The following is a 230686-nucleotide window of genomic DNA, read 5'->3' as shown; positions in this document are numbered from 1 at the left end:
ATTGAAACATTCGACAGCCATTATTTTGATCAATTACAGCGCCTGAAGAAAACGCATGAACAACCGGTTTTTATTGTTGGTATGCCGCGCTCAGGCACCACTTTAACCGAACAAATTCTCAATGCCCACCCGGATATCATTGGGGTTGGTGAACAATCATTGATAGCCAAGAGTTTCCATGAATTGGTGGATATGACCACACAAAAGGTAACATCTCCGTTTCAAGTGTTATCGCACATCAGTATTGAAAACAGGCAAGAAATAGCTGCCTGGCACATGCAACAATTACAACTATTGGTAGAAAAAACCGAGCAAATATCACCGCGACGAATTGTCGATAAAATGCCTGATAATTATAACCACCTGGGTTGGATCCAGACGTTGTTTCCGCAAGCCCATATCATTCATGTCAAGCGAGATGTGCGAGACGTGGCAGTCTCTTGTTGGATGACTCAGTTTGCAAAAATCAAATGGTCGAGCCAACTGGCGCATCTGGCGCACCGCGTGATTCAGTATGACAGGTTGATGAAACACTGGTATGAAACCATACCTGATAGAATAATTACAGTTGAATACGAACAATTAGTGAACAATCAAAAGCAGCAGACAGCTGCCATGTTAGCCGCCATAGGTATGCCCTGGCATGATGCTTGTATGCAATTTCACCGACAGAAAAACATCATCAAAACCGCCAGTGTCAACCAAGTCAGAAAACCCATTTATAAAAAATCAATCAACCGCTGGCAACGTTATGAAAGCACGTTCAGCGAGCTCCATCAGGAGTGGCTGGCTGCGGGTGTTGCGTTTAAATAAAAACAAAATCGTAATTGCTGAGATTTATTAATGTTGATAGAATGTTCAATAACTATATTTTATACGGGTAAAGGGGTATTACATGTCAAAAAAAATAACTGGCTTTGAGCGTTTGAAAAAAATCGCAGCAGCCGGCGCTGTCGGTTCTATGGGGTTACTTGGAATGGGCTCAGGTCGTGCTGCACCGACCAGTACGGGTGTTACCATTTCAGTGCAAAGTGCTGTCTCTGTTGGCACCACTGTTGAGGTATCAGATATCAATGACACCACCGTCAGTGCTTCTTCGGTGCTGAATGGTACAGCCACGGTTTCTCACAATGGCACTTCATATGCTTTTGGTATCGATGATGCCACGCTGAACAGTCTTGATTACAGTTACAGCGGGCCAAATTTCACCGGTGCTTCACAAACCGGCATCGAAACAGACGATGACTTATCAGACTCCTATGATGGTTATGGTGGCATTTTTCTAGACGGCGCGCCTTACAATGACACCGATGGTACCGTTGATTTAACGGGTACCACATTGACTACTGATCCTGATACCATGCCCAATGGTTTAGAGGTTTATTCACAATACCATGTTTTCACTGACAAGCGGGTGACGCGAATTATCCATGCGATCAGCAATCCGACTGGTGCACCGATTACCACCCGGGCGGCGATTGGTGGTAATTTAGGCTCAGACAGCAACACCAATGTGCCTAACACTTCAGATGGAGATACCAATGTTGAACTGGGTGACACTTGGGTCATTACTCAGGACAATGATGTCTTTGGTGGTACCGCCACCAGAGATCCAATATTAACCCATGTGGTTGGGGCGCCGGGTGGCATAGCAGCGATTCCGCTGCAGATTCCTGGAGCAGTGGGCGCATTCAACCCCAACACCAGAAAACACCAGGCCAAAGATGACACTGACACGGTATTGGGTGGTCTCAATGCCAATGACAACATATCTTTTGGTTATGATGTAACTGTTGATCCAGGCCAAACTCAATACATCACATGGTTTGTTCAGAAAAGCCCCAACATAACAGAAACCAATAACTCCTTATCTGACTACAGTAGCTCAGCTGCTGCCTCAGCAGCAGGCCTTTTTATCAATCGCCCTGCAGGTATGGCTGGGTTTGGTGCGAATTGGAGTGGTTCGGTTGCCGGCCCGGCGATTTCGGTACCTATCTTATCGCCATTCGGTTTGCTGACCTTAACTGGTTTGGTTGGCTTTGGTGCTTACAGAAGTTCACGCAAAAAAGCCAAAAAATAAGCCAAGAAGATAAAAGTGAAGTTAACAAACCATTCACAGTCATGTGAATGGTTTTTTTGTGCCTTAAAGCTATGATCTGGCGAGGTCTTTGGGCAGCAGTGACTCGATGCTTTCCATCAACTCAATCTGGTCAATCAAATCATTCACATAATCCAACTGATCTGTTTCAATCACCAGTAATTTGCTTTTGTCGTACTCGGCTATCCAGTTTTGATACAAGCCTTCTAACCGTTTCAAGTAGCTCAACGGCATGTCTTGTTCCATTTTTCTGCCGCGCAGCTTGATTCTTTTGCGCGTGGTTCTGATCGAACATTTCAGATAAATCATCAAGTCCGGTGGTTTGATGGCGCTGCGTATGCTGCTGTAAAAATTTTGGTAAGTTTGCCAGTCGCGTTTGTTGATTTTTCGAGTCTGGTGCAACGCCGTAGCAAAAATCTCCACATCCTCAAATAGGGTGCGGTCTTGAATCACCACTCCTGGAGTTTGTTCTAGTTGTTGATGGATTTTAAATTTTGAGGCCAAAAAATACAGTTGTGAATGAAAAGCCCAACGCTTCATGTCTTGATAAAAGTCAGCCAAGTAAGGGTTGTTGTCGTTGGGCTCATAAAACGGCGTGATTTGATAAGTGGCGGTAAGGAACTCAACCAAAGAGGTCTTACCTGCGCCAATGTTGCCGGCTATTCCGATGATTTTTTGTTCGCCAGTCATTGCGCTATCAAGGGTTGATGGGCCCATTTTTCAAAGCGGACCTGTTGTTTTCTGCTGGGCTTTTCAACCGGTCTTATTTTGAATTCTGGGTTGGGCTCAGTGACTGCCTGGATATTGGTAGTAGTTAGTCTACCGGCACTGAAATAATGAATTTCATGTGGTTCATTGAGGTTCAGCTGTTTGATTCTTTTTTCAATGTCACCGGTGTTCACCTTAATGCCATCAATGGCCAGAATTTGGTCTCCGGCATTCAATCCAGCCAGCCAGGCAGGGCTTGATGAATCAACCGTTTTGATCATGACTTGATTGTTTGTGGTATCCCATTGAGCGCCAATCCAGGCATCCAGTTCTTTGTCCTCATCTATGTATTTCTCCAGGCCGAAGTGATTTAAAACTGCATCGAAATCTATCGGTTCTGTGCCTGTGATGTGTTGTTGCCAGAAAGTGTCAAAGTCCTCGCCAGTGATGTCTTTTAATAGTTTCAAAACGTCACTTTTTCGGTATCCTTTATCGATATTGTGGTGGTTTTGATACAGTCTCAATTGTAATTCGTCCATGCCATATTTATCGTCTGTGAGTCGTCTGATTTCATAATCTATCAGCCACGCTGCCATGCTGCCCTCTAAATAAATACTGACCGATGCATTATGCCGTTGTTGCACGTCATCCTGCATCCAAGTATCAAAACTGGTCTGCGCCAATGATTCGACCAGACGACCAGGCTTATTCAAGTGGCTGTGAACATCAGTGGCTAATTTTTCTAAGTATTCCTTTTGTTGGTAAATACCCGCTCTCATTAACAACAAATCATCATAATAACTGGTGATGCCTTCAGCCATCCAAAACAAATCAGAATAGTTTTCATTGGAATAATCATAAGGCGCTATGCCAGCTGGGCGATAGGCTTTTACATTCCAAGTATGAACAAATTCGTGGGCGGTGGTGGCCAAAACTTTGAGGTAGTTTTTTCGTGGCCAAAAATTAAACCGTTGTTGTTGGATGATGGTTGAGTTCACATGTTCAGTGGCACCGCCAATGCCATCGCCAACATGGTACATATAAACGTAGCGGTTAAACGGAAAGCTGCCCCAAATCTTTTTTGCCTCATGGTGCAACAGACTGACTTGATCCTTCAGGTCTTTGATGTCATGATTGCCTTGACCCCAGATAACAATCTCATAAGTTTTATCTTCAACATCAAAACTTAAAAACTCGTGTATGCCTGATTCAATTGGAGAATCGACCAATTGATCGTAGTTCTCAGCGATGAACCTATGTGGTGCTGTTTTTTGCATGCCCGAACGAGATACCCAGGCTGGTGGTACTTCAAGGCTCACAGTCAAAGGGGCATCGCGTTTTTGTGGCGCAAACATGAACACACCGCTGGCATCCAAATAGGCGTGGGTTTCATCGATGTGAGCAACACGGTAGCGCAAAGTATTGGCATAAACTTGATAACTGACTTTTACCGTCCCTGGGTTATTCAACATGATCTTCCAGCTGTTCTTGTTGGTTTTTTGCCACTTAAGCTCTTGACCAGTTCGATCCACGGCTTCGAATTGACTGATGTGTTTACTTAAATTCAATATTTGGTAACGGCCAGATCGCCACACCGGCAGTTTCAAGTCAATGACTTTGGTGCTGATGTCAGAATAAGTGATGTCAACCTGCGCCAAGTGGTGTTTGGCGTCGGTTACTGTCAGTTTGTATTCAATCGGCTGAATCGTTTCAGCTTGTAGCAAAGAGGAGATTAAAAGCGCTGTGAGTAAGGTGATTCGATACATATGATTGTGTGAGATTAAAAGCAATTGATTCTACTCAATTGAGAGCGGTTTACCAATTCAATTTTTGCCGCAAAATGAAACTCTTTCATGACTATTAAAGTAAGCATCAATTGGCTTTGAACTCAATGCGTGGATCAAAAAAATCATCTGCTTCAAAAGCAGTGATCAAAGCGGTGTTCAGTGACAGCTTGATGATGCCACCGGCGTTGTCCGTAGTCATGAATGTGAGTTGTTCTTTGCCACCTGAAGTGGTCACATCTATAGGTAAAATCTTGGGGTAGTTGATGACTTTGCCAGATTCATCCAGACAATGTAAGTTCAGCCGCCTTTTTTGCACGATGGCCGCTTCTAACAGGTCTTGGCCGCTACAACTTAATGGTTTATTCATGTTTAAAAGTTTATCATAATGATTGATTTATAATTGTCACTGCCCAATAAAAATTATTAAAGACATGCTGTTAACACAATGACCTTGTACACATACATCTATACCGTCGGTGCAGCGCAAGGTCTGGTTCTGGCCATCGCGTTAATTATCAAGACGGCTAATATAAGGAGTAATCGCTTGTTGGCCGTTTGGATGTTGTGTTTGGTTTTTGATCTGACCATTAAGGTTATTTATTTGAATGATCCGCACAGCCCTTTGTTACCGGCCTATGTGTTGGCCAGCTTTTTTCCATTTCTTTATGGCAGTTTCTACTTCTTATATGTCAGAACCATTACCACGGCTAAAATGCTCTCTTGGCGAGATGGGGTTCATTTCTTTGGCTTCATTTTTATGCTCGTGGCTAACTTTGGTTGGATTGTCAACCCGGCTCAAAATCGCCCACGCACTTTTGGTTACTATGAGTTGTCTTTGTACCTATACAGTGTCAGTTATGTGATTACAGGGGTTTTGTTGCTGCGAAAATACCGCAAAAACTTAGACCAACAACAGTCCAATACCGATGGGGTGAATTTGCTTTGGTTGGATGTGATGGCTTATTTTCAGGTATTAATTTGGCTGATCGCCGTGACCCAGTGGTTGATTCCAATCAAAGCATACAATCACTGGGTCATATATGTGGCTGTTGCCGCCTGGATGACCGTCATGGGTTATTTGGCGCTGTTACAACAAAACATCAAGCCGGTTAAAAAAATCAAGAAAAGTGGGGCTGTTGATGATCATCGTTTTGCTGCAGTGGATGCTAAACTCAACAATTTGATGCGGGTTCAACAAATATATTTGGACCCCGAATTGAACATGTCGCAATTGGCGAAAAAATCTGGCTACCCAGAGTATTTGGTTTCCTTGGTCATCAATCAAAAATACCAGCAGAGCTTCAGAGAATACATCAATGCTTTGCGGATTGAGGCGGCAAAGACGATGCTCAAAGACGCAACCAATCAACACAGTGTGATTGACATTGCTTATGACTGTGGCTTCACTTCCAAATCAACTTTTAACAGTGCATTCAAACGATTAACCGAGCAAACTCCGACTCAGTTCAGACAACAAGCTCTGGATTGAGTTTAGTTTCTTGTCGTTGCTGATAGTACAAAATGGCCTCGCAAATAGTTAAGTTGATGATCCAGCACAACCAAGCAGTGGGCACATAAACGGTTAAGAATGGCAGCTGTAAAACGCCCAAGCCGATGCCTAAAAATAAACGCAGCGTGATGGCTGCTGCAGTCAGTGCGATACTGCGATAAACCCATCTTTGATGTGACCAGATGTTGCCTTTGATGGCATGAAACAACGCCAAGATGGTGGTGGTCAACCAACTGACTGCCAAAGCAAAGAATCCCAGTTGGGCAATCCAGCCACCGCTGGCCTTGAATGACATCAATAAACCAGCGATACCGCTGATTAAAACAGCTGATACGTAGATGTATCCGGTGATTCGATGTAACTGTCGGGAATTGTTTCTTAGCTTTTGGCTCAATTGAAATGGTGTTAAAAACAATGCAATGCCACCAGCAATAAAATGGCTGGGTGCAATCCAAACAGATTCAGCGAGTTTGGCTTGGAATGGATTGACAGGGCTGGCCAGTTGTAAATAATAGTCAAAAGCATAATAGGCAACTGCAAAACTCATCATTGAGTAAGTACTGAAATTCAATATTTTTAAGAATTTTTTCATGATTTGATTGAAGTTTGGAATGGACTCATTCTCTGTGATGTTGAGATGAAACTCGTCCCATTCGGCTGATTAGTACCAATAAAAAGCCAAATATTACAGCTGATTCTGACTCAAAGCTTGCAGCTGATGTTGCAGGTCAGCAATGTGTTGTTGCCAGTATTGGTGGGTGTCAAACCAACCAAACGCAGGTGGAAATGCCGGGTCGTCCCAGCGTCGTGCCAGCCAAGCCGTGTGATGAATCATGCGCAGGGTCCTCAGTGACTCTATCATTTTGAGTTCTGTGTATGGAAAAGGTCTAAATGCTTCGTAAGCCGGAATGATTTTTTGTAACTGAGCTTGCTGTTCATCCTGATCGCCCGACAACAACATCCAAATGTCTTGGATGGCTGGCGCCAAGCGAGAGTCATCAAAATCAACCAAGTTTGGAATGTCTTCACGCAACAAAATATTACCCACATGTAAATCACCATGAACACTGATGTTATTGGCGCCAGCCAGTCGTTCTTCAATCATTGGCATGATTGTTTGGCATACATTCAAATAGGTGGTCTTGAATTCAAATGGAATGAATGACTCGGCCACATAATTGATTGAATCATGGCCAAAGTTTTGACTGTCTAGAATGGGCCGATGGATGAATTTGTGGGTTGCTCCGATGTTGTGTAAACGTGCCAAAGTGCGTCCCATGATGGCAAGGTTGTCTTGGTGGTCCAATTCTGGGGCATAGCCTCCAGTTCTTTTAAACAATGCAAACTCAAAGCCTTCATAGCCAAATAAGCTTTGGCCTTCATCGTTTCTTATCGGAGTGACCACAGGTAATTCATGCGCTTTTAAAACAAAACAAAAATCATGCTCTTCTTGAATTTGTGCAGTGTTCCAGCGTTCAGGCCGATAAAACTTCACAATCAATGGTAAATCATCTGCCATGCCTATTTGATAAACACGGTTCTCATAGCTATTCAGTGCTGTGACACTGCCATCCACCGCAAATTGTTGGGATTCGATGGCTGCCAAAATGAGTTCAGGGGTCAATTGGTCAAAAGGGTGTGGGTTTATGCTCATGTGCTCATGGTAACAAAATTTTGATGCTGTTATGGTGTTATTCCGCAGAATGATCTATTGACGTTTTTTTGCTAAAAGTTACGTATAATATTTATATCAATTTAAAGGAATAGCGATGGAAATCAGTTGGTTTACAGTCACTTATTATGTTTATTGGACATTTTTGATTTATGTGACTTTTCAAATCATTCATCAATATACAGTCAGCTCCAGAGCCACTGCTTGGTTGTTTACGGTTTATTTGTTTCCAGTCATTGGTGTTGCTTTGTACTTTATCTTTGGGGTAAAGCGCCGCAAAAGAAAAATGTATGAACAAAAACTTTCCGATGATATGAAGGCTTTGGAGGATTATCAAGCAGCAGTCAGCGAACAATCCACTGAAGTCATGGCTCAAATGCAGCCCAAGCTAAAACAATTCGAAGGGCTTTCTAAATTGATCTTCGAGGAAGGATGCAGTCGCCTGACAGCCAGTAATGAAGTTCAGGTGTTAGAAAATGGCGAAGTGAAATTTCCTGCCTTAAAAAAAGATTTGGCGGCAGCAAAAAAAACCATACACATTCAATACTACACATTTAAGTTTGATCATGTGGGTTATGAAATAGTCAAGATTCTGATGGCTAAAGCGAAAAAAGGCGTTGTGGTTAGGTTTATCTATGATGATTACGGCTCACTTGGAATTGAAAAACAAGTGATTCAAAAAATGCGTGCTGCCGGTATCGAAGTCAATGCCTTTTCGGAAATACGCTTGTTTGCTTTTGCTGACCGTGTTAATTACCGCAATCACCGCAAGATAGCAGTGATTGATGGAAAGGTGGCTTACGTTGGTGGAATCAATGTGGCCGATGATTACACCAATGATAATTCATTGGGAGAAATCAAACGTTACTGGCGTGATACCCATTTGAGGATAGAGGGACATGTAGTGCCATACATAGAAAATATTTTTCTTAACGATTGGAATTTTTGTGCAGAACAAAAAGTTGACATCAAAGAGCAGCTCTCTGATGACTTTGAACAATTGGATAAATCCAATCGCCGCTTGGTGCAGGTGGTTTTCAGTGGCCCTGATTCACCTCATCCAAGCATCTTGTTTTCAATGTTACATGCCATACATGCAGCTGAAAATGAAATATTAATCACCACACCTTATTTTATTCCTAACCCAGCATTGGTAAAGGCGCTGAAAATAGCCGTGATGAGAGGCGTTAAAGTCAGTTTGTTGGTGCCTGAAGAATCAGATGCAAAAATTGTCGACATGGCAGCACAGTCTTTCTATTATGAGTTGATATTAGCTGGCGTTGAAATTTTTAAATACACCAAAGGGTTTGTGCATGCCAAAACCATGGTTGTTGATGGGTTTTTGAGTGTCATTGGTACAGCTAATTTTGATGAGAGAAGTTTTGAACTTAATTTTGAAGTGAATGTGTTTGTTTATGATGAGCGCATTGCTGACCAGATGCGAAAAACCTTTAACAACGATTTGAATGATGCCAAAGAAATCACCGAGTCAACTTGGGAAAGCCGGTCTCGTGTTAAGATTTTCATTGAAAAAGTAGCCCGCTTGATATCACCTATTTTATGAGGCTATTTTTTGATGGATATTAAAAAACAACAAGAAAAAATAGATCAAGAGGTTACTCGCCCCAGTCTGGGTGATCGCATTTTTGCGGCTTTTGGCCCATTAACGGCTGGCATCCTCATTGATGCTTTAGACGTGCTGACTTTTGGTCCTATTGGTATGTATGTAGGGCCTTTGTTTGGGGCTTTACTGGGTTGGTGGTTGGCATGTAAATTGAACTTCGGGGTTATGGGCCAGTGTGTGCTATTGGCAGTAACAGCCATTTATTGTGCGCTGCCTGGATCGGAATTGATGCCCTTGGCCACAGCTGTTATGGCATTGGCTCGATTTTTTAAACCCAGTTAAAGTGAGCCGTATCAACGGCCTTTTTTATAGATTGAAACCACATCGGTATGTGTTTGCCCATTGTGTTGATGTGTGATTAATTCCTGATTGATTTTAAGCATTTTATTGGCCAGTAAAACTTCTTCAACTTGTGGAATTTGGTGATAATAAGAGTAGACCTGACCTGTCGATCTTTCAGATTTCTGTACTTCATCATTTTGACCAATGCCTGTGGTGTAACTTAAATAAAGAATGCCTGCTTTGTTCAGTTTTTTGGGTATTTTCAATATTAATTTTTGCGCATCTGACCATTGTAAATAGGGCAATAAAAAACCACACACAATGGCATCAAAGCCATGGTTTTCAGTCAAAACTTCATGCGCAGATGACACTTTAAATGTGGCATTTGGGTTAAGTTCTTTTGCTAGTTTGATCATGGCTGGGGCAAGGTCAACCCCCAACAAGTCCAAATCAGAACGATGTGAAAGCAGGTAATGAGAAACGTGCCCAGGGCCACAAGCCAAGTCCAATATTGATTTATGTTCAGCAGTTAAGGTGGCTAAAAAGTTTTCATAGCTCTTGCGGTACAGTTTGGTATCTTTGAAGTGGGCCAGATACGCATCAGCAGATTGGTTGAATGTGTTTATGGTTGCTGCATACTTTTGATGTAACTCACTCATCTATACTTTCAATAGGTTGTTTCACCACCAGTTTAACACAGGTGGTATGGCTTCATGAGCAGGAGCGCGTTGATAAATTCAGCAAAAAAAACCCGGCCTGGGCCGGGTTCATCGCTTTACAAAAATATTTTAGAGGTTATTCTGAAATTTCTGAAAGCAGTGCTGGGTTGGTAACCAACTCACGGATGCCGTGCGCTTTTTTCTCGTCAAACTGGTTGCTCTCACACCATTGGCTCAGACTGTTGATGTCTAATTTGGCACATTGTGGTCTGACACTCCAAGTGGCCTGTAATGGAGAACATGTTTGTTCAGTGAAACTTGGGCCAGTGGTTGATCCGGCAAATACCACAGGAGTACCTGTGTTATTAGGAATGTTTTTAGCCTGATGGTAATCATTACTTGCTTGCACACCAGCATAACGCAACTCATCAAAACTCATTGCATTGGTGTCATTCACAAGAGTGAATACTTGGGTTTCAACACGCAATGTCGGGTTGGCACATTTGTCTGATAAACAAGATCCCAATCCTGGTCCTGGTGTTACATCGCATGAACTGTGAACCCAGTGCATCTCGATGGTGTCGCCTGGTTTAACGCCTTCACACATGTTTTTTTCAGGCATTTTCAATTCAGCTTTGGTGAGGTTCTTGCTCATGGCACATTGGTAACCGTTGGCTTTTCCGTCATCAGTTTTTGCCAGAATAGAAAAATCCTTGGCTTTGTGCTCGGCATTAACGTGAAAGTGTATGTTACACAAATTCATGTTTTGGTAATCATATGCCAAAGCAAATATGCGGTCATTGGTGCCGTGTGTTGAATCTATGTCTCTGGGTGTTTGTGGACCAAAACCTTCACATACTTCAGCAGCCAGTGCAAAAGAAGAAACTGACATCAAGGCCACCGATGCCATCCAATTAAAACGCGCTTTTTTCATGTTAACTCCACATAGTTTAATAAGTACTAATATGGTACTTATTCTGGGTGTAAATGATGTGAAAAGAGGGCATGTTAATATAAATTTCACACCTAACTGAACATCGATAACCTAGATTGTATCGCTCTTAATCACAGGTATTAAAAGTATGAGTATTTATCAAGCCATTGAAGATGACCATGACAAACAAAGAGATTTATTGCAACAGTTGGTGGCAACCAGCGGCGATACCAGCAAACGTGCTGATATATTCAAAGAGTTGAAACACGAATTGGAAGTTCATGCAGACATGGAAGAGCGACACTTTTATGTGCCACTGATAAAAGAAGATAAAACCCAGGACGATGCCAGACATGGCATTGCTGAACATCACGAAATTGATGAGTTGGTGAAAAAAGTTGAACAAGCAGACCCAAGTTCAGCTGCTTGGTTACAGCACGCCAAAAACCTAAAACACAAAGTTGAACATCACTTGATAGAGGAAGAAAAAGATTATTTCCCAGTGGCCAGAGATGTTTTGACCGATGACAGGGCCGAATCATTGCGTGTATCATATGAAGCTGGAATGGATGAAGCGCGTAATTGAACAAACATAAATACCACAAAACACCGGTGAAAACATAAATGAACGAAATTACACAGTTCTTGATTGACATAGTTGATTGGTCAATCATCTTTAAAAACTTAGGGCTTATAGTCTGTGCTCTGGTGTTTACTTTGCCGATTGCCTATAACCGCGAAACTAAATCACAAAGTGCTGGGCTCAGAACTTATCCACTGGTCGCGGTTGCTACCTGTTCATACACCTTGTTGGCGCTTGACGTCCTAGGTGGTTCCGATTCGATGGGCAAATACATGGCCGGAATTGTTACTGGTATCGGCTTCATTGGCGGAGGTGCAATCCTCAAAGCCAGAGAAGATGAAAAAGTTTTGGGTTTGGCTAACGCTGCCACCATCTGGAACACCGGAGCCATCGGCATGGCTGTGGCTTGGCAAAGATTCGAAATTGCCCTCATTATTGCGGTGATTAATCTGGCCATTTTGCGTGTGGGATTTGAAGCAAAGAAAGCTGTTTGCGATGAAGACGAAGAATTAGAAAACTAACTATTTATGAATTATTATAAGGAGGATTAACATGAAAACTAAAAAAATTATTGGCATTATATTATTGGTATTAGGCGGCGTACTGGCTTTTTTTGGCTTGAATGCAACTGAAGCTCCTATGGAAGAATTATCAGAGGCAGTTACAGGTCGATACACTGACCAAACCATGTATTACTTGGTAGGTGGGGCTGTATCAGCAGTCGTGGGTTTGGTACTGCTATTGAAAAAATAGTTGGTAATATTTGACATAAAAAAGGCCCCAAATTGGGGCCTTTTTTTATTAATTGATGTTGTCGACTATTTAAGAATGTCTAACATCAACTGATTCATTTTTTGCACATAATCAGCGGGGTTTTTCAATTGTCCCCCCTCAGCCAACAAGGCTTGTTCATACAGCAATTCTGACCATTGTTTGAAATGGTTTTCATCATCAATGTGTTCGATGTGCTGCACCAAGGGGTGGTCCAAATTAATCTCCAAGGCGGGTAATTGGCCAGGCATGGCCTGTCCGGCTTGCTCCATCAACTTTTGCATGTGTATGGCCATGGCATGTTCGTCCATCACCAAACAACTGGCTGAATCAACCAATCGTGATGAGGCTGTCACTTCACTGACGTGTTTGCTGAGGTGTTTTTGTACTTTTTCTAAAAAAGACTTATCGGCTTCGGAAGGTTCTTTGTCTTTTTTATCTTCTTGTCCTAAATCTAATTTGCCTTTGGCCACAGACTGGAATTTTTTATCGGCATATTCTTGAACATGGCCCATCATCCATTCATCAATGCGGCTGTGCATCAACAACACTTCAACGCCTTCTTTCTTAAACAACTCAAGATGTGGCGAGTTTTTAACTGCTTCATATGACTCACCGGTGATGTAATAAATCTTATCTTGTTTATCTTGCATGCGTTCAATGTAGTCATCAAGTGACACATTTTCAGTGGCATCCTCGTTGTTGGTTGAGGCAAAGCGCAACAGCTTTAGAACTGCCTCACGGTTGGCAAAATCTTCAACCACACCTTCTTTTAAGGTGTCGCCAAACTCTTGCCAGAAGTTAGCGTAAACATCTGCATCTAGGGATTTTTTCTTCAGCATGCCCAAGACCCGTTTAACCAAGCCTGATTTTATTTTTTGTAACAAGGGGTTGTCTTGAAGAATTTCTCTAGAAACATTCAAAGGTAAATCATTGGAGTCGACCACACCTTTCACGAACCGCAGGTAGTTTGGCATCAGTTCTTTGGCTGCATCCATAATAAATACCCGCTTAATAAACAATTTCAGTCCATCACGTTCGTCCGGATTGCTGAACATATTAAAAGGTGATTTACTCGGAACATAAAGCAGGTTGCTGTAACTTTGTGTGCCCTCAATATGATTATGTGACCAAAACGCAGCATCATTAAAATCATTGGAAATTTGTTTGTAAAAAGCCTGATAGTCTTCGTCTTTCACATCACCGGGTGATTTTTTCCACAAAGCGGTGGCATCATTGACCACTTCATATTCGGGTGTTTTGGCTGGGATTTCGTTGCCTTCATCGTCTTTTTCTGGGTGCGTAACTTCGAGCATTTTTATAGGGAAAGCCACATGTTCTGAGTATTTTTTAATCAAACTTCGTAATCTAAAATTATCAGCAAACTCGACTTCTTCTTCACGCAGGTGCAATATAATCTCTGTGCCCTGAGTTTCCTTAGTGATGTTTTCCAAGGTGTAAGCGTTTTTACCGTCTGATTTCCATGAAACAGCATGATCAGTTGCTTCACCAGCCTTTAAGGTTCTGATCTCTACTTCATCTGCAACGATAAAAGAGGCGTAGAATCCGACCCCGAATTGGCCAATCAAGTTGGCATCGTCGCGATCCTTTTTGGCAATGGACTCTAAATATTTTTTGGTGCCTGAATTGGCAATGGTGCCGATGTTATTAATGACCTCATCTCTGGTCATGCCGATGCCATTGTCTGTGATGGTGACGGTTTTGGCCTGATCTTCAAAATCGACTTTGATGTGCAAATCATCGGACATCAGTGCAGGGTTTTTTATGGCTTCAAAGCGCAGTTTGTCACAAGCATCAGAAGCGTTTGATATCAGCTCGCGTAAAAATATTTCTTTGTTGGAATACAGCGAATGTATGACCAAGTCCAATACTTGGTTCACTTCCGCTTGAAACTCAAATTTTTCAGCAGTTTGTGTCATATTTTTATAATAAAGAATTTTAAGATGCCTGCAAAATAGGGTTGACTGTGAATATTTCAAGTTCAACAGGGTCTTTGTCAGTTAAAATATCGCTCTAATTCAAAGGTAGTTAATTATGAGCATCAACTGGTTTCCCGGACACATGCACAAAGCCCAAAAAGAAATACGTCAACTGGTTCCCGAAGTGGACTTGGTCATTGAAGTGCTGGATGCCCGCCTGCCTTATTCTTCGCAGAATCCCTTGTTGCAAAAATTGCGTGGTCAAAAGCCTTGTATCAAGTTATTGAATAAGTCAGATTTGGCCGACCCTGATTTAAATCAAAAATGGATCGAAGCATTACAGCAAGATAAGACCATCAAAGCCTACGCTGTTAACACCTCAGACACTGGGCTGGTTAGACAAATTCCTCAATGGTGTTTGCAATGGTTTCCTGAGCGAGAGACCAATAAAAAACCAATTCAGGTGATGATTATGGGTGTGCCCAATGTCGGTAAATCCACTCTGATTAACATCATGGCCGATCGCACCATAGCCAAAACCGGTAATGAAGCGGCCGTGACTAAAATGCAACAGCGCATCAAATTACCGGGCAATGTGATTTTACATGACACGCCAGGGGTTCTATGGCCTAGGTTTGATAACCAAAACAGCGCTTTTCGTTTGGCCGTTACAGGTGGTATCAAAGACAACATTGTTGCAGCTGAGGACAAGGCTTTTTTCTTGGCAGAATACGTGATGCACGCTTACCATAAGTTGATTGAACAGCGCTATGATATTCAGCAGATACCACAAGACCCTTATGATTTGTTGGTGAAAATAGGACAAAAAAGGGGGGCATTGAAGGCAGGTGGCCGGGTGGACCTGACCCGAATATCCAGTTTGTTCATCAATGAATTCAGAGAAGGGCGGGTTGGTAGGATTACCCTGGAAACCCCTGAAATGATGGAACAGGAACTAATTGATGTAGATAGAAAATTGGCAGCAAAAGCAGCCAAGAAAGCAGCCAGAAAAGAACAACACAAAGGACGTCAATGATTTACCAGCCGCCGATGGAACCATATTTGAATGTGATTTACCAAGACGATGATGTACTGGTTTTAAATAAACCCTCTGGGTTGTTATCGGTGCCCGGTCGAAAAGAGTCGCACAAAGATTCCTTACAAACCCGCGCACAACAGCTGCACCCAACAGCCACCACAGTTCATCGGCTGGATATGGAGACATCGGGTTTGATTATCATGGCGATGAACAAACCAGCTCATGTAAATTTGGGTCAACAATTTGAGCAGCGCAAGGTTCATAAAAGTTATGTGGCGCGGGTTTATGGGCACCCCAAGGATGATGCGGGCAGTGTCGACAAACCATTGATTTGTGATTGGCCCAATCGGCCCAAGCAAATGGTTGATTACGATCATGGAAAACAAGCGCTGACACATTGGCAGGTATTAAAAAAAGAAGGCTTGACCACGCTGATAGAATTAAAACCCATCACCGGCCGTTCCCATCAGTTAAGGGTCCATATGAAAGCCATCGAACTACCTATCGTAGGTGATCAATTGTATGCTGAGGGTGCTGCATTGAGCCATGCAGACAGGTTGCAGTTACACAGCCAGCTAGTGGAGTTCAGTCACCCAACCACAGACAAAAAGCTTCGTTTTGAGGTTAAAGCAGATTTCATTTGAAGCTGAATTGATTGTTTGGCTGTTGGCTTTATTCAGCCATTCGCTTTGTTGCGCTTTTCGGCGCGTTTACGCAGGCGTTTTTTTTGTTGCGGTGTTAGGTTTTCAAACCGCTTTCTCAGTTTTTGCCGTTGTTCTGGTGACAGTTTTTTGAAGCGTTGGTGTAAGCGCCATAACCTGGCTTTTTGCCGTGGATTGAGGTTTTTAAAGCGTTGGTAACGTTGACGGATGTTTTTGCGTTCAGCGGGACTCATGGCTTTCCAGCGGTTCAATCGCATCAAGGCTATTTTTTTCTGTTTGTTATCCAGTTGATGCCAATGGTCTGCGCCAGCAATTAATTGTTGTTTTTGTGCTTGCGGAAGTTCAGGCCATTCGGACTTAAACTGGTTCAGTGTGTGTTGTTGTTCTTGACTCAGCGCCTCCCACTTCTGGGCGTATAAAGTAAAGGAAAACATTAAGTTAATTATTATCAGGCTTACTTTCATCAGATTTTTTTTCCGGTTTATCATGGTATTGTTCAGTGGTTTGATTTTCTAATTCTTTTGACAGGGCATTATTTCCTGAGAAAGCTTCAGGTTCTATCCATTGTCCATCCATTTGTTCATTCCATTCAGCTAAAAACAGCAAGAGTTCAGCGTCAGGTTGAATATCAACAGTTTGGCCTTCGTCTGCATTTTGGATTTCGATCTGCTGTGATTTTTTATCCTCATCCACACCAAGCGTGACGCTCATCAACAGCATCCAAGCCAGTGTGTTCATATCTCATTTTCCATCAAGTTGTTCTCATCCAACCAAGTCAAAAACTCCAAGTCGGCATAAAAGTCAGCGTCTTCGGTGGCAGTCAGCATGTCCAGATCAGCAAATAATACAGCCTCATTATTTTGTTCTGTGCCTGACAGGTCACGATTAAACCATGCGAAAACCAAGACCAGCGCTGCGGCCGCTGAGCTGAATTGCCAAATAAACGGTTGCAGCCATGACTTGGTTTTTTGCTGTTGTGCTGTTTGCCTGATTTGGTGTAATTGAGCCACCGTTGATGGATCAACTGAATCGGTCAATTGATTCATGCTTTCTCTGATCTTTGAGTTAATTTGATCTTCTGTTTTCATCTTCATTTCCAATGGTTTGTCTGATTTTTTGCGTGGCGCGGTGCATGTGGGTTTTTACACTGCCATGACTGATGTTCATTATTTTGGCGGTTTCCGCCACTGTCATTTCCTGCCACATTCGGTACATCAAAACTTGTTGTTGTTTGGGTGGTAGCTGTTTGATGATTGCAATCATCTCATTACCTTGGCTATTCAATTCAAACACTGCTGCTGGCGATGGATTGGGGTTGTTATCGTCAGCCGGTTCTGGGTAATCATCGCCAGCAAAAAAATGCCGCAGCCAACCTTTAACTTTGCGGTGGTGGTCATTGATTTTATTTTGTAACACCCGATAGAACAGCGGCCGCCAGTCAGAGCAGGGTTTGTTCTTGTAGTATTTGACAAAACTGAACATGGTCTCTTGTATCACATCCAAAGCATCAGACTCTTGTTTTACACTGACCAAGGCAATGGCAAAAGCTTGTTTTTGTTGTTCACGCAAAAAATCATCCAGCTGTTGATTCAACTCATGAGCCTCCGCTGCAACGTTTTTATTGTGGGGTTCACTGCTTTGTTCATGGCATAAGTATATATCAAACATGCAAATGGGCTCATTCAAATCAATTCAATTAATAGTAACAACGGGATGCGCATAAAAAGGTTGACAGCTTGTTGTAATTATTTATTTATCCTGAGTTGTCAACCACCACCATGGTCTGTTCGTTGTTGGTAATGACAGCACGGTGCTGTTATGCAGAACAATCAATAAATAATATTAGGAGATAAACATGACAATTTTTAAAAACAAAACACTGTTGTTGTTAACCATACTACTCTCATCGGGTTCGGCTTTGGCAGGATTTGATGTGACCCGCATGACTACTGTGGTCGATGACAACAATGGTTCTTACACGATCACCACCACAGGCCGTCTCAGTGAAGACCAGTACAGCGGCAGTTCGGTCACTGATTTCAATCAATTCAAACCAGGTGGTGAGAATGAGGCCACAATAAATGGCATCATCAATAAACAAAATAATCGCATGGCAGGCCAATTATCAGTATTGGCTGACGGTGATTTCACCATCAATTCACTCAAGGGTGATTGGGATGTCATGTTCACGGCTTTATCTGTCTCGGCATCTGAAGCAGGTGTGAGTTTAGCTGGCACTGTTACAGTTAATAAGGAAAGTTATGATGTCAGTGACATGCCAGAAGAAATTGCGATGTTGTTGCGCCGGGTGTTTTGGTTGACAAGGAGATAAGGGGCCCTTATGGATTTAGGGGTTAGGGCGCTCAGGCGCCCTTTTTTGTGCCATGTTTAAATCGATTGGTTAACAGTGATTAAGTAGGTTAAATTTTCATTTAAATTCAATAAATTTAAGATTAATTGGGTTCAAATGTTAAGTGTTAACATTTCATTCAGTGCTGTTGATATTGTTTTGTGGTGCTCAAATAGCTATTATTACCAACAACAAAAGCCCATATCCATATATAAAGCGCGCTTACAGCCATGTTTGTGCAATGTTTTTTTTGTTAAGAAAATGTAAAAAAAACTGAATTGTGACTTTTTTTTAACAAATGAAAGTGTTAGTATGTGCCGGATAAGGAATCTATATAGATGCAATTTTTTGAGTTAACTCATGGATAACAATTTGGAGAACATATAAATGAAAATGAAACGTAATCCTATTACTAGTGCTGTACAAAAAGCACTGTTTACAGGTTTTATCGCTTCTTCAGCTTTCGGAACAGTTGCCTTAGCACAAGACAGCGATGACGACAGCGTAGAAGAGCAAGGTAAAATTACTGTTACGGGTTCGCGTATTAAACGTTCAGACGTTGAAGGCGCATTACCAGTAACTGTAATCACAAGAGAACAAATCGAGTTAAGCGGTGAGTCAAACGCAGCTGACTTCTTACGTAACCTGACTTTTAACAACGCAGGTTCTTTCCGTCCACAATCTGGTAGTTCAGCACAAGCAGAAGCTTCTTTGAACTTACGTGGTATCGGTTCTAACCGTACTTTGGTACTTTTAGACGGTCGTCGTATGGCTTATGCCCCAGGTACAGGTAGTAACCAAGATTTGAACACCATTCCTATGGGTGCTATTGAAAGAATTGAAGTTCTTTCTGATGGTGCTTCGGCTGTGTACGGTTCTGACGCGATTGGTGGTGTTGTTAACATCATTACTCGTAAAGATTACCAAGGCGTTGAAATCATGTTAGGTGGTCAAGAAGTTTCTATTCCATCTAATGGTGGTGAGCGTGAAGAGGGTTCTATCTTATTCGGCGCTGCAAGTGACCGTTCTAGCATCACCATGGGCTTGTCTTGGAACGACCGTGAAATCATCTTTGCACGCGATCTTCCATGGTCAGCTGGCACAGGTGCTTCTCTGTTTGGTAACAACTTCTCAACGGTTGGCCCTAACGGCGAAGTAACTTTCGGTTTCATTCCAACAGGTAATGACACTTTCTGTGGATTTGCTGATAGTACGCCTTTCTTCCAAACAGCTGACGGCGGTTTATGTCGTTATGATTTCACCCAGGTCAGTGCTGACGAAGCTTCTATTGAGAACCGTTCGTTTTTTGCCAGAGCTGAGCATGAAATCAATGACAACTGGAGCTTATTTGCTAATGCTACTGTTGCTGAGACCACTTCTTTCGGTCGTTATGCACCTGTACCGGATGCGCGTTTCTTTGATGATCCTAGCAACCCAGTTTTCTTTGCGTTGACGCCTAACAGCCCTAACAACCCTACTAATCCAGCCAGCCCATTGTACGATCCAAGTTTAGGTTTAGATCCACAACCTATGGATTGGTGGCACCGTTTTGATGCGGTAGGTCCTCGTGACAGCACCGTTGGTACCGATTTGACTGACGTTTTAGTTGGTGTTAATGGTAGTATTGGTAACGCTGAAGTTGAATTTGGTATTCGTAACACCAACAACGTACGTACTGACGTAGGTAGAAACTACTTATTACGTTCTGTAGCTCAACAATTGATTGAGAGCGGTGAATACTCATTGGCTGATCCTTTCGCCAATCCTGATGCGTTGCAACGCATGAGAATCACCATTTTCCGTGAGTCTAAGTACGATCAAAACGAGTACTACGGTAATGTAGCATTCGACGTATTTGACATGGCTAATGGTCCTGTTTCTATGGTTGTTGGTGCTGAGTACCGTGAAGAGAAATATTTAGATTTATATGATCCACAATCTGAATCGGGTGCTGTTGGTGGTTCTGCTGGTAACTCTGCTGGTGGTAATCGTGACCTGACTGCATTCTTCTTCGAAGCATTGGTTCCAGTTCTTGATAACTTAGAGTTAAACTTAGCTGGTCGTTATGATGATTATTCTGACTTTGGTTCAGAGTTCTCACCAAAAGTTTCATTAAGATGGCAGCCGTTGGATAACCTGACTGTTCGTGCTTCTTACGGACAAGGTTTCCGTGCACCAACTCTACCAGTCTTGACTCAGCAACCTTCTTTCTCTGCTGACTCAGTTCGTGATCCAGTGACTTGTGAATTAGCTGTTGGTGATCCAAATGAGCAATGTCAAATCAACGCACGTGTAATTGCTAACCAAGAGTTACAAGCTGAAACTTCTGACCAGTTTGCTATCGGTCTTGCTTATGAGCCAACTGATTGGTTTAACATGACAGTTGATTATTTCGACATCGAAATTGATAACCGTATCCGTGGATTTTCTTCACAAAACTTGATTGATTTCCCTGAATTTGCTCCTCCTGGATTAGGTTGTGAGCGTGATGCAGTAGGTCGAATCACTCAATGTATCCGTGGTTCAGGTAACCAAGGTGTTTACAAAATCGACGGTATCGATTACAACTTCAGATTCAACTATGAATTGTTTGGTGGTAACGTAACTAACAATTTACAGGTTTCTACTATTAACAATCAGCAAGTATCATTGGCTGATGGTGGAATCAGTGATGACTTTTCTGGTGATGATGGTTTCCCAAGCATCCGTGCTGTATTAAACAACGTTTATGCATATGGTGATTGGAGTGTTGGTTACAACATCAACTTCATCGACGGACAAGAAACTGTTGGATCATGGGTCACTCATGACGTTCAATTGAACTACTTTGCTCCTTGGGACGGTCGTTTCACATTAGGCGTAAGAAACGCTGGTGAGAAATTCCCACCAATTGATCAAGGTAACCAAGGTTCACGTGATTATGACTTCAACTTGTATGATGGTTATGGTCGTGTAACTTACTTCAGATACACTCAATCTTTCTAAACAAAGTTTGATAAACTGAGAAAAGGCGTACTTAGGTACGCCTTTTTTAATGGGTTAATTAAAATATGTCAAAACAACATTGGTCAGATTATTGGAGCACTGGAGCGCTGACTTCATTGCCTGCAGATTTCAAAATAAATTATGATGGTGAGCTTGCCGAATATTGGTTTTCAGTGATTGAAGGCTTAGCACCGAACAGCCGGATTCTAGACGTATGCACTGGTAATGGTGCTGTAGCTATCATGTTGGCTGAAATGCTAAAAAGAATCGGTAAAGAGGTATCCATAACAGCTGTCGATGCATCTGAGATTAATCAGCAAATGATGGTTCAATCTTTTCCAGATAAAAAGCAAGTAGTGGATTCAATTGACTTTATATCTAACTGCTATATTGAAGACCTTAAACAATGTGTTGAGCAAAAGTTTGATCTCATTGTCAGTCAATACGGCATTGAATATTGCGATGAAGAAATGGTTGCTAAACAAATTACGGATGCCCTCAACTCTGGTGGCAGACTGGTTTTTGTCAGTCATTCACCACACACAGCCATGCTTGAATTCATGGAGGCGGAAGAAATTATTTATCAATACATTGAAAACGAGGGTGTTTTAGAATATTTGCAAAAATTCATTGATAATAAAATGACGGTCAATGGTTTCAAAAACAAATTAGTTAATACCTTACAATCATTCAGTCAACATACCCTTAAGAGTCATCCACTTTTGAATAGCTGGGGAGAAAATTTATTTCAGCTCTATCAAATGGATAACCAGCAGTTAAAGCTAAAAAAACCACAAATAAAATCCTACCTTAACCTGAACATCAATGCCCGTGCGCGAGCCAATGACATGCTCAATGTTTGTTACAAGCTAAAAAACAACCCAGATTGGTACAAAACATTTACTACTTCAGGATTGCAATTAATAAATGATGGTGAAATTCACTATAAGAGCAAGCACAACGTGGGTCACTATTATGAATTCATTAAACGTGATTAAATAAAATCAAGCCAATAGGTTTGCGATCAATCTGGCGTTTATGACTTGTTGTTTTGCTGTGGTCATTCGGTTTGATTTAACAATGGCTTTAAGGCTTTTCAATGCTTCCTCAAAATCATCATTCACCACCAAAAAATCAGCCTTGTGGTAGTGTTTTAATTCGGCTATGGCTTTTTCCATCCTGGTATCAATCACTTGCTTCGAATCTTGTCCTCGGTTTTCTAAGCGGTTGCGCAAAGCATCGATACTCGGAGGTAATATAAATATACTGATGGCTTGGTGAAACCGTTCTTTGATTTGTTCCGCACCTTGCCAATCTATTTCAAGTACCACATCGTGACCTTCATCTAACATTTTTTGCACCGCATCTTGTGATGTGCCATAAAGGTTACCAAATACTTCTGCAGATTCCATAAATACACCAGCCATGTCCATTTGTTTGAACTTATCCTCACTGATGAAATGGTAGTTGTAGCCATCAATCTCTTTTGGTCTGGCTGCACGGGTGGTGTGTGATATGGATAACTTAAGGTGGTTGGTATCCCTGACCAGTGCATTAACCAAAGAGGTTTTTCCAGTGCCTGATGGCGCTGAAACAATAAATAGGGTGCCAGTGATATTGTTATTAGACATAAATGTTTCCGCTTTATTCTATGTTCTGAATTTGTTCTCTGATTTGTTCAATGATGACTTTTAAATCAATGCTGGCATTGGATGTGCTGATGCTGGCTGATTTGGAGCCAATGGTATTAGATTCTCGATTCAATTCTTGTACCAAAAAATCAAGTCGACGACCCACAGGTTCGTTCAACTCGAGTACACGATTAAACTCAATCACATGCGCATCCAGTCTATCCAACTCTTCTGTAATATCAATTTTTTGTAATTGAATTGCCAGTTCTTGTTCAAAGCGTTCAGGATTAACTTCAACATCAAGATCGGCCAATTTTGTTCTGAGTTTATTAGCCAGAAATTCATTGATTGCTGGTACTTCAGTCCTTATGTCTTGGGTTAAAGTTGCCATTGAATTGGCCTTTTCACTGAGTACATCATACATGGCTTGGCCCTCACGAAGACGAGATTCTTTGAGCCTCTCAATGCTGGTATTGATTAATTCAATAGCGGTTTGGTTCAATACCGATAAGTCTGTTGGTTGTTGAATCATAACTTCTGGCCATGTCATCAACTCGGCTGTCCCCATGGTTTGGCTTAATCCATGTTCGTTACTGATTTGATTGGCTTGATCCACCAACTGACTTAACAGGGCTTTGTTGACGTTGAGTTGAGTGAGACTGACAGATTCATTAGGAAAAAACCTGATGAAAACACTGACTTTGCCACGAGATAAATGTTGATTGAACAGTTTGCGAAATTGATTTTCCAGTGGTCGCAGAAATTCAGGTGCTTTGATGGTTAAATCAAGAAAACGTTGATTGACGGTTTTGATTTCACAGCTGAGTTTTCCCAAGTCGCTTACTACTTCATGAGCAGCAAAGGCAGTCATTGAATGCATGGTTTCTTTTAAAAAAGATAAAGGCTGTTATTATAGCTAAATTACTAATCCAAAGTGATTTTAAAGTAAAGCATGTTCTATTAAAGCCATTAAAAGTAAATATACTGGTGTGTTATTATGATTGCTTATCTGCAAAAACAATAAAAAAGAGGAAACCATGAAAAAAATACTGTGCATACTGTTGTTGACCCTATGTCATTTTCAAGCACTGGCCAAAGACAAACTTTCAGCTGAACATTTCAGCGGTGTTCAGCTGCGAAGCTTGGGGCCTGCATTGATGTCTGGACGAATTTCTGATATCGACATCCATCCTACGGATGAAAATATTTGGTACGTTGCTGTGGGTTCAGGAGGTGTTTGGAAAACGGAAAATGCCGGCACCACGTGGCAGCCTATTTTTGATGAGCAAAGCGTTTATTCCATAGGCAGTGTCACGATTGACCCCAATAACCCCAATCGCATTTGGGTAGGTACCGGTGAGGATACTGGTGGCAGACACACCAGTTATGGTGATGGTATCTACCTCAGTGAAGATGGTGGCAAAACATGGAAGAACAAAGGTTTAGAAAAATCAGAAAGAATTTCAACCGTTATTGTGCACCCCAATGATTCGAATATTGTTTGGGTGGCTGCACAAGGCCCCTTGTGGTCCAAAGGTGGTCAACGGGGTTTATTCAAATCAACAGATGGTGGTGATACATGGAACAAATATCTGGGTGATGATGAATGGACGGGAGTGGCGGATATTGTGATTGACCCACGTAATCCTGATCGCTTGTATGCAGCAACATGGCAAAGACACCGCACCGTGGCCGCTTACATGGGCGGCGGTCCAAATACCGGGTTACATAAATCAGAAGACGGTGGTGTGACATGGCAACAACTGTCTCATGGATTACCCAAACAAAACATGGGTAAAATTGGTTTGGCCATATCACCACAAAAACCAGATGAAGTTTATGCTGCGATTGAATTAGAAAGACGCACGGGTGGCATTTATAAATCATTTGATCAAGGTGCTTTCTGGACCAAACAATCAGACGCTGTCGCCGGTGGCACTGGACCGCATTATTATCAGGAGCTCTATGCCTCGCCGCATCACTATGATCGCTTGTATTTAATGAATAATTACATGATTGTTTCTGATGATGGTGGTAAAAATTATCGTTTCATGAACGAAAAGAATAAGCACGTTGACAACCACGCCATTGCTTTCAGTAAAACCAACCCAGATTATGTACTGGTCGGAACAGATGGTGGATTGTATGAAACTTTTGATTTAACCGAAACGTGGAAATTTGTCGCTAACTTACCCGTTACTCAATATTATAAGGTTGCTGTTGATGACGCTGAACCCTTCTATCACATATATGGTGGTACCCAAGATAACAACACCCAAGGCGGGCCATCCAGAACTGACAACGTGCACGGCATTCGTAACTCTGATTGGTATGTGGTTTTGTTTGGTGATGGTCACCAGCCTGCCACTGAACCGGGAAATCCAGACATCGTCTATGCCGAGTGGCAACAAGGTAATTTGGTCAGGGTTGATAAAACCACGGGTGAATTGGTTTATATCCAACCGCAGCCAGGCGCCGATGAAGGACCAGAAAGGTTTAATTGGGATGCGCCTATACTGGTCAGCCCACACGAGCCAAAACGCCTGTATTTTGCCTCACAGCGGGTTTGGCGCTCTGATGACAGGGGTGACTCTTGGCAAGCGATTTCAGGCGACTTAACAAAAAATCAACAACGAATTGAATTACCTATCATGGGTGGCACCCAAGGTTGGGAGATGCCATGGGACGTTTTGGCAATGAGTAACTACAACAGCATCACTTCGATCACTGAGTCGCCACAACAGGCAGGATTGATCTATGTGGGCACTGACGATGGCTTGATTCAAGTCACAGAAAATGGTGGTACAGATTGGCGCAGTGTGGCGGTTGGAAGTTTGCCAGGTGTTCCCAAAACGGCTTTTGTTAATGATATCAAGGCAGATTTACATGATTCGGATACTGTTTATGTGGCTTTGGATAACCACAAATACGGTGACTTCAAGCCTTATCTGTTGAAGAGCTCAAACCGCGGCAAGAGCTGGAAGAAGATGAATTCAGGGATTCCTGATAATCACTTGGTTTGGCGTTTGGTGCAAGATCACGTTGATCCTGACTTGATGTTTTTGGGCACTGAGTTTGGCCTTTATTTCAGCCAGAATGGTGGTGATGGATGGCATAAACTTGCTGGCAGCATGCCCACGATATCAGTGCGTGATTTGGCTATTCAAAAACGTGAAAATGATTTGGTTGCTGCCACTTTTGGTCGTGGTTTCTACGTTTTAGATGACTACAGTTTTTTACGCGGTGTGAATGCCGAAACATTAACCTCCAATGAAATTTTCCCCATCAAAGATGCCTTGTGGTACATACCGAGAATGGTTTTAGGCTTCAATGAAAAGGCCTCGCAAGGCGATGCGTTCTACACCGCCAAAAACCCCCCTTATGGCGCAGTGATTAACTATCATTTAAAAGAAGCCCTAAAAACCAAAGCTGCCATGCGCAAAGAGTCTGAAAAGAAAATGCTTGAAGCCGGTGAGTCGTTGCAATTTCCTGGTTGGGATGAGGTAGATGCAGAGCGGACGGAAGCCAAACCTAAAGTATGGTTAAGCATCACTGACAACAATGGCCAAGTCATCAGACGAGTGGCAGGCACCAATAAAAAAGGCTTTAATCAGGTGGCATGGGATTTGCGTTATCCGGCATTTGGTGTGCTACAACAACAAGGTGATTTTTTCTCAGATGAGCCACGCGGCATGATGGTGGCTCCGGGAACCTATCAAGTGTCACTGAGCCAAGAAGTGGACGGACAAATTAAACAGTTGCATGAGCCGGTCCCATTCAAGGTCAAACCCATGCATGAAAGCGGCGCATTAGCCGGTGCTGATTATGCTGAGGTGGCAGCTTTTTGGCAACAATTGGCAGATGTGCAGCATGATGTATCAGTGACCAACAAAAAATTATCCGAAGGTCTTAAACGGGCAGATAGACTGGATGATGCTTTGCGACGCAGTATGGCAGAACACGGTGAATTAGACAGAGAACTCAAAGCCATTAAGGATGAATTGAACAGACTGGATCGTGAGATGAATGGCAATCGTTCTAAACAGCAGATAGGCGAGAAGACCCAAGTAACCATAGGTGCTCGGTTGGGGGCAGCCTCGATAGGGACCTCTTTTTCTACCTATGGTCCAACACCGAATTTAAAGAAATCTCTAGAAATAGCAGCAGCAAAACATGCTGAGCTGAAACCGCAAGTTGAAAAGGTGGTTGCTGAGACCATGCCTGCTTTTGAGACAAAACTTGATGAAATTGGTGCGCCTTTCATTCATTGATTGCTGAAAAAGGCTGAATCTAATGGTTTGATTCAGCCTTTGATCAAGTCAGTCCACGACTGATTATTAGTTCTGAATGTCTCGATGTCGGCTGCTTTGACTTGATCAGAGAGTTGGTTTTCCAATCTGGTTTTAGCCCATTGGTACAAACGCAAGTCTGCTTGATTAGATGATTCAAGCACATGCGCCTGTTGCTCAGTCAATTGCTTGGCCGCAATGAATTTGTTGGAAACGTTGTGGGTTTTGTAATAAATGTCCTTCAAATTGAGTTGTTGTTTCAACAACAACATTGATTCATCAAACAAACAACTGGTCAAAACCAAATTAAAGCATTTTTTTAGGTTTTCTTTGGCAGCATCAAAGAGTTCATCGTCCGGTGTTTGTTGTTGAGTATGTAACCGTCCTGAAAATCTTTTGCACATGCCATTGCTCATTTCTGGTGATGGACAGTTATTAATGAAATCTATGAGTGAATCAGTTACAGCATACCGATGCATGGGGTGGTCAGTTTTCCCTTTGACGTAATTGTAGTATGAGATGACCCTGGAGGCTGGGTCACGCAGCATGGTCAAATGATAGATGGGTTGCTGATCAAGAAGTTGATACAAAATCCCATGCAATGGGTGGTGACCACAAATTAATTTTGGTGATTTTTTCTTTATACTCAGTAAATCAGGACACTTGTTCAAGTCAGGTGCATTGATGTGTAGGCTGTCAGACATGAGGTAATTTTTATTCAAGATGGCTTCTAAGCTGGTACCAGCCGCTTTAGGCACATGTGAGAATATTGTGGTTAGTTTGGTTTTATCAGAACTTGATGAAACCAAAGCATTTTGCAGCAAAGAAATGTTGGTTTTGAGGTTGTCTGTGTCTGAATTATGGAACCAATTATGTTGCATCGATAGTTGAGTGAATGATGTCGTGATTGGCAGAAAGTGTACCATAAGCAGTGGTTTTTACCTGAAAATCGATCGATTTCAGTCAAAAGGTGACAATTTCTGTCAAAACAACACAACCACCATTCAATTGTAAATTAAATGCCTGTTAAAGTTTACAATTCAGGAGGATTCAAACAATAGTTTAAAAAAAAGAGATTTGGTACTTGTCCAAAAGGCATGAATCTAATATTCTATGTCCATGGGTGAAAACAACGAGTAACCATATTTTAAATATTTTGAGAGGTAAATTGAAATGAAAAGAAATCAACAAGGTTTTACATTAATCGAATTAATGATTGTTATCGCGATTATCGCGATTTTAATGTCTTACGCTATTCCTGCATACCGTGACTACACTGTACGTGCTAAAGTTGGTGAAGGTGTACAATTGGCATCTGCTGCTAAACAAGCTGTATCAGAGACTTTCCAGAGTGAAGGTACATTGCCAATTACTAACACTGCTGCTGGCCTTGCTGCCAGTGGATCAATCAAAGGTACTAACGTATCACAAGTTTCAGTTGGTGCAGGTGGTGTAATTTCAATCACATACTCTGACGAGCCAGCAATTCAAGGTGGAATCGTAACCTTGACACCTGATACAACTACTAACGTTGGTAGTATCATTTGGGTTTGCTCTTCTGCCATCAGTGATAAATACTTACCATCACAGTGCAGATAATATGTGAAACAATCTGTTAATTCAGAATGATAAAAAAGTGCGATAATTATCGCACTTTTTTTTTACCTAAAATAAAAGGATATGTTAATTAAATTTTTGAAACTATTTGGACTCCTCGCATTGTTGTTACTGGCTTGGTTTAGTTATAAGAACGGTTTGTCAGGTGGGTTTATTTTTGATGATGTCAGCAATCTTTCTGATTTAAGTATTATTGATAATGACGTATCACTAAAAAATATACAGACTTATTTTGGTGAATCAACTTCTGGTCCATTAAAACGGCCCATATCTATATTTTCGTTCTTGATAGATGCACAAGACTGGCCGGCAGAGGCATATTCCTTCAAGCGAACCAATGTCATTATTCACTTATTGAATGGTGGGTTGTTGTTTTTGCTGTTATCGTTGATATTCAGCAACAAAGCCGGAGTCAATAAAAAAACAGCCTATTTTCTTACGGTGTTTGGCTGTGCTTTTTGGCTGTTACATCCTTTTTTGGTATCAACCACTTTGTATGTGGTGCAACGCATGGCCATGTTGCCATTGACTTTTATGTTAATGGGGTTCTCCTTGTATGTGAAAGGCCGATGCAGCTATCAAGGCAGTGTGGGTAAGCAGGGCAAAATCACATTATTTTTGGCTGTCTACTTGATGACTTTATTGGCCATGCTGAGTAAAGAAAACGGCATCATCTATTTGTGGTTGATCGCTTTATTTGAATGTTTTATTATTCAAGGATACTTGTCTTTTCGGGCTTTAAGTAAATCCTTGAGATTGTGGCTATTGATATTACCAGGAATAGGTTTGGCCTTGCTTATATTAATTCAATTGCCATCATTTATAGCTGATTATGACTTAAGAATATTCAATATGTGGGAAAGGTTACTCACCCAAACCCGCGCCACTACAATGTACCTTTACCATTGGTTCATTCCCAGTTATTTTACCGAAGGGGTTTTTACAGATGGTTTTGGGCATTCAAAAAGCTTACTAGACCCTATATCAACATTGTTTAGTAGCCTGTTTGTGCTGGGCTTATTAGGTTTGGCTTGGTTCAAGCGCAGGCGCTGGGTGTGGTTCAGTTTTTCTGTGTTTTTTTTCTTCACATCGCAGGTGCTTGAATCAACCATAGTGCCATTAGAATTGTACTTTGAGCATCGGATTTATGTCGGATCAATTTTCTTGAGTATCCCTTTGCTGATTTTATTAAGCAATCTGGTTCAGCAATCTAAAATATTTTTGTTGATTCCGCTATTAATTTCACTGATGTTGGCGGGCATGACATTTATGCGGTCTGACATTTGGAGTAATAATTTACAGCTGTTTGATTTAACTATGAATAAATATCCTGAATCAGTCAGGGCAAGGATGTCAACAGCAATGGTTTACGAACAATCTGGCTTAATAGATGACGCCCTACAGGTAGTAAATGACGGTATTGAATTACATGATAATTTAGAGCTTAAATTTAATCAGTTTTCAGTTTTCTGTGTCCGACAACAATTAACGATAGAACAAATGGAAAGCTTGTATGTGGAGATAGGCCAGCAGTATTTCACCAAACATGATCACCGCCCATTTATCAATTTAGTTCGTGTCATGTTTGAATACGAATGTTTAGGGGAACAAACCAATGATGCTGTATTTGCCCTGGCAGAGGCAGTTGAAAACAATCCAAATACCAAAGTCAGAGCTAAATTGGCTTCAACCAATTACATCAAAGGACAAGTATACTTCCGTCAAAATGAATTTGAGTTATCTAAACAATTGTATTTGGCCTCATTTTCGGTTTCAAGAAATGAATATGAGGCCATGCATACAGCCATCATACAATTCATTAATGCCGGCGAGTATAAACATGCGGAAGATATTCTGAATTTTGAAAAGCAGCTGTATGCTGAAAACCAAAAATATGAAGTTGATTGGCTGGCCATTGGTGATACCATAGAGGGGTTTACAGAGTTGATTGAAAGACGTAAAAATGAATAGAAAATTATCTATTATCTTACCTGCAAAAAATGAAGCAACCAGCCTGATCAGTTTGTTGCCTGAATTAAAAAATATTCAACCTGATGCAGAAATTATCGTGGTTAATGATGGCTCAGATGATGAAACAGTGGTTGTTTGTGAACAACAGCAGGTTAAGGTTGTCAGTCATCCTTACAGTCGTGGTAATGGTGCTGCCATCAAATCTGGTGCCAGAGCTGCAACCGGTGAAGTGATGATTTTTATGGATGCCGATGGTCAACACCGTCCAGAGGACATTGAAAAACTGTTGAGTCGCTATGATCAAGGGTACGACATGGTTGTTGGCTCGAGGGGCAGAGAGTCTCAGGCCTCAAAGACCAGATTGGTAGGTAATGGTTTATATAATAGGGTTGCTAGTTACATGACAGGGCAAAAAATTGTTGATTTAACTTCTGGTTTTCGAGTCGTTAACGCTGAAAAATTTAAACAGTTTTTATACTTATTACCCAATGGGTTTTCATATCCCACAACCATTACCATGGCATTTTTTCGAGCCGGTTTTGGTGTTGGGTATGAACCGATTATTGCACCTGAAAGGATAGGTAACAGCCACATCAACGTGTTGAAGGATGGCATGCGATTTTTCTTGATTATTTTTAAAATTGGTACGCTATACTCGCCAATGAAATTGTTTTTTCCAGCCAGCATGCTATTTTTTATTACGGGTATGATTTATTATATTTATACCTATTTTACTGACGGGCGTTTCACCAACATGGGTGTTTTATTGCTCTCAACTTCAATTTTGATATTTTTACTGGGTCTGATTTCTGAGCAAATCACAGCTTTGTTTTATCAAACCAAGCCGGGTGAGTCTGCTGATTGAATTTGACTCAGTCTTATTCATCCTATTCAGCTTATTCAAGCCAGTACTATGAAGTCAATTTGAAAATTATTTTTATTGGTTAAGACTGTGCTGTACAGTCTTTGTTTTGATTCAGTAGTACCTGTCTGATTATGTCAGCCGTTGGCCTGTGTTAAACTAATTTTTTGTTCATTCTTTATCTGTCTCATGAAAGTTACCTACAATTGGTTTTTATCACTCTTTGCCATATTATTATTGAGTTTCATGGCTTGGTTTATCTACTTGCCAGGACTTTCTGGGTCTTTTATCTTTGATGATTTTCATAGCCTTGCTATGTTAAAAACTTTTAACGATGGTATGAGCTGGGATGCATTGATTCAGTACTTACTTCAATCTGATACGGGTCAATTGAAAAGGCCTGTTTCAATGCTGTCATTTTTGCTTGATGCCCAACAATGGCCTGCCGATCCCTATTCATTCAAGCGAACCAATTTAATCATTCATGTACTGAATGGGTGTTTGTTATTTGCCTTGATAAGACTTTTGTTTGCTACAAAACCTGATTGGTCCAGGTACCAAATAGCCATTGCATTTTTTGCTGCGGGTACTTGGTTGGTGCATCCGTTTCTCGTTTCAACCACCTTGTATGTGGTTCAACGCATGGCCATGTTACCTTTGACCTTTATGTTGCTGGGTCTTTTAATTCTAACTTGGTCTCGAATAAGGCAAGACGCAAGTGGCTTTAAACAACAGTTTTTATCTGTGTTTATAGCTGTCCCAGTAATGACATTTCTGGCTGTTCTCAGTAAGGAGAATGGGGCACTTTTCTTGTTGTTGGTTCTATTATATGACAGATTTATTTTGCAAAGCTTCATGGGCTTACCGGCTTTACTGCCAAAAATATCTTTTTGGTTGATCAAGTTACCGGCCGCTGTATTTGTTATTGCTATTCTGATTAAAGTACCTGATTTAATGGGCCGCTATGAAGTCAGAGATTTCACTGTGATAGAACGCATAATGACTCAAATGAGGGTGCTTTCTGATTACTTGTATCAATTATTTTTCCCGCGTTATCTCACTTATGGTGTATTTACCGATGCATTCCCAGTATCTAAAGGTTTGTTGCAACCCATCACAACTTTGGTAGCTACTGCCTTTATTATAGGTATTTTGGTTATTGCTTACTTACTGCGGCATCGTTTTGTGTGGTTCAGTTTTGCGGTCTTTTTTTACTTTACAGCTCAACTGTTAGAATCAACTATTATCCCATTGGAAATATATTTTGAACACAGAAATTATCTGGCTTCAATATTCTTGACAATCCCAGTTATCATGCCAATTATTAAACTTGTTGAGAAGTCGAAAATATTTTGGTTGGTGCCTATTTCGATGTTGTTGTTTTTGTCATTCACTACATACATTAAGTCAAACATGTGGGGGAACAACATGCAGTTACATCAAATTGCTTTACAGCGATTTCCAGCATCAATCAGAGCTGGCACATTCACAGCAGATTTGTATCAGCGCCAAGGGTACACAATACAAGCACTTGATGTGATGCAAGAAGCGGCAGAAAGACATGATAAGCTCAGGGTTAAATTCAATCATCACATCATGATGTGTGATTTACAAAGATTAAGTGACATTCACTTCGACGCGTTACTTAAATCGATGACCGAAGTTGAGTTTGAGCTCGAGGATGTGGTGTCTTTTAATGGCTATTATCAACGCTTACTGGAACGTAAGTGCGAATCATTGCAAGGCAATAGCAGCAATGACTACCCACTACAAATTTGGACTGCACTATCAAAAAACTCATTTATTAATAAAGATTATGCACAACCAATAACAGAATATTTTTTTGCCACCAGGCTTGTTTTTCAAGATGAATTTGATCAGGCGCTGGAATTATACACGATGATTTATGATAACACGGGGGAAATGGGTGCCAGCATCAATTCTGCTGTGATGTTGTTTAATGCTGGCGCATATAACCAAGCTTTGAAGCTGGTGCGGCATTTGCAAAATAATCATTCAAAACAAACTTGGATGGATTTCAATTATGATGAAATTCAAAATGTTCTTAGTGGTCTAGAGCAAAGCATTCGAAAGGCCAAAGGTGATTACCAGTAGCCTTGTATACATTTTAAAAAGAAATTTTAAAAATATAACCAAGACATTTTGACTTGCTTAAATCATTTGGTGTTCTCTGACTGGCGAAACAACAGATGACTGATTCGTGCAGCAAAAAAGTATGCAATAGCTTCATAAGACAACGAAATCAGTCTGATGCCAGCAATCAAAATTAAAGCCTCAGATTCTTCCAGTGTGGGTTTACTCACAGCTATAAAAACCGCTTCCCTCACACCAATACCCCCCGGGGCCCCTGGCAACAAGTAGCCTGCCAACCAGGCCAGGGCATAACAAGTGGTCATTGACAAAAAGGCTTGAGGGCTAAACCCCCAGGCGATAATCATAATAATGATAATAATGCCCATACCTATAAAGTAGGCGATGAACCAAACCAGCTGGGCATAAAAAAAACGCCATTTCATCCAACGAATAACTGATATGAGAACCAAAGCATCAAATACCAATAACAACACAATTGGTATATCAAGTTTATTTAACCAAAGCAAGTTGTTAGATGATTGAAACAAACTAAGATGTGCCATCAGCAAGGCAGCAAAAATCAGCCCTGCAGATTCCATCACGGTGGCTTTCATAACTTGCTTGTGGGATTGACCCAAATCTACAGTGGCTTTATGCCGATAAGCAAAATGGAAAAAATTACCAGGTAAATATTTTAGTGCTTGGCTTTTGAGGTATATCACCGTCAATACTTTGGGTTGTTTGTAGTCAAACTGAGCAACCCAAGCCAGCACCAAAGCAGCTATTACTAAGGCATACAGCATTAGAGATAGAATAAATGCTGTAATAATTTTGAGCGGGCTGTCGATATGGATTGTCTTGATCTCTGAAAAATTTTCAATCGCAACCATGATCAGGTAATAAGCTGCTAAAGCAGTTATTAAAAGTTTAATGACTGGCTGAAGTCGAGACAGCCATGTTGCTTTGTTTGCAGTCATTTAGACTTGGCGAGAATCATTGACCAAGGCAATGGTTGGTTTACTTTTAAAACTTCGAGGTGTTGCGCAACAAACGCTTCGAATTTTCTAGTGCTCCAATGGTTGCAATGATCTGGTGTATTACCCCAGTCTTTCATGTATTTACCGCGCATAAAATTAAGTATGCGCCACAGTGGCTCTCTGGGCACACTGAACAAGTAGTAATCCGCATTCAATGAAGCCATTATTTTTAAGGCCAGCTCGGGGTGTTCTAGGTGCTCTAAGACTTCACAACAAACAACCAAATCAGCTTTTTCTTCAGCACCTGCATCATAAATGCTCTTTAAGTATAAATTTGTTGATGGTTTTTTTCTGTTTGCAATGGCGATATTCAAGTCATTTTGATTAATATCAAACCCTTTGATAGAAGCAGTTGGGAATAATTCTTCTAAGTGTTGATTGACATGACCTTGTCCGCATCCGCATTCTGTTAAAGAGGTGATTGGACCTTCAATGGCCTGAGTTAAATTTGTAATACTGTCCATAAAGCCTTGTAACATCCTTTGAGCAATTGGGTTCTTTGAGTCATATTTTTCATGATGTTTTTGATTGTTTTTAGGCATGGCTTTGATTTCAGGTTTTTAGTTGTAATTATTATATCTGTCCGGACTGTTCAGTCAGTTAATAATTAAAAATTCATTCGGTAGGCTTTAACTTTTGTTTCATCATTTGTTTTAATTCGTTTATCAAATCAACATCAGCCGAGTCAATAATGTTATGCATTTCACCGGGGTCATTGATGAGTTCATATAGTCGGTAGTTCTTGAATGTGCCATTTTGATTGGTGGCCAATAACTTAAAAGTCGTGTTATTGTCATGCTTTATCAGTCCTATTTCTTGACGGCCTCGAAAAGTTTGATGCAGGGTGTAACGAGGTAAAACTGATTTAGACATTAATGAAACGCCTTTCCATGTATCAATTGATGGAAAGTCTAAGCAATCCAAAACTGTGGGAGGGATATCTATTTGCGTAGCATAATCGGTCTCGAGTAAAGTACAACTTCCAGAAGTGTCATACATAATAAAAGGAACCCTGATGTCCTCCTGGTATAGTTGATAAGTATGGTAAAAGTATCCTCTTTCACCAAGGCCCTCACCATGATCACCAGTAATGATTACAATTGCGTTCTCCATGTAGCCTTTGTCAGATAATACTGAAAAAAGTCGTTCTAAATACTTGTCAAATTGGTATACACCATTGTCATAACCATTGACCAATGCTTGTATTTTATCAGGTGAGACAGTTTGTTTATCAAAAGAGGCAAATGCCGAAAGGTCTTTGGAACTTGGGGAATAGATCTTGTTTTCATCAGATATCTTTCCTAACTGGTGGGTTGACATAAAGTGAAAGTAGAAAAAGGCTGGTGCATCAGTTTTTTCAGGGACTTTATCCATATTGAGAATCACACTTTCATCGGTGTACATGGAAAGTTTTGGCCAATGGCTGGCACCATCTAAATAAATATCGTGATTGGTGCCATATAGCTGATTAAGACTATTAATCTCATGGTTGGCACTTAATATATAATATTTTTTGTAACCGCCATCTTTGAGCACATCGGAAAGGTCATACAATCCCAGTCCGATATCCAAAAACTCTCTTGATGACAATGATGAATAAATGCCACAGGCTGACTCTGAACAGGTGGCCGTAAAGTTTTCAATTTGTTGGTATGCAGGCTTTAACGCTAAATCAGAGATAAACGGCGTATTCTGTCTTGGGTATCCGTAGACAGGCAAATGATCGGCCCTCAAGGCATCTGCAATAATAAATATCACATCAGTTTCACTATTTACTTGCTGAAGCGCTGGTAATTTGAGTTCTCTTTCTATGTAGTCAGCAAATCTTTGTTTAGTTGATCTTTCACTGTTGAACCGTTGATTGACATTAGAGATTGAGGAAATCAGAGGTTCACCACCCCATTTCCCTTTTAAATGGTTGCTGTTATTTACTTGCAAAAGGTAAACCAATGCCAATGCGGTTAAAAAGCCTTGTGTCACAGAGAAATTAAATGTGAATTTATGATTTAAAAAAATTTGATTCATGAAACGCCAGACAAACCAAAATATTGCACTAAAAATAATCGAAAGTGATAAATAAATCCAAATTGGAGACATGTCTTTTAGACGGCTGAATGAATCAATATGTTTTATCAAATCCATGAAAAAGCCTGACAATACACTGTTGCCCCAACTGACATTTGAAACCCAGTTGATACCATACAGAGCGATCAAAACAAACCAATAAATAGACAACACAAAAGCCAAAGGGAAGCGGATTTGATCTTTCTTTTTGTGTGTTTTGAAAAATAGAAATAGCAGTGAAAGCAGAATGCTATTCGCCACTATTAAAACTGCCAAATGAATGATTATGACTTCATTTGGCTTGCCAAAAAAGTTTGTGAAGGTGATGATATATGTTGCTGATATAGCGAAATGTATTAGGAGGTAGATGTTCAATTCAATGCGCTCGCTTTAAAGCATCATGCTTGTTAATTAGATTTTAAATTATAACAGAAATTAATTACCCTTCATTTATAACTATTTGAGGAAAATCATGCCTGACCTGGCATATTTACTGTTGTAACCCGAGTTTTTCCATTCTTAATTTTAGTTAAGATTCTGTTGTTTCTTTTTAAGTTCAATTAACAACAGTTTGTTAATCAGATATATGCAGGCAATGTGCGATACTCTTTTTGTAGAGGCATTTATCATTCGTTATCTTTTATTTAACCAGGCGAAAATGCCATTCCAGTCAGAAAGCTCAAACTGACTCACTGTCTTTGGCATTCACAGATCAATTTAGCTGAGTTAAAGTAAATATTCATATATTGTAAAGATTCATTCTTTACAATAATTTTTATTTCATCTTGGCTTGGAAAAATTAGGAATTAACACTTTTTAACATTATTCTCTCATTTAGTTGCCCAAAAATGTCAGTTTGAATCAACACGACAGTCAAAAAGCTCCATTTGCTTGATTTTATCTTGTTATTTATTTAAAAGCCTAGATCTTTATTTACAGTCTATATTTCTGGCATCAAAATAATTTAAAGAATTAATAATTTTATTGAGAAAGTTTATGGCCAGTCATCATAAAACAACAGCAGGTTTCACTCTAATTGAGTTGATGATAGTAATCGCGATTATTGCGATTTTGATGTCTTATGCCCTACCAGCTTACAGGGATTATACTGTACGAACTAAAGTTGGAGAGGGTATCAGTCTTTCCAGCAGTTTGAAGTCTGCCATTTCAGAGATATGGGTAAGTACAGGCGTACTTACCGGTGTGAACAGTAGCACCAATGGTATTCCCGCAGCAGCCGGATATGGCGGCACCAATGTCAGCCAAATCGAAGTCAGTGATGGGGTAATCGAAGTGTCTTATAATAATGATCCAGCTTTGGCAGGGCAAACTTTGACATTATCACCAATTCTTCCTGGAAATGCCGGAAATGCCGGTACTAGCTTGATTTGGCAGTGCGATTCATCACTGGAAAATAAGTATTTACCCACACAATGCAGGACACCCTAGGTTGTATTTTTTAGATTTTTGTTTTTAACAAACAAGACAAATCCTGTGATATAAGCCTTTATATGGCCTGAAAAGTGATTGATTCACTGAATCTATATAATTTATTACTTCAACAATGTATGGTAGCCATAGAGTGTTTTCTGTGTATCAACATACACATTGTATTTATTTCTCTTCATTAGCGTAAAATACAAATTTGCATTAATAATGAATGCATGTATTATTTATCAACCACTGTTTGATTGTATCTGTGTGCTCGTTAACATAAATATAATCCTACCTACTGAACGAACTTGTTTGTGTTGTGATTAATGAAAAATAAATTGGTAGTGTATATATTGATTCATTTGCTGATCAGCGGGGTCTACTATTTGCTTTTAATCGACCAGTTTTTCATCCCACCAGAATCAATATTTCTACATTTACTGACGATTACTTTTTTTCATACACTGGCATTTACACCAACTTTGTTGTTTACAGCAAACACAAAAGTAATTTTTTTTACCAATCTCTTTTTGACGATTTATTGGTTCAGTCTACTTAGTTTATTTCTATTGAATTGGGTATCATTTTCAAATTGGGGCGGATCAATCATGTCAGATTTTATGATTCATTTACCCAAACAAATCTGGTCAATGTCAAAGGTACACGAGATTTCATTATTGCTTGTGGTTTTTTTTGTTTTACTGTCGTTTCAATTGATTTATTTGCTATTCAGCAAGCTCAGTCTGGCACAGCGCATTGATGTTTTGTTACTTCCCAAATATAAGTTCAAGACTTTGGTTTACTTTAGTATATTTGGCATGCTTTTTGTTTGGACTGTTGCATTTTCTTACCAAAGAACCAATCCAAAAAACTGGATCAATGAGCCATTTTTTAGTGCATTTTCAGAAAACACCAGTGAATTCGTCAGTGTTAAGAATAATGCTGAAGTATTAAAGGATGGTCTGCAACGAGCAGAAATTTTGAAAGACATTAATAAACAAATACCATCAAAAAATATTATTTTAATAATTGTTGACGCATTACGCAGTGATCGATTAAGTGTTAATGGATATGAACGAAAAACCACACCAAACTTAGAAGTACTAGCCAGTAAAAAGGATTTTCAAAGAGTGGCAAACTTCACTTCTAGTTGCTCTGACTCGGTTTGTGGCATTTATTCAATACTGAGTTCTCGAAGGTACAACGAATTCGCTTATGGATTACTTGATTTGACTGAAATGTTGAAACTTATAGGCTATCAAACAAAATTTATTTTAAGTTCAAACCATCGATTTAAATCTCTCAAAAAACTGTATGGGAATTCTATAGATGATTATTATGATGGCACTTATTTTCCAAATTCAATTACCTTAAATAATGATGACGGTGTGATAAACAAACTAAAAGAATTGGAAGATTTTAGTGGACAAGCTAATTTCATCTACATTCATTTGATGTCAACTCACTTGTTGGGTACAGTTAAAAATGAATTTCAGGTTTTCAGCCCTCACTCAAAACATACACCGGCTTTGATGAGCGATTTAAATAAAAAAGCAATGGCGCTTTATGTTGAGAAAATTTCTAATGGTTACGATAATGGCGTGATTCAAGCGGATTACTATATTGGTAAATCCCTTAACATACTCAGGAAGAAAGGGTATTTAGATGATAGTGTTGTTGTCATAACAAGTGATCATGGTGAAAGTATGGGGGAACACGGTCATTTTACCCATACTTTCACTCTTTATAATGAGGAAATCAGCATTCCATTTTTCTTTCTGAGTAATGATTGTCAATTGTTGAACAGCAGCTACGGTACTCAAATTGATGTTGCACCAACCATTTTAGACTGTTTGGAACAGCCTATTCCATCAACTTGGAAAGGGCGTTCATTATTAAAGCCATATCAACCAAATAGATTGACTTTTCATCAAACGGTCAGGAACAACAAAGTCATTATGGTTATCGAAGAATCAAGTGAACATATGTACAAGCTAATGGCTGATTTACATCATGAAAAGTTAAATAATTTTCGTCTGTATGATGCTTATTCCGATCCTTTTGAGTCAAAAAACCTAATTGATGATGTTGATTCAACCAAAGTTAATTATTTGAAAAACAAGTTGCTGGAGCACTTTGATTTAGTTGATTGAATGATTTTGTTAATCACCACAAAATTATGTGTTTGAAAATCAATTTTTAAAACAATCAGAGACAAACAGGCTTGATTTGTTCTGAAAAACTCATTGGCAGCATGCAAAAGTGAAATGATTGTCATGTTTGGTGTTTTAGATCAAGCTAATAACTTTCAGCACATACCCAGCCAGTCTAAATATATTACAATGAATTGATTAATTGAATAAACTTAGATTTATGGAAAATAGGTACTCTACAAAAAGATTCAAAAGCAAATGGTTGCTTTACGTTATTCTGATATTTTTGGTTATCCAAATCTTAATGGCCATGTATTACGACCAAGAGCCGGATTTTTTTGACGTGAAAAGCAATGCAGAAATCAGGGCCAGCTTGCACCAGCATGCAATGGTGACAGGTTATGTAACCGGTGCGACATTTATGGAGGTCACAGACGTGCTGCTGGGTAAGCCGGGAGGCTACATGTCCAACGATGTGATGCCGCCCTTTGTGTTGATGGATAACATGCCAAACTGGGAATTTGGTGTTTTGGTCCAAGTCCGGGATTTTGCGCGAGTCATGCGAAACGACATCAGCCGATCACAAAGCCAGTCTGAGGAGGATGAGGAGTTGGCTGCGGCTGACCCCAAATTCCACAACGATAACGACAAATGGATTTGGCCCCAAACCGAAGGTCGCTACCGCGAGGGACAAGCCCACTTCCATGATTACCTTTCACGTTTGGCAGACGGCACCGATCCTGAGGCACAGTTTTATGCCCGCACCGATAATTTAGTGACTTGGTTAAATTTAGTTGAAAAACGTTTAGGTTCCTTATCACAAAAACTCAGTGCCAGTGTGGGCCAAGACCGCATCAATACCGATACCGGTGGCGATGAAGTGGCCACCACCTCAACCTTCAAACCCAGTGAGTTGAGGGTGCAAACTTCTTGGTTCAAAATTGATGATAATTTTTATGAGGCCAGAGGCGCCACTTGGGCATTGATACATTTCATGAAAGCCATCGAGGTTGATTTTAAACCCGTATTAGAGAAAAAGAATGCCTTGGTTTCACTGAAACAAATAATCAGAGAGTTAGAAGCGGCGCAAGACACCATATGGACACCGATGGTATTGAACGGATCTGGTTTTGGCTTTTTTGCTAACCACTCTTTGGTCATGGCCTCATATATATCTCGAGCCAATGCCGGTGTCATTGATTTGCGACAGTTATTAGAAGACGGTTAATTCAGGCGAGCACTCCGTATTTGTTTGCCTTCAATATTGATCAGCAGCTGTAACGGCCTATTCGGCGGATTGGTGTCATCGAAAGTGAAGTGGATCAACTGATATGAGTCTGATTGTGGCAGTGATTTGAATAGCTCATTGCTGCCCAAAGCAGATTGGCTTGTTTCAACGGGTTGTTGAGAACCACCTTTGGGGTCGAGGTACTCGAGCTGAGAGATATGGTTTTTGGCCTGCAAAACCCATCCTGAAATTTTTTCAGCGTTTTTTTCATGATAGATAATTGGCGGCATTTGACATTCGCCTTGACCCGTTATGAAAAAATGGAAAGTTTTTATGCCAGCAAATAAATCCAGCGAATCTACCAGTTTCATGCCGCCTAATTGGGCACAAGTTTGCTGATAAAAAGGAATCTGTTGTTGTAGTTTAAGCGCAGAGTGTTCAACCACCAACAAACTTGAGTTATCTGTTGGTTGGTGCATCAGTTCCATAATTTTGAGTTGTAGATCGCGGCCATGTTTGCTGTTCAATGGATGTGGCAATACAGTAATAATATTTTGTTGATCAGAGTAATAGCGTAACTGTGCCAGCGTCATGAAATTATCAGCAATCACTTGACTGGCTTGGTGCTGGTTTAAAACCTCATCGGTGTAAGTAGATACCTGTTGCCAGCCAATGGCGTTTTGCGTAACTTGGGCATTCAGTTGGGATTTTGGGTCTTGTAAGTTTTGCCAATAAATAAGGGTGGTAAGTAAACCCAAATGAGCGGCTGTTCCAGTGATGACTCCCCAGCGGAATATTTTTTGGTTATGTTGGCCTAATTGAGTGGAGGCAACTATCAATAACAGCACGTATGAAATGAGCGTCCAGTGTAAATTCAAACGGAGGCTGTCTGAGTAAAAACCCAAAATGGCATAGACCAACCAGTGTACTGATGCAATCAGAGCCAAAACACGGACTGGCCTATCAAGCTTGCCAAATTTGCTACTGAGTAGAGCCGCGGTTCTCAAGCACAACCAAAACACCAATGGTGTGGTGATGATGATTTGCAGCACAAAGAATTTAAAATGACTGGCTTGAAATGCCCAAGGGTGTCGATCTTTCAGCTGAAATGCCAACAATGGAAAGTCTTGAGAGAGGTTAAATATAAGGATGGGGAAAAAACCCAATAACATGACGGGAAAAGTCAGTTTCAACAGTGCAAAGATACTTTCTTTATCAGTTCTGTAAACCCAAAATATCACCAAACAACTGATCATTACTATCAACCAAAACCTGAGGTGGGTATTGATGCCAACGGCCAAGACCAAACCCAGCAGTAAAAAATAAATAGGCTTTTGGTTTTGGCAAGCCCTGTGCCAAATCAGCAGTGACAGCAGGGAAAAAAACACCATCCAAATATCGGCCACAGCCAGGGTGCCGCTGATGCCCAGTAATGGCAAAGCCAGTAATAACATGCCCGTAGACCATGGTTTTTGATGGTTTGTGGAAATTTGTTTGGCCAGGATCATGCCCAGCCAGGGCACGCTGAAAAGGGCCAACAGGCCAGGTAACCTCAACCAAAACGGATGATGAGGCAGTAGCCATTCGTTCAGCGCCAATGTCCAGGGCAAGAAGCCGGGAACCTCGCTGTAGGACCAAGCCAGGTGTTGTCCCTCTAACCAATAAAATGCCTCATCAACAAACAATTCGCTGCTGGCAGCCAAGACCACTTGAAACAGGCTGAGGATGGTGAAGCAGCTCAGAAAAACATGTTTTTCTGAAGCCTGTTTTAGCATCTGGGAACTTTCAGTTTTTTACCTGCATTGATCAGGTATCTGGGTCCTTTGATGTTATTCAATTGAGCGATTTCTTTTCTGGTTGAGCACCTGAACTTGCGACTGATGGTGCTTAATGAATCACCTTTTCTGATTTTGTACCAGGTGAAAGCAGGCCGATCTGGGAAGTCCGCGTCGTGGATGGTTTTAGCCAGTTTCATCAAATCAGAGTTGTTACATTTGTTGTCGTATACAGATTTTAATTCAGCCGGAATAACCACCACGGCGTTCTGTTTGATGACCCTTTTGGCTTTCACCGATGCGTTCAAGTTTCTCAAGATTCGATACCAGCCCATTTCGTTGTTAAACTGGCCAAAACATACCGCTAATTCACTCAAAGAGGTGTCAGAATTGACACGAACTAATGCAGTTGATCCATCGCTTTTATTCAATACCACATTAAATGCTTCAGGGTTTTCATAAATTAACATGGCAGATAAAACAGTACCAATGTAGTGTTGGGTTTCAGAGGGCAGATCATAAAAAAACTGGCTGTCCCAAATGGATTGGTTGTTGTGTTTTTTATTCAATCGTCTGAATCTGTTTTCACCAGCGTTATAAGCGGCCAATATTTTGGCATAGTCATTACCGTATTTGCCTTGCTGTTCTTGGATGTATTTCGCTGCCCCTACGGCGGCCGTCTCAGGATGATAGCGTGCATCATAATCACCGATGGTACCAATCACACCAAAACGTTTGGCGGTGGCAGGCATGAATTGAAACAAGCCGCTGGCACCAGCAGAGGACATGGAGTGTACCCGGCCTCCACTTTCTTGGGTAATGATAGCTAATAACAGGGATTCAGGGATTTTTTTGTCTGCAAATGGTGGCCAAATTTTGTTTTTTAAGAACTGATAGTTTTGCCATGTTTCAATTAACTTGGGTCTTTTCCATGTCAGCCATTCATTCAATGCCGCTTGAACTTTGGTGTTATTTAAAAGTGGGATGTTCAAATCAATATTCGGTTGATCGGTGATGATCTCCAGATTTTCATTGTTTGGTTGCTTTACAGCTAATGGGTCTGTATTGTTACTTTCGTTGGCCTCAGGCGGTAAATCATCAGTCAGTTCTTGTTCAATTTTTGATTGTCTGGCTAAATCTGAGAAATATTGGTTAAGATGCTGTAAACATCCCTCATCTTTCTGACATCGCTCGATACCCAAAATCAAATCCTCAGTAGCCAATGGCGTCGGAGTTGATACGGGCTCTGGTTTTACTGTTTGTTTTTGACAAGCAGAGAACGTCATCAGCAGAAAAAAGATAAAAATCAGTCGCATAAAGTTGTTTGCAGCATTAGGGCGTATTGTGTATTATCAGTATTTTAATCACTTCGGCAAGTATTCAGGCATGAATTTGTTAAGTTCAATCAAATCTCTATTAAAGCTGAATCCCACGGAAAAACAGCTCAGTGACACGGAACAGCGGGAGTTGAACCAAGCCATTGTGGAATTGATGATTGAAATGGTTAAGGCAGATTTTGTTGAGCTGTACGCAGAAAAAACTGTACTTGCGCATTATTTGTCACAAAAATTGGGATTAAGTAAGCAAGACATCAATGACTACATTGAAGCTGCTGAAATGCGCACTGACTTCTCAATATCACTTGAAACTCAAACCAATGTCATCAATAATTACTTGGGCACAGAACAGAAGCAAGAATTGCTGCGGCATTTATGGTCTTTGGCCATCGCTGACAACGAAGTGCATCTACTAGAGAAAAACTTATTTTACAAGGCAGGTCAATTGATGGGTGTCAAAAAAGCCCAATTGGATTCGATTTGTTTGTCTGATTTGTGACGCCACAGAAAACTAGCATTTAGGGGACTTTATGGATTTAACTCATTTTTTGAAAACCATGCGTGAAAACAATGGTTCTGATATGTACTTAACCACGGGTGCACCAATCAATGTCAAGACCGAAGGTGTTTTGCAGTCAATGAGCAGCACCGGCTTACCGCCGGGTATTGTGGAAAAAATTGCTTACTCATTGATGGATGAAAGACAAATCAAAGAGTTTGAAGAAACCATGGAATGTAATCTCGCAGTTTCCATCAAAGGAGTGGGTCGTTATCGAGTGAATGTGTTCCGACAAAGGGGGGAGGTTTCAATGGTCATTCGGACCATCAAAGGGACCATTCCTAACCTAGATGAGCTAAACATGCCCGCTCATTTGTATGACTTAATCATGGAAAAGAGGGGTTTGATTTTGGTGGTTGGTGCCACCGGTTCAGGCAAGTCAACCACCATGGCCTCGATGATTGATTACCGCAACTCAAACACCACAGGCCATATATTGACGGTCGAAGACCCGATTGAGTATGTGCACAAACACAAAAAATCAGTGGTCAACCAAAGGGAGATTGGTATTGATACCTTGGGTTATGGTCCAGCATTGAAAAATGCCCTCAGGGAAGCACCAGATTTGATTTTAATTGGTGAGGTTAATGATGCCGAAACCATGGAGGCAGCGGTGTCATTCGCTGAAACCGGTCACTTGTGTATGGCTACCCTGCACGCTAACAATTCGGACCAAGCGATGGAACGGGTACTGAACTTCTTCCCCAGCGACATGCACAACAACGTGTTGATGAACTTGGCTTTGAATTTACGTGCGGTGATATCACAGCGTTTGGTGATTGATGTTGATGGCAAACGTCGACCGGCTTGTGAAGTGTTGATGAATACACCGCAGATTCGAGAAATGATTCGTCGTGGCGAAATCAATGAATTGAAAATGGCCATGGAAAAATCTTTGGAGGATGGCATGCAGACATTCGACCAAGCCTTATACAACATGTATAAAGATGGCATCATTACCTTGGAAGAAGCGCTGGCTAATGCCGATTCTGCACAAGGATTGGAGGTTAAAATTAACTTGGCAGGTGACGAAGAGTCTGTATCGGATGATTATTTCTAACTGACATCATAGTATTTTAGTCAAATATAAGAGATCTACTGATGCATAAAAATATTATTTTTACTGCCTTGCTGATTTTATTGGGCCTTCTGGCCATATTTGCTGTCTCTGCGAAATTGCCAGAAAATCAAAAGCAAAAACAATTCAGGTTTTTTATCAATGCTGATCCGCAAATGGGTGAGGCTGAAACAAAAATTAAAGCACTGAAAAAACTCAATCAGTTGCTCTACAATTTTGTCGATGAAGTGAACCAAGAACATGCCAAAGAAGAAGTTGATTTTGTGGTATACAACGGTGATTTGGTCTATAAAGTCAAGCCACAAGCTTTCAATAATTTCTCACGCTTGGTCAGAAAACAAAAACCTCCTGTCGTGCTGGTGCATGGTAACCATGATGGCACAACCTATGACGATAATTTCATCAGAATACAACAAGAGTTGTCTGGGTATCAAGAGCTCAACTATTCTTTTGCCTACGGTGATTGGCAGTTTATTGTTATAGCTGCTCAAGAAAAGTATGAGAGTCCTGCCGCAAGAAAAAAGCAATTGGAATGGTTGAAATCTGAACTGGCAAAATACAAAACTAAAAATGTCATGTTATTCATGCATTACCACATCATGCCAGTCGGACTCAGTCAGATGGAATACTATTCGTACTGGCCAGATTCTTTTAAACACCAAATTCTCAATGCGATAACGGAACATGGTAATGTGAAATATGTTTTTTCTGGACATGTTCACAGCGGTGTCAAAGCTTCGGTGAAAAGTTCTGTAGCCTACAAAGGCACTCAATTTATCGTCAGCCCCACCCCTGTTATGGCCAGACCGTTTGGTGAGGAATATGCCAATTATGAAAAAGACCCAAGCATACCATTTTTCAGGCGAGGCTTTTATCTTGAAGTCAAAGTATCAGGATCAGAAGTTGAATTGATTGGACACAAAATTGGACATGATTTCGAAGTCAAATACCCCAAAAGTTTTCAATCATTTGATGCCCAAGCAGATTTGCGATTTTTCCGAAAAGAAGGTTTGATAAAACCAGCTGAAATGTCCAGTTTGGCATTGCAAGAGGGCAATCCCACTTGGATGAAAAGTTATCGCTACAACAAAGACCCAGAAAGCAGTTACATCAATGTTTTTAAAGAGGGAAAAAATCATCTGACATTAAACTCACCATGGGGTGCGTGGACATTTGATGAGTACCACGAGTCATATGCATCGGTTCCTTTCGAAACAAAAAAAGACCAAGCCTTGGAATACGTAATAAAAACACCAGAATTTGATAAAAGAGGCGGCGGTGGGTTTATCAGGGCATTCGTTTACGCTCAGAATGGCAAAGCCAGCAAGCAGATAATCCTCTACTGGGGTGCGCAATTTGAAAGAATGAAATTCACTTATCAATCTCTTTTTTATCATGCCGAAGGAAGTCGAATCAATCCAAACTACATCGATAAAAAGATTCAGTCAGGTCAGCTGTTTTTGCAAGAAATCAAGTTTGACCCGACGATTGAAGAACACCATTTGAAATTGAATTTAAGTGCCATTATCAGAAAGTTAAATGAATCTAAAAGCAAAACAAAGTCGAAGTCTACCGCAAAATTCAGTCACATGATTATTGGGCATGGTGTTTGGTCAAGAGTGACTAAAAAAGGTGCGGCGATATCGAGTGAATTGACTGTTAATGAAGTAACAACAAAAGGCATTGACCGCAGCGAGATAACTGTTATGTTGAATGATTCAGACCTCAGTGGTAACAAGAACAACCTAAGTAATCCCTTTTATAAATACCAATAACTGGCAACGAAACAAGCTCAGATCCGTGCTTGATAGAATCATCAAAAGCAGATAAGTTAAGGGTTTTCGTATTTGATTTTCAGCAATTGTTGCGCATTGACTTGGCTTATTTTCTGAACCTTTCCATCAGGCCAAATGACTTCTATGTCAGCGATTTTTGCTTGCCCTAAGCCGAAGTATTGGCGGTAATGTCCTTGGCTGTGAAATGAGTCCTCGGTTCCCATGACTTGGCGTGTTTGAGAATGATTGGGGGTCGTTACCTTGATTTTTGCCCCTATGCCATCGCGATTGAATGGCGGGCCAATTAAATCAACATACAACCATAAGTTTATGTTGGGTAAGTTGCTAAAAAGTTTGAGGTGATCCCACTTTTTCATTTCTTTGAAACTATAATTTAACAGCTGGGTCTTTTTTTTGTTGGCTTTGGTTGGGTAGGATTGAGCTGCCAAGACATCCCAGTTACCATTGTTTTCGTTGTCAAACCAAATCAAGTTGTTGAAATGGTATTTCCTGTCTATAAAAAGGTCTTTGTGTGCTTCAGACAGTTTGAATTTTGAGTTGCCCTGATTCAGAAAAATGCCTTGTTGGAAGCTGATAATATCTAACAGGCCATCAAAGTTGACATCATTGATACTGACATGCCCTTTGATTGACTCTGGCAGTGCCAATTGACTGAGTTTAACGGGTGAGATTTTGAAACTTTGTGCTACATCATATATAAATAAGTGATCAGCTGTGGTCACTAAAATGCTCAACAGGCCATCATTGTTTAAGTCTGCCACTTTGATTGAAACAGTGACAGAATTAAGCTTGTTGCCAAGAATGGCACCTTTGTATTTTAATTTAAATTTGCCCGATGAATTTTTTAAATCTCTGGCGTATACATGTAATCGATTTCTATTTATGGTGATGAAATCAAGCAGGCCATCTTGGTTATAGTCAAACCATTTGAATTCATCAGACTGTCTGAAATTGAGCTCAAATTTCTCAGCAGATTCAATGAACTGACCGCTGCCAACATCTTGTTGGATGTGCAATTTATTTGGACTGTTTAGACAGCCTTGATATAAATCCAAATCACCGTCGTTTTCAAAATCAAGCCACATTGATTTATAAGTTCTGCATTTAATGCCACTGATCTTAATCACGTCATTGGCGTCGGTGTATTTTTGGCTGGACCTATCAAAACTGTACACCTGTTCCGATATGATTTGCGCGGGATGAAATTCTTTTATTCTGGCTCGCAGCCCACCGGTGGCCATGAACACGTCTGTGAGGTTGTCTTGATTGACTTTTGCCCATGCTGAGGAATGGTTGTCTTGGGTGTTAAAGGTGAATGAACTGTTTTGAGGATTGGTTCCAGCATGCCCTACATAGATTTGATCGCTGGGTAGTGAGACTTTGTACTGAAAAACCAAATCAGGGAATAAAGGTTTCAAAACAATGATGCCTTGAGGTTTCAAGTTGAATTTGATTTTCAGGAATTCAGCAGAGTCCTTTTTGAATGGCTGCACCTCAACCTCACCGTTCATGGTGTGAACAACCTTAACTGAATCAGTCACAACCCTTGGGGTGGCAACCACAATTTCTCCAGCAGTCTCTTTGCTGCACTTGTTGCAATATAACAATAAATGGTTTCTATCAGGTGAAAATATATTTAAGCCTTGTTGCAGACTGGTGGGCGACCGTCCAACAGGTTCATACAGGGGCAGATCTCTGGTTTGTGATAAGCCTATAGCCTTTTTTAGGCTAAAACCTGAGGAATCATATAGTAAATAACTTTCAGCAAAATTATGATTGATGGTGTAAATATCATATTTGTCATCATCGTTAATCAGTGCCAGGCCTGCATCAAACATGTCAACTTGAGATAACAGCTCAAGGTCTTTTGCATGGGTAGTCAGAGTGAGACTCATACAAAAGACAAACAAGAAAACTTTCATGCTTCAATCACAGTTTAAGCAGCAAATTACCATGATGAATGTTTCTTAAGTCCGCTGGTTCTAGTAACCTCATAGAACCGATTTTTGTAACATGATGAATTTCTTTGGAGATGGTATCTATCAATTTGATGGCCTCATCAAGAGGGAAACCTCGTGCTGCCATAAATCGTGGTGACCACTCCAGAATAACCGTTGAGCCAGGGTTTTCTTGCATGATTGTTTTTGCACCATCTAGCACGAAAGGATCTGAGCCTTCTGTGTCTATTTTCATTAAATCAAATTTTCGATCTTCGCCTTTCAGGAAATCATCTAATTTAACGGCTTCTACATGAGCGGTGTTTTGTTCCAGGTTTTGATTGCTGCTGTTAACAATTCGGCCACCGCCATGGCCAGCAGAGTCCCAAGTAAATTCAAATGATTTGTTCTCATTGAAGACAGCCAGATTGTGCGTGACTGATCTTTTTCTGAAGGCGTTGGCAAATACAGATGAAGTCATCATTTGATATATATTTGGATTGGCTTCAAAGCCAATGACTTGCCCTGTGTGACCTGCTAACTTACAGCCCAGCAAGGTAAAATAGCCTAAATTGGTGCCTACATCAATCATCTTGCCGCCTGATGAAAGGTTTTCTTCTATCGCCCAGGCCACAGCAGGCTCATAACAGCCATGGCTGATGATTCTCATGTGTTGAATGTTTCTGGTGTCAATCAGTAACCTGCATCCGTAATAGGTCATTGCCAGCGCTTTGTTGTCTCCCAGATAAGCGTAGTCTACTTGATTTCGCTGATAGTCTTCGATTGATCTCATGCTTTTATTACTACAAAATTTTAGCATCATAACATATACTACTCCCCTTTAAAATAAAGTAAAAATGTGAACCTGAATAAACAATATACTTTAAAAAATAAATTAAATTCTTGGTATAAGCTTTCTATTGCTGAACGCAATGAGCTTAACAATAAAGTCATTGATGAAAAGATGCTGAAGTGGCGCAGAATGGTGAGGCGAGCCACAAAAAAGCCTTTGCCAGGTTTGGCTGGTTTCCATGTTGTTTTTTTTCATATTCCAAAAACTGGTGGCACCACATTAGATTACATCACGGCAAAAAACTATCGCATTGATTATGTTTACCAAGTCAATGGCCCTGCTTTTGATCGCCATGTGGCGGGTATGTTTAAAGATGGGAAAATGTTCAGAACCATCATGGGACATTACGAGTTGAATGACTACTATCACCAGTTATTTGATCGCAAATTTGCCGCTCAATTCACTATGCTGCGGGAACCTGTCTCTCGCGTCATATCATATTATGATTACTTGCGTTCCAGTGAAAATCACCCGAAATACCCTTTAGCTAAGGACATGAGTTTGGAGGATTTTATTGAACACCCGCAAATTGATGAGATGCCTAACGCCCAAACCCATCGAATTATGGGTTTGTTGAAACGCAATGAATGGAAAAAAGACAAAAGGTCTTCAGCTCAATTGTTGGAGGATGTGAAACACCAACTTGAGCACAGATTCAGTTTGTTTGGTTTGACCGAAATGTATGACGAATTCTTGGTCATGGCACAACGCACATTGGGTTGGCGAGATATTTTTTATCGCAGAATGAACGCTTCAAAAGTAAAATCTGATAAAACCAAGATTGCGGCATCAACCATCAGTCGAATCAAAGAGATCAATGCGATCGATATGGAACTGTATGCTTTTGCAAAAGAACTTTTTGTTAAAAGGATGGGCGAAATTGGTATCACCGATGAAATGGTGTCTCAATACAGAGCCAGTAACAAAGCTTATACTGAGTTATTGAACTGGCACACCAAAGGCTAAAGGCAAACCCAAATTGTCAAATAATAACTCTTTAAGCAAACAATTGAAGCACTATTTAACGGTGTTCAGGTGGATGATTAGGGCCTATTATTCTGAAGAAAAAAAGGCTTTTTGGTTGATTCAAATCATGATGGGGTTGTCAGTGGCCTTGGGTCTGGTTTGGATACTGGGTTTAATTGCTGGATTGAATAATTTGAATGATTCTGAATACTTAAATCAGTTCAATTCAGACACGCTGATTACTTTTTTCTCCCAACCCTTCTTACTTTGGTTAAGTCAAATCAGTTTAGCTGGTATGTTTGGTGTGTTCATGATGTATGAGTCTTACCAAGTTGGTATGCGATCAATCATCAGGTTCCAAGTGAATGTGCTGCAAAAAGTGTTAGCAGCAATTAACCAAAAAGATGAAGTTGATTGGTTGGCAGCAGTTGCCGATGAACCGCGGAAAAAAACCCATCGCATCATCAAAACCAGTATACAACTGACTGGTTTGGTTGTCAGGCGTTTGGTCAGGATGATGGTGCCCTTGATCACCTTTTTGGTGGCATTTATGGCGCTGATGAAACTCGATGCTGTGTTGTTGTTGTATTTGATTCCCTTGGCATTTTTGTATCTGGTCTTGTTGTATTTCATCAATCGTAATGCGGCAAGAAACCAAGTTAAGCTGATTGCTGTTGCTGAGAAAACAAACAAAAAAATGACCGTTGTGATTGACGATATGTTGTTTCAAAATAATCGATTTAGTGGTGAAACAATTAAAGCGGTTGAGGCCACTGATTACAGCTATTTTTCACTGTTAAAGTACCGACGTCGTTTGGCTGAAATTCATGTGGTTTGGGTCAACAACTTGTTTTTGATTTTAGGCAGTGCGCTCATCATTATTGCTTACAGTTCGTTTGGACAAAGCGGAGCAATTGATTGGTTTCATCTCATATTGTTCTTGGTTGCATTGCGGTATGCTGGTAATGGTTTGCAACAAATGTCATCTGCCACAGTTGCATTCAGTCGATTTCTGCCAGAAACAGAACTGGTGTTTCAGATACTGAATCCTCAACCCAATGACAAGCAAGTATGCAAATTTGGTGATGGTTTAATTTTTTATTTTAATGGCAGTATTGAAGCCTCACCAATGATTCCTCAGTTGTTGAAATTGAATCATGGTGTTGAAAAATGTCACCAAATCGATGGCCAAATTGCACAACTGATTGCCAGCCAGAGTCATGATAGGTTGTGGTTTTATTCCAACAGACCATTGCAGTTTAAGCAGTCCGTAGTTCAGTTTAAAGCGCAAATATCTCAAGTTTTGTTGTATGAAAATGGCGAAATAAAATGCTACGATGAAGTGGATGTTTTTCTCGATGAATTTATGCCAAAACAATATCAGAAGCTGAAATCAGCCCCAGATATTGATGAGGATGATTTATTTTAATGTGTGGTAGTGAAATGGACAAAAATCTTAAAATATTAGTGGATGGCTTTAATTTGGGGCTGAAAAAAGGTTCAGGTATTAAAACTTATGGCATGACGCTGTTGGATGCTTATGAGTTATTGGGACATGACGTTGGGGTGCTTCTGGACAACCAATATGTCTCAGGTAAAGATGCATTGATTGATGAGGTGACCTTATTCGACCAAGAGGAAGTGAGGCCTCAATCTATGTTTAACTACCAATGGTTACGCAACCTCAAAGCCATCAGCTATTTGTTCAGAAAGCGCAAAGGCAACTTAGTGGTGCCCAAAATCACGGAGCCTGATCCGGAGAACTACCTGTCTCATGTCGGTGGCGTTAAATACAATTACATTGAAAACATTGGTGATGTTTTTCACATTGCAAACAGGTTATTTGCGGCCACCAAAAAAATAACCAACATCAAGCCGAAGAACAACATCGATGTATTTCATCTGACTACACCATGGCCATTGAAAGTGCACGGCGCGAAAACAGTAGTAACCATCCATGACTTGATACCATTGAAAGTACCGTTCACTACGCTCGACCTCAAAGAGCATTTTTATCAATTATTTAAGTGGGCAGCAGAGTCATCTGATTTGATTTTATCAGTTTCAGAACACACCAAAAAAGACATCATGGAGATCTATGGCGTGCCTGAGGAAAAAATAAAAGTCACTTATCAGTCTTTCAAAGGTGCAGACATTGAGGTCAACCAGAATGATGCAGCAGTTTATTTAGAGTCGAAAAAATTAACGGCACAGAAATACATCTTGTTTGTTGGTAACATTGAACCCAAAAAGAATATCAAGCAACTAATCAGAGCATTTGCCTACATCAAAAAAGGCTATAAATTAGCCATTGTCGGTCACAAAGCCTGGATGTCAGACTCACAACTGGTGGGTTTGAAAAGTTACCTGAAGAAAAAAGAGTACGTGATGTTGGATTATGTCACTGAAGAAGAGCTAGCGATGCTTTATTCCAATGCCTTCTGCATGGTATTCCCATCGCTGTATGAAGGTTTTGGTTTGCCCGTTTTAGAGGCCATGCAGAACAATTGTCCAGTCATTTGCTCCAATGTGTCCTCCCTGCCTGAGGTGGGTGGTGATGCTGCTTTGTATGTCGACCCTTATAAATTCACCGACATCAGGGAACAACTGGATAAATTAATTGAGAACCCTGATTTGCGCTTGGAGATGATTAAAAAAGGCCAACAGCGGGTAGAGTTTTTCAGCCCTGAAAATTATGCCAAACGGCTGCAAGAAGCATATGAAGGCTTGGTTTAGTCACTGGTTTTCACAGCTCAAGCGACACAAAGGCACTCCTGTTACTTATTTTACTCATGTGCCAAAAACGGCAGGCACCAGTTTCATTGTTTTATTAGACCGTTTTTTTCACCACCAGAGCATCTTTCCTTATCAGCTGTGGCGAGAAGTCAAAGCCATAACACCAACTTATAATCACAGGTTTGACTTGTATCGAGGGCATTTTGGTGGTGGTGGCGTTAAAGTATTAACTGATAGGCCAATCGAATACTTGACCATTTTAAGAGATCCTGTTGAGTTGGCGCGTTCGACTTATCAGTATGTTTTGCGGGAAAAAAACACCAAAGTTCATCAGTGGGTGGTCAACAATGAGATGACCTTTGCTGAGTTTCTTGATCATCCGCAAACCAAACCATTGGTCGAAAATAGAATGATCCGAAACATATCATTTGATTTTACAGAGGATCCAGCAGCCCAAGAGGTTTTTTTAGCCACTGAAACCATTGATTACCTGGCATCTGTGATGCAGCAATCTGAATCAGATTTAACAGATGATGCACGTTTGTTGCGGGCACAAGAATTCATCAAAAATTGTCTTTGGTTTGGTATCCAGGAGAAATTTGATCAGTCAATGCAATTGCTGTGTTTTGTCAAAAAATGGCCTCCTGTAGGCCCTTCACAAAAGCTCAATACAGTGGCTGAGAAAACCCCATTAACAGATGCCGAAAAAAACTGCCTAAAGCAAGTGAACCAACATGACACAAAGCTTTATGAATTTGCTGAAGTGCGATTCAATGATCAATACGAACAGATGTGCAAACAACTTGAATCCCTGCGCACTGCAACCGAACAAAGCACTGATGAATTGTTAGATTTAGCGTATCAGCGGCATTTCGATGGCGAATTACAAACCTCAATTGAATATGATTTTGCAGGTATCTTACTGGGCAGCCAATGGCATCGACGTGAACTGATGCAGCCAGAGGCAGCATTTTTTCGTTGGACCGGCCCTGGCCGCAGTGCAAGCATTGATTTTTGGTTGGTTAGCCAAAATTACAACGTCACGATCCGTATCATCAATGCCATCAGTGTTGATGCACTGGAACAGTTAACAATTAAATTGAACGGTTTATCTGTCCAATGGCAAACTCAAGACACAGGAGTGGTGAGGGTCTTGGCATTTCGATGTGATGCTGACTTAATTAAAAATAATGGTCTGGTTCGGCTTGAGTTTGAACTACCAACAGTAGCAAGCCATGCAGAAGCTTTCGGTTCTGATGACATGCGCTTGGTTGGGTTGGCAGTTGATTGGATTAAGTTTGCTCATGACTGAGTATAAAAATCCCATTTTTATTACCGGCAGGTTCCGATCTGGGACTTCTTTTCTGTGGCAATTATTCGATCAGTTGGATGGGTTTTGTGCTTGGTATGAACCCTTACACCCGCAACTAACTGCCGCAGTTAAACATGTTCGACCAAAGACAAGTCATGTAGGCATTGAGGATTATTGGTCTACTTATCGCCAGCACCCTAATTATGAAAAATACCACAGCAGTCGGTTTGCCACAGAACAACTTTATTTGGAGTCAGGGCAAAGATACAGGGAGTTGAAGAATTACATCAACCATTTAATTGAGTTGTCATCACCTCAAGTTCCGGTGTTGCAGTTTAATCGTATGGATTTCAGGTTGGCTTGGTTAAAAGCTGAATTTCCCGATGCCACCATCATCCACATTGACCGAAACTCCTTGCATGCATACTTATCACAGCGCAAGCACATTGCAGCAGATCATCGGCATGATGCAGATTACTGGGATGCCTATGAGTTGGTTCAATGGTGTTATGCATTACAGGGTGAGTTGCCCTTTTTGCTGAAAGCGCCTTTTGATGGTCATGCATTTTGTCGATTTTATGCCTTGGATCAACTGTCGCGATTAATGGCCAAGGCCCACGCTGACATCAACATCAATCTTGATTCCGATGTATTTTACAGTGATGACTTTGTGGCAAAAATTGCTGGTGTTGTCGCTCTGCGAAGTTCGCAAAAAGATGCCATGAAGAAAATGGTGCATATTCCACAATTACCTGATTTCGAGGATGAAAACTTCAAAGATTTGGTTGTTATGATGACTGAAGTGGATTTGATTTTATCCGCTGCAGGACTGCTGTCTGGTTTTGGTCTCAAAACGATGAAGTCAATTCGGTTTCAGAACCGTGAATTTTGGCGGTGCCTTGAACCAGCAAACGAAGTGCCGGCAAAGTTACAACAGATGGCACAACAGATACAACAGGAGGTGGCGCGAATTACTGCAGAAAATCAGGAAATGTCAAAGCAGTTAAATCCAGATCAACCAACAAGCCAGCCAAAAAATCTGTCGGATAACCCTGATTCAAGCTGCTCTTTTTCATTTGATCAGTTGGCACAAAATGAACAGCAAACCATCAATGATTTATTGCTTTGTATCAATGAACTGAATACAAATATGACTGAAATATTAACGTTTAACCACCAATTGAGAGAACAGGTTGCGCAAATTACAACCAAAGAATCTGATCAGGAACCACAATGAACAAAGACAAAAGAACAGAAATTTTCAGTCGTTGGCGAGCGATCAACCCCAAACCAACCACTGAGTTAGAATACTCGACACCATTTGAGCTGCTGGTGGCAGTGGCCCTATCGGCCCAATCAACTGATGTCGGCGTGAACAAAGCAACTTGTAAACTATTTCCAGTCGCCAATACCCCTGAGGCCATTTTAGCCCTTGGCGAAGACGGGCTGAAAGAGTACATAAAGACCATCGGTTTATTTAATTCCAAAGCTAAGCACATCATCCAAACATGTCAAATTTTAATCGAAAAATTTGACTCAGTTGTACCTGACAATCGGGCTGATCTGGAGTCCTTGCCAGGGGTGGGACGAAAAACCGCCAATGTCATTTTGAACACCGCTTTTGGCCAACCCGCAATGGCGGTTGATACCCATATTTACCGAGTTTCTAATCGCACCAAAATCGCCCCAGGTAAAAACGTGTTAGAGGTTGAAAAGCGCTTGATGCGCTTGATTCCTGATGAATTTTTGCTTGATGCCCACCATTGGTTGATTTTGCATGGTCGTTATGTGTGCAAAGCACGTAAACCATTGTGTGGCGAATGTGTGATTGTTGATTTATGCGAGTTCAATAAAAAGGTTTTGCCAGTTGATGCTAAGTCAAAGTGATTTCAGGCTTTTTAGCAAACCAGATGTTAAATGCCAGCGCTGCTTGTCCATACAGCATGCCCAGACCATCATAAACGACACATGCCCCAGTTTCTTGTGCAGCAAATAAAAAAGGTTGAGCAGCGGCTCCATAGCTCAAGTCATATGCCATGCTGTTTTGATCAAACCAGCTTGGATCCAAATCTGGGCATAAACCTTGATGGCCCATGGATGTGGCGTGGATAATCAAGTCAAAAGGCGCGTCAGTTGCAACTTCAAAATTTGAACAACGGTCGAATTGTGCTGCCAGTTTTTCGGCTTTTTGTTGATTGCGGTTGATTATTTGAATCTCATCAACTCCCTGTTCTAACAGGCTTGGAATGATGCCTTGAGTCGCTCCACCAGCCCCAATGATAAGAACCCTGGCACCTTGGAGCAGCATGCCTTTGGTTTTCAAGTCCATGATGAGGCCATCACCATCGGTGTTATCACCCCATAATTGACCCTCACGCCAAAATACGGTGTTAACTGCTTGTGCCAAGTGGGCTTTCTCAGTGTAATGGTCGAGCAATGGCATGATGTTGGTTTTGTGCGGGACTGTGATGTTACAACCTTGAGCCTGCGATATCCATAATGCAAAAGCTTCAGGTAACTCAGCTGCTGTGACATCCATCAATTCATAGTCCAATTCAATCCCAAATTGGGCAGCAAAACCTTGGTGGATTTTGGGTGACTGGCTGTGTTTAACCGGATGACCAAACAGGCCCAGACGGTGGGTCCTTATTGACTCAGCCATGCAGTCACACGATCGGCATAGTAAGTCAAGATGGCATCGGTGCCAGCCCGTTTAAAGCACAACAAGGCTTCCATGATGGCTTTTTGTTCATCCAGGTAGCCGTTGTCTATGGCACTCTGAATCATGGCATACTCACCTGAAACTTGATAGGCACAGATGGGCACATTGAAATGATCTTTGGCCGTTTTGATGATATCTAAATAAGGCATACCTGGTTTAATCATCACCATATCAGCCCCTTCATCAATATCCATGGCAATTTCATCAATGGCCTCCAGCGCATTGGCTGGATTCATTTGGTAAGTGTCTTTAGCGCTTTTGCCTAAATTAGCAGCGGAACCAACGGCATCACGAAAAGGGCCATAGAATACCGAGGCGTATTTTGCCGCATAGGAAAGAATCAAGGTGTTGTGGTGCTTTTTATCTTCCAGTGCTGCGCGTATGGCGCTGACTCGGCCATCCATCATGTCTGAGGGGGCCACCACATCCGCACCTGCTTTGGCGTGTGATAAGGCTTGCATCACCAAGGCTTTGATGGTCACATCATTGAGAATGTCACCTTTTTCATTGATGATGCCGTCTTGACCGTGTGACGTATAAGGGTCCAATGCCACATCTGTGATTACTGCTAATTCAGGCAAGGTTGATTTGATGGTTTTAATTGCTTTTTGAACCAAGCCTTCTTGGTTCCAAGCTTCAGCGGCATCATCGGTTTTATATTGCTCATTTATGACTGGGAATAAAGCGATGGCATTCAGACCTTTTTGATGCAGCGGAACCAAGCGTTCCAATAACACATCAACGCTGACTCGCTCAACGCCGGGCATTGATTCGATGGTTTCAGTGCGGTTAAAGCCATCAAGGATAAACACTGGCCAAATCAAGTCATTGACATCAATGGTATGTTCTTGTGCCAGGTTGCGAATGCTTTGCGAAACACGCAAGCGCCGCTTTCGAGTAAATGGGTATTGCATTTAAGAATTCATAACAATAAGTAGAATAGGTGATAGTTTAGAGAAAATAAGCTAAAATTTCATCCCATTACTCACATTCTATGTATAAACAAAATTATGGCCGTAGTTATCAAAACACCGGAACAAATCGAAAAAATGCGCGCAGCAGGACAAAATGCGGCTGAGGTGCTGGATTTGATTGGTGATCACGTCAAACCCGGCGTGTCTACCTTAGAGTTGGATGAAATTTGTCATCACCACATTGTGGAAGTGCAAAAGTGTATTCCTGCGCCACTTAATTACCGAGGATTTCCTAAATCGATTTGTACTTCAGTCAATCAAGTGATTTGTCATGGTATCCCAGATGAAAAGAAGATTCTTAAAGACGGTGACATCATAAACATCGATGTCACTGTCATTAAAGACGGCTGGCACGGCGATACCTCGCGCATGTACTATGTCGGTGAGCCAAAACAGCGTGCTAAGAAGCTGGTGGATGTGACTTATCAAGCGATGAAAACCGGTATCCAAATGGTCAAACCCGGCGTTCGCTTGGGTGATATAGGCGCAGCCATACAAGCATTGGCCTACAAAAACCGCTTTTCGGTGGTTTATGAGTACTGTGGTCATGGTATTGGTCAAACATTTCATGAGGACCCACAGGTTTTACATTATGGTCGAGCAGGCACTGGATTGGTGTTAGAAGAGGGCATGACCTTCACCATTGAACCGATGATTAACATCGGTAAACGGCACAGTAAATTATTAGGCGATGGCTGGACCGTGGTGACCAAAGACCGCAGTTTGTCGGCACAATTTGAACACACCATCGCTGTGACAAAAGATGGTTTCGACGTGTTGACCGAATCACCCAATTTCCCGCTGTAATCAATGGCTTTATTGGCGCCACCAGACCATGCCGATGACTATTTAGATTTAACTGATCTGGCAGCGGTTAAAACCCAAAGCATTGCGGCCTCAAAAAAACTACTGCAAGCGGCAGATGCCAAAATAAACACGGCCTTCTACGAGTGGCAAAACATCTCTCGGCTGGTTAAGACTAGGGCTTGGGTAGTTGAACAATTCATTTTGGCTTTGTGGCTCAAACACCAATTGGATGAACACCATTTGGCACTGGTTGCGGTAGGTGGTTTTGGCCGAGGTGACCTACAGCCTCATTCAGATGTTGATTTACTGGTGCTATACCACCAAACCATGCCGGAGGATAAACTCAGCGAGTTCATTCAAGACCTGTGGGATTTGGGATTGGATATTGGGCATGCGGTAAGAACGGTTGATGAATCGGTACAATTGGCTGAGCAAGACCTTTCAGTGGTAACCAACCTGATGGAAGGGCGTTTTTTACAAGGCGAGCATCAGGTCTACAATGCCATGTTTGACCGCATCAATGATCGCTACATGTGGTCAGGAAAGGACTTTTTTCAAGCCAAATTCCAAGAGCAGAAAAATCGCCATAAGAAATGGGGCGACACAGCTTACAATCTGGAGCCCAACATCAAAGAAGGACAGGGTGGTTTGCGTGATATCCAAATGGTGACTTGGGTGGCACAAAGGCATTTTCATGTGTCTTCCATGCATGGTTTGGTTGACGTTGGATTTTTATTGCCTGAGGAATACATCCAATTACAAAAAGGCCGCAGAAAATTATGGAAAATTCGCTATGCCTTACACTTATTGGCTGGCAGAAAGGAGGATCGCTTGTTGTTTGGTCATCAAAAAGCACTGGCCAAAACATTTGGTTTTGAAGACGATGAAAAATCTTTGGCGGTGGAAAAGTTCATGCAATCATACTACCGCAATGCGATGCGACTGGAACAGTTGAATATGAGTTTGTTGCAGTTGTTTGAAGAGAACATCCTGCAAACCCAAACTGAACAACTGATGACAGAGATAAGCAGTGAATTCTGCATCATCAACCAGTATTTAGATGTCACAGACAATGAAATATTTGTTAAACGCCCGGGTGCTATTTTTGATGTCTTTCATCATTACCAACAAAACCCCCAAGTACACGGAATTCGTGCCAACACCTTGCGTTTAATCAGTCAACATACGTACCTTATTGACGATGAATTCAAGCGAGATGAGTCCAACAAAATTCGTTTTCTCAATATTTTCAAACACCGTAACTTGGTTTTCAGACAATTGGAGTTAATGAACGCACTGGGTGTGTTGGCGGCTTATTTACCTGTTTTTGAGCGGATAGTAGGACGCATGCAATTTGATTTATTTCATATGTACACCGTCGACCAACACACATTATTTGTGTTGCGAAACATCCGACAAATATTTTTATCTGATAAAAAACACCCTTTTGCCCATAATGTCGCAACAAGGATTAAGCGGCCCTATGTTTTGAATTTGGCTGGTTTCTTTCATGACATTGGTAAAGGGCGGGGTGGTGACCATGCCATAGAAGGTGCTAATGAAGCTGAATTGTTCAGTCAATCATTTGCTTTGCCAGAGGATGATGCAGCATTATTGGTTTGGTTGGTTAAGTACCACTTAATCATGTCTGTGGTGGCCCAAAAACAAGACATCAGTGATGCTCAAGTGATAGAGCAGTTTGCTGATTTGGTCGGAACACAAAGCTGTTTGGATCACCTTTATATTCTGACAGTGGCTGATATATCAGGCACTGATCCAAAATTGTGGAACTCCTATAAAGACGGTTTACTGCAAGAGTTGTACCAAAGGACGAGTCAATTCCTGCAACAAAAAGACCATGAGCTCACCGAACAAACCAAAGACGATGCCATCCAATTATTGGATCAAGCACATCACCAAGTTGTGGTAAATTTGTGGCGCGACTTCCCCAATCGTTTCTTTGACTTCTCAACACCTGAACAAATTGCCAAAGTCAGCCAAGCCATATCTGAGAGTGAATCATCTCACGCCGTTTGTGTCACCGATACTTACCCAGACGGTTTTGAAATCATGCTTTATGGTTTGGATAAACTGGGCCTTTTCAATCAAGTGGTGGAAGTGTTTGCTGAGTTTCAAATAAATGTGGTCAGCGCGCGCATTTACAGTGGTGCTGAACGGTATGTGTTGGATTACTTTCATTGCCTGGCTGACATGGATGCTGTGGATCTTGAACAATTGGTACGGGCGCTGAAACAAGTCCTCGGGCAAGAAAACTCACAACCCAAAAACAGAGCCTTGGTGGTTTCTCGCAAAGAAAAGATCTTCGAAGAGGAGCCACAAATCAGGTTAGCATCTGGGCGGACTGAGGCAGAGACTAGGCTTGATATAAAGTGCAATGATTACGCAGGCTTATTGGTTAATATCACACAATTATTTGTCCAGCTGGGCATCGTTGTACACGCTGCTAAAATTGGCACTTTTGGGCATTATGCCGATGATGTTTTTTGGTTGTCTTACCAAGATAAGGCTTTGAATAACGACCTCAAAGCGCAATTAGAATCGGGCCTGAGGTCAATGTTAGAAGCGGTTGATTGATTCAGAATACTTTGTACAGCAGACCAACAAACAAAGACAATCTTTGGTCATCATCAACAATTGGGCTGTTGCTGATTTCATCACCATAGAATTCGCTCTGAACGTTGCCTACAAATGACCATTTTTCATTAATCTCTCGCAATGCCAAAAAACTTAACTGGATGTTATTTACTGAGCCTGTCTGATAAGCGTCAAATCGTTCGGTTGCATCTGCTGTATTCACACCGTAAAAGTAATTGACCACCTCGGCACTGTGATACTGATAGCTGAGCGATGGCATCAACAACCAATTATTTTTAAAGATCGGTGCAGCATAGCTGAGGCTGGATGAATGACCATCGTGTTTGTTGTTGATTTCATTGTCATGTTTGACAGTGAATAGACCGAACTTGGTTTTGTATTGAGCTGAGACGAAAGCACTGATTGGAAAACTTAAATTTGGTAGGTCTTGCAATAACCTGCTGTCACCGCGATCAATGTCGCCAGCCAAATTGAAACCCATGCCAAAATTAACTTCCCAAGCTTTGTTATCTATCAGATTAAAGCCGATGTCTCCGGCTTGAAAGTAAAAACGCTTGTACTGATAATCTATGGCTGGAAAAAAACGGGTTTGACTATCACCGCCAACATAGACAGATTCACTCCCTACCCCAGCGATACCAATTTGTAACTCATGTTCATCGGCAGCTGAATCAGGTACAGGCTGCGCGTAAGTTGAAAAGCTTATTGAGCAAATAAGACAAATTTTGAAAACGAAATTTTTCATATAATAAAAATTTTAATTGGGTTAACTGCATGACTTGAGGTGCGGATTCACACCACAACATCCAAGCATCTGAGGGATGATGTTAACCACCAATCAGTGAAAATCCTGTGGATGTAATTGCTGCTGTTGCTGGTTTTTCGATTTGGTGGGATCTTGAATCAATCAAATCCATCAGCAAAAAGTATATCGTTTTGCCATTTAATCAGTGCTTTACAGATTTGAGTTTCATTGTCTTGTGTCAGTTCAAATGTGATTCTATCGGTGCCGAAGCTGGTATGGTCGACTGAAAAAACAGCCATGCCATTTGAATCGGTGAAATCACTGTTGCTGACCCCTGTATTGGGCCCCTGAGAAATACTCATGCTGATTTCTTTGTCATTCAAAGGGCTACCATCTAGGTTGTGGGCGTGAACGGTTAGGGCGACAGTTTGTGGTGTTGCTGTGACATAGGCCTGGGTCATGAAGCGGGTGTGACAATACCTTCCGACACTGATTACTTGGTTGGTGTTGATGTTATTGGTGATTTGTTTGGCAGTTCCATCTGGCCAGGTGATGTTGAGTTGATTGACCGTGGTGTCCTCTCCCAAACCAAAATGCTGGGTTATCGGGTTGTTGGAAACATAGTTGTTACCGCCAGAAACTTCTCTGGTTTGTGTCAAGGAAGCGGTTTCAAGGCTGATCTTTGCGTGGTAGGCGTGGGTATTTGAAGTATTGTCAAAAAGTTTAACCCCAAGGTAGTGGTTGCCATTGTTGTTGATGTTTTCATAAAGGCGGTATGCGGCATCATTGGGCATCATGAGAATATCTAAATCTCCATCAAGGTCGTAATCAACACAGCTGACACCGCGGCCTTGTCCCGTGTGATTCAAACCATTGCTAGCAGCCGCTTCAATGAAAGCACCATTGCCAGTTGATAAATACAATTGTGCCGGATCTTCCAGGAACTCCAAGGCAAAGTTTTCGTTGGGAAAACCGTTTTCGTGATAAAGGTCAAGGTGTCCGTCATTATTGAAATCTGCAAAGCAAGCGCCCCATCCCCAATACCCAAAGCGTAAACCAGCTTCATCAGTGGCATCTTCAAAGCCATCAATTGTGCTGCCTGTTCCGGTGTTGCGGTATAGGCGGTTGCCAGAGATGCCCCAATTGGCCTCAGCATCGCCATTGGGATCCCAAATGCTGGTGACAAACCAGTCTAAATCGCCATCATTGTCATAATCTGCCAAGGCAGCGCCCATGCCATTCTCATCGGTGATAAAGGGCGGTTGTGAGATGATATAGCGGGGGTCGCCATTTGTTAAGCCAGTGCTGTAAAAAATTCTGCTAGTACCAAAGTCCGAGGTTAAAAGCACATCCAGCCAGCCATCATTGTTGATGTCAGTTAGATTTGGGGTGAAGGTCCAGCGATCAAAATTGGCATTTTGGCTCAAGCCAAGATAGTCGATAGTGACGTCGCTGAATTGGCCGTTGCCATCATTTTCCCATATCAATTGTTTGCTGGTGGTTTCATCGGCATGCCAATGGGTCATGAATAAGTCCAAATCACCGTCTTTATCTAAATCACCCAATGTTCCGCTGAAACTGGGCATACCGGAATTGAAACCAGAAGTCATTGACTCCATGAAGCTGCCATTACCCAGATTAATGAATAGCCTCACTCGGTTTTCAATGCTGTCACCAGTATTAGGCGTTAGCTGCCCTGCTTTGTTGATTGAGAATACCAATAGATCTAAATCGTAGTCACCGTCAACATCAGCAAAAACAGGTCCTGAACTCAGGACATCAAACAGGTCAACATTGGTAATGGCTGCCACATCAACAAATCTGCCATCGCCTTGGTTTCGAAACAGGGCATTGTGTTGATCACTGCCCCCAACGAGATAGAAGTCGGGATAGCCATCGAAATCGTAATCTTCGACAGCACCGCCAGCGGCAATTTCGGTTGGTTCGCCACGGCGGTCTGCGTTGTTGGTGTGGTTGAAGCTGAGGTTGGATTGGACGGTCACTTCACGAAACAGTTGGCTCTGTGCCACGCCGCTGCAGACCAAGAAATAAGTGATGATTGTGAGTTTTGATTTCAATTGTAGTTTATTTTTTTTCTTCTTAATCCTTTTATAGCAAATTTTTGCTTATGTTTTGAGTTAAAAATAATGTTTTTATGTCTTAGGCCATAAAAAGTGACGCAGTTCCTGTTCTGTTGGCTTATTTGATGATTATTTCCTTGGCTGGTGCCCTTAAATTGTAGTTGGAAGCCATCACCGCACCATAAGCGCCAGCATTGGCTATCAATAAAACGTCCTTAACTTGTGTTTTTGGCATTTTTCTATCAATCCCAAGTACATCACCCGTCTCACACATCGGGCCAACAATGTTGGCGGTGTATTCGTGTGCATCATTGATTTTGGATAAATTGACGATGTTGTGCCAGGCGCCATAAAGAGCCGGTCTTATCAAAGAATTCATGCCAGTCTCAATACCAATATAGCCTTGCTTACCTTTCCACTTGGTCTGCGTCACTTTAGCCATAAGTACACCACAATGTGCCACCAAGAATCGACCTGGCTCCATCCATATTTTGATGTTTGGGTGATCGGCTTTGAAGGCCAACAGTGCGGTATTGAGCTGTAACAAATCCAAACCCAAATCACCTGGGTTTTCTCTGATGCCCAGGCCACCGCCCACGTTGATGATTTCAACCTCTGGAAAGTGTGGCAAACAACTACCAAGATAGTCAGCAATTCTGGCCCAATTGCTGTGGTCCAATATGCCACTGCCAGAGTGAGCGTGTAAGCCAATGACTGAGATTTGATTTTTTTCACAGAACTCAGCAACCCGCTCAACGTCATCAGCAGGGATGCCAAACTTTGAATGTACCCCGGCAGTTCGTACATAACGATGATGGCCGCTGCCATGACCCGGATCCAAGCGTAAAATCACTGCTTTGTGCTTAAAAATCTCAGGATAGTCGAACAGCAGCGAGGGGTTATCAATGGTGACGTGAATGCCCTTTTCTATTTCATCACGGTACTCATCAATGGGTGCAAAATTGGGTGTGAATAGAATGTGCTGAGGACTGATTTCGGGACACACTGATTGTACCCTCTGAATTTCCATGGGAGAGACCGTTTCTAGGCAAACTCCATTTTGGTACATGAAACGTAAAACATCCGGATGTGAGTTGGCTTTACTGGCATAGTAAAATCGATCCACGGCAGACAGTTTTTTGATTTGTTCGATTTGTCCTTTGATGGTGGGCAAATGATAGGCATAGCAGGGTGAGTGTTCTTGAGCGATAGATAACAACTCACTGGCTTGGTTTTGCCACCAAGCGGTGGTGACTGTTGGCTTGGCTTGTTTTTCTTGTACCAGCTCAGTCCAAGTGGGGCCAAAATCATCAATTTCTTTGTCTTCAATGATCAACACTTCATGTAAAGCACGCACCAATTTATCGGCTTGGTCCTCATCAACCACAAATGTTTGGTTTAAGTCATTGGATGATTGGGTTGTGATGTGTACGCGTTGATCGGCATAGCTGGACAACACGGGCGCAATTTTATCAGCCAAAGCACGGATGCGATAACCAACCAAAGTCACTGCTGAACAGTTTTTAATCACGGTCACCTCACACAGGGTACTCAATGCGTCTTTGAGCGCCTTCAGTTTGGATGTTGTCAGTACGTTATCCATGTTATCCAACGATATGGTGACGTTGGTCTGAGCCGTTGAAACCAAATCTATAGACAATCCGAGTTCTTTGTAAATGGCAAAGATATCACCCATAAATCCAGCTTGATGCCACATATTGATCGATTCCATAGAGACCAATGTGACTTGATGGCGGGCATTGATGGCTGAGACTCTGGGTTTGGTGGGGCTGTATTCATGCGCCAATACAGTACCGACCTTTTCTGGATCATTGGTGTTTTTAATCAATAACGGAATGTTGTGTTGCTCAACTGGTAAAATACAGCGCGGATGTAATACCTTACCGCCACTGGCAGCGATTTCTCTTGCTTCTTGATAGCCCAGTTTAAGCAGCAGTCGGGCGCTCGGAATGCTGTGTGGGTTGGCACTGAATATGCCATGCACATCAGTCCAAATTTCAAGTTGCTTGGCATGCAATAACACCGCCATGTAAGCCGCACTGGTGTCTGAACCGCCGCGGCCTAATAAAACGGTTTTGTGGTTGCAGTTACTGACATAAAAACCTGGCATGACATAAAAATTTTCAGTCAGTTTTTCACTCAGAATGTCGTTTCTTGCGACCCGGCATTTGGCCGACAGAATTTGAGATTCAGTGCTTCTTTGATCATCAGTAGAGCTGATCAAGCATGATTTTGGATCAAGGCTTGCTGTTTCTATTTGGGTATTTAAATAAGCCACCCCCAGTACATGTGTGCACTGTTCACCCAGCGCCAGGAGTTCTGCTTGTTGCCACAAGTCTAGGGTTGGTTTTTCCACCAATGATTTAAGTTTCTTTAATTGTTCAGAAACCAGTTGTAATTCGACTTTAAGTTCTTTGCAAAGGGTGTTTAGTTTGTCTTTAAAGGGTGTATAGATGTCATCATTGTTGGTGATTTTTTTGGTCAGTAAATCAGTCAAACCCTGCGCCGCCGAGTGCACCAAAACCACTTTGTATCCAGCGGCCAATCGCTGTTTGACTGTTGCCAAAATGACTTTCCATTTGGCCAAATTAGAGACAGACGAGCCGCCGAACTTCAATACCACCCACGTGTTCAAAATATCACCATTATTTGATGTTAAAAAAGGCAAACTTTAGGTAAAAAAAATCAATCATGCAAGTAATATCGTTTATTATGCCCAATAGTTCTAAACAAATGACTCGTTTTTTATTATGACTGAACATACAAAACTCAAATGGCAACAAGTAAGGTGGCAATGTGATGCCAGTGATCTTGGCTTTAAAAACACCAAAGAAGTGGCGCCTGTTGAGGTCATCATCGGTCAAGATGATGCCCTAGAGGCGCTGAAATTTGCCATCGAGTGTCACGCTTACGGTCAGAACGCTTTTATCAGGGGGCTCAGTGGCACCGGTCGAATGAGCATGGTTTCTAAAATCTTGCAAGAGGTCAACCCACAGGTTGTCAACAAGCTTGAACACTGCTACGTTACCAATTTTAAACAACCGGATCGGCCCAATTTAATCAGTCTTCCGGTTGGTGATGGTCGTAAGTTTGAACGCATGATGCAAAGCTTGGCCAAGTTCATTGCAGAGGACATCCAAAAGTCACTTGAGTCAGATGAGCTGCAAACAAAAAAAACACGGTTAGAAGAACAACTTAACAGCCAAGTTGAGCAGTTAACTCAACCGTTTGAAAAAGAGTTGAGCCAACATTCCTTGGCCATGATCAATATCAACACCCAACAAGGCCAGCAAACTTTGATTGCGCCAGTTGTTGAAGGTGAAGTATTAGATCCCAATGCATGGCAACAGAAAATAGCAGCCAAAGCCATTGATGACAAACTGCAAAAAGAACTGATGCAAGCACAACAAATCTACAGTAAAAAATTAGAAGAATTGGGGCGTTCGGTCAATGAAATACGTGAAGCGGCCAATATTGAAGTGACCAATCTGTTGGAGAACCACGTTTCAGATCTCATTGATAACGAAATTGCAAAGTTTGAATCTGCATTCAGTCATGCCAAAGTGGCTGAATATTTGGCGGCAGTCAAGGCCGATTTAATTGAACAATTCTTTTATAAAAATGCCCAAAACATCAATCCTGCTGAACGCTATTCAGTCAATTTGTTGTTGGCATTGGACGACAGCAGCAATTGTCCAGTGGTAATCGAGCGCGTCCCTTCGATGCAAAACTTATTGGGCTCAATTGAAAGTAAGTGGGGCGAAAAGGGACCGGAGATGGCTGATCATCAAAGCATCGTTGGCGGTTCTTTATTGCGCGCTGACGGTGGTTATTTAGTGGTTGATGCGCGTGAACTTTTGGCCGAACCTGGTGCTTGGAAAACCCTAATCAGAACCATTAAGAATGAGCTGTTAGAAATAGTGCCTGCTGAGATGAGCTGGCCATTTGGTAAGGCATCTTTGAAACCTGAACCCATTCCTGTGAATATCAGGGTGATATTAATTGGTGACTCAAGTCTCTACTACATGTTGGACAACAACGACCCTGATTTCCCAGAATTATTCAAGGTTTTAGTGGACTTTGATTCAGTGATTGATCGTGATCAAGAAGGTTTTAATAATTACGCTGGTATCATCGCTAAAATCATCGAAGAGGATGGCTTGATGCCATTCAATGCGGCTGCGGTCGCTAGATTAATAGAGCATGGTGCTCGAGTTTGCTCGCAAGACGAAAAGCTCACTGCTAAATTCTCGCGGGTGGCTGACTTGGCTCGTGAGGCGCATTTTCTAGCCAGTAAAGAGAACAAGCGGGTGGTCACAGGTACACATGTGTCTGATGCCATCAAAAGAACCAAAAAACGGGCAGGGCTCTCTTCCAGAAAATTTCAAGAACGGCTTCAAGATGGCACCATCAATTTAGATACTGAGGGCTACACTGTTGGACAAATCAATGGTTTAGCAGTGATTCATGCTGGGCCAATTGTTTATGGCTTTCCTTCACGCTTAACAACCACCATTGGACCAGGCCGAGCTGGGGTTATTGACATTGAGGGCATGGCCGGTAAATCAGGATCAATTCACACCAAAGGCTTTCACATTTTAGGTGGTTTATTGCGCTACATGTTACCGGTGGAACACCCCCTGACTTTCTCAGCGTCTATCGCTTTTGAACAAAGTTATGGTGGTATTGATGGTGATTCAGCATCGGGCGCTGAGTTTTGTTGTTTGATATCTGCTTTGACTCAGATTCCAATCAATCAAGGCTTTGCCATGACCGGTGCGATTGACCAACATGGTCGGGTTCAAGCCATTGGCGGGGTGAATGAAAAAATTGAAGGTTTTTTTGATACCTGTCATCACCGTGGTTTGACAGGTAAACAAGGGGTGATCATTCCACAGTCAAATGCAGGTGAGCTGATGTTGCGGCATGATGTGCAACAAGCCTGTAAAGACGGCTTATTCTCAATTCATGCAGTGGCCCATATTGGTGAGGCTATGGAAGTACTGATGGAGCAACCTGCTGGTGTGCTGGTTGGCGGTGAATATGCAGCGGGTACTATCATGGAAAAAGCCATGCAAATGGCCAAAATATATTGGCAAAATACCCAAGCAAAAGGTTAGAATTGTGACCCGATTCACATAGTTTGTGTTGTTTTTTAAGAATTCGTTATATCTTTATGATATTGCTTGTTCTTTTTAAATCTGTTTGTTATTATAATTTAAAGTGAAACTAATTCATTTTTGAGCGGTCTTATAGTTTCAGTAGCATTTTGGGGTAAGAAGGTGTCACACAGGTCATTTAAAACGGTTGTTGGGTTTTTAGCATTTAGCTTTTGCTCCGTCGTGATTGCTGATGATTTAAAGACCTTTAAACCATTTGATTTATCCACCAGTAAATCCCTGACCAGCAGCAACCCTCGATTCAGCGAACCTGATGATTTCTTTCAAAACTCCCTCAATTCGAACACAACTAACGGTTATGACTTTTTGCAGCAACACGACAAAGGTTATCATTTAACGACCAATGATTCAGGTGTCTTTGGGCAGGAATTAGTGGTTGGAATGAAATTTGCTGATTGGTTGTCTTTGCGTTTGAATGTTATAGAGTCAGATGATAACCAATTATTAAACGGTTTCAACCGCAGCAGCTACCTCAATAACCAATCTGATTCAGATTTAGCAGGTTATCAACTGGGTGTTTCCTCTGTGCTCAACATCAGTCAAAACTGGCGCTTGGGTTTTGATGTGGGAATGGGTCGAGTTGGTGGCGATTTAGTGGGTTTGTACCAAGATCAGCTCCAAACTACTCGACTTGGAGTGGGAGTCAGAAATAAACGTTTTGGCGCCACTTTCCAGTCGGACTTCATGAGTAATACCATGAATGATAGGCTGGAACAATCGACCATGGATTTACAGGTTGATTGGCATTTTACTAAGGATGGCACCATCTCATTTGGTGCACGCCGCAGTGTCAATGAAAACAATGCAGCGACCAGTGTGGATAATTTGACCGGTACTGTGCCGTACATCAAATTCAAACACAACTTATAATTCCCCTTACTAAATCACAGTCACTTTCTTGGTCAAGATCAATCATGTCTAAACTGAGTTTCATTTTATTGTTGTTACTGCTTTTAGCAGCTTGTCAACCTCGGTCAATCAAACCCAGTAAAGTTGCTAGCTGGGTGCCACTTGATGTAACAGTGGATTATCAAATCATCGGCAAAATGTCTTTTTCTGATGGCCAGGATGGCGGTTCTGGTCGACTCAATTGGCAACAACAACAAGGTTTTGTGTCAGCCCAATTGAAAGCACCCTTGGGTGTTAAGAGTTGGCAGATTGCTGAATCACCTGCTGGTGCAAAACTCATCAGTGCAGAGGGTTTAGAGTCATATGCTGAGTCTGCCACTTCACTGATCAGTCATCAACTGGGTTGGGCAGTGCCTTGGGTGGCATTGAAGTCTTGGGTCATTGGCCAAGCTTTTGATGATACAAATCAACTCAAGCAGAATGATTCTGGTGATTTTGTTTTACAAGAACAGGGTTGGGAAATCACTTACAGTCGATTCCAAACATTTGAAGCAGGTATATTGCCCATGAGAATGACCGCACGCAAAAACAATTTCACCATCAAGATTGCTGTTAAATCATGGAACTGGTAACACATACTTTCCTCAGCCCCGCCAAAATAAACCTCATGCTGAGGATTTTGGGTCAACGTCAAGATGGTTATCACGAACTTCAAACATGCTTCCAGATTCTCAATTGGGGAGATGAAATTCAGTTCAAACCTTTCACAAGTGCCGAACCAAATGCAATAAAAATCACTGGATTTGAACGACTGAAACCAGAAGATAATTTAATACATAAGGCAGCTCAACTGCTTAAGCCCCTGGCAAATAACACAACCAGTTGGCAGCTTGCGGTCACTAAGAATATACCAATGGGTGCTGGCTTGGGTGGTGGCAGCTCAAATGCAGCAGTGGTGTTGAAGTTTCTCAACGATGCTTGGCAATGCGGTATGCATGAAAAAGCACTTGCTGAACTGGGTGTGAGGCTGGGTGCGGATGTGCCTGTATTCTTATCTAACAGCAGTGCAGTAGCCACTGGTATTGGTGATGTATTGGTGCCCACTGCATTTAATACCCCACACATATTGTTGTTGTTTCCTGAGACTTCAATCAGCACCAGCGAAATGTTTAAGCACAAAGCATTGAATCGATCACAAGCTACATTAAAAGCCAGTTATTTACAGCGCCCCAGTTTTTGGATCAATGATTTTTTCCCTTTGGTGTTAAAGACCAATCATGAGGTCAACAATGTATACCAAAAGCTCAGTCCAAGCATGCCAATCAGGCTTTCAGGCAGCGGTTCAACCTTGTTTGTGTTGTTCGATGACATATCAGCAGCTGAGGACGCATATCGACTGGCCAAATGCGTTTGTAAGGCGGTGTTAACAAAACCATTGGCAAAAGAAGCTTAATTCTTGTTAATTTTTTTGTTTTTAGCCTTTGCAATAAAAAAATATCTGGTTATAATATGCCGCCTTTGGCGTAGATTGTTATGCGCCAAAAGCGAAGCACTTGTATAGAGTACTTCAAGTATTGGGATGTCGCCAAGCGGTTAAGGCACCAGGTTTTGATCCTGGCATGCGAAGGTTCGAATCCTTCCATCCCAGCCATATACTGTAATGCCCGCTCATGTCAGCGGGCATTGTTTTTATCAGAGGCAGTAAAAATGTTTGATCGGGGTATCAGGTTGTTTTCAGGCAATGCCAATCCGGCATTGGCTCAGAAAATTGCTGATAATTTAGGCGTTCCTTTGGGACGTGCTAAGGTCGGCCGGTTCAGTGATGGCGAGGTTTCTGTGGAAATCAGAGACAACGTCCGTGGACAGGACATATTTTTAATCCAGCCTACTTGTCGCCCAACGGCTGATAATTTCATGGAGTTGGTGGTCATGGTCGATGCTTTGAAACGTGCATCAGCTAAAACCGTTACTGCAGTGATCCCATATTTTGGTTATGCCAGACAAGATCGAAGACCACGCTCTTCTCGTGTGCCAATTACAGCTAAAGTTGCTGCTAAGATGATTGCAGCGGTTGGTGTGGATCGGGTACTTACTGTCGATTTGCATGCTGATCAGATTCAGGGCTTTTTTGATATACCAGTGGATAATGTGTATGCATCACCATTGACTTTGGCTGACATGTGGCAACGTTTTGACAGTGAGGAGGTAACGATTGTATCACCAGACATTGGTGGTGTGGTTAGAGCCAGAGCCATTGCCAAGCGATTGGGCTGTGAGTTAGCCATCATTGATAAGAGAAGACCTAAGCCAAATATGGCAAAGGTGATGAATATCATCGGTGATGTCAAAGATAAGATTTGTATTCTTGTTGATGACATGATTGATACTGCAGGTACTTTGTGCGCGGCTTCCACAGCGCTGAAAGAGTGGGATGCGAAAGCGGTACATGCCTATTGTGTGCACCCAGTATTATCTGGTGATGCCATTAAGAACATTGAGAATTCAGGTCTTACTGAGTTGGTGGTTACAGATACCATTCCGCTCAGACAAGAAGCACTTGATTGTAAAAAAATTCGTCAATTGTCCGTGGCAGAAATGCTGGGCGAGACAATCAGACGCATCGCTAATCGAGAATCGGTTAGCTCTATGTACATCGATTGACAAAGTCGATTATTTTATGTCCTGGTCGCAAGGACATTAACGAAAATTTAGGATAAATATTATGGCAGTTTTTAAAGTAGAAGCCGAATTGCGTGATGATGTAGGGAAAGGTGCGAGCCGCCGCTTACGCCACGCCGGTTTAATACCCGTTGTTTTATACGGCGGTGACAGAGACCCAAGAAACTTAACCTTGGAACACAATAAAGTGCTCCATATGGTTGAAGATGAAGCTTTCTTTTCTAGCATCATTGAATTTTCAGCAGATGGTGGTAAAAAGCAAAAAGTGGTCTTGAAAGATGTGCAAAGACACCCCTCAAAACCAGTCATCATGCACATGGATTTCTTGCGTGTGAATGACAAACAAGAAATCACCATGCAAGTGCCTCTGCACTTCTTAGGTGGTGAAGAATCTCCTGCGGGCAAATCAAGCAAGGTGATGATTGATTATCAAATGAATGAAGTTGAAATCATTTGTTTACCTGGTGCATTGCCTGAGTATATTGAAGTTGACGTGGCTGAATTCAGCGCCGGTGACAACTTACACTTAAGTGATATTAAATTACCTGAAGGTGTAGCGCTTGTCGCATTCACCCATGGTGATGATTCTCATGATGCCGTTGTGGTGTCAACTTCAGCCATTGGTCAGGTTGAAGAAGCAGTATCTGAAGATGAAGCGCCAGCTGCTGATGAAGTTGAAGCAACTGAGCAGTCTAAAGATTCTGAATAAGATTAATTTAGGCTCAATCAAGGGTGGTGATTCTCACCACCCTTGTATCCTCTGAATAATCCCATGCAAGTCATTTTTGGCTTAGGTAACCCTGGTGAAAAATACCAATCCACTCGGCACAATGCCGGTTTCTGGTTTGTTGATGCTCTGGCTGCCACACATAATGCAACCTTTAAGACAGAAAAAAAGTTCAAAGCTGAAGTAGCCACCATCAACCACATGGGTCAAAAGTTATGGCTGGTTAAGCCACAAACTTTTATGAATTGTTCGGGTCAAAGTGTCATTCCTTTTATTAAATTCTATCGCATACCAATAGACCAGGTCCTGGTTGCTTATGACGAACTGGATATTCCTGCAGGTACCGCCAAATTAAAACGTGGTGGAGGTCACGGCGGACACAATGGATTGCGTGACATCATTCCTGGTATGGGTTCTGAATTTAAGCGTTTGCGCATTGGTATTGGTCACCCAGGAGATAAATCAAAAGTTACACCATGGGTGTTGGGTCGACCCAGTTTGAACGATGCCATTGAGATTGAGCGTTGCATTGACAAATGCGTCAAAGAAGTGGATAACCTGCTCAAAGGTGATTGGGATCGTGCTATGAAAAACATTCACACCGTCTGATTTAAGTAATCTCCAACTAATCCTGAAAACACATCTTGGTCCACTAGAAAAGCATCATGGCCTTGAATTGAATCCGTGATGCTCAGCTGCGCAGAACAATCTATATCTATCAATTTTTGATAAAGCCCTTGTTGTAAATCAACTGGAAACAATAAATCCGTGTGCGCCCCTATAACTAATGCTGATTGCAAGTTGACGCCGTGAAGTGGATTTTGACTTTGTTTGGTGGCATAAGCATCGCCATTGAACCAATCCATGGCGCGCGATAAGTAAAGGTAGCTGATGGGATCAAATTTATGGATGAATTGATTGGCATGATGCTCCAGGTAACTTTCCACTGGAAACTCGATGCCAAAATCATGCTCAGGAACTTGCTTCAAAGAACGCGGAAATCGTTCCCGCCATTCAGCTGCAGAACGGTAACTTAGCATGCCAATTTTACGGGCAAATTTCATTCCTTCCTCAGGCCAGTTGGCGGCAGAATAATAGCCTTTGTTGAAGTTTTCGTCTTTTAATATGGCTTCGCGTTGCAGCGATCTAATGGCAGTACTGAAAGGGGGTGAGGCCATGCCTGAGGCGATATGTATGAGGTGTCTGGAATAATTTTTGTGATTCAGTAATAAAGCCAACGCAGTCATACCACCCATCGACGGCCCGACAGTGGCATGTAATTGATCAATGCCTAATGACTCACAAAGCATTTTACTGGAATTGGCAATGTCTTCTAGAGTGAGGTCTGGAAAGTCAAAACGATAAGGTTGACCAGTGGCTGGATTCGGAGAGCAGGGACCGGTTGAGCCTTTACAACTGCCCAAAGAACTGGCACAAATAACGAACCATTGGTTGGTGTCGATGGCTTTATCAGGGCCAATCATGTATTCCCACCATCCAGCGGTGTCATGCGCTGAATGACTGGCAGCATGTGAGTCAGCTGAAAGTCCTGTCAGAATCAGAACCGCATTGTTTTTATCGGGACTCAGTTTTCCCCAAGTTTCATAGGCCAATATGCCGCCTTCAATTAGTCCACCACGGTGAAATCTGAAGTTATCAGGTATTTGAAATAATTTGAGGTAATTGGCCATTTTTTTCCCAAAAGAAAACGGCCATAAATAATTTGGCCGTTGTTTGGGAGTTATTGTACCAAAATTGAGACCACAGGTTAAGTAGTCTCTATTCTAAGGGGTTTTAGGTGGTGTTTCTGAAGCGGCGAACGTAAATGGCCACAGCAGTCATGATGATGCCAAATACGGCACCGTAGTACAAATCTGGGTTAGAGAAACCGTTCATCATTGATACGATGACTTCAGAACCAGTTTGTTCTGTGGCATCAAAATCAACCGATTCAGCACTGAATTCAAGACCTGAAGTAAATGGTGAGAAGCCTCTTGCTAAGTAGATGCCTATCGTTTTGAATACCCCGGCTTGCAACATATTGAAATTAACCAGTGCATTATACCAATACCAAATAAAACCAAACATGACCGGGACGAATACCGCTATCAAGAATGGTCTGCGTTTTGAGAATGATGAGGCAAACAGGAACCAGCCATAAACAGGTAATAGCCACAGCGCTTGCATCAGGCAACCTACTGTAAAGGCCCCCCAATTGTTGATGTAATTAACATTGGCCCACAACACAGTAAAAGGATTGATACCAAATAAAAGCAGAATCAAGCTTAAAACCACAAAAAACAGCAAGTGACTGACAATGACTCCAGCAACAAAGATCAGTGGCGTCACAATGGTTGCGGTCACTAATTTGGATAAAACAGTTTGTGTGTCTGATATGGGCAATGACTTCCAAAATAATATGCTGCCATCTTTGCGGTCATCATACAGACTACCCAACATATAGAAAAATAAGATAAAAAAGAGCACAAAGTGATACAAAGAGGCGCTGCCTAACATGAAGACGTCTATTCCGAATTGTATTTTCGCTGGGTCAACGCTGTCCAGAGATTTGGCACCGAAATCTGCCAATTCACCACCGCTCATTTTCATCGCAAAACGATCAGTGGTTAAATAGAATAGGATTAAAATCACCGACATCACAATACCAATTATCAATGGTGTTTTTAAAAATGCACCACGATGTTCCCAATATTCTCTTATTAATAAAGCTTTAAAAGTTTTCATGCCTCTTCCTCCTGCATCAATGCCACGAACAAATCTGAAACCGATGGTCGCTGAACGTCACCTAAAGTTTCGATCACGTCTCTTGAGCTCGATTTGAATAACATGATGTGCTTACCAAATACTTTGCGAATGGTCAGTGGTTTGTGGTTCAGGGCTTCTTGATAGTTTTCTTGACTGACCATGACCTCAAAATAAGATTCATTGAGCTCTTCCATGTTGGCATCCAAGACGATTTCACCCTCTCTGATAAAGACCACGTCGGTTAATATGTGTTCAATTTCTTCAACCTGATGGGTGGTGATGATGATGGTTCTCTCATTATCAAAATAATCATTGAGTAAGTTGTCATAAAATTGTTTCCTGAATAAGATATCCAAGCCCAGTGTCGGTTCATCAAGGACCAACAATTTGGCATCAATTGACATCACAATTGCTAAGTGTAATTGTGCGGTCATACCTTTCGACAATTCTTTGACTTTGTGATCCATGTTGACCTTGGTTTTTTTCAAAAAGGCTTTTGCCTGTTCGATTGAAAAATTAGGATGGGTGTCTTCTGTGAAACTCAACAATTGAGAGACTTTGATCCATTTGGGTAAAACGGCCACATCAGCGATAAAACAAATTTCTTTCATCAGTTCATCGCGTTTCTTAAAAGGGTCTATACCTAGAACACGCAAATCACCATCGCATGAGTCCAATCCCAAAACAGATTTCAGTAAAGTGGTTTTGCCGGCGCCATTGGGGCCGATTAAACCAACAATTTTGCCTTTATCGATACTGATGTTGACGTCTTTCAGTGCCTGGAAGTTGCCGAACTTCTTGTTGACGTTTTGTGCCGTTAATATTTGACTCATTGATTGCTCCCGATTTCTTTTAACGAGTTAATTAATTGGTTGGTGTCCACATTTAAATGTTTAATTTTGGTGAGTATTTTAGGCCAATCTTCATTGATAAATTGCTCATTTTCATTGAATTGTAGTTTCTTTACCGCACCTTCTTGCACGAACATTCCCAAACCACGTTTCTTTTCAACCAGTTCTTCCTCAACCAAGATTTGGTAGGATTTTGAAACGGTGATTGGGTTGACTTTGTAGTCCATGGCCACTTGTCTGACAGAAGGCAAGGAATCACCCTCTTGTAAATCGCCGGAAAGGATCATGTCCCTGATTTGGTCTTTCAGTTGTAGGTAAATTGGTTCCTTGTCATTCCACTGGAAACTCATATCAGCCTGCCACTTTAGGTAACAAAATAACCATGGCTTGCTTCAGTGGTTGAGCAGACTTGGTTTTTTCTTTGATTACTTGTTTAATTGGCTGCTGTTCAGTGAGCGTAGCCTGGTTAGGGGTGATGATATAGCTCAATGCCACAGATGACAGCAATGACAGAAAAAGTATCGCCACAACCAATATGTTTTGTTTTGTTTGACTCATATTACACCTACAATTTTCCTCAGGTGTATTACTATACTACAACACTACCAAAATAGTCAAGTATGCCATAAGTCACCTTGATACAGACTGTTCACAGTTATTGCCGTTTGCCAAGGCTTTGAATCAGTAACATTAGCTATGAAAAACAGGCAAAAACTTACCACTTATTGACCTGTCAAACAGACTGTCAGTGATGGTTTGATTGAGAATATAAACTGTTTATGATTCAGCGGTACTCGCCAGAGGTGCCAGGTACCTTATAAAGACTGCCTTTTTTAATCACTCGTTCGTCGCGGAAATTTTCAGCGTACAGGTAACAATCCAGCACATATGGTAATTCAGATGGTTGATTGCTGAGGGCGAAGTTGGCTGGTTTTTCCCAGTTGATATCGATGGTTTCTTTGGCGTAGTTAGTTAAATCAGGTAAAGCCACTTGCTCAAATTGAATGGCGCTGAGGTCTTTGATGGCCAATTGACAATTGAGTTGATTGTTTTCGCGGGTGGTTTTGTTACGGTGGCTGATTCGAAGCTTAAGGTTTTGTAGGCTGATATCGAAGGCGACTATTTCAACCAACGGCCTGAGGTCTTGTAACTCGGATCTGGGTACACGTGAGCCACAAGCAGCCAGAAATAATACTAAGGTGAGAAAAACGGCAGCGATGAATGGGTTATTTTTTTTCATGATTTTTTTGTAATTTCGGGTCAAGCGCATCTTGAATGGCATCAGAGAATAAATTAAATCCAATCACCAGTATAAACAATAATAAGGAAGCTGCCAGAAAATTATTGAAGTAACCGGCTTGGATGTCATTGGTGGCCTCTGCAATCATCAAACCCCAACTGATGCCCTCCTTGATGCCTAAGCCCAAGAAACTAAGAATCACTTCTGTTTTTATGGCAGAAATGAATACAATGGTGGCTTGGATGATGATTAAATGATTGGTGTTGGGTATGATGTGCCGAAATAACAGGTGTACAGGGTTGAATCCGATGGCAGTGGCCGCTTCAACAAATGCCAGTTGTTTGAGTTTAATCACTTCTGCCCGAATCAGTCTGGCTGTGGTGGTCCAAAAAACCGCAATCATGGCTAGGTGCATGGCCCAGGCATGGCCTTGCATGGCAAATGCAACAGCGGCCACCAGCAAATAAAATGGGATGGCATCAATCACCCCCATCAGCCACAACAGTACACCATCAATCCAAGTGTCGTTAAAAAAACCTGCGAGGGCACCAATTAACAGCCCCAGAAAAATTGCAAACACTGTAACTACAACGCCCACCTCAAAAGCCACTTGGGTGGCATAAATACCACGTTCAGCGATGTCTTGACCAATGGCGTTGGTGCCAAACCAATGCTGTAGGGAAGGGCCTTGATTGAAGTCATCTGAGATGGCGCTCCATTCAGTGCCCCAAAGACCAAACCAGACACCAATAACAACCAATAAGTATAAAACCACAATAAGTAAGCCTAAAATTCCCCAACGGTCTTTCATGAAGTGCTGTCTAGACTGTTGCCACAGGCTCAGATTAAGTCTGGAATGCGCCGGCTCGTTAATCACTTTTGTGTGGCTCCCATGCGAGGATCAAATAAACGATAGAGAATTTCAGCACCAATCAAGACCAAGACAAATAAAACAGCGGTCAGTCCAACAATGGCTTTCAAAACTGGTTGATCGCCGGCAATGATGGCCTCGTAAGTAATGAGGCCAACCCCAGGTATGCCAAAGTAGCTTTCCAGCAACAATGAACCACTGATAATGACCATTGGAATTGAGAAAAGGGTTCGGGTTATGATGGGTACCATGGTGTTCTTAAGCAGCAGTTGGTAATAAATCTTTTGATCACTGTGGCCGAAGGCGCGGGCAGTATTGATGTGGTCTTTATTGACTTCATCAGCCAATACGGCGCGATAAAAACGGGTGTTATACCCCAGTGAAATAAGCACCAAGGCGATGGTCGGCACGGTGACATAATTAAGGTATGCCAGCCAGCTGAACTGTTCGTTCTTGTCATGTACTTGCCAGCCGCGCACTGGAAACAAATCCAGACCATAACTGGATGAAAAGATCAATTGACAGCCAATAATAATAACCAAAAATGAAACACTCATTCCAATGACTGAAAAAGTCATGATGGTTTTGTCTGGCCACTTGCCACGATTTTGAACGGCCTTCATGGCCAACAGGATGGCTAATATATTGCCTATTATGAAACCGGGAAGAAGCAACTGAATTGAGACGGGGATGGCACCTTGCAGCAATTCTGTAACCGGCTGATCTTTCACCATGGAAAGGCCAAAGTCCAGCGTTATCAATTGCTGTACATACATCAAATACCTATGCCAGAAGGGTTGATCGTAGCCCAGTGAGTGTCTGACTTCAGCAATGGCAGTGGCGGTAGGATTCTTGCCTAATAATTCATAGGTCAGGTCCGGCCCAAAATAGACCATCAATGTAAAGGATATTAGGGTGACGCCAAACAACAATGGGATGCCACCAATCAATTTTCGGCAAGCAAACCACCAGCTATTCATTACTGCACGTCAACGAAGCGCAAATGAAAACCACCCACAATTTCACGATCTGGAAAAGTGATGATGTTCTTGTGCCACAAATGTATTTTCTTTCTTGATAAGCCTGAGATAACCACACAATCATCAATCACCATTTGATTCATTTGTCGGTAAAGTGCCGTTCGCTGTGCTGAAGGTAGCATGGTACTGGACTGCTCAAATAAGGCATCGAATGCGGGGTTCTGGTAGTTGAAATTATTAGAGCCAGGGGTTTGGTTTGGCCCATAGAACAACTGTAAAGTATTCTCTGCATCAGGGTAATCCAAAGTCCAACCGAGGAAGAAAAAAGGGGCTTCACGATTCTTGATGGCTTGATTGAAATTACCAAAACTGGGGTATGGGTGGTATTTTATTTTTTGATTGGGGTAGCCTACCTGGTTCAAAAATCCACGCATCTGTTCAAAAAACTGTTTTTGTAAGACGCTGCCTGTTACATGATATTCAAACTCGGGCAAATTTTGCGTTTGCCAGCCGTTATCAGCCAGCATTTTCTTGGCTGCCATTAAATCCTTTTCTATGCTTGCGGTAGACAAATCGGCATCATACTCAGGAACAGCCGGAGGGATGATGCCCGGAAAAATGGTGCCCAGACCAAAGTAGAACGCCCGGTTCTTTTGTTGCCAATCATGAGCGCTTCTGATGGCACAACGCAAAGCTTTGTTCTTGTTGTTTTGTGCGGCATCAGGGTGGTAACCAAAAACTGGGTCAGCCATATTAAAGCCATGATAGACAAATCCGGCCTCCATGCCATAGCTGTGGTGGTATTCACTGGTGATTTTTGGATGCAACTCAATCGGGTCTTTACGCAGCAAAACGGTGTTTTGTTTGTCTTTAGGAACGGTGGTGTAATGGATTTCACTGCCTTTGGTAAAGGATTGCCAACGGGAAGATGATTCATTGATAAAATGTACTTCGAGGCGATCTAAAAAAGGCGGTGAACGATCAGCCAGGGCCTCTAAACCATATCCCTCATGACGAGCTGCCGAATAACCTTCAGCAGTCAAATCCAATGGTTCTTGCCGAAAATCGGGATTGCGCAGTAAATAAGCGGCTTCAGAGTTAAACTGATCCAAGATAAATGGGCCTGAGCCAATTGGTTTTGAGCCAAACTCAGCACCCAAAGATTCTACCACCTCACGGGGTGTGATGGCAGCAAAGCCCATAGCTAGGGAGTAGATGAGCTGCGGATAAGGTTGCAATAAGCTGATTTGAATGGTGTGATCATCCAAGCTTTTCAAGCCTTCAACGTCTTTATCATAATCGGCCCCAGCTTGTTTCCAGTCATCCAGTCCGATTATTTTGTTTTGCCAGAGCCAAGCCCCTGATGCCCTGTTCTTAGGGTCAAATGATCGCTTGATTGAATAAATAAAATCTGCGGCCACAATCTCGCGCCCTACACCATCTTTGAAAGCGGGGTGAGGATGAAATTTAACCCCTTTTTTGATGCTTATGGTGTAGGTCAAGCCATCATCACTGATTTGCGGCATTGTGGTGGCTAAGTTGGGTTTCAATTGAAAAGGACGAGCCAAATACTGATAGCTGTAGAGGGTATCAAAAATGTTAACCACCAACAGGTTGCTGTAGACTGATGAGGCCTTTATGGGATCAAGACTGGTTGGCTTACCATCGATGGAATGGCGGTAGACTTTTTCTGTATCAGCGGTATTTTTCTCAGGCGTGTTTTGCTGCTCCTGACAGCCGCTTAATAGCAAAACCAAGAGTGATAAATACAGCAGATATTTAGTGTCAGCCATCATGTCTTGTCTAATTTTGTAGGCCTATGATTATAACTGGATAAGTACTTATGGTAAACTTCAGAGATGAATGATCAGTCAGAACAGTTTAAATCTTTTAAGGCTTTCTATCCGTATTATTTAGCAGAACACAACAACGTTACTTGTCGAAGGTTGCATTTCATTGGTTCTACGCTGGTGCTTCTGATTCTGTTTGTGGCATTGTTACAAAAGCAGTACATGTTATTGCTGCTGTTACCTGTTGTCGGTTATGGTTTTGCTTGGATTGGGCACTTTTTCTTTGAAAAAAACAAGCCAGCCACCTTCAAATACCCCTTGTATAGTTTCTTGGGTGATTGGGTGATGTTTTGGCAAATCCTTACGGGTAAAATAAAATTTTAAAGCACCGTTTGAAAAACCATTATCAACCATAAGGGCATTAATACCTTTTGAGTTTTGTGTTGTGAAAAATCAGTCTGGTGATTTCTTACCATGGGTGATGCGGTCATGACCTGCTAAATCCTTAACGGTTTTAATCTGTATTAACCCTGACTGGCTCATGATTTCTGAAACCGCTTGTTTTTGTTGCCAGCCGTGCTCAAAAACCAAAAAACCTGAAGGATTCATGTGACTCAGCGCTTTGGCACAAATGGCTTTATAGTCCGCCAACCCCGCATCATTAGCAATCAGAGCTGTGCTTGGCTCATGTTGTAATGCCACCAGGTGTTCATCGTCCGCAGCAATATAAGGCGGATTACTAACAATCAAATCAAATGTTTGTTCTTTGATGGCAGAAAACCAATCAGATGTTTTGAAGATGACGTTTTCAATGGCACAATTTTTGGCATTAAGCTTGGCTGTTTCAATGGCTTGTTTTGAAACATCTACGCCGATAACTTCGGCTTGTTTGAATACCTTAGCCAAAGCCAAAGCGATGGCGCCACTACCAGTACCTAAGTCGAGGATATTCCGCGGCTGCTGTGGCAACAACTCAATACAAACCTCAATCAAAATCTCAGTATCTGGGCGAGGGATGAGGGTGTGCTCATTGACAGTTAACTCTAAATCCCAAAATGCCTGTTTACCAGTGATGTAGGCCAGCGGGTAACCTTGCTTGAGCTGTTCGAACCATTGGCTGAGCTGCTTTAAATCCGCACCATTCAATTCCTCGTCAGAGTGGGTGTATAACCAAGCAGAGTCACGTTGTAGCAAATGACTCAGTAAAAAGCGCAGGTCAGAAGCCGTTATGGCTTGGTCTAATTGGTTGGGTTGGTTGCTGTGTTCAGCAATCCAGTGTTTAATACTGGTCAAGAAATTGAATTGATTAAATTTTAACCAAAACTGGCATCAAACAATTGGTCTTTCGATTTTGATTGACTGGTGCTGTCAAAATTACCGCGACTTAATTGGTCGGCAGGGCCTTCAAAGCGAATGTTATTGATTAAATCATCAGTGCTTTGAACCGTCTGATAAGTCATTGTGTCCATGGTGGTGGGTGCGTTTAACTGCGAAACCAGAGGCAAAGCAAAAGCAAATGCAACGGCAAAAGCAGCGGTCGCCATGGTGGTTTTCAAAGGCGATGAAAAGCCCAAAAGTTTAAACCATGATGATTGTGATTTTTCAATGGAAGAACTGACCACTTCAGACCAGTGCTTCAAAGCAAAAGATGCTTTCATACCCTGAGCTGCTGTGTGGTCATTGGCAATTGCCTCAACATGATTCAAGCGCGTTGGTGATGCCGCTGCGCTAACCAAACAATCATCAGCATCACTGGATGTGGTGTTCGCAACAGTTTGGTTTTGAAATAAACCAGCCAATTGTCTTTCCGATAATTTAATGTTTTTTGAACTCATGTTTTTCTCAAAATCAGTTGATGTCGTAATCAATATTCAGCTGGCTTAATTTATCCTTTAAGGCACCCATACCTCGTTTTGATAAATTTTCAGCTTTGTAAAAAGGCCATCCTGTGATTTCAGCCATCTCTTTTACAGAGTAGCCTTGCAATCGCAGTTTGACCGCTATCCTGCGGCTTTCAGGCAATGATTCAATTGCTGCCAATACTTGTTGTTGAACTTCTGCACCAAGGATTTCCTGCTCAGGCTCAATCGTTTCACTGATTAAGTCATTTTGGTTGCCTTCATGTTCATCATTTTGATTGGGTAAAGAAACATCCTGGTTGTAGCGCTGGTGTTTCCTGGCCAAGTCAATGATGACATTTGCAGCCGTTCTGTATATATAAGACGAAAGGTTTTCAATTTCTCGGTCACTTTCAAGCACTTTTATCAAACGAATAGAAACTTCTTGGTATACATCATCTGCTGTCACACCCAGAATTTGGATGTTTTGGCTGTAAACCGCTTTTTCAATTAAGTGCTGGTGCTGGCGAAATATGTGATCAAGTTTTTTTCTGTTCACGGTAACTACCAAGCTTCAATATAAGATAAAAGCACACCATTGGTATTCATCAATCCGTGTTTTTTGGCATATTGTATGGCGGTAAAGCCATCGTGGTTAACCAGTTTAGGATTGGCGCCTAATTTCAAGAGTTCATGTGCTATGGTGGCGATTTGAACATCATCTACTGCGTATTTTTTTGATTTTGCGGCACCACAAATCACATGCAATGCTGAGTTGCCTTGTTTGTTTAGGGTGTTGATGTCGAGTCCGAATTGATGAATCAGCCTGAGGGTGCTTTTGGCTTTTGCGGTGTTGCTGTAATATTCTGCTGCAATGGCCACATGATGGTACAACGACATGCCCAAATCATCGGTGGTGGTTAAATCACCACCAGCATCCACTAACATACTGACCGCTGCTTCGCTCCATTGACTGGCTGCCAAGGACAAATAAGGGTAACCACCTGGACCCTTGCCGTTGGCATCAGCGCCGTGTTTCAGTAATAACCCCACCAAGTTACCAGAATTACTGATGATGGCACTGGATAATGCAGTGCTGCCATTTTTAGAGTGATGTTCGATATTGGCGTGGTTTTGAATCAGGAAAGATGCCACCGCACGGTGGCCCTTGCCAGCTGCATGAATCAAACCAGTACAGCCCCGTTGATCAATGCTGTCGACGGGTACACCTCGATTCAATAGTTGGCTGATTTTACCTAAATTACCATCGGCAATGGCATTGAACCACTGTTCATCATTGGCTGCATCAACGGTATTTTTTGTGGTAATTTTGATGGTGGATGCGAAGTTAGCTTGATCGTTGATCAACTGTTGTTGGTTCAATGTTTTATCTTCCTTGGGGGGCGTTGGTTCGGCGCCAAATAAGGGCAATTCAATTTGCTTGTCTGCTTCAATTTTGCGCACAAATAACTTAAATATTGCCGAATGTTTTTTTTCAGCCACTGAAAATGCTGATTTTCCGTGCTTGTTCTTCACTGTAGGGTCGACGTCGTAACTTAATAAGGTTTTGATGACGCGGATATTGGGACTGGCTTGTTGCATGGCAATTGATAGTGCATTGTCACCTGCATCATTACAATGTGTGACATCTACATCATGTGCCGCCAGCATTTCTATGATACTGATAGACTGGCTTAAAACAGCATCTAAGAAAGCGTTCATGCCAGCTTTGTCTGTTGCTGCTGCATTATCGCCATGTTGGAGTAGGTACTTAACTTTTCTTTCATGCCCTAATAAACAAGCTGTCATCAAAGCGGTGCGTTGGTTTTTATCGACCACATCTAAGTCTGCTGTGTGGCTGAAAACCAATTCCACACCTTGCGTTAAATCTTTGTTGTATTGGGTCGCAGCTATCATCGCTGGACAGTCTGAATGAACGGGCAAAATTTGTTGTTCCAGCAAGTGTTTAGCAATCCTCCACCGGCCGTGTTTTAAGGCCACGTTCAACGGTAAAAATTCTTTTTGGTTGATGTCCTCGATGGCCAAGCCCTGTTCAAACAATTCTTGTACTTTGTTCAACTGGCCTTTTTTGCAAGCAGACATGATTTCTTTGGCGGTATCGGACAAATGATGACTCATTTTAAAAAGCACCCATGGCCAATGTTTTCGTGGTGATAGGACTTTATCAACCTTATATTTGAACTGTCAGGCTTCAAATCCATGTGATTCATGTTGTTTGCTGTATTTAATTGAAAGTTAAGGTTGCTGATAAACCGGTGGTGTTATTTTGTTTTATCTCAATGTTCCAATTATACAGGTCACAAAGTCTTTTGACGATAGCTAATCCCAATCCTGAACCTTTGCTGTTTGATTTACCGACGCGGTAATGTCGATCAAATAGTTTTGGCAGTTCAGATTCAGTCACACCAATGCCTTCATCCTCAACTGTGATACTGTCCTTGTTGATGATGACATGCACCGTTCCCTCAGTGGTGTATTTGATGGCATTGCCGATTAAGTTGCTTAAAACCACAGAAACCACAGATTCTGGTGCTTTAACTTGTAACCAATCGTTTTCGGTGATTTTGGTTTTAACAGGTTTTAATTTCAACGTTGGCTCAAAGCCTTCTATGATGGTTCTGATGATTTGGCCTGGTTGTGTTCTCTCATGGCCAGGGTGTTCTTTGCGCTCCTCTCGTGCCAGTAATAACAAAGTTTCGGTCAATTCGGTTGATTGTTTGGTGGCCCGTTCAATGCGGTTAATGCGATCCAATTCTTTGGCTGATATTTTTGGGTTTGACTTGATCAGTTCAACAGTGCTTTTAATCACTGTCAATGGGGTGCGCAATTCATGGCTGACATCGGCATTGAACTCTTTGTCTCTGATCACATAGTCGGTGAGTTTTTGCGCATAGGCATCCAGTGCCTTAGCAACTTGTCCCACTTCATCATCATGGAAATAGCCGGCCAATGGTTCTAAATGGGTGTCTGCGTGTTGTTTTTCTAATTTAGCAGCTAATTTACTCAAGGGCTTGAGGGCTTTGGCCGAGACATAGTTGGCCAAAATATAAGCCAGCAGTAAAAACACCAAAAACATCACGGCGAAAGCAATAAACAGAGTTTGTGGGTTGCTGTCGATGTGTGTGATGTCATTGCGTACAAAGCCCCAGACAGGTTGATTATTGAGCTGGTGTCTTTTATTCACCGCAACAATATAGGTTTTGCCGGCTTCACTGAGTACATGCGTGCCTTCTTCCAAGTCTCCGTAATGCAAAGGTAAATTGGTATGGAATTTGCTCGGCGTGGTGATAAAGGCCTCAAAGGTGGTCGAGACCTGTTCATTTTCCACCAAATCCGGGTCTGAACTGAGTTTAAGCATATAAGCATCCAAGTCTTCTTGAATGGTCTGTGCAATCAAATCATTTTGCAGGTATTGTCGAATGCTCAGCGAGCTGATGGCAAAAAGTATGGTAAGTAAGGTACTGAAAGCCAGAAATGCAATGATTATCCGGCTTTTGATGCTACTCCGAAAGTTCATCCGGATCAGATACGTGATAACCTATTCCATGTCTGGTATGAATGAGGTTTTTATCAAAAGGTTTATCAATCGCCGTGCGTAAACCGTGGATGTGCACCCTGAGTGAATCAGAGTCGGGCATTTCCTCGCCCCAAACTTTCACTTCCAATTCTTCCCTGGGTACCACATAGGGGCTGGATTCCATCAGGATTTGTAGTAATTTGAGTCCAGTGGGATTCATCTTTATGTCTTTACCTGCACGTTTTACCGTTAAACTGTCCAGATTATACTCTAAATCAGCCACTGTCAGTTTGCGATTGAGGTTTTGTTTCTTTCTGCTACCCAGTACCATCACGCGTGCTTCTAATTCCTGTAACGCAAACGGTTTAACCATGTAATCATCAGCGCCAAACTCAAAACCTTCTAGTTTTTGTTCTAGGGTGTCGCGTGCGGTTAGCATGATGATTGGCGTGTTCTTTTTGGCATCTTTACGTAATTTTTTACATAAATCTAAACCATCCATGCCAGGTAACATCAAGTCCAGTACGATGACATCGAAATCATTGGTTACAGCTAAATGCAATCCGGTGATGCCATCACCAGCATAATCAACGATGTGGTCACGGTCTTCAAAATAATCGACAATGTTCGCAGCAATGTCGGTATTATCTTCAACAACTAATATTTTCATAAAATTCCTATTTTTTTAAGTGACGTTTTAAATTATTGTTCTATCTCAGCTGCTCATATCAATGCCATTGTGGGTGACAAAATGATATCAGCTAAAAAAAATCCCAAGGAGTTGGTGTACGCCTTGGGAAAGTTTCTGATGCCCGGATAATAGTCAAATTCATTTGGAGAACTCTGACGTTAAATACAGTGTACTAACATTTCTGTTAAATTATCGTTAATCAAGAATTAATAGATTGTGAATCACTCGATGCATGTGGCAAAACTTATTCTACATTGAAATCATTTGCTAAAATTAAGCCCCTTTTGCCTTACCCACAATTAAGAGTATGCTGAGATTCACCTTGTTATTTTTTACCATCATGGTCAGCTTGTTTCTGTTGGAAATCTATGAGCCAGTCAGGCAGGCTGTTATTTTGCCTTTCACTGGCTTGATTGCTGCTTTCAGCTCTTGGTTGATTCAAATCTTTGATGCCAATGTCATCGCAACTGGCGATGTGATTCGCGACTCAATTTCGGGTTATGCCATACAAATCGCCCCCGGCTGCAATGGTGTAGAGGCCATGATCATTCTGTTGGCAGCGATCATTGCTTTCCCTGCACCGTTTTTTTATAAACTCAAAGGTTTGTTCTGGGGTTTTATAGCGATTCAAGCTTTGAACATGGTTCGCATCATTTCACTGTTTTATTTGCTGCAATGGGACCGCAATTGGTTTGAGTTTTTCCATCTGTACTTGTGGCAAGCATTGATTATTCTCGATGCGCTGGTGGTGTGGCTGATTTGGTTGCGTTATTTGCCCAAAAAAGATAAGCCTGAAGACGTGGCTGGACGAGATCAAGCCGATGTTGAGGTGGCTGAAACCTGATTAATTGGCACTGTGTTTTGAGTCGTTGATATGCGAGCTCAATAAAGTCAGCAGCTGCTGACATTTTTGCTCAACTGCAGGATTGATGTTGTGGGTTTTGAGAATCAAATCTTCAATTTGTATACACAAAGCACTGATTTGGTCGAAACCATAACTGCCGCTCGAGCCAGCCATTTGATGAACCAAAACAGTCAAGGCTTGGATGTCGGAACACCCAAGCGCTTGGTTAATCTGTTCACTTTTAGTTGTGAATGAAGCCACATACTTCTGTTTTAATGCTTCGTACATTAATCCAATACAGTGATTGTGACTGTGGCTGTTGCTTCCTCAATACCATCGGTTATGGTGTAAGTGAAAGTGGTGGTACCACACCAATCTGCTGGAGGAACATACGTTAAGGTGCCATCAGCATTGACCTCTTCTACGCTACCAATGGTTCCTGCTGTATCGACCGAAACCAGTGTCAAGTTGTCACCGTCTGGGTCAAAATCATTGCTTAAAACGTTGATGGTGGTGGCATTGTTCATGGTAGTGAAATAGGCATCATCAACAGCAACTGGTGCTTCATTGGCTTCGTTCACAGTAATGGTGACGATGGCTGTTGTGCTGGCGCCATTGGCGTCAGTGACTTTATAAGTCAGTGTTTCAGTTCCAATAAAGCCCTCATTGGCGGTGTAGGTATAGTTGCCACGGCCATTATCAACCAAGTTACCATTAGCGGGTGCTGAAATCTCGCTGACGGTCAATTCACTGTTATCGCCATCAGGATCACTGTCATTATCTAGTACAGAGAAATTGACTGGTGCGGTGCCAAAGGCACTGACCGAATCGTCCACAGCAACTGGAGCCAGGTTATTGACGTTGATGGTAACTGTGGCGCTGTCACTGCCGCCTTCGCCATCAATGACCGTATACTCAAAAGAGTCGGTACCAACAAAACCTGCATTGGGTGTGTAGGTAACCACATCGCCGTTATTGACCACTGTGCCGTTGCTCGCTGCACCGACTGATTCAATAGTGAGGACGCTACCATCATCCGCATCGCTGTCATTATCCAACACACTGATAACCACGCCAGATGAGTTGCGACCGATATTAACCACATCGTCATTGGCCTCTGGGTTGGCATTCAAGAAGATAATTTCACCCAAAGTGGTGTTGGTTTCAGTTTCTTGGTATTTGTATACGTCGACTGTGCGTTTGTGTTGAGCAGGGTTTCTCAAGGCGCGATTGATCCAAGCTGCCGGCGCATCCACTTTGCGTTTGATCCATTTCATTGGCATGTCTTCATCGGCAATTTCAGGCTCAATAAAATCTTCCTCTATGGTTAAAAAGGTTATTTCTACACGTCTGTTTTTGGCTTGATTGGGCCCATGATTGTCATAGGCAGGCTGTGATTCACCCATGCCTTTGGTTCTGATGATGTCGGTATCGATGCCGTTGTTAACGAAAAATTCTTTGGCACTGGCTGCTCGTCTGGCAGACAGGTCCAAATTATAAGCATCAGAGGCTATGTCACAGGTGTGACCAACGATGTTGATGCTGCTGGCCAATTCAGTGGCCATGATTTTCTCAACCAATGATTTTAATTCGGCTGCTGCATCGTCCCTGATGAAAGCTTTGTCTAGATCGAAAAAAGCCATCGAGGAAAGGTCAACTTGGTTTTGCACCACTTGGCGGTTTTGCGCTTTGAGTTGGGCCAAACGTTCTTCGTCGACCACTTGGTAATCCTCATCAACAGTGGTCGGCTTGTGGTTCTGGCCAAAATCATAACGGTACATCAAATTAGCCCGGGTGTCGTCTTTGTCGGTTTCAAAGTCACCTGACTTTCTGATTTGTTCAACTGACAAAGCCAAGCTGTGGCCGGTGTTACTGAAATATTTTTCCAGGTTGATGCTGGCAGTTAATTGATCTGAGTCGAAATCACCTTCTTCATAATCAAGACCACCGGTCAGACGCACCAAGTTATTTTCAAAGAACTTACCGACTCGACCGCCAATGCCCCAGTCGTAGGGATGCTCATAGTTGCGGATGATGCTTTCTACGGTTTGTGACTGAACAAAGTCCCGACCATCTAATTGACCAAATATATCACTGGTTACTGATGATGATGTTTGGCTGGTTAAGCGTGAGCCGGTAATGGCACCGCTCAAGTTAACATTCCAAAACTTATCACGCGCTTCTGCACCAAAGCCCACTGTGAATTTGCGGTCATCAAAGGTGTTCTGATCGACCGCAGCAAAGTATTTCCAAACACGAAGGTTTTCTTCATTGTTAATCAGGTCGGCTTGCTCATCAGCACCCGAAATGCGGTGATAATCTAGTTTTAAACCACCGGCGCCATCTGATAACCAGATTTCACCCATCCAATTACTGTGCCAGCTGGTGTTGAATGATTTGAGAAAATCACCAATGATTTCTCCGTCGTTATCGATGCCAATTCCTAAGCGGGTGTCATCACCGGCATAAGCATAATTGATTTGATCTTCGGTACCTGATACAGATCCTTGGTTCTGTGCGCCGGCGGCTGTGGTAGCCATGATGGCCAGAGCAGCCAGCTTGAATGTATTTTTTTCCATAAAACCCTCGATTGAGAAAAAGTGTACAAAATGCATTTTAACAACGAGAAGTGGCAAAGTCATGGCAATTCTCTGCCATTTAAATATTTCTTACATTTCCTTTGTAGCTAGGTTTCAGGCTCCGAAACCTGCATTTTGGCAAGTATTTCGGAACCTGGTTGGGATAATTACTGGATGGGTCTGAGGGTATTGATCAAAGCTGTTTCGATTTGTGCAGTACTTTCATGCGGCCTGGCAATGATGGCAGCAGAGCCTTGCTCTAAAGCCACAATCTTGCCTTTGAAACCATCCATTTGCATGTCGAAGGCTGATTCAATGGGTGAATTGGGCATGTACAGCACGGTGATGGGTTGATTGAAATCATTCATAAAGACCATGCGGGCGCCTTTGCCATTGAGAGTGGGACATAACTTCATGAAATGCACATCACCCAAATCGCCGTCTACGGCAGTATTGATGCTGGCAAACAAAGGCTGCAGTTCATCATGGGGTATTTCTTCATCCGACATGTATACCGTTGGTTCCATCATCAAGGCTTCATTGATGAACCTTTCCAGTTCGGAGCTTTGGTTGTTGTTTAAAAAGAACAGACCAGCACCAATCATCAGTACAGCCGAGGCGGCCACAGCAAAAAACTGATTGCGCAGGGTGTTTTGTTTGTCTTGTGCTTGTCTGAATTTTATGTGCTGAATGTTGTGCTGAGGCACAGGAATTTCCAGCGCTGCCTTGATTGTTCGCTCCCTCTTCATGGCTTCTTGATAGGCGCGGTAACAGCGGGTGTCGTTGTTTTTTGCAGCCAAAAAGTCAGGGTCTTTTGAGTACGGATCGGATGCCAATATTTGTTTAAATTCAAAGTAGTTCATAGTTTATTACCTATCTTGCTTTCCCTGCTTAAGTGTGATGTGAGTTGTTTTCTGGCTCTGAATAACTGTGTCATTACAGCACTCGAGCTGATTGCTAATTGTTCGGCTATCTCATCACAGCTGAAGCCACCAATGACTTGCAAAACCAATGGCTCTGCATATTTTGGCTCAAGCTTCATCATGGCTTCTCTGGTGATGTTGATGTCCATCAGTTCATCAGGGGTGTGTTGAGTCTGGTCTTCCACTTCAACAACCATCTCATCCAAACTGTTGGTAATGGGCCTTTTCTTTTCAAACTGCCGTGCAAATTCACGACGCAGGATGGTAAAAATCCAACTTTTGGCGGCTTTTTCATCTTTCAAAGAGTCAATCGCGCGCCAGGCACGTAAATATGACTCTTGTACCAGGTCTTTGGCCATCTGTTCGTCTTTGCCTAACCAGTAAGCAAACCGATAGAGATCCTCGTAGTAGATGCCTAAGAGCGCATCAAATTTTCTTTCTTTCATGCTCATGGTACTAAAGACCTGTTCTTGGCAGTTTCATTACAAAAAGTCATCATAAAATGCAGAAATTTTACAACATGCATTATATGATGCTTCTCATATTGAGCGCCTCGGCTTATTCAATTGGGTCAGATACCAACAGATGTGCGCTTTAAAATTACCAAATTAGAGGATAAAAATGCCTAAATCTCAGCCGCCTAAAGCGCCAATTAGACCACACAAATTCACCATGCACGGACATGAACGTGTTGATAATTACCATTGGTTGCGGGATGATTCACGCAGCGACAAGGATGTATTGGCCTATTTGCATGCAGAGAATGACTATTATGATTCGGTCATGTCTGAGAGTAAGACTTTGAGTGAAAAGTTGTACCAAGAAATCATCGACCGCATTGTGCAAAACGACGCGTCAGTGCCATACCAATTGGGCCAATATTGGTATTACAGTCGTTATACTGAAGGTAAGGAGTACCCCATCTATGCGCGAAAAGCAGGCGATATGAATGCTGCTGAGGAAGTGTTGCTTGATGTCAATGAGTTGGCAGAGGGGCACAGTTATTACAGCTCGAATAATCAAAGCATCAGCCACAACCACCAAATTTATGCCTTCTCTGAGGATACAGTCTCTCGCCGTCAGTATGATTTACGGTTTAAGAATTTAACCACCGGTGAAATGTACCCTGATGTGATTAAAAACACCACCGGTGCCATGGCTTGGGCCAAAGACAACAAAACCATTTTTTACACCAGAAAGCACCCAGTGACCTTGTTGCCTTACCAAGTCTATCGTCACCAGTTAGGTACGCCAGTCGCTGAGGATGTTTTGGTTTATGAGGAGCAGGACAACACCTTTTATGTGTCAGTCTACACCTCCCGTTCACAACAATACATCATGCTTTACACCGGAGCGACGACTCTGACTGAGATGTTTTATTTACCCACAGATGAGCCTGAGGGCGAATTCAAGTCGGTCTACCCAAGAAGCGAAAAACATGAATACACGGTGGAAGACTTTAAAGGCGATTGGATCATTGTCAGTAACAAAGATGCATTGAACTCAAAAGTGATGCAGGCGCCGATTGGTGACTCAGCTGATATGTCACAATGGCAAACATTGGTGCCACATGATGATGAAACACTCATATATGACGTGGAAACATTCAAAGACTGGCTGGTCATAGAGCAGCGCCGGGGTGGCCTGCGACATTTGAAAGCGATGAATTGGCACAGCAAGGAAACAAAAATCATTCAATCTGATGAAGCGGCTTATACCATGAGTGTCGCTTATAACCCGCAGCAGAACCATAACAAACTCCGTTATGACTATGATTCATTGACCCAGCTGAGTAGTGTTTTAGAAATTAACTTGGATTTTGATGATAAAAAACTGTTGAAACAAGACAAAATCAATGGCGCTTACGAACCAAAAAGTTACCAGTCAGAACGACTTGAGGTAGCTGCCAATGACGGCGCCAAGGTACCGGTTTCATTGGTGTATAAAAAAGGCTTGGGCGAACTCAAAGACAGGCCTTTGTTGGTTTATGCTTACGGTTCTTATGGTTCCTCGATTGATCCTGCGTTTTCATTGAGTCGTTTGTCGCTGCTGGATCGCGGTTTCATTTATGCCATTGCCCATGTGCGAGGATCCCAAGCCAAAGGCCGGCAGTGGTATGAGGACGGTAAAATGTTTAACAAGAAGAACACCTTCACAGATTTCATTGAAGTGACTGAGGGGCTGTTGAAACAGGGTGTCGGTGATACCAGGCGGGTTTATGCTTGGGGTGGCAGTGCCGGTGGTTTATTGATTGGCGCTGTTGCTAACATGCATGGCATGCTGTATCACGGCATGATTGCTGCGGTACCTTTCGTTGATGTGGTTACCACCATGTTGGATGAGGACATTCCACTAACCACGGGTGAGTTTGATGAATGGGGCAACCCCAAGAATAAAGATGCCTATGATTACATGCTGTCCTACTCGCCTTATGATCAGGTCAAAGCACAGGACTATCCTAACTTGTTGATTACAACAGGCTTACATGACTCGCAAGTGCAATACTGGGAACCTGCTAAATGGGCGGCAAAATTACGTGAATTGAAAACCAATGATAACCTGGTGTTGCTGAGAACCAATATGGAAACCGGGCATGGTGGTGCTTCAGGTCGTTTCTCGTACTTCAAAGAAACCGCTCAAGATTACACCTTTTTATTGAATTTAGCAGGTATCAAAGCATAACGCTTTGAGGAAAAAAACCAGCACCCGGGATACTCTTGGGTGCTGGCTGGTTAGGTGTTTTAGAATTTACCTCGGACGAGTGGGTGGACTGGAGATACGGATGATTTCAGTACCATCCAGTTGCCAATCTCCGGGAATGGGATCGGCCCACAGAAAATCACTGCTCCAACTCGAATCACCACCGTCTAAAATTAAAGTGGTGGTGCCTGAGGGCACACGAGTGGTCTCAATTGGGCCAGCACAGCTTGGGCACAATCCTTCGCTGAAGACCGTATCCATATTAAATACCAAGGGGCCGGTTCCACGAAATACATCACTGATGCTCCATCGTGGTTCGCCCGAATTATCATAGATAAAAGGGATGGCAAAGCTGACATCGCCGTTGGTACTGACCGCCACGCCCCAGCCCGGGGTGTCGGGTCGAGACCACATGCCGGTGTAATCAGCAATGTCTGGTTCACCGCTGGCTTGTAACCATGAGATGGGTTCGGTGCCATTGAGTTCGCCCAATTGCCATGTCAGTTGTGCTTCACGCTCATTGGCAAAAGTTAAATCCAACTGGCCAACCACCTCAAAACTGAATTCACCGTCACTGTCTAATCGGGTTTTGAGTAATTCAGCCGAATATTCAAAACCTTCCAACAGGCCAGCAGAGGTGTACCATATGGGTTGGCCTTGTTCATCGTAAGTGAACCAGAGAACTTGCAAGCGATTGTTAAAAATACCAATGTTGATGCCGCGGCCTGATGCATCGGGGTTGAACCAATTACCCGCATTGGGACGCATAACCTTATCGGCATCCTGATGAAAACGATCGGCCAGCTGTGGTACTAATACCATTTTATGGGGTTGGTCTAAGCCAAAACCGCTGACCAATTCACCAAGAAATTCTTCGGTATTTAAGTCAAATTGTAAGATGGCATTCTGATCAGCCACAGCAACCAGCAAGCGACCATCGTTGGTGATATCAATGCCAGTTGGGTTGGAATAGCCTAAGACCTCAAGGTCAGCAAAAATACCACCGAATGACTCTGTCATAAGATCAGTTATAACCACTTTGTTACGACTTTGGTCGGTATGCAACAAACGGCCATCGCTGGTTACAGCCATGGCGTATGGATCTGTAAACCACGTCAGCGAGCCAGCTCCTAAAACATCCATATCGCCTTCATCTGAATCTAAGTCAATCGATTGAATGTTGATATTTTGGCCCAGTGCATAAAGCCGATTTTCATAGATTTCAAGATCAATAAAATTGTTTTCAAAGTCTGTATCACCTGAATATAAAAATTGTTCAAAGCCACTGGCAATGGTAAGGTTTTCATAGGAATAATTTTTTAAAACACTCACATCCAATAGAGAAACAATGAATCCTTGGTTGCCATTGGCCTGAACGGAAGTTGGAAAACCTGATCCAATGCTTGGTTTTGAGTCACTAAAAGGCGGGAGTACCAGTTCTGGACTTGCGAATAAATTCATGTTGTCAATTGTTTTGATACTACTAGAATGGCTGAAAAAAACTACATTCTTTTGTTCATGAAAACTCAAATCTGACTGAAATGTGAATACACCCTCGCTGGGTAATACCTCGATGCCTTTGGCCAGGCCTGTTTGAGCATCAAAACGTAACATGCGGTTATTGCCGACACTGATGACCAATAAATCTTGTGCGTTATTATCAATGTCAATTACACCATCGTTGTCGTCATCTGAGTCTGAATTATTGCCGGTGCCATCCTGATCGGAGTCTGTATTTTCAAATACATCAAAAACAAAATCATCCGCTATGTCGCCCACGCCATCGCCATCGGTGTCCTTGACCTCATTTGGATTTTGCGGAAAGGCGTCATCAAAATCCAAGATGCCATCGTTGTCATCATCATTATCGCCGTTGTTGCCAATACCGTCGCCATCAAAATCAACTGATTCGGCATTATTATTTGGGAAGGCATCGCTGTTATTACCGACACCATCACCATCGCTATCGATAGTTTCCATGGCGTCATGAGGAAATTCATCGTCGCGGTCCAACACTCCGTCGTTATCTATATCAGTCAAAGTCACGGTGAAATCATCAGGTAAAGGGGCACTTGATATGCTGTCTCGGTATTCAGCAACTGGGCCTTTGAGTTGGTTGATGACATTGGCATTGTCAGCTTCGCCTGGGATGCCGCATGGCCCCCCGCCGCATTGGATGCTGGGATTTGAGAAATAATTCAGCTCTAGGAACCGATCTGGTGTACCGGTACCAAAAGATCCCATCACGGTACCATATTGTCCAAGTTTAGCAAAACCTTTGGCTTCTGCAGGGTAGCCAAATTCAGTTGGGTTCCAGTTGTGATGACCTGCGCTGAGATTATGTCCAATCTCATGCACCATCAATTGATCGGTACAAATGGACCAGCTACTCATGCCATCTGCCATGATATTGACTCCATAACTGTCGTCTAAACCATTGTTGTTACTGACTGGAAAAAAAGCAATGCCACAATTTCCACGATTTTCGATGTCATGGGTGCGTAAAAAAATGACTAAGTCAGCGCCAGTATTTTCCCGCAACTGAGGAACATTTTCGAAGCCTAAAGAACCAACACCTAAATCCAATGATTGTTGAATAAAGTTTCTTGCATTGATGTTGGCATCATTAAAATCATAACCCACTTGTTCCAACCCAACTTGTCTGATGGCTAAATCAATTTCAGAATTGGCGTAAGTTTGATTGGATAAGTTAAAGTACTGATCGACACGAGTTTGCAGTAACTCCCCTGGATAACGATCAGCGATGGCTTGGTCATAAATCATCAATACATCAATGATGGTGCCTGCCGCTTTATTGGTGTTTTTGTTCAGTGCGCTGAGGTCAAGTGGCATGGATTTGGGCTGATTGCCATGGTCGGTGCCACAATCGTTATAGCTCACTCCAGATTTGGGTAATTCAACAGCCCAGATGCCTGTCTTATCAGTGGTCAAAATGTAGTGTTTGTTGTTTAAATGCATTTGACCAAACAAGCTGTTTTTGCCCTTGGTGGCGGCAATGTGACCAGCTTCGAACTGATGATGGATGTAACTGTTGTTTTGTTGAGTGCTTTTTGATTGCGGCGGTAATTCAACGCGAATGCCATCAACCAAAAATTCTAACTGGTTGGATTTATTCATGCTTAAATCAATCAGGTGGTAGGCACTCTGATCCAAGCCGGCATATGCAGCTGGAGTTTTTGCAGCTTGAATTTGGCAAGTCAACAATAGGCTGAAAAAAATGAGGGTCCATTTGATGTTGGTTATTTTTGGATTTTTCATGGGTTTTTTATGCTATTGAATCGTATTCATCATAACTAATTTCACCTACTTAGTTAAGTGAAAGCAGGGAGGTTTGTGTATTTTCTGACAAAAAAACAGGGTTTGAAACACTTCAAACCCTGCTATACGTTTATTTCTTTAATGGGCGGTACTTGATGCGTTCAGGTTGTAATTCTTTACCAAAGCGGCGTTTGTAGTCTTGCTCATATTCGGTGTAGTTGCCTTCGAAAAACTCCACATGTGAATTGTTTTCATAGGCTAATATGTGTGTGGCAATCCGATCAAGAAACCACCTGTCATGCGAAATCACCATGACGCTACCAGCAAAATTCAACAGCGCTTCTTCCAAAGCACGCAAAGTCTCCACATCTAAATCATTGGTGGGTTCATCCAACAACAGCACATTACCGCCTTGTTTCAATACCTTGGCTAATTGCAAGCGGTTACGTTCACCACCGGATAAGTTTTTGACTTGTTTTTGTTGATCAGCGCCTTTGAAATTAAATCGACTCAACCAGGCCCTGGCGGGTACTTGGTAATTGCCAATTTTGATGATTTCCTCGCCATCGGCGACTTCTTCAAACAACGGTCGGTCATGACCTAAGTCCTCACGACTCTGAGAAACATAAGCCAGTTCCACTGTTGGTCCAATGGTGACGTTACCTTCATCGGGTTGCTCGGTGCCGGCAATCATGTTGAACAACGTGGTTTTACCCGCGCCGTTGGGGCCAATGATACCGACAATGGCGCCTTGTGGTACTTTGAATGACAAATCATCAATCAAGTATTTGTCGCCGAAGGCTTTCGATATGTGGTCAAATTCAATCACTGAATCACCCAATCTTGGTCCAGGTGGGATGTAAATCTGGGCAGTTTCGTTGCGTTTTTGGAATTCTTTTGATTGCAGCTCTTCGAATTGTTTCAAGCGTGCTTTGGATTTGGTGCGTTTGCCTTTGGCGTTTGAGCGCACCCACTCCAGCTCTTGCTTGATGGTTTTCATGTGGGCTTGTTCTTGTTTTGACTCCTGTTCTAAGCGCTTTTCTTTCTGTTCCAGCCAAGAAGAATAATTACCTTTCCAGGGTATGCCATGACCACGATCCAATTCCAAAATCCATTCAGCAGCGTTGTCCAAGAAATAACGATCGTGCGTGACTGCCACGATGGTGCCGGTGAAATCATGCAAGTAACGTTCCAGCCAAGCCACCGTCTCTGCATCCAGATGGTTGGTCGGTTCGTCAAGCAGCAGCATGTCAGGTGATGACAGCAGTAACTGACATAAAGCAACACGACGCTTCTCACCGCCAGAGAGGTTTTTGACCTCGGCATCCCAAGGTGGCAAGCGCAAAGCATCAGCCGCCATGTTCATGCTTCGATCTAAATCCCAGCCATTGGCCGCATCAATCTTTTCCTGTAACTCTGCTTGTTTCGATAACAGGTCGTTCATCTCATCATCGCTCATTGGCTCAGCGAATTTTAAGTTGATTTCATCGAAAGCAGTGAGCAGGTCTTTGACATCGCCCATGCCCGCTTCAACGTTTTCTCTGACTGTTTTGTCGTCTTCTAATTGTGGTTCTTGTGGCAAGTAGCCAATTTTTATACCGGGCTGGGGCCTGGCTTCACCCGAATACTCTGTATCAATCCCAGCCATGATGCGCAAAACGGTGGACTTACCGGCGCCGTTCAAACCCAAAACACCAATTTTAGCGCCGGGAAAGAATGATAAAGAGATGTCCTTGATGATTTCTCGATTGGGCGGTACTGTCTTACTGACGCCCATCATGGTGTAAATGTATTCAGCCATTATTAAACCAGTAAAATTAAAAAAGTCATGATACTAAAAGAGATTGATGCAGTCCATATGAAAAGTCAGCCTGATGAAACCTGTTACAATTGGTGTGATGAAAAATAATAATTATTGGGTGTTTTTGTGGCTGTGTTTAATCTTGTGTTCATGGCCTATTTTTGCGGGTAGATACATTTCAATGCATGATGCCATTAAGATGTCGACTTTGATAGTTTTGGCTGAAGTGATAGAGGACGAAAACAATACACTACATATCAAAGTTAAAAAAATACTGAAAGGCAATGATTTAACTACAGGCCAGGTGGTTTCAATCACTCATCCACCAATGGTGTTCTCCGGATCTTATCTGGAATTGGGAAAAAACATTGTGGTGTTATTTGATGAAGGCTGGCAAGAAGTGGGTCGACGTTGGCCTGTTTTTAGATCGTATTCAGGTGAAGAGGCTGATCAAGTTGTATCACTCCTGAAATATGCGTTGATTAAGAATGAAAGAAAAAGGCTAAAAAAACTGATTGGGGCTTATGGTAAGGATAATTACACCATGAGTCAGTTATTATTGGACGAAATCAGTTCAATGCAAAATCCCCAAAACTTTGATTTATTTAACAGTGCATTCCTTAAAATTTCTGAGCCCACTGACTCAGAAGAACTTCTTGAAATAATGGCTGAAACCAGGGATTTGAGAAGCATTCCAATATTGATTGCTGCGCTGTCGTCGTCGCATTCTGATGTCAGATCAACCGCCGCTCATGAGTTGAGGTATGCTTTCGCAGGAGCAGCTGGTGTTGATGAGGCTTTTGAGCGTCATTTTGATGACCCTGATGTGCAATATCATGCCAAAGCCTATCTAAAAAAGAGGTATCAACACCCTAAGTACCGAGACGAACCTAACAGCAAGACCCCTTGGTTACAGTTCATAACATACCGAGATATGGGCAAAATATCTGAAGCTCTAGAGGTCTGTGTAGCTATCTTGAAATCTCATGAATGGAATTCATACACATCACCTATTTGTGCAGAGTTTACAGTCAAATTTTCAGAAGGTCAGTACGATGAAATAGTAATTAATCATTTTTTTAATACACTGCCCCCCTTGAATGAATTGACTACTCATGGCGTTAGGCGTTTGGCACAAATAGCATGGCAAGTTGAGACAAAAAATAAAACCATGCTGCCGCTGTTATTAGATTTACTGGCTTATAAAGATTATAACGTATTAATTTTTGCTTTAGCCACCATGAGTATTAATCAGTTGGATGCTGAAAGTAAGAAAGTAGCGGTTGAAAAAATATTCTCACTGGTCGATTCAACTGACTCCCTGAGCAGTATTAAACTGGCTTTGGGTATAGGCTTGCTTGGAGATAAAGAGCAACTAAAAAAAATCAAGCGCATGATTTATGAAAAAACTTACATGAGGTTTGCCATAGCTGATGAGTATGCGGATATTAAACAAGCTGCTGACCCAGCAACATGGCTTATCACTGAGTTGAGGAAAACTCATGTTGACAGTAAATACATTGAGTGGCTCATTATCCACTTGGATGTATTGAACGATGAACGCACTGAATTGGTTATGTATGAATTGTTACAGAAATATTCGCATTACGACTTACAAACGGCCATCCATGATGTTCTCAGCCAGCACTCAAATCTTAACTTGAAGATATTAGTAGAAACTTTGGAATCGGCTCAAATGCACGCTAAAACGACCCTTACCCGTCTGCTCATTCAGCATGGAGGGCAAAATAGTTTGGATCATATTCGTGCAATCATACGTGGCGATTTGAATGGTGATGTTTCACAAGCGCTCTCGGCAATCGGTCGAATGGGGGAGCTCGAAGACATCAAGTTATTGCAGCCATACTGTAATCATTGGCCAAAATCAGGTCAAAGGTACAATTGGCAGTATTGTGATGCTTTAGATTCAGTTCGTCGGGTCAACAACTATGACTTGAGTGGCCCGATTGTCAAAACAGCGAAGATGACACCTTTCGACTAACTCCAGTCGATCGTCAAAAACCACATCAATAAACAATCTGAGGTCTTTATTCTTATCAAACCTGATGTACTGAGCTTTGAGACTCTTTTGATACCCCGGCAGTCAGTGCAAACCGCATGGCTTCCTCAAATGACCAATCAACGGCTTTTACTTTATCCCGTTTAACTAAAATGGTGTAACCGCCAACCATGTAACTCATGGGCAAATAAACCGCCACCAATTCTTTATCACCGGTCTTTGAGCTGATGGCTGTTGGTAATTGCACGTTAGTGATCATGCCCACCAAATAACCCAGACCTGAAGCTTGCATGTTCACCAGTACCACTTGTTGGTCTTTGTTTTGGTTGTTATCAAACATACCCGCCAAGTCTTTGACTGCACTGTAGACAGTTTTCACCAGTGGAAACTTCATCAGGTTTTTTTCTACTTTATCGAAAATCCATTTGATGAAATTGAACTGAAATAATAATCCGACCACCAATAAAATGATGATGACTATCACCAAACCACTGCCTGGGAATAATAATGAGTCCAGCATCAATGGTTCCAATGCCTTGCGCCCCAAAGAATCGATCCATGTAACCAGGCTCCATATCACCCAGATGGTGACCAGCACGGGAAACACCACCAGTGAACCTTTCAGTAATGGTTTGAGAAACATTTTTTTCATGTCGATTGACTCCATTCTAAAGCGAATATCATGACACAAAGTGGCATTATTATCTAACCCCAATGGTCATGATATGATGGTCAATCAATGATTGTATGGACGGTGTATTTATGAGTTTGAAAACAGTCTGTTTTGCTTTGTTCTTGGTTTTTCACTCTTGTTGGGTCAGCGGTCAGGCTCAGGATGGTGTTAGTTTATTGGTGTTGGGTGTGGCACAAGATGCAGGCTACCCACAGTTGAACTGTTACAAACCACATTGTCAGGCTGGTTGGGATGATGCCAACAAACGCAAATTTGCCACTTCATTGGCACTGATAGACATGCAGTCAAAACAAAAATTCCTGTTTGAAGCCACCCCTGATATTCGTCAACAAATGTACCAATTGCATCAACAAGCACCGGATGGTATATTCGAATTCGCTGGGGTGTTTTTGACCCACGGCCACATGGGGCATTACACTGGACTGATGCACATGGGTCGTGAAGCAGCAGGTACCCAAAATGTACCTGTTTATGTGATGCCAAGGTTCAAAAACTATTTAGAGATGAATGGACCGTGGAGCCAATTGGTCAGTTTGAACAACATCAAACTCATGCCCCTGAAAAACAAACAGCCAGTCAAAATATCAGCCCAACTATCAATCACTCCATTTACAGTACCGCACCGCGATGAATTCACTGAAACCGTTGGCTATCAAATCAAAGGCCCTAACAAAACCGCCTTGTTTATTCCCGATATTGATAAATGGCAGAAGTGGGAGGAGGACATCATTGAGGCCATTGGCAAAGTAGATTTTGCCCTGTTGGATGCGACATTCTTCGCCAACGGTGAAATTCCCAACCGTGACATGACAGAAATACCGCATCCTTTTGTTGAGGAAAGTATGGCGCTGTTTAAAGACTTACCAACAGATGAAAAAAACAAAATCACCTTCATCCATTTTAATCACAGCAACCCATTGATTGATCAAGCAAGCTCAGCAGCAGGAACTGTTTCAAAAAATGGTTTTAGGGTGGCTTACCGCGGAATGCAATTAGACTTGTAAATGAGCCAGTAGCACATGCTAAAATGCGTCGCTTTTTTATCAATCAATGAGTCTATCAGTGGTCAACTCAAAACACGTTCAAATCATAGCGGCTGAAATCAACGCTCAAACCAAGCAAATCCAAAGTGCCATCGAATTATTAGATGGTGGTGACACCGTACCTTTTATTGCACGTTACCGAAAAGAAGTCACGGGTGGCTTGGATGACACCCAGCTGCGTCAATTGGAAGAGCGTTTGGGGTATTTACGTGAGTTGGACGATCGCCGTGAAACCATCATCAAGGCGATTGAAGAACAAGGGAAGTTAACTGATGCGTTGCAGCAGTCAATCATGGCAGCAGATACCAAGACCCGTTTGGAAGACTTGTACTTGCCATATAAAAAGAAGCGCCAAACCAAAGCACAAAAAGCCCGACTGGCAGGGCTGGAACCTTTGTTGGCAGCGATCATTGCGCAACCTGAGGCCGATGAATCGGTGTTGGCAGAACAGTATATAAATACCGAAAATGAAGATGAAACATTACAGGTGAAGGATGCTGCTGCAGCTTTGGATGGTGCGCGACAAATCGCCCTCGAAGACCTGTCTGAGGATGCCGACTTGATTCAGGAGTTACGCGAATGGTTGTGGCGTGATGGCGTGGTGATTGCCAAAGTCATGAGCGGTCAAGAGAATGAGCCCAAAGCGGCACGTTTTAAAGATTATTTTGAGTTTTCTGAAGCCATCAACAAGATCCCATCACACCGCATGTTGGCTTTGTTGAGGGGGCGCAACGAAGGTGTTTTGAGTATCAACATCGATCACCGCGATGTGTTGAGTGATGACTTGTTGATCCATCCAGCCATGGGTCGGTTAGTGCATCATACTGGCTGGGACATCGAACAATCACAATGGCTACATCGCACCACAGAATTGGCCTGGAAAGCCAAGTTGCAGCTGAAACTTAACCTACAGCTGTTATCGCACCTGCGGGAACAGTCTGATGAGGCAGCCATTCAAATTTTTAACCGCAACCTGAAAGATTTGTTATTAGCGGCGCCAGCCGGTGGAAAGGTGACTTTGGGCTTGGATCCTGGCTTCAGAACGGGCGTTAAAACCGTGGTCGTTGATGGCAACGGCAAATTATTAGAAAGTGCTGTGATATTTCCACACGCACCACAAAAACAGTGGGAGCAAGCGAAGCAAGTCTTGGTAACACTGTGCCAAAAACATGCGGTGAAATTAATCGCCATAGGCAATGGCACCGCTTCAAGAGAAACAGACCAATTGGCCGCTGAAATCATTAAGCAGAACAAAGACATCAAAGCGCAAAAAATCATGGTCTCAGAGGCAGGTGCCTCGGTTTACTCCGCCTCAGCAATGGCAGCCAAAGAGTTTCCAGACCTGGATGTGTCCTACCGTGGTGCCGTATCAATTGCCAGGCGCTTGCAAGATCCCTTGGCAGAATTGGTGAAGATCGATCCGAAAGCCATTGGTGTTGGTCAGTATCAGCATGATGTCAACCAGGCACAATTAAGCAAAGCGTTGGGAGATTGTGTCGAGGACTGTGTGAATAAAGTCGGTGTCGATGTCAACACGGCCTCAGCACCATTGCTCAAGTATGTGGCTGGTGTGTCAGAATCTGTGGCCCAAGAAATCGTTAAATACCGCGATGCCAACGGCAGCTTTAACAACCGCAAGCAATTGCTTAAAGTCAGTCGTTTGGGTGAAAAAATGTTTGAACAATGTGCAGGATTTTTACGCATACGTGGTGGTGACCAACCGTTGGACCAATCGGCGGTACATCCAGAAGCTTATCCATTGGTCGAAAATATGTTGGCGCACATGAACAATCAAATTGAACAGGTCATTGGCCAAACTGGTGCCCTAAGCCAGCTTAACCCCAATGATTTTGCCAACGATCAGTATGGTGTTGCTACCATCAAGGATGTCATTGAAGAATTGAAAAAGCCAGGCAGGGATCCGCGTGGTGAGTTCAAAACAGCCACTTTCGATGATCAAGTGCACGAAATCAAAGATTTGGCAGTAGGCATGAGATTAGAAGGTGTCGTCACCAATGTCACAGCATTCGGTGCTTTCGTTGATATTGGGGTGCATCAAGATGGTCTGGTACACATTTCTGAATTGGCTGACCAATATGTCAAAGACCCCGCTGATGTGGTCAAAGCTGGGCAAGTCATCAAAGTTCGCGTGCTTGAGGTTGATGTGCAGCGAAAAAGAATATCACTGAGTGCCAAGTCACCGGATGGTAAACAGAGCAAGCCATCCGCTACAAATAAGCCACATAAAAACCACAATAAAAAGCCCACGCAACACAGCCGCAATAAACCAGCACCTCAAGGTGCTTTTGCTGGGGCGCTGGCAGATGCTTTTAAGAAAGCCAAGAAATAGAGGTACAAATTCTCAATTGACCGCTGCTATTGATTTGCTTATGGTTAGGATTGGCTTTTGCTACAGTTTTTTTGATAAGTCATTTAATAAGGAGTATTTATGAGGTTATTTAAAGTTATTGCACAGTTGTTGTTGCTGAGTTTTTACACTCAAGTTCAAGCAGTGCATGTTTCTTATAAGGGTGCAGGAGAAGTTTTGATTTTCCCTTATTACACAGTTAACAATGAGTTGAATACTTTGTACTCAATTGTCAATACATCTGCTGATGCAAAAGCCATAAAGATTAATTTTTATGAAAGTCATAACGCTCGGGATGTGTTGTCATTCAATGTCTATTTGAGCGCTTTTGATGTTTGGACTGGGGCATTAGCGCCAATGAGTTCAACGGTTGCTGGATTCAACGGCGAGGACAGTGTGTGGCACTATACTGGTGACCAATCATGTGCACCTTACTTGCTGAGATCCGGGCAGGAGTTTTTGCCAAACGACTTTGTTGCAGACAACAACAATGAACTGTCGCGATTAAGGAGTGGTTTTTTTGTCGCAATCGAGATGGGTGTGTTAAGTGGTTTTGCGGAGGATTATGTCTCTCACGATAACAGTGGTATACCTTTCAACTGCACCGCTTTGGAGCAGGCATGGTCGGTTGATGCGGGAGACCCATGGAGTTTAAACACCACTGTTTTTCAGCCATCGGGTGGCTTGATAGGCAGTGCTCAAATCGTTGATGTGGCTGAAGGTGTCTCTTTCTCATATGATGCAACAGCCTTATCAAACTTTTCAGGTGATGAAATTTTCCATACCTCACCACATGACAACACACCTGATCTGAGCTATGCAATCAAAACCTCAGAGGTGTTACTGCCTGATGGTGATTTGGCTGAATCAACATGGGAGCACGGCTTTCAAGCGGTTTCCGCTGTATTGATGCAAAGTGAAATATACAATGACTATGCCTTAGATGGTTTTATCAATGGAAAAACTGAATGGGTGGTTACCATGCCAACCAAGTTTTTTCACACCAATCTGAACCAAGCAGACACCGAACCTTTCAGTTCACAGTGGAACGGGTCCACCTCTTGTGATTCGTTTAAAATAGACTTTTATGACAGAGAGCAACAGTTTGAGTTCCCAATCACAGGAATTCCAAGGCCGCCGACTATTGATTTGCCGCCAAACTTATGCTGGGCCAGTAATGTACTACGAATTCTTTTGCCTGCAGCAGATGTTGCAGTGTCGGGAATTTTGGGTGGAGAGACAATGGAAACACTCAGAGCACCTGCGGTTGCTGTTGCTACGGAATCTGGCTGGGCAAAAATAAAATTTGTGAATGAAAGTAACATGAACAGTAATGATTATCGGTTATTGGCAGTATCTGGTCCTTCTTACAAGGGGCTGCCAGTTACTGGATTTGCGGTACAAAAATTTACCAATGCAGGTGCGCGGCAGGGTTTGTTGGCGCAGTATGGCAGTCTTTTTATGCACAAGGGGCTGATAGAAGTTGAGGATTAAGCTGATTCATGGTTAATAGTGAATGTGCTTAAGCCTTGCTTTAATGTGCTTGGTTGGGGGCTGGTTAGTTTTGTCTAAGGCATGTCTCCGCCATGCAAAACCATTTTCTTCATTTTCCGCTAAACCCCAATCGCTGACTCATCAGCTCGGCAAATACCCAAGGATGTTCAAAGCTGAACCTGCAGCATCGGTTTTTTGCGAAAAAAGTCACAGTTTGCTTGATTAAGCAAAATATTTTTAAAAAATTTTAGTGTTGGCCTGATTTGGGGAGTATGATTCTTGCTGATTTATTTATATTACCAATCAGGGGAGACAACATGAAGAAATTTTTGCTATGCCTGACCTTAGTCAGTTCGGCGGTGTGTGCTGAGCGAGATGCGCGTTTGGATTTTGGTGCTGAAGTGTACCAAGAACTGCAGGCAGAAGGTCACATCACTCAGTTACAACTCAATCAGAAGCTGACTTACATTAAAAACATGCAAGTTCGTGAACAGATGGCATTGAGTCAAGAAGCACGTTCTAATGAGCTAAAAAGTGGTCCTGCTGGTACCGCTTCAATTTCTGGCAACATCAGTTTATCTGGTATCGGTCAGTTGGATGTTGGTGTGAGCTTGTGGGATTACCAAACCAGGAATAATGTAGGGTTTGTCTTTACCGATGCGGCTGGTGATTATACCTTCACTGGTTTGGCTGCTGGTGATTATTATGTCACCGTGTCAGATTATTATGATCAATACATCAATGTCATATGGTCAGCATTTGGTACCGAAGATTGCATCAGTTTCTGTCAACCAGACGGTGACAATGAAATAAATTTGGCGGCAGCCACTAATTTTGTCAATGTTGATTTGACTTTGACTGTAGGTGCCACCCTCTCTGGTAATGTGGCCGATGGTCTGAATCCGGTGGAAGGTACATATGTTTTGGTCAGAGATACCGACTATAATTATTCCGTAGGAGTACCCACCGATGCTTCAGGTAATTACACCGCCAATGGTTTGCCAGCAGGTGAATATTATGTTTTGGCTCAAGATGCCACAGACATTTACATTGACGCCATATGGTCCAACAGCGGAACAGAGGAATGCTTTAACTGCATACCTGATGTCGATAACGTCAATGTCTTGATGCCTGCTCAAAACTTAGGTGGAATCAATTTGACCCTCACCGTGGGAGCCACATTAAGTGGACAAATAGTTGATGCTGTTACCAATGCTGCCGTAGAGACACTGCGAGTAAACCTATACGACCCAGCAAATATCAACTTCAATGGTAATGTTTTCACTCAATTCGACGGCGCTGGAAATTACACCGTAACCGGCATTCCACAAGGCAGTTACAAGGTTTATTTAGATCCTGATTTTATCGAAGAAAACAGCTATATCCCAGAAATTTATAACGACATACAGTGTAATTTATGTTCTGTGGCCTTATTCAATGGCGCTGGTGCCGATGTGGTTTTAACCAACGGCGCAACGACTGCGGGCATTGATTTTCAACTTGATACAGGTGCCAGTATTTCAGGTGCTATTTTAGATGCAGGTAGTTTACCAAACACCCTCAGTGAGCGGGCATTGGTATACATTTTTGATGCATCCAATCGAGTGGTAGCAATCCGTTTCTTACTGGGTACTAATTATGACCCTACTTTCAACGGTTCCTACAGAATAGGTGGTTTACTGCCCGGTACTTATTTTGCTCAGGGTGGTGATTTGGGTACAGAGTTTTTCCAGCGAGAACTTTACAATAACATTCGCTGTCCATGGAGCGGCTGTGACCGCGGTGCTGGCGGCACGCCAATCAATTTAGGGCCGAATGAAAACAGGCTTTCAATAGACTTCCTGCTGGAACGTGGTGGCAAGATCAGTGGCACCGTCACAGATGCTGCCAGCGGTAACCCAATTGATACCTCCACTGAAACACATTACGTCCAATTTTATGATTCATCGGGCGCCGTGGCTGGTGGTGCGGCCATCAGACCTGACGGAACATACGTCTCACAACGAGCCTTACCACCGGGTACATACTCGGTCAGAACGGGCAGCATGTTCAATGGTGCCTTCATCGCGCCGTATGTGATGCAGAAATATGACCCAATGGGTAACATCGACTGTCCCGGTCTGACTTGTGATCTGACCTCTGGTAATGTCACTGTCACTGCCAACAATACCGAAACAGGCATAGATTTTGCTTTATCATCAGGTGAAAGTTTCAGCGGCACCATCACAGAGGTTGGTTCGGCGACAGTAATCCCTGATGTACATGTGTTGGTTTATGACAACAACGGTAACTTTGCCAACTGGGCGACTACAGATGCGGCCGGTAATTTTACTGTGGATGGACTTCCTGCCGGCACTTATTATGCCTTAACCAATAACGGTTCAAATCTGCCTTTCCTTGGTATCAGGGCTGCTGAAGTGGGTACTTGGGTTGATGTGTTATTTGATGGTTTGGCTTGTCCGGGATCAATTTGTGATGTGACCACAGGCACGCCAATTGTGTTGGGTGGTGCGCCGTTCACTCAAGCCGGCGTCCAAACCATTGAGTTCAATTTGGAAACAGGTGGCACCATCACTGGCCAAGTTAATACCTTTGGTAGTGACTTACCAGCCAGCTTTGCAGCAGTTAATGTGTTTGATTCTCAAGGCCAATTTTTTGGTAGTTACCAAGCTGACGAAAATGGTTTCTACCTCACGGCCGGCTTGCCTGATGGCACTTACTATTTGACCACCCAAAGTAATGGTGGCTTGGTTGATGTGAGCTACGGTAACCAATACTGTTTTGATGGTGCTTGTGATCCACTTCAATCAACACCTGTGGTCATCAGTAATGGACAGTCGCTGGTCGAGGTAGACTTTGAATTGCGATCTGATTATGTATTCAAGAACAGTTTAGAGTAAGACCATACACCAGGAAAAAAATGAAAAAGGGTCAGCGTTTTGCGACCCTTTTTTTTACTTATCAGGATTCAGTCCAAACTTCATCAACATCTACCAATGGCCATTGGTTGCTGATATCGCCCGTTTTCATGTCGTAGGTTTGAATGTCTTCGGTGGTTTTTATGATGAAGTAATCAGCTTCCATATCAAAGCCAATGATGTCCTCATATTCAATTTCTTTTTCAAGCGTGAAATTTTGGTCATTAATTTGATTGATGTGTTTGGTGCTGAATACCCACAATGGCGCATCGGTTGCATTGCCATGATGAACCAAGAATGTCAGGTTACCTGTGGCAATGGCTTTGCGATCGGATAAATCATGCGCATTGAAGTGGGTCACATCATTGGTTTTAGTGTTTATGACATAGAGCTTATCTTGGTCGTGGTTCAGGGTGAAGCCGGTGTTTGAGTATCGCGCAAAATAAATGCCATAACCATAATTTAAACCAACCCCTGCCAACGCCACTGAAGCCATGAACTGGCCAAATTTGACCCCAGGTCTACCCGTGCCTGATCGTTCAATCAACTCACCACTTTCAACATCAATCACAGCCACTTCAGATCCTGTGCCCTCTTTTAAGTAGAGCAATTTGCCACTGTCATTATAGCCATACATGATTGAGTCAAATGGTAGTTTGGTGACACTGTATACGGCTGGATTTTGTAATTGAACAGTGGCAATTTGGCCTTTGCCTTTTATCAGTGCTTGATTGAATTCTTCGTTAATGAACATTTTTTCAGGCCGCATTTTCATCTCATAAGTGCCAATGATTTCAGTTTGACTGCCGGTGACGCGACTCAAAAAAGTCTGCTTGCCGTCTTCTGAAGTGGTAACAACCATCAATTGACCACTGTCTTCTCCTACCGCAAAAACGGGTTCCGTTTTACCTTTGGCTGTGAAGTTGGTTTTTTCTTTTGTCACTAAGTTCAACGCTTGAATCCAATAGGATTTTTTTGGTGGTTTACCAGTGTATTTAGTTAAGTATAAATGGTCGTTGTTGATGGTGGCATATGCTCTGAACTTGCCCAAATTGCTGGTCATGACCACATTGAATTGGTCTAAACTGATGACAGTTAATTCATCTTTAGAGATATTGTTCACCAGCAGGTAGTTACCATCTGATGACAATTCAACGGTGTTTCTGTGCTTGCTGATTGGGATTTGTTTTGCAATGGAGCCTGATGTCACGTCAATGATGGTTATATTTTGCTCTTTTTTATAGCCAGTGTGGAGAATCAAAAATTGATTGTCAGCAGTCAAGTGCTTGAATTCTTGCATGCCAACATTGGGTACCAAATAACTGTTGATGGCATCTATTTTGACGCTTTTGATGTCATCCAAATCGGTTTTATTAACAATTTCTAATTGGCCGGTTTTTTTGTCTTCTTTACCATAAAAAAACATGTAATCGCTGAGTGGAAGGTTCAATTTCTCAGTGGCAAAACGATTGGTTGAGCGTAACTTAATTTTAGTCATAACTTCGCCGCTTTGGCTGTCTAGTTCGACCAATTCATTGTGGTATGTTTTTTTGTCTTTTTCATGATTCAAGGCAAAAAACCGGGTTGCCTCTGCAGTGCCAGTGATAACAAAAATAGATAAAAGAAGGATGTGTTTGAGTTTCATTGTATGCTCCATGTTTTTGGGGTTATTCCTTTGAAATGAGACTGATATTATCGGTATTCATGCAACTATTTCAACAAAATAATTAAAGTGTGGATGTATTTTAGGTGCTTAAAAGCCCCGAAAATTTGATTCGTGTTCAATTTTCAGATGAACTTGGCTGCCTGATTCAACGGGCGATGGATGAAATAGTTGAATGCTGTCTTTGTTGTTCAATACAGCTGTTAATACGTATTGTCCGCCTTGGTATACCGATTGGATGATGGTGGCATTGGGTGTGCCGGCTGGATGAATATGAATTTGTCTTTTTTGTACACCGATTTGAGCACAATCTTGTGTCTTAAAATCAGCTTGGTTATTTAAAACAAAACAACCCAGTGGCGTCTCAATTGAACCATCTTGCTTGATGTCGCCACTGATTAGATTCGCATGGTTAAGAAAACTGATGACATCGGGATGTGCAGGTTGGTCATAAAGTTCTTGAGGTTTCGCCCACTGTAACAGTTTTCCACCTAAAATCACTCCCATTTGGTCGGCCACAGCAAAGGCTTCATCCAGCGAGTGGGTGACCCACAAAGCAGTTGATTGATCGGCTTGGAGCATGCTTTTGACTTCATGCACCAACTCGCTTTGTAAACCAGTCTCGACACTTGAGAAAGGCTCATCCAATAAAATCAAGTTGGGTTTGGGGGCCATGGCCCGTGCCAAAGCTACACGCTGCTTCTGGCCGCCTGATAATTGATGTGGGTAGCGCGACTTAAAGGCTTGTAAGCGGCACAACTGCAATAGTTCATCGACCCTATGTTGCTGTTCAGATTGGCTCAGCTGGTGCAAGCCAAAAGCAATGTTTTGAGTGACACTTAAATGTGGAAACAAAGCCAAATCTTGAAACAGCATACCCACTTGTCGGTTTTGTGGCGCAATCGAGTGACTGTTATTGGCCACTAGTTTTGCAGCAATTCTGATTTCGCCGTTTTGGGGCTGTTCAAAACCTGCAATCAAGCGCAGCAGGGTGCTTTTGCCACAACCACTGGGGCCTAACAAACAGGCAATTTGTCCAGTTTCAATGTTCAAACTGATGTCATCCAGTACACTTTGGTGACCGTATGAGAAGGCTACTGAATTGAGGTTAAGCATGGTTGTCATGGGCAGCATTGATTCTTTGGTTCAACAATAACACAGGTATCAGTCCAACAGCAACGATACTCAGTGCGGGTATGGCAGCATCAGCCAGGCGTTCATCTGAGGCCAGTTCATAGGCCTTAACCGCCAAGGTATTAAAATTAAATGGTCGCAACACCAATGTGGCTGGTAACTCTTTCAATAAATCCACAAAAACCAATAACATTGCAGTCCATACACTGCTCTTTAACAGCGGCATGTGAATCTGTCTGAATGTTTGTGAGCTGTTTTTGCCAGTGAGCAAACTGGCTTCATCTAAATGTGGTCTGATACTCTGGTAAGCAGCATCAATGGGCTGAATGGCAACGGCTAAAAAGCGCATCACGTAGGCCGTTATCAATGCCAAGAAACCACCACTGAAAAAGAGCACTGGTGAGGCATTTGAGAACATTGACCTGATCGAGTTAAAGCCTTGATCCAGCCAGCCAAAAGCAATGGTCACACCCACCGCAATGACCAAGCCCGGGATGGCATAACCAAGACTCATGGCTTGGATTACTGCGCGATGGGAAGTACCGTGGTGAATTCTTTTCACATACATCAATACCAATGCCGCGCCGACTGTAATCAGCGCTGTGATTCCTGCCAGCCATAAAGTGTCGATGGTCACCGAGAGGAAATCATGGTACCAACTGGCAATTTGTGACTTGAATGCCATAACAACCAATAACGTGGCAGGCAAGACAAAACCGAGTACAACCACCAACATACACCAGCAACTGGCCAGCCACTTTTTGCAGCTTGAATTGATTGATCTCAGTTGTGTGGTGCCAGTGTTGTTGGCGGTATCGTATTTGGCCTGTCCGCGCCAAACTTTTTCTAACAGCATCACCAGGATGACCATGGTCAACAACAACATCGCAATTTGCGCCGCTCCTGAAAGTGACCCCAAACCAAACCATGTCTTGAGGATGCCGGTGGTCAATGTGTTGACGCCAAAATACTGAACTGTGCCGTAATCAGCCAATGTTTCCATCATGACCAATGCCAGGCCGCCGAATATAGCCGGTCTGGCCAATGGCAATGCCACCCGATAAAAAAAGCTGGTGGTGCTACCACCACTCAGTTGATGGACTTCAGACAGGGTTTTCGTTTGTTTTTGAAAGGCCGCTCTGGCCAACAGATAAACGTATGGATACAGCACCAAGGTCAAAACCACCACAGCCCCTGAAAATGATCGGATATTGGGAAAGTAATAGTCACTGAATGACCAGTCAAAATGACTGCGCAATGCAGTCTGTATAGGACCGGCCACATCCAACCACCAAGTGTAAGCGTAAGCAACAATATAGGCAGGCATCGCCATAGGTAGGATCAACAACCACTGAAAATAAGTCCGACCTGGGAAATCATGACTGGCAACCAGCCATGCGGTACTCACACCAATCAGTAAAGTACCCAGTGCAACCCAAGCCAATAACAACAATGATTGGGACAGGTAAGTGGGCAGGACTGTGGTTGTGAGGTGCTGCCAAATAGCCGCTTCAGAAACAAAAAGCTGCAACAGCAAAGCCATGAATGGCAGGCAAAAAAACAGGGCAATCAGCCACACCATTTTGTCAGCAGTGAAGAGTGGTTTTTTCAAGTTACTGTTTTGTCAGGAGTGATAACAATCAGGCCACATGGGCCATCATCAATCAAGGCCAGCCTGCACGATCCATGATTTTAACTGCTTCACTGTTTAATTCACCGAGTTTTGCTAAATTCAATGCATCTTTTTTGAATTGACCCCATTCAACCAACAAAGGATGGGCTTCAATGTTGTCCTTAACTGGATATTCGCCATTGACGTTGGCATACCAGCTTTGGGTTTCGTCCTGAGCCAGGAATTCCAACAACTGCTGTGCATGGTCTTTGTTTTTGGCGGCTTGAGTCACGGCGATGCCTGATACATTGACGTGAGTCCCACGGTCATTCTGGTTGGGCCAGAACACGCCTATTTGTTCAGCGGCGGCCACTTGTTCAGGATCATCAGATTGCAGCATGCCAAACAAGTAATAAGTATTGGCTATGGCCACATCGCATTGACCAGCAGCGATTGCTTTGATTTGGTCGCGATCTCCACCCACTGGTTTGCGCGCGAAATTTTTAACCAAGCCTTTGGCCCAGGACTCCACCGCTGCAGTGCCCATGCTGGCAACCATTGATGCCACCAATGACTGGTTATAAATGTTACCTGATGAACGGATACAAACCTTACCCAACCACTTATCTGTAGTCAATGAGGCATAGCTTTCTAATTCGCTGGGGTTAACTCGGTCCTTGGCGTACATGATAGGGCGAGCACGCAAGGACAAACCAAACCAGTGGTTTTCAGGGTCACGAAAAGCTGCTGGTATGGCATTTTGTAAGGATGGGCTGTCAATGGCTTGAGTCAAACCGAAAGACTTGGCACGATACAAACGACCGGCATCGACAGTAATGAGCACATCTGCCGGTGAGGCAGCACCTTCTGCTTTCAAACGTTCAATCAAGGCATCGTCTTTGCCGGTCACTAAATTCACTTTGATGCCGGTGGCCGCGGTGAATTTATCTAAAGCTGGCTTGATCAAAGCTTCTTTGCGTGAAGAGTATACGTTGACCTCTGGATCAGCGACTTGGGCACAACCAGTCAAGATCAGGCCAGCAGCCACAATAAATAATACCGATTTAAACAGGCGAAGTGATTGCATGAGGATATTGATTATAATAAAAGCGACCATTTTAATTGATAATGATTCTTGTTTGCAATGGTGTTGGGCTAAATAATACTAAGCAAAACGTTTCACTGCTGAATTGAAGGAATCATTGAAATTAAATCACTTCCAACTTAGCAAACTTCACCGCCAACACTTTCGGTCCAAAATCATTGAACTGCACCAATACTTGCAGGTAGTCGCCTTTGCCACTCATGTCGGTGATCACACCTTCGCCGAAGCTTTTGTGCTTGACGGTTTGACCCAGCTGGTAGGGTGAATCGTTGGCGCTTTGGGTTTGGGACTGATATGGGGTGTTGATCCCGGGACTGCTGCTGTAGGTGGTTGGGTGAATGTTGCCGCGCATTTGTTTGACCAAGTCTTTGGGTATTTCACGCAGGAATTGTGAGGGTTGGCAAGCGTTGATTTTGCCGCGCATGCGCCTTGATGTGGCATAGCTGAGGAACAGTTTTTGTTCGGCCCGAGTGATGCCAACATAGGCCAAGCGGCGTTCTTCTTGTAGTTTGTTGTGGTCTTCCATTGAATTCTGATGGGGAAACAAACCTTGCTCCATACCAACAATAAATACCACCGGAAACTCAAGACCTTTGGCTGAGTGTAAAGTCATTAATTGAACATGTGGCTCGTTGACTTTGGTGGTATCTCCAGCATCCAAGCTGACTTGGGCCAAAAAGGCGGCCAAGGGCGTTAATCCCAAGGCCAAGTCTTCATCGGTGACCTCGAACATTTCTGCAGCATTGATCAGTTCGTCTAAGTTTTCCAGACGTGTTTGGGCTTTTTCCGGTGGTTCTTTGAGGTAGTGGTCTTTCAGTGCCGTGCGCTCAATGATGTCACTGAATAAATTAGCCAGGTTTTGCTCGTTATCTTCACCAGTAAAACTGTTGTCTTCCAGTTCATCAATCAGGTTGTTGAACGCTGCCAGCGAGGTTGCTGCTCGGTTGCTGAGTTTACCAGCTTCCAGTAGTTTTTTACCCGATTGCCACAGACTACTTTGTTCCATTTGTGCGTAGTTGCGAATCAAGTTGATGGTTTTTAAACCCATGCCGCGGGTCGGGGTGTTGATGACCCGTTCGAAACCGATGTCATCATGGCGGTTATTGACCAAACGGGCATAGGCCAGCACGTCTTTGATCTCCAATCGTTCAAAGAAGCGCAAGCCACCGTATATCTGATAAGGGATGCTGCGCTTGAGTAGTGCTTCCTCCAGCAAGCGTGATTGGGCGTTGGAACGATACAAGATGGCGATGTCATCGGCACGGGTGGCCTCAGCCAATAACCCTTCAATGGTTTCGCCGACAAAAAAAGCCTCATCAAATTCCGAATGCGAGCCATAAACGGCCACCAAGTCACCTTTTTCTTGCGCTGACCAAAGGTTTTTACCCAAGCGTTTTTTGTTATTGGCAATCACACCATTGGCCGCATCCAGGATATTTTGCGTAGAGCGGTAATTCTGTTCCAGTTTATACATGGCGGTGTTGGCGTATAAGTTTTGGAAGTCCAGTATGTGATCTACTTTGGCACCACGCCAAGCATAAATAGACTGATCATCATCACCCACCACCAGTACTTTGTTGTTTTTACCGGCCAACAATTGAATGAATGCAGATTGAATGGCATTGGTATCTTGGAACTCGTCAACTAATATGTGTGAAAAGCGCTGGCGGTATTTACTCAAAACCTCATCATTATTCAATAACAGCTCATGGGCTCGAAGCAGCATCTCAGAAAAGTCCACCAAGCCAGCACGTTGACAGTGGTCATCATAATGGCCAAAAACTTTGATCAGTGTTTGGTTGTTGAAATCACCATAATCATCAACTTCATGGGCCCGCAAGCCATCATTTTTCTTGTCATTAATAAATGCTTGAACTGTTCTCGGTGGCCACTGTTTTTCATCCAACTCTAAATCAGCCAGACAGCGACGAATCAAGCGGTACTGATCATCAGAATCGAGGATTTGAAAGTTTTTCGGTAAACCGGCTGCTTCGGTATTGATTTGTAGCAGTTTCAAAGCAATGCCATGGAAGGTGCCAATCCACATGTCACGAATTTCACGTTTCAACATAAAGGCGATGCGGTTGCGCATTTCTGCCGCAGCTTTGTTGGTGAAGGTTACCGCCAGGATGCTGTAAGGTGAAACAAACTCTGCTGAAATCAACCAAGCAATGCGATGCACCAAGACCCGTGTTTTACCGCTGCCAGCACCGGCCAAAACCAGCGCATGTTGGGCGTCGGTGGTAACTGCCTCAGCCTGGTTTTCATTGAGGTTTTTTAATATGTCATCGGTGTTAAGTGTCATGTCAGCCAATCCGAATTGGTGATAAATTCAACCGTGTTTTTTTGGTATTCGTTACCGCGCTTGCTTGCAATTTCTTGTTCAATTGCTGCCAGCCCTTGTGGCGTGATGGGGTAATAAATCAAACATTGGTTATCGTCCAATGGCAAGCTGACAGCCACCACTCCTGCTTGAGGATCCTCAAAATAAATGACTTGGTTGGGCATCTCAGGCGTGGCTTCAATCGGATGTTGCCAGAAAGTTTGTTTGATGCGCTGTTTTTCGAAACTGCCAAGGCACACTTTATCACCATCAATCGGCCAGTTTTCGGCTTTGAATGCTTTGATCTCAAGGCCATGGACTGCAAAAGCACCCAAGGACAAGCGTTGGGCCATCAGCCAGTTGATGTAGTCAGTTGTGCTACTGGCTGCGAAGTACTGTTTGAATTGTGCCCATGAAAAATAGGGCGTGAACAACAGGTGGTCAACTAAATAAAAGTGATTGTGGGTCTGTGTAACCAGTGCTTTTTTGGGTGCATCATTGACCAAAGCTGCCTCTATCAGTTCCCATAAATGGCTCAAACCTAGTTGCTCAAAATGATTGTGCATCATCGCTATCAAGTCCAAATATGTCATGTAGTTGGCATGGTTGATGGTGCTGTCTATCAGGCCATTGAGCAGCTCATAGGTGGGTGGTGGTAGCATGCCTTTGTGCATCAGATCACCCTCAAAACGGGTGGCCAAATCAGCATCGTTGGTGAACAAACAAAATGGCAAGTGTATCAAGTTTTGTTGGCTTGGGTTCGGTTGTAAGCCGGCTGGCATCAATCCGTCATTGGCACCGATTGAGAGTACCTGGTCGGTATTTAATTGGCCTTGAAAAGCGGCTGAGGCATACTGCTCTGTGGCGTTTTGAATGGGAAATTTGGGTTGTAATAATTGTTCAGTGGCATAAGTTGCACCACACACCACCAATGCTGATTGGCTGCTGATTTGCAGCACAGCGTTGAGGTCTTTTGCCACCAGTGCTGTGATCTCGCTGGCAGTTTGTTTATCAAAAATGGGTTGGACAGGCGATTGGCATTCCAGTGTAATCATGCCATCGCATTGGTATTTATATTCCATGAATCAGTTGTTTTCCTCTGTGAACCAAGGGGTCAAAATTTGTGAAAGTTCAGTACGGCCGGTTTTGCGTAATGCGGAAAAAACTTGGCAAGTGGTTGACTCACTGAAACGGGCAATTTCTCTGGTGACTTTCATCAGTGTCTTTTTAATTTCACTGTTGTTGAGTTTATCTGCTTTGTTCAATAGAACATGTGAATGTAAGCCAGAATTATGGGCCCATGAAATCATCTGTTCATCAAACTCTTTCATTGGATGGCGAATGTCCATGATGATAACCACGCCAATAAGGCAGTCGCGATTAATCAGGTAATTTTCAATTTCTTTGTCCCAATGTTTGCGCATCTTCAGTGGCACTTTGGCGTAGCCATAGCCGGGCAAGTCAACCAAGCGCATGTTTGGCTTGAACTCGAAACAGTTGAACAACTGCGTCCGACCTGGTGTTTTCGATACTTTGGCCAAACCACGGTGGTTGGTCAATGCATTGATGGTGGTTGATTTACCCGAGTTGGATCGACCGGCAAATGCAATTTCCATGCCTTCATCATCCGGTAATTGGTTGATTTTATAAGCACTGGTGAGGTACTTACAATCTGAAAACAAATTAGACATAAAACAGTTGTTTCAAAAAACGTCTATTTTAAATGAGATACAGTCAATATGATATGGTTTGCTGGGTGAAGTGAAATAAAACGAGCGGGTCTTGACCTGTTTGAGGGTGCAGCCTGGTAGCATTGTCTTGTTAACTAGACTTTCCATGAAAAATTGTAGGTGATAAAAGTTTACTAATGATTGGAATTATTAAAAGCTTTGATCAGTTGAAAAATTCAAGCCAGACAAGGCATTTCCTTGTATAATAGCGCGTTTTTAAAGATACAGAACCACCAGGGGTTTATATGCTACATATCACTAAAAAATTATTGTTTTCAGCTTTGATATTGATCAGTGCTAACGTTTTTGCCGCAGGCGATGCCGAGAAAGGTCAGTCCCTGTCGGTCACATGTGCTGCATGTCATGGCACAGACGGCAACAGCGTCAATCCAGTTTGGCCCAGTATTGCAGGCCAACACGAATCATACTTGGTGCGTCACTTAACTTTCTTTCGCGATGGTTTGCGTGAAAACGCGATGATGGCCCCTATGGCTGCCGGCTTGTCAGATCAAGACATCTTAGATTTATCAGCCTATTACAGCGAACAAAAAATGACCCTCAAAGCCGCCAACCCAGAGCTGGTTGAATTGGGCAGAAAAATATACCAAGGTGGTGATAAAGAACGCAATATTCCGGCTTGTATGTCTTGTCACGGTCCCACTGGACACGGTATCCCACTCACTGGTTACCCATCATTGGCAAACCAGCATGCGGCCTACACAGCATTGCAACTGCGTGCATACAAAGCAGGTCAGGAAATGGGCGGAGCTGATGATGTCAATGGCAAGGTGATGGCGGGCGTTGCACGTTATATGACCGAAGATGAAATTGATGCCGTTTCCAGTTATATCCAAGGATTGAAAGCATCAGAATAAATACAGTAATTAAACTGAAACTTTTATCACTGAAGTCAGTCAAACACTAAAAATTTACGAGGATTAAAAATGAAGAAATTGACCCTACTATTGTCAGTCATGTTGTTTTGGGGCTGCTCACAAGCCAGCGACCAAGAAGCAGCAAAGTCAGCAGTTAAAGCCCAATCAGATGCGATTCAAGCTGAAGCCAAAGAAGAAATTGCTAAAACCATTGATCAAGCCAAAGCAACGGCTGAGGAAAAAGTCATGGATGAGGCAAAATCAGCCATGGCAAAAGTGGTTGAACAACCCAAATCAAACTTCCAAGCAGGTATTCACTACCGCGTCATCAACCCAGCTTATAACACGGGCGCTGAAGATGAAGTCATTGTTTATGAATTCTTTGGTTACACCTGTCCACATTGTGCCTCATTTGAACCATTCATGAAAAAGCTACAAGCTGAATTGCCAGAGAACAGCAAATTAGTTCGTGTGCCTGTGGTGTTTGGTCGACAGTGGGAACCATTTGCCCAAGCTTATTACACTTTCGAGGCAATGGATATCGTAGATAAAGCCCATGAGCCTATGTTCGAGGCGATTCACCAACACCGCAAGCAGTTCCGATCAATCGAAGATATTGCTGCTTGGGCAGCCAGCTCATTCGGTGTTGATGAAGACAAGTTTTTATCTACCGCCAAATCCTTTATGGTTGATGGTCAAGTGCGTAAGGGCATGCAAATGGTTAAAGCCATGGGCGTTAATTCAACACCTACTTTGGTCACCAACGGTAAATTCGTACCCAATAATAAAGCACTGAGAACCCGCAACGACGTGTTGGAAGTGACCAAACAATTGGTTAATGAAGAATTGGCTGCTATGGAATAAACCTCACCGCAGGTATATTCTCAATAGAGCATCAAAAACCGGCCATTGGTCGGTTTTTTTGTGGTCAATGTTTTAAATTGAAACAAATCAACCCCTCAATCTTATGGTGGTAACACTGTCATTAAGTTTTTATATTTGCTTGAGTGTGCTCAGTGCATATATTTTGATTGTATGGTCTCAATTGCTTGCTGTGACAAATTGTCACATGCCAACTTTGAATGCTTCAAGTATACTAAAAGCCCATGCAACCACTTGCAATGACGGACTGATTCAATGAATAAGCTTTTTATCTATCGCTTAACCTTGATTGTGGCACAGTTGTGTTTACTCTTGGTTAATCATATCTGGTCATTTTGGGCCGATATGGGTTGGCAGGTTTGGGTGTTGTGTGGCAGTTATTTGGTGTTGACTTTGGTCTTGCAAATAGCGACTGCCAAATACCACCAAAACCGATATATGCTTATGGTTGATTTGCTGCATTGGAGCGGTTTTTTCTATTTCTTGGGTGGTGTTACCAACCCCTTGATTTGGTGCTTGTTGATACCATCGGTACTCAGTGCCTTGAGCCAAAGTGTGAAATTCACCTGGTTAATCAGTTTGCTGGCTAATTTAGCCTATGGTTTGTTATGGTGGTTGGGTGCTGATTCAATGGATGTTGTTTTTGGTGGTGCGCATGGCGAGCATATTCATGGCAACATGATGCAACAACACATCACCGGTATGTGGTTGGGTTTTATCGCAGTTTCTGTTTTATTGACTTGGGTAACCACCACCTTGATGCAGCGTTTGAATGCCAAAAACCAAACGCTTTTGGATTATGAAAAACAACGTCAAGCTGATGAGAACATCATTAAAATGGCAACCTTAGCCACCAGTATGGCGCATGAGCTAGGTACACCTCTGGCCAGTATCAAGCTATTGGTTAATGAACTGAGGCTAAGTGTGGATAACCAACAGCAGAGGACAGATTTAAAGGTTTTGGACTCCCAAGTCGATCGCTGCAAAAAAGTGTTGGAAGAATTAACAGCTGTAACATCCAAAGGCAGCAGCGATGATTTACAAGTGGTTGCTGTTGATGCTTTCGTTGAACAGCTGATCCAGTCATTGGGTGCTGTTAACTGTGCCTTCAAGGTGATTAATCATGAGCACAAAAAGACAGCCATAGAAGCCGATGCGCTGCTACAGATGGCTTGTATGAACATACTGAATAATTCAATCACAGCCGGTGCTCAACAGGTCACAATCACCATCAGTGAAACTGGTAAACAGGCGCTTTTGAGCATCAAGGATGATGGCATGGGTGAAAATCACCATAATCAAGATGGCTTGGGCATTGGTTTGAAGCTTTCACGCCGAATCGTGGTATCGATGGGCGGTAGCCTTGATATCATGCGAGATGAATCAGGTGCATTGGTAACCATTAAAATTCCTATTTGGCTGAGCTTATGAGTGAAGTTGGGACAAAAAACATATTGATCATCGATGATGATGAAGTGTTGCGTTATTCGCTGGCACGGGCCTTAGGCCGTTTTGGATTTAAGCTGTTTGAGGCTGATTCCATTGATGCCACTAAAAGCATCATCAACCAACAACCGATTGATTGGGTGGTATTGGATTTGCGCTTAGGTGCTGAATCAGGTTTGGTCTTGGCGCAATGGTTGTTGCATGAAAAACCCGAATTGAAAATCGTTATGATTACCGGTTATGCGGCGGTCAGCACGGCGGTTGAGGCCATTAAAATTGGCGTCACAAATTATTTAATTAAACCGGTTAATGTGGAAGAAATCATCCAAGCCTTTGTTGACCAGCCTGAATCAGTCGATCACCCTATCAACGCACAACCCTTATCACCTAAAAGGTTGGAGTGGGAACACATCCAAAAAGTGCTGCTGCAACATGATGGCAACATCAGCCAAGCTGCCAGGGCACTCAAAATGCATCGACGCACGCTGCAAAGGAAGCTTCAGAAAAAGCCAGTCAAGGAGTGAGTTGCTGCTGCGGCCTTAACCACACCGTTCAATGGTTGATATTTCTTTGGATTGAATTGATGTGCTCAAGGCTGGATAAGCGACTCATGATTTCACTGAGGTGATCAAAATCATCAACTTGGATGGTGATGTTGATGTTAACCAAACCGGCTTCATCATCAGGCTCAGCGTTCAATGCCATGATGTCTGATTTCAGCTGCGCCAGTAATGCACTGATGTCGCGAATCAACTGCTTGCGGTTGTTGGCAATGATCAGTAATGCGGTGACGGTTTTCTCAGATTCATCATCATTCCATTTGACGTTAACCAAGCGGCTGGGCTGCTCAGAAATCATGTGCAAATAATTTTCACAGTTGGCGCGGTGAACAGTGATGCCACGAGTTAAAGTAATGTAACCGCCGATGGCATCGCCTTGTACCGGCTCACAACAACTGGCCAGTGTGGTCTTCAGGTCATTGACACCTTCAACAATCAGAGTGCTGGACGACGTTTTGGTTTTGACTTTCTTGGTAACGGGTTTGTGCTTAAAGCGCTTGACTGGGTTGAGCTGTGCATCGGCGCGCCGCAAAACCTGATTAACGGTGATGTCACCGGTTGCGATCATGGCATATAGTTTATCGGTATGTTGTAGGTTGAATGAGTCCAGTAGTTTTTGCAAATCGGTATTTTCCAGAGCGTATTTATTTAATTCATTTTCAAGCAGTTCTTTGCCCAGTTGTAGGTTTTTATCAAAGTCATTCTCTCTGAACCAATGACGCACTTTGGCTCGCGCTCGCGCACTTTGTAAGTAACCAGACTGTTCATGCAGCCAGTCTCTGGATGGCTTGGCGTATTTGGCGGTGAGGATTTCAATTTGATCACCGGTATTCAGGCTCCTGGTCAAAGGTACAATCGACCCATTGACTTTGGCGCCGCGGCAGCGGTGCCCCACCTCAGTATGTACTTGGTAAGCAAAATCCACAGGCGTTGAGCCAAAAGGTAAATCGACCACGTCACCGCTGGGGGTGAATACGTATATTCGCTCTTCCTGCGTGTCTGATTGAAAGGCGTCCAATAAATCATCGGCACTGCTGTTCTCTGACAGCAGTTGGCGCATCCAGTTGACTTTGTTGTCGTAGCTTTGGTCTTGTTTTGAACCATCCTTATAGCGCCAATGAGCGGCCACGCCGAGTTCTGCATGCTCATGCATTTCATGGGTCCGAATCTGAACTTCCAGCGTTTTCCCATCAACCACCACCACCGTATGTAAAGACTGGTAATTATTGCCTTTGGGTTGGGCGATGTAATCATCGAATTCTTTGGGGATGTGCGACCAAGTGGCATGCACAATGCCCAAAGTAGCATAACAATCAGCCACGGTGTCAACCAACACTCGAATGGCACGGATATCAAACAGACCCTCAAACTCTAAATTTTTCTGCTGCATCTTTTTATAAATACTGTAGATGTGTTTCGGTCTGCCAGCAATATCCGCAGTGACGTTGTTTTTTGCCAACTCCTTGGTTAATAAGCTGGAACAAGCGCTAATGAATTGTTCCCGGTCATTGCGTTTTTCAGCTAATTTTTTGGCTATCGATTTGTATTGGTCGGCATGTAAGAATCGAAAGGACAGATCTTCAAGTTCCCATTTGATCTGCCAAACACCCAAACGATTGGCCAAGGCAGCGTGGTAGGTCATGGTAGATGTGGCTAATTGTTGTTGCAACGTTTCATCAAAGTCAACCGCAGCGCGCATCAATACCAATTGTTCAGCCAATAAAATCAACACCAATCGCACGTCATTAATCATGGCAAACAGTAAACGCCGCAAACCTTCTGCGTTGTTTGACTTAGGTTTTAATAACCAATCTGCATGATGTATTTTAATCAAGTCCTCTAATGTAGTGAGCTGCTTATCGGTCGCTGAATCACGCAATGAATCCAATTCAATTTGATCATTGCGAATGCCACAGAACCATTGATAAACTTGAATGATTTCATTATCAGCGTGCAGTTTTCTTAATACATCAGTGGTTTTGCTTTGGTGCGCCTCAGAGCAGTGATTATCATCTAACCACAAGTCTTCGTGTGCTTTTGTTTTCTGTTTGGTCAAGTGAATATGAAAGTTTGATTGCTGGGTGATATTATCATGTTTTGTGTTAATTTTATTTGATTGAAAGCTTAAAAATGACTCTTGGAGCAGGTATTGACAGCACCACAACTGGTTCAATTAGTTGTTTGCTCTGGATGACCGGAAATAGTTTTGAGTTGGTCTGTAAGCCGGGTTCTGTTCGTATAAATACGTGGCAATCATTCATCTGGGTCTGACATTGCTGCCAGCCTCAAGCAATCTACCCGGAAACAGTGTGGGCACACACCTATAGTTTCCCTATTTGATCTTGCTCCAGGTGGGGTTTACCATGCCGCCTTTGTTACCAAAGTCGCGGTGCGCTCTTACCGCACCATTTCACCCTTACCATCAAAGATGGCGGTATCTTTTCTGCTGCACTGGCCGTAGACTCGCGCCTCCCGGACGTTATCCGGCACCTTGCCCTGTTGGAGCCCGGACTTTCCTCGAGTTGAAATATATCAACCCGCGATTGCCCGACCAACTCAAGTGCGTATTATTGAGTCGATCGAGCAGAAAAACAACCTTTATTCAGTTTTGTTCTTCACGTGTTTCTCCAGCCACTGGTGCTGTTCCCAAATCACGTGCAAGATAGATTCTTTGGCGCGGTAACCGTGTGATTCTTTTGGCAACATAACCATTCTGGCTTTCGCTCCCAAGCCTTTCAGGGCATTGAAATAGCGTTCTGTTTGTAGCGGGTAGGTGCCCGAGTTGTTATCGGCTTCGCCGTGAATCAACAACAGCGGTTGATTCATCTTATCGGCATGCATGAATGGAGACATGTTGTAGTATACCTCTGGCGCCTCCCAGTAACTTCTTTCCTCTGCTTGGAAGCCAAAAGGTGTCAATGTACGGTTGTAGGCGCCGCTTCTGGCAATGCCTGCTGCATAGTCATCGGAGTGACTCAGTAGGTTCGCAGTCATAAAGGCACCGTAGGAGTGACCGGCAACCGCGACACGATCACGATCAATGTAGCCCAGCTCATCCAAGGCATCTATAGCGGCACGGCCGTTGGCCACTAATTGGTCCCTGAAGCTGTCATTGGGTTCATTATCACCTTCACCGACGATAGGGAATGAAGCATCGTCTAGGATGGCGTAACCTTGAGTGACCCAATAAATCATTGAACCATAGTAGGGGAAGGTAAATTCATTCGGGTTGTTGGTGTTTTGGGAGGCGCTGTTTTTGTCTTTGAATTCAGTTGGGTAGGCCCACATGATAAGCGGTAAATCAGGTTTTGATTCAAAATCGTAATCGGCCGGTAAATACAAAGTACCTGATAACTCAAGACCGTCAGCGCGTGGGTATTTGATGACCTCTTTGTGGATGTCCTTGATAGATTCGAAAGGGTTCTTAAAATCAGTAACTTGAGTCAGTGTGTCGTTGTTAAAATTGCGGATGAAATAATTGGGGTATTCAGTGGGTGATTCAATTCTGACCAATACTTCCCCATTACCCAAATCGATGGCATCATTGAGTTCTTCAATCTTATCGGTGTATTTTGATTGATACAGGCGGTTGGTTTGTTGGGTTTTGAAATCGTACTGGTCAATGAAGGGAAACTGTCCTGCTTCCGTGTAACCATCGCCCATCAGGTAAGCTTGCCCATCCTCAATCAGCAAAATGTCCTCGCCAAACTCATTTTTGGTGGTGACATAATTGCCGGGATCACCGTAAACGTCTTGGTAATTTCGTGCACTCAACTCCACTGGCGATTGATCTAAATTTGAGGGGTCAAATAAACTGGTTCTGATTTGTCTGGTATTCCACCAATAATCATAAAATAATGCGGTGTTTTCATTGCCCCATTGCACCAAATAAAAACGATCTTTGGTTTTGAACAGTGACTCAGGTTGTCCATCAAAGGGCGCTTTTACCTGAAAGACTTCATCGCGAAAATCCACTTGGTTTTCAGGGTCACCACCATCCAGTGCCTCAGCCCAAACCATGGTGGCACCTTCATCAGCACGCCACTGGAGGTTGCGTTTACCCATTCTGGTAGACATGAAGCCTTTGGGTATTTCTTCAATCAAGGGTACTTGGTTAAATGCACTGACTAAGTTGCCGTTGTTTTTATAGATGTCAGTTTGTTGTGGAAAGCGGCGGTAAGGCACAATGTATGAGAAAGGGCGCTTCACTTGTGTCACAGCTACATATTTACCATTAGGTGAAAAGTCGATGCTGGTATACATGGCACTGGGCAGCCAAGCTTTCATTTTACCTTTGAGTGTCACTTCCATCAGTTCAGCATGTGCCAATTGTTCGAAGTTGTATTCATCGTTGGTGTTTTTCAACAGGTCTTGATAGGTGCGGTTTTGTGCTTTGGAGCCATCGCTGGTTGAGATGGTGGGGCCGGTTGGTACCGCATTATCTGGATCGATTAAATCTTTGCGATTCTTGGGCAGGACTTTTACCAACAGCGAATTATCATTTTTAAACCACCTGGCCACAGAGCCCATGTTGGCGTTCAAGATGGCATCTGTCAGGCGTTTGGCTTGTAGTTTCTTTAAATCTACGTACCACAATTCAACACCTTTTTCAGAGGTGTTGGTGAACGAAACTTTGCTTTCATCATGTGACCAACGCAGGTTTGCCATTCTGGGTTTTTCGGGCAGTCCCTTGATGCTTTGAATCTTTTTTGAGCTGATGTTCAGGTATTCGATGTTATTGTAGTAAGTGGTTCTGGAACCAATGTTAGTCACTGGGTTGATGCGTAATCCAGCCAGCCTCAATTCTTTTTCTGATAATTCATCGATTGATTTGTAAAAATCGCGGTAGACCAACAGCATATTTTCTTTTTTGGAATCGGCCAAGACACTGGGAGCCAGTTCGACATCGACCAACTTTAATATTTCTTGAGGAGGTGTTTGGTAGGAAATGGCTTCTTGCGCTGTGGCAGTAACAGCACAAGCCAACAATAACAGGGTGTTTAACAGGGCTTTCATCATGGCATCTCGATTATAAAAAGTACGTTATTGTAACAATACGAGACCTCAATAAAAGGGGGATTTAGTCATGTTTTTTTTTAAACAAAGATGTTGGATTCAGATTATTTCAGGTCTTTTCAGAACCGCCAAGGGTACTGTGACTTTAATATGGCTGGCATTGCATTTAAAAAAACAAGGAGAATCGATATGAAAACCCTGTACCTCATTTTGTTGATTTTGGTAAAGCCACTCTCAGCTTCCGAATTGACCATTCCAAATGTCTTCAGTCCCAACACGCCTGCCAGAGCTGGTGAAGTGAATGACAATTTTGTGGCCATTGACATTGCCGTCGATGATAACCACAGTCGCTTACTGGCCTTAGAGGCGCTGGTTGCAACTATGCAGTCACAAATCACAGCCCTGCAAACCCAAAATGCCCAACAACAAGTAACCATCAACGCACTTAGAAACAATTCCGTTTTGGCGCTGGATGGCCTACTGAAATTAGGTAGTTACGATGGCTATGACACGGCTATTTTTGAAGGGGTCAATGTGCAAGTTCTGAATGGTGAGGACTTGAGTGCCAACGACACCGTAATCAATGGTCTGGGTAATGTCATCATAGGGTATAACTGGAATAATGCAGTGCTGCCAGGTGCCTTTTGTTCGAACGGACAATACAACAGCCAAAGTGATTGTCAAAACAATGGTCATGTGTGGGACGATCACCAGCACACTGGTTCTCACAATTTGGTTATGGGTACAGGCAATTCTTATGTCTCAGGTGGTGCCATTGTGGCTGGTAAATTTAATATCTCAAACAGCAATTATGGCAGTGTTTTAGGTGGTTCAATCAACCGAGTGAAAGGTGCCGATTCGGTGATTGTTGGGGGTTCACAAAATACAATATCCAGTGACGATGCGGTGATATTGGGTGGTAAGGACAATGCCGTTGACGGAAATCATGCAATCATTGTTGGGGGTGAAGACAATGTGGTTGCAGGCAATTACGCCAGTATACTGGGTGGTGACACCAACTCAGCCACAGGCAACCATGCCAGCATTGCTGGTGGTTATCAAAATGCTGCCACAGCCAGTCGCACCAGTGTCACTGGTGGCAGGCAGAATCAAGCAACACAAGCGTATGGCAGTGTTCACGGCGGCATAGGGAATACCGCCAGTGGCAATTACAGTGTGGTATCTGGCGGTGCTGACAATGTTGCTTTTGGCCAATATGCCATGATCAGTGGCGGTTGGGAAAACACCGCTCAAGGCGAATTCAGTGCCATATTGGGTGGCCAAGAAAACACCACCAATGGCAGCTTGTCAGTCGTCACCGGCGGCTTCATTAATTTAACCGGCGTTGCGGCGACCTGGTCTTCAGTCACCGGTGGTCGCTCTAACCAAGCCTTAGGGGTCGAGTCGACCGTCAGTGGGGGCTTCAATCGTGATGCTTTTGGTGGTGCTGATTGGGTGGCTGGAAGTTTGCTTGAGGATCAATGAACTGGAGCCTATGATGAAGTTGAAAATGGTATTAATAATGTTGATTTTCAGTGGTTGTTTAAGGGCCAATGATTTGGTATTCAAAAGCGGCTTTGAAAACAGCTTTTTAATTGGTGGACAAGTGGTCGGTTTGACCTCTGACGCTCTGGTGCTGGAGTTATTCAGTGATTCTGGCTATGAAGAAATCACTTTGAGTGCTGCTGGGGCTTTCTATTTCGAATGTGCCGTGAACGTTGGTGCGGCATGGCGTGTTGTATTGAAAAATTTACCTGACCAGCCACAACAACAAACCTGCTTTTTGACCAATCATTCAGGGAATTCGCTGCCGGTAGGCGGGGTGGATGATGTCAACATCATCTGCCAAAATGAAGCTTGGGACTGGGATGTGATGAATTGGGGTCAAGGTGGTTGGAATTAGTGGCACTGGTAGGCTAAATATTTCCAGCAAAATCATGACAGACATGGTGTAAATTCTGGCTGGTCAAGTATAATGCAGGGTTTGTTAATTCCTTGATTTCGACATGGACAATAACCACGAATTTCTCACATTTCAGGATTTAATCCTTAAGCTCCAAGAGTTTTGGGCTGCGCACGGTTGTGTGATCATCCAACCGTTGGATTTAGAAGTGGGTGCCGGTACTTTTCATCCCGCCACATTCTTGCGTTCGATTGGGCCTGAACCTTGGAACAGTGCTTACGTTCAGCCTTGTCGTCGACCGACCGACGGTCGTTACGGTGAAAACCCCAATCGCTTACAACATTACTACCAATTCCAAGTGGTACTGAAACCCTCGCCGAAAGACATTCAGGAGTTGTATTTGAAATCACTGGCAGCCATAGGTGTGGATACTTTAGAACATGACATCAGGTTTCTTGAAGATAACTGGGAGTCACCGACCCTTGGTGCTTGGGGTTTGGGCTGGGAAGTTTGGCTCAATGGCATGGAAGTGACGCAATTCACCTACTTTCAACAAGTGGGCGGCTTGGAGTGTAAACCAGTGATGGGTGAAATCACTTATGGTTTAGAGCGTTTGGCCATGTACTTACAAAACAAAGACAGTATTTATGATTTGATTTGGGCGGAAACACCCAATGGCACTGTGACTTACGGTGATGTTTATCACCAAAACGAGGTCGAACAGTCTGCTTATAATTTTGAACAGGCCGATGTGCCCACTTTATTTGATAATTTTAATGAAGCAGAGCAAGCTTGTTTGCAATTGATTGAAAAAGAATTGCCACTTCCAGCGTATGAAAAAGCCTTGAAAGCTTCGCATTTGTTTAATTTGTTGGATGCCAGAAAGGCCATCAGTGTCACCGAACGTCAGCAGTTTATTTTGAAAGTCAGGAATATGTCAAAACAAGTGGCACAAATGTATTACCAATCACGCGAGGCCTTAGGTTTTCCGGGTCTTAAAAATAAGGAAGGAGCATAATCATGGCTGATATTTTATTTGAGTTGGGCTGTGAAGAATTACCTCCAAAAGCCCTGTACGGCTTGGCCGAAGCGCTGTTTACAGGTGTAACAAAACAATTACAGGCTGAAGGATTTGAATACGCAGCCGATTCAAGGTGGTTTGCTTCACCGCGGCGTTTGGCTTTTCAGCTCAATGACATTACTGAGCAATTGGCAGATAAACAAACTGAGAAACGCGGCCCAGCTGTGGCGGCTGCTTTTGATGAGGCAGGTCATGCCAAGCCAGCGGCCATGGGTTTTGCCAGGTCGGTAGGTGTTGAGGTCAGTGAATTGACTCGTATCGCAACTGATAAGGGTGAGTATTTGGCTTACACCGTACTTGAAAAAGGACCAAGCATTAAAACGGTGTTGCCGGCAATGATTGCTCAGTCCATCAAACAATTACCCATTCCAAAGCCCATGCGTTGGGGCAGTAATGATTACAGTTTTATCCGTCCAGTTCATTGGATGGTGTTATTAAAAGACAGCGAAGTCATCCCATTGGAATTATTCGGCTTGACAACCACCAACCAAAGTTTGGGTCACCGCTTCCACCACAACGAATTCATCACCATTGCACATGCCAGAGATTATGTCAGTGCCTTGCAGGATGCGCACATCATGGTTGATCAGGTTGCGCGTGAGGCATTGATCAAACAACAAGTACAAACAGCGGCTGAAAGAGTTAATGGTGTGGCACAAATCAGCCAAAGCCTGTTATCAGAGGTATCCAGTATTGTGGAAAAACCTGTCGCGATGTTGGGTGAGTTCAATGAAGACTTTTTGGCGGTGCCCAAAGAGGCATTAATTTCCTCCATGGAAAAGCACCAAAAGTATTTCTCAGTCGAATCGAAAAATGGTGAGTTGATGCCGTATTTTGTGGCTCTGGCGAATATTGATTCAAAAAACCCAGCGGCAGTGAAAAAAGGCTTTGAAAAAGTCATCACACCGCGTTTGGCTGACGCCAGGTTCTTTTGGGAAAAGGACCAAGCCAGACCTTTGGCTGATAACATTCCTTTGCTTGAGAAGATGGTGTTTGAGAAGACTTTGGGAACTTTGGCTGATAAATGCCAAAGGGTAAAAAAATTATTGCATTGGATGCAGCCTCAGTTGGGTTATCAATTAGCAGATGCTGATCGGGCAGCTGACTTGTTAAAGACTGATTTGATGAGTGACATGGTTGATGAGTTTCCTGACTTACAAGGGTTGATGGGTGGGTATTACGCGACTGCTCAGGGTGAATCAGATGAGGTGGCTCAAGCCATTCGCGATCAATATTTACCCAAGTTCGTCGGCGATGATTTACCCGCTACCGCTTTGGGTCAAGCCGTGGCCATTGCTGATAAAGTTGATACCCTGTGTGGTATTTTCGCCGTCGGCAAAAAACCCTCTGGTTCGAAAGATCCATTTGCACTGCGTCGAGCAACCCTCTCAATCATCAATATATTGAAAGACAAGAAAATTACGATTGGCTACCAAGACTTGTTACAACAAGCTTTTGCAGGTCTGGGTTTTGTGGTTGATAGCGAGATCAAAATTGATGTGGATAACTTTTTCTTGGATCGCCTGAAAAACCAGTATCAATCCACGGGTATTTCACATGATGTGGTTGCTGCTGTCAGTGCCATGAACCCAGTGGATCTGGTTGATTTTGATGCCCGAGTGAAAGCCACAGTAGCGTTCAAAGCACAACCCTTTGCCAAATCATTGATTGAGGCCAACAAAAGATCAACCAACATCATCAATAAATCCAACAAGGATTTACCGGTCGATATCTATACCAACCAAGTCAATCCTGCTTTGTTTGAAGTGTCGGCAGAAAATGAACTGTTCCAGAGTTTAAACGCGGTTAATAATGGCATCAAGGATTTGATTGATGGTCACCAATATGAGCAGGCTTATGAGTCAATTTCAGCCTTGGCCTCGCCATTGGATCACTACTTTGAGGAAGTGATGGTCAATGCCGATGATGAACAAATCAAGATCAATCGTTTGACACAGCTGACACAAGTTGCTGCTTTAACAGGCTGTGTGGCTGATTTGTCAGAGCTAGTTAAAAGCTGAATATAAGTCAATAAATCATAAAAATGAACGTCATTGCGAAGCAGTGAAATGCCTGTAGCAATGACGCCATTTTGCTCAATTAATTATTCAGACCAGGTAGACATAAGTTTACTGATTGAATGAAGTCTGGTTTTAATCTATGATAAATGTGCAATCAGAGAGGGGAATATTTTTTTGCAGCATTTTCAACAAATACAATATAGACAGTGATTCTGCGCAGCATCAGCAAACACGTCAAAACTCAAAACTGGTTCGCAGTTTTTATTGACTTAGTGATTGTGATCATAGGTGTTTTTATTGGCATCCAAGTGGCCAATTGGAATGATCAATTGGCTGGCGAAAGACAAGCCAAAATCCTGTTGAAACGAATTCATCATGATTTAACCAATGACATTCTGTCAATACAAGCTGAACTGCAATATCAGGCTGTGGTGCGTAATTATGCCTTGACTGCGGTTGATGCCTTGAATCAAGTGGGTGATGTCAGTGATGAACAATTCGTTATTGGTGCTTATCAAGCCACTCAGGTGAACAGTGCTTGGAGTAATCGAGCCACCTATAATGAAATGCTCAGTACAGGTCAAATCAACCTCATCCAAGATGAAGCATTGAAGGCCCAAATATTTGGCTATTATGCCGTAGACTTTTCTAAAATTGACCAAGTTACCAAAGTGGCACCGTATCGTGAGTTTGCTCGAGGTCATATTCCTGTGGCCATTCAAGATGCGATCAAAAATCAATGTGGCGATGAAGTCTATGCAGTGGCCAATGCGTTTTCATCCAAATTGCCAGCCACATGTGACCTCGATTATCCTGATGAAAAACTAATGCAAACCGCTGAACTGCTTCGTTCATTGCCAGATATGCTGTTTAATCTACAGTTCCAGATTGCGGTCAATGACACCAAAGTTTTTAACTTTGAAAATTTCATTAAAGAGAGTGAGAAACTCATGAAACTGACGGAGAGGTATCTACCATGAATTTCATTAATGAATTAAAACGGCGCAATGTGTTCAGGGTGGCGCTGGCTTTCTTGGTGGTTGCATGGTTATTGATCCAAGTGGCTGCTACTTTAGAGGATGCGCTGAACTTACCTGACTGGTTTGATGCCATGGTGGTGAGTATTCTCATCATTACCTTTCCAATGGTTTTGGTTTTTTCTTGGGCCTATGAAATCACCCCAGATGGCATCCGCAAAGAATCAGAAATTGATAAAGAGCAATCCATCACAGATGTTACGGCCAAACGATTGGATTTGTTGACGTTGTTTGCTGTTTTGATGTTAGTGGTATTGATGATTTGGCGGCCATTTCAAACATCAGAGCTTCAGCTCAACCCCCAACGTTCGGCTGTTATACCAGTTAATTCAAGTGGTATCGGCAGCATTGATGCTGCATTGTCACAAGAGTTACTGAACACCATTGCAGTGCTGCCATTTGTCAATCGCAGTAATAACCCCGATGATTTGTTTTTTACCGATGGCATGCACGATGATATTTTGACCCAGTTAACTCAAATTGTTGGCTTAAAGGTGATTTCCAGAACCTCGGTGATGTCATACCGTGATTCTGATAAGCCTTTGCCTGTGATTGCTGCAGAATTAGGTGCCGCGGTGATACTCGAGGGTGGTATCCAGAGGGCTGGCAACAGAATCAGGGTCAATGCCCAGTTGATTGATGTGAAGACCGATGCACACCTTTGGGCCAAAACATATGATTTAGAGATGAGTGTCGATCACATATTCAACATTCAATCTGCCATCACCAAACAAATTGTTAAAGCAATCAAAGGTCAGTTGTCGCCACAAGATGAACGCATCCTGGATAATCAAGCGACCAACAGCTTGGCAGCGTGGGAGGCGTATGCCAAAGCACGTGCCATCATGTATGACAGTGGCTACAATGCGAAAAAATATCGTATGGCCTTGGAACAAGCTCAGTCGGCGGTACAGGCAGATCCACAATTTTTGATGGCACAACTTTTGGTGGTCAATGCGCACAGTTCTATTTATTGGATTGGTGATGACGTCAGTGAAGCCAGGGTGGCACAAGCCAAACAAGAATTGGATAAAGCCATAGCCCTTGATCCGACCAACCCAGCCGTACTGGCAGCCCAGGGAGAATATTTTTATCGCATATTCTTAGATTACAAAAAAGCCCTTGATTATCTCTTTATGGCTCATCAGAAACGCCCCAACGATGCAGAAATTTTACAGTCACTGGCTCTCACCCAACGGCGTTTGGGTCAATGGCAAAAAGCCATTGATAATTTACTGCTTGCTGATGAGTTGAATCCTGGGGATCAAAACAACATCTACCACGCCATCGAGACTTTGTTCATTGTTGGTGATTACGAAAAAGCCAGTGAATTAATGGATGACGCATTAAACCGGTTTCCAACAAGCAGTGACTTGGGGGCACTGGCCGTAGAGTTACCCATTGCACAGTCAGGTGATTTACAACAAGCCCGCCGGGTTTATCAAACCATCCATCCCAATACCGGCGATGCTTATGTGGCCAGTACCATAAATTTGGCTTATTTAGAGCGAGATTATAAAGCTGTGATAGCCACATTACACCAACCCGAAGTGGTGGAGTTCTATGCCATGTATCCTGGAATGCTGCACATAGAAAGAGGACAGATGCATCAATTTTTGGACCAAGAGGTACAAGCCATGCATGAATTTAATCTGGCGTTGCAGGCATTAGAACCGCTGGATGTTTCACAAGATGCATTTAATTTGGCATTGAATCAAAGCCAATTGGGCCTGGTCAAAGCGTTTTTAGGTCAGCATCAAGAAGCCATTGCACTGGCAGAGGCAGCGATGCGTACGCTGACACTTGAAAAGGATCCAATTGATGGGCCACTGATCCATTCAACTGCGGTGTATGTGTTGGCTTTGGTTGGCGATCGAGCTCGGGCGTTGAGCGAAATAGAGCGCATGCTCAATACGCCGAGCGGATTTAAATATTGGTATTTGAAGCTTGATCCTCATTGGGACTTCATCAGGGATGACACTGATTTTCAGGCCTTGATAGAATCCCACCGTGAACGTCCATCAAAACTGAATGAAGCCTGAAGTATGTCAGCACGGGTGATTGATTAATCGTTAATGTTGCGCATACAATAATCCCATGAGTTTATTTGCAGAATTGAAGCGCCGCAATGTCTTTCGAGTGACGGCTGCCTACGTGGTCATAGCTTGGTTGTTGTTACAGGTCGGGGATGTGGTTTTCGAGGCATTAGAAGTCGATGCCAGTGCCAATCGCATGTTAATGGCATTTGTGTTGTTAGGGTTAATACCAACCGTGTTATTTGCTTGGGCGTTTGAAATGACACCGGATGGTATCAAGCGCGACAGAGATGTTGAGTCCAATGAATTTCAAGACCGACAAAAAGCCAAAAAACTTGATTACGTCACAATGTTTGTGCTGGTGTTGGTTGGCTTGATGAGTTTGTGGCAACACTGGCGCGACGAAGATGAATCAATTGATATAACAAGCCAATCATTGGCTGGTGAGGTAACACAGTCATTGCCAGCAATTGATGACCAATCAATTGCCGTTTTGCCTTTTACCAACATCGCCCAATCGGCAGACAACGAACCGTTCACTGTTGGCTTGCACGATGACTTAATTACCCATTTGTCAAAAATATCTGACTTGAAAGTCATTTCCAGAACTTCAGTCTTAAAGTACAAAGATAACCCCAAAAGCATTAAAGAGGTGTCCCAAGAGTTGGGCGTAGGGCACATCCTGGAAGGTGGGGTACAACGTGCCGGCCAATCAATCAGGTTCAATGTGCAGTTGATTAATGCGGCTACTGATGAGCCAGTTTGGTCTGAAACTTACAACCGTGAATTAACTGCCAGCAATATATTTCAAATTCAAAGTGAGATTTCTGAAAGTATCGTATTCGCGCTTGAAGCTGAACTGACAGACGCAGAAGTAATCTCATTGCGGAAACAACAAACCACCAATATCGATGCTTACAATGCATATCTTGCAGGACGTCAACGCATGTTGGAACGGAGCAGTGAGTCATTGCGTGAAGCATTGAGTCTGTTTGAAAGAGCCACTGAACTAGACCCTCAATACGCTTTGGCTTATGTAGGCCAAGCTGATGTGTGGAGCTTGTTAAATGAATACGCTGGAGTGAGTCGTGAAGACATGTTTGCCAATGGAGAACCTAAATTGGAATTGGCTTTGTCATTGGATCCATCATCTGCCGAAGCAGTTACCTCTAAGGCCAACTATTTGCGTGAAAAAAAACAATTTGAGGCTGCCATGAACCTTTTTGAGCGAGCCATCAACATAAACCCAGGATACGCTACCGCTTATCATTGGTATGGTTTGTTGGCTGACTCCATGGGAGATGAGAATAAATCACTGATGTTGTATCGAAAAGCAGCTGAGTCAGATCCACTGTCTCCAGTGATTCAGTCTAACATCGGTTTTAAACTATTGGAAGCCGGCGAAAAAGAACAAGCAATGCAACAATTTGATCGCATCATTGAATTTGACCCTAATTTTTCTGGTGGGCCAAGCGGTAAAGCAGTTGTTTATGCCCAACAAGGCAGGCTTGATTTGGCCATAGTCTGGCAGCACAAAGCTGTTGAACTTGACCCTGGTAATTGGGGCAGAAGATTACATTTAGCTAATTATTACATTGATATTGGCCTGATTGAACAAGCCAAAGAGCAAGTCGAAATCATCGCAAGCAGCGCTCCTGATTTCCAAGGCCTTGTATTCACTCAGGCCAATATAGATATGTATCAATCTGATTATCAGCGTGCCGCAGACCGATATGCGCTTAAAATGCAAAATGACCCAGAAAATTTGGCATTGAAAGGAAATTGGGCTTTTAATCAAATGCTGTTGAAAAATTACACCGAAGCCATTGCTGCTATATTGCAATTATACCCTGGTAAGAATGATGCGCTTTATGAAGTCACTCATTATAATTTCGATTCAACCATTAATTTGATTTGGATGTGGAAACAGGTCGGTGAAGATGACAAGGCCAATCGAGTCTTGACACAATTAAAACAATTTCTGGCAGAGTACCCAGATCATAACAATGAAACTAAAAAGGCATTTATTGCGATGGTTGAAGGAGAATACATGCTTGCTGGTGAGATTTTTCAAAAACAATTTGAAAATGGTGAGTTTCAAGGGTTTTGGCAGGGAGATCACATCCCCATGTTTGAACCATTTAATACAATTCCAGAGGCCGTAGCACTAGATACGGCCTACAAAAATATATTGTCAGATCAACAGGCTTCATTGCTAGCTATGCTTTAGCTTATTCATGTGATCCAAATGAATTCAGCGCCTTAAGATGAATCTCTTTGATACTCTCGGGCAGAAAGCTGGCTTTGAAAGAATTTTCAACCAAGGTAAAGATTTGATCATCAGATAACGAGACAGCCTCGGCCAATTGGTAAAAATTGTCATTGATATACCCACCAAAATAAGCCGGGTCATCAGAATTGATGGTGGCCATCAAACCTTTGTTTAACATGGTTTTAATGGGATGGTCTTTTAAGTCTTTAACCACTTGTAGTTTTAAATTCGATAACGGGCAAACAGTCAATGCCAACCCCGCTTTGGCAATTTGTGCGGTCAGTATGTCGTCATCCAAACAACGGTTACCATGGTCAATCCGGTCTACCTGTAATATATCAATCGCTTCGCGAACATACGCTGCTGGACCTTCTTCACCGGCGTGAGCAACCACTTTGAAACCATCTTTTTTGGCTTGAGCAAATACCTTTTGGTATTTTTCAGGTGGATGCCCCATCTCCGAAGAATCCAAGCCAATGCCTAAGATTTTATCTCGATTTTCAAATATCTTAGGGTATAAGTCTAAAGCATCTTGTTCTGGTAAATGACGCAGAAAACAAGCAATGATGTGAAAGCTGATGCCGAGTTGATTTTGTGCATCATCGAAGGCACGATACAGGCCATTGATGGCTGTTTCAAATGGAATGCCACGATTTGTGTGTGATTGCGGGTCATAAAAGATTTCTGTATGAACCACATGATCGTCTTTGGCTTTTTCTAAATAAGCCCAAGCCAGATCATAAAAGTCTTGTTCTGTTTGCAGCACGGCACATCCTTGATAATAAATATCGAGGAATTCTTGTAAATTATTAAAGTTGTATTTGGCCTTTAATTCATCGACTGAATCATATGGCAACTCTATGCCATTGCGTTCGGCCAGTTTAAACATCAGTTCAGGCTCTAAACTGCCTTCTATGTGCATATGCAATTCGGCTTTAGGCAGTAATTGAATCAGTTCATTCAAAGCAGGTTCCCAATGTATTGGCCTATGTTATAACCAGCCAAGAAGATGAGCGCCACCCAAGTCAATAGAGTGCCCCAAAATCGTCCAAAATTTGCCCCTTTGCTTTTAACCAAACCCAGTGGGTGAATCAATCGTGCAAAAACCAGCACCACACCGACGATGTGCATCATGATGGGATTGCCACCATTGATTTCAGCCAAAGCGAATAAAATCAGCGCGATGGGTATATACTCGACGGCGTTTTGTTGGGCGCGTATGTGTCTGATACCAAGGGCATCGCCACCGTCGCCTATTTCAACCCTTTGGCCACGTCTGAATTTAACCACATTAAGGCATAGCCATAAAATGATGATGCCTAAGATGCCTGCATATAAACCTGTGATGGGTAACATTATAAAATCTCCTCTTGTAATTGTTTGATGGGGCTTGATACCTCATAGCGACCAGTATTTTCAATCACGTTGGCCACTGAAAAATCAGGGTCATGGGTGAAAAACAGGCGCCAATTATGCTTAACCACATTATTTAAGAATGATGTTTTTTCATCAATCAGTAATTCTGGGAATCTATCATAACCCATAGATATTGGGATGTGCACCCAAGCTGAGCCAGGAATCAAATCAGTGGCAAAAATCAAATCACCCACTTGCGCATGCATCAGTCCTGGAGTGTGTCCATTGGTGTAACTGAAAATGACATCAGGGCCCAATGTTTCATGGGTTGTGCCACTGACCAGTCTCAATCGACCAGATAGTTGCAGTAAATCATGCAAAATTGGAATAAATGAAGCACGATCTCTGGGATGTGGATTAATGGCTCGTTGCCAATGATCAGAGCCGATGAGGTATTCAGCGTTTTTAAAGACCAGCTCAGGTTGTTTATTTTCATCCCAAGCAGTTAACATGCCGCCAGCATGATCAAAATGTAAGTGACTCAAAACAACCACATCAATGTCTTCAGGTTTGAAACCAATTTCTGCCAAAGAATCAATCAGGACATGATTGTTTTCGTACACACCAAATCGTTGTTTTAGTTTGGGTTCAAAAAAATTGCCAATACCGGTTTCAAACAGCACATTTTTACCGTTTAAGTCCTCAACCAGTAAAGCCCTGCAGGCCAGTTCCATGCGATTGAGTTCATCCACTTCAACCCAACGGGACCAAAGCGCTTTGGGCACATTGCCAAACATCGCCCCCGCATCAAGTTTCTGTCGATTGCCTTCGATTGAATAAAGTTTCATGCCTTGGTGCCTTATGGTGGTATTTTAAAAGTTTTTACATCAATTGATTCACTGCAGTAATGGGAATCATATGGATACGATATGTAACAACTCAGAATAATGATAATTATATGATAACATGCAGGCTTTCTTGCACAATTCTGAGATGTTTTTATGGGTGAATTAGTTGATGATCTGGGTGGTTTTTTGCTGTCAAGACTGGCTCACAGTGAACTCAGAACTGAAAACTTGAAAGCCATCCGCGCCATGACAGAATATTCCTATCTTGGTAACCAAACAGGCATTTGTAAAATTCTGGGACGTTTTCACTGTTACATTGACACCAGAGACAGAAAAATTTGTAGCCATCTGTTGACCAAAGGTGTCTGGGAAATACAGAACACAGAATGTATGGCCAAAATAATTCAGCCAGGCATGAATGTGATTGATTTAGGTGGTAATTTTGGTTATTTTACATTGTTGATGTGTGGTTTGATTGGTCATGCAGGGGGCAAGGTTTACAGCATTGAAGCCAACCCTGAACTGTGTGCCTTAATCAAAGATTCCTTGGAGGTAAATGCTTTGCTGTCTAAGGCGGAAGTTATCAATTGCGCCATATTTGATGCAGCCGTTGATTCTATTGAGCTTACCTTTGGCAACAACAAAACCATGAATGGCCGACTGAGTCAATTCAAACACAACCCCGGCAACATGAGACCTGAAGAACAGGCTGTTGAAGTGCCTGGAAACACCTTAGATAACCTGATTCCAGAAGATGAAAAAATTGACTTCATAAAAGTCGATATTGAAGGCAGTGAAGAGATGTTTTGGTATGGATCAAAACGCATCAGAGCTTTCAATCAAGAGCTACAAATACTGATGGAATACAATTCCAGAAGTTACAAAGATCCTGTTAGATTATGCAAAAGCATTTTTGCTGAAGGGTACTTGGTTAAAAGCATCAATAAGATTGCATCAGAAGATGAAATGTTGGATGAACAAGCATTGTTAAGCTTGCCCAACAATGAGCACGTGATGCTGTTGATTTCAAAAGCAATGTAACAGTAAAGATATTGGCTGCAGCTAAGCCCTTACCACTCAAAAAAATGACTTAATACTGATTGGTTTTGAAGCATTCAGTCATCTGATGGTGTTTTGGACTTACTTGACTGTTGCTGAACCAGTCGTGGTTCTGGGGTCACTGGCAGCATCGACTTCACCGGTTTTCTTGTTCCATGAAACCGCATGCATGTTGCCCCAATGACCGCGGTGTTCAACCACTTCATGGCCCTTGGCTTTTAGTGCCTCTATTGTTGCAGCATCAAAAGCACCTTTTTCAATGTACAACTTATCAGGTAGGTACTGGTGGTGGTAACGTGGTTTATTGACCCAAGAATGTACGTCATTGCCATCGAAATAGTCTAACAAACCCAACAACACCATGGTAATGATGCGGCTGCCTCCGGGTGTACCCAAGACCGCCACTTTGTCCTCTGAAAAGACGAAGGTGGGAGACATGCTCGAAAGTGGTCTTTTGCCCGGTTCAATTTTATTGGCGTCATCACCAATTAAGCCAAAAGCATTGGGTTCACCTGGCTTGGCAGAGAAGTCATCCATCTCGTTATTCAATAGAACACCGGTGCCATCGGCGATGAAGCCAGATGCCAGCCCAGTGTTAACTGTCAAGGTGGCTGATACCAAGTTGCCTTCGGTATCTATGATTGAAAAGTGCGTGGTGTCCTCACCCTTGGGGTTGTCATTGATGCCAGGGAGTAATTCAGATGGCATGGCTTTGGTTGGGTTGATACCAGCGCGCAATCCTGCGGCATAATAAGGATGGGTTAATAATTGAATCGGGACCTCAACAAAATCAGTATCACCCAAATAAATGCTGCGGTCGCGGTAAGCACGTCGCATGGCTTCGGTAATTAAATGTATGCGTTTAGGTGAATTGCCGTCATTTTTTAAAGCAGTTAAGTCCCATGCAGACAATATATTTAATATGGTCGCTATGGCGATGCCACCGGATGAAGGTGGTGCTGCCGTAACTAATTGGTGGCCGCGGTAATTGGTGGTGATGGGCTCGCGTTCTTTGACCGTGTAATTCTTTAAGTCATCCAAAGTCCAAATGCCACCGTGTTTTTGCACTGCTTTGACCATTTTCTTGGCCACTTTACCTTCATAAAAGCCAGCTTTACCATGTTTGGCCACTGCTTTTAATGTTTTTGCCAGGTCTTTTTGGATGATCAATTCACCTTCTTTAGGTACTTCGCCATCGGGGAAATAAATCGCTGCCGATGCCGGGTAGCGTTTCAGCACTTTGGCTTTTCGCTCAATGGTTTTGATGATGCGTGGGTAGGCTGGAAAGCCTTTCTCAGCCGCTTCAATGGCCGGCTGTAGTGAGACTGATAATGGCAGTTTGCCGTAGTATTTGGCCAGGTGTTCAAAACCAGCAATTTCACCCGGGATGGCCGCAGCCAATGGACCGTACAAGGCCAAATCACGATTCACATCGCCGTTTTCATCCAGGTACATGTCGGCATAGGCAGCAGCTGGTGCCTCCTCACGACCATCAATCATGATGTTTTTACCATCTTTGGCGCGATGTAACAGCCAGAAAGCGCCACCACCAATGCCGGAGCTTTGTTGTTCTACAACCGCCAATGTCGATGAAACTGCGATGGCCGCATCAAAGGCATTTCCACCCTGCGAAAGGATCTTGTGGCCAGCAGCAGTGGCCATTGGGTGGGCGCTTGCTATGGCGGCTTTTTGGGGCGCCTCAGCGGCTACTGAAAAGCTCAATAAAACCCACAACGCCAATGATAATATTCTCATAATTCCTCGGTTAATCTTTTGTATTTAAGCAACAGTTCTGCTTCGGTTTCCACGTTATTTTCGTCTTTTGGGATACATTCTACGGGACAAATTTCGGCACATTGTGGTTCATCAAAATGACCCACACATTCGGTGCAACGCTCAGGATCAATCTCAAATATCTCAGGGCCCATGTATATCGCTTCATTGGGGCAAACCGGCTCACAAACGTCACAGTTGATGCATTCTTCGGTGATGATCAAAGACATGGTCAATTCCCAAATTTTTCTTTCAGCGCCGCTTGCACAATGGGATGAGCAAACTCAGACACATCGCCATCTAACATGGCGATTTCTTTGATCAAAGAGGACGAAATGAAACTGAATTGTTCGGCGGGCGTTAAAAACATGGTTTCAATATCTGGTATCAAGTGCCGGTTCATGCTGGCCAGCTGAAACTCGTATTCAAAATCCGACACAGCCCTCAAACCACGCAAAATGACATTGGCTTTTGTTTGAGTGGCGAAATCAGCCAACAAAATATCAAAACCAACCACCTTGACATTGGGCAGTGGCTTTAAGATGGCTTGTGCCATGTTGATTCTTTCATCCAAGGTGAACAAGGGACCTTTGCGACTGGAGTCAGCGATGGCCACAACCAGTTCATCAAAAATTTCAGCGCCGCGTTTAACCAAGTCAGCATGGCCGTTGGTTATGGGGTCAAATGTGCCTGGATAGATGGCTATGGTAGGTGTTTTTTTAGTCATATTTAAAAAATTTATCTTGTCATCGTTTTTGCCAAAGTTCGAAATGAACCTGTCCGGCTTGCTTATGTTTCAACAGCAGCCAAATGTTATCATCCAAAGGTGTAATCTCTTGTGATGAACCGTATTCACGGTAAACAAAACCGCTGGGTTTTACCAGCGAGGAGATTATATCACTGATTGGCCCCAATTCATCGCTGTCAAAGGGTGGATCAAGAAAGATCAAGTCAAAACATTTAGATGTGGATTGTACAAATTGACTGGCATCACGGTAGCTGACTTCGACACCCTCAAGTTGCAAGCTGTTTATGTTGTTTTTTAGCTGCATTACAGCATGCCGGTTGTTTTCTACACAAATCACCTCTGATGCATGGCGAGAGGCTGCTTCCAAGGCCAAGATACCTGATCCAGCATACAGGTCTAAAACCGACCAGCCGTGTAAGTTATGACCCAGCCAATTAAACAAGGTTTCACGCACACGGTCGGCTGTTGGTCTTAGGCCAGGTTGGTCTTCAACCTTTATTTTTCTGGAGCGGTGGATGCCGCCAGTGATTCGAATTAGTCCCATGTTTGATTTTGTTCAAGCTTATTAATAGTACTTGAAACACTTGTTTTTGGTAGAATGTGCGCCATATTTTAGCGGAAATCTGCAAGAAGTCCTCATGATTAACTTTTTTAAGAAAAAAAACAAAAATAAAACCGACAAAGATAAGCTCAAAACTGACGCTGTAACTGAACAAGTGACCAGTGATGCTGATGCTGACGCTGCGGCAAGTAAGCCGGCCTCGCAACCAGCACACGATGCTGGGGTGATGAACCAAGAAATACCCATTGATGCGGTTGACCCAAAACAAACAACCCCAGCAGCTGAGCCTGCTGAAGTTGAGATTGTGGTGCCACCTGAGTTACTGGCTCAAGGTGTTGAGCCACATCAGTACCAACTGAGCCAACAATTATCCAAGACCAATGATAATTTTGGTAAAAAAATGAAACAGATGCTTTCGTTGAAAAAACAAATTGATGAGGATTTGTTCGAAGAATTAGAAACCACATTGTTAATGGCCGATGTGGGTGCCACTGCTACCATGGAAGTGATTGAAAAAGTCAGGAAATCACTCAAGCGGCGTAATTTGTCAGATTCAGATGCTGTTTTTGATGCACTTAAAGCGCAGTTAACTGAATTGGCACAGGTGGTTGAGCAGCCTTTGATTATTGATGAGAGCAAACAACCCTTTGTGATATTAGTGGTTGGCGTCAATGGTGTGGGTAAAACAACCACCATTGCAAAATTGGCTAGAAAATACAAAAGCATGGGTAAAAAAGTCATGCTGGCAGCTGGCGATACATTTCGTGCCGCAGCTGTTGAACAATTAAAAACTTGGGGTGAGCGAGAAGACATTCCGGTGATGGCACAAAAAACCGGTGCAGACTCGGCCTCAGTCATCTTTGATGCCATGACCTCAGCCAAAGCTCACAACATGGATGTGCTGATTGCAGATACTGCTGGGCGTTTGCACACACAGGCTAATTTGATGCAAGAACTGGAAAAAATCTCTCGCGTCATTCAAAAGAACGATGACACTGCACCACATGAAACGCTGATAGTGATAGATGGTGGTACCGGTCAAAACGCCATCTCACAGGTCAGAGAATTCAACAAAGCCAATGCCTTATCTGGCGTGGTCATCACCAAATTGGATGGTACCCCCAAAGGTGGTGTGCTATTTAATCTGGCGGCTGAATTTGGTATACCCGTGCGGTTCATAGGTGTCGGCGAAAAATCAACTGACCTGAAGTCCTACAAAGCGGCTGAATTTGTTGATGCCATCATCGACTGATTTGAATCGACCCCAGAAGTCAATCTCATTCAGTCAAAGGGTGGTGCAATGGCATCACCAACATGGGCGCAAAAACCTGCCGTGGCAGCAAACCACAGGAGCCGAAAAGCCATACCATGTTTGGCTGTCCGAAATCATGTTGCAACAAACCCAAGTGATTAAAGTCATTGAGTACTTTGACCGCTTTATCAGTGCTTTTCCAACATTAAATGATTTGGCTGCTGCCGATGAACAACAGGTTTTGGCACTGTGGTCAGGGTTGGGCTATTACAACCGCGCCCGAAATTTACATAAAGCAGCACGAATATGTGTCGATCAGCACCAAGCCACCTTACCGCGTGATTTGGATCAATTGATTGCATTGCCTGGTATTGGCCGCTCTACCGCCGCTGCCATCATGTCTTTGGCGTATAATCAACCCGAGCCGATTATGGATGGTAATGTCAAGCGGGTGTTTGCTCGGTATTTTCTGGTTGACGGTGAGCCTAATAAGAGCAGCACCTTAAAACAACTCTGGCAATTAGCAGAAGCACATCGAGAAATTGATGAGCCTGCTGCTTACACCCAAGGTTTGATGGATTTAGGCGCGACTTTATGCAGCAAAACCAAGCCGCGTTGTGATGTGTGCCCAATTACTGAAAGCTGCTTGGCCAAAGCCAAAGGAGTGATCGCTGATTATCCGCAGAAAAAGCGCAAGGTGAAACAAGTTGAAGTGGACCTGTTTGTGGTTTTGAGTGTCGATCAACAACATGTTGCGTTGGAGCTCAGGAATGAACATTCAATATGGCCCAGCTTGTGGTTTCCGCCTGTTTTCGCTGATAAAGACAGCCTATTGGCAACACATCCCAATGCCAAAAAACATTTCAGTTTGACCCATAAGTTGACCCACAGGATTCTACAAATTCATGTATTCAATGTTGCTCAAGTTGTAAATCACCCTGAAATCAAGTGGGTAAACATTGAAAAACTCGAACAATACCCCCATCCAAAAGCCCTTAATCACATACTCAACCAACATGACAACCATTAACTGTATCAAATACGGCGCCGATCAAGAAGCCATCCCCTACACCCCTTATCCGGGTGAATTGGGGCAAAAAATTCACCAAAACGTCAGTTTAAAGCTGTGGCAAGAGTGGTTGGCACAACAAACCATGATCATCAATGAAAACCACTTTTCACCGATAGACCCTGATCACCGCAAAATCATTGAAGAGAAGATGGTGGCATTTTTATTTGAAGGTGAAGACGTTAAACCGCAGGGTTATGCCCCAGATGAGGACTAGTGGCTGATTTTTTTCCAAACTTTGCATTAAAAGTTTGACAGTCACATAAGTGGTTATTATAATTCGCGTTCCTTGAGACAACCAGTCTCAACTTGGTTTGCCCGGATAGCTCAGTCGGTAGAGCAGGGGATTGAAAATCCCCGTGTCGGTGGTTCGATTCCGCCTCCGGGCACCATTTTATTCCGTTAAGATTCAATAGGTTACACAGGTTCCCAACGTAACTTCCTCAGAAAGACAGTAATAATTTAGACACTTAATTAGACAAATTTATCACTTGACTATGACTATCCGTAAGGATATGATATCTAAAGTAAAAAAACAAAAGTGCATCATAGAAATAGGGTAATAAAGACACCTATAGATACTAAAGACACTAAAGACACTATAGATTTAATAATAATATTTATATTAATTAATAAAGAATAATAAATATATAACTATAGAGTCTTAAGGATCCTTAAGTATCTAAAGGTACGTCTATAACCTGCACTATCCAATAGAATACTTAATCGGAAATATTAAATGCAGAATAACTTATTAGAAAGACAATTGAAATTAGAGACTGAGTGCCTGGCATTAGGTCAAGAGAAATATTACAAGAGATTGGAGGGTAATAAGAGCTTCGAGTCTTCACCAGTAGAATTCTCATGGGTACGTAACAACACACCAGCACTAGCTGAATTCATAGATGAGAAGTTAAAGCTATTCAAGGGCAGCTCTAAAGCACGTCAAGCTGCCAAGGGTAAGAAGGCTTGTCTGAACATTCAGGACTTTGATCCTCAGATGTTAGCCCATCACACCTTAAGACTCCTAGTAGACCCAGAGCACCTTGAGCAAGATAAGGCCATCTCTAGCTGTGCAATAGCCTTGTCTAATTTTATTCTTTCTGAGATTAATTTTAGAAGATTAGATGAAAAGCAACACGATAAGTACCGTGCACACCAGAAGACCCTACAGGATCACATGAGACAGAAGTTCTCAGTGAACCAGTTGTTACTTAATGCAGGTGTAGCTCCTCTCATGTGGGACACAGCTGTTAAGGTGCATGTGGGTGTCTGGTTACTTGAAGCTGCCATTGAATTATTTAATTACTGGGAACAAGCAGCAGTCACAAAGGGGAAGTACCGTAAGAATGTCCTCAGACCTAAGCAGGAGCTTATTGAGTGGCTTAACTCTGCACATAGCTACATGTCTACCCTTAAGCCCTTAAAGATGCCTATGGTGCATCCTCCTTTGGATTGGACTAACATGCACGATGGTGGCTATATCTCTGATGTCTTCTCCCGAGACAAGTCAGTCAAGACTCTGGATGATAACTACTCAGAGGCTTTAGATGCTTATGACCTAGAAGAATTCTACAGAGCTATCAACCTAGTACAAGCCACGCCCTACAAAGTCAACAAGACCACATTAGATGTGGCTCAGTGGTGTTGGGACAATAACATTCGTATAGGCTCAGAGGGTAAGGAGATCCTACCATCCAAGCTGAATCTAGAGATACCTGCGTATCCTGCTGACTGGAGGTTGGCACCTAAGGACATGAAGATGCAGCATCCCGAGGTGTACAAACGCTATGCAGTAAGGGCTGCTATTGTCTTTGATCAGAATTCACGGATGATAGGTAAGAGAGTAGCAAGTAACACTACCTTATCTATCGCAGAGAAATTCAAAGATGAGGAAGCCATTTACTTCCCACACTCAGCAGACTTCAGAGGTCGTATCTATCCTTTACCACACTACTTCCAACCACAGGGCACTGACCTGGCTAAAGGTTTGATGTTGTTTGCTGAAGGTAAACCTCTAGGTGAAGACGGTGCTTTCTGGCTTCATGTACACGCAGCGAATTGTTGGGGTGTTGATAAAGTCTCCAATGACGAAAGGGTCGAGTGGACTATGAGGAACATGGAGGCTATCTTGGACTCAGCAATGAACCCTAAGGACGGCGCAGGGTTCTGGATGGAAGCAGACAAGCCCTTCTCAGCACTAGCAGTTGCTCTGGAGCTGTTACAGTACCAAGTCCAAGGTGATGAAATGTTATCCTATATTCCTATCGCAATGGATGGGAGCTGTAATGGTCTCCAGAACTTCTCTGCTATGTTGAGAGATCCTATTGGTGCTAAGGCTACCAACCTGGTACCTGGGGAGAAACCTAATGACATCTATCAGGACGTAGCAGACCTTGTGGTTAAGAAGATCCGTAGGGACTCAATGACTGGGAATAAGTTTGCAGCTATCTGGGATGGTCATATCACTAGAAGCACAGTGAAGCAGCCAGTGATGACACTACCTTATGGTGCCACACAGAATGGGATGAGAGATCAGATACTTAATTGGTTGAAGAAGAATCATCCTAATCTATTTGCTGGTAATCAGAACTGGGCAGCAGCTGGTTATCTATCACTAATAACCTATGAGGCTATCCAAGAGGTCGTGGTGGCTGCAAGGGTTGCTATGGATTACCTGAAGAAAGTAGCGAGTGTGGTGTCTCAATCAGGACTCCCTCTGAGATGGGACACACCAGTAGGATTCCCAGTCCTACAGCACTACAAGAGATTCAAGTCTCGTAGGCTCTGTGTTCATATCAATGGTAAGAAGACTCAGGTTAGTCTTAACACCGATGAGTACACGTTGGATAAGAGGAAGCAGGGAATGGGCGTGTCTCCAAACTTGATTCACTCTCTGGACTCCTCTCACCTCATGCTCACTGTGCTACAAGCAGCCGATAATGGGGTCACTACGTTCTCTATGGTTCATGATTCCTATGCGACCCATGCGTGTGACACCAGCACCCTTCAGGCGTGTACGAGAGATAGCTTCGTGGACATGTACCAAGGTAATGTACTTCAGAGCTTCCATGATTCCATTAGTGAACAGCTGGAGCCTAAGTATCGGGATAAACTCCCACCAGTCCCAGAGATGGGTAATTTTAATTTAGATTTAATCAAAGACTCTCAGTACTTTTTTGCCTGAGAGAATCCAATTAGATACAGTATCAAAAACAAAAGTGCATCATAGAATATAGGAGAAACAAATGCAATTTAATAAAAATACAGATGAAGTTTTAGTAAAGGTGTGGGGTTTAGATGAAGATACCTACAACAGAGTAATAGAGAAGGCTGAAGAGTTAGGGGTTCCTAAGGTATCAGGTTTGGCAGACTTCTCCACCATAGGAGAGCATTGTAATAGTCACTTAGTCATTGGCTATGATAAAGGTGAAAATCTGATCCTCACTTCAAATTATTTAGAACCTAGAATTACTTTAACCCTTAGAGAGTTCTTCAGTCTTAAAAGAGCCGTAGAACATCCTCCAGGTTATGAAGACTGGGTAGTGGGGACTAAGATCTACGCGCAGAGCGATGGGGAATGGTGGACTAAAGGTAAAGAGTATGAAATCTTTGAAGTACCTCCTCTCTATAAATTCTGTTCTAAGTTTTCGGTTAGGATTATAGATGACGAAGGCGATGCTATTACATTAGATCTTGGTAATAGGTTAGAACACTTCTCACTAACACCTCCAGAATTTGTAGTGCCTGAACGATTCAAAGGGTTCGTTGAAGGTGCTACAGTCTACTTCAACAATAAGGAGGACACACCTCCCTGGTACACCTATGGAAAGGGTTATGAGATTATAGAGGTAGGATTCCATGACGCTGGTGATATGTTTATTTTTGTGGAGGATGGTGATGGAGAACCCATAGTAGCTTCGCAGGGCGGCAGACTGCAAGACTTCTCACTGACACCCCTATTACCTGAAAAGAATCTAGTCAAACCTAATAGACGATTCTCACTGAAATACGCTGACCTAGAAGTAGATACTGATTTGTATAGACAAGTTAAAAAGCACCTACATTACTTAGGTTATAAACAATGGGGAAAAGAGGGACATTCTATTGATTTTACCGTAGCTACTGATGATGGTGAATTTATTAGTAATTTGGGTAGTGGACTTTATAGCTCCTTCCCTTCTTTATCCTTCAAAGAGTTCTTCAGACTAGAACCAGAGGACTGCCGTGTATGATGGCAACCTTAGAAGCACCTAATCCTACTGCTACTCAGCGTAGGTTCATCAAGTACTGGGGTTCATTAAAGGAGTCCCAGAAACTCATGGTCATAGACGCACATGAATCAGCATGGTCACAGGGAAATCCTGTGGCCTCTGATGTGTACATTCAGATGACAGAAAATAATATAAACGTAGATTATCTACAAGAATTTTTAATGGAAGATAAATAATATGACAACTAAGAAGAAAGCAAAGTTAGTAACTCCTAAGGCGGTTGTAACCTGGGGTAAATCTCTAACAAATGAAGGGGAGTTTGACGGTAAAAAGACAGGTAAGTACGAAGGTAAGCTAAGGTTTGATCCAAGCCTTCCAGACCATGCAGAGTTCATTGAGTTCTTACGTGAATCTATTAGTACAGATGTTGATGCTTACCTTGAAGATCTGAAAAAATCAGACCCTAAGAAGCACAAAATTCAATCTAAATGGGAACGTAAAGATCCTTTCACTGAAGAGCTGGATGATCAAGGCGATGAGACAGGTATGTTACTTTGTAAATTTACAAGGTCAGTTAAGAAAGGTTTAGCTACTTTTGTGGACTCAGGTAAAACCAAGATGAAGAAGGTTCCAGATGTCTATGGCGGTGCAGAGATTAAGATTGCCTATGGGTTTGGAAAAGTCTATGCAATGGGAAGCAGTAAGTTAGTAGGTGTTCCACTTTATATGAACGCAGTTCAGGTAATCACGTTAGGCGGTAACTCAGGCGGTAATGAGAATGACTTCGATGAAGAAGATGGATACGAGTATGACGATTCAGTCGCTGAGGATCAAGCAGATTCTGAGGGTACTGATGATGAAGAAGAGGACTTCTGATGGATAATGTTTATAAAAACTTAATTATTAATGTAGATAAACTACCGAATGAAATACTAAAGGTAGTAATTCAGAAAATATACAAATTAAGTCATATCGACTACACCCATCTTTATAAAGAAGATACCGGTAATGTTGCTTATTTAAGAGTAGGAGAACACGGCTGGAACGACTCTTTTAACTTAGGAGAGCACACTTATGTGGCGCATGAATCAGAATGTATTACTGTGAATGAATTCTACGCGATTATAGCACAACAGGAGTCGTTAAAAGAGAAAGTGACTATCAGAATGTCACCTGAAGACTTTGAGAATGTGAAGGGTATCCTAAGTACTTTAGAGATTGTGGATAATCCTGATGAGTAACCTAATATTCTTCTGCTCAGTACTGTTCTGCATGGTCTGGCTGACCGTGAAGCTGATGACTGATGACGATGATGACGATTGGGCATCTTGATTGATCCTCCGTGACATATTCATCCAGATTCTACAAGACGCAGAACACGTTGGAAATCTCACAATACCCCTAAACCCAGTATCATGTCCCAGACCTAGAGTAACTAGATGGGGCGTGTACTACCCTAAGAAATACACAACTTGGAAGGCCGCAGCACTTGATGCGTGTCCTTGTGGGCAATTAAGACTAGAAGATCCTCTATTGGTATTGGTAGAGCATGTCTTACACCGCCCTAAGAAGCCAAGTAATCCTTATCCAGCCCCTGACCTCGATAACTTTGATAAGTCTGCCTATGACGCTGTCACATCCCTTAATGGGTACTGGCAGGATGATAAGCAGGTGGTCACAGGTATGAGCTGGAAGAGGTACGCACGTACTGGAGAAGAGCCAGGTACGAACATTGAATTTTATAAAATGAATGAGAAAATATTATGAATGATAAGTGTAGAAAATTAGCTGAGTCACAAATCCTAATGGGCATGGAAGGACGCGCATTTCTTGTAGGGGAGGAACCTATTACAACCTTTACAGATGAAAACGGTTTTAGCAATATGATTGCTGTAGATGATGCTGCGAAACAAATTCTTCTATCACAAGATTATAGAGGAGACTTAGAGGAAGTTGCTTTTTGTTATGAGGATTTAAACAAAGTGATTGAAGCATTAGTTTATATTAGAGGTGAATATGTGCAATCACTTTCGCCACCAAAGGACGCAACCATTCACTAACACTTAATGGCATTTAAAAAAGTAACATCGGTGGATTACCTAGTAGTCCACTGCGCTGCTACGCCTCCAGACATGGATATAGGTGCAGCAGAAATAGATGAATGGCACAGGGCTAAGTCCTGGTTAGCCATTGGATATCACTACGTCATCCGCAGAGATGGCACTCTCGAAACAGGACGTGCAGCCAATACAGTTGGTGCTCATGTCCGAGGATTCAACAATGTATCACAAGGTATCTGCATGGTTGGAGGAGTCGATGAGAAAGGTAAGGCTAAGAATAACTTTACCAAAGCTCAGAAGACTACGTTGAAGACCTTACTGACTGCCTTGAACCATCAACATCCTGAGGCTCGAATAGTAGGACACAGGGATCTTGATGATTCCAAGGAGTGCCCATGTTTCGATGTGAAGTCTTGGTGGAGACGAGTGAATAAATAACAAAACGGAGGCTATATGACGTTACCTAAAGATGTGGATTACATTAATTTAATAAGAAGACTTCCAGACCCTCACTTTTTCAATGGTAGATATTTTGAATTTCCAATCCTCACTGAAGACACAGGTTGGGAGTACATTACTTTTGAGCTATATAAATTACCACAAGGTCTTACTTGGAGACTAAAGGATGTCTCAGGGGATCAGCAAATAGCCTTAATTTTTGGAGAAAACAAAATGACACAAACAGCACAGCAAGAAGTACAAGCAGCTCGTGAGAGTTTAGAAGAAGCCCAACGTAGACTAGAGGCTGCTGAGGAGCAGTTGAAGAAGGGAGAGCAGTGGGAGCCTAAGGAGGGGAGGTATTACCTAGACCTTTTTAATAAAATTAATTTTGTTGTAAATGCAGACCTCGATGAAAGGTATTCAAATACCTCCTGCAGACACTTCCCAACTGAGAAGTCCGCAGAGATAGCCGCTAAGAACCTGAGGAACATAATGGTTCTCTCGCAGATCGCAGCAGATCTTAATGGTGATTGGGAGCCGGATTTATTAGCGGCTGGAGACCTTTTCTACATAGAGTATCATAAAACCGCTAGAGAATGGGTTGTTGCTTCCTACCGTGATTTTAGGCCTACTACAGTTTATTTTAAAGATAAGGAAACATCCGAACGTGCCTGTAAGATTTTAAACAACCAACCAGATCTGATAGAGCTATGAGTGGTAAGTTCAAAGACAAGCCTTTCACCAACACTCCTAAACTATCCCCACAACACCGACAGATCTTAGACCACTTAAAGTGCCAAGGATCTATCTCTCAGCTAGAAGCTACAGCTCTTCACAGGATTGATTGTCTAGCTAAGAGAATCAGTGAACTACGTCTTATTCATGGCTATGAGTTCACTAAGGAATGGAAGACAGACGTGACAGGTAAGAGGTACATGAGGTACTCAATTAATCAGGAGGAAGCATTAGATGACGAGAAAAGGATCGCAAGTTAAGTTATCCACCAACATGAGGGAGGCGTTCATAGAAGCGTCTCCTGATCTAAAAAAATCTTCAGCAGGTCTGATACACCGAAAGACTATGTGGAATGTCCAGAAGGACAAGTCACCTAGACAGTTCGTTAAGAAGTATGCAGCACCTAAGAGGAAATTTAAGAAACAAGAAGTCAACAGGAGTCAGATGTATGAGTTCTCAAAGAGAAATTAAAGTAGGTGATTGGGTTACATGTTTGAAATCTTCTTGTGATGGGTGCTTTACTGAAGGTAAAAATTATCAAGTAACAGCAGTTATATATGATAGTGGTGATGGTTCATTAGAGATGATAGATGACGAAGATGACCACAATGGATGGTCTGCAGAGAACTTCATAAAAGCAGCCTACCAAGGAACACCTCCAGACTACGAAGGAATCATACAGTCTATGAATAACATGATCGCAGAGACAGAAGAAATTTATAGGAAGCTCATAGAATGTCAGAAGATTCTCGATTCTTAAGGCATGTATCTTGTGATTCCTGCGGATCTTCAGATGCCAATTCTTTGTTTGATGATGGGCACCAGTATTGCTTCTCATGTGAAGCCTATGTACCAGCTGAAGGAGATGAACCAGTGACGACTACTAAGACTAAGAAATCTTTTAAACCCATACAGGCTGAGAATATTGAGAGAACGCTGCGAGGTATCAGACCAAGCACCTTTCAACACTGGAGCTATAAGACTGGGGAGTTTAATGATGAGCGTGTGCATGTTGCTAACTTCTTTGATGGCGGTAAGCTGGTAGGGCAGAAGCTAAGGTTCAAGAATAAAGACTTCAAATCCTTAGGTAAGTGCCCTCTCCTCTATGGCATGTGGCTCTGGAAGAACTCAGGACGTAAGGTAGTAGTGACAGAGGGGGAACTGGATGCCTTATCAGTCTCAGCAGTCCAAGGAGACAAATGGCCTGTAGTGTCTTTAACCAACGGCGCATCCTCAGCAGAGAAAGCATTCAAAGAGAACATAGAGTATCTCTGTGGTTTTGAGGAAGTTGTTATCTGTTTTGATAATGATGAGCCAGGACAGAAGGCAGCACTTGAGGCAGCTAATGTACTCCCACCAGGTAAAGCAAGTATCGTACAGTTCCCTGGGGACTACAAAGATGCCAATGAGATGCTTAAAGATGGTGCAGGTACTCAGCTCCAGAAGGTTATATGGGACGCTAAAGAGTACAGACCTGATGGTGTTGTGACTCTTGATGATGTTATAGAGGACGTATTGACTCCAGTGGAGATGGGATTCTCTTGGCCTTGGCAGAGTCTGACTGACATCACATGTGGACGTAGGTTGAATGAATCCTACTACATTGGTGCAGGTACTGGTATTGGTAAGACCACCTTTGTTCTTGAGATGTTGAACCATGATGCTCATGAGTTAGGCATGAAGACAGGTATCATTCCTTTAGAGCAGACACCAAAGAAGTTCTTTCAGAGACTTGCAGGTACATTAGGAAACAAGAAGTTCCACAAGCCCTCTGATGGGTCTTGGGATGCTAAGGATCTGCAAGGTGTCTTAGGTCGTATGAATAAAGAGAACCTATTTGTCTATGATTCAAAAGGCAGTGCTGATTGGGATAATGTGCAACGCATGATCCGCTATCTGGCTGTAGGCTGTGGGTGTACGAGTATCTATTTGGATAATCTCACAGGTCTTAAAGGTCATTCAGGTGAGTCCAATCTGGACTTCATGGACAGAGTGACACGTGATGTGGCCTCACTGGTTCTTGAGCTTCCTATTATGCTCACAGTGGTCTCACATTTAGCCACCCCAGAGAAAGGCTCACATGAAGAAGGAGCCAGAGTAAAGCTGCGAGAGTTTAAAGGCAGCAGAAGTATTGGAGCATGGGCACACAATGCCTTTGCATTAGAAAGAAATCAACAAGATTCAGATCGTAAGGACATCACCACTGTTAGGTGTTTGAAAGACCGAGAGTTAGGAGAGGCCACTGGTCTCACTGTGCAGCTTAGGTACGATCACGACACTGGAAGAATGGTGGAGTTCCATGAGGACTATGATGATGTTGATCCAGATGAATTATTTTAGGAGTTAAAGATGGACATAGATCTACATGTAGAAGAAGGTGTGAGGGTAGAAGATAATATCTATCCCTTATTAGCAAAGTTTAACGGAAATCAAGTTTGGTTAGTTGTATCAGGGACTCAAGGGGTTTTACTATATGATTCTCAAGGATATGGTGAGATAGGTTATTTTAGTAATTTTCTGGATTTTGGGGAAGACTCAAGAAACTGGGAAATATTACCCCCAGGATCTTCAGTAACCTTCCTGCAGGAGTAACCATGCCACTCAACACAGAACCAGAGAGTCATGAAGAGAAGCACTATGTCACTTCAGACTACGGGTACTTCACAATTGATGTGACCACGCCGATCCTTCATAGCTCTCTGAGTACCCACTGGGAACCTGCTGAGTATGAGGAAGGTGAGAGTCAGATGCACTGTGTTAGTTGTGAAGGCTTAACAGCTGAGGAGACTGAGGAGTTACTTGACCAGACTGAAGGTTTGATTGAGCTGCTTGAGGAGATAACCTGCTCAATCTATGACACCTCATATACATACCACGAAGACGACCCAGATTTATAGGAGAACAAAAATGAAACTTGTTACACAGAAAGCGTATTTTGCGCCAGAAGAGGTGCTTACAGTGGGGAATATTTTAAGGAATATCCCAGAAGCAGTTATAGCAGGAGGTGCTGCCCGATCAGTTCATACAAAAGAAGAGGTTAATGATGTTGATGTTTTTCTAGTAGGATGCAGCGACTTTAAAGAGAGAAAAGAGATGGCTATATCTGCGTTAAAAGCTAATGCTGAGTTAGTTTTTCAGTGTCCAGAAGGTCTTCTTTACTCTTTTAGAACTGAGAGTGGCCTGAAGATTCAATTGATATCCAAAAGAAACTACTCAGATGTGTCTGATTTATTTCAAAGTTTTGATTTCACTCTCTGTCAGTTTGCCTTTTTACATTCTGATTGCTCCTCTATATGGAATCAAGACGCAGCACAAGATGTGACACAGAAAGAACTAAAGATTAATAAAATTACATATCCAGTAGCGAGTTTGAAAAGAATGAGTAAGTATATTTCTTATGGCTATAAACCTAGTCAGGATTTTTACCTACAGATGTTCACAGAACTACATCAGTTCTTAATAACTGATGATTCTGATTTAGCTCTTTACATAGATTAGGAGAACAACATGATCCAGCTAGTATTTGATATAGAAACGAACGGCTTCCTACATAAGCTGGATAGAGTTCATTGTATTTGGATTTACAATATCCAAGAGGATACTCTGAAAGGTTATAAACCTCATGAGATCGAAGAGGCTCTTAAGGTCTTAGCAGATGCTGATGAGGTCATTGGTCATTTCATAAAGGGCTTTGATATTCCAGCAATTGAGAAGGTCTATCCAGACTTTAAGTTAAAGGATGGTTGTAAGGTCACTGATACCTTAATGTTCTCTAAGATGATATGGTCAGACCTAAAAGAGAGAGACTTTAAGTTTCGTAAGAAGAACCCTAAGTTCCCTGGGTTTCTTATAGGTCGTCACAGTCTTGAGGCTTGGGGACACCGCTTAGGGTTTCATAAAGGTGACTACTCTAAGGACTGTAAGGCGAAAGGCATAGACCCTTGGGCTGAGTGGAATGAGGACATGCACGACTACTGTAAAGTTGATGTTCAACTGAACTATGAGTTGTACAAAAGGATTCAGAAGAAACTAAAGGATCTCACTCCCTTAGCAATTCATTTAGAAACTAAGTCCCGAGAGATCTGCGATGCCCAAGAGAAGTTCGGAGTCCACTTCGATGAAGAGAAAGCCTTTGAACTTTATAACAAATTATCTGCTAGGAGGAATGTTCTTCATGAGGAACTTGTATCTATCTTTGGTTCTTGGTATGTGCGTGAGAAGGAGTTTACTCCTAAGCGTAACAACAAGACTCAAGGGTATCTGGAAGGTTGCCCCCTCTCCAAAGTTAAACTGGTAGAGTTCAATCCCAACAGTAGGGATCATATCGCCCGATGTTTACAGAAGAAACGTGGTTGGAAGCCAAAGGTTTTTACAGATGGAGGGAAGCCCCAGGTTGATGAGGGAGTCTTATCGAAACTCAGGTACCCAGAAGCCAAGCTGTTAAACGAATACCTTATGGTGAACAAAAGGATCTCACAGTTGGCTGAAGGGCGTGGTGCGTGGCTTAAGCTAGTTAAGAAGGACTCAAGGATCTACGCGAAGATAGATACCAATGGTACTGGTACTGCACGTTGTACTCACAACAGTCCTAATCTTGGACAGGTACCTGCAGTAAGAGCTGAATATGGTGAGGAATGTAGAGAGCTATTCACTGCAACTCCTGGCTGGAGTCTTATAGGTGCTGATGCTTCTGGATTAGAACTCAGGTGCTTAGGGCACTATATGGCTAAGTGGGATTTAGGTGCCTACATTAAGGAGATTCTACATGGAGACATACACACAACGAACCAAGAAGCTGCTGAACTTCCTACAAGAGATCAGGCAAAAACATTCATCTATGCCTTTCTATATGGAGCAGGGAATCCCAAGTTAGGATCAATTACTGGTAAAGGAGCTGCTGAAGGCAAGAGACTTAGGGAGAAATTTTTATCTGCCATCCCTGCCTTCAAAAAGTTATTGGAAGCAGTCACAAGAGCTGCCAAGAAACGCGGCTATGTTAAGGCAATTGATGGTCGGAAGGTCTATATACGCTCTGAGCACTCCGCGCTTAACTTCTTACTGCAGTCTGCAGGTGCCATAGTAATGAAACAAGCTATGGTCAACTATCACAATATCCTACAGGATAGTGGTTTAGATCATGGTGACGATTACAGGCAGGTGCTATGGGTACATGATGAGTGGCAGGTAGAGTGCCGCCCAGGTCTTGAGGACACAGTAGGACAAGCAATGGTCGATGGGATTCGTATGGTTACGGATCAATTTAATTTTAGATGTCCTTTGGATGGTGAATTCAAGGTAGGACAGAACTGGGCTGAGACCCACTAACAGGAGATAACAATGAAAAAGTTTAAAATAAACCCGCCTTCTTTACGAAAAGTAATTACACAAGATAGGTATGATTTTATAACTACATACGGAAGGTATCCTAACAAACTATTGATAACAAGAGATTTGTTCAGGTTTTTACAATCCGAGATTCCAAGGTTCTATGCAGCTACTAGGCCAAGTGAGTTCCTTGAAAACCCTACTTTCGAGGGTATGACTATTGAAATAATTGAAGGTGTTGAGACTTATGAAGTGGGGTTATTCGCATGAGCTTCTTGCTGAGTTTGTTACTTACTTTCTCGGTTGTCAACATAGACACACAGGACATAGCGTACTTCAAGTACAACTATGAAGAACAAACAATGAAGATTCTATTCGATGAGATATTTAATAATGGATTTGATGGAGCAACACAATAATGGCTAAATGGATCAGTTTTATCCCAGGTATCTTCAAGGGTATCGGGGAGTACTTCAGTCGTAAACACGAACTGAGGATGAAGAAGTTAGACCTTAAGTACAAGGTCGAGGAAGCTAAGGCAGTTGCTGAGATTAATTATCAGCAGACTAAACTAGAGGGACACATCAACTGGGAGCTTGAGCAGATTAGAAACTCAGGCATCAAAGATGATGTGACACTTTATGTCTTACTTATAATCATATTATCCTGTGGGATACCTTATATGCAGCCTTACATCCGTGAGGGATTTGCATTATTAGGTGAGTTACCGTTCTGGTTCCAAGTGATTGTAACGATTGCATTGACTGCTCAGTTTGGTGTGAGGACATTCGGTTCCTATACGAAGTTGGTACAGGCAAAGCAACAGGCACAGTCTAAGATGTTAGGAAATTAAAATGAATGTTCTTAGTTTGTTTGATGGGATGAGCTGCGGTCAGATTGCTTTCGATCAATTAGGGATACAAGTTGATAATTACTATGCTTCTGAAATAGATAAGTATGCCATTCAAATTTGTAAAAAAAACTATCCTAATACGAAACACTTAGGAGATGTTACAGATTGGAGAGAGTGGAACATTAATTGGTCGACAATTGATATTTTAATTGGTGGTAGTCCATGTCAAGGATTCAGCAATGCAGGGAAAGGATTGGCTTTTAACGATCCACGTTCAAAGCTATTCTTTGTATATGTAGATATTCTAAATCACATTAAAAAGGTAAATCCTAAAATAATATTTCTTCTTGAGAATGTTTCAATGAAGAAAGAGTATCTTTCTATTATCTCACAGTATCTTAATGTAGAACCTATCAAAATAGATAGTGCGTTAGTCTCTGCACAACGTAGGGTCAGGTACTACTGGACAAATATGGAAGGTGTTACACAGCCTATTGACCAAGGTATTCAACTACCTGATATCTTAGAAGATGGAGAAGCGGATCGAGACAAGAGCTATTGTTTAGATGCAAACTATTTTAAAGGAACAACTGTTCAGCAATATATTAAAAAGTGTAGAAGGCAGATTGTCTGGACAATCCCTGAAGCCACTAAAAAAGGCCATGTAACTGTAACTGAAGGTGACTGTATTGACTTAACTTTTATTAAAAGTAAGACCAGACGTGGAAGGTTGATGATAGAAAAGTCTAACTGTCTAACTGCTTCATCTCAGACATATTGTAAGGTCACTAAGGATTGGTTCAGAAAGCTAACACCAATCGAATGTGAGAGATTGCAGACAGTGCCTGATAACTATACAGAAGGTGTCTCAAATACACAACGCTATAAGATGCTAGGAAATGGTTGGACAGTTGCTGTGATTAGACATCTATTTTGGGAGGGACTGATATGCGTGAATTAGGGCTATTCTTAGGTTACTGCTTATCACTATGGATCACCTTCTTCTTAGGTACCCTATACCTACAGAACTATCACATCCACAAGATAACTGTACCAGCACCAAAGATGCGGTTAGATCCTTGTGGGTATGGTGAGGCACATATGAGCCAGACGATAACTTATGAAAGAAAATTTAATAGCCCAGATCTGTTAGTCACCTTCGGGTGTGCTAATGGTTCTAGGGTGTTCTTAAAACACAGAGGATATTATGAGCATTAAACTTAACCACAATTGGTCAATAGAGCATCACAAGCATGGCGGTTTTAATCTCATTGAAACACATAACAAAGGGTTTAATAAGAAGACAGGTAAGGACACAATTACTTCGAGGTCTTATTACTATCCAAACTTAAAGTTGTGTGTTGACAAGATGTTAGAAAATCAATTCAACAATGAGGCAGACAGCCTAACAATTGTGATTTATGAGATGGCGACATTTAGAGATGAGATATTAGAGAGGCTAGAGGAGATAGCAGATGCCAAAGAATCCTAGCACACTTCTAATAGATGCTGATGTCCCTTGCTACCAATTAGCCTTCAAGAATCAGACGAACATTGATTGGGATGACGATGGTAATGAGAGTATCTACACGGAACCTGAGCACCTGCAGCCTGACATAGACTCCTTTATCGAAGGGTTATGTGAGAAGTTCAACACCTCAGAGGTCGTGATAGCCCTATCGGACACTGAACGATCCTACAGAAAAGAACTGGAGCCAACCTACAAGTCCAACAGGAAAGCAGAGAAACCTAGGTTGTGGCAGATGGCTAGGGACTACCTAGAGAACGGAGACCACGGACACACTGTAAAGATCAAATCAGGTCTTGAGGGTGATGACATCTTAGGGATCATGGCGACCCATCCGAAATGGAAGGATAACCATGTGGTCTGCACGATTGATAAGGATCTACAGACTGTGCCTTGTAATCTGTATTTGTTTAATAAGCCTGAGTTGGGTGTAAAGAAGGTTTCGTACAGTCAATCAAGATGGTTTCTCATGTATCAGATTTTATGTGGTGATACTACTGATGGATACAAGGGGTGTCCAGGTGTCGGCGATAAGAGAGCCACAGCAATCCTGAATAGAAAAACAGGATCACATAAATATCACTGGGATGACATTGTATTTACATATGAATCCAAAGGACTTACAGAAGACGATGCGATCCACCAGGCTCGATTGGCTTACATTCTCCAGTATGGAGATTTTAATAATAAAACAGGAGAAGTAAAATTATGGACACCTTAATTAGGGGAACGGTTTATAGGGTTAAAGATGGGGATGGTACTTGCTTTGAGGTAGGGGACTTAGTGGTATTCACTGGTTATAGCGGTGAAGATTTAAATCCTTCACATCTTTGCATTAAAGTTGAGAACTACAATCCAGAGAAAGAGTACAATATTGGTGATTTGGATTGGGATGATATGTGTAACTTCTTGCTTCCATCTCGCCTTGAGAAAGTGAGTCAAGTTTTAGAACATTCAGATTCTGAACAGGAACTTATAGGCATAGAAGCCACCTTAAACTCCAGAGGTGCTGAGTATGGTGAGTATAAAGAGCGTTCATCAATTGAGCAGCGTCTAAAAGACACCATCCGTGACATGCCCACTTGGGATTCTATGGATGACTATCAGAAATCTTCACTAGAGATGATTGTCCATAAGATCAGTAGGCTCTGTGGGAACCCTGATAACGAAGACACCTGGCATGACATTGCTGGATATGCTTCATTGGTGGTTAATAATCTTGACAAAAGTGCTTCCTTGGTATAAATAGGAGAAGCGTATGGCAGAGATACCTCTCTTAACTATTGAATTAATTGACTTTTTAGACACGATCTACCCAGATCATGACTCTCATTTTATCTTAAAGAAGATGGGGGACACTAAAGGTCAACAAGAAATCATAGAACGTGCAGCTCAAAGGAAGCTGATTAATCACCTCAGGGAGAGCTTAGAACGTGAGAACTAATTTAACTTAATGTGCATTCCTAGCACACCAAAACCCCAGAAAGAAGAGAAAGCAGACGACTTGAGAATCTTATTATCCAGAGACCAATATGGTGCTTTTGGTAGAGGAGGTTCTTCAATTACAACTGCTGGAAGGAGACCGCAAGGAAGCGGTGGTTCTTCTGGAGGATTCAGTAGGCTTGGCAATCTACGAACACTACAGGGAGGTTTAACCATTGGATTATAAGGATGTATCCTGTGCAGAAAGATTTAAAACATTAGAGAGTAAGAAGACTCAAATAATGCACCGAGCAGAACAGGCAGCTAAACTGTCTATACCTGCAATCTTCCCCCCGATGGCTCACACAGAGAGTCAAGCACTTCATATTCCAAATCAAGGCTTAGGAGCCAAATGTGTGAACAACTTATCTGCAAAGATGTTGTTAGCATTATTCCCTCCTAACACAGCCTTCTTCAGACTAGATGCAGGTCTAAATCCTGAGGATGATGAGGATAAAGAACGTGCAAAAGAAATTACCAACGCACTTGCTGAAGTAGAGCAGGGCGTAGTGGGACACCTAGAATCAACAACACTCAGAAGCTCTATGGCTAATGCGTTCTTGTTAGATATTATCACAGGTAACTCACTGTTAGACATAGATAAAGATGGAACCATAAGAGTATTCAATCTCAGACATTATGTAGTAGAGCGAGACCCAAAAGGTACTGTCATTGATCTGGTTATCAAAGAGGAAATATCCCCAAGAACCTTAGATCCTGAGTTACTTGAGAAGCACTTCAATGCTTCAGAGCTTAAGAAGTTCGCTGAAGATCCTGATGAGACTGTAGAAATCTATACACGTCAGATTCTTAAAGATGGGAAATATCAAGTATATCAAGAACTTAACAAGATTAAGGTTGAAGATAGTTCAGCCACATATCCTAAGGAAGCCAGTCGATTCGTAGTGTCTCGATGGAGAGCCGTGGATGGTGAGGACTATGGACGTGGTTTGATGGAGGAGTACATAGGAGACTTCAGCATCTACGATGGCCTATGTCTTGATATGTCTTTGAACTCTAAACAGGCGGCGAAGGTTATCTTTACAGTTACTGCTAACAGTATGTTAGATAAGGATGATATAGCAAACGCTGAGTCTGGAGATGTACTGATTGGTGATGCTGATGAAGTCAAGACTATCCGTGTGGATAAGAATGGTGACTTCAGAATCACCTATGAACAGAGCAACAAACTAGAGAAGTCTCTATCTGAGGCGTTCTTACTGCACTCATCTATTCAGAGAGACGCAGAAAGAGTTACGGCTGAAGAGATCCGCTACATGGCTCAGGAGCTGGAGGATGCCTTAGGTGGTGTCTACTCAGTTTATGGTCAAGAGTTACAGAGACCTCTTCTAAACAGATTGCTGAAGATCTTAGCAAAGATGGGAGTTATACCTCCGATACCAAAAGAAGTTTCACTAAAGATTACCACAGGTCTTGATGCCCTGGGTAGATCTCATGAGACAAACAAACTGATGTCAGTACTCCGAGCAGCTATGGAAGTCTTAGGACAAGAAGCAGTGATGGAGAGAATTAGACCTGATGCAGTTATTTCAGAGTTAGGTAATGGTGCAGGTGTTGATGTAGAGAAGTTCTTATATTCACAGGAAGAAGTGGATGCAAGACAGCAACAACAAATGCAACAGAACATAGCAGAACAGAGCGCACCTGGAGCCATACAACAGGCAGTGGGTGCAATGATGAATCAAAACCAAGGAGCTTAATTATGGCAGATGCAAAAGTAGGAAACGCTGGTACTAAAGGTGGCGGTAAAGCCCCAAGCAACAAGAGTAAGGCGAACGAAAAGCTATCTACTGAATTCAACACCACCTCAGTGAATAATAAAGGTGAGAAAGTTGAAGGTAAATTAAAAATAACACACCGATAAGAAGTAACTGAAATGGCTGAAACTACAATAAACACGCAGGAATTCGATGCTGCTCAACAAGAACAAGCAGCAGCTACTGATAACCAAGACACTAATGGAGGTGATCTTATCTTAGGTAAGTTCAAGTCCCAAGAGGATCTTGAAAAGGCTTACACAGAATCCCAACGAAAAATCACAGAACTAAGTTCTGGTAATACTAAACCCGATGGTGATGTTGAGGACGAAACACCTAATGATTCAGTAGAGTCATTAGAACTCAGTAAGGATGATGACGAGTCCCAGGAAGGTGACACTGATAATCAGCCTCTGATTAATATGGACAGTGCTCTGAACGAGTTCACGGAAACAGGTGAGTTCAGCGAGGCCACTGTGGAAACCTTCGAGAAAGCAGGTATTCCTAAACAAAACTTAGACCTATACGTAGCTGGTATAGAAGCTCTATCAAAAATCTCCAAGATGGAAGGCGTGGCCTTAGTCGGTGGAGAACCTGAATATATTAATATGGCTAAGTGGGCACAGGCCAATGTGTCTGAAGGTGAATTAAAGGCGTATGACGCTGCTGTCAGTTCAACTGATAAGTTCACCAGAGACAACGCTATTCTTGCAATGCACAGTAAGTATGTTGCAGCTAATGGATCAGAGAGTAATCTAATTCAAGGAGGCAATGGCCTTCAAAACGGAATTAGACCTTTCAGTTCAGAAGCTGAGAAACAGACTGCTATGGCAGATCCTCGATATAAAACTAACCAGGATGGTTGGAGAGATGAGGTTCAGCAAAGAATCATGGCGACTGCCCGATCTTAATCATACCGTAGGTATCTGACTGCCCTTGCGAGGATAACAGTTAGAGCGATGCCTACACCTTATAGAAATCTAAATGGACTAGATTCGAGGTGCCCACTGCGGTGGACAACGCCTATAAGGAATAAGTTTCATATTAGATTAGCACACTTTTTAAAACAAATAATTTAAAGGAATTAAATTAATGGCTAATGCTAATGTATCGTTTCCAGGTGCGGATAACCTGACAACTACAACTGAAGCGGATAAGCGCGTCCTGTTTGAAGAAATCTTCACAGGCGAGGTCTTCACTGCATTCAGAGAACAAAACCAAATGCGTATGTATCACCGCATACGTTCAATTTCACACGGTAAGTCTGCAGACTTTGCAGCTATCGGCAAGGCAGTAGGTCGAAGACATACTCCAGGTGCTGAGATCACCGGTCAAGAAATCGCTCACGGCGAACAGACCATCACGATTGATGACTTGGTTATCTCCGATGTATTCATGTCGGATCTTCACACTAAGATGGCATCTTATGAGCTACGTGCTCCTTACGCCAACGAGTTAGGTGATGCCCTGGCACGTATCGTAGATAAGTCTGTCTTACGTGTAGGCTTAAATGCTGCACGATCTGCTAACCCTATCACATCTTTACCTGGTGGTTCTACCATCACTTTAGATGCAGGTTATGCTGCTGCTGATGATGCAACTAAAGCAGTCCAATTAGCTGATGCAATCTTTGCTGCCCACCAGATCTTCTTAGAGAAACGATCTGCTTCTGCAGGTGAGCTTAACTGCTTCCTGACTCCAGCAGATTACATGCGGCTGGTACGTAACAAAGACTTGTTGAATCAAGATTGGGGTGGCTTAGGTAGCTACTCACGCGCTGAGTTGCCTATGGTTGCTGGTATCAACTTAGTTGTTACTAACCATTTACCACAACAAAACGATGCGTCAACTACTGTTGGTGATAACTTCACTGATGATATTGACTCATTGAATGCTAAGTACGCTGGTGATTACTCAAAAGTACAGGCATTGATTATGTCTCCAGATGCTGCTGGTACCGTCGAGCTGATTGACTTCTCAGTTGAATCAGATAGAGACGTACGCAGACAAGGTGACTTGATTGTTGCGAAACAAGCTGTAGGTCATGGCGTATTACGTTCTGAATGTGCAGTTGAAATTGTTATCCCTTAATAGGGACTAATGGACTACGAGAGGGGCTTCGGCTCCTCTCATTCTTAAAGGGACAGGATGACTAAAACAACAGAATTAATGGCGGTCAATGAAGTACTGAAGGCCATTGGGGAGATCCCCATAAACTCTTTAGCTGTAGCGACAAACTCAGATGCGGCTATTGCTTTGGATACGCTCCGAAGCGTTAAGACAGAGGTGGAACAAAAGGGATGGTGGTTCAACTCCAGATACAATGTTGCCTATGCTCCCTCAGCAGGTAGAATTGCTATACCAGCTAATGTTATTTCAGTGAGACCATCTTCAGGTGGATACACAGCCACAGGCGAGAACCGTAACGTTGTAGAACGAGATGGGTACCTGTATGATATTGCTAACAACACCGATGTATTCAGTGGCTCAGTGAGTCTTGATATTATTGAGACCACAGACTTCGAGTTACTACCAGAACCTGCGAGACGTTATATTACTATACGTGCTGCAAGGATTACACACCAACAAATTTTAGGCGACAGCGCAATTGCTGTCTTCACCGAGATTCATGAGTTAGAAGCCTTCCGATCTATGGAAGCTGAACACGCCAGGAACACACCTGGAGGTGGGATATTCATGATGCGCCATAAGCTGAGAACTGCTGCTCTTATTCAAGACCCAGTTACCTCAGGAGGCAACCAACAACAAAGGACTAGGTAATGGCTGCTCCACAGATAGCAGATGACTTCCAAGCAGAAACTTTGTTAAACAGAGTCTTGATTTACTCAGGACTACCCAAGATCCCTTCAGGTCACATATTCAACTCCTTACTTAATGCAGATGAGGAGATTGCATACTCTCTATTAATTGAGAATGCGAGGATGGTGCAAAGTAAGGGTCTTTGGTTTAATACAGTTTATGACTTTGAGGTGCCTGTAAATGAAAGCAGTCCTTTCTACTCCATAGATCATGAGATTCAAGGGACTTTCATAAGTGTCCTGAACGTGATTAATAAACCAAGAAACAAGTGCATGGATGAGGACTACACCCTCTGGACTGATGACATAGGTAATCAGATCAGAACTGTGGATTACAATCCTGCCATGTATAAAGGGTACATAGATTATGTGTACTCCACACCCTTACAGAACTGCCCTGACAGTTTTACGGACTATGTGGTCAAGATGACTGCTCAAGAGTTCTCAGGGATCTTAGGACAACCTTTCAATCCAGATGTGGTTGCCAAAGCTGAGTACAGGATGACTCAGGAAGATGCGAAGAATTCTCGTAAACCCAACGTCTATAGGAGATAAAGATGCCCATTGAACCCCAGGTTATATCAGGCTTTCACGGAGGAGTCTCACAACAGTCTCCTGTAGTTAGAGCTGATAATCAATGCGAAGAGGCACTGAACTGTAGCTTCTCAATTGCTAAGGGGTGCAGTAAGAGACCTCCTATAGAAGTTGTAAATTTACTGTCTTCTAATGATTTATCAGATAACTTCTATCACTGGATTACTGATAAGAATGGTGATAGGTATTTATTGGTCATTGAATCAGAAGCCTTAGCTGTTTACCGACTAAGTGATGGTCAGAAACTGACAGTCCTTAATGACACCGCTCAGACCTACCTGACATCTGCAGATCCTAAGAGGTACATACGTGCTCTCACCAGAGGAAGTAAGACCTATATTGTGAACACAGAGACTGTGGTGACTGCTACAGCCTCCACGTCTGCAGGATCTATTGCAGGTACTGCGCAGTCCTTACAGGATGATGCACTTGGCAGTGCTGCAGAAGGTGCCATCTATAAAATCATTGGTCATGAATCAATTGAGTTTGATGTTTACTATGCCAAGAAGACAGGCGGTAAATGGTTTGAATGGGTCGAGCCTGGTATCAGTGATGAGCTGGACTCAGCTACGATGCCCCACGTCTTAGAACTAATCTTTGATGAGGTAGATCCTAATGGTGTTCGATTTGAATTCACACCTGTCACATGGGACAAAAGGCTTGTAGGTGATGAGGATTCTAATAAGTTCCCTACATTCACAGGCACAACTATTAATGCCATCTTTGATCTCAATGGTCGATTAGGATTCTTAAGTCCCTCTACGATCTGTATGAGTGAAGTAGATGAACCACATAACTTCTTCAGGACAACTGTGGTGGACTTATTGGACACTGCAAGGATTGACTTGGAAGTTAAGAGTGGCACCACATCTCCTTTGAGATGGGCTAAACCTTTGAATAAGAATGTAATTCTGTTCACTGAGACTGCTCAATATAATCTCTCTGGAGAACCTGTGATTACCCCAGGATCTGCAAGGATTGATCTGGCTACCAGTTTTGAAACTTCAGCCCAGTGTGAACCTACGAACGCAGGGAGTAATCTATTCTTCACTGTGAACTCAGGGAACCACTCCAATGTTCGAGAGATGTACGTACAGGACTTAACGGTCACTACAGATGCCACAGATGCTACGGCGCATGTAGACAGCTACATCCCTAAGAACGTGACATTGATGGAAGCCCAGAACAACTATGACTTCTTAGCTGTGTTCTCAGAGGAAACAAAGAATAAACTGTGGACGTACTTCTATCACTACAATGGAGATCAGAAGATCCAAAGTGCGTGGGGTCAGTGGGAGTTCAATGAGAACATCTCTATCTTAAATATGAAGGTAGTAGATTCTCACTTGTTTGTGATATTCACATTCAACTACACCATTGATGAGAACTTAGGCACAAAGACTACAGAGACCTTCTTAGGCAAGATCAACTTGAAGATAGGCGATCCAGGAGACTACAATGACTCCTTCAATAAGCCTGTGTGTCTTGACTTCCTTACAGTCCCTAGTACAGCCTATGATGGTGGTACTAATAGAACACTAATAACCCATAACTTCCCTATCATGGCTCCAGAGGTTCGAGATGACCTTGTGGTGGTTTTAGGGCAAGGACATGGCACTCCAGGAGTTCTATATGAGAAGGACACCATCTTCACATTCCAGCCAGGAAACAACTTGTACAGCTTCTATGTTGCTCAAGACTTCTGGACTAATGGAACTCTATTCTTAGGCACTAATTACACCCAAAGCCTTGAACTGTCCAGACAGTACTACAGAGGCAATGGGAACTCAATGGCGACTGCAAGGATGCAGATACGCAACATCATGATTAGCTACTTAGACACATCAGCCTTTGAGGTTCATGTGAAAGTAGAAGGTCGTGATGATGTAGGTGGTACGTTTATCACTGACTTAATTGAGACCTACTCAGCTAGGGTTCTTGGTACTGAATATTTTAACTTAAATGCACCAACATCCAGAACAGGATCAAGGAGATTCCCTGTGCTTGGTAATGCTGCAAATACAACAATAACATTAGTGAACAAACTGTGGGATGGAGCTAACTTCATTCGAGGTGAGATGGAAGCCCTGGTCAGTTCACGGACACGGAGAATTTAATGAAACGTAACACTTTTGAAGCACCCCCAGTAGAAGCAGACTTTGAACTATTCGCTGACACTTTATGTGAGGCTGATAGGGTTGAGTTGGCTACCATTGCTGGTATTAAAAAGAAGGATCTTAAGGAAGCCTTGACTGGTTATTTTAGGTCTAGTTTTGAGTGCTATACTCTAGTGGATAACGAATCATTAAAACCCATTGCCTTATTCGGCTGTGTGTCTAAAGAGATGGAATATGAGGCCGAGGGTACCAACAAGTTAGTTGTGGGGCATCCTTGGCTTCTGTCTAACGGTGACTTAGAGCTTTACCCTAAAGAGGTAATGCAACTTGCTAAGTACTACATCAAGGAACGATGGGCACCATACTTCTCTTATTTACACGTCATGGCCTCAGAGGATCATCCGTACTCTATTCCATTCTTGAAGAAGATTGGATTCAAACAGGACACCCAAGTGAATCTCCCAAATATTAAAGGAACTGTATTGATATATGTGTGAACCCACTACTATCTTGTTAGCCACCACTGCCATAGCAGGTGCAGTACAGGCTGATAGGAATGCGAGTAAGCAAAGGAAGGCTTACCGCAAGGCAAGTCGGCAGAAAGAAAAAGAGATTAACAGGTCTCAATCTATTAAGGCTCAGAATGAAGCCACAAGAGCCAGGAATGCCAGAGCTAAGATTAAAGCCAGAGCAGCTGGTTCAGGTGCCTCAGGTCTGTCTATAAGCTCTTTACTGAACAATGCGGACATGCAGATCGGAACGGATCTAGCGACCATTGAAGGTAACAGAGAGCTACAGATTGAAGGCAACGATCAGCAACTACAGTCTAACTTAAACTCAGTGCAAGGTGCTGATTGGTTAGGCACAGGTCTTCAGATTGCTGGAGGTCTTTATGGTGACTCAAAGATTGGAAGTAAACTACCAGGAGGAAGTTAATGCCTAAGGAAAAAAGGCGCAGAGTTGATACTCAAAATTTAGGTACTGAGATTGCCTCGCAACAAGGGGGCATCTACGCACCCACACAGGTAAGAGCAAAGCAGTCTAACACTAACTTTGGCGCATTAGGTAACTTTGTTCAAACAGTTCAACAACGAAAACGAGAGAAGTTAGACAATACTCTTTATGAACAAGGCAGATTCGATGCTAACGCTGAGACAGTAGATCCAGAACGTCTTGAGGATGAGGCTTATGTTAAAGGCTTAAACTCACAGACAGGTATCAATGATGCCACTAAAGCTGCAGCTACTCTACCACAATCCCTGCAGGACGCTATGCAGACTGCTAAGGACGAGGGCACCTTAGGCAAGTTCGATCTTGATGAGTTTATCAATGAGCACATGAATGGCTTTGTGAAAGAGGAGAGTGATCCTTTTTATCTGAAGGGATTGAATGATAAAGCAGCTGCTATTCAAAGTATTGGGTCTAAGGTATATGAGCAGTTTGTAGCACAGGCTGAAGATGAGCAAATCAACTTCACTGCTGTGGATACTGTGAACTCTCAGTTAGCAGCCATTCCAGATGGTAATGCACCACAAGGGTTCTTCAAGAACTTAGATACTACTTTAGATAACTTAGGCACCAATCTGGATGAACGCCACGATGCTATGTTTAAAGGCATTACACATGCTTTAGACATGGGAAACATTGCAGGTGCCGAAGCTGCTGCAGAGCACTTACTGTCAAAAGGAAAGGCTGTCAGTGGTAAGTATGGTGCTCAGTTAGAGAAACAAATAGCCGTAGCTAAGGCACGTCAGGAAGCTGCTGAGAAGGAGGCCATGAAGGTCTCAGACTTAGAGAAAGCTCAGACACGTAGAGCCTTTGAGTCCACCGTAGGTACTGAAGATTTCAACATGGCTGCTATTGATGAAGCCACTGAGAATGATGTCATCACACCCGATCAGAATGTCTCACTATACAGAAGACATGAGGAAGCCTTGAAGAAGCGAGGATTGGAACTTGATCGTACTGCTATTATTGAGGAGTACAAGAGAGACCCTAGAACCTTATTCAACGAGAGTGACCCTAAAGTCCGTAAGGCTGTCTATGATTCTATGGATGCTGATTATGAAGCCTTAGGTGAGGCTATTATTAATAATGCTATATCCTATGAGTCTGCTCAGGCACCTGAAGATCTCAGAGAAATCGAAGCTCAGAGAGGCCAGATACTGACTGCTTATAAAGAGTACTTCGAGAGATCCCAAGCTGCAGGACATACTCCTGGCAACATTAAGCGTCTCACAGACTCTGCTGTCTTAGGTACACCTCAGTTCCAGCACACCGCTACAGTTGTTGAGGCTTTGGAAAGTATTGAAGGTGTCTCTCCTTTCGTAGGAGTGAACACAGAGAAACTGGCAGAGCTGAAAGCATACAATGAGCTGACAGAGCGTTATAGCCCTGAAGAAGCTGTGGAGATCCTGAAGCAACGTCAAGAGACCCCTCTAAGTGAGCTACAGGCTAACATGAGAATGGATGGCTTCAATGAGGCTTTTGAGGAGACTATTGGTGACTTAGTTGGTAATAAATCACAGATAGAAAATACCTTCTTGTGGTTTGATAAAAAGACAAACATAGCGCCTACTGCATATCTCAGAGAAGTAATTAGAGATGATGCTGCAGTGTTCTATGGGAAAGGTATGACCTTAGAGTCTTCTATGAAAGCTGCTAAGGATAGATTCTTATCAACACATCAACCAGTAGGAGGTGCCTGGGTTTCAAGTAAGAACATGCCTACCAGCTTCCCTGCAGTCTACGATGATTGGATTAAATCAATAGATCCTAAGCTAGACCCAGATGACTTCATTATTCAGCCAAAACGAGATGTACAAGGCAGTTTCATTATTAATAAGAAAGATGGTGATGCCATTAGAAACTCACAGGGAGAACTTGTGGTCTTCTCATACCATGAGGTCGTTAAGGCTATGGCTGAGAACCACGTGAACCCAGAGACTGAGTACACAAGTGAATGGTTTGAGTCCAATAAAGAGAAGATGCAGCTGGATAAAGGAATGCCAGAGGCTACACGTCTGAGACGAGAGAAATTACTCAAAATAGAGGAAGAGTTAGAAACTAATTATGGAAGAAACCGATAATCTGATTTTTGATGATGCACCAGGTTCAGTAGATCCTGGCACCATTAAAGAGTTATACATGCCTGACTACAACAAGCAGGAAGAAGAATCACCAGAGTTCTTAGACCTGATGGGGTCAGCAGTTGATGATGTTCATGTAGTGAATACATTGATTAGGCAAGACATGAGCGTCAATAAGTATGACCCAGATTTCATGGACACCTACACGTTAGAGAAGCTGCAACAAGACTTCGAGACCCAAGGTATTGATGAGCAATACATGGGACTGTTTGAGAATGTGAACAACCAGCAAGAGTACACCAGACTGTTAGCTAGAGCTGCTGAAGTGCAGCATTTAGATCAGGAGATGGCGAAGGCTGGAGGCTTGAAGTCTATGGCTGCTTATATGGCTGCTTATGCTACAGATCCTATAGGTGTCGCAGTTGATGCCGCAGCTGGTGGTTCCACCAAGGTAGGCATGTTGCGCAGATTCCTAGAGTCTGGAGGTAAGGCAGCTGCTGCTGATCTTATCACAGAGGCTATGAGAACCACAGATGGTGAGCCTGTAGAACTCTCTGAGTTAGCTATGGGCACCATTACAGCCTTTGGTACTGGTGGACTCTTTGGAATCCCTGGTAACAAGGCTGCTGCTAAATTAGAGGCAGAGGAATCTGCAGTTCTAAAGAAGATGAAGGATGCCATCCCAGAACAGGAAACTAACAACGGTTCTGCAGGTGCTGCAGCTGTATCTTCATTCCCTAAGAAAAATATAGGTGATGCAGATGACTCAGACCTCTTAGGAGAGATGAGGGCTAAGGCTGCTGTAGAAGGTATCCCAGAGCCAGGTGGACGCACAAGGAAAGCTCAGATCAGCCATGCTGCCTGGGCACAGCGTTCTGACTCAGATGTAGTTAGGAAGATGTCTGCTGATGTTCATGGTGTAGGTAATGAGACCCCAGGTAATGTGGTTGATATTCCTATGGAAATGGACTCTGGTAGATTGAAAGAACAGCACATGTCTCCTTATTATGAGGCCATGAATTCAAATTACGCAGAGTGGTTAAAGGATACAAAAGGAAAAGGATTCTTAAGAAGACAATGGAGCCATGAAGATTTTGATGAATTTATGGAGATGGTTGGGGATTACCGCCTTGGTAAGATCCAAGATGCGCCAGAGCAGATCAAACAGGTCGCAGATGCAGACAGAGCTTTTTATCAAGCATTTAAAGAAGAAGCAATCCGATCAGGGGCGTATGACGCAAGCCGATTCTCACAAGACCCAAACTGGATGTCGAGAGTAATCTCAAGAGACAAACTATATGGGATGATGACCAAGGCAAATGTAAGATCTCACATGGACTTCAAACCTTTGGTATCCAACGCAATCCGAAAAGGCCGAGAGGCTGCTGGATTGGAAGTCAATGACCAACTGACTGATGTAGTTGCTACTGCTTACTTGAACCGTGCATGGTCTCAAGGGGAAGGGGGCTTCACAGTTAAACAGTCAGGTGAGTTAGACTTAGATGATGTATCCTCTTTGAAGGAATTAATTAAAGAGAACCTACCAGAAGCTGAACAGGCTAAGGCACTGGAGATCATTGAGTCTGCAGCTGTCTCTAAGAAGCCTAAGGATGCTGGTGAGATTGATAACATGAAGTCACGCCTACTGCTAGATAAAGATGCAGCAATGAACATCAACGGTCAAACCTTCACAATGGCTGATCTTTATGAAAACAACGTGCATAAGTTAGCCAATGGTTATGCCAATAAGATGTCTGCTGAACTTGCTTTCAGAAACAAAGGCTACACCACAAAGTCTTTTGAGAAGATAGTAAATGAGTTAGATAAAGAGGCCGCAATCAATAAACTCCACAAGGAGAAGCACGGCTCTTGGGATGCTGGTAAGGCTAAACCAAGTGATGTGGAAAACCTAAGGTTCTCACTGGATCGTATGACCCACCAAGGGGTACGTGCAGACAATGAGTTAATTGACTCATTCTTTAGAACCTCAGGAAACCATGTGTACGCCTCTAAAATGGGGGGCTCAGGCCTTAATGCCATCACAGAGGCTGGAACACTTATGGCCTTCAGGGGACTCTCAGGAGTCGTGAAGGACATGCCAATGATTAAGGATCTGTTGAAGTCCTACGTGAAAGGTAAGGCTGATAAGGTTTATGTGGCTCAGATAGAGGCACTGACCTCTGGAGCTGGTTCTAAACTGGCTGAGAGTAGATCTTCTTTTAAACTTGAAAATGATGTTCAATCTTCAATGAGAGGCTTCATGGGTAAGTTTGAGAAGGCTACAGATGCAGGTAAGAGACTAGCGAATGAGACCAACCTGTTAAGTCATATCACAGATGTTTCTACAAGATACTCCACGGCTACTGTTGTCAGTCGATTAGACCAGTGGGCTAGTGGTGCCAAGATGCCTAGATGGTGGAAGAACCGTTCAAAGGCTTGGGGCTTAGGAGATGGTAGAGATGTTCTGATCCAGAAGTGGTTAAAAAGCAAGAATGTTAAAAGAGGTAAAGGCGGCGGCATCACAGACATAGGACTTGACAAAATGGACTATGAGACTGAGACAGCCTTCAGGCAAGTCATTCACCGTGTAAACTCTAATAATATTCAGAAGATCTACAGTGGTGATTTACCACGCATGATGCAAACACCCTTAGGTGCTTTCATTATGAAGTTCAGGTCATTCACTACTGCTGCCTGGGGTAAGCACACGTTAGCTGATGCTAACTTTGCGGACTCTCTAGCTGCTCAGAAGCTGATATTCACTGCAGGTCTAGGAATGTTCATGTATGCCAATCGAGTCTACATCTCTCACCCTTTCAGCGAAAAGAAACGAGAGGAGAAGTTGACACTGGAGAACGCCCTAAGGTCAGGAGCGACTTATGGGGTCAACGTGTCCCTACTACCTGCAATGGTTGATACCACTACTCAGATACTGAATGGAGAGCCATTGGTAGGTAAGAAGAGGACTTCAGGACTCCCTACAGGCTTCAGTGCCAAGGAGTTCACCTCTAATGTTCCAGGTGTCTCAATGATTGATGACATGATAACAGCTGTAGGTGCTCCTGCGAAACTAGCAACTCAAGGAGAGCTAACACAGGAACAAGTAAGGGCTATCTTCTCAGTCTTAATGTTAGATACTTTTTATGGTACCAGAGGTATCAGGGATGCAGCAGTGGAAGCGGCTCCTACAAGCAGAGAGTCAGATAAGATTGACTATGCAGAGGGATTGAAAGATCTATTTAACTAATTCAAGGATGAATATATGTCACAAATCATATCTTACTATTCACTGGTAAGTTATACGGTTGGTACTCCAGGGGAGAATTACACTGTAACTTTCCCCTACATTTTCAAGTCAGATGTCTTCTTATTTGTTAATGGAACAGATCGTCCTGAGTCGGACATAACATGGACTTCAGCCTCTACTGTACAAATTGCGAACACCGTAGCTGGTGATGAGATATACCTCAGAAGGTACACACGTAGAGACCAGAAGTGGGTGGAGTTTAGTAATGCAGGTTCTTTTGGAGAGGATCCTCTTAACTTAGTAACCACCCAACTGTTATATCTGATTCAGGAGATCTGGGATGCAGCAACAGCTGGTACTGATCCAGATGCACCTCCAGGTTCAGGGGGAGACCCAGGAGAGGGAGATAACACCTTACCTGCTCTGATTGATAGCATCATCACTGAATTACTGAACACTCAGTTATTCGCAGACTTAGTGCAACTCATTGAATTGACTGACATTAATGCTGAGAATGCAATTCAGAATGCTATTAATACCCACAACAACTGGCAGATCACTCAGCAGATAGATGCTGTGGTAGATGCACATACTATTGAACTTGCAGACATTGGAGTGAACTTAGGTGCCATTGATGCCCAGATAATCAACTTAGAGACCACCACGACCTCACAGTTCCAAACGATTGCCACACAGATCACTGGGGTTGCTACACGTCTTGATGATGCTGAGGCGAATGCTTTACAGCTCAGTCAAGCCATAACGGACTTAGACTCCGCAACAGCTACCTCCGTCTCTCAGCTCCAAGCGGAGATTGCAGATAACGAGGCGCTAATATTGACTGTGGAGCAAGCCTATGTGGATGCAGACAGTGCATTGTCCTCTAGGGTTGATACGATTGAGGTAGACTTCCAAGGTGACGTTGCGAACTTAAGTGCTCGTATAGGTACCGTTGAATCTACTTATGTGGATGAGAATGAAGCTACTGCCATTGCAACAACTCAGATTAATGCTAGGTTTGATAACAATGATTGGGAAGGCTTGTTTCAATCTTCTGACTACATCTTTGGAATCAGAGGAACAGCTAACGCTAATGCTGCCAACATCAATGGTATTGAATCATTCTTAGTTGGTGCGGGTGGTAGTATTGACAACCCAAGCACTTGGCAACCTGGATCACAGGCAGCATCCTTAGCAGGGCTTACAACAACGGTGAATGCTCAGGCATCCACAATCAATGCTAATGCTGATATGCGTACAGCTTTGTTCGCAGCTTTCTCTCCAGCTCAAGGCAGTGATGCCACACAGATGGTAGCAGCTATGGAAGAAACATGGCAGGTCTATGTGGATGAGGAGAGCGGACTGGCTCAGTCTTTAACAGAGCTACAATTAAACACACAGCCAATATTCTTCAGGCAGATAGCACCAGACCCAACGGCTGCTGAGTTTGAAGACCAACCTTGGTACAACGTGGGATTCCCAGAGGGATCTGCATGGTTCAAGAAGCTGTCTGATTTAGGACATAAGCTGTTTTATTGGCAGACAAGTAACAGCATACCTGCAGGTCTTGAGTTTGTTACGTTCCCTGGTATCACAGGGGCATGGGTGGAAACTCAGGATCAAGCAATCACTGCTCAAGGTGTGATTGTGCAGAGCCTTCAACAGCTCTACAACTCCACAGGTCTGGCAGGTGCCACCGTACAGGATACCATTCAGGCAGTTGTAGGTGATGACATATCAGCTATCTCTGAGACATTAGAGGCTTATGTAGATACTGAGAATGGCCTACTGTACTCCACATGGAACGTTAGGATCAACCAATACAATGGTGGAGTTCCTGTAGTTGCAGGAGTAGGCTTAGGGATGCAACAAGACCCTAACAACCCAGAGGCAGGTAGTCGATCAGACTTCATGGTCATGGCTGATTACTTTTCAGTGGTCAGACCTCCTGATGCTGGTAACTTAGTTAATGGCACTTGGAACTCCCCAGAGAATGCTTTTGTTCCCTTTATTGTGAACACAGGTAATGTACCTGGTGAACCAGATGTGACTGTTAATGGGGACTTGTTTGTACGAAACACCTTGTCAGCTATTGATGGTATGGCAGGTAGATTCACCTTCACAGATCTTGATGGTAATGGATACCCTATAGTCCGTGACGGAAACTTCAATGCTACTGGATCTCGACTGGTCTTAGCCAGTGATACGAACGACTATAACTTAGGTGTTGGTGGTTCTGTATTCCCTGGTGGTGAGACAGACTTCAAGGTACTCATGTGGGCTGGTACAGGAACCATGTCCCATAACAATGCTGTGTTCTACATTGACACAGATGGTAATGCCTTCTTTGGAGGACAAGTATCTGCATCAAATATTGATGGTGCTGTGGGTAGTGCTACCTCTGTATCTTTTGAAGGTGCAACAACAACTGTACCTAATGGTAATCAGACTGACTGGTTCCAAGTGGGAAATGAGGTAATCACTTCAGATCCTGGAGTACCTAGGTCACGTAGGGCAACTGCCACCGTATCTGTAGGGGTCTTTGGTAGCAACCAGAATGCTGCAAGAGTCAGGATTCAAATGAGTCGTGAGTCTAACTTAGGATCTAACGTCTATGGAAGCTGGACAACTGTTAGTGAGTATCCAATTGGAATTGATATTGGGACAGCTCTCACTCTATCGGGCACCCACCCAACACCAGGTCTAGGTAGATTTAAACTGCGTGTGCAGATCAAAGCTGAACAGGCTAACAACGGCTCATGGCAGTATCCCTCTAGTAACAAATTTGATGGAACAATAATTTTAGCGAGTTAATTTATGGAAGAATTAAAACAACAACTTCAGGCACGACAAGCCCAAGCTGCCCTTATGTACTACAAGGCATGTAAGGAAAAGGAACAGGCTGAGGAGGTCATGAAGAATGTTAATGCTCAGATTACAGCTTTAACCCAAGCTGAGTCTTTGACTAAGGAACCTGATGCCAACTAATACACTGACGAACTCAGAGTTAGCACAGCAGCTGATAGACCAGACAGAGACATGGCAAACATTCAACACTGAAGCAATTAGATGGCTCACAAGTACCAACGATACTGAGGACTTATACAATCCAGTTCTTGATACAAGTACCACAATAACTACGCTATATAAAATCTCTGAGGACTATGAGAACACCTTGAATGGTGCCTCTAGTTCCTTAGCGGTAGCCACTCAGTTACTGAATGATGCTCAGACCCTACAGCAGAATGTGATAACCATAGAAGCCTCAGTGGTAAGCTATGACACCACATTCCAAGGCTACTTGAGTCAAGCTGCTCAGGATGTTTCTGACTGTAACGATAGTGCTGTAGCGGCTGCTGCAAGTGCTTTGGCGGCTGCAAGTTCTGCCTCTGATGCGAGTACAAGCGCAACAGAAGCCTTAGGGTTCAGAGATGAAGCCCAAACTGCGCGAACCCAGGCGCAGACTGCTAAAACAGATGCAGAGTCTGAGGCTGCTAACGCCTTAACGAGTCGTAACGAGTCTGGTCAATTTGCACAACAAGCAGAGAACTGGGCTGAGGAAGATAGGGATGTAGAAGTAGAGCCTGGTAAGTTCTCTGCTAAACACTATGCTGAAGTGGCTTCTGAGGTTGATGCTAATCTTCAATCCTTTGTAGATAAGGCTCAGGACTGGGCTGAAGAAGCTGAGGATGTGGAAGTAGAAACAGGACAATTCTCTGCTAAACACCACGCAGCTAAGGCAGAAGGTTTCTCTGTAGATTCTGCTGCTAGTGCTAGTGCATCTAATGCCAGTTCTCACACAGCATTGACACACTCCTTCACCGCCTCTAATAAGGCAAGTGAGGCATCAACAAGTGCGACTAACGCTGCTACCAGTGAGGCGAACGCTGCTGCCAGTGAGAGCAATGCCAATACAAGTGCGTTAGCTGCTGCTAGTAGTGCAACTACTGCTTCTGATGAGGCCATAGATGCTGCTCAAAGTAGTAGTAGCGCCCTGTCCTCAGCAAATGCTGCTAGTACCTCTGAGTCTAATGCTGCCACCAGTGAGACTAATGCAGCTGCTTCTGCTTCACAGGCATCGAGCAGTGCCGACACTGCCTTCAATAGCTCACTGTCTTCTAGTAACTCAGCAGCCTTATCAGAGGATTGGGCAATTACAGCTGAGGATGTGATTGTTGATAAAGGGGAATATTCATCTAAACACTATGCAGCTAAGTCTGCAACCAGTGCTGCTAATGCTGCAACACAGGCCACTACAGCTGCTGATGAAGCTACAGATGCTGCACAGAGCGCAAGTGCTGCCGCAACTTCTGCAAGTAATGCAAGTGGCTCAGCGTCTAGTGCCTCCAGCAGTGCTTCAAGTGCCTCTACCTCTGCCAGTAACGCAGCCACAAGTGAAGCGAATGCTGCTGCCAGTGCTGCCTCTATAGGGGCATACTCTCTGATGAAAGCTACTGGTAATATCAATGGTAATAACTTTGCCAATGTTGCCAGTGAGTTGAGTTGGACACCCTCCATAAACACAGGGTCGGATGTGTCTATCTCAGGTACTGATGCTACGATCAACAACAATGGTACCTACAAGATCACAGTCTCATTTAGAACAAATAATAATAACAGGACAGAACTCTCTGTTCAGGTTGTTTTTAATGGTAGTCCTCTAGCAGCAGAAATATCTTCTAACTACTGTGCGAGAGATGTAGATCAAAACACAGGTAGTGTGACTCACACAACAGCCTTGGCTCTAGGCGCAGGAACAGTGCTCTCCTTTGAGGGATTAGGGGACTCTGATGGAACATGTACAGGCTTGAATGCAGGTACGATTTTAATAATAGAAAGGATTGATTAATTATATGGAAATTTTAAACAACATTATGGCTACCTGGTTCATTGGCATATTCGTGGTCTACGTAGTAGCCAATAAAACCAACTGGTTCAACAGCTTACAGAAGGAACAACGCTGGTATTATGCTTTAGGTTGGCCTGTCTTCTTACCCTACTACTTGTATCTGAGATACAAAGATCGTAACTAACTATGTCCAACCTGACTTTGCAGGAAGTAACGGCATTGTTTGAGATAAACGACAATAGAAGTGAAAAGAGACATGACGATTTAAAAGAAGAAATGAGGGAGGGGTTCTCTAAGCTCGAAGGAAGAGTAGGGCAGCTAGAACAACAAGAGAAACCCTTAATCACATGGAAGACGGTTAAGTGGGCATCTACGATCTCGGTAGGTGCTCTGATAACCACATACGCAGGAGGCTTAATGTAATGGCAGCACCAGAACAAGAACTGTCCGAGCTACATGGATTGTTAGCTCAACACCTTAAGGGAGAACTTACTAAAGATGACACACCAGCCTCAGTGCTCAGTGTGATCCTAAAGTTCCTTAAGGACAACAACATCACCTGCGAAGGTGCAACGTCTCCAGAGATGGAAGCGTTAAAAGAAGAGGTGCAGAAACAAGCACCCAAGTTTGACCCATCTCAGGTTCAGACAGCACTATCCTCAGTAAAGTAACAAGTCTAGCAGTCAGGAATGGCCTTTAAAGCTAACCTGGCTGCTTCTGACGCGTTTAAAAGGAATTTGAATACGATGACACCACTAACACATTTAAAGCCCTCAGAGAGCGTCTGAGTGGTTGTAGTAGACACTAAACACCCTTGGGCAGACTTCAGGAATTTCCTAGCAGACATGTGGGAACACTTGGGTCTACCTGAGCCAACACCAGTTCAATATGATATCGCATATTATCTACAGAATCCAGTGGACTTCGAGCACCTTCCTAAAGATGGTCAACGTAAAATCGTTGAGGCATATAGGGGCTGTGGTAAGTCTTACATTACTTCTGGGTTTGTAATCTGGTGTTTATTTTGGAATCAGAACCTGAAGATCATGGTGGTCTCAGGTGCAGGTGAACGTGCTAAAGACTTCACCAACTTCTGTTTGAAAGTTATCTTTGAATGGGAACCAGTACAGCACTTGTACCCTCAAGGTAACAATAGGAAATCAGTAGTCTCTTTTGACGTGAATGGTTGTAAGCCAGACCATTCTCCTAGTCTGAAATCTGTAGGCATCACAGGTCAGATCGTAGGCTCCAGGGCAGATATAATTATTGGAGACGACATAGAGACCAAGAACAACTGTATGACACAAGGGATGCGAGAGAAACTTGTGCATTTAACTGATGAGTTTGATTCTATTATTAAACCATTACCAACATCTCAAATCATCTACCTAGGAACACCTCACAATCAGGACAGCCTCTACAACAAGAGAGCACAGACAGGGTTCGATCAACGAATCTATCCTGCCAGAGTCCCTGAGAGTAACTATGACGGCGCATTGGCACCTATGGTTCGTGAGATGAAGAAGGAATATCCTGTAGGAACTCCTGTAGATCCCCTCAGGTTCGATGAAGAAACCCTGACGAACAAAGAGTTAGCTCAAGGTAAGTCAGGATTCTTATTACAGTTCATGCTTGATACGGCTCTTGAGGATGCCTTAAGGTTCCCTCTGAGATGTTCAGACTTCATTGTGATGGACTTGGACTCTAAGGTAGCACCAGTGAAGGTGGCCTATGGGTCTCATGTGGATCAGATGCTGGAAGAACCAGAGTGCTTAGGACTCAAAGGAGACAGGTGGTACTCACCGATGTATGTCTCTACAGAGTTTGAAGAGTACCAAGGTTCCCTTATGTACATTGACCCCAGTGGTCGTGGTAAGGACAGGACAGCCTATGCAGTGGTTAAGGTGCTTCATGGCTACTTCTATGTGACCCGAATGGGTTCTATGGAGGGTGGTTATGACGATACGACTTTAAAGGCTCTTGCTAACATTGCTAAGAATGAGAATGTGAATGAGATTGTCCTAGAGGAGAACTTTGGTGATGGTGCAATCACAGAGCTGTTTAAGCCTGTATGTGCCAGGATACACCCCTGCACCATTACTGGTGATAAGGTTGGTAGTATGCAGAAGGAGCTAAGGATCATTGAAGCCTTAGAGCCTCTACTGAACTCTCATAGGATCATTATCAGTAAAGACATTCTAGTTGCTGATTCATGCCAAGAAGAGAAACACCAGTTTGTCTATCAGCTGTCTCGAATAACCAGGGACAGGAACTCACTGACCCATGATGATACCTTAGATGCCTTTGCAGGTGCCATTAGGTACTGGAGCAACCAATTAGGTATAGACGTTGAGAGCACTGAAGACCGCCTTAGAGCCGAGGCATTACAGAAGGATCTTGATGATTTCATGGCGGCCTGTGGGAAGAAGAGGAAGACCACAGCAAACTGGAATAATAGGCGTTAAAATAGGTCAAAAATAGCAAAAAATAAAAACGTTTAATTTCAAAGACATAAGACAAAAGTGCGGTATAGGGTAGAGTGAATAGACTCTATACTATAGGTACTAAAGATATCTATAGATATTATATTTAATTATTATATTATTTATTAAAAAATAAATAAAAATAAACTATAGAACCTATAGATCATTAGGGTACATATAAATCATTAAGGTATAGGAAACTAGTCTTTAATGGACTATATGGGTACTAATGTATCTATAAGTTTACTTAGTGTCGTGTTTTTGTATTTCATTTTTATTTCTCATATATTCTACTAACTCCGATTGTAGAAAACTAAAGGATTATATTCGGCTCAAGGATGAGCCACTTTTTTATAGGATTAAATTATGGCAATTATAGACACTATACTAATCATAGCCCTTTCAGCAGTTATAGGAGCAATCACACCTCTTATAGCTCATTGGTTCTGGTTAAGGGACTTAAAGATTCAGAGAGGCCTGGACAGAGCCAGAGAGAAGAACAGGGACTGGATCGTCACATGATGATCTTCACGTTCATTACAGGTCTATTCTTACTAATGGGAATGGGCTTATTCTTAATAGCTTATGGGAGTGATACTGATGAATGAAGAGACACCATGTGAGTTTGAAATACCAAAGGAAACTATACGTAGTCAGGCAGTTCAGATAGCTGCTTCTATATTAAGAGGTCGATTAAATGTAGGATCAGCTGAAATCTGTAGGACTGCCAAAGCTGCGGTGTTTTTAGTAGATCAAATCTACGAAGAAGTGGAGAAATTATATGATGATACTGATGAATGATGAATTTTGGGATATAACATTAGATGATGACTATGGCCTCATAGAAGGCTTCCACGATTACATAGAAGGATCTATGTATATATAACTAAATCTTCTTGCCGTGAGGCAACATGTTCACACCTCTCCTAGATTTCTTATCTTTCTTTTGTTTAAGTAGTAGGTGTGATTTTAATTCTAAGCGTATCTAAGAGGATATAATGTCCTACTGGTACGTTAGGGTTCCTATAGGGTCTATAATGCCCTGAGGAGCCTCTCATTAAGTCCTAGACGTGGTTCTGGCTAGTTGCTATAGACTAATTGAACATATAGCTCCGCACTGTCCTTGCGAAGTCTATGAATGGACTAAAGAGTCTGAAGGGTCATGGAAGATCCTGAGGGCTTATTTTTATTATAAATTTGTGGTACCCCACATTAAATAACAATCGAAAACCACTTCCCCCCTTGGGGTCTTCTCATGGCCTCACCCATCATTATTGACAATTTAACTGTCATATCATCACCCAAACCACTATAAACACTGCGATAAGGCGGGGATTAAGAATCCCTCAAGCTCCTAAATGGGGCTTTTATTGCTTAAAAAGCGAGCAAACGTTCGCTTTTTGTCGCTCATGGATGGCTAATATGGTGTTGTGTACAAGATGGTACGCAAAATAAAGCGCCGTACGTGAATACTTTAGAATCAGCAAGGTAATCACACACCACCAGGCACGTACAGACCCTATTGAACCCACCAGAACCCGTACAAAACACCACTATTCCAACAAACACACGCATCCCTTAACTACACTCAGCACCATAAATACATCATCATAACCTTTCACATCTGCATATCCCATCATCACATCAACCACCGCATCAACCACAATCACATCCTCAAGACACATCAAATCCTCAAGCAATCCTTTAAGAATCTCACAAGCCCCTAAAAAATCCACATCATCCACAACACCACTATTAAGCACACCCACCAAACCACTGCACTTCTTTAAATCATTAAACATTAAATCCCCTTTGAAATATTAATTTATCCATTCTATTGATCTGAATCTCATTCCTTGAGAATCTAGACATATTAATAGACAGCACATACTTTTAAAGTTAGTATTCATTTCAATTTATTTAACAATTAATAATGTCCTTAGGCACTTATCTATTCATTTACATGCTATTAATGGCCTTCTCAGCCTACAAGATAACAATGCTCACCATATCCGATAAGAAACAATCACACACCATTATAAAAGGTACTGTCTACTCACTGATATTAATAATATCCCTATTAAACATTATAAGAGTAGCTGTTTTTATCAATTAATTGCATTTATTTTCAAATATGACTTGCATCACTAATCAATATCCTATAAGATACAATCATCAATTAAATATTAATCGGAGTTAATAAAATGCAAACAGTCACATATAATATCTATAGTATCAATGAGCACCCTAATAAAGACGCTGTTTTTAATTGGGTTCGAGATAACTGGCATGATTTAAATCAATATGAAGTTGATGAGTTAATCAAAAGTCTAAAGGCTTTAGTTAGTAACATTGGAGGTAGTTTAGATTACGGCATAAGCCAAGTACCAGATAGAGGTGAATTTATTTCAATCACTGATTATAATAGAGAAGCACTTAAAGAGCTAAATGAAAAAATAGAGGAGTACCCTTTAACTGGTTGCTTTTGGGATTATGAAGTTATTAAGGGATTGATTAACAGAGAGCTTGGCAGTCACTGTCTTAAAATCCTACACGATTCAACTGAATATGTCTATAGCGATGAAGGTTTGACAGAGATGCTTGAAGCTAATGATTACTATTTTAAAGAAAACGGTGAATTTAGAGTAAATAATACTTGCATCACTAAATAATATCCTATAAGATACAATCATCAACTAGAAACAACAAACAACAAATCGGAGAAACAACATGAAATACTTAGATTACAACGCAATCATTAAAGCATCAACAATCGGATTTACTTTAGTTATGACTATTGTTGTCGCTTTTTCTTAATCTAACACTATCTAATAAAATATAATATCGGAGTAAATAAAATGAGCGAAGTGAAAATCTGGTGCGTAAAAGACATCGAGTATGGCCTATGCCCTATGACAGTCACAGGCGATAAGCAAAAATGTGAAAATAAAGCTATTTTCATGAACAGGTCGTATGTAGGGAATAACAAGTACAAAGCGGTAGAAGTAAAAATAAGCGAGGTGAGGAGTAAATAACATGAAAACAGTAATAACACTAAATACAAGCCTTATCAATCATCTTTGTGTTGGCATGTATGGCACCCTTATAGATCCAGATTTTATGGATGAATGGAATGATGATGACCGAGGTTTTAACTTTGGCGCATACAAGGAGTATATCACTGATAAATTCAACGAAACAATCGAAGACTACGGAACCCTTGAAGCATCAGGGGTATCAATCAAATTTGAGGGTTTGAAGGGTGCAAAAATCCATAGTCCAAGAGAGTATAACTTTACTACTGATTCCATTCAGTTTCTTGTGGCCTATGATTTAGATGAGATGAAAGCACTTGTTAAGGCTAATTATGCGCAATTTGACCAATACCTTACGGATAACTATACCAGTCATGATGGGTTCTTTTCATTCACGCCAAATAACGCTGTTGATTGGCTGGTACAAGCAAATTCTAGGGAAGAGAGAGCCATAGCAGCCTTTATAAACTATTGGGATGCTTATCATGGGGGATTTTTTGCGGACATTCAAAAGGAGTTTGAAGATAACGTTTTGGACTTAATACATGAAGTAAGTCATGAATTTTTTGAGGAGATAGCAGCATGAAAAGAACAATTGAAATAAACGACACACTACAAGAACGAGTAGACCAAGCAATCAGCGAGTTAAAAGAGTACATCATTGAATATATGATTGAGAACCCAGATACGGACGATTTATGTCTATCAAATGACATTGATTATGATGGGCGCTTACATCAGATTGTGTACAGCAACACACCCATCTACTACTATGAGATTGATGGCCTTTGGTATCTCTACAAACATGACTTCATCGAAGCCTTTGAGAACGCTGGGTTAGATGGACAAGCCACACAAAACAGTGGTATGACTGCTATATATCTCTACATAGAACAAGAGTGTTGGGAGTGGTGGAATTCAATTGAATCAGATTTGCATGAGGCAATTGGTGACATTCAGTTAGAAAATGAAGATGAGGCGGACATGGTGAAGCAGTATAAAGCCATTGAGTGTCTTCAGGATTAATTAACACTATCTAATTAAATATAATATCGGAGTAAACAACATGAGTAACTACAAAAGAACAAAAGCATTAGCGACCAAACAAGGGAAGCAAGACAAACAAAACGGACATGAACCAACACCAGAAGCATTGGAGCATTCAGCATGGTTTAAATGGTACATGCAAGGCTATAACTCAATTAAAGAGGTAACAAAACCATGAATATTAAAATCGAACTAAACACAGACAATTCGGCTTTTGATTTTGATCCGCTGTTTGAAGTCAAGCGAGCCATTGAAAAAGCCCTTGATTATACCAGCGTTGTCGATCCTGATTATAGAACAATTAAAGACTACAACGGGAACACCATTGGCAAAATTGAGGTAACAGAATCATGAAACTATTAATCCTATTAATAACAGCAGTAACCAATGATTACTATACAACCATAGACGGCCAAATCTATTACACACCAATTATAGGCTGCCCAAATTGCGCCGCAACCACATGCGAGATTATCCAAGAGGATAGATGGATTAGAGTGACCACAGACCGCATTTTTATAGACAAATTCGAGGTGAACCAATGAACAAAGAAACAATATTCAAACTTAACGCCATAGGCAGTGACTTCAACAAAATTCGAGCTTTAACCATTCAAGACTTGATTGACTGCTATCTTGAGTACTTCAACGACTTTCTAACACTTGGAGGCTTTGCAGATGCTTATGGCCTCACAGAAGACAATCAAAAGAAAGGAATGGACACAGCAAAACTAATAATCGACTTAGGTCGTAGACTACATAAGGAGCTAACAACATGAGAACATTCACACTACTGTCAGAATTCGACACAACAACATATATAACCATCAAGGCGCCTAACAGGCGTACAATTGTCAAAGCGATTCGCAATGGTCTACTGTCAGGACATCCAGTGGGTCTTAAATGCTTCAGGGCTGATAACACTGGTTACAGTCTTCATTTAACTGATAACCAAGATGTCGAACCTATGTACACCATAGAACACGCTAAGGACTTTGAGAAGAAAACAAAAGCACAACAAGAGCGCGAATGGTGGGAACTGCGTAAGGCAAACAGGGGGAGTAGATTGCGAGAGCATAGAGTGGCTAACCCTTTTGGCGCTTGTGGCGGCTCATATAGTAACAATCCAGATATGATAATTCATTGGAATTTATAGGATTATAAAATGAGCAACACAGAGACAACAGAGCAGGAAAAGTACAAAAGTAATAAATCTAAAAACTTAGCAGTCGTGGAGGTACGCCTTGGTCGAGTATTATTACAATCAAAATCAGTCAATGAGGAACAAATTAGAAAGGCTTTATCTGTAGCAGGTGATGCGAATAAAGAAGATAAAATAATTTCTTTAAAACATGGTGAGAAAGTACAGATAAAAACCATGAACCATAGCTATATATTCACACCTATTTTTCAGGAGGATGTTTAATGAGTGCGCATAGAAACCTTTTAGTTGTTTTTAACAGAGCGATTCAAAATAAAAGATTAACCAAAAATATGGCCGTCGATTTATACTTAGAAATAATGGATGCCTTAGATTGGGAAATCCCTACAGTAGAATATAGTTCAGATAATGATTACACCATCTGTAGTGATGAAAGGAGAGCAGCCAATGAATTCCTATCTACTCAGAGATAACAAACAACTAAATTCGAGGTGAAATAACAACAATCAATAAGACATCTACATTCCCGATAGTTTGTCAAGGAAGATAATTTATGTTATAAAGTGTGAATCTTTTAGAGGAGTGTAAGTGTGACACATAAAGAGCGATTAAATGTCATTAAGACATTAAAGAAATTCCAGGGACTCAAGAGTAGCATGACCGCACAACAGATCATCATATTCTTAGTGGCCTATGAGAATGATGGAGCCGATCAAACTACTATAATTGAGAAGTCTAACTTAAGGGTAGCGGCAGGTTCAAAACATCTTAGGATGTATAGTAAGTATGACAGCTATCGGAAACGAGAAGGCTTTGGGATGTTAGACATAAAACAGGACTACATGAACCTGTCATCTAACATAATAACCATAACAGAAAAAGGTAAGGAGTTTATAGAAACAATATGAAAGCAAAGAGAAAACCAAGGGTACAACCTTGGCAGATTAAAATTGGCTACTATGATGGAGATTTAATCCTTGGTAGGTTCTATACTGATGAAGGCATACGCAAATTCAAGCGTACAGGCACTTCAGACCTTCCTGAGGCCATGATTATCCTAGAGGAGCACCTATCCTACCTTAAGAGAGAATCAAAGCCTCAGAAAGGCTCTATTTCAATTGGTCAGGCATTCAATAAGATGTGGAAAAATGAATGGCATAAGCAAAAAGACCACCGTAAAAGGAGACAACAAGCCAAGGCTATTGAAGATTGGTTTGGGTCTGATACTCTCCTAAAGGACATAACATCCTCATGGATAAATGATTACATTGAGTATCTCAGAGACGACTTAGGGAACTCAGATGCCACCATAAACCGTAAGACATCAGTGCTTAAGCGTACCTTAAATGTTGCTTGTCATTCATGGGAAGAGATAGACAAAGTGCCTTATATCCCTCAGTATCGAGAGAAGATGAGAGGACACCGACAGACCATGACAGCAGCTGAATTCCAGGTGATCCTCCAGCACTGCACAGACTACGAACATGAGGTGTTCTTTCTAGTCTTATGGGACACTGGTTGTCGTCCTAGTGAGCTAATTAATCTCACAGGGGATGAGCTGGATACCATTGATGCTGCATTGAAACTTGAGGACTCTAAAGGAGGTAAGGCGAGAACTATACCTGTCAAGAGAGCCTTGATGGATAAGTTGGTCAGATTGAACCGTGGAGAGGTACGTCCTTTCTTGAATGTAACTGGTAGCTCTTATAGGGCACAGTTTGACAAAGGTAGGAAGGCTTTAGGGCAGATGGATAACCCTAAGTTCACTGCTTATTCTATGCGACACACTAAGGCTAAGGCTTTATTGAACCAAGGTTATTCTGTGGCCTTTGTGATGGACTGGTTAGGACATGCGTCTATCACGACTACACAGATTTATGTAGAAACTAATGATAATGAACTATTAAGGGCGAGAGATGCCCAGGAGAATGAATGATGAATAAATACAAAGAGAAACACTTAACACCCTACCAACGAATCAGATTCAAACTAAAACAGGAGGTCAAGAAGAAGCAGACGTTCCTCAGGAAACTTAAGGTTATCTGGTACCGTAGACAGCTTGAGGCCATTAGAGAGAACCAGTTTATTGTGAGGCAATCATGAGTGAAGTAGAAGCGTGGTGTGTTAAAGACACATTCGACAATGAGCTGATGCCAGAAACAACTAACGACATACCCACATTGGTTAAAAACACATGTATGGATTTGAATCAGGAAGTTGATGGCCGTTTTCAGGTTGTACCAGTAAAAATAAGCGAGGTGCCAAGCGAATAACATCCCACAGGATACCAACGAACCACTAACAGTTATCAGATAACTTAACAATCCACAGGAAACCCAACGGAGACCATAACGTAACCTATTGATCTTAAAGACCTGGATTATCCCAGTCGATACCAGTCAGGATTGAAAATCCCCGTGTCGGTGGTTCGATTCCGCCTCCGGGCACCATTTTATTCAAACCCAATGCATCATATAAATTAAAGGCTAATTCTCACTTTCAATACTGGCTGTGAATTATAATGCCATGATGCACCTAAATGAATCATACCAATGCCCATCTTGCGGCCACCCCTGTCATACCAATGAGCCAAGAAAGCCGATATCTACCTGTGAAAATTGTGGCTCGGAAATCAACTATTCTATGCCTACTAACAGACTAAAAAAGCAGGACCAACAAAAAAACGGCCGGATAAAACCTATCAAGTTGTCATTGCTGCTGCTGATTTTACCGCTGCTGGTGATAATTCTGATGGTGATCTTTTGGCTGGTTTTTCAAGACATCCGGGAACACTCGCTGATAACGCAGCTCCAATCTCAGGAACAAACCATCATGGTTGTTAGCAGTTTAAGCGAGTGCAATACTGACTGTGTGAATGCTGCATTGGGTTGAGGCGCTAACCAAACTCACATGGTATTCAAATTTCAGTTGAGGTTCATCTTGTGCGCGTTTATCGTTTGACCATCCATACCAATTTGTAAAATTTCTAAAGTCTTATTGGACCAATCTATGGCAAGGGTGGCAAATGATTCTGTGGTGATTAAATCATGGATGCGGTGGCGGTTGTATTCATCAGTACCTGAAAAAGAATGTGTCATGCCGCTGGAAGTGACATCTATCAACTCTTGACCCTGCCAATTGATTTTTGAAATTTCAGACAGGTGCCGATCACCACTGAGGATGATGGGGTTGTTGGCGCCTGAACTGACTATCAAGTCCAATAATTTTTTTCGCTCATTGGGGAAATTAGCCCACATTTCATATTTGTGATCCTCGGCAATCACTTGGATGCTGCTGGCGATGATGTTGATATTGGCTTGTGATTGGGTTAATTCATTTTGTAACCACTGCCATTGTTCTTTACCTAAAACTTGACCATCTGGTTGAGCCACATAATTTTTGGCTGATCCTTTGGGCGTCTTCACCAATGGGTCTTGGAAGTATCTGGTATCCAAGTGAAAAATTTTAACTTGATTGGGCACAGTTCCAAAGACTTGGCTGCGATAAATACCTGGGTACTGGTTAACAGCTGCATCTTCAGTGATGTCCATGAAGGCCAAAAAATGGTCTTCGGCTTGGGCTTTCATGGGGAATGTTTTGTTGCCGTCGTTGATGCCATAATCATGGTCATCCCAAATGCCGGTTACAGGTACTTGTGCAATGAATTGACTGTAATATGGATTGGTTTTTTGTTGGTGGTATTTGTTGCCCATTAACACCATGTCGTCGGTGTCTGCGTAGATGTTATCACCCAGCCAAACCCACAAATCGGGTTGTTGCGCAGCGATTAGCGGCCAGAATGATTGGTCTTCATATTCCTTGTTACAAGAACCAAAGGCGATGGTTTGTAGGGTCTGTTGAGTGGGCTTGATGGGTTGGCTGCAACCAACAGTGAACAAAATCAATAAACAAAGTAAGGTATTTTTCATGGGTAAAATTATCACTGGATCACATTGAAAAGCTTAGCATGTTTTGATGAGATTTAGGTGAAGGTTTAATGGCGGTTTTTGCTACAATAATGTTTAATTGACTACATTTAATTATATGAACACAGACATCCAACATAACCAAGACAAACAAAGGTTCGAAATTCATGTGGGAGATTACATGGGGTATATGACATACCAGTCATACAGTGATTACATTGATTACACCCACACCATCGTACCCAAGGAATTGGGCGGTCAAGGGCTGGGTACCGATTTGGTTAAATATGGCTTGGCTTTTGCCAGGGTTAACCACCTCAAGGTTAAGCCCACATGTTCATTCGTGGCTTCGATGATAGACAAAAACAAAGTGTATCAAGACCTGCTCAATGAATGATCAACTCAGCATGCCGCCCTCAAACAGATTGAGCTATGCTTTGATGGGGCCAGCCGATACCCAGCTGTTGTTTGAATTGGACCAAGATGCTGAAGTCATGCGCTACATCAACGGTGGCAAAATGACCTCGATGCAAGAGATTCATGATGTCTTCATCCCAAGAATGGTCAAATACACCAACCCCACCAAAGGCTGGGGCTTGTGGCAGGTAAGGGTCACAGCAAATGATGAGTTTATTGGTTGGATATTGGTCAGGCCGATGAATTATTTCACTGACAATCCGTCTTGGGATGATTGGGAGTTGGGTTGGCGATTCAAGCGCAAAGCTTGGGGCGCTGGTTATGCCACCGAAGCGGCGCAACACATCATGCAGACGTTGGCATCAAGCCAAGATGTTGGGATTTTTTCCGCCATTGCGATGCCAGATAATCTGGCATCCATAGCAGTGATGAAAAAATTGGGCATGCAATACACCAAAACTGCGATGCATAAAGACCCGTTGGGAGATATGGAAGTGGTTTATTATCAGGTGAAAGCTGAGAAAATTCGTAACACCTGATGGTGAGAGAACCAGCGCGCGATGCTGTTACTCGAAACCATCCTCAAAAATGACATCATCAAAATTGGACACATCGTTAAAAAACCAATTGGTATTCGGATTAGTTTGAATATCACCAGTTGTAATACCGACGTGGTTATTACTGAGAAAGGAGCCACCGACGCCACAAACCGCAAACCCTGAATAACCTGGGTCGTTGTAAATATTGATGTCACAATTGTTGGTCAAACCGCCATAAACCAGCCTGATGGTGTAATCATCATTGGTATTAGCCGTTTCATCCAAACCGCTCATGGCCAGCCTCAAAGTAGCGACATCATCAACGCCCAATAACCTCTGATCCTCATCACCTCGTGAACCTTGTTGCATCACACCTTCGGTGTTTGCAAATCCCAAATCTGCGGCCACATTGATATCTGGATTGGTTGCGAAACTGTCACCATTGGGTAAATCTGCCAGTTCTCTTGTATAGGTGGTTGCATCAAATGGTGGTGATGCTACGAATGGGTTGTTGACGTTGTCGTTGAACCAGAACAGGTTTTGATCATCGCCTCTGACATCGTCACCTGAACCAATGATGTTGTCACTGCCATCGTTAAAAGTGAACACATCATCGACTCCATTGGTTGAATTGGTGTAATTGGTGTTGGAACCGCTGACGCCAGTTTGTGAACCCAGATTGGGGTGCGCCAAACCAATACAATGCCCGACTTCATGTAAAGCCACAGACTCCCAGTCTATTTGACCCGAAGGAATATTATTGGCCCCACCAAATACCAAATTATTGTTAAAGCCCTGTAGTTCATTAAAGGTGTTGATGATATTCAGTGTTGGAATCACCATGTCGGCGGCATCAACAGAACTTGGGTTGATGCAAACATTCACCTCGACCACGCCTGAATTACCCGTGTAATTACTGGGATGGGTGATGATATCAATGCCATTGGACTCACCGGCAAAGATGTATGCACCGGCATGGAGGTTGTTACTGAATAATACCACAGCAATAGTCACTAAAAATTTCATGGTGTTGCTCCCGCTGCTGATGGCTGTAAGGCTTGTTGTGACCAGCTTTGTATTTCTTTGATGAGGTCCAACAAAGGTTGCCAACTGCCCATGTATTCATAATGCTGTTGTAACTCTGCTAAATTATCCATGGAAACTTTCCAAACCACATCGTCTTGTTTAATCACCAACTGAATCAAATCAACCTCAGATGAATAAAACAAAGGGGTGTTGTGATTTCTTTTGATGACTTTCAATTTGTTTTGCAGCATATTGCCAGTGGTATTGAAATCCAATTGATTGACCAAACCATCAATCACTGCCAATTTATTCACCGATGCATTGAATGCTCTGGTTTTGGCGTCCTTAATGAATTCGGGATAACTGATACTGACTTCACCGGTGGCATTCATCTTGACCACCATATGATTATTTTCAACCAACACCTTGTTATACGTTCTGGTCAATTCAATTTCGTAACTGCTGGCAACTGAGCTGACAACCAACAGCAACAAACATAATACATGTTTCATTTTCTTTCTCCGCAATGTGCGAATTTAAAATGTCATAAACTCAGTTGGGTGTCAATTTCTTTTAGAACTAAATGTATAATAATTCTCAAAAATACAACGGAGTGCACATTTATTTATGATTGTAACGATTCTTATTCCGTTGCCTCAAAGTTCATGCTGCCACTGGCAGTTGAAAAGAAAACTGTGTACCGCGGTTCAACTGACTGATGACTTTGATCTTGGTGTGGTGTAAATCCATGATTTTTTTCACGATGGCTAAACCCAAACCCGATGAATTTTGGTTGTGGTTAGAACTGTTTTCAGCCTGAAACAGGCGATCAAAAATGTGCGGTAGCTCTTTTTCACTGATACCGCGTCCGGTGTCTTGGATGATGACTTTGAAGCGGTCATTATGCTGTTGTAGCTTGAGCATCACTTGGCCATTTTTTGGCGTGTGTTTGATGGCATTGTTGATGAGGTTTTCAAAAACACGCTGCATCAATCCGATATCAGCCCTTACTTCGGTGTTGCCATCAAGCAAGTCTATTTTCAGATCTACATTGCGCTGCTGCGCGAGCATTTTAAATTCCATGCTGACATCCTGCATCAACTCCGACAGTGAGAACGACTCTAGCTTGGGTTGAATCACCAATGAATCCAGTTTAGATAATTCAAATAAATCATTCACCAGCTGATTCAAGCGGATACAGTGCTTGCTGGCCGTGGCCAGGTAATAATCACGTTGTTTTTCATCCAGTTGATCCTTTTTGATCAGCAGGGTATCCATATAACCTTGTATTGATGCCAAAGGTGTGCGCAGATCGTGTGAGACATTGGTGATCAAATCACGGCGGTTTTGATCAGCAGCCTGAATCTGTTTAACCTGTTGTTTGATCTTGCGTTGCATGTTTTGAAAAGCCGTCTCCAGCACTTTGATTTCATCACCTACTTTTTGATTGTTCGGTGTTTCACCGGTCATTTGTTGTTGAAAACGGCGTACTTTTTTCGTTACATGGGTTAACGGTTTGGTCAGTTGATTGACCATCAGGATGCCTATCAGGTAGGTCAGAATCAGTACCGCTGCAATGCTGGCCAAGGCGACTTTTAGTACCCAATTTTTACTGATGTCCTTGGCCAACAGCTCATAAGTTTGGCCACCCAGAATGGCATATACATAACCCTCATCTTGTCCGTTGAAAGTCACTTTGGCTGCTGAGAAGGCTTTCTCGGTTTGCGGACTTCTGGGGTCTAAATTCAATATAGGGCGCTGTTCTGGCTCACTGATGAAAGTCTTAATCTGTGACAATGGAATCTGGTCAGGCAGCGCTGTACCAGTCGGTAAGTTGTGGCTCAATATGCGGCCTTCGTTATCCAGCAAATACACTTCGACCGTGGGATTAATCACCATGGCGCGTTCTGCCAGTTTCTTAATTGCGGCCTCATTGTGCTGGCCATTTTGGATCAGTTGCTCTTCAGCAGCCACGTACATGGCTATCGAGCCATTGAGCCGCTGGGTCATCTCGTGATTGTATTGGACGCTGGCATAGCGTGTGATGAAGGCCAGGATGATACCTATAACGATGAATAAGGTGAGCAAAACGAAAGATAATTTTTTAGCTATTGAGTTCATTGTTTTATGCGTGGTTGGTTACCTGTGAGGTGCCGATGAATTTATAGCCAACCCCCCAGACTGTTTTGATGTATTTGGGTTCATTGCTGTCGGCTTCTATTTTGGTTCGGAGGCGATTCATGTGCGAATTCACGGTGTGTTCGTATCCTTCATGCCCATAGCCCCAAACCTGATCTAGTAATTGTGAACGGTTGAATACTTTGTCCGGGTGTGAGGCAAAAAAGTGTAGTAGATCAAATTCTTTTGCTGTCAGCTTAATTTCGTTGCCATCAACTACCACCGTGCGTTGTTCAGTGAGGATTTGAAGTCCTGGATAAGAAAGATCAGCAGCAATGCTGTTTTGTTGATAACCCCTGCTGGCATCAAACCGCCTGATTAAGGCTTTCACCCGTGCGGTTAACTCCATCACACTGAACGGTTTGGTTAAATAATCATCGGCACCCAGCTCTAAGCCCAACACACGATCCAGTTCCGTGGATTTTGCGGTGAGCATCAATATGGGGACGTAGTTTGATTGGCTGCGAATGCGTCGACAAATTTCCAAGCCGTCCATGCCGGGTAGCTTCAAGTCCAAGACCACAGCGCTCCATTCATGTTGCAAAGCCATCTTCAGCCCCTGTTCGCCATCGTGAACCAGCTGGACTTGGTCACAAATTTCAGACAGATGAATTTTGATTAATTGAGCAATATCAAATTCATCCTCAATCACCAATATCTTATTGTTGGACATGATTGGTTCTACTCCCTCATCAGCTTGATTTAAATGGTTGTTATTAAATACATGAAAGGTAAAAGACATGGTTGCTTACAAATTTATCAAAAAAATATGCAACAAATCACAGCCTTGGGGAAAAGACTGTGACTTGTCGGTGGGTTAATAACATGCTTTTACAGCTGACAGGCACCATTGAAAGCGGCTGGACCAGAAGTCAATCGCGTCAGTGTTTCAGTGCCAGAACCAAAGCCCTCAACCAATGAGTCGTAAGACAATGAAGCCGTTGTACAAGAGTTGAACTTGATGCGGACTTGGCCCCAGTTGGTGCGGGTTACATCATCAGCATTGAAAGCATCACCAAAGACAGCACCTGAGGATTGAATCAACTCAACAATGGCCGTATCGCCAACCACTGGACCGGTACCGATTAACCAAATTTGTTCACCAGAACCATCGGCTGCATAGTGGTACCAAGAGATCACAGCCTGATTACCGGCATCAGTTTCAGTGATCTCAATCACCAAACCATGACCGTCCCTTGCTGGGTCATACCAAGAGCCACTGAAGCCACCATCAACTAAACTTGAGACCCTGACTTCTGCCACTTGGTAACCTGCGGTGGTGAAATCGGCTGCGGTCTCATCAAAGCTGATACCTGGGCCGCCGGTGCCGCCCAAGAACACTTGTGGTGTGCCATCAGGATTACCGACTGAACCATTGTAACCTGGGTGAGTTGTAACCACATCATTGGTAGCCTCACCGCTGTCTGGTGCTGATTGGTTAAAGAAGGCTGCATCACTTTCGGTATTCGCCTCGGTACCTGCATCTAATATGTCTGAACCATAGACTTTGAATGCCACCGGTCCAACAAAATCACCATTGGCATTGAACAGTGCATGTGCTTTGGGGTCACCATTGGCAAAAAAAGCATCATTTGAGGGTAATAACATGGCGCCGTATGAAAAGTACCTGTCGGTGCTTGGATTCAGATTGAATACCTCGCTGCTGACCAAACCGGGATCAAACACCGGTGCGCCAGCAAATCCTTCTGGATTTAAAATCACCGCATCTTGACCATTGAATCCAGCAAAATCACTGCGCAAGGCATCAAAGCTGCCGTCTTCAGCGAAACGCTCCAAGCCGACACTGGCCGATGCACCACGGTCATAAATATCAAATTCGCCGTCATGAAAACCCACCCAAAGAGGCGTGAAGAAGGTGCCACCTTCGCTGGCAGTGTTTTTGACAGAGACGCGAACAGGTGTGCTGTTTTGTTGGATGGTCACACGCATGATGGGGTAGATACCTCGGGTGAAGTCACCAGCGGTGGCATCGATGGCGGTACCCGGAGGCACAGTGGCACCGAGAATGTTAACCGGTGTGGCACTGGGATTAGCTGCTGAACCATTGAAACCCGGGTGCAGTTGCACCGTATCAGCAGTTGCCTCACCGGTATCTGGTGCCATTTGGTTCAAAAATGCGGCATCAGATTCGGTATTTGCCTCGGTGCCTGCATCCAGAACATCGGCGCCGTAAACCACAAATGAAACAGGTCCGGTGAATTCACCAGCGGCATTGAATATTTGGTGGGCCATTGGGTCACCATTGGCGATGAAGGCGTCGTTGGATGGCAGAATCATCGCACCATAACTGAAGTATTGGTTACTGGGATCAACATCGAACACCTCATAACTGGCTAAACCGGGATCAAACACCGGTGCACCAGCAAAACCTTCTGGGTTTAAAATAACTGCATCAAAGCCACCAGAAGGCGCAAACTCATCCCTCAAAGCAGCAAAGTCACCATCCTCCGCAAAGCGTTCAACGCCTGCTGAGGCCGCAGCACCGCGATCGTACAAATCAAAACTGCCATCATGAAAACCGACCCATAGTGGGGTGAAATACAAACCACCTTCAGGGCCTAAATTCTCAACTTTGACTTTAAGCTCGACGGCTTGTATTTGGGTCGCCAATAACAAACTGGCGGGTAATAAAAATGAACGTAAGTTCTTACTGAATTTCATGCTTTACTCCTCGTAATTGAATCAAGAAGCGACAGTTTGCCGCACAAAAATCACAGAATTCTCACAGCTTCGCTACGATTTGTTCAAATTGATGTTTGGGGAACTGAGTCTTAGGTTTCTGGGATTAACTTCAAAAATATCTGTGGCAAATGTCTGATGAGCGTGCAAGAATTTGTAGATTGAGGTGCCTTTCCTAAATTAGTTTCAGTTTCTAGATATGATGGTAGAGTGATTAAGAGAGATGGAAAATAACGCTATTAATTTTAAAATAAAAGCAGTTTTTAATAATGTGATAAAGCTTTGGCCCGAACAAATTAATGTTGAATGTTCTAAGGATAATTCTCGCATTTTTCCCATGTTATCAAAAGCATGGGATAATGCAGAGGATATGATTGATGATGATCCTTGGGAAGTGTTAATGGTTTGGGTAATATACGGAGTTCTACATGACGAAGCTGTGAACCTTGCTAAAAATACTAGTGGCCAAAATGTTTATCCAAAGAAATTACAACTTAAAAAAGTTATTCATGAGTATATGAAGCAACTTGATGATGAAGAATGGAAGTGCTTAAAATTAGAGTTTTTGCAACAACAAAATTAAAACTAAAAAGGGTCACAACTAAAAGGGGCCACAATAAACCTGCCATAGTTTGACCTCTTTAAAGCGATGATTGGTGTTCCTGATAAGTCGCTTGGTTAGTCATTCGATCAAGCCATTTGAAATCCATGAAATAAATTTATTTTTTTCTATTGGTTGTGAATGCTGTATGAATACTTGCATCAAATCGTCACCAATGAAATACTCATAAGTTATTTCTCCAAGTCGAAAATTCACTTCAATAATCACTCGTAAGTCTTTTGTAGTTACTTTATACCAATCAGAATTACTTCTGAATAATGCAAATTTTGATTTACTACCATAGATGAAAAGTGGAGTGCTGGAATTCAAGTTGCAATCAAAATTTTCAAAGTCATTTGTGAGCATGTAATCCATCAATTCCCAATGGCTGGTATTTTTTACAATTTCCAAGTAACCTTCAATTTCAAGAAAATCCTGGTGTATGAACTGTTCATCCTCAGGATCGAATTGGTCAAGCTCAGACAGTTTATAATGAGTAAGGTAAATACTCATTTCGTTATTAATCAGTTTGTATTCATTGTTGCGAATATTGTTGTTACTGGTAATTGAAGCATCCAAATATTCTTCATTGTAGTAAGGTAACTCATATTCTAAGAAATCAATATTCGAATCACTAATCCACAGACTTGACTCGAATGTACTGGAGTAGACCTTACTCAGTGAAAATTCTTTGCCATAGCTGTTTTGCATTTCTAGAACTTGAATTTTTAAGGCTTCCGTCCATAAATGACAGGTATCTTTATCATTGTACTCGGTTTGTAAAAGCCCTAAGAAAAGCAACATATAATTAAACACTATAATTCTCCGTAAAACCTTCCTTTGAAGTAGGTATCAAAACCGTAACGCAGTGATTCCACTGTTGTATGACTCACTGTATCAAAAAGTGTTCACATCTAAAAGAGGATGACAAATACTTTTTTGGAAATGCTATGAAAATGTTTTGGGACAGGTAATTTATAAAACTGAATTACATACAGATAAGACCGGTTTTTTTTGATTTCTAATTATCTATGGGTAAAGTCTGCTTGTAATTGAGACTTTTTACTCTCGTCAGATGATTATTTTTGATAGAATCCATTTTTTTCTGCTTACAACTGAATCAAAATAATCAATTGATAAATAGCCAATTGATTGTTTTCAAGCCAAACACCGCTCTTATGAAAAAACCTGATCCCAACATTGCGCCAATGGAAAAAATGATCGAACAAATGGAGTTTGAACTTTCTCAAGCATCGTTTGGGGGTGATCGTCAGCGTGTGCCTTTGTTATTGAAACAACTTAAAGAGGCCAGGCGGATATTGGCTAAGATGACAGGTGATGCCGATCATATTTGATCGTTGAGCTTTAGTATGTAGGGTGGGCTCCGCCCACCAAAAAAAACCAGTTATGATTTTTGTTTAATTAAAGCAGTGCCATTAAATGGTGGGCAGAGCCCACCCTACGTTACTTCTAAGCCCAAGGAAAACCTGTATTTTAGTTACGACTTTCAATTAAGATGGCAGCAGTACTTTGTTATCAACTGCTATGAATCCACAAGACCGACAGAAAATCGCCCAAGTGGCACAATCAGAGCCACAGCACTTGGCTCACAGTTTACCTGCTGAATTTTATCAGGCTGGGCTATTCACTGCTTTAGACCAGACCCATGTGTTGCATCGCAGTTGGCAATTGGCCGCGCACGTCAGTCAGTTGACTCAGGTTGGTGATTATGTGGTGCATCAGCTTGGCGATCTGCCCATCATCGTGGTGAACACGGGTCAGGGTTTGAAAGCTTTCCATAATGTTTGCCGTCACCGAGCGGGACCGTTGGCTTTTGAGAATGGTCATGGCAAAACATTGATGTGTAAATACCATGGCTGGAATTACCATTTAACCGGTGAGTTAAAAAGCGCTCCTGAAATGCACACCACCCCTGGCTTTGAGGTCAGTGACTATCAATTACCAGAGGTTAAATTACAGTCTTGGCAGGGTATGGTGTTTGTTGCTTTGCATGATGATGTACCTGAACTTGATGCTGTGGTTGATGGCATCAGCCAACGCATTGAACCGATTGATTTGAACGCCATGCGTTTTCACCGGCGCGATGAATTCATTCTGGATTGTAACTGGAAAGTTTATATCGAAAACTTTCTGGAGGGCTATCACCTGCCGCATGTCCATCCGGGCTTGAATCAATTGTTGGATTATAAAAGTTACCAAACCGAGTTATCCAAGTGGTATTCCTATCAATTCAGTCCCTTGGATGCGGGCAGCGGTTTTTATGGTGAGGGTCAGGCGCATTACTATTTTATCTACCCCAACACCATGCTGAATATCCTGCCCAATAGACTACAAACCAATCAAGTGCTGCCCCTGAAGCACAACCAAACCAAAGTGATCTTTGATTATTATTATCCGGAATTTGAGGACAGGGAGGCTTTGATTGAACAAGACCGGGTGTTCAGTGATGAGGTACAAGATGAGGACATCATGATTTGTGAGGCGGTGCAAAAGGGTTTGGATTCAGGCAGCTATGACAAGGGCAGGTTGTGTATGAAAAGAGAAACGGGTTTGTACCACTACCAAGAGTTAATCAGAGCCGCTTACCGCCGCTATACCGATCAGTCATGAAAACACTGCACCTGATCAGACACGCCAAGTCCAGTTGGGATAATCCAAGACTCAGTGACCAACACAGGCCATTGAACAGCAGGGGGCGCAAAGATGCCGTTATCATGGCCAAGGCATTGGACGATGTTTTTGAACGGTGGCCAAAAGTCTTTTGTAGCCCGGCCACCAGAGCCCGAGAAACCATAACAACCATTGCAGAAAACTGGGCTGGTGATGCATTTGACTGGCAAGTGGTGGATGATTTGTATGAATTTTCGGCGTCGAATTTAATCAGCTGGTTATCAACGGCCCTGTTGACCCATGATGAGCTGTTGTTGGTGGGACACAACCCGGCATTCACCAATCTGATCAACCACTTGAGTGATGCTGATTTGGCTAATTTCCCAACCTGCGCTTATGCAAAACTCACTTTTGAAGACATCGAAGCCGGTGGTGGTGCGATGGCCTGTTTTTTAAAACCGAAAATGTTTAAATGAAGTAGATTTTAGGCAACTATGCTGGCTGTTTTCTTGGGGTAAAATCACATCCTTGTGCAGTATTCCTGTTGTTGATGAAGACACCCGTTTCGATCCTTGCTTTCCTAGATGCTAAACCCTGAATCCTTTCAGAGCGCGACCTCCTGTCTGTTCCTTGTGTGTGTGAGTGTCTTACCAACAGTTCCTATTGTATGGATTTCACACCATATTTTTTTCAAATTAAGGACCCATAATAACAAAATACGGCCTAATGACATTTTTAACAGGTAAACACGAGAGAAAAGTATGCCAATGTATGAAGCACGGTCCATTTTGATCAAATCAGTAGCCAATGGTTAATTCAAGTAACAGCTGTTCAAATCCAGATTTAAGTTACAGTTGATGGTGCTATAATCTTTGATTTAATTAAGGAATACATCAATGGCTCAAACAAAATTCAAAGGCAACCCAATCAACACCGAAGGTGACTTTCCGAAGGTCGGCTCACAAGCACCTGATTTTCAATTGATCAAAGCAGACTTGAGTGATGCCACTTTGGCTGAATTTAAGAACAAGAAAGTCATTTTTAATATTTTCCCCAGTGTGGATACCGCTGTTTGTGCGCTGCAGTTAAAAACTTTCAGCCAAAAAGCCGCAGCACTTGATGATGTGGTGCTGTTATTCGCTTCAATGGACTTGCCGTTTGCCTTGAATCGTTTTTGTGCTGCTGAGGGCATCGAAAATGCTGTGACTACCTCAGATTTTAGGCATCAGTCATTGGCCAAAAATTATGGTGTGAAGATGACTGATGGACCACTCAATGGTTTGTATGCGCGTGCCACGCTGGTAATCAATGAGAATGGCGAGGTGGTTTACAGCGAGCTGGTTGATGATGTGGTTAATGAACCTGATTATGCTGCGGCATTGGCCACTTTGTAAGTAGTACATCTACTGGTTGTTAGGCAGTGTCTGACTTGATAGGAAGGCGTGACCATTTCGAGCAGCATGGGTATGTGGTGCTGCCATCCTTACTCAACACCAAAAATTCGAGTGCGATTGCCAGTGCGGTGAACCCAGTTTTTGACGGCTGGTTCACCGCCAATCAAGCCGATATCAAACAGTATGACATGGTCAACATGCATGCCCTGACACTGCAACAATACTTCTTTGATGATGGCAGAACGCGCGTGGATTTCTTCAATGCGATCACAGCAGATGTTTTGGTTAAAACGTTGACTGATATTTTTGGTACAGGACTTTATTTTCATAACACCCAGTTGTTTTTCAACCCGCTGGATCAACACAAATTGCCTTACTGGCACCGTGATATGCAGTATGATTCAATTGATGAATCGGTGTTCATCGCTGAGCAGAAGAACATGCTCAGTTTACATGTGCGCATACCTTTGGTGACGGAAAAGGGTGTTGAGTTGGTACCGGGCAGCCACAAAAGATGGGACAGTCCGAATGAACGTGAAGTTAGGTTGGAGCAGAACGGACACCACAACACCGAACCATTGTCGGGTGCTGAATTGATCAGTTTGGATGTGGGTGATGTGTTGGTGTTTGATGCCCAGATGTTACATCGTGGTAATTATGCCTTCAATGAAACCCGACGGGCCTTGGATTTGTGTGTTGGTAACCCCCATCCATTGACCGCCACTCACCTAGATCCCAAGGTGTTGCCCACTTCTGAAAAACTGAAACAAATCAACAATCCCGAATGGTTTTTAAATGCTTCCGATGTGATCAACAACGACCCTTGAAGCGATTGAAACTTTGACCATTGGGTTCAATGGGTTAATAAATGATTAAGTTCATAACCATCCAGTCGTGTGGTTTTCTTAATTGAGAACTGGTCAGCAAAAACCCAGTGGCATAATTCTTAACCTAAACAGAGATTCAACTGGAGTAATGCATGAAATCGATCACTTTCTGGCTATTTTTAGGCTTGTGTTGGCTGGTAAGCCCAGTGCTCAAGGCCCAAAACACGCCGACATTTGATGTCTTGGTATTCAGCAAGACCAGCGGTTTCAGACACGGCTCGATTCCATCAGCCATCAATGCATTGACTGAGTTATCTCAGGCCCACGGCTTTGAAGTGAGTTTCACTGAAGATGCATCGGCTTTCAGTGCAGCCAATTTAGCGCAGTATGAAGCAGTGGTGTTTTTATTGACCAGTGGAGATGTGCTCAATGCCATTGAACAAGCCGCTTTTGAGGTCTACATCCGCGATGGCGGCGGTTATGTCGGTGTGCACTCGGCCAGTGACACAGAGTACAGTTGGCCTTGGTATGGGCAACTGGTAGGCAGTTATTTTGATAACCACCCGTCCATCCAAAACGCCGATGTATTGGTTGAAGATGCCACCCACCCATCAACCCAAAACCTGCCTGCCACTTGGCAGCGCAACGATGAATGGTACAACTTTCAATCCAATCCCAGAGCGTCTGTTGCCTCAGACATCAAGGTGCTTTTGACTCTGGATGAAGACAGCTACAACGGTGGTCAAATGGGTGATGATCACCCCATCAGTTGGTACCATGAATACGATGGCGGCAGGTCTTGGTATACCGGTATGGGACACACCAATGCCAGTTATGCCGATGCTGATTTTCGCTCACACTTGTTGGGTGGCCTACTTTATGCAGCCGGAGTAGCACCTGCTGATCCATTGGTGGTTGATGAGGGTGGCCAGTGGTTCAAAAAACAAAACTCCAACCAAGCCTTCTTTATGGCTGGGGTTGGTGGCCCTGAGGGCTTTTTGTATGAGACTGATCAACGCAGACAAGAGATAGTCGATGAATTGATTGCATCAGGCGCCAATGCGTTGTACATGCATTCGATTCGTTCTTTTGAGGGTGATGGTTATGATTTTGAAGACCCTTTTGTGATCAATAATGATGCCAGCAGTGACATCAGGGCTGGGGTTTTTGCGGCCTGGCGGGAATACTTGTTGCAGTTAGATGCAGCCGGTATCGTCACTTGGCTGCATGTGATTGATGACACGGCCAGGCCATGGGGTTGTGAGGTGCCATTGAATCAAGATGCCAAGCGTTACATCAAAGCATTGGTTGAGGCTTTCCGTGATTTGGATCATTTGGTTTGGCTCTCTGGTGAGGAATACCTGATGGGCAGTTGTTCCAGTGCTGAGGATAAAGCCTTGATGGAGGCGATAGCAGCTGAAATAAAACTGCATGACCCGATTCACCCCATCGGTGTCCACCACAACAATGGCCAAGCCATGCAGTTTGGTGCTGATGAGAACATCAATGTTTTTGCGCAACAGATTTGTGGCAACAACAACGACCGCAGTCCTGAAGGGGTTCATGCCCGGGCCAGTCAAGGAGACTGGGTCTATGTCATGGCAGAGTGTCACCCTTGGCATTTGAATTTGCTGCACGTGGATGACAGAACCAATATTCGACAGTCCAACTGGGGCAGCGCCACGGGTGGTGGCTATGCGCTGTTGTATAACGCTTATGAGTGTCAAGAGTCTGGCAAATTATGCAGCCGAAATGCCAATGGCGACCCAGCTTCTGCCAATGACCCCCATGATCCCAGTGCTGAGGTGTTGGGCGACTTGAATCGACTGAAGAATTTCATGCTGTCCAGTCGTTTCAATGAACTCAGCCCGAATGATTCGATAGTCACTGGTGATGGACTTTGGGCCATGGAAGACAGCGACCAGGGTTTGTATGTGGTCTATGCCAAAGATGAGCCTGATGCGGTCGGTGTGAGCGGTTTGGCTGCTGTGAATTATCGATTGAATTGGTTCAACCCACTCACTGGGGAGCGCATTGAGGATGAAGCCAACGGATCATCGAGTCCTTTTACGGTTCCAGTGACCATGGGTTCTGAAGTGGCGTTGTACATTGAGCGAATCGGACCACAACAAAATCGTGCGCCACAGGCATTTGCTGATGCCTACAAGATAGCCACCAATGAAACCTTGGCTGTATCTGCGCCAGGCGTGTTGATCAATGATGTGGATCAAGATGGCGATGACATGACTGCTGTGTTGGTGATGCCTGTGAGCGATGGAGCGCTTGAGTTGAACCCCAATGGCAGTTTCAGTTATTCGCCTGAGTTGAATACCGAAGGGGTCTTTCAGTTCACTTATCAAGCCACAGATGGTGAACTAAACTCAGCAAGCACTCAGGTTACCATCCAAGTTGGGGTGCCATCGATGTCGGCAGTTTTGATTGATGCCGTTGAAAACAAGCAAGTCGTGTCGCTGTCTGATGACCAACAACTCAACCTGTCACAACTGGGCTTCACCAGCTTTTCAATCGAAGCCACATCAACACCAGCTGGTACGGCCAGCGTTGGTTTCGAACTCACAGGTCCCATCATTCACAGCCAAGTTGAGAATGTGGCGCCTTATGCACTGTTTGGTGATAACAATGGTGATTTTACAGGTATGCAGCTGTTGTTGGGTAACTATACTTTGGTGCTGACCGCTTATGATGCAGCAAGTGCTGGTGGTGCCATTGTATCAAGTCAAACGATTGCTTTTTCAGTGGTGGATTCAGTTGATGACCTGATTTTTGCTGATGGTTTTGATTGACTGGGTTGGTTTAAATGAACCACTTATCGGGTAGATCCGGCGGCTGGTAGCTCTCTAAGTATTCAATGGCCGCTTCTGGGGTGTCACAAATGTGATACAGCTGCCGGTATTCAGCTTTGGCAAAGTTTTCCGCGTATATGTGCTCAAACATCTCAAAAATGCTGTTGTAGTAGCCGTCGGTGTTCAAAAACACAATCGGTTTTTCGTGGTAACCCAATTGTTTCAAGGTCATCACTTCGAGCATTTCTTCCAAGGTGCCAAAGCCACCTGCTAGGCCAATAAAGCCATCAGCCAGCTCAATCATCTTGGCTTTGCGGGTGTGCATGTCAGCGGTGATGATCAGTTCATCATCGATGGTATTCACCACGCCATCGATGCGCAATGCCTCAGGCACCACACCGATGGTTTTACCGCGGTGGTTTTTGATTGATTTGGCCACTTCTCCCATCAAGCCGACCATGCCACCACCATAGACCAAATCAATTTGATTATCTGCCATCAGGGCACCCAAGGCATCGGCATGATCAAAATATATTTTCTTGATGTGGTCTGATGAGGAACAATAAACAGCGAGTTTCTTGATGCTCATGATTGACCTTCAGTGGGTTTGATGCGGAATGTTTTAATCGTAACCGGCCATGTAACAGCCTTGGTTTCATCATTGCCCCAAGCTTGTTTCAGTTCATCTAAGATCAAACTTCTGGGGTCTTCGCCGTTTATTTGGATGTATTTTTGGGTCGCAGACCAAGTACCTAAATAGCCCACCAAATGCTTGAATGTCCATTGTTTTTCCATCGTGCATTTTGGTGCTTTGATGGTTTCGAAAGGAAAGTCTATGGTGGCATAACGTTGTTCGATGTGATGGCGCTCTGGTGGCCAACAATCGCCAATGATGTCATGGTAGTACTTTTTCACCACAGCATCGACTGCAGCAGAAATTTGGTGTAATTCATAGCACCAAACGGCCAGCACGGCATCGGCTTTGGCGACTCGCTCAACTTCTTTGAAAAACAAATCAAACTCAAACCAATGTAAGGCTTGGCCAACTGTGATTAAATCGACACTGTTGTCTTGCAACGGACTTTGGTGGGCCAATGCCACTTCATACTCAACCCGAGGGTAGGTGGTGGCATGGTATATTTGTGACTCACTGGCATCGGTACCAATGACATAACCAAAGCGATTGGTCAGCGCCACAGCAACCTGACCGGTGCCGGTGGCACAGTCCCAGGCCAAGGCCCGCTCAGGACACAGTGATGCCAGCCAGTCATAAAGTTCTGTTGGGTATTCAGGTCGATATAAACTGTAATCCTCGGCCTGGATAGAAAAGTGGTCTTTGAAGTTTGTATCAGTGGTCATAAGGCTTGTCATTGTTTATTTTGGTGGTTTTTTTAAGCTTCGATATAAGAAGCGATTTGGGTGGATTATCTTACACAAATCATCCTCAAGTGGCAAAGGTTGCGCACAAATCATTGCGCATAAATGTTGTGCCAATAAAGGTGCACTGGTGAAGCCACGTGAACCCAGTCCATTCAAAACATAGAGGTTCTTTTTCACCTTTGCTTCAGGATAGTCTTGCCAATGCCGCCCGTGGTGTAAATCATGATAATCGGCTTGAAACTGTGCTTGGTCAACAATTGGACCACAAAGCGGCAGGTGATCCGCGGTGGTGGCCCTGATCGCAGCATGCCCCGCAATCACTTCAGCGCTTTCTAAAACACCAGCGATCGCGTGGCCCTGCCAAAATTGTTTGTTGCGCTGCCAATGATCAGCTGCTAATTCAGCATCATCATCCCATTGGGCTGCGGGCAAGTGATCGAAAGTGGCACCACAAACCCATCGATTGTTGGCTGCATCAGGAATCAAATATCCGGATGAAAGCATTATGTGTGGCATGTCGATTGCTGATGCTTTGATCACACTGGTCATGCCGTGTTTGGCAGTTAGTCCCAGATCAAAGCCATGACTTTGAGCAATCATTTGGGCTTGGATGCCGTTGGCTATGATCAATAATTCGGTTGTTGCGATGATTTCATTGCCTGCATACAGTTGCCAATGGCCTGACTGATCTTGGGTGATGCGGCTGATTTTCTGGGTTATTAATTGATCTACTGACTGGCTGAGCCGTCCAGCAATTTTTTGCGTGTCTAAGTATCCGGCATTGGGGTGTAGGGCCGTTAGTTTTTGCTGGTTGATGGTCAAAACTTGAGTAGGTGGTTGTGCCTTGTTTATGGCTTGTACCCACAGTTTTGTCTTTTCATCAGTGATGAGTTGTTCGACGCCAATGGCATTGAACTCCTGTTGCGTATAAAACCTTTGCGCATGGGCAAAGGCCCGCTGATAAAACTGTGTTTCAGGTGAATTTTGTGCGGTGATAACTGGCATGACCATGGCCAAAGCATTGCCTGATGCTTGTTGCATGGGTTGTGCATTTTGCTCGATGACGGTGGTGTGAAAGCCAGCCTGTTTAAAATAATATGCCAAGCATAAGCCGGCGATGCCAGCGCCCAAGATGGTGATACGCTTGTTGTCAGTCTGTTCATTGTCTGACAGCATACTGGGCAATGGGTACCAGCGGTGGCCAGCCTTTTGAAGCTTTGTTTTGTGGTCAAAAACAGCCGTGATCATCTCTCTTTTTTTACCAAACCCAGGAACTTTTTTGATCACAAAACCATGAGCTTCAAGTCGCCGTCGAATGTCTCCAGCTGCGGTGAAGGTGGCCAAAGTTGACCCTGGTCTTGATAAACGGTTGATTTCGGTGATCAGTTCATCGTGCCACATGTCGGGGTTTTTCTTTGGTGCAAAACCATCAAGAAACCAAGCGTCAACTGTGGCATGTAACTGTTTAAAGTTTTCGGTGGCATCACCAAAAGCCAGGGTCAAAGAGACCTGTTCATTGAGGTCGAAACGTTGGATGCCACAAGGAAAATGATCGTCAAAGCGATGCCAAATTGATAACAGCTGTTGGCTGAAAGGGTGGAGTTCTGGAAAAGCCTGATGGGTTTTTTGTATGTCATCGAAACTCAGCGGGTGTTTTTCTACACTGATAAAGTGCAGGTGTTTGGGTTTGTCTTTGGCTAAGTGCCATTGGTGTAACAGTACCAACAAGTTCAAGCCCGTTCCAAAGCCTGTTTCTGCGACCACAAAATCATCCATCTCACGATTTTTCTGCCAATGATTGATTAAGTCATTACCGTTGATAAATACGTGTTTGGTTTCTGCTACACCGTTTTCTTGGTTAAAATAGATGTCATCAAAATCGATTGAATGCGGTTGTTGGTGTTGGCTTGATAGTGGTGTGGCTTTGAGGTATTTGAATGGCGAATTAGACGGCTTCATTGCTTTGTAAAGGACAGCTGATGGTGGTTTGAGGTTTAATCTGCTGCCGTTTCAATACTTGGTGTCAGCCCTTGGTGGCATTCGGTACAAATGTATTGGTCGGCTTTGAATGGTTTTTGGTTGTTTTCGGGGTTCATGAATTTGAGGTAAATGGTGTTGTTGTGACAGGTTGCGCACATGACCTTGATGATACTGCTGTCTGCTTGCGCTTCGCCTTCTAACATTTGCTCAATTCATTTAAAGTGTATCTATTATCCGCTACCTGAGAGAATTAGTTAAGTGTTTTTAAATTTTTGCGGTAAATTACTTTTCATCAATATAAAGCCATAAGTTTAGGCTAAAATAGCCCAGCAATGAGTTCGCAAAAACCGAAAATAGTCATCCCCGGATACCGCATCATCAGGAAGGTAGGTGAAGGTGGTATGAGTGTGGTTTACTTGGCCTTTCAGGAGTCCTTGAAACGCGAAGTGGCACTGAAAGTCATGCGCCCGGTTATCACTGAAGAAGAAAGTGTGGTCAAACGCTTTGAGCAAGAAGCTGAAATCATTGCGCAGTTATACCACCCTAATATTGTTAGTATTTATGAAGTGGGTCATGTCGATGAGACCTTATTGTTTTACTCCATGCCCTACCTGCAGCACGGTGATTTGACCACTTTCCAGTACCACGATGATGCTGGATTGAAAAACATGCTCATAGGTATCTGTAATGGTTTGGAGCACGCACATAACCAAGGCGTTATTCATCGTGACATCAAGCCTGAGAATATACTATTCGATCAATTTGGTAACGTTCAAATAGCTGATTTTGGCATTGCGCTGAGCACCGGCCAACAACGTTTCACTAAGGATCGAAAAATTGTCGGCAGTGTCCACTACATGAGCCCTGAACAGGCCGAATCAAAACACATAGATGCCCGCTCGGATGTTTACAGTTTGGGGGCGATTTTATACGAGTTATTAACCGGTGAACCTGTGTTTGATCGTGACAGTGACCTGTCCATCATGATGGCTCATTTATCTGATCCAGTGCCAGCGCTGCCGGCAGAAAAAGCCCATTGGCAGGGCATCATTGATGGTTGTTTGGCTAAATCGCCCGACGGTCGTTTTCAGGACATTAAAACTTTGCGAGCAGCAATCAAAGCCGTGCACCAACAAAAAACTGGGCACCGGTTGATTCAATGGTCAACCCTGGCTGTGGTTTTAGCGCTTGTTGCACTTGTTACTTTCCTTCAGTTTGCAGATGATGCAGCAAAGGAAAAACCGCCAGAAGTAGTTAACAACGAAAACAGCGTTGAAACAACTGATTCGATTGGTGCTGAAACAGTGCTTAATGTGGCTGAATCAGTGCCGGCAGAACCCGAGGCAGATGCTGAACAACTGGCAGCAAATCAATCCACAGAACAAAAAACCATTTCGCCAGTGGTCAATACCCTGAGTGCCGATGAGGAAGCAAAACTGCTCAAGGCTGCGCAGAGAAATATCGAGCGCAAACAATTGACCACCCCAGAAAGTAACAATGCACTGGATGATTTATTAAAACTCTTACGCAACATACCCCAGCATCCTGAGGGCTTGAAACTGCTGTCAGAGGTCATGGCGGGATATTATGAACTGTTGTACCAAGCGGTGTTAAAAAATGATTTGAAACAAGCAGAGTCTTTTGCTGATGCCGTGGCTGAAGTTCGACATCGCACCATCTTAACCAATGAAGATTTGTTGCTGTCATTGGAAACAAATACCGAAATGCAACGCAGCTTGATGATTGGCGCCGTGGTGGAAAAAGTACAAGCGGCGAGAAACAACCTCAATCAGGCCAAAGCCAAAAGTTATATCAGCTTGATTGATCGTGTCATACCAGGACAAGAACTGGTTGATGAGTTATTGAATAACATTGACAGCATGCTCAGATCCGGTCAAGTCTTGACCGACAAACTTGGTATCAAGTCGGTGGTGGTTACGCCGCAGTTAGGTCATAAAAAAGGCTTACTCAATTATGGATTGGCGGTGACCCAAAGCGAAATAACTTGGCAACAGTATGACCGTTTTGCCAGCGCCACCCAACGTGACTTGAATCGCTGTAAAAGCAGCCTGAAAGTCAACCTGATTTTCAGCCAAAGAAACTACCTTAAACCGGGCTTTAAAATTTTCAATGACATGCCAGTCGTTTGTGTCAGCTGGCAAGATGCCAAGGCATATGCCGCTTGGTTGAGCCAACAAACAGGACACACATACCGCTTGCCGAGTGCGAGAGAATGGCGACATTTGGTGCGCTTGGCCGGCAACAACAGCCAATGTGGAGATGCCAATCTGGCCGGTCAGGAATTTCCAGATAAAGATGAGGTCGAGGGACTTTACGGCTGCAATGATGGTGTCACACATGTGGCTCGACGCAGCCAGTTCAGCAAAAATGCATTGGGCCTTTACGGCCTCAACGGTAATGTCAGTGAATGGATATCAGGCTGTGAACGTTTGGGTAAGTTCAAGGCCATTTTAAAGCCAGATGACCTGTGCGACAGCAATTCAGTGATGGGCCGATCATGGCTCTCGAGTTTGGGTGATGATGGTGGTATGAAAAAAATAGATTTTGATGAGTCTTGGACACACATCGGTTTTCGTTTAGTGAGGGATTTGAGAAAAGAACAATGACAGAAGAAAACAACAACAAAGAAGCCTATTTCAGTGACATTGAAGCCCGGGTGATTGCCTGTTTGATGGAAAAGCAGCTGACCACACCGAACAACTATCCTTTGAGCATGAATTCCTTGCTGTTGGCCTGTAACCAAAAGACCAACCGCGTACCGGTCATGTCTTTGACTGAAGGCCAATTAGGACATGTGGTGAATCAGTTGGATGGTCGGAGTTTGGTTGGCGTCGATTATGGCGGCAGGGCAACGCATGTCACCCACCGGGTGCTGACTGAATTTAAAATAGACCGCAAACAACAAGCCGTGTTGGCGGTGCTGATGGTCAGAGAACCCATCACCTTGAACGACATCAAAACCAAAACAGCTCGCATGGAAGATTTTGTTGATGCTGATGAGGTGAAAGCGGTGGTTGATTCATTGATTGAGCGTGATTGGCCTTTGGTCATACGCATACCCAAAGGGCCAGGTAGTCGTGAAGACCGTTACACCCATTTGTTGTGTGGTGAGGTTGATATCACTGAAGTGGTGCAACAAGTCAAAGCCACCACCAACAAAACATCAAGAGTCGACCAGCTGGAAGCACGGATCGAAACGCTCGAGGCTCAAATGAAACAGTTACTGGATCAATCCAATTAAAGCAGTCAACACCACCCAGGCAGTGATAACGATGTTAGTGGCTGCGGTGGTCATCAGCTCATCAGGTGTTTGGGTCAAACTGGCCAACCTCAGTGCTTCTGCCATCGGTTTTTATCGCATGCTGATAGGCGGGGTGATTTTGTTGTTGATTTGTTTGCTTCGAGGTCAGCCCTTGATACGCAGCTTCAGCTACACCAAATGGTTGGTGCTGGGTGCGGTGTTTTTTGCTGCTGATTTGTGGTTTTGGCATCAATCGATCCAATACGTTGGCCCTGGGTTGGCGACTGTATTAGGTAATGTGCAAGTGTTCTTTATGACCCTTTTTGGTTACCTGTTCTTGAAAGAAGTGATTGGCTTTAAGTTTTTCTTAGGTCTGACCTTTACTTTTGCTGGCTTGTTTTTATTGGTTGGCATGGAGTGGGATGGTTTTTCAGCAGCTTATCGACTCGGGGTCTATTACGGCTTGGCTACGGCCTTATGTTATACCGGTTTTATGTTGTGTTTGCGCCACACCCAATCCCAAGCCAACACCTTATCGCCGATGGCAAACTTGGGTGTTTTATCCATCATTTGTGCCATGGTTTTGGCTGTGGTATTAAAGCTAGAGGGCGGTACTTTTCAGGTGCCTGATTGGCAGTCTTGGTTGTCAGTGATTCTGTTGGGGGTTTTTTGTCAGGTCATTGGCTGGGCCATGATCACCAAGACCATGCCTTTACTACCCACTTCGATTGTTGGCTTGTTATTGCTGTTACAACCGGCGATGGCGATGATTTGGGATGTGCTGTTTTTCTCCAGGCCAACAGGCATGATGGATGTGATTGGTTTGGTGCTGGTGCTTTCGGGCATTTACTTGGCCACCCTCAAGCGCCGTACAAAAAGAGCATGAGAAAAGCTGTTTTCATTGTGGGTGTAATCATTCAGCAGCGAGACTGGTGCAATGAGTAAATCCACAAGCCATGCTTTAGATCCGAGCGGCATGAGCCTTTCGCCATGCACTGACCAAGATTTGGTTGGGGTGTTTCGCTGGTTCAACAGCGAAAAAGCGGTTTTCTACTGGGGCGGGCCAGATATTTCCTACCCTTTGCAGATAAAACGGTTCAAAACACAGTCCAAATACCACAAAAGCCAATCTTATGTACTGAAACAAGGCCGCACCCTGTTGGCTTTTGGGCAAATTTACAACCGCCTTGATCATTGTCATCTGGGCCGGCTGGTGGTGTCACCAAAATTCAGAGGACAGGGCGTGGGAGTTCATTTGATCGAAGCATTGCTCCAAGCCGGTCAAGATGATTTGAACCTTGATAAAGGCTCTTTGTTTGTTTTGAGCGATAACACCAGTGCCATGAAACTGTATGAAAAAGTGGGTTTTGAACAGCGTGAGTACCCAGTTGAGATTCCGCTGGAAAATTGTTTGTACATGACCCGCTCAGAAAAGCCATAATATAAGTGGAGCTTAGCGTGTAGTTTGATTAAACTTAAGCGCTGCATTCAATCACCTACACATTACCCATGACTGCTCAAACCTCAGCCAATTCTGCTTTATTCAAAGGAATCGCCTTGATGCTTCTGGCTGCACTGGGTTTCAGTTTCATGAATGTTTTGATTCGCTGGACATCGGGTGAGTTGCACCCGTTTCAAATTGCTTTTTTCAGGAATTTATTTGGTTTGGTCTTCATGCTGCCTTGGTTGATTAAGTTTGGCTACCGCAGTTTCAAAACTGATCGCATTGGCCTGTTCGTTATTCGCGCCTTGTTGGGCCTGTTCTCAATGTTTTGTTATTTCTGGGGCATCACGGTGTTGCCATTGGCCAAAGCCGTGGCTTTGAGTTTTACCGTACCCTTGTTCGTTACCATTGGTGCTGCTGTATTCCTTAAAGAAGATGTGAATGGGCGCCGTTGGGCCGCTGTGTTGGTCGGTTTTATCGGTACTTTGATTATCTTGCGTCCCAGTATTGATGGGGATTTGTTTGCTTCATTGGTGGTCATCGCCTCATCTGTAACCATGGCTGCGTCGGTGCTGGTGATCAAAAGCTTGTCGCGAACCGAAGATGCCAATGTCATCGTGATGTACATGGTGTTATTGATGACGCCGTTGTCCTTGCCGGTGGCGATGACGGTGTGGCAGTGGCCAACCATGGAAACCTGGCTGCTGGTGGCTTTGATGGGCTTTTTGGGTAGTTTTGCGCATTTGATGTTCACCAGTTCACTGAAAATTTCAGATGTCTCAATCGTCATGCCATTTGATTTTGCACGTTTGCCTTTCATCATCGTCATGGCATGGATTGTGTTCGATCAGGCGGTTGATCAGTGGACCATCATTGGGGCTGGCATTGTCTTTGCTTCAGGCGTTTACATTGCTCGCCGAGAGGCCCAGCTGAATAAGCGCCGTGCCATGCAAGCCAAAGTAAGTTCGTGACTTTCAGTCAGCAGCAACAAGCCGAATTCCTCAAAGCCCTACAGGTAAAAATGCCTTTTGGTAAATACCAAGGGCGGCGTTTGATGGATTTGCCTGGCCATTACTTGGCTTGGTTCAATCGACAAGGTTTTCCTGATAACCAATTGGGTCGGCAACTGGCTTTGGTGTTTGAGTTGGATCACAATGGCATCCTGCCTGGCTTGCGAGAACAACTCAAACCGAAATGATTCAATGGCTTACTTCAAGCCGGAAAAAGCTTGTGTCATGAAGCGGTTGAAGCCATGCCACAACAGCACAAACAACACGGCCACTGTGCCGTAACACAAAACGGTTATGAGCACATTCAATGTGGTATTAACCGGGTTTAGTACCGTGCTTAAATTGGTGGCAAAAACCAAACCGTAAAGTAACACCGCAATCGCCGCAAACAAGCACAACAAAGACTTGGCAGCAGCCGTGATGCGTTGTTGTTTGCTGAGTTGCGTGGTTGATTGGGTCGGTCTCTTTTTGCGCATGTTATTATTTTACCTTGTATGATAATTGGGTGTTGATGTGTGCTTTGAATTTATTGCGCCTGGCGCGGCGACGCATCAAGCGGCTGAGTCTGAATTTCACAGCAGCGGTGTTTTTTGACTGTTGACTGGCGACCATTTCCTTGGCAATACTTCGGTCTTTTATCATGAACAATGATTTGATGAATAACCACATAATTAACTCCTGTATGACGTTATAAATAAAATACCACATGGGGCGCGTTTTATTGAGTGCCAGAAGTTATGTTTGAAACCTGTTATTGACTTGATGTGGGTCAGAAATAGCCGATGATGAAATGTGGCGTTAAAGCCACCAGACTTGATAAACAGGCGTTTAACAGTTCCATTTCATGGTTGATTGGTGGTTGGTCATTTGGCATGCTGTCAGTTGTTTGAATTTTTCGATTGTTCAATGGCATGACTGCATCAAAACAGTGATTGTGGGCGATAGGACTGTGACCAAAATTAATTGGGGCTTTGGTTGTTGTGTGTTCAATTGATGTGCTAGTGAACAACACCAGTGAGAGTAAAAGTAATTTCATTAAGTCTATTTGGGTATGAGTTGAATGTTGTCAATAGCCATGTTTTTCTGGCTCGAAAATGAAAAAATAAGTTATCATTATGTTCATAAAACCAAGGAGTATATATGTCACATAGGAAAATTCATTGGATGCTGGTAATGGCGTTGGCCTTGCCACAGTTATCATTGGCAAGCATGGCGCTTAGCGAAGGCGGGATAGGTGAAGTTCTCATTTACCCCTATTACACCGTAAATAATGGCTTAAACACCACATACTCAGTGGTCAACACCACTGCCGACACCAAGGCCATCAAAGTGCGTTTTCTGGAAGGGGAAAACGGTCTTGAGGTGCTGGAATTCAATGTTTATCTTGATGCTTATGATGTCTGGTGGGGCGTCTTGGTTCCAACCACATCCACGGTCAATGGTCACACAGGAGAGTTATCAGTTTTACATGTTGATAACGATAATTCTTGCACCCCTTTTCTGTCTGATCAACAGGAGTTTTTACCTTTTATTATTGATGCCGATACACCCAATAACGACCTACAAAGGAGTAGAGAGGGTCACATAGAAGTCATTGAGATGGCCACATTTGATGGCACCACTGCCGCCTGGGCAAGTCATGGCCAAGTCGGTGTTCCGGCCAATTGTGATGGGATTACCAACGATTGGATTGATAATGATGTTTATGATATAGCAGATGAGGCTCAAGTCTCAGGTGGCTTATTTGGTGCGGCGGCGATTGTTGATGTGGCCAATGGTTTAACAGTTAATTTGCCAGCCACTGCGCTGCGGGGGTTTTGGTCGAATGACTTGGGCAGCCACACCTCCCCTGGTGCCCTGGTTCCCTCTTTGGCAGCAGCTCAGGCGTCGACCGAAGTTCGGGTTGGTGATGTGGTTTCCAGCGCCACTTGGGTCAGGGGTATAGATGCAGTGTCTGCCTTGATGATGTCGAATCAATTGAGCAACGAATTCAGCCTCAACCCGATCAATGAGACAACCTCTGAGTGGGTCATCAATTTCCCAACCAAACCATTCTATACCAATGGTGATGTAGTGGTTCCTCCTTTCTCAGCGCTGTGGAATGGTGCTTCAGCTTGTGAGGATTTAACATATTTCATTTGGGACCGTGAACAAATCAGCGATTCAGGCACCAATGGTGAATCTTTGTCGCTCTGTTACAGCACCAATGTGATTGAGTTTTTACGGCCGGGTGATGTGCAGCCTAATGAGTCTGGAATTTTGGGTTCATTCAAGGCGCAACCGGTATTCACACCAGATGACCAGAATGCAGGCACGGCGGGTTGGATGGCTTTGGATTTGACCAGTGCACCCCGCCGATTATTGCCAACATCCGGTGACGGGCTACAAGGCTTGCCGGCCATAGCGTTCCAATTTGAGAAGTTTACAAACAACAACGCAACTGAGGGATTGACGGCAACATTCATGTCTGCCAGAAAACATGTGCAGTCAAAACTGATTGCCACAGCCAAGAACCAAGCTGACCAAACAGGGAGTAGAGAATGAAACGTTATCAAAAACTTGTGATCATGTGGCTGTGCTTGATGAACGCTTTAGGTGCAACGGCAGTTAACCTCAGCACCGACGGCAGTGGTCAAGTGCTGTTATTCCCTTACTATAATGTCAAAGGCGGTTACAACAGCATCTATTCAGTGGTCAACAACAGTGATGAGGCCAAAGCCATTAAAGTGCGTTTTCGAGAGGGCGTTAATCTGGTGCCAGTGTTACAGTTTAATGTCTACCTATCACCCCGAGATGTGTGGACTGGGGTGTTGACCCCAACGGCGCCATCAGACCCACAACAGGAGGGAACAATCAGTGTTTTACACAGCACAGTCGATAACTCATGTGCCCCATTTCTCCATAAGGCTGGCGAAGAGTTCACCGCCGTGAATATTCCTGCTACAGATTCTAATCAGTCGATTGGACGAGCTACTGAAGGTTTGATTGAAGTGCTTGAAATGGGTGTGGTCGTAGGTACATCTGCTGCCGCATTACAACATGACAGTGCCGGTATACCCAGTGATTGCGAGCTGTTAGAGTCAGCCTGGTCTGCTGCTGGTTATTGGGAGCTTGATGGCAGTGTGGACTTAACTTTACCGACAGGTAAGTTGTCCGGTGCTGGGGTGTTACTGAATATGTCAGAGGGCCAAATGGTGGCGTATGACGCAGTGGCCCTGGATGACTTCTGGGCAGCTGATGCAGTGCACACCCAACCCGATGACGCGCTTCCCGATCTGAGCCAAGGGGCGCCTGTGTCTTTGCTTCAAACCGCCTCAGGTTATTCCTCTGCCACCTGGGTCAATGGTTACCAAGCGGTCTCGGCTGTGTTAATGAAATCGGTTGTGAATAATCAATACAATATCAGCCCATTCATAACGGGTCGCACGGACTGGGTCATCAGTTGGCCGACCAAAACTTTTCATACCAACCCCGAATTAAAAGCGCCATCCACTCCATTCAGTGAGCTGTGGGACGGTGAATCTTCCTGCGAGTCGTATAGCCTAAGCCGCAATGATGTCAATACCCTGGCTGCTGATCCAGTGCAGCTGGCGTCTTGTGGTGCCATTGCTATAGTCAGTTTCAAAGACCAATTTGGTGGTCCTGGGGTTTTCCAAACAAATGCAGCCAATGAAATTCTGATTGAACAAACGAGTAATAACAGTGATATCGGCTGGGCATCGCTCCACTTTGATGGCAACAGCCATTACATGGTTGATAATGAGGACCAAGGCTTGCTTGGTTTACCGATCATTGGATTTGCGGTGCAAAAATACCGGAATGCCGGCGCTGGACAGGGTCTTTTGGCTCAATATACTGAATTGCTCGAACACAAATATCAGGTTTTCAGTTTTGCGGATATTTTATTCGTAGATGGTTTTGATCAATCACCATGAGTCATTGTTAATGGTGCCAATGGCCTGATGAAGAAGTGATATGAAAACCAAAAAATTAAACAGCACCAGTTCTACAGACATGGTCGCAGCAGCAAACATGCTTAATAAAGGTGGTGTGGTTGCTGTACCGACTGAAACTGTCTATGGTTTGGCTGCCAATGCCGCCGATGAGGATGCGTTGAGCAAAATATTTGAGGCCAAAGGCCGGCCTGCCAACCACCCACTGATTGTGCACATTGCTGATGCCAGTCATTTGACCCATTGGGCTCGAGACATTCCTCCGCAAGCCTACCAACTGGCTGAGGCATTTTGGCCTGGGCCTTTGACCTTATTACTGAACAAACAACCCCACATCAGTTCCATCATTACGGGTGGACTCGATACCATTGGTTTAAGAAATCCAGCCCATCCAGTGATGCTGGAATTACTTCACTTAACTCAATTGGCGGTGGCGGCACCTTCTGCCAACCCGTATAAAAAACTCAGTCCCACCACTGCAGATCAAGTGTTCGAAACCCTCGCTGGAAAAATTGATGCGGTCTTGGATGGTGGCCCGTGTGAGGTTGGCATTGAGTCAACTATTTTAGACTTGTCATCGGAACAACCAACAGTGCTGCGCCCTGGGCCTATCACAGCATCACAAATAGCGAATGTATTAGGAACGCCTGTGGCAGTACCTGAAAATCATGATGTGGCAGTACCAGGTAATGTTGAGGCGCATTATCAACCCAGCAAACCCATGTTGTTGCTCAGCACCGAGCAATTAAAAGACCAGTTAGCCAACCGCAGCGATGGTACGGTTTGTGTATACTACAGTGCAGAGCTCAAAGACTTGATGACTGATGAGGATGAAGTGATGTCAGCAGATAAAGTCGCTTATGCTCAATCCTTGTACCACACCTTATACCAAATGGATCAAAGCGCAGCCCAATGCATATGGTTAGAGTTGCCTCCCTCAACCGATGAATGGCGGGATGTGCATGACCGCTTGAACCGGGCTGGCAGCCGCTTGATCTGAACCCAACTGCTGTCCTTGGCGCAGCCTTTCCGGCAAATATTCACCCAGCAGTAGCCAAAATAATCACCCACATTATCTGTCAGTGCACTGATTAAACAAGTCTTGTTCGCCTGCCTAGCCAATTGGGCCATCGACTGGGTTTTGTCATGGTTTTGATTCCAATCAATCAAGCACTTTTTATGAACTTTTAAAAATGGCATAAGTTATTGATATGTATGTTAAATAAAAGTTTGGTAAGAACTTGGTAAGAAAGCACAATGAAGTTGTAAGGACTTAATTGGTAGTAATTCACAAGATAGAGGCCTGTTGTTAATCAGCAACTGAAAAAGTACCGCCATGGGTTTGGCGGCAAACACAGGCAAAAAAAGTCTGTGGTATTCAGATGGGTTTTAACTGAGTCAATAAGCTCAGGGCCTATCACCACAATCAATCTACCTCAGGAGGGTAATATTATGAGTCATTCATTAGAACCAACACAAATCATTGATGAGCTAAAAAAACAAGCCAATACCATTTTAAGCACGGTATTGGGCAGCGCAAAATTAGAGGGTTTCAACGTCGGTAGTCAAGGCAACATGCCGTATTACTGGGAAGACCCCAGAAACCTTAAATTCAATGCCAAAACTTATGATTGGATCAGCTCTAATTTAAAAGCAGACACCTCGCCACTACAACTGGATCAGAATTTCACCAACATATACATCGATGCATTGAGTAAAGTCAGTTATCACCTGTCATCCGATGACCAAGAAAAGCTTAACCAAGCCAAGTCAGCTGCCACCGATCAACAAGGCGCGGTATTGAGGGCATGGACTGAAGCTTATGGCAGTTTACCTGAAGGTGAAGGTCAGCCAATCGATGAAATTGCATCAATCATTCAAACCGAATGGGCTGATCCAGCCACCACGCTGACAGACATTCAAAACGCCATCAACATCAATGAACTGTTGAACAAGGTACCAGCAGCTGGCAAACCCATCGTACCGGTGTTTGTGAATTGGCTGAATGCCATCGGTGATGCCGTTTCATTGCAGAACAACGTCACCATGAACGATGCTTATTTGGCCAAAGCCTTAGCCGCTGCGCAATCACCCAAAAAAGGCAACGGCGGCATCCAGTTAAACACCCCAGGCAACGACAATTACTTTCCTGCCTACCGCGTCAACACCCCAACCAGTGACATCATCAACGGCCTAGAAAATGACGACCAAGCCGTTGAGCTGTCAATGACGGTTTCGCGCTCAACAGTCAATGAGTATGAGCTTTCGGTATCTGGCGGGGCGTCATTCAGTTACCCCGTTTTGGGTTTTTTCAGTGTCAATGCCGGCGGCAGTTCCAGTTACTTCGAGTCGAACATTGCCACCACTGACAATGAAACCACAGTGAAGATGAGTTTTCCTGGTGTCACATTGGTTAACTATGGTGCCCCCAGCTTCACCAAAGCACCGTTGCAGAACTGGTATTGGATGAAACCAATCCAAGATGCCATCAACAACAAGGACAATGATGTATCAGGCTTCAAGTTTTCACCTGCACCACAAATTGACTTCAGTAAGAAGGGTCCTTTTGGTTTCTTAACGGGTGCCGCCATCAGTAACTACCCAACGGTTGAAATCACTGTGAAAAGTGCTGATTACCAGAGGATTCAAAAAACCTTTGAACAGTCTGCTTCGGTGGGTATCTCTTTCTTGGGTATTCCTTTGGGCATCGGTGGCAGTGAGTCATCCTACTCCAATAAAGTCACCGTGGATGCCTCAAAATCAACGGTCACCATTACCCTGAAACCACCCAAGGAATTGGTTGCGGGTACTGCCACTGATTCAGTGGGTTGGGTATTGGGCGTACAGTCTGATTATCCAGCTGCCTGAGCCACCTGTGAGGTGCTTGGTCCGCTGCAAGGGGGATTGCATGACCAAGCCTCACAATTCAGTCTATGATAGCGGTGAAATCATGCACCGCTGTCATCTTCCTTAACCACCCAGAGAAATCAGATGAATCAAGCCAAATCCATTGCATTGAACCTCACAACTGCTGCCAACCAAGTTTTATCCAAACAAGCCAGAACTGCAGTATCAGCCACCACCGGCATGCAACCATTCACCGTAGGACCATTGGGTAATTTTCCTTATTACTGGCAGGATCCGCAGTCACTGGTATTTAATGCCAAAACCTATGACTGGATTGACGCCAGTTTGAAAGCCAACACCTCACCCATTCAACAAGGCCAACCATTCACCAACCTGTTCATTGCTGCCTTAAGTAAAGTGAGTTATTCTTTGTCACAAGCCGATCAAAACAAACTGAATCAAGACAGAAGTAAAATCCTGCTGCAACAAACCGCTTTACTGCAGGCCTGGAAGGATGCTTTTGGGCAGTTACCATCAATCTCCAACAACCAACAAGCCATTGATACCATCATCAATAAAATCACCCAAACCTGGGCATCACCGCCGGTCTCACTGACTGATTTACAGCACAACCCACAACCCCGACAGTTGTTAAACCAAACTCCCGAGGCGGGCCAATCAGTGGTACCGGTGTTGGTTGATTATTTGAATGCATTGGGCGCTGGCGTGTCCTTGTTGAATGCCGTGACCATGAACGATGCCTACCTGCATCACGCCCTGTTGGCAGTGCAAAGACCCGATGAATCCAATGGTGGCTTACTGACCAATGACGGCAAACTGCGACCTGCCTATGCGGTAAAAACGCCATTAAAAAAAATCATTGCGGGTTTGAACGCGAAAGACAGAAATACTGCATTCAGTGTCTCCATGCAAGTCAGTCGCAGTCAGCATGATGAGCTGATCATCAGCCAGTCTAATCAGCCATCGGTAAAACTGCCCAGTGAGTCGTTCTTATCAATCAAAACCAAGGACGAACAAGAACTGTTTGACCAGCAGGTGCTCCCTGCCGATTCTGATGAGGTAACGGTGCAATTCGACTTTTCAGGGCTGACCACGGTTTATTTCACGCCGGTGAGTTTCCTGATGTCCTCTTTGCAATACTGGTATTGGGTGGGGCCAATCAATGCGGCCATTCGTAACGGTGATGATGATGTCTCAGGCTATAAATTCTCGCCCCAGCCACAAATTGACTTCTCAAAATCAGGCCCCTTTGGTTACCTGTACGCTGTGGCGATTTCAAAATACCCCACAGTGACCTTAACAGTGAAACAAAGCCAACAATCGGCATGGGTACAGAAAATTTCAGCTGCCAAAGCGGTAAAAATCAACTTCCTAGAACAGCCCATCGGCGATGATGATGACGTTAACTACAGCCTATCAGTTATCAAAAGCCGAGGTCGCTCAGACTCGCTGCTGATTAAGTTGCAGCCACTTGAAAAGTCACACGCCTCGATCAATTCAACCGCCTATGTTCACGGGGTATTGGTTGAGCGGCCGACGGTTTAAGTCAGCTCAAAAGCCGATTGGTCAGGTATGCGCTTCATCCTCAAATCAGCATCTCATCAGTGGCCTCATCGAGGTAATTACAGCCGCAATCGGCACATACATCAGGCACTTTGAAAACAGTGAAAGGGTTGTGTTTACGTTCTGATTTAATAACACTGGCAGCACACTCAGGGCATTGAACCATATAAACTCTGTATAAATATGAGCCTGAGTCTATGATCAGCAAGACAAGAATGAGCCCTAAGGTACCATCGATTTTTAATATGACCAACAAAAGTATAAACGCACCTAAACCATAGTTAAAAATGCTTAAATCCCTGTATCTTTGTTTGAGAGTGTCTTTGATGGTCATGGCGGCCCGCTCCTTGAGGTTTAACTTATAATTATTCTCGCATGTTGCAGCTGAATTTTTAAGTGATAGAAGTCATATGTGGCTGGTTTTGGGGTTGGGATGGTGAGGGTGGGAGGTGGAAAGGGGTCGGGGACTTACTCGAACCGTCACGGTATTTCTACCGGGGGATTTTAAGTCTTAAACGGTCAATTACCCATAATGTCTGATGGCAATAAATAACAATAGTATCAAAAGGATAAGGTGTTTTTGTTGTTAAGCATAGTTGTGTCTTATCACCACTTTTTGTTTATTGGTGTCGCTAATTTGTCGCTCAATGAAATACTTAAATATATGCATGTACCAACAAATGTACCAACAGAAAACATTAGTGACTTAACTAAAGGGATGAAATTAAATATTATAAACCCTCGTAGGTATACTCTGTGTCTAAAGTGGTAACAGCAACATTGACTGCAATGAAACAGAGGGAAATCATTTCACCCTCAAAATAATATTGATCAAAAGTAATGAAAGATACGTCTACCAAATGACCTTTCCCCCAACTTAGTACCGCGGCTTGGATGAGATAATTCATTTTATGCTGCCTGATTAGCAAATGCCACTGGCGTCATATATTTCAATGAACTGTGTGGCCTAATGTGGTTGTAGTGTTTTCTCCATTTGTTGA

218 protein-coding genes, 2 tRNA genes, 1 other RNA gene and 1 pseudogene (1 of these 222 cut by a window edge) are annotated in these 230686 nt (G+C 43.0%); 138 read left to right on the top strand and 84 right to left on the bottom strand.

The genetic code is table 11. The annotated features are described in order from the left end of the window. Both QNI24_RS05985 and QNI24_RS05980 read left to right on the top strand, forming a co-directional pair. Positions 1-813 carry the 3' end of a tetratricopeptide repeat-containing sulfotransferase family protein gene (locus QNI24_RS05985; RefSeq protein ID WP_267175383.1) on the top strand. The gene continues 1401 nt to the left of window position 1, outside the view, so only the last 813 of its 2214 coding nucleotides appear in the window; its start codon lies beyond the left edge, outside the window; the stop codon is at positions 811-813. An 82-nt stretch (positions 814-895) separates the two neighbouring features. Continuing rightward, positions 896-2080 (top strand): hypothetical protein, encoded by a 1185-nt coding sequence (locus QNI24_RS05980; protein WP_267175384.1) that lies wholly within the window; start codon positions 896-898, stop codon positions 2078-2080. A gap of 69 nt (positions 2081-2149) precedes the next feature. Here the strand turns inward: QNI24_RS05980 and QNI24_RS05975 are convergent, their stop codons facing one another. The 3 genes from QNI24_RS05975 to QNI24_RS05965 form a co-directional block, all read right to left on the bottom strand. Continuing rightward, positions 2150-2788 (bottom strand): deoxynucleoside kinase, encoded by a 639-nt coding sequence (locus tag QNI24_RS05975; RefSeq protein ID WP_267175385.1) that lies wholly within the window; start codon positions 2786-2788, stop codon positions 2150-2152. Further along, on the bottom strand, positions 2785-4572 hold the full coding sequence (locus QNI24_RS05970; RefSeq protein ID WP_267175386.1) for a M61 family metallopeptidase: 1788 nt from the start codon (positions 4570-4572) through the stop codon (positions 2785-2787). The genes QNI24_RS05975 and QNI24_RS05970 overlap by 4 nt, the downstream gene beginning before the upstream one ends. Before the next feature lie 106 nt (positions 4573-4678). Beyond that, on the bottom strand, positions 4679-4960 hold the full coding sequence (locus QNI24_RS05965; RefSeq protein ID WP_267175387.1) for a hypothetical protein: 282 nt from the start codon (positions 4958-4960) through the stop codon (positions 4679-4681). 78 nt (positions 4961-5038) lie between these two features. Here QNI24_RS05965 and QNI24_RS05960 point away from each other — a divergent pair, with 78 nt between their 5' ends. Continuing rightward, entirely contained in the window at positions 5039-6082 is a 1044-nt protein-coding gene (locus tag QNI24_RS05960; RefSeq protein WP_267175388.1) for a helix-turn-helix domain-containing protein, read from the top strand. Here the strand turns inward: QNI24_RS05960 and QNI24_RS05955 are convergent. Both QNI24_RS05955 and QNI24_RS05950 read right to left on the bottom strand, forming a co-directional pair. Continuing rightward, positions 6060-6695, bottom strand: coding sequence for a DUF2306 domain-containing protein (locus QNI24_RS05955; protein WP_267175389.1), 636 nt, complete (start codon positions 6693-6695; stop codon positions 6060-6062). The two genes, QNI24_RS05960 and QNI24_RS05955, sit on opposite strands and share 23 nt — an antisense overlap. A 93-nt stretch (positions 6696-6788) precedes the next feature. Next, positions 6789-7757, bottom strand: coding sequence for a serine/threonine protein kinase (locus QNI24_RS05950; protein ID WP_267175390.1), 969 nt, complete (start codon positions 7755-7757; stop codon positions 6789-6791). Positions 7758-7872: 115 nt separating this feature from the next. Between QNI24_RS05950 and cls the strand changes: the two genes are divergently transcribed. Next, entirely contained in the window at positions 7873-9339 is a 1467-nt protein-coding gene (cls, locus tag QNI24_RS05945) for a cardiolipin synthase (protein ID WP_267175391.1), read from the top strand. A gap of 12 nt (positions 9340-9351) precedes the next feature. After that, positions 9352-9681 (top strand): hypothetical protein, encoded by a 330-nt coding sequence (locus QNI24_RS05940; RefSeq protein ID WP_267175392.1) that lies wholly within the window; start codon positions 9352-9354, stop codon positions 9679-9681. Between the two features lie 11 nt (positions 9682-9692). Here the strand turns inward: QNI24_RS05940 and QNI24_RS05935 are convergent, their stop codons facing one another. Both QNI24_RS05935 and QNI24_RS05930 read right to left on the bottom strand, forming a co-directional pair. Further along, a complete protein-coding gene (locus tag QNI24_RS05935) occupies positions 9693-10340 on the bottom strand; it encodes a class I SAM-dependent methyltransferase (protein ID WP_267175393.1) in 648 nt (215 codons plus the stop codon). A gap of 136 nt (positions 10341-10476) precedes the next feature. Further along, positions 10477-11274 (bottom strand): delta-class carbonic anhydrase, encoded by a 798-nt coding sequence (locus QNI24_RS05930; protein ID WP_267175394.1) that lies wholly within the window; start codon positions 11272-11274, stop codon positions 10477-10479. Between the two features lie 148 nt (positions 11275-11422). On the opposite strand from QNI24_RS05930, the gene QNI24_RS05925 reads away from it, so the two are divergent. Genes QNI24_RS05925 through QNI24_RS05915 form a run of 3 tightly spaced genes read left to right on the top strand, consistent with a single transcriptional unit; the run spans position 11423 to position 12610 of the window. After that, positions 11423-11860 carry a hemerythrin domain-containing protein gene (locus QNI24_RS05925; RefSeq protein WP_267175395.1) on the top strand — a complete coding sequence of 146 codons (438 nt, stop codon included), beginning with the start codon at positions 11423-11425 and terminating at the stop codon, positions 11858-11860. 38 nt (positions 11861-11898) lie between these two features. Further along, complete coding sequence (locus QNI24_RS05920; RefSeq protein ID WP_267175396.1) at positions 11899-12378, top strand: MgtC/SapB family protein; 480 nt, start codon at positions 11899-11901, stop codon at positions 12376-12378. A 31-nt stretch (positions 12379-12409) separates the two neighbouring features. Continuing rightward, the gene (locus QNI24_RS05915) at positions 12410-12610 is read left to right on the top strand and encodes a DUF3185 family protein (protein WP_267175397.1); all 201 of its coding nucleotides are present in this window, start codon (positions 12410-12412) and stop codon (positions 12608-12610) included. 65 nt (positions 12611-12675) lie between these two features. On the opposite strand, the gene htpG is transcribed toward QNI24_RS05915, so the two are convergent. Then, positions 12676-14568, bottom strand: coding sequence for a molecular chaperone HtpG (htpG, locus tag QNI24_RS05910; protein WP_267175398.1), 1893 nt, complete (start codon positions 14566-14568; stop codon positions 12676-12678). 115 nt (positions 14569-14683) lie between these two features. Between htpG and ylqF the strand changes: the two genes are divergently transcribed. Both ylqF and QNI24_RS05900 read left to right on the top strand, forming a co-directional pair. Continuing rightward, positions 14684-15604: a ribosome biogenesis GTPase YlqF gene (ylqF, locus tag QNI24_RS05905; protein WP_267175399.1), complete on the top strand. Its 921-nt coding sequence runs from the start codon at positions 14684-14686 to the stop codon at positions 15602-15604. Then, entirely contained in the window at positions 15601-16251 is a 651-nt protein-coding gene (locus QNI24_RS05900; protein WP_267175400.1) for an RluA family pseudouridine synthase, read from the top strand. The genes ylqF and QNI24_RS05900 overlap by 4 nt, the downstream gene beginning before the upstream one ends. Before the next feature lie 32 nt (positions 16252-16283). Here the strand turns inward: QNI24_RS05900 and QNI24_RS05895 are convergent, their stop codons facing one another. Genes QNI24_RS05895 through QNI24_RS05880 form a run of 4 tightly spaced genes read right to left on the bottom strand, consistent with a single transcriptional unit; the run spans position 16284 to position 17937 of the window. Next, a complete protein-coding gene (locus QNI24_RS05895; RefSeq protein WP_267175401.1) occupies positions 16284-16703 on the bottom strand; it encodes a DUF3106 domain-containing protein in 420 nt (139 codons plus the stop codon). A 4-nt stretch (positions 16704-16707) separates the two neighbouring features. Beyond that, positions 16708-17007, bottom strand: a complete 300-nt coding sequence (locus tag QNI24_RS05890) for a hypothetical protein (RefSeq protein WP_267175402.1) — start codon at positions 17005-17007, stop codon at positions 16708-16710. Beyond that, positions 17004-17357, bottom strand: coding sequence for a hypothetical protein (locus QNI24_RS05885; protein ID WP_267175403.1), 354 nt, complete (start codon positions 17355-17357; stop codon positions 17004-17006). Before QNI24_RS05885 ends, QNI24_RS05890 begins: the two co-directional genes overlap by 4 nt. Then, positions 17335-17937, bottom strand: a complete 603-nt coding sequence (locus QNI24_RS05880; protein WP_267175404.1) for a sigma-70 family RNA polymerase sigma factor — start codon at positions 17935-17937, stop codon at positions 17335-17337. Before QNI24_RS05880 ends, QNI24_RS05885 begins: the two co-directional genes overlap by 23 nt. 187 nt (positions 17938-18124) lie before the next feature. On the opposite strand from QNI24_RS05880, the gene QNI24_RS05875 reads away from it, so the two are divergent. The 3 genes from QNI24_RS05875 to QNI24_RS05865 all read left to right on the top strand — a co-directional run bounded on the left by QNI24_RS05875 (position 18125) and on the right by QNI24_RS05865 (position 22602). Then, on the top strand, positions 18125-18601 hold the full coding sequence (locus QNI24_RS05875) for a hypothetical protein (protein WP_267175405.1): 477 nt from the start codon (positions 18125-18127) through the stop codon (positions 18599-18601). 411 nt (positions 18602-19012) lie between these two features. After that, a complete protein-coding gene (locus QNI24_RS05870; protein WP_267175406.1) occupies positions 19013-21604 on the top strand; it encodes a TonB-dependent receptor plug domain-containing protein in 2592 nt (863 codons plus the stop codon). A 65-nt stretch (positions 21605-21669) separates the two neighbouring features. Continuing rightward, entirely contained in the window at positions 21670-22602 is a 933-nt protein-coding gene (locus QNI24_RS05865; protein ID WP_267175407.1) for a class I SAM-dependent methyltransferase, read from the top strand. A gap of 6 nt (positions 22603-22608) precedes the next feature. On the opposite strand, the gene gmk is transcribed toward QNI24_RS05865, so the two are convergent. Together gmk and QNI24_RS05855 are read right to left on the bottom strand one after the other, a co-directional pair. Further along, positions 22609-23235, bottom strand: a complete 627-nt coding sequence (gene gmk, locus QNI24_RS05860) for a guanylate kinase (protein ID WP_267175408.1) — start codon at positions 23233-23235, stop codon at positions 22609-22611. Between the two features lie 13 nt (positions 23236-23248). Beyond that, on the bottom strand, positions 23249-24115 hold the full coding sequence (locus QNI24_RS05855) for a YicC/YloC family endoribonuclease (protein WP_267175409.1): 867 nt from the start codon (positions 24113-24115) through the stop codon (positions 23249-23251). Positions 24116-24272: 157 nt separating this feature from the next. Between QNI24_RS05855 and QNI24_RS05850 the strand changes: the two genes are divergently transcribed. Next, positions 24273-27506, top strand: coding sequence for a VPS10 domain-containing protein (locus QNI24_RS05850; RefSeq protein ID WP_267175410.1), 3234 nt, complete (start codon positions 24273-24275; stop codon positions 27504-27506). 32 nt (positions 27507-27538) lie between these two features. Here the strand turns inward: QNI24_RS05850 and QNI24_RS05845 are convergent, their stop codons facing one another. Further along, the gene (locus QNI24_RS05845; protein ID WP_267175411.1) at positions 27539-28405 is read right to left on the bottom strand and encodes a sulfotransferase family 2 domain-containing protein; all 867 of its coding nucleotides are present in this window, start codon (positions 28403-28405) and stop codon (positions 27539-27541) included. 292 nt (positions 28406-28697) lie between these two features. Between QNI24_RS05845 and QNI24_RS05840 the strand changes: the two genes are divergently transcribed. The 4 genes from QNI24_RS05840 to QNI24_RS05825 all read left to right on the top strand — a co-directional run bounded on the left by QNI24_RS05840 (position 28698) and on the right by QNI24_RS05825 (position 34089). Continuing rightward, positions 28698-29123 (top strand): pilin, encoded by a 426-nt coding sequence (locus QNI24_RS05840; RefSeq protein ID WP_283708573.1) that lies wholly within the window; start codon positions 28698-28700, stop codon positions 29121-29123. A gap of 81 nt (positions 29124-29204) precedes the next feature. Next, positions 29205-31112: a tetratricopeptide repeat protein gene (locus QNI24_RS05835; RefSeq protein ID WP_267175412.1), complete on the top strand. Its 1908-nt coding sequence runs from the start codon at positions 29205-29207 to the stop codon at positions 31110-31112. Then, positions 31105-31977, top strand: coding sequence for a glycosyltransferase family 2 protein (locus QNI24_RS05830; RefSeq protein ID WP_267175413.1), 873 nt, complete (start codon positions 31105-31107; stop codon positions 31975-31977). The genes QNI24_RS05835 and QNI24_RS05830 overlap by 8 nt, the downstream gene beginning before the upstream one ends. A 312-nt stretch (positions 31978-32289) precedes the next feature. Beyond that, the gene (locus QNI24_RS05825) at positions 32290-34089 is read left to right on the top strand and encodes a tetratricopeptide repeat protein (RefSeq protein WP_283708572.1); all 1800 of its coding nucleotides are present in this window, start codon (positions 32290-32292) and stop codon (positions 34087-34089) included. 62 nt (positions 34090-34151) lie between these two features. Here the strand turns inward: QNI24_RS05825 and QNI24_RS05820 are convergent, their stop codons facing one another. The 3 genes from QNI24_RS05820 to QNI24_RS05810 all read right to left on the bottom strand — a co-directional run bounded on the left by QNI24_RS05820 (position 34152) and on the right by QNI24_RS05810 (position 37130). Beyond that, positions 34152-34871 (bottom strand): hypothetical protein, encoded by a 720-nt coding sequence (locus QNI24_RS05820; RefSeq protein ID WP_267175415.1) that lies wholly within the window; start codon positions 34869-34871, stop codon positions 34152-34154. Positions 34872-35041: 170 nt separating this feature from the next. Next, positions 35042-35647: a class I SAM-dependent methyltransferase gene (locus QNI24_RS05815; RefSeq protein WP_267175416.1), complete on the bottom strand. Its 606-nt coding sequence runs from the start codon at positions 35645-35647 to the stop codon at positions 35042-35044. 73 nt (positions 35648-35720) lie between these two features. Beyond that, complete coding sequence (locus QNI24_RS05810) at positions 35721-37130, bottom strand: sulfatase-like hydrolase/transferase (RefSeq protein ID WP_267175417.1); 1410 nt, start codon at positions 37128-37130, stop codon at positions 35721-35723. Positions 37131-38165: 1035 nt separating this feature from the next. Between QNI24_RS05810 and QNI24_RS05805 the strand changes: the two genes are divergently transcribed. From QNI24_RS05805 to QNI24_RS05795, 3 genes are all read left to right on the top strand, one after another. Next, positions 38166-38618: a pilin gene (locus tag QNI24_RS05805; RefSeq protein WP_267175418.1), complete on the top strand. Its 453-nt coding sequence runs from the start codon at positions 38166-38168 to the stop codon at positions 38616-38618. A gap of 593 nt (positions 38619-39211) precedes the next feature. After that, positions 39212-40756, top strand: a complete 1545-nt coding sequence (locus QNI24_RS05800; protein ID WP_267175419.1) for a sulfatase-like hydrolase/transferase — start codon at positions 39212-39214, stop codon at positions 40754-40756. Between the two features lie 220 nt (positions 40757-40976). Continuing rightward, positions 40977-41984: a DUF2333 family protein gene (locus QNI24_RS05795; RefSeq protein WP_267175420.1), complete on the top strand. Its 1008-nt coding sequence runs from the start codon at positions 40977-40979 to the stop codon at positions 41982-41984. Here QNI24_RS05795 and QNI24_RS05790 read toward each other — a convergent pair. Then, the gene (locus tag QNI24_RS05790; RefSeq protein WP_267175421.1) at positions 41981-43759 is read right to left on the bottom strand and encodes a glycosyltransferase family 39 protein; all 1779 of its coding nucleotides are present in this window, start codon (positions 43757-43759) and stop codon (positions 41981-41983) included. The two genes, QNI24_RS05795 and QNI24_RS05790, sit on opposite strands and share 4 nt — an antisense overlap. Then, the gene (locus QNI24_RS05785; RefSeq protein WP_267175422.1) at positions 43753-45075 is read right to left on the bottom strand and encodes a lytic transglycosylase; all 1323 of its coding nucleotides are present in this window, start codon (positions 45073-45075) and stop codon (positions 43753-43755) included. Before QNI24_RS05785 ends, QNI24_RS05790 begins: the two co-directional genes overlap by 7 nt. 70 nt (positions 45076-45145) lie before the next feature. Between QNI24_RS05785 and QNI24_RS05780 the strand changes: the two genes are divergently transcribed. From QNI24_RS05780 to QNI24_RS05770, 3 genes are read left to right on the top strand one after another with little or no spacing between them, the layout of a single operon-like run. Beyond that, a complete protein-coding gene (locus QNI24_RS05780; RefSeq protein ID WP_267175423.1) occupies positions 45146-45595 on the top strand; it encodes a tellurite resistance TerB family protein in 450 nt (149 codons plus the stop codon). 31 nt (positions 45596-45626) lie between these two features. Continuing rightward, positions 45627-46715, top strand: a complete 1089-nt coding sequence (locus tag QNI24_RS05775) for a PilT/PilU family type 4a pilus ATPase (RefSeq protein WP_267175424.1) — start codon at positions 45627-45629, stop codon at positions 46713-46715. A gap of 41 nt (positions 46716-46756) precedes the next feature. Continuing rightward, a complete protein-coding gene (locus QNI24_RS05770; RefSeq protein WP_267175425.1) occupies positions 46757-48508 on the top strand; it encodes a metallophosphoesterase family protein in 1752 nt (583 codons plus the stop codon). 56 nt (positions 48509-48564) lie between these two features. On the opposite strand, the gene QNI24_RS05765 is transcribed toward QNI24_RS05770, so the two are convergent. Together QNI24_RS05765 and QNI24_RS05760 are read right to left on the bottom strand one after the other, a co-directional pair. Further along, on the bottom strand, positions 48565-50451 hold the full coding sequence (locus QNI24_RS05765) for a CRTAC1 family protein (RefSeq protein ID WP_283708571.1): 1887 nt from the start codon (positions 50449-50451) through the stop codon (positions 48565-48567). A 7-nt stretch (positions 50452-50458) separates the two neighbouring features. After that, the gene (locus QNI24_RS05760) at positions 50459-51259 is read right to left on the bottom strand and encodes an FkbM family methyltransferase (RefSeq protein ID WP_267175427.1); all 801 of its coding nucleotides are present in this window, start codon (positions 51257-51259) and stop codon (positions 50459-50461) included. A 66-nt stretch (positions 51260-51325) separates the two neighbouring features. Here QNI24_RS05760 and QNI24_RS05755 point away from each other — a divergent pair, with 66 nt between their 5' ends. Genes QNI24_RS05755 through nth form a run of 6 tightly spaced genes read left to right on the top strand, consistent with a single transcriptional unit; the run spans position 51326 to position 58220 of the window. Then, positions 51326-52285 (top strand): sulfotransferase family 2 domain-containing protein, encoded by a 960-nt coding sequence (locus QNI24_RS05755; RefSeq protein ID WP_267175428.1) that lies wholly within the window; start codon positions 51326-51328, stop codon positions 52283-52285. 13 nt (positions 52286-52298) lie between these two features. Further along, on the top strand, positions 52299-53714 hold the full coding sequence (locus tag QNI24_RS05750; protein WP_267175429.1) for a hypothetical protein: 1416 nt from the start codon (positions 52299-52301) through the stop codon (positions 53712-53714). Positions 53715-53728: 14 nt separating this feature from the next. Continuing rightward, positions 53729-55021: a glycosyltransferase family 4 protein gene (locus tag QNI24_RS05745; protein WP_267175430.1), complete on the top strand. Its 1293-nt coding sequence runs from the start codon at positions 53729-53731 to the stop codon at positions 55019-55021. Then, positions 55005-56333: a hypothetical protein gene (locus QNI24_RS05740; RefSeq protein ID WP_267175431.1), complete on the top strand. Its 1329-nt coding sequence runs from the start codon at positions 55005-55007 to the stop codon at positions 56331-56333. The genes QNI24_RS05745 and QNI24_RS05740 overlap by 17 nt, the downstream gene beginning before the upstream one ends. Continuing rightward, complete coding sequence (locus tag QNI24_RS05735) at positions 56326-57570, top strand: sulfotransferase (protein ID WP_267175432.1); 1245 nt, start codon at positions 56326-56328, stop codon at positions 57568-57570. Before QNI24_RS05740 ends, QNI24_RS05735 begins: the two co-directional genes overlap by 8 nt. Then, positions 57567-58220 carry an endonuclease III gene (gene nth, locus QNI24_RS05730; protein WP_267175433.1) on the top strand — a complete coding sequence of 218 codons (654 nt, stop codon included), beginning with the start codon at positions 57567-57569 and terminating at the stop codon, positions 58218-58220. The genes QNI24_RS05735 and nth overlap by 4 nt, the downstream gene beginning before the upstream one ends. Here the strand turns inward: nth and aroE are convergent. After that, complete coding sequence (gene aroE / locus QNI24_RS05725; RefSeq protein ID WP_267175434.1) at positions 58207-58995, bottom strand: shikimate dehydrogenase; 789 nt, start codon at positions 58993-58995, stop codon at positions 58207-58209. The genes nth and aroE overlap by 14 nt on opposite strands. Further along, positions 58980-59969 (bottom strand): porphobilinogen synthase, encoded by a 990-nt coding sequence (gene hemB / locus QNI24_RS05720; protein ID WP_267175435.1) that lies wholly within the window; start codon positions 59967-59969, stop codon positions 58980-58982. The genes aroE and hemB overlap by 16 nt, the downstream gene beginning before the upstream one ends. A gap of 96 nt (positions 59970-60065) precedes the next feature. On the opposite strand from hemB, the gene map reads away from it, so the two are divergent. Both map and glnD read left to right on the top strand, forming a co-directional pair. After that, positions 60066-60836, top strand: coding sequence for a type I methionyl aminopeptidase (map, locus tag QNI24_RS05715; protein WP_267175436.1), 771 nt, complete (start codon positions 60066-60068; stop codon positions 60834-60836). Positions 60837-60839: 3 nt separating this feature from the next. Next, a complete protein-coding gene (glnD, locus tag QNI24_RS05710; protein ID WP_267175437.1) occupies positions 60840-63431 on the top strand; it encodes a [protein-PII] uridylyltransferase in 2592 nt (863 codons plus the stop codon). A 1-nt stretch (position 63432) separates the two neighbouring features. Here the strand turns inward: glnD and QNI24_RS05705 are convergent, their stop codons facing one another. From QNI24_RS05705 to QNI24_RS05695, 3 genes are all read right to left on the bottom strand, one after another. After that, the gene (locus QNI24_RS05705) at positions 63433-64197 is read right to left on the bottom strand and encodes a MipA/OmpV family protein (protein ID WP_267175438.1); all 765 of its coding nucleotides are present in this window, start codon (positions 64195-64197) and stop codon (positions 63433-63435) included. Positions 64198-64355: 158 nt separating this feature from the next. After that, positions 64356-66275 (bottom strand): CRTAC1 family protein, encoded by a 1920-nt coding sequence (locus QNI24_RS05700; protein ID WP_267175439.1) that lies wholly within the window; start codon positions 66273-66275, stop codon positions 64356-64358. A 121-nt stretch (positions 66276-66396) separates the two neighbouring features. Further along, complete coding sequence (locus QNI24_RS05695; protein WP_267175440.1) at positions 66397-68934, bottom strand: bifunctional aspartate kinase/diaminopimelate decarboxylase; 2538 nt, start codon at positions 68932-68934, stop codon at positions 66397-66399. Between the two features lie 115 nt (positions 68935-69049). On the opposite strand from QNI24_RS05695, the gene QNI24_RS05690 reads away from it, so the two are divergent. From QNI24_RS05690 to pth, 8 genes are all read left to right on the top strand, one after another. Then, positions 69050-71419 carry a Lon protease family protein gene (locus QNI24_RS05690; protein ID WP_267175441.1) on the top strand — a complete coding sequence of 790 codons (2370 nt, stop codon included), beginning with the start codon at positions 69050-69052 and terminating at the stop codon, positions 71417-71419. 222 nt (positions 71420-71641) lie between these two features. Continuing rightward, positions 71642-72349 (top strand): hypothetical protein, encoded by a 708-nt coding sequence (locus QNI24_RS05685; RefSeq protein WP_267175442.1) that lies wholly within the window; start codon positions 71642-71644, stop codon positions 72347-72349. 44 nt (positions 72350-72393) lie between these two features. After that, positions 72394-72960, top strand: a complete 567-nt coding sequence (gene lolB / locus QNI24_RS05680; RefSeq protein ID WP_267175443.1) for a lipoprotein insertase outer membrane protein LolB — start codon at positions 72394-72396, stop codon at positions 72958-72960. Then, complete coding sequence (ispE, locus tag QNI24_RS05675) at positions 72948-73781, top strand: 4-(cytidine 5'-diphospho)-2-C-methyl-D-erythritol kinase (protein WP_267175444.1); 834 nt, start codon at positions 72948-72950, stop codon at positions 73779-73781. The genes lolB and ispE overlap by 13 nt, the downstream gene beginning before the upstream one ends. Before the next feature lie 122 nt (positions 73782-73903). Next, positions 73904-73979: transfer RNA gene (locus QNI24_RS05670), tRNA-Gln, on the top strand. 56 nt (positions 73980-74035) lie between these two features. Further along, positions 74036-74989, top strand: a complete 954-nt coding sequence (locus QNI24_RS05665; RefSeq protein WP_267175445.1) for a ribose-phosphate diphosphokinase — start codon at positions 74036-74038, stop codon at positions 74987-74989. A 61-nt stretch (positions 74990-75050) separates the two neighbouring features. Next, positions 75051-75716, top strand: coding sequence for a 50S ribosomal protein L25/general stress protein Ctc (locus tag QNI24_RS05660; protein WP_267175446.1), 666 nt, complete (start codon positions 75051-75053; stop codon positions 75714-75716). 63 nt (positions 75717-75779) lie between these two features. Then, entirely contained in the window at positions 75780-76343 is a 564-nt protein-coding gene (pth, locus tag QNI24_RS05655; RefSeq protein ID WP_267175447.1) for an aminoacyl-tRNA hydrolase, read from the top strand. Here the strand turns inward: pth and metX are convergent. The 9 genes from metX to QNI24_RS05610 all read right to left on the bottom strand — a co-directional run bounded on the left by metX (position 76331) and on the right by QNI24_RS05610 (position 84235). Next, complete coding sequence (gene metX / locus QNI24_RS05650; protein WP_267175448.1) at positions 76331-77425, bottom strand: homoserine O-acetyltransferase MetX; 1095 nt, start codon at positions 77423-77425, stop codon at positions 76331-76333. The two genes, pth and metX, sit on opposite strands and share 13 nt — an antisense overlap. 103 nt (positions 77426-77528) lie before the next feature. Next, entirely contained in the window at positions 77529-78479 is a 951-nt protein-coding gene (locus QNI24_RS05645) for a hypothetical protein (protein WP_267175449.1), read from the bottom strand. Further along, positions 78476-79333: an ABC transporter ATP-binding protein gene (locus QNI24_RS05640; protein WP_267175450.1), complete on the bottom strand. Its 858-nt coding sequence runs from the start codon at positions 79331-79333 to the stop codon at positions 78476-78478. Before QNI24_RS05640 ends, QNI24_RS05645 begins: the two co-directional genes overlap by 4 nt. Continuing rightward, on the bottom strand, positions 79330-79701 hold the full coding sequence (locus QNI24_RS05635; protein WP_267175451.1) for a GntR family transcriptional regulator: 372 nt from the start codon (positions 79699-79701) through the stop codon (positions 79330-79332). Before QNI24_RS05635 ends, QNI24_RS05640 begins: the two co-directional genes overlap by 4 nt. A 1-nt stretch (position 79702) precedes the next feature. Next, positions 79703-79909, bottom strand: a complete 207-nt coding sequence (locus tag QNI24_RS05630) for a hypothetical protein (RefSeq protein ID WP_267175452.1) — start codon at positions 79907-79909, stop codon at positions 79703-79705. Between the two features lie 226 nt (positions 79910-80135). Further along, positions 80136-80591, bottom strand: coding sequence for a hypothetical protein (locus QNI24_RS05625; RefSeq protein WP_267175453.1), 456 nt, complete (start codon positions 80589-80591; stop codon positions 80136-80138). Then, positions 80578-81468, bottom strand: coding sequence for an ABC transporter permease (locus tag QNI24_RS05620; RefSeq protein ID WP_267175454.1), 891 nt, complete (start codon positions 81466-81468; stop codon positions 80578-80580). Before QNI24_RS05620 ends, QNI24_RS05625 begins: the two co-directional genes overlap by 14 nt. Next, positions 81465-82442 carry an ABC transporter permease gene (locus QNI24_RS05615; protein ID WP_267175455.1) on the bottom strand — a complete coding sequence of 326 codons (978 nt, stop codon included), beginning with the start codon at positions 82440-82442 and terminating at the stop codon, positions 81465-81467. The genes QNI24_RS05620 and QNI24_RS05615 overlap by 4 nt, the downstream gene beginning before the upstream one ends. After that, positions 82442-84235, bottom strand: coding sequence for an ABC transporter substrate-binding protein (locus QNI24_RS05610; RefSeq protein ID WP_283708570.1), 1794 nt, complete (start codon positions 84233-84235; stop codon positions 82442-82444). The genes QNI24_RS05615 and QNI24_RS05610 overlap by 1 nt, the downstream gene beginning before the upstream one ends. A 66-nt stretch (positions 84236-84301) precedes the next feature. On the opposite strand from QNI24_RS05610, the gene QNI24_RS05605 reads away from it, so the two are divergent. Then, on the top strand, positions 84302-84616 hold the full coding sequence (locus QNI24_RS05605; RefSeq protein WP_267175457.1) for an Mpo1-like protein: 315 nt from the start codon (positions 84302-84304) through the stop codon (positions 84614-84616). Between the two features lie 69 nt (positions 84617-84685). On the opposite strand, the gene prmC is transcribed toward QNI24_RS05605, so the two are convergent. The 6 genes from prmC to QNI24_RS05575 all read right to left on the bottom strand — a co-directional run bounded on the left by prmC (position 84686) and on the right by QNI24_RS05575 (position 90278). Continuing rightward, positions 84686-85525: a peptide chain release factor N(5)-glutamine methyltransferase gene (prmC, locus tag QNI24_RS05600; RefSeq protein ID WP_267175458.1), complete on the bottom strand. Its 840-nt coding sequence runs from the start codon at positions 85523-85525 to the stop codon at positions 84686-84688. Between the two features lie 20 nt (positions 85526-85545). Further along, positions 85546-86067, bottom strand: coding sequence for a hypothetical protein (locus tag QNI24_RS05595; protein ID WP_267175459.1), 522 nt, complete (start codon positions 86065-86067; stop codon positions 85546-85548). 13 nt (positions 86068-86080) lie between these two features. After that, positions 86081-86629 carry an RNA polymerase sigma factor gene (locus QNI24_RS05590; protein ID WP_267175460.1) on the bottom strand — a complete coding sequence of 183 codons (549 nt, stop codon included), beginning with the start codon at positions 86627-86629 and terminating at the stop codon, positions 86081-86083. 5 nt (positions 86630-86634) lie between these two features. Next, entirely contained in the window at positions 86635-88209 is a 1575-nt protein-coding gene (locus QNI24_RS05585) for an ankyrin repeat domain-containing protein (RefSeq protein WP_267175461.1), read from the bottom strand. Positions 88210-88315: 106 nt separating this feature from the next. Further along, positions 88316-89608: a HAMP domain-containing sensor histidine kinase gene (locus QNI24_RS05580; protein ID WP_267175462.1), complete on the bottom strand. Its 1293-nt coding sequence runs from the start codon at positions 89606-89608 to the stop codon at positions 88316-88318. After that, positions 89592-90278 carry a response regulator transcription factor gene (locus QNI24_RS05575; RefSeq protein ID WP_267175463.1) on the bottom strand — a complete coding sequence of 229 codons (687 nt, stop codon included), beginning with the start codon at positions 90276-90278 and terminating at the stop codon, positions 89592-89594. The genes QNI24_RS05580 and QNI24_RS05575 overlap by 17 nt, the downstream gene beginning before the upstream one ends. 328 nt (positions 90279-90606) lie before the next feature. Between QNI24_RS05575 and xrtH the strand changes: the two genes are divergently transcribed. After that, positions 90607-91143 (top strand): exosortase H, encoded by a 537-nt coding sequence (gene xrtH / locus QNI24_RS05570; RefSeq protein WP_267175464.1) that lies wholly within the window; start codon positions 90607-90609, stop codon positions 91141-91143. Here the strand turns inward: xrtH and QNI24_RS05565 are convergent, their stop codons facing one another. The 4 genes and pseudogenes from QNI24_RS05565 to QNI24_RS05550 all read right to left on the bottom strand — a co-directional run. Next, positions 91144-91431 (bottom strand): Hpt domain-containing protein, encoded by a 288-nt coding sequence (locus tag QNI24_RS05565; RefSeq protein WP_267175465.1) that lies wholly within the window; start codon positions 91429-91431, stop codon positions 91144-91146. Continuing rightward, positions 91431-93722: an Ig-like domain-containing protein gene (locus QNI24_RS05560; RefSeq protein ID WP_267175466.1), complete on the bottom strand. Its 2292-nt coding sequence runs from the start codon at positions 93720-93722 to the stop codon at positions 91431-91433. Before QNI24_RS05560 ends, QNI24_RS05565 begins: the two co-directional genes overlap by 1 nt. Positions 93723-93889: 167 nt before the next feature. After that, complete coding sequence (locus QNI24_RS05555; RefSeq protein ID WP_267175467.1) at positions 93890-94585, bottom strand: DUF3379 family protein; 696 nt, start codon at positions 94583-94585, stop codon at positions 93890-93892. Beyond that, positions 94582-95106, bottom strand: a pseudogene (locus tag QNI24_RS05550) (sigma-70 family RNA polymerase sigma factor); the annotation flags it as partial. The gene QNI24_RS05555 and the pseudogene QNI24_RS05550, both read right to left, overlap by 4 nt. A gap of 160 nt (positions 95107-95266) precedes the next feature. Between QNI24_RS05550 and QNI24_RS05545 the strand changes: the two are divergent. After that, complete coding sequence (locus tag QNI24_RS05545) at positions 95267-97327, top strand: S9 family peptidase (protein ID WP_267175468.1); 2061 nt, start codon at positions 95267-95269, stop codon at positions 97325-97327. Positions 97328-97393: 66 nt separating this feature from the next. On the opposite strand, the gene QNI24_RS05540 is transcribed toward QNI24_RS05545, so the two are convergent. Both QNI24_RS05540 and ettA read right to left on the bottom strand, forming a co-directional pair. Continuing rightward, positions 97394-100624: a M12 family metallo-peptidase gene (locus QNI24_RS05540; protein ID WP_267175469.1), complete on the bottom strand. Its 3231-nt coding sequence runs from the start codon at positions 100622-100624 to the stop codon at positions 97394-97396. A 130-nt stretch (positions 100625-100754) separates the two neighbouring features. Further along, a complete protein-coding gene (ettA, locus tag QNI24_RS05535; RefSeq protein ID WP_267175470.1) occupies positions 100755-102425 on the bottom strand; it encodes an energy-dependent translational throttle protein EttA in 1671 nt (556 codons plus the stop codon). A 97-nt stretch (positions 102426-102522) separates the two neighbouring features. On the opposite strand from ettA, the gene QNI24_RS05530 reads away from it, so the two are divergent. After that, positions 102523-104427, top strand: coding sequence for a HEAT repeat domain-containing protein (locus QNI24_RS05530; RefSeq protein ID WP_267175471.1), 1905 nt, complete (start codon positions 102523-102525; stop codon positions 104425-104427). A 55-nt stretch (positions 104428-104482) separates the two neighbouring features. Here QNI24_RS05530 and QNI24_RS05525 read toward each other — a convergent pair whose 3' ends face one another. Beyond that, a complete protein-coding gene (locus tag QNI24_RS05525; protein ID WP_267175472.1) occupies positions 104483-105097 on the bottom strand; it encodes a DUF502 domain-containing protein in 615 nt (204 codons plus the stop codon). 110 nt (positions 105098-105207) lie between these two features. On the opposite strand from QNI24_RS05525, the gene QNI24_RS05520 reads away from it, so the two are divergent. The 4 genes from QNI24_RS05520 to QNI24_RS05505 all read left to right on the top strand — a co-directional run bounded on the left by QNI24_RS05520 (position 105208) and on the right by QNI24_RS05505 (position 112944). Further along, on the top strand, positions 105208-106143 hold the full coding sequence (locus QNI24_RS05520; protein ID WP_267175473.1) for an MBL fold metallo-hydrolase: 936 nt from the start codon (positions 105208-105210) through the stop codon (positions 106141-106143). Positions 106144-106189: 46 nt separating this feature from the next. Beyond that, the gene (locus tag QNI24_RS05515) at positions 106190-108532 is read left to right on the top strand and encodes a Tex family protein (RefSeq protein ID WP_267175474.1); all 2343 of its coding nucleotides are present in this window, start codon (positions 106190-106192) and stop codon (positions 108530-108532) included. 99 nt (positions 108533-108631) lie between these two features. Continuing rightward, entirely contained in the window at positions 108632-110044 is a 1413-nt protein-coding gene (locus tag QNI24_RS05510; RefSeq protein WP_267175475.1) for a hypothetical protein, read from the top strand. A gap of 317 nt (positions 110045-110361) precedes the next feature. Next, on the top strand, positions 110362-112944 hold the full coding sequence (locus QNI24_RS05505; protein WP_267175476.1) for a carboxypeptidase-like regulatory domain-containing protein: 2583 nt from the start codon (positions 110362-110364) through the stop codon (positions 112942-112944). A 61-nt stretch (positions 112945-113005) separates the two neighbouring features. Here the strand turns inward: QNI24_RS05505 and QNI24_RS05500 are convergent, their stop codons facing one another. From QNI24_RS05500 to yihA, 7 genes are all read right to left on the bottom strand, one after another. Further along, on the bottom strand, positions 113006-114607 hold the full coding sequence (locus QNI24_RS05500) for a YncE family protein (RefSeq protein ID WP_267175477.1): 1602 nt from the start codon (positions 114605-114607) through the stop codon (positions 113006-113008). Between the two features lie 108 nt (positions 114608-114715). Further along, positions 114716-115759 (bottom strand): ABC transporter ATP-binding protein, encoded by a 1044-nt coding sequence (locus QNI24_RS05495; protein ID WP_283708569.1) that lies wholly within the window; start codon positions 115757-115759, stop codon positions 114716-114718. Continuing rightward, positions 115734-117371 carry an ABC transporter permease gene (locus tag QNI24_RS05490; RefSeq protein ID WP_267175479.1) on the bottom strand — a complete coding sequence of 546 codons (1638 nt, stop codon included), beginning with the start codon at positions 117369-117371 and terminating at the stop codon, positions 115734-115736. Before QNI24_RS05490 ends, QNI24_RS05495 begins: the two co-directional genes overlap by 26 nt. 52 nt (positions 117372-117423) lie before the next feature. Then, entirely contained in the window at positions 117424-118458 is a 1035-nt protein-coding gene (locus QNI24_RS05485; protein WP_267175480.1) for a Fe(3+) ABC transporter substrate-binding protein, read from the bottom strand. A gap of 121 nt (positions 118459-118579) precedes the next feature. Further along, positions 118580-120781 (bottom strand): DNA helicase II, encoded by a 2202-nt coding sequence (gene uvrD / locus QNI24_RS05480; protein WP_267175481.1) that lies wholly within the window; start codon positions 120779-120781, stop codon positions 118580-118582. Next, positions 120778-121881: a hypothetical protein gene (locus tag QNI24_RS05475; RefSeq protein ID WP_267175482.1), complete on the bottom strand. Its 1104-nt coding sequence runs from the start codon at positions 121879-121881 to the stop codon at positions 120778-120780. Before QNI24_RS05475 ends, uvrD begins: the two co-directional genes overlap by 4 nt. Before the next feature lie 3 nt (positions 121882-121884). Next, positions 121885-122490 carry a ribosome biogenesis GTP-binding protein YihA/YsxC gene (gene yihA / locus QNI24_RS05470; protein WP_267175483.1) on the bottom strand — a complete coding sequence of 202 codons (606 nt, stop codon included), beginning with the start codon at positions 122488-122490 and terminating at the stop codon, positions 121885-121887. A gap of 284 nt (positions 122491-122774) precedes the next feature. On the opposite strand from yihA, the gene QNI24_RS05465 reads away from it, so the two are divergent. The 4 genes from QNI24_RS05465 to QNI24_RS05450 all read left to right on the top strand — a co-directional run bounded on the left by QNI24_RS05465 (position 122775) and on the right by QNI24_RS05450 (position 126256). Continuing rightward, positions 122775-123404, top strand: coding sequence for a c-type cytochrome (locus tag QNI24_RS05465; protein WP_267175484.1), 630 nt, complete (start codon positions 122775-122777; stop codon positions 123402-123404). A 69-nt stretch (positions 123405-123473) separates the two neighbouring features. Continuing rightward, complete coding sequence (locus QNI24_RS05460; RefSeq protein ID WP_267175485.1) at positions 123474-124268, top strand: thiol:disulfide interchange protein DsbA/DsbL; 795 nt, start codon at positions 123474-123476, stop codon at positions 124266-124268. 273 nt (positions 124269-124541) lie between these two features. Next, positions 124542-125717, top strand: coding sequence for a sensor histidine kinase (locus QNI24_RS05455; protein ID WP_267175486.1), 1176 nt, complete (start codon positions 124542-124544; stop codon positions 125715-125717). After that, complete coding sequence (locus QNI24_RS05450; RefSeq protein ID WP_267175487.1) at positions 125714-126256, top strand: response regulator transcription factor; 543 nt, start codon at positions 125714-125716, stop codon at positions 126254-126256. The genes QNI24_RS05455 and QNI24_RS05450 overlap by 4 nt, the downstream gene beginning before the upstream one ends. Positions 126257-126284: 28 nt before the next feature. Here the strand turns inward: QNI24_RS05450 and QNI24_RS05445 are convergent, their stop codons facing one another. The 3 genes from QNI24_RS05445 to QNI24_RS05435 all read right to left on the bottom strand — a co-directional run bounded on the left by QNI24_RS05445 (position 126285) and on the right by QNI24_RS05435 (position 131308). Further along, positions 126285-128348, bottom strand: coding sequence for a RelA/SpoT family protein (locus QNI24_RS05445; protein WP_267175488.1), 2064 nt, complete (start codon positions 128346-128348; stop codon positions 126285-126287). Positions 128349-128495: 147 nt separating this feature from the next. After that, positions 128496-128851, bottom strand: an RNA gene (gene rnpB, locus QNI24_RS05440) — RNase P RNA component class A. 39 nt (positions 128852-128890) lie between these two features. Then, complete coding sequence (locus tag QNI24_RS05435) at positions 128891-131308, bottom strand: alpha/beta hydrolase family protein (protein ID WP_283708568.1); 2418 nt, start codon at positions 131306-131308, stop codon at positions 128891-128893. Between the two features lie 189 nt (positions 131309-131497). Here QNI24_RS05435 and QNI24_RS05430 point away from each other — a divergent pair, with 189 nt between their 5' ends. The 7 genes from QNI24_RS05430 to QNI24_RS05400 all read left to right on the top strand — a co-directional run bounded on the left by QNI24_RS05430 (position 131498) and on the right by QNI24_RS05400 (position 141616). Continuing rightward, entirely contained in the window at positions 131498-132793 is a 1296-nt protein-coding gene (locus QNI24_RS05430) for a hypothetical protein (RefSeq protein ID WP_267175490.1), read from the top strand. Between the two features lie 13 nt (positions 132794-132806). Continuing rightward, positions 132807-133211, top strand: coding sequence for a hypothetical protein (locus QNI24_RS05425; protein ID WP_283708567.1), 405 nt, complete (start codon positions 132807-132809; stop codon positions 133209-133211). Between the two features lie 103 nt (positions 133212-133314). Next, positions 133315-134229 carry a glycine--tRNA ligase subunit alpha gene (gene glyQ / locus QNI24_RS05420; RefSeq protein ID WP_267175492.1) on the top strand — a complete coding sequence of 305 codons (915 nt, stop codon included), beginning with the start codon at positions 133315-133317 and terminating at the stop codon, positions 134227-134229. Between the two features lie 2 nt (positions 134230-134231). Further along, positions 134232-136313: a glycine--tRNA ligase subunit beta gene (gene glyS / locus QNI24_RS05415; RefSeq protein WP_267175493.1), complete on the top strand. Its 2082-nt coding sequence runs from the start codon at positions 134232-134234 to the stop codon at positions 136311-136313. Between the two features lie 206 nt (positions 136314-136519). Further along, complete coding sequence (locus QNI24_RS05410; RefSeq protein WP_267175494.1) at positions 136520-137293, top strand: DUF6090 family protein; 774 nt, start codon at positions 136520-136522, stop codon at positions 137291-137293. Then, on the top strand, positions 137290-139392 hold the full coding sequence (locus tag QNI24_RS05405) for a tetratricopeptide repeat protein (RefSeq protein WP_267175495.1): 2103 nt from the start codon (positions 137290-137292) through the stop codon (positions 139390-139392). Before QNI24_RS05410 ends, QNI24_RS05405 begins: the two co-directional genes overlap by 4 nt. A gap of 55 nt (positions 139393-139447) precedes the next feature. Further along, on the top strand, positions 139448-141616 hold the full coding sequence (locus QNI24_RS05400; protein WP_267175496.1) for a hypothetical protein: 2169 nt from the start codon (positions 139448-139450) through the stop codon (positions 141614-141616). Position 141617: 1 nt separating this feature from the next. Here the strand turns inward: QNI24_RS05400 and QNI24_RS05395 are convergent, their stop codons facing one another. The 3 genes from QNI24_RS05395 to QNI24_RS05385 are packed head-to-tail and all read right to left on the bottom strand — an operon-like array spanning position 141618 to position 143862. After that, entirely contained in the window at positions 141618-142622 is a 1005-nt protein-coding gene (locus QNI24_RS05395; protein ID WP_267175497.1) for an adenosine deaminase, read from the bottom strand. Further along, the gene (locus tag QNI24_RS05390; protein ID WP_267175498.1) at positions 142619-143014 is read right to left on the bottom strand and encodes an MAPEG family protein; all 396 of its coding nucleotides are present in this window, start codon (positions 143012-143014) and stop codon (positions 142619-142621) included. The genes QNI24_RS05395 and QNI24_RS05390 overlap by 4 nt, the downstream gene beginning before the upstream one ends. After that, positions 143014-143862 (bottom strand): MBL fold metallo-hydrolase, encoded by an 849-nt coding sequence (locus QNI24_RS05385; protein WP_267175499.1) that lies wholly within the window; start codon positions 143860-143862, stop codon positions 143014-143016. The genes QNI24_RS05390 and QNI24_RS05385 overlap by 1 nt, the downstream gene beginning before the upstream one ends. A gap of 153 nt (positions 143863-144015) precedes the next feature. On the opposite strand from QNI24_RS05385, the gene QNI24_RS05380 reads away from it, so the two are divergent. Continuing rightward, positions 144016-144903, top strand: a complete 888-nt coding sequence (locus QNI24_RS05380; protein WP_267175500.1) for an FkbM family methyltransferase — start codon at positions 144016-144018, stop codon at positions 144901-144903. 99 nt (positions 144904-145002) lie between these two features. Here the strand turns inward: QNI24_RS05380 and ggt are convergent, their stop codons facing one another. From ggt to rsmD, 4 genes are read right to left on the bottom strand one after another with little or no spacing between them, the layout of a single operon-like run. Continuing rightward, a complete protein-coding gene (gene ggt, locus QNI24_RS05375; RefSeq protein WP_267175501.1) occupies positions 145003-146676 on the bottom strand; it encodes a gamma-glutamyltransferase in 1674 nt (557 codons plus the stop codon). Continuing rightward, positions 146673-146924, bottom strand: coding sequence for a YfhL family 4Fe-4S dicluster ferredoxin (locus QNI24_RS05370; protein ID WP_267175502.1), 252 nt, complete (start codon positions 146922-146924; stop codon positions 146673-146675). The genes ggt and QNI24_RS05370 overlap by 4 nt, the downstream gene beginning before the upstream one ends. 2 nt (positions 146925-146926) lie before the next feature. Then, positions 146927-147421: a pantetheine-phosphate adenylyltransferase gene (gene coaD, locus QNI24_RS05365; RefSeq protein WP_267175503.1), complete on the bottom strand. Its 495-nt coding sequence runs from the start codon at positions 147419-147421 to the stop codon at positions 146927-146929. Between the two features lie 19 nt (positions 147422-147440). Then, positions 147441-147986 (bottom strand): 16S rRNA (guanine(966)-N(2))-methyltransferase RsmD, encoded by a 546-nt coding sequence (gene rsmD / locus QNI24_RS05360; protein ID WP_267175504.1) that lies wholly within the window; start codon positions 147984-147986, stop codon positions 147441-147443. 94 nt (positions 147987-148080) lie between these two features. Here rsmD and ftsY point away from each other — a divergent pair, with 94 nt between their 5' ends. The 46 genes from ftsY (at position 148081) to QNI24_RS05140 (ending at position 188740) form a co-directional block, all read left to right on the top strand. After that, positions 148081-149256, top strand: a complete 1176-nt coding sequence (ftsY, locus tag QNI24_RS05355) for a signal recognition particle-docking protein FtsY (RefSeq protein WP_267175505.1) — start codon at positions 148081-148083, stop codon at positions 149254-149256. Then, positions 149240-150286, top strand: coding sequence for an A/G-specific adenine glycosylase (gene mutY, locus QNI24_RS05350; RefSeq protein WP_267175506.1), 1047 nt, complete (start codon positions 149240-149242; stop codon positions 150284-150286). Before ftsY ends, mutY begins: the two co-directional genes overlap by 17 nt. After that, entirely contained in the window at positions 150273-150542 is a 270-nt protein-coding gene (locus QNI24_RS05345; RefSeq protein ID WP_267175507.1) for an oxidative damage protection protein, read from the top strand. The genes mutY and QNI24_RS05345 overlap by 14 nt, the downstream gene beginning before the upstream one ends. Positions 150543-150641: 99 nt before the next feature. Further along, positions 150642-150717 (top strand) — tRNA-Phe (locus QNI24_RS05340). Between the two features lie 347 nt (positions 150718-151064). Further along, on the top strand, positions 151065-153512 hold the full coding sequence (locus tag QNI24_RS05335) for a DNA-directed RNA polymerase (RefSeq protein WP_283708566.1): 2448 nt from the start codon (positions 151065-151067) through the stop codon (positions 153510-153512). Positions 153513-153573: 61 nt separating this feature from the next. Continuing rightward, a complete protein-coding gene (locus tag QNI24_RS05330; RefSeq protein ID WP_283708565.1) occupies positions 153574-154560 on the top strand; it encodes a hypothetical protein in 987 nt (328 codons plus the stop codon). After that, positions 154557-154775, top strand: coding sequence for a hypothetical protein (locus QNI24_RS05325; RefSeq protein ID WP_283708564.1), 219 nt, complete (start codon positions 154557-154559; stop codon positions 154773-154775). Before QNI24_RS05330 ends, QNI24_RS05325 begins: the two co-directional genes overlap by 4 nt. Before the next feature lies 1 nt (position 154776). Further along, the gene (locus QNI24_RS05320; RefSeq protein ID WP_283708563.1) at positions 154777-155415 is read left to right on the top strand and encodes a hypothetical protein; all 639 of its coding nucleotides are present in this window, start codon (positions 154777-154779) and stop codon (positions 155413-155415) included. Next, the gene (locus QNI24_RS05315) at positions 155415-155780 is read left to right on the top strand and encodes a hypothetical protein (protein ID WP_283708562.1); all 366 of its coding nucleotides are present in this window, start codon (positions 155415-155417) and stop codon (positions 155778-155780) included. Before QNI24_RS05320 ends, QNI24_RS05315 begins: the two co-directional genes overlap by 1 nt. A gap of 91 nt (positions 155781-155871) precedes the next feature. Further along, a complete protein-coding gene (locus QNI24_RS15460) occupies positions 155872-156306 on the top strand; it encodes a RusA family crossover junction endodeoxyribonuclease (protein WP_430539203.1) in 435 nt (144 codons plus the stop codon). Next, complete coding sequence (locus QNI24_RS05310; protein ID WP_283708561.1) at positions 156303-156599, top strand: hypothetical protein; 297 nt, start codon at positions 156303-156305, stop codon at positions 156597-156599. The genes QNI24_RS15460 and QNI24_RS05310 overlap by 4 nt, the downstream gene beginning before the upstream one ends. Positions 156600-156605: 6 nt before the next feature. Beyond that, positions 156606-157037 (top strand): N-acetylmuramoyl-L-alanine amidase, encoded by a 432-nt coding sequence (locus tag QNI24_RS05305; protein ID WP_283708560.1) that lies wholly within the window; start codon positions 156606-156608, stop codon positions 157035-157037. 15 nt (positions 157038-157052) lie between these two features. Further along, the gene (locus tag QNI24_RS05300) at positions 157053-157754 is read left to right on the top strand and encodes a hypothetical protein (RefSeq protein WP_283708559.1); all 702 of its coding nucleotides are present in this window, start codon (positions 157053-157055) and stop codon (positions 157752-157754) included. Then, on the top strand, positions 157751-158035 hold the full coding sequence (locus QNI24_RS15455; RefSeq protein WP_430539202.1) for a helix-turn-helix domain-containing protein: 285 nt from the start codon (positions 157751-157753) through the stop codon (positions 158033-158035). Before QNI24_RS05300 ends, QNI24_RS15455 begins: the two co-directional genes overlap by 4 nt. 188 nt (positions 158036-158223) lie before the next feature. Further along, the gene (locus QNI24_RS05295; RefSeq protein ID WP_283708558.1) at positions 158224-158535 is read left to right on the top strand and encodes a hypothetical protein; all 312 of its coding nucleotides are present in this window, start codon (positions 158224-158226) and stop codon (positions 158533-158535) included. Further along, positions 158511-160115 (top strand): toprim domain-containing protein, encoded by a 1605-nt coding sequence (locus QNI24_RS05290; protein WP_283708557.1) that lies wholly within the window; start codon positions 158511-158513, stop codon positions 160113-160115. Before QNI24_RS05295 ends, QNI24_RS05290 begins: the two co-directional genes overlap by 25 nt. A 9-nt stretch (positions 160116-160124) precedes the next feature. Continuing rightward, complete coding sequence (locus QNI24_RS05285) at positions 160125-160367, top strand: hypothetical protein (RefSeq protein WP_283708556.1); 243 nt, start codon at positions 160125-160127, stop codon at positions 160365-160367. A gap of 2 nt (positions 160368-160369) precedes the next feature. Next, positions 160370-160672: a hypothetical protein gene (locus QNI24_RS05280; protein WP_283708555.1), complete on the top strand. Its 303-nt coding sequence runs from the start codon at positions 160370-160372 to the stop codon at positions 160670-160672. Positions 160673-160682: 10 nt separating this feature from the next. Further along, positions 160683-161273 (top strand): Gabija anti-defense Gad2 family protein, encoded by a 591-nt coding sequence (locus QNI24_RS05275; protein WP_283708554.1) that lies wholly within the window; start codon positions 160683-160685, stop codon positions 161271-161273. 9 nt (positions 161274-161282) lie between these two features. Next, entirely contained in the window at positions 161283-163100 is a 1818-nt protein-coding gene (locus QNI24_RS05270) for a DNA polymerase (RefSeq protein WP_283708553.1), read from the top strand. 12 nt (positions 163101-163112) lie between these two features. Further along, entirely contained in the window at positions 163113-163370 is a 258-nt protein-coding gene (locus QNI24_RS05265; protein WP_283708552.1) for a hypothetical protein, read from the top strand. 148 nt (positions 163371-163518) lie between these two features. Then, complete coding sequence (locus tag QNI24_RS05260) at positions 163519-163953, top strand: hypothetical protein (RefSeq protein ID WP_283708551.1); 435 nt, start codon at positions 163519-163521, stop codon at positions 163951-163953. Position 163954: 1 nt separating this feature from the next. Beyond that, positions 163955-164914 carry a DNA cytosine methyltransferase gene (locus QNI24_RS05255; RefSeq protein WP_283708550.1) on the top strand — a complete coding sequence of 320 codons (960 nt, stop codon included), beginning with the start codon at positions 163955-163957 and terminating at the stop codon, positions 164912-164914. A 246-nt stretch (positions 164915-165160) separates the two neighbouring features. After that, positions 165161-165445 carry a hypothetical protein gene (locus QNI24_RS05250; protein ID WP_283708549.1) on the top strand — a complete coding sequence of 95 codons (285 nt, stop codon included), beginning with the start codon at positions 165161-165163 and terminating at the stop codon, positions 165443-165445. Beyond that, positions 165429-166202 carry a hypothetical protein gene (locus QNI24_RS05245; RefSeq protein ID WP_283708548.1) on the top strand — a complete coding sequence of 258 codons (774 nt, stop codon included), beginning with the start codon at positions 165429-165431 and terminating at the stop codon, positions 166200-166202. The genes QNI24_RS05250 and QNI24_RS05245 overlap by 17 nt, the downstream gene beginning before the upstream one ends. Then, complete coding sequence (locus QNI24_RS05240) at positions 166190-166726, top strand: DUF6378 domain-containing protein (protein ID WP_283708547.1); 537 nt, start codon at positions 166190-166192, stop codon at positions 166724-166726. The genes QNI24_RS05245 and QNI24_RS05240 overlap by 13 nt, the downstream gene beginning before the upstream one ends. A 13-nt stretch (positions 166727-166739) precedes the next feature. Beyond that, entirely contained in the window at positions 166740-166925 is a 186-nt protein-coding gene (locus QNI24_RS05235) for a hypothetical protein (protein ID WP_283708546.1), read from the top strand. 214 nt (positions 166926-167139) lie between these two features. After that, complete coding sequence (locus QNI24_RS05230; RefSeq protein WP_283708545.1) at positions 167140-168684, top strand: portal protein; 1545 nt, start codon at positions 167140-167142, stop codon at positions 168682-168684. Positions 168685-168686: 2 nt separating this feature from the next. Next, complete coding sequence (locus QNI24_RS05225; protein WP_283708544.1) at positions 168687-168848, top strand: hypothetical protein; 162 nt, start codon at positions 168687-168689, stop codon at positions 168846-168848. A gap of 12 nt (positions 168849-168860) precedes the next feature. Further along, positions 168861-169652: a capsid assembly protein gene (locus QNI24_RS05220; RefSeq protein WP_283708543.1), complete on the top strand. Its 792-nt coding sequence runs from the start codon at positions 168861-168863 to the stop codon at positions 169650-169652. A 181-nt stretch (positions 169653-169833) separates the two neighbouring features. Continuing rightward, positions 169834-170832, top strand: coding sequence for a major capsid protein (locus tag QNI24_RS05215; protein ID WP_283708542.1), 999 nt, complete (start codon positions 169834-169836; stop codon positions 170830-170832). A gap of 57 nt (positions 170833-170889) precedes the next feature. After that, positions 170890-171522, top strand: a complete 633-nt coding sequence (locus QNI24_RS05210; protein ID WP_283708541.1) for a hypothetical protein — start codon at positions 170890-170892, stop codon at positions 171520-171522. Further along, complete coding sequence (locus QNI24_RS05205) at positions 171522-172115, top strand: hypothetical protein (RefSeq protein WP_283708540.1); 594 nt, start codon at positions 171522-171524, stop codon at positions 172113-172115. The genes QNI24_RS05210 and QNI24_RS05205 overlap by 1 nt, the downstream gene beginning before the upstream one ends. Before the next feature lie 2 nt (positions 172116-172117). Next, positions 172118-174271, top strand: coding sequence for a phage nozzle protein (locus QNI24_RS05200; RefSeq protein WP_283708539.1), 2154 nt, complete (start codon positions 172118-172120; stop codon positions 174269-174271). Continuing rightward, on the top strand, positions 174271-174768 hold the full coding sequence (locus QNI24_RS05195) for a hypothetical protein (RefSeq protein ID WP_283708538.1): 498 nt from the start codon (positions 174271-174273) through the stop codon (positions 174766-174768). Before QNI24_RS05200 ends, QNI24_RS05195 begins: the two co-directional genes overlap by 1 nt. Then, a complete protein-coding gene (locus tag QNI24_RS05190) occupies positions 174761-175207 on the top strand; it encodes a virion core protein, T7 gp14 family (RefSeq protein ID WP_283708537.1) in 447 nt (148 codons plus the stop codon). Before QNI24_RS05195 ends, QNI24_RS05190 begins: the two co-directional genes overlap by 8 nt. After that, positions 175207-177360: a glutathione S-transferase family protein gene (locus QNI24_RS05185; protein WP_283708536.1), complete on the top strand. Its 2154-nt coding sequence runs from the start codon at positions 175207-175209 to the stop codon at positions 177358-177360. Before QNI24_RS05190 ends, QNI24_RS05185 begins: the two co-directional genes overlap by 1 nt. Then, complete coding sequence (locus QNI24_RS05180; protein ID WP_283708535.1) at positions 177344-180607, top strand: replication-relaxation family protein; 3264 nt, start codon at positions 177344-177346, stop codon at positions 180605-180607. Before QNI24_RS05185 ends, QNI24_RS05180 begins: the two co-directional genes overlap by 17 nt. Positions 180608-180622: 15 nt before the next feature. After that, on the top strand, positions 180623-183421 hold the full coding sequence (locus QNI24_RS05175; RefSeq protein WP_283708534.1) for a phage tail fiber domain-containing protein: 2799 nt from the start codon (positions 180623-180625) through the stop codon (positions 183419-183421). A gap of 3 nt (positions 183422-183424) precedes the next feature. Next, a complete protein-coding gene (locus QNI24_RS05170; protein WP_283708533.1) occupies positions 183425-183595 on the top strand; it encodes a hypothetical protein in 171 nt (56 codons plus the stop codon). Further along, positions 183585-185456, top strand: a complete 1872-nt coding sequence (locus QNI24_RS05165; protein ID WP_283708532.1) for a hypothetical protein — start codon at positions 183585-183587, stop codon at positions 185454-185456. The genes QNI24_RS05170 and QNI24_RS05165 overlap by 11 nt, the downstream gene beginning before the upstream one ends. 4 nt (positions 185457-185460) lie before the next feature. After that, positions 185461-185640, top strand: a complete 180-nt coding sequence (locus QNI24_RS05160; protein WP_283708531.1) for a hypothetical protein — start codon at positions 185461-185463, stop codon at positions 185638-185640. A gap of 2 nt (positions 185641-185642) precedes the next feature. Beyond that, positions 185643-185879 carry a hypothetical protein gene (locus QNI24_RS05155; protein WP_283708530.1) on the top strand — a complete coding sequence of 79 codons (237 nt, stop codon included), beginning with the start codon at positions 185643-185645 and terminating at the stop codon, positions 185877-185879. Further along, complete coding sequence (locus tag QNI24_RS05150) at positions 185879-186127, top strand: hypothetical protein (protein ID WP_283708529.1); 249 nt, start codon at positions 185879-185881, stop codon at positions 186125-186127. Before QNI24_RS05155 ends, QNI24_RS05150 begins: the two co-directional genes overlap by 1 nt. 117 nt (positions 186128-186244) lie before the next feature. Continuing rightward, entirely contained in the window at positions 186245-187921 is a 1677-nt protein-coding gene (gene terL, locus QNI24_RS05145) for a phage terminase large subunit (RefSeq protein WP_283708528.1), read from the top strand. Positions 187922-188539: 618 nt separating this feature from the next. Next, the gene (locus QNI24_RS05140; protein WP_283708527.1) at positions 188540-188740 is read left to right on the top strand and encodes a hypothetical protein; all 201 of its coding nucleotides are present in this window, start codon (positions 188540-188542) and stop codon (positions 188738-188740) included. Positions 188741-189492: 752 nt separating this feature from the next. Here the strand turns inward: QNI24_RS05140 and QNI24_RS05135 are convergent. Beyond that, positions 189493-189741 carry a hypothetical protein gene (locus tag QNI24_RS05135; RefSeq protein ID WP_283708526.1) on the bottom strand — a complete coding sequence of 83 codons (249 nt, stop codon included), beginning with the start codon at positions 189739-189741 and terminating at the stop codon, positions 189493-189495. Positions 189742-190143: 402 nt separating this feature from the next. Between QNI24_RS05135 and QNI24_RS05130 the strand changes: the two genes are divergently transcribed. From QNI24_RS05130 to QNI24_RS05075, 12 genes are all read left to right on the top strand, one after another. Further along, on the top strand, positions 190144-190611 hold the full coding sequence (locus QNI24_RS05130; protein WP_283708525.1) for a hypothetical protein: 468 nt from the start codon (positions 190144-190146) through the stop codon (positions 190609-190611). Between the two features lie 364 nt (positions 190612-190975). Next, positions 190976-191560 carry a hypothetical protein gene (locus QNI24_RS05125; protein WP_283708524.1) on the top strand — a complete coding sequence of 195 codons (585 nt, stop codon included), beginning with the start codon at positions 190976-190978 and terminating at the stop codon, positions 191558-191560. Then, complete coding sequence (locus QNI24_RS05120) at positions 191557-192000, top strand: hypothetical protein (RefSeq protein ID WP_283708523.1); 444 nt, start codon at positions 191557-191559, stop codon at positions 191998-192000. The genes QNI24_RS05125 and QNI24_RS05120 overlap by 4 nt, the downstream gene beginning before the upstream one ends. A gap of 40 nt (positions 192001-192040) precedes the next feature. Further along, the gene (locus tag QNI24_RS05115) at positions 192041-192199 is read left to right on the top strand and encodes a hypothetical protein (protein ID WP_283708522.1); all 159 of its coding nucleotides are present in this window, start codon (positions 192041-192043) and stop codon (positions 192197-192199) included. Next, positions 192196-192375 carry a hypothetical protein gene (locus QNI24_RS05110; RefSeq protein ID WP_283708521.1) on the top strand — a complete coding sequence of 60 codons (180 nt, stop codon included), beginning with the start codon at positions 192196-192198 and terminating at the stop codon, positions 192373-192375. The genes QNI24_RS05115 and QNI24_RS05110 overlap by 4 nt, the downstream gene beginning before the upstream one ends. 187 nt (positions 192376-192562) lie before the next feature. Further along, entirely contained in the window at positions 192563-192799 is a 237-nt protein-coding gene (locus QNI24_RS05105; RefSeq protein WP_283708520.1) for a hypothetical protein, read from the top strand. After that, the gene (locus tag QNI24_RS05100) at positions 192796-193176 is read left to right on the top strand and encodes a hypothetical protein (RefSeq protein ID WP_283708519.1); all 381 of its coding nucleotides are present in this window, start codon (positions 192796-192798) and stop codon (positions 193174-193176) included. Before QNI24_RS05105 ends, QNI24_RS05100 begins: the two co-directional genes overlap by 4 nt. A 9-nt stretch (positions 193177-193185) precedes the next feature. Then, on the top strand, positions 193186-193446 hold the full coding sequence (locus QNI24_RS05095) for a hypothetical protein (protein WP_283708518.1): 261 nt from the start codon (positions 193186-193188) through the stop codon (positions 193444-193446). Beyond that, entirely contained in the window at positions 193446-193655 is a 210-nt protein-coding gene (locus tag QNI24_RS05090) for a hypothetical protein (protein ID WP_283708517.1), read from the top strand. Before QNI24_RS05095 ends, QNI24_RS05090 begins: the two co-directional genes overlap by 1 nt. A gap of 117 nt (positions 193656-193772) precedes the next feature. Then, positions 193773-194090: a hypothetical protein gene (locus QNI24_RS05085; RefSeq protein WP_283708516.1), complete on the top strand. Its 318-nt coding sequence runs from the start codon at positions 193773-193775 to the stop codon at positions 194088-194090. Further along, the gene (locus QNI24_RS05080; protein WP_283708515.1) at positions 194087-195118 is read left to right on the top strand and encodes a tyrosine-type recombinase/integrase; all 1032 of its coding nucleotides are present in this window, start codon (positions 194087-194089) and stop codon (positions 195116-195118) included. Before QNI24_RS05085 ends, QNI24_RS05080 begins: the two co-directional genes overlap by 4 nt. Positions 195119-195281: 163 nt before the next feature. Next, positions 195282-195455, top strand: a complete 174-nt coding sequence (locus QNI24_RS05075) for a hypothetical protein (protein ID WP_283708514.1) — start codon at positions 195282-195284, stop codon at positions 195453-195455. Between the two features lie 651 nt (positions 195456-196106). Here the strand turns inward: QNI24_RS05075 and QNI24_RS05070 are convergent. Continuing rightward, positions 196107-197111, bottom strand: a complete 1005-nt coding sequence (locus QNI24_RS05070; RefSeq protein WP_267175508.1) for an alkaline phosphatase D family protein — start codon at positions 197109-197111, stop codon at positions 196107-196109. Positions 197112-197226: 115 nt separating this feature from the next. Between QNI24_RS05070 and QNI24_RS05065 the strand changes: the two genes are divergently transcribed. Together QNI24_RS05065 and QNI24_RS05060 are read left to right on the top strand one after the other, a co-directional pair. Beyond that, positions 197227-197505, top strand: a complete 279-nt coding sequence (locus tag QNI24_RS05065) for a GNAT family N-acetyltransferase (protein WP_267175509.1) — start codon at positions 197227-197229, stop codon at positions 197503-197505. Continuing rightward, on the top strand, positions 197498-198064 hold the full coding sequence (locus QNI24_RS05060) for a GNAT family N-acetyltransferase (protein WP_267175510.1): 567 nt from the start codon (positions 197498-197500) through the stop codon (positions 198062-198064). Before QNI24_RS05065 ends, QNI24_RS05060 begins: the two co-directional genes overlap by 8 nt. 27 nt (positions 198065-198091) lie before the next feature. Here the strand turns inward: QNI24_RS05060 and QNI24_RS05055 are convergent, their stop codons facing one another. From QNI24_RS05055 to QNI24_RS05035, 5 genes are all read right to left on the bottom strand, one after another. Continuing rightward, a complete protein-coding gene (locus tag QNI24_RS05055; protein ID WP_267175511.1) occupies positions 198092-199090 on the bottom strand; it encodes a zinc metalloprotease in 999 nt (332 codons plus the stop codon). Beyond that, positions 199087-199602 (bottom strand): hypothetical protein, encoded by a 516-nt coding sequence (locus tag QNI24_RS05050; protein ID WP_267175512.1) that lies wholly within the window; start codon positions 199600-199602, stop codon positions 199087-199089. The genes QNI24_RS05055 and QNI24_RS05050 overlap by 4 nt, the downstream gene beginning before the upstream one ends. Positions 199603-199753: 151 nt before the next feature. After that, positions 199754-201211 carry a sensor histidine kinase gene (locus QNI24_RS05045; RefSeq protein ID WP_267175513.1) on the bottom strand — a complete coding sequence of 486 codons (1458 nt, stop codon included), beginning with the start codon at positions 201209-201211 and terminating at the stop codon, positions 199754-199756. A 4-nt stretch (positions 201212-201215) separates the two neighbouring features. After that, entirely contained in the window at positions 201216-202010 is a 795-nt protein-coding gene (locus QNI24_RS05040; protein WP_283708513.1) for a response regulator transcription factor, read from the bottom strand. Positions 202011-202099: 89 nt separating this feature from the next. Next, positions 202100-203950: a spondin domain-containing protein gene (locus QNI24_RS05035; protein WP_267175515.1), complete on the bottom strand. Its 1851-nt coding sequence runs from the start codon at positions 203948-203950 to the stop codon at positions 202100-202102. Between the two features lie 241 nt (positions 203951-204191). Between QNI24_RS05035 and QNI24_RS05030 the strand changes: the two genes are divergently transcribed. Further along, the gene (locus QNI24_RS05030) at positions 204192-204551 is read left to right on the top strand and encodes a hypothetical protein (RefSeq protein WP_267175516.1); all 360 of its coding nucleotides are present in this window, start codon (positions 204192-204194) and stop codon (positions 204549-204551) included. A 99-nt stretch (positions 204552-204650) separates the two neighbouring features. On the opposite strand, the gene QNI24_RS05025 is transcribed toward QNI24_RS05030, so the two are convergent. Continuing rightward, entirely contained in the window at positions 204651-205385 is a 735-nt protein-coding gene (locus QNI24_RS05025; RefSeq protein WP_267175517.1) for a hypothetical protein, read from the bottom strand. Positions 205386-205747: 362 nt separating this feature from the next. Here QNI24_RS05025 and QNI24_RS05020 point away from each other — a divergent pair, with 362 nt between their 5' ends. The 6 genes from QNI24_RS05020 to QNI24_RS04995 all read left to right on the top strand — a co-directional run bounded on the left by QNI24_RS05020 (position 205748) and on the right by QNI24_RS04995 (position 212225). Continuing rightward, a complete protein-coding gene (locus tag QNI24_RS05020) occupies positions 205748-205924 on the top strand; it encodes a hypothetical protein (RefSeq protein WP_267175518.1) in 177 nt (58 codons plus the stop codon). 190 nt (positions 205925-206114) lie between these two features. Further along, positions 206115-207200, top strand: coding sequence for an aromatic ring-hydroxylating oxygenase subunit alpha (locus tag QNI24_RS05015; RefSeq protein ID WP_267175519.1), 1086 nt, complete (start codon positions 206115-206117; stop codon positions 207198-207200). Further along, the gene (locus tag QNI24_RS05010) at positions 207197-207676 is read left to right on the top strand and encodes a SixA phosphatase family protein (protein ID WP_267175520.1); all 480 of its coding nucleotides are present in this window, start codon (positions 207197-207199) and stop codon (positions 207674-207676) included. Before QNI24_RS05015 ends, QNI24_RS05010 begins: the two co-directional genes overlap by 4 nt. Before the next feature lie 420 nt (positions 207677-208096). After that, positions 208097-208594 carry a thiol peroxidase gene (gene tpx / locus QNI24_RS05005; protein ID WP_267175521.1) on the top strand — a complete coding sequence of 166 codons (498 nt, stop codon included), beginning with the start codon at positions 208097-208099 and terminating at the stop codon, positions 208592-208594. Between the two features lie 26 nt (positions 208595-208620). Then, positions 208621-209421 (top strand): phytanoyl-CoA dioxygenase family protein, encoded by an 801-nt coding sequence (locus QNI24_RS05000; RefSeq protein WP_267175522.1) that lies wholly within the window; start codon positions 208621-208623, stop codon positions 209419-209421. A 152-nt stretch (positions 209422-209573) separates the two neighbouring features. Beyond that, on the top strand, positions 209574-212225 hold the full coding sequence (locus tag QNI24_RS04995; protein WP_267175523.1) for a ThuA domain-containing protein: 2652 nt from the start codon (positions 209574-209576) through the stop codon (positions 212223-212225). Positions 212226-212235: 10 nt separating this feature from the next. Here the strand turns inward: QNI24_RS04995 and QNI24_RS04990 are convergent, their stop codons facing one another. Genes QNI24_RS04990 through QNI24_RS04975 form a run of 4 tightly spaced genes read right to left on the bottom strand, consistent with a single transcriptional unit; the run spans position 212236 to position 215788 of the window. Then, on the bottom strand, positions 212236-212814 hold the full coding sequence (locus QNI24_RS04990; protein ID WP_267175524.1) for an LOG family protein: 579 nt from the start codon (positions 212812-212814) through the stop codon (positions 212236-212238). Beyond that, entirely contained in the window at positions 212811-213584 is a 774-nt protein-coding gene (locus tag QNI24_RS04985) for a class I SAM-dependent methyltransferase (RefSeq protein WP_267175525.1), read from the bottom strand. Before QNI24_RS04985 ends, QNI24_RS04990 begins: the two co-directional genes overlap by 4 nt. A gap of 15 nt (positions 213585-213599) precedes the next feature. Next, on the bottom strand, positions 213600-215564 hold the full coding sequence (gene mnmC1 / locus QNI24_RS04980; protein WP_267175526.1) for an FAD-dependent 5-carboxymethylaminomethyl-2-thiouridine(34) oxidoreductase MnmC1: 1965 nt from the start codon (positions 215562-215564) through the stop codon (positions 213600-213602). 35 nt (positions 215565-215599) lie between these two features. Beyond that, complete coding sequence (locus QNI24_RS04975) at positions 215600-215788, bottom strand: hypothetical protein (RefSeq protein WP_267175527.1); 189 nt, start codon at positions 215786-215788, stop codon at positions 215600-215602. A 129-nt stretch (positions 215789-215917) separates the two neighbouring features. Here QNI24_RS04975 and QNI24_RS04970 point away from each other — a divergent pair, with 129 nt between their 5' ends. The 6 genes from QNI24_RS04970 (at position 215918) to QNI24_RS04945 (ending at position 221489) form a co-directional block, all read left to right on the top strand. Further along, positions 215918-218212 (top strand): bifunctional serine/threonine-protein kinase/formylglycine-generating enzyme family protein, encoded by a 2295-nt coding sequence (locus tag QNI24_RS04970; protein WP_267175528.1) that lies wholly within the window; start codon positions 215918-215920, stop codon positions 218210-218212. Continuing rightward, a complete protein-coding gene (locus tag QNI24_RS04965) occupies positions 218209-218847 on the top strand; it encodes a YceH family protein (RefSeq protein ID WP_267175529.1) in 639 nt (212 codons plus the stop codon). Before QNI24_RS04970 ends, QNI24_RS04965 begins: the two co-directional genes overlap by 4 nt. Positions 218848-218878: 31 nt before the next feature. Further along, positions 218879-219733, top strand: coding sequence for a DMT family transporter (locus tag QNI24_RS04960; RefSeq protein WP_267175530.1), 855 nt, complete (start codon positions 218879-218881; stop codon positions 219731-219733). 51 nt (positions 219734-219784) lie between these two features. Further along, positions 219785-220288, top strand: coding sequence for a GNAT family N-acetyltransferase (locus tag QNI24_RS04955; RefSeq protein ID WP_267175531.1), 504 nt, complete (start codon positions 219785-219787; stop codon positions 220286-220288). Positions 220289-220356: 68 nt separating this feature from the next. Then, positions 220357-221262 carry a DMT family transporter gene (locus QNI24_RS04950; protein WP_267175532.1) on the top strand — a complete coding sequence of 302 codons (906 nt, stop codon included), beginning with the start codon at positions 220357-220359 and terminating at the stop codon, positions 221260-221262. Beyond that, the gene (locus QNI24_RS04945; RefSeq protein WP_267175533.1) at positions 221259-221489 is read left to right on the top strand and encodes a DUF3820 family protein; all 231 of its coding nucleotides are present in this window, start codon (positions 221259-221261) and stop codon (positions 221487-221489) included. Before QNI24_RS04950 ends, QNI24_RS04945 begins: the two co-directional genes overlap by 4 nt. A gap of 9 nt (positions 221490-221498) precedes the next feature. Here QNI24_RS04945 and QNI24_RS04940 read toward each other — a convergent pair whose 3' ends face one another. From QNI24_RS04940 to QNI24_RS04930, 3 genes are all read right to left on the bottom strand, one after another. Continuing rightward, positions 221499-221777, bottom strand: a complete 279-nt coding sequence (locus QNI24_RS04940) for a hypothetical protein (protein ID WP_267175534.1) — start codon at positions 221775-221777, stop codon at positions 221499-221501. 4 nt (positions 221778-221781) lie between these two features. Continuing rightward, the gene (locus QNI24_RS04935; RefSeq protein ID WP_267175535.1) at positions 221782-221970 is read right to left on the bottom strand and encodes a hypothetical protein; all 189 of its coding nucleotides are present in this window, start codon (positions 221968-221970) and stop codon (positions 221782-221784) included. Between the two features lie 100 nt (positions 221971-222070). After that, entirely contained in the window at positions 222071-222337 is a 267-nt protein-coding gene (locus QNI24_RS04930) for a hypothetical protein (protein WP_267175536.1), read from the bottom strand. A 104-nt stretch (positions 222338-222441) separates the two neighbouring features. Between QNI24_RS04930 and QNI24_RS04925 the strand changes: the two genes are divergently transcribed. From QNI24_RS04925 to QNI24_RS04905, 5 genes are all read left to right on the top strand, one after another. After that, positions 222442-223845 carry a hypothetical protein gene (locus tag QNI24_RS04925; protein ID WP_267175537.1) on the top strand — a complete coding sequence of 468 codons (1404 nt, stop codon included), beginning with the start codon at positions 222442-222444 and terminating at the stop codon, positions 223843-223845. Then, complete coding sequence (locus tag QNI24_RS04920) at positions 223842-225236, top strand: hypothetical protein (RefSeq protein ID WP_267175538.1); 1395 nt, start codon at positions 223842-223844, stop codon at positions 225234-225236. The genes QNI24_RS04925 and QNI24_RS04920 overlap by 4 nt, the downstream gene beginning before the upstream one ends. A 40-nt stretch (positions 225237-225276) precedes the next feature. Beyond that, positions 225277-226254 carry an L-threonylcarbamoyladenylate synthase gene (locus tag QNI24_RS04915; RefSeq protein WP_267175539.1) on the top strand — a complete coding sequence of 326 codons (978 nt, stop codon included), beginning with the start codon at positions 225277-225279 and terminating at the stop codon, positions 226252-226254. A 452-nt stretch (positions 226255-226706) separates the two neighbouring features. After that, positions 226707-228122 carry a hypothetical protein gene (locus tag QNI24_RS04910; protein ID WP_267175540.1) on the top strand — a complete coding sequence of 472 codons (1416 nt, stop codon included), beginning with the start codon at positions 226707-226709 and terminating at the stop codon, positions 228120-228122. A 123-nt stretch (positions 228123-228245) separates the two neighbouring features. Then, complete coding sequence (locus tag QNI24_RS04905; protein WP_267175541.1) at positions 228246-229667, top strand: hypothetical protein; 1422 nt, start codon at positions 228246-228248, stop codon at positions 229665-229667. A 40-nt stretch (positions 229668-229707) separates the two neighbouring features. Here QNI24_RS04905 and QNI24_RS04900 read toward each other — a convergent pair whose 3' ends face one another. From QNI24_RS04900 to QNI24_RS15450, 3 genes are all read right to left on the bottom strand, one after another. After that, positions 229708-230019, bottom strand: coding sequence for a hypothetical protein (locus QNI24_RS04900; protein ID WP_267175542.1), 312 nt, complete (start codon positions 230017-230019; stop codon positions 229708-229710). A gap of 397 nt (positions 230020-230416) precedes the next feature. Next, the gene (locus tag QNI24_RS04895) at positions 230417-230593 is read right to left on the bottom strand and encodes a hypothetical protein (RefSeq protein ID WP_283708512.1); all 177 of its coding nucleotides are present in this window, start codon (positions 230591-230593) and stop codon (positions 230417-230419) included. Between the two features lies 1 nt (position 230594). After that, on the bottom strand, positions 230595-230686 hold a 92-nt coding region (locus QNI24_RS15450), incomplete at its 5' end, for an integrase core domain-containing protein (RefSeq protein WP_430539204.1).

It is taken from the genome of Marinicella marina, assembly GCF_030065545.1.
In the GTDB taxonomy this organism is placed as follows: domain Bacteria; phylum Pseudomonadota; class Gammaproteobacteria; order Xanthomonadales; family Marinicellaceae; genus Marinicella; species Marinicella marina.
Note: the sequence above shows the minus strand (reverse complement) of the source record. Positions and strands in the feature narration are given on the sequence as shown.

Coding starts and splice junctions, on each gene's coding strand:
- QNI24_RS05980 (WP_267175384.1), top strand. CDS start 896: ATGTCAAAAAAAATAACTGGCTTTGAGCGTTTGAAAAAAATCGCAGCA.
- QNI24_RS05975 (WP_267175385.1), bottom strand. CDS start 2,788: ATGACTGGCGAACAAAAAATCATCGGAATAGCCGGCAACATTGGCGCA.
- QNI24_RS05970 (WP_267175386.1), bottom strand. CDS start 4,572: ATGTATCGAATCACCTTACTCACAGCGCTTTTAATCTCCTCTTTGCTA.
- QNI24_RS05965 (WP_267175387.1), bottom strand. CDS start 4,960: ATGAATAAACCATTAAGTTGTAGCGGCCAAGACCTGTTAGAAGCGGCC.
- QNI24_RS05960 (WP_267175388.1), top strand. CDS start 5,039: ATGACCTTGTACACATACATCTATACCGTCGGTGCAGCGCAAGGTCTG.
- QNI24_RS05955 (WP_267175389.1), bottom strand. CDS start 6,695: ATGAAAAAATTCTTAAAAATATTGAATTTCAGTACTTACTCAATGATG.
- QNI24_RS05950 (WP_267175390.1), bottom strand. CDS start 7,757: ATGAGCATAAACCCACACCCTTTTGACCAATTGACCCCTGAACTCATT.
- cls (WP_267175391.1), top strand. CDS start 7,873: ATGGAAATCAGTTGGTTTACAGTCACTTATTATGTTTATTGGACATTT.
- QNI24_RS05940 (WP_267175392.1), top strand. CDS start 9,352: ATGGATATTAAAAAACAACAAGAAAAAATAGATCAAGAGGTTACTCGC.
- QNI24_RS05935 (WP_267175393.1), bottom strand. CDS start 10,340: ATGAGTGAGTTACATCAAAAGTATGCAGCAACCATAAACACATTCAAC.
- QNI24_RS05930 (WP_267175394.1), bottom strand. CDS start 11,274: ATGAAAAAAGCGCGTTTTAATTGGATGGCATCGGTGGCCTTGATGTCA.
- QNI24_RS05925 (WP_267175395.1), top strand. CDS start 11,423: ATGAGTATTTATCAAGCCATTGAAGATGACCATGACAAACAAAGAGAT.
- QNI24_RS05920 (WP_267175396.1), top strand. CDS start 11,899: ATGAACGAAATTACACAGTTCTTGATTGACATAGTTGATTGGTCAATC.
- QNI24_RS05915 (WP_267175397.1), top strand. CDS start 12,410: ATGAAAACTAAAAAAATTATTGGCATTATATTATTGGTATTAGGCGGC.
- htpG (WP_267175398.1), bottom strand. CDS start 14,568: ATGACACAAACTGCTGAAAAATTTGAGTTTCAAGCGGAAGTGAACCAA.
- ylqF (WP_267175399.1), top strand. CDS start 14,684: ATGAGCATCAACTGGTTTCCCGGACACATGCACAAAGCCCAAAAAGAA.
- QNI24_RS05900 (WP_267175400.1), top strand. CDS start 15,601: ATGATTTACCAGCCGCCGATGGAACCATATTTGAATGTGATTTACCAA.
- QNI24_RS05895 (WP_267175401.1), bottom strand. CDS start 16,703: ATGTTTTCCTTTACTTTATACGCCCAGAAGTGGGAGGCGCTGAGTCAA.
- QNI24_RS05890 (WP_267175402.1), bottom strand. CDS start 17,007: ATGAACACACTGGCTTGGATGCTGTTGATGAGCGTCACGCTTGGTGTG.
- QNI24_RS05885 (WP_267175403.1), bottom strand. CDS start 17,357: ATGAAAACAGAAGATCAAATTAACTCAAAGATCAGAGAAAGCATGAAT.
- QNI24_RS05880 (WP_267175404.1), bottom strand. CDS start 17,937: ATGTTTGATATATACTTATGCCATGAACAAAGCAGTGAACCCCACAAT.
- QNI24_RS05875 (WP_267175405.1), top strand. CDS start 18,125: ATGACAATTTTTAAAAACAAAACACTGTTGTTGTTAACCATACTACTC.
- QNI24_RS05870 (WP_267175406.1), top strand. CDS start 19,013: ATGAAACGTAATCCTATTACTAGTGCTGTACAAAAAGCACTGTTTACA.
- QNI24_RS05865 (WP_267175407.1), top strand. CDS start 21,670: ATGTCAAAACAACATTGGTCAGATTATTGGAGCACTGGAGCGCTGACT.
- gmk (WP_267175408.1), bottom strand. CDS start 23,235: ATGTCTAATAACAATATCACTGGCACCCTATTTATTGTTTCAGCGCCA.
- QNI24_RS05855 (WP_267175409.1), bottom strand. CDS start 24,115: ATGCATTCAATGACTGCCTTTGCTGCTCATGAAGTAGTAAGCGACTTG.
- QNI24_RS05850 (WP_267175410.1), top strand. CDS start 24,273: ATGAAAAAAATACTGTGCATACTGTTGTTGACCCTATGTCATTTTCAA.
- QNI24_RS05845 (WP_267175411.1), bottom strand. CDS start 28,405: ATGCAACATAATTGGTTCCATAATTCAGACACAGACAACCTCAAAACC.
- QNI24_RS05840 (WP_283708573.1), top strand. CDS start 28,698: ATGAAAAGAAATCAACAAGGTTTTACATTAATCGAATTAATGATTGTT.
- QNI24_RS05835 (WP_267175412.1), top strand. CDS start 29,205: ATGTTAATTAAATTTTTGAAACTATTTGGACTCCTCGCATTGTTGTTA.
- QNI24_RS05830 (WP_267175413.1), top strand. CDS start 31,105: ATGAATAGAAAATTATCTATTATCTTACCTGCAAAAAATGAAGCAACC.
- QNI24_RS05825 (WP_283708572.1), top strand. CDS start 32,290: ATGTTAAAAACTTTTAACGATGGTATGAGCTGGGATGCATTGATTCAG.
- QNI24_RS05820 (WP_267175415.1), bottom strand. CDS start 34,871: ATGCTGTATGCCTTAGTAATAGCTGCTTTGGTGCTGGCTTGGGTTGCT.
- QNI24_RS05815 (WP_267175416.1), bottom strand. CDS start 35,647: ATGCCTAAAAACAATCAAAAACATCATGAAAAATATGACTCAAAGAAC.
- QNI24_RS05810 (WP_267175417.1), bottom strand. CDS start 37,130: ATGAATCAAATTTTTTTAAATCATAAATTCACATTTAATTTCTCTGTG.
- QNI24_RS05805 (WP_267175418.1), top strand. CDS start 38,166: ATGGCCAGTCATCATAAAACAACAGCAGGTTTCACTCTAATTGAGTTG.
- QNI24_RS05800 (WP_267175419.1), top strand. CDS start 39,212: ATGTCAGATTTTATGATTCATTTACCCAAACAAATCTGGTCAATGTCA.
- QNI24_RS05795 (WP_267175420.1), top strand. CDS start 40,977: ATGGAAAATAGGTACTCTACAAAAAGATTCAAAAGCAAATGGTTGCTT.
- QNI24_RS05790 (WP_267175421.1), bottom strand. CDS start 43,759: ATGCTAAAACAGGCTTCAGAAAAACATGTTTTTCTGAGCTGCTTCACC.
- QNI24_RS05785 (WP_267175422.1), bottom strand. CDS start 45,075: ATGCGACTGATTTTTATCTTTTTTCTGCTGATGACGTTCTCTGCTTGT.
- QNI24_RS05780 (WP_267175423.1), top strand. CDS start 45,146: ATGAATTTGTTAAGTTCAATCAAATCTCTATTAAAGCTGAATCCCACG.
- QNI24_RS05775 (WP_267175424.1), top strand. CDS start 45,627: ATGGATTTAACTCATTTTTTGAAAACCATGCGTGAAAACAATGGTTCT.
- QNI24_RS05770 (WP_267175425.1), top strand. CDS start 46,757: ATGCATAAAAATATTATTTTTACTGCCTTGCTGATTTTATTGGGCCTT.
- QNI24_RS05765 (WP_283708571.1), bottom strand. CDS start 50,451: ATGAAAGTTTTCTTGTTTGTCTTTTGTATGAGTCTCACTCTGACTACC.
- QNI24_RS05760 (WP_267175427.1), bottom strand. CDS start 51,259: ATGAGATCAATCGAAGACTATCAGCGAAATCAAGTAGACTACGCTTAT.
- QNI24_RS05745 (WP_267175430.1), top strand. CDS start 53,729: ATGGACAAAAATCTTAAAATATTAGTGGATGGCTTTAATTTGGGGCTG.
- QNI24_RS05740 (WP_267175431.1), top strand. CDS start 55,005: ATGAAGGCTTGGTTTAGTCACTGGTTTTCACAGCTCAAGCGACACAAA.
- QNI24_RS05735 (WP_267175432.1), top strand. CDS start 56,326: ATGACTGAGTATAAAAATCCCATTTTTATTACCGGCAGGTTCCGATCT.
- nth (WP_267175433.1), top strand. CDS start 57,567: ATGAACAAAGACAAAAGAACAGAAATTTTCAGTCGTTGGCGAGCGATC.
- aroE (WP_267175434.1), bottom strand. CDS start 58,995: ATGGCTGAGTCAATAAGGACCCACCGTCTGGGCCTGTTTGGTCATCCG.
- hemB (WP_267175435.1), bottom strand. CDS start 59,969: ATGCAATACCCATTTACTCGAAAGCGGCGCTTGCGTGTTTCGCAAAGC.
- map (WP_267175436.1), top strand. CDS start 60,066: ATGGCCGTAGTTATCAAAACACCGGAACAAATCGAAAAAATGCGCGCA.
- glnD (WP_267175437.1), top strand. CDS start 60,840: ATGGCTTTATTGGCGCCACCAGACCATGCCGATGACTATTTAGATTTA.
- QNI24_RS05705 (WP_267175438.1), bottom strand. CDS start 64,197: ATGAAAAATTTCGTTTTCAAAATTTGTCTTATTTGCTCAATAAGCTTT.
- QNI24_RS05690 (WP_267175441.1), top strand. CDS start 69,050: ATGACTGAACATACAAAACTCAAATGGCAACAAGTAAGGTGGCAATGT.
- lolB (WP_267175443.1), top strand. CDS start 72,394: ATGTCTAAACTGAGTTTCATTTTATTGTTGTTACTGCTTTTAGCAGCT.
- ispE (WP_267175444.1), top strand. CDS start 72,948: ATGGAACTGGTAACACATACTTTCCTCAGCCCCGCCAAAATAAACCTC.
- QNI24_RS05665 (WP_267175445.1), top strand. CDS start 74,036: ATGTTTGATCGGGGTATCAGGTTGTTTTCAGGCAATGCCAATCCGGCA.
- QNI24_RS05660 (WP_267175446.1), top strand. CDS start 75,051: ATGGCAGTTTTTAAAGTAGAAGCCGAATTGCGTGATGATGTAGGGAAA.
- pth (WP_267175447.1), top strand. CDS start 75,780: ATGCAAGTCATTTTTGGCTTAGGTAACCCTGGTGAAAAATACCAATCC.
- metX (WP_267175448.1), bottom strand. CDS start 77,425: ATGGCCAATTACCTCAAATTATTTCAAATACCTGATAACTTCAGATTT.
- QNI24_RS05645 (WP_267175449.1), bottom strand. CDS start 78,479: ATGAAAACTTTTAAAGCTTTATTAATAAGAGAATATTGGGAACATCGT.
- QNI24_RS05640 (WP_267175450.1), bottom strand. CDS start 79,333: ATGAGTCAAATATTAACGGCACAAAACGTCAACAAGAAGTTCGGCAAC.
- QNI24_RS05635 (WP_267175451.1), bottom strand. CDS start 79,701: ATGAGTTTCCAGTGGAATGACAAGGAACCAATTTACCTACAACTGAAA.
- QNI24_RS05630 (WP_267175452.1), bottom strand. CDS start 79,909: ATGAGTCAAACAAAACAAAACATATTGGTTGTGGCGATACTTTTTCTG.
- QNI24_RS05625 (WP_267175453.1), bottom strand. CDS start 80,591: ATGAAAAAAAATAACCCATTCATCGCTGCCGTTTTTCTCACCTTAGTA.
- QNI24_RS05615 (WP_267175455.1), bottom strand. CDS start 82,442: ATGAATAGCTGGTGGTTTGCTTGCCGAAAATTGATTGGTGGCATCCCA.
- QNI24_RS05610 (WP_283708570.1), bottom strand. CDS start 84,235: ATGGCTGACACTAAATATCTGCTGTATTTATCACTCTTGGTTTTGCTA.
- QNI24_RS05605 (WP_267175457.1), top strand. CDS start 84,302: ATGAATGATCAGTCAGAACAGTTTAAATCTTTTAAGGCTTTCTATCCG.
- QNI24_RS05595 (WP_267175459.1), bottom strand. CDS start 86,067: ATGAGTTCAAAAAACATTAAATTATCGGAAAGACAATTGGCTGGTTTA.
- QNI24_RS05585 (WP_267175461.1), bottom strand. CDS start 88,209: ATGAGTCATCATTTGTCCGATACCGCCAAAGAAATCATGTCTGCTTGC.
- QNI24_RS05580 (WP_267175462.1), bottom strand. CDS start 89,608: ATGAACTTTCGGAGTAGCATCAAAAGCCGGATAATCATTGCATTTCTG.
- QNI24_RS05575 (WP_267175463.1), bottom strand. CDS start 90,278: ATGAAAATATTAGTTGTTGAAGATAATACCGACATTGCTGCGAACATT.
- xrtH (WP_267175464.1), top strand. CDS start 90,607: ATGCTGAGATTCACCTTGTTATTTTTTACCATCATGGTCAGCTTGTTT.
- QNI24_RS05565 (WP_267175465.1), bottom strand. CDS start 91,431: ATGTACGAAGCATTAAAACAGAAGTATGTGGCTTCATTCACAACTAAA.
- QNI24_RS05560 (WP_267175466.1), bottom strand. CDS start 93,722: ATGGAAAAAAATACATTCAAGCTGGCTGCTCTGGCCATCATGGCTACC.
- QNI24_RS05555 (WP_267175467.1), bottom strand. CDS start 94,585: ATGAACTACTTTGAATTTAAACAAATATTGGCATCCGATCCGTACTCA.
- QNI24_RS05545 (WP_267175468.1), top strand. CDS start 95,267: ATGCCTAAATCTCAGCCGCCTAAAGCGCCAATTAGACCACACAAATTC.
- QNI24_RS05540 (WP_267175469.1), bottom strand. CDS start 100,624: ATGAAAAATCCAAAAATAACCAACATCAAATGGACCCTCATTTTTTTC.
- ettA (WP_267175470.1), bottom strand. CDS start 102,425: ATGGCTGAATACATTTACACCATGATGGGCGTCAGTAAGACAGTACCG.
- QNI24_RS05530 (WP_267175471.1), top strand. CDS start 102,523: ATGAAAAATAATAATTATTGGGTGTTTTTGTGGCTGTGTTTAATCTTG.
- QNI24_RS05525 (WP_267175472.1), bottom strand. CDS start 105,097: ATGAAAAAAATGTTTCTCAAACCATTACTGAAAGGTTCACTGGTGGTG.
- QNI24_RS05520 (WP_267175473.1), top strand. CDS start 105,208: ATGAGTTTGAAAACAGTCTGTTTTGCTTTGTTCTTGGTTTTTCACTCT.
- QNI24_RS05515 (WP_267175474.1), top strand. CDS start 106,190: ATGAGTCTATCAGTGGTCAACTCAAAACACGTTCAAATCATAGCGGCT.
- QNI24_RS05510 (WP_267175475.1), top strand. CDS start 108,632: ATGAGGTTATTTAAAGTTATTGCACAGTTGTTGTTGCTGAGTTTTTAC.
- QNI24_RS05505 (WP_267175476.1), top strand. CDS start 110,362: ATGAAGAAATTTTTGCTATGCCTGACCTTAGTCAGTTCGGCGGTGTGT.
- QNI24_RS05500 (WP_267175477.1), bottom strand. CDS start 114,607: ATGAAACTCAAACACATCCTTCTTTTATCTATTTTTGTTATCACTGGC.
- QNI24_RS05495 (WP_283708569.1), bottom strand. CDS start 115,759: ATGCTGCCCATGACAACCATGCTTAACCTCAATTCAGTAGCCTTCTCA.
- QNI24_RS05485 (WP_267175480.1), bottom strand. CDS start 118,458: ATGCAATCACTTCGCCTGTTTAAATCGGTATTATTTATTGTGGCTGCT.
- uvrD (WP_267175481.1), bottom strand. CDS start 120,781: ATGACACTTAACACCGATGACATATTAAAAAACCTCAATGAAAACCAG.
- QNI24_RS05475 (WP_267175482.1), bottom strand. CDS start 121,881: ATGGAATATAAATACCAATGCGATGGCATGATTACACTGGAATGCCAA.
- yihA (WP_267175483.1), bottom strand. CDS start 122,490: ATGTCTAATTTGTTTTCAGATTGTAAGTACCTCACCAGTGCTTATAAA.
- QNI24_RS05465 (WP_267175484.1), top strand. CDS start 122,775: ATGCTACATATCACTAAAAAATTATTGTTTTCAGCTTTGATATTGATC.
- QNI24_RS05460 (WP_267175485.1), top strand. CDS start 123,474: ATGAAGAAATTGACCCTACTATTGTCAGTCATGTTGTTTTGGGGCTGC.
- QNI24_RS05455 (WP_267175486.1), top strand. CDS start 124,542: ATGAATAAGCTTTTTATCTATCGCTTAACCTTGATTGTGGCACAGTTG.
- QNI24_RS05450 (WP_267175487.1), top strand. CDS start 125,714: ATGAGTGAAGTTGGGACAAAAAACATATTGATCATCGATGATGATGAA.
- QNI24_RS05435 (WP_283708568.1), bottom strand. CDS start 131,308: ATGAAAGCCCTGTTAAACACCCTGTTATTGTTGGCTTGTGCTGTTACT.
- QNI24_RS05430 (WP_267175490.1), top strand. CDS start 131,498: ATGAAAACCCTGTACCTCATTTTGTTGATTTTGGTAAAGCCACTCTCA.
- QNI24_RS05425 (WP_283708567.1), top strand. CDS start 132,807: ATGAAGTTGAAAATGGTATTAATAATGTTGATTTTCAGTGGTTGTTTA.
- glyQ (WP_267175492.1), top strand. CDS start 133,315: ATGGACAATAACCACGAATTTCTCACATTTCAGGATTTAATCCTTAAG.
- glyS (WP_267175493.1), top strand. CDS start 134,232: ATGGCTGATATTTTATTTGAGTTGGGCTGTGAAGAATTACCTCCAAAA.
- QNI24_RS05405 (WP_267175495.1), top strand. CDS start 137,290: ATGAATTTCATTAATGAATTAAAACGGCGCAATGTGTTCAGGGTGGCG.
- QNI24_RS05400 (WP_267175496.1), top strand. CDS start 139,448: ATGAGTTTATTTGCAGAATTGAAGCGCCGCAATGTCTTTCGAGTGACG.
- QNI24_RS05390 (WP_267175498.1), bottom strand. CDS start 143,014: ATGTTACCCATCACAGGTTTATATGCAGGCATCTTAGGCATCATCATT.
- QNI24_RS05385 (WP_267175499.1), bottom strand. CDS start 143,862: ATGAAACTTTATTCAATCGAAGGCAATCGACAGAAACTTGATGCGGGG.
- QNI24_RS05380 (WP_267175500.1), top strand. CDS start 144,016: ATGGGTGAATTAGTTGATGATCTGGGTGGTTTTTTGCTGTCAAGACTG.
- ggt (WP_267175501.1), bottom strand. CDS start 146,676: ATGAGAATATTATCATTGGCGTTGTGGGTTTTATTGAGCTTTTCAGTA.
- QNI24_RS05370 (WP_267175502.1), bottom strand. CDS start 146,924: ATGTCTTTGATCATCACCGAAGAATGCATCAACTGTGACGTTTGTGAG.
- coaD (WP_267175503.1), bottom strand. CDS start 147,421: ATGACTAAAAAAACACCTACCATAGCCATCTATCCAGGCACATTTGAC.
- rsmD (WP_267175504.1), bottom strand. CDS start 147,986: ATGGGACTAATTCGAATCACTGGCGGCATCCACCGCTCCAGAAAAATA.
- ftsY (WP_267175505.1), top strand. CDS start 148,081: ATGATTAACTTTTTTAAGAAAAAAAACAAAAATAAAACCGACAAAGAT.
- mutY (WP_267175506.1), top strand. CDS start 149,240: ATGCCATCATCGACTGATTTGAATCGACCCCAGAAGTCAATCTCATTC.
- QNI24_RS05345 (WP_267175507.1), top strand. CDS start 150,273: ATGACAACCATTAACTGTATCAAATACGGCGCCGATCAAGAAGCCATC.
- QNI24_RS05335 (WP_283708566.1), top strand. CDS start 151,065: ATGCAGAATAACTTATTAGAAAGACAATTGAAATTAGAGACTGAGTGC.
- QNI24_RS05330 (WP_283708565.1), top strand. CDS start 153,574: ATGCAATTTAATAAAAATACAGATGAAGTTTTAGTAAAGGTGTGGGGT.
- QNI24_RS05325 (WP_283708564.1), top strand. CDS start 154,557: ATGATGGCAACCTTAGAAGCACCTAATCCTACTGCTACTCAGCGTAGG.
- QNI24_RS05320 (WP_283708563.1), top strand. CDS start 154,777: ATGACAACTAAGAAGAAAGCAAAGTTAGTAACTCCTAAGGCGGTTGTA.
- QNI24_RS05315 (WP_283708562.1), top strand. CDS start 155,415: ATGGATAATGTTTATAAAAACTTAATTATTAATGTAGATAAACTACCG.
- QNI24_RS05310 (WP_283708561.1), top strand. CDS start 156,303: ATGAATGATAAGTGTAGAAAATTAGCTGAGTCACAAATCCTAATGGGC.
- QNI24_RS05305 (WP_283708560.1), top strand. CDS start 156,606: ATGGCATTTAAAAAAGTAACATCGGTGGATTACCTAGTAGTCCACTGC.
- QNI24_RS05300 (WP_283708559.1), top strand. CDS start 157,053: ATGACGTTACCTAAAGATGTGGATTACATTAATTTAATAAGAAGACTT.
- QNI24_RS15455 (WP_430539202.1), top strand. CDS start 157,751: ATGAGTGGTAAGTTCAAAGACAAGCCTTTCACCAACACTCCTAAACTA.
- QNI24_RS05295 (WP_283708558.1), top strand. CDS start 158,224: ATGAGTTCTCAAAGAGAAATTAAAGTAGGTGATTGGGTTACATGTTTG.
- QNI24_RS05290 (WP_283708557.1), top strand. CDS start 158,511: ATGTCAGAAGATTCTCGATTCTTAAGGCATGTATCTTGTGATTCCTGC.
- QNI24_RS05285 (WP_283708556.1), top strand. CDS start 160,125: ATGGACATAGATCTACATGTAGAAGAAGGTGTGAGGGTAGAAGATAAT.
- QNI24_RS05280 (WP_283708555.1), top strand. CDS start 160,370: ATGCCACTCAACACAGAACCAGAGAGTCATGAAGAGAAGCACTATGTC.
- QNI24_RS05275 (WP_283708554.1), top strand. CDS start 160,683: ATGAAACTTGTTACACAGAAAGCGTATTTTGCGCCAGAAGAGGTGCTT.
- QNI24_RS05270 (WP_283708553.1), top strand. CDS start 161,283: ATGATCCAGCTAGTATTTGATATAGAAACGAACGGCTTCCTACATAAG.
- QNI24_RS05265 (WP_283708552.1), top strand. CDS start 163,113: ATGAAAAAGTTTAAAATAAACCCGCCTTCTTTACGAAAAGTAATTACA.
- QNI24_RS05260 (WP_283708551.1), top strand. CDS start 163,519: ATGGCTAAATGGATCAGTTTTATCCCAGGTATCTTCAAGGGTATCGGG.
- QNI24_RS05255 (WP_283708550.1), top strand. CDS start 163,955: ATGAATGTTCTTAGTTTGTTTGATGGGATGAGCTGCGGTCAGATTGCT.
- QNI24_RS05250 (WP_283708549.1), top strand. CDS start 165,161: ATGAGCATTAAACTTAACCACAATTGGTCAATAGAGCATCACAAGCAT.
- QNI24_RS05245 (WP_283708548.1), top strand. CDS start 165,429: ATGCCAAAGAATCCTAGCACACTTCTAATAGATGCTGATGTCCCTTGC.
- QNI24_RS05240 (WP_283708547.1), top strand. CDS start 166,190: ATGGACACCTTAATTAGGGGAACGGTTTATAGGGTTAAAGATGGGGAT.
- QNI24_RS05235 (WP_283708546.1), top strand. CDS start 166,740: ATGGCAGAGATACCTCTCTTAACTATTGAATTAATTGACTTTTTAGAC.
- QNI24_RS05225 (WP_283708544.1), top strand. CDS start 168,687: ATGGCAGATGCAAAAGTAGGAAACGCTGGTACTAAAGGTGGCGGTAAA.
- QNI24_RS05220 (WP_283708543.1), top strand. CDS start 168,861: ATGGCTGAAACTACAATAAACACGCAGGAATTCGATGCTGCTCAACAA.
- QNI24_RS05215 (WP_283708542.1), top strand. CDS start 169,834: ATGGCTAATGCTAATGTATCGTTTCCAGGTGCGGATAACCTGACAACT.
- QNI24_RS05210 (WP_283708541.1), top strand. CDS start 170,890: ATGACTAAAACAACAGAATTAATGGCGGTCAATGAAGTACTGAAGGCC.
- QNI24_RS05205 (WP_283708540.1), top strand. CDS start 171,522: ATGGCTGCTCCACAGATAGCAGATGACTTCCAAGCAGAAACTTTGTTA.
- QNI24_RS05200 (WP_283708539.1), top strand. CDS start 172,118: ATGCCCATTGAACCCCAGGTTATATCAGGCTTTCACGGAGGAGTCTCA.
- QNI24_RS05195 (WP_283708538.1), top strand. CDS start 174,271: ATGAAACGTAACACTTTTGAAGCACCCCCAGTAGAAGCAGACTTTGAA.
- QNI24_RS05190 (WP_283708537.1), top strand. CDS start 174,761: ATGTGTGAACCCACTACTATCTTGTTAGCCACCACTGCCATAGCAGGT.
- QNI24_RS05185 (WP_283708536.1), top strand. CDS start 175,207: ATGCCTAAGGAAAAAAGGCGCAGAGTTGATACTCAAAATTTAGGTACT.
- QNI24_RS05180 (WP_283708535.1), top strand. CDS start 177,344: ATGGAAGAAACCGATAATCTGATTTTTGATGATGCACCAGGTTCAGTA.
- QNI24_RS05175 (WP_283708534.1), top strand. CDS start 180,623: ATGTCACAAATCATATCTTACTATTCACTGGTAAGTTATACGGTTGGT.
- QNI24_RS05170 (WP_283708533.1), top strand. CDS start 183,425: ATGGAAGAATTAAAACAACAACTTCAGGCACGACAAGCCCAAGCTGCC.
- QNI24_RS05165 (WP_283708532.1), top strand. CDS start 183,585: ATGCCAACTAATACACTGACGAACTCAGAGTTAGCACAGCAGCTGATA.
- QNI24_RS05160 (WP_283708531.1), top strand. CDS start 185,461: ATGGAAATTTTAAACAACATTATGGCTACCTGGTTCATTGGCATATTC.
- QNI24_RS05155 (WP_283708530.1), top strand. CDS start 185,643: ATGTCCAACCTGACTTTGCAGGAAGTAACGGCATTGTTTGAGATAAAC.
- QNI24_RS05150 (WP_283708529.1), top strand. CDS start 185,879: ATGGCAGCACCAGAACAAGAACTGTCCGAGCTACATGGATTGTTAGCT.
- QNI24_RS05140 (WP_283708527.1), top strand. CDS start 188,540: ATGAATGAAGAGACACCATGTGAGTTTGAAATACCAAAGGAAACTATA.
- QNI24_RS05135 (WP_283708526.1), bottom strand. CDS start 189,741: ATGTTTAATGATTTAAAGAAGTGCAGTGGTTTGGTGGGTGTGCTTAAT.
- QNI24_RS05130 (WP_283708525.1), top strand. CDS start 190,144: ATGCAAACAGTCACATATAATATCTATAGTATCAATGAGCACCCTAAT.
- QNI24_RS05125 (WP_283708524.1), top strand. CDS start 190,976: ATGAAAACAGTAATAACACTAAATACAAGCCTTATCAATCATCTTTGT.
- QNI24_RS05120 (WP_283708523.1), top strand. CDS start 191,557: ATGAAAAGAACAATTGAAATAAACGACACACTACAAGAACGAGTAGAC.
- QNI24_RS05115 (WP_283708522.1), top strand. CDS start 192,041: ATGAGTAACTACAAAAGAACAAAAGCATTAGCGACCAAACAAGGGAAG.
- QNI24_RS05110 (WP_283708521.1), top strand. CDS start 192,196: ATGAATATTAAAATCGAACTAAACACAGACAATTCGGCTTTTGATTTT.
- QNI24_RS05105 (WP_283708520.1), top strand. CDS start 192,563: ATGAACAAAGAAACAATATTCAAACTTAACGCCATAGGCAGTGACTTC.
- QNI24_RS05100 (WP_283708519.1), top strand. CDS start 192,796: ATGAGAACATTCACACTACTGTCAGAATTCGACACAACAACATATATA.
- QNI24_RS05095 (WP_283708518.1), top strand. CDS start 193,186: ATGAGCAACACAGAGACAACAGAGCAGGAAAAGTACAAAAGTAATAAA.
- QNI24_RS05090 (WP_283708517.1), top strand. CDS start 193,446: ATGAGTGCGCATAGAAACCTTTTAGTTGTTTTTAACAGAGCGATTCAA.
- QNI24_RS05080 (WP_283708515.1), top strand. CDS start 194,087: ATGAAAGCAAAGAGAAAACCAAGGGTACAACCTTGGCAGATTAAAATT.
- QNI24_RS05075 (WP_283708514.1), top strand. CDS start 195,282: ATGAGTGAAGTAGAAGCGTGGTGTGTTAAAGACACATTCGACAATGAG.
- QNI24_RS05070 (WP_267175508.1), bottom strand. CDS start 197,111: ATGAAAAATACCTTACTTTGTTTATTGATTTTGTTCACTGTTGGTTGC.
- QNI24_RS05065 (WP_267175509.1), top strand. CDS start 197,227: ATGAACACAGACATCCAACATAACCAAGACAAACAAAGGTTCGAAATT.
- QNI24_RS05060 (WP_267175510.1), top strand. CDS start 197,498: ATGAATGATCAACTCAGCATGCCGCCCTCAAACAGATTGAGCTATGCT.
- QNI24_RS05055 (WP_267175511.1), bottom strand. CDS start 199,090: ATGAAATTTTTAGTGACTATTGCTGTGGTATTATTCAGTAACAACCTC.
- QNI24_RS05050 (WP_267175512.1), bottom strand. CDS start 199,602: ATGAAACATGTATTATGTTTGTTGCTGTTGGTTGTCAGCTCAGTTGCC.
- QNI24_RS05045 (WP_267175513.1), bottom strand. CDS start 201,211: ATGAACTCAATAGCTAAAAAATTATCTTTCGTTTTGCTCACCTTATTC.
- QNI24_RS05040 (WP_283708513.1), bottom strand. CDS start 202,010: ATGTCTTTTACCTTTCATGTATTTAATAACAACCATTTAAATCAAGCT.
- QNI24_RS05035 (WP_267175515.1), bottom strand. CDS start 203,950: ATGAAATTCAGTAAGAACTTACGTTCATTTTTATTACCCGCCAGTTTG.
- QNI24_RS05030 (WP_267175516.1), top strand. CDS start 204,192: ATGGAAAATAACGCTATTAATTTTAAAATAAAAGCAGTTTTTAATAAT.
- QNI24_RS05020 (WP_267175518.1), top strand. CDS start 205,748: ATGAAAAAACCTGATCCCAACATTGCGCCAATGGAAAAAATGATCGAA.
- QNI24_RS05015 (WP_267175519.1), top strand. CDS start 206,115: ATGAATCCACAAGACCGACAGAAAATCGCCCAAGTGGCACAATCAGAG.
- QNI24_RS05010 (WP_267175520.1), top strand. CDS start 207,197: ATGAAAACACTGCACCTGATCAGACACGCCAAGTCCAGTTGGGATAAT.
- tpx (WP_267175521.1), top strand. CDS start 208,097: ATGGCTCAAACAAAATTCAAAGGCAACCCAATCAACACCGAAGGTGAC.
- QNI24_RS04995 (WP_267175523.1), top strand. CDS start 209,574: ATGAAATCGATCACTTTCTGGCTATTTTTAGGCTTGTGTTGGCTGGTA.
- QNI24_RS04990 (WP_267175524.1), bottom strand. CDS start 212,814: ATGAGCATCAAGAAACTCGCTGTTTATTGTTCCTCATCAGACCACATC.
- QNI24_RS04985 (WP_267175525.1), bottom strand. CDS start 213,584: ATGACCACTGATACAAACTTCAAAGACCACTTTTCTATCCAGGCCGAG.
- mnmC1 (WP_267175526.1), bottom strand. CDS start 215,564: ATGAAGCCGTCTAATTCGCCATTCAAATACCTCAAAGCCACACCACTA.
- QNI24_RS04975 (WP_267175527.1), bottom strand. CDS start 215,788: ATGTTAGAAGGCGAAGCGCAAGCAGACAGCAGTATCATCAAGGTCATG.
- QNI24_RS04970 (WP_267175528.1), top strand. CDS start 215,918: ATGAGTTCGCAAAAACCGAAAATAGTCATCCCCGGATACCGCATCATC.
- QNI24_RS04965 (WP_267175529.1), top strand. CDS start 218,209: ATGACAGAAGAAAACAACAACAAAGAAGCCTATTTCAGTGACATTGAA.
- QNI24_RS04960 (WP_267175530.1), top strand. CDS start 218,879: ATGTTAGTGGCTGCGGTGGTCATCAGCTCATCAGGTGTTTGGGTCAAA.
- QNI24_RS04955 (WP_267175531.1), top strand. CDS start 219,785: ATGAGTAAATCCACAAGCCATGCTTTAGATCCGAGCGGCATGAGCCTT.
- QNI24_RS04950 (WP_267175532.1), top strand. CDS start 220,357: ATGACTGCTCAAACCTCAGCCAATTCTGCTTTATTCAAAGGAATCGCC.
- QNI24_RS04940 (WP_267175534.1), bottom strand. CDS start 221,777: ATGCGCAAAAAGAGACCGACCCAATCAACCACGCAACTCAGCAAACAA.
- QNI24_RS04935 (WP_267175535.1), bottom strand. CDS start 221,970: ATGTGGTTATTCATCAAATCATTGTTCATGATAAAAGACCGAAGTATT.
- QNI24_RS04930 (WP_267175536.1), bottom strand. CDS start 222,337: ATGAAATTACTTTTACTCTCACTGGTGTTGTTCACTAGCACATCAATT.
- QNI24_RS04925 (WP_267175537.1), top strand. CDS start 222,442: ATGTCACATAGGAAAATTCATTGGATGCTGGTAATGGCGTTGGCCTTG.
- QNI24_RS04920 (WP_267175538.1), top strand. CDS start 223,842: ATGAAACGTTATCAAAAACTTGTGATCATGTGGCTGTGCTTGATGAAC.
- QNI24_RS04915 (WP_267175539.1), top strand. CDS start 225,277: ATGAAAACCAAAAAATTAAACAGCACCAGTTCTACAGACATGGTCGCA.
- QNI24_RS04910 (WP_267175540.1), top strand. CDS start 226,707: ATGAGTCATTCATTAGAACCAACACAAATCATTGATGAGCTAAAAAAA.
- QNI24_RS04905 (WP_267175541.1), top strand. CDS start 228,246: ATGAATCAAGCCAAATCCATTGCATTGAACCTCACAACTGCTGCCAAC.
- QNI24_RS04900 (WP_267175542.1), bottom strand. CDS start 230,019: ATGACCATCAAAGACACTCTCAAACAAAGATACAGGGATTTAAGCATT.
- QNI24_RS04895 (WP_283708512.1), bottom strand. CDS start 230,593: ATGAATTATCTCATCCAAGCCGCGGTACTAAGTTGGGGGAAAGGTCAT.